Origin of the sequence: Flavobacterium sp. LC2016-13 (assembly GCF_009707955.1) — a bacterium.
GTDB lineage: Bacteria > Bacteroidota > Bacteroidia > Flavobacteriales > Flavobacteriaceae > Flavobacterium.
Genome location: NZ_WMDQ01000003.1, coordinates 57,672 through 288,357 on the forward strand (window position 1 = coordinate 57,672; position 230,686 = coordinate 288,357).

General features: G+C 33.4%; 187 protein-coding genes and 1 pseudogene (2 of these 188 only partly in view). 91 read left to right on the top strand and 97 right to left on the bottom strand.

Annotated elements, in window-relative coordinates; genetic code table 11:
- The 5 genes from GKZ86_RS07470 to GKZ86_RS07490 all read left to right on the top strand — a co-directional run.
- Nucleotides 1-367, top strand: partial view of an AraC family transcriptional regulator gene (locus GKZ86_RS07470; RefSeq protein WP_154782488.1) — the 3' portion only. Its footprint begins 539 nt before the window's first position; the window shows 367 of its 906 coding nt (coding positions 540-906); its start codon lies beyond the left edge, outside the window; the stop codon is at nt 365-367.
- Between the two features lie 76 nt (nt 368-443).
- Nucleotides 444-1,274 carry an SDR family oxidoreductase gene (locus GKZ86_RS07475; RefSeq protein WP_154782489.1) on the top strand — a complete coding sequence of 277 codons (831 nt, stop codon included), beginning with the start codon at nt 444-446 and terminating at the stop codon, nt 1,272-1,274.
- Between the two features lie 132 nt (nt 1,275-1,406).
- A complete protein-coding gene (locus tag GKZ86_RS07480; RefSeq protein WP_154782490.1) occupies nt 1,407-2,099 on the top strand; it encodes a response regulator transcription factor in 693 nt (230 codons plus the stop codon).
- The gene (locus tag GKZ86_RS07485; protein ID WP_194632500.1) at nt 2,089-3,456 is read left to right on the top strand and encodes a HAMP domain-containing sensor histidine kinase; all 1,368 of its coding nucleotides are present in this window, start codon (nt 2,089-2,091) and stop codon (nt 3,454-3,456) included. The genes GKZ86_RS07480 and GKZ86_RS07485 overlap by 11 nt, the downstream gene beginning before the upstream one ends.
- A 475-nt stretch (nt 3,457-3,931) precedes the next feature.
- Nucleotides 3,932-7,147 (top strand): TonB-dependent receptor, encoded by a 3,216-nt coding sequence (locus tag GKZ86_RS07490; protein ID WP_154782491.1) that lies wholly within the window; start codon nt 3,932-3,934, stop codon nt 7,145-7,147.
- 71 nt (nt 7,148-7,218) lie between these two features.
- Here GKZ86_RS07490 and katG read toward each other — a convergent pair whose 3' ends face one another.
- On the bottom strand, nt 7,219-9,480 hold the full coding sequence (gene katG / locus GKZ86_RS07495) for a catalase/peroxidase HPI (protein WP_154782492.1): 2,262 nt from the start codon (nt 9,478-9,480) through the stop codon (nt 7,219-7,221).
- A 275-nt stretch (nt 9,481-9,755) separates the two neighbouring features.
- Between katG and GKZ86_RS07500 the strand changes: the two genes are divergently transcribed.
- The 3 genes from GKZ86_RS07500 (at nt 9,756) to GKZ86_RS07510 (ending at nt 10,502) form a co-directional block, all read left to right on the top strand.
- Entirely contained in the window at nt 9,756-9,896 is a 141-nt protein-coding gene (locus GKZ86_RS07500; protein WP_154782493.1) for a hypothetical protein, read from the top strand.
- An 18-nt stretch (nt 9,897-9,914) separates the two neighbouring features.
- Nucleotides 9,915-10,094, top strand: a complete 180-nt coding sequence (locus GKZ86_RS07505) for a hypothetical protein (RefSeq protein ID WP_154782494.1) — start codon at nt 9,915-9,917, stop codon at nt 10,092-10,094.
- Between the two features lie 123 nt (nt 10,095-10,217).
- On the top strand, nt 10,218-10,502 hold the full coding sequence (locus GKZ86_RS07510; protein ID WP_154782495.1) for a hypothetical protein: 285 nt from the start codon (nt 10,218-10,220) through the stop codon (nt 10,500-10,502).
- A 231-nt stretch (nt 10,503-10,733) separates the two neighbouring features.
- Here GKZ86_RS07510 and GKZ86_RS07515 read toward each other — a convergent pair whose 3' ends face one another.
- Nucleotides 10,734-11,732, bottom strand: a complete 999-nt coding sequence (locus GKZ86_RS07515) for an alpha/beta hydrolase (RefSeq protein ID WP_154782496.1) — start codon at nt 11,730-11,732, stop codon at nt 10,734-10,736.
- 224 nt (nt 11,733-11,956) lie between these two features.
- Here GKZ86_RS07515 and GKZ86_RS07520 point away from each other — a divergent pair, with 224 nt between their 5' ends.
- The 4 genes from GKZ86_RS07520 (at nt 11,957) to GKZ86_RS25600 (ending at nt 16,721) form a co-directional block, all read left to right on the top strand.
- Nucleotides 11,957-12,109 carry a hypothetical protein gene (locus GKZ86_RS07520; protein ID WP_154782497.1) on the top strand — a complete coding sequence of 51 codons (153 nt, stop codon included), beginning with the start codon at nt 11,957-11,959 and terminating at the stop codon, nt 12,107-12,109.
- A gap of 681 nt (nt 12,110-12,790) precedes the next feature.
- Complete coding sequence (locus tag GKZ86_RS07525; protein WP_154782498.1) at nt 12,791-13,165, top strand: response regulator; 375 nt, start codon at nt 12,791-12,793, stop codon at nt 13,163-13,165.
- Nucleotides 13,166-13,436: 271 nt separating this feature from the next.
- Nucleotides 13,437-16,547 carry a CheR family methyltransferase gene (locus tag GKZ86_RS07530; RefSeq protein ID WP_154782499.1) on the top strand — a complete coding sequence of 1,037 codons (3,111 nt, stop codon included), beginning with the start codon at nt 13,437-13,439 and terminating at the stop codon, nt 16,545-16,547.
- A 6-nt stretch (nt 16,548-16,553) separates the two neighbouring features.
- Complete coding sequence (locus GKZ86_RS25600; protein ID WP_194632507.1) at nt 16,554-16,721, top strand: ATP-binding protein; 168 nt, start codon at nt 16,554-16,556, stop codon at nt 16,719-16,721.
- A 172-nt stretch (nt 16,722-16,893) separates the two neighbouring features.
- Here GKZ86_RS25600 and GKZ86_RS07540 read toward each other — a convergent pair whose 3' ends face one another.
- Nucleotides 16,894-17,346: a hypothetical protein gene (locus GKZ86_RS07540; protein WP_154782500.1), complete on the bottom strand. Its 453-nt coding sequence runs from the start codon at nt 17,344-17,346 to the stop codon at nt 16,894-16,896.
- Between the two features lie 106 nt (nt 17,347-17,452).
- Nucleotides 17,453-18,163, bottom strand: a complete 711-nt coding sequence (locus tag GKZ86_RS07545) for a hypothetical protein (RefSeq protein WP_228526573.1) — start codon at nt 18,161-18,163, stop codon at nt 17,453-17,455.
- Nucleotides 18,164-18,423: 260 nt separating this feature from the next.
- Here GKZ86_RS07545 and GKZ86_RS07550 point away from each other — a divergent pair, with 260 nt between their 5' ends.
- The 21 genes from GKZ86_RS07550 to GKZ86_RS07650 all read left to right on the top strand — a co-directional run bounded on the left by GKZ86_RS07550 (nt 18,424) and on the right by GKZ86_RS07650 (nt 38,884).
- Complete coding sequence (locus tag GKZ86_RS07550) at nt 18,424-19,551, top strand: NAD(P)/FAD-dependent oxidoreductase (protein ID WP_154782501.1); 1,128 nt, start codon at nt 18,424-18,426, stop codon at nt 19,549-19,551.
- Nucleotides 19,552-20,265 (top strand): methyltransferase domain-containing protein, encoded by a 714-nt coding sequence (locus tag GKZ86_RS07555; protein WP_154782502.1) that lies wholly within the window; start codon nt 19,552-19,554, stop codon nt 20,263-20,265. It abuts the gene before it with no gap.
- A complete protein-coding gene (locus GKZ86_RS07560) occupies nt 20,262-21,314 on the top strand; it encodes a type III polyketide synthase (protein ID WP_154782503.1) in 1,053 nt (350 codons plus the stop codon). Before GKZ86_RS07555 ends, GKZ86_RS07560 begins: the two co-directional genes overlap by 4 nt.
- 215 nt (nt 21,315-21,529) lie before the next feature.
- On the top strand, nt 21,530-21,967 hold the full coding sequence (locus GKZ86_RS07565; RefSeq protein WP_154782504.1) for a 3-hydroxyacyl-ACP dehydratase FabZ family protein: 438 nt from the start codon (nt 21,530-21,532) through the stop codon (nt 21,965-21,967).
- On the top strand, nt 21,964-23,238 hold the full coding sequence (locus GKZ86_RS07570) for a beta-ketoacyl synthase (protein WP_154782505.1): 1,275 nt from the start codon (nt 21,964-21,966) through the stop codon (nt 23,236-23,238). The genes GKZ86_RS07565 and GKZ86_RS07570 overlap by 4 nt, the downstream gene beginning before the upstream one ends.
- A gap of 4 nt (nt 23,239-23,242) precedes the next feature.
- Complete coding sequence (locus GKZ86_RS07575; RefSeq protein ID WP_154782506.1) at nt 23,243-23,497, top strand: acyl carrier protein; 255 nt, start codon at nt 23,243-23,245, stop codon at nt 23,495-23,497.
- Nucleotides 23,494-23,997, top strand: a complete 504-nt coding sequence (locus GKZ86_RS07580; RefSeq protein WP_154782507.1) for a 4'-phosphopantetheinyl transferase superfamily protein — start codon at nt 23,494-23,496, stop codon at nt 23,995-23,997. Before GKZ86_RS07575 ends, GKZ86_RS07580 begins: the two co-directional genes overlap by 4 nt.
- 227 nt (nt 23,998-24,224) lie before the next feature.
- On the top strand, nt 24,225-26,633 hold the full coding sequence (locus GKZ86_RS07585) for a TonB-dependent receptor (protein WP_154782508.1): 2,409 nt from the start codon (nt 24,225-24,227) through the stop codon (nt 26,631-26,633).
- A gap of 199 nt (nt 26,634-26,832) precedes the next feature.
- Nucleotides 26,833-27,570 carry a hypothetical protein gene (locus tag GKZ86_RS07590; protein WP_154782509.1) on the top strand — a complete coding sequence of 246 codons (738 nt, stop codon included), beginning with the start codon at nt 26,833-26,835 and terminating at the stop codon, nt 27,568-27,570.
- A gap of 456 nt (nt 27,571-28,026) precedes the next feature.
- Nucleotides 28,027-30,411 (top strand): TonB-dependent receptor, encoded by a 2,385-nt coding sequence (locus tag GKZ86_RS07595; RefSeq protein ID WP_154782510.1) that lies wholly within the window; start codon nt 28,027-28,029, stop codon nt 30,409-30,411.
- A 26-nt stretch (nt 30,412-30,437) separates the two neighbouring features.
- Complete coding sequence (locus GKZ86_RS07600; protein WP_154782511.1) at nt 30,438-31,157, top strand: HmuY family protein; 720 nt, start codon at nt 30,438-30,440, stop codon at nt 31,155-31,157.
- Nucleotides 31,158-31,166: 9 nt separating this feature from the next.
- The gene (locus tag GKZ86_RS07605) at nt 31,167-31,970 is read left to right on the top strand and encodes an HmuY family protein (protein ID WP_154782512.1); all 804 of its coding nucleotides are present in this window, start codon (nt 31,167-31,169) and stop codon (nt 31,968-31,970) included.
- 14 nt (nt 31,971-31,984) lie between these two features.
- A complete protein-coding gene (locus GKZ86_RS07610) occupies nt 31,985-32,716 on the top strand; it encodes a hypothetical protein (protein WP_154782513.1) in 732 nt (243 codons plus the stop codon).
- A gap of 87 nt (nt 32,717-32,803) precedes the next feature.
- Nucleotides 32,804-33,472 carry a hypothetical protein gene (locus GKZ86_RS07615; protein ID WP_154782514.1) on the top strand — a complete coding sequence of 223 codons (669 nt, stop codon included), beginning with the start codon at nt 32,804-32,806 and terminating at the stop codon, nt 33,470-33,472.
- A gap of 243 nt (nt 33,473-33,715) precedes the next feature.
- Nucleotides 33,716-34,741: a hypothetical protein gene (locus GKZ86_RS07620; protein WP_154782515.1), complete on the top strand. Its 1,026-nt coding sequence runs from the start codon at nt 33,716-33,718 to the stop codon at nt 34,739-34,741.
- 130 nt (nt 34,742-34,871) lie between these two features.
- On the top strand, nt 34,872-35,732 hold the full coding sequence (locus GKZ86_RS07625; RefSeq protein WP_154782516.1) for an AraC family transcriptional regulator: 861 nt from the start codon (nt 34,872-34,874) through the stop codon (nt 35,730-35,732).
- Nucleotides 35,733-35,810: 78 nt separating this feature from the next.
- Nucleotides 35,811-36,617 (top strand): inositol monophosphatase family protein, encoded by an 807-nt coding sequence (locus GKZ86_RS07630; RefSeq protein WP_154782517.1) that lies wholly within the window; start codon nt 35,811-35,813, stop codon nt 36,615-36,617.
- Nucleotides 36,618-37,244, top strand: coding sequence for an NAD(P)-dependent oxidoreductase (locus GKZ86_RS07635; protein ID WP_154782518.1), 627 nt, complete (start codon nt 36,618-36,620; stop codon nt 37,242-37,244).
- Nucleotides 37,245-37,395: 151 nt separating this feature from the next.
- Nucleotides 37,396-37,977, top strand: a complete 582-nt coding sequence (locus tag GKZ86_RS07640) for a TetR family transcriptional regulator (RefSeq protein ID WP_154782519.1) — start codon at nt 37,396-37,398, stop codon at nt 37,975-37,977.
- 54 nt (nt 37,978-38,031) lie between these two features.
- Nucleotides 38,032-38,523: a thioesterase family protein gene (locus GKZ86_RS07645; RefSeq protein ID WP_154782520.1), complete on the top strand. Its 492-nt coding sequence runs from the start codon at nt 38,032-38,034 to the stop codon at nt 38,521-38,523.
- The gene (locus tag GKZ86_RS07650; protein ID WP_154782521.1) at nt 38,516-38,884 is read left to right on the top strand and encodes a nuclear transport factor 2 family protein; all 369 of its coding nucleotides are present in this window, start codon (nt 38,516-38,518) and stop codon (nt 38,882-38,884) included. The genes GKZ86_RS07645 and GKZ86_RS07650 overlap by 8 nt, the downstream gene beginning before the upstream one ends.
- Before the next feature lie 74 nt (nt 38,885-38,958).
- On the opposite strand, the gene GKZ86_RS07655 is transcribed toward GKZ86_RS07650, so the two are convergent.
- The 8 genes from GKZ86_RS07655 to GKZ86_RS07690 all read right to left on the bottom strand — a co-directional run bounded on the left by GKZ86_RS07655 (nt 38,959) and on the right by GKZ86_RS07690 (nt 46,652).
- Complete coding sequence (locus tag GKZ86_RS07655; protein WP_154782522.1) at nt 38,959-40,353, bottom strand: aldehyde dehydrogenase family protein; 1,395 nt, start codon at nt 40,351-40,353, stop codon at nt 38,959-38,961.
- Nucleotides 40,354-40,483: 130 nt separating this feature from the next.
- Nucleotides 40,484-40,789 carry a putative quinol monooxygenase gene (locus GKZ86_RS07660; protein ID WP_154782523.1) on the bottom strand — a complete coding sequence of 102 codons (306 nt, stop codon included), beginning with the start codon at nt 40,787-40,789 and terminating at the stop codon, nt 40,484-40,486.
- A 157-nt stretch (nt 40,790-40,946) separates the two neighbouring features.
- On the bottom strand, nt 40,947-41,741 hold the full coding sequence (locus tag GKZ86_RS07665) for a type 1 glutamine amidotransferase domain-containing protein (RefSeq protein WP_228526572.1): 795 nt from the start codon (nt 41,739-41,741) through the stop codon (nt 40,947-40,949).
- Nucleotides 41,742-41,871: 130 nt separating this feature from the next.
- A complete protein-coding gene (locus GKZ86_RS07670) occupies nt 41,872-42,441 on the bottom strand; it encodes a Crp/Fnr family transcriptional regulator (RefSeq protein ID WP_154782524.1) in 570 nt (189 codons plus the stop codon).
- Between the two features lie 204 nt (nt 42,442-42,645).
- Nucleotides 42,646-43,050 carry an ester cyclase gene (locus GKZ86_RS07675; RefSeq protein ID WP_154782525.1) on the bottom strand — a complete coding sequence of 135 codons (405 nt, stop codon included), beginning with the start codon at nt 43,048-43,050 and terminating at the stop codon, nt 42,646-42,648.
- 95 nt (nt 43,051-43,145) lie between these two features.
- Nucleotides 43,146-43,766, bottom strand: a complete 621-nt coding sequence (locus tag GKZ86_RS07680) for a Crp/Fnr family transcriptional regulator (protein WP_154782526.1) — start codon at nt 43,764-43,766, stop codon at nt 43,146-43,148.
- 10 nt (nt 43,767-43,776) lie between these two features.
- Nucleotides 43,777-45,477, bottom strand: a complete 1,701-nt coding sequence (locus tag GKZ86_RS07685; RefSeq protein ID WP_154782527.1) for a T9SS type A sorting domain-containing protein — start codon at nt 45,475-45,477, stop codon at nt 43,777-43,779.
- A gap of 215 nt (nt 45,478-45,692) precedes the next feature.
- A complete protein-coding gene (locus GKZ86_RS07690) occupies nt 45,693-46,652 on the bottom strand; it encodes a Gfo/Idh/MocA family protein (RefSeq protein WP_194632499.1) in 960 nt (319 codons plus the stop codon).
- Nucleotides 46,653-46,811: 159 nt separating this feature from the next.
- Between GKZ86_RS07690 and GKZ86_RS07695 the strand changes: the two genes are divergently transcribed.
- The 4 genes from GKZ86_RS07695 (at nt 46,812) to GKZ86_RS07710 (ending at nt 49,310) form a co-directional block, all read left to right on the top strand.
- On the top strand, nt 46,812-47,180 hold the full coding sequence (locus GKZ86_RS07695; RefSeq protein ID WP_154782529.1) for a helix-turn-helix domain-containing protein: 369 nt from the start codon (nt 46,812-46,814) through the stop codon (nt 47,178-47,180).
- 110 nt (nt 47,181-47,290) lie between these two features.
- Nucleotides 47,291-48,070, top strand: a complete 780-nt coding sequence (locus GKZ86_RS07700; RefSeq protein WP_154782530.1) for an SDR family oxidoreductase — start codon at nt 47,291-47,293, stop codon at nt 48,068-48,070.
- A gap of 3 nt (nt 48,071-48,073) precedes the next feature.
- The gene (locus tag GKZ86_RS07705) at nt 48,074-48,994 is read left to right on the top strand and encodes an AraC family transcriptional regulator (protein ID WP_154782531.1); all 921 of its coding nucleotides are present in this window, start codon (nt 48,074-48,076) and stop codon (nt 48,992-48,994) included.
- A 124-nt stretch (nt 48,995-49,118) separates the two neighbouring features.
- Nucleotides 49,119-49,310: a hypothetical protein gene (locus tag GKZ86_RS07710; RefSeq protein WP_154782532.1), complete on the top strand. Its 192-nt coding sequence runs from the start codon at nt 49,119-49,121 to the stop codon at nt 49,308-49,310.
- Here GKZ86_RS07710 and GKZ86_RS07715 read toward each other — a convergent pair.
- The 3 genes from GKZ86_RS07715 to GKZ86_RS07725 form a co-directional block, all read right to left on the bottom strand.
- Nucleotides 49,305-51,227 (bottom strand): OmpA family protein, encoded by a 1,923-nt coding sequence (locus tag GKZ86_RS07715; protein WP_154782533.1) that lies wholly within the window; start codon nt 51,225-51,227, stop codon nt 49,305-49,307. The genes GKZ86_RS07710 and GKZ86_RS07715 overlap by 6 nt on opposite strands.
- Before the next feature lie 10 nt (nt 51,228-51,237).
- Entirely contained in the window at nt 51,238-52,155 is a 918-nt protein-coding gene (locus GKZ86_RS07720) for a type IX secretion system membrane protein PorP/SprF (RefSeq protein WP_154782534.1), read from the bottom strand.
- Nucleotides 52,156-52,230: 75 nt separating this feature from the next.
- Nucleotides 52,231-66,786, bottom strand: a complete 14,556-nt coding sequence (locus tag GKZ86_RS07725) for a gliding motility-associated C-terminal domain-containing protein (protein WP_154782535.1) — start codon at nt 66,784-66,786, stop codon at nt 52,231-52,233.
- Nucleotides 66,787-67,382: 596 nt separating this feature from the next.
- On the opposite strand from GKZ86_RS07725, the gene GKZ86_RS07730 reads away from it, so the two are divergent.
- Entirely contained in the window at nt 67,383-69,767 is a 2,385-nt protein-coding gene (locus GKZ86_RS07730) for an arylsulfatase (protein WP_154782536.1), read from the top strand.
- 67 nt (nt 69,768-69,834) lie between these two features.
- On the opposite strand, the gene GKZ86_RS07735 is transcribed toward GKZ86_RS07730, so the two are convergent.
- Both GKZ86_RS07735 and GKZ86_RS07740 read right to left on the bottom strand, forming a co-directional pair.
- Entirely contained in the window at nt 69,835-70,557 is a 723-nt protein-coding gene (locus tag GKZ86_RS07735; protein WP_154782537.1) for an SDR family oxidoreductase, read from the bottom strand.
- Between the two features lie 86 nt (nt 70,558-70,643).
- A complete protein-coding gene (locus GKZ86_RS07740) occupies nt 70,644-71,243 on the bottom strand; it encodes a Crp/Fnr family transcriptional regulator (RefSeq protein ID WP_154782538.1) in 600 nt (199 codons plus the stop codon).
- A 144-nt stretch (nt 71,244-71,387) separates the two neighbouring features.
- Here GKZ86_RS07740 and GKZ86_RS07745 point away from each other — a divergent pair, with 144 nt between their 5' ends.
- The 4 genes from GKZ86_RS07745 to GKZ86_RS25560 all read left to right on the top strand — a co-directional run bounded on the left by GKZ86_RS07745 (nt 71,388) and on the right by GKZ86_RS25560 (nt 73,261).
- Nucleotides 71,388-71,708 carry a helix-turn-helix transcriptional regulator gene (locus GKZ86_RS07745; RefSeq protein WP_154782539.1) on the top strand — a complete coding sequence of 107 codons (321 nt, stop codon included), beginning with the start codon at nt 71,388-71,390 and terminating at the stop codon, nt 71,706-71,708.
- Nucleotides 71,705-72,208 carry an SRPBCC domain-containing protein gene (locus GKZ86_RS07750; RefSeq protein WP_154782540.1) on the top strand — a complete coding sequence of 168 codons (504 nt, stop codon included), beginning with the start codon at nt 71,705-71,707 and terminating at the stop codon, nt 72,206-72,208. The genes GKZ86_RS07745 and GKZ86_RS07750 overlap by 4 nt, the downstream gene beginning before the upstream one ends.
- Nucleotides 72,209-72,371: 163 nt before the next feature.
- Nucleotides 72,372-72,863 (top strand): peptide-methionine (S)-S-oxide reductase MsrA, encoded by a 492-nt coding sequence (gene msrA, locus GKZ86_RS07755; protein ID WP_154782541.1) that lies wholly within the window; start codon nt 72,372-72,374, stop codon nt 72,861-72,863.
- Between the two features lie 263 nt (nt 72,864-73,126).
- Nucleotides 73,127-73,261, top strand: coding sequence for a hypothetical protein (locus GKZ86_RS25560; protein ID WP_255459974.1), 135 nt, complete (start codon nt 73,127-73,129; stop codon nt 73,259-73,261).
- A 61-nt stretch (nt 73,262-73,322) separates the two neighbouring features.
- Here the strand turns inward: GKZ86_RS25560 and GKZ86_RS07760 are convergent, their stop codons facing one another.
- From GKZ86_RS07760 to GKZ86_RS07785, 6 genes are all read right to left on the bottom strand, one after another.
- On the bottom strand, nt 73,323-73,979 hold the full coding sequence (locus GKZ86_RS07760; RefSeq protein ID WP_154782542.1) for a DUF6766 family protein: 657 nt from the start codon (nt 73,977-73,979) through the stop codon (nt 73,323-73,325).
- Between the two features lie 126 nt (nt 73,980-74,105).
- Nucleotides 74,106-74,750 (bottom strand): NAD(P)H-binding protein, encoded by a 645-nt coding sequence (locus tag GKZ86_RS07765; RefSeq protein WP_154782543.1) that lies wholly within the window; start codon nt 74,748-74,750, stop codon nt 74,106-74,108.
- 56 nt (nt 74,751-74,806) lie between these two features.
- Nucleotides 74,807-75,862: an adenylate/guanylate cyclase domain-containing protein gene (locus GKZ86_RS07770; protein WP_154782544.1), complete on the bottom strand. Its 1,056-nt coding sequence runs from the start codon at nt 75,860-75,862 to the stop codon at nt 74,807-74,809.
- Nucleotides 75,863-76,023: 161 nt separating this feature from the next.
- Nucleotides 76,024-76,593: a carboxymuconolactone decarboxylase family protein gene (locus GKZ86_RS07775; RefSeq protein ID WP_154782545.1), complete on the bottom strand. Its 570-nt coding sequence runs from the start codon at nt 76,591-76,593 to the stop codon at nt 76,024-76,026.
- A gap of 18 nt (nt 76,594-76,611) precedes the next feature.
- Nucleotides 76,612-77,181 carry a cupin domain-containing protein gene (locus tag GKZ86_RS07780; RefSeq protein WP_154782546.1) on the bottom strand — a complete coding sequence of 190 codons (570 nt, stop codon included), beginning with the start codon at nt 77,179-77,181 and terminating at the stop codon, nt 76,612-76,614.
- 2 nt (nt 77,182-77,183) lie between these two features.
- Nucleotides 77,184-77,414 (bottom strand): 2TM domain-containing protein, encoded by a 231-nt coding sequence (locus tag GKZ86_RS07785; protein WP_154782547.1) that lies wholly within the window; start codon nt 77,412-77,414, stop codon nt 77,184-77,186.
- Between the two features lie 216 nt (nt 77,415-77,630).
- Between GKZ86_RS07785 and GKZ86_RS07790 the strand changes: the two genes are divergently transcribed.
- The gene (locus GKZ86_RS07790) at nt 77,631-78,206 is read left to right on the top strand and encodes a Crp/Fnr family transcriptional regulator (RefSeq protein ID WP_154782548.1); all 576 of its coding nucleotides are present in this window, start codon (nt 77,631-77,633) and stop codon (nt 78,204-78,206) included.
- 91 nt (nt 78,207-78,297) lie between these two features.
- On the opposite strand, the gene GKZ86_RS07795 is transcribed toward GKZ86_RS07790, so the two are convergent.
- From GKZ86_RS07795 to GKZ86_RS07815, 5 genes are all read right to left on the bottom strand, one after another.
- A complete protein-coding gene (locus GKZ86_RS07795) occupies nt 78,298-79,392 on the bottom strand; it encodes an alkene reductase (protein ID WP_154782549.1) in 1,095 nt (364 codons plus the stop codon).
- Between the two features lie 116 nt (nt 79,393-79,508).
- Nucleotides 79,509-80,324: a DJ-1/PfpI/YhbO family deglycase/protease gene (locus GKZ86_RS07800; protein WP_154782550.1), complete on the bottom strand. Its 816-nt coding sequence runs from the start codon at nt 80,322-80,324 to the stop codon at nt 79,509-79,511.
- A gap of 24 nt (nt 80,325-80,348) precedes the next feature.
- Nucleotides 80,349-81,107 carry a putative quinol monooxygenase gene (locus GKZ86_RS07805; RefSeq protein ID WP_154782551.1) on the bottom strand — a complete coding sequence of 253 codons (759 nt, stop codon included), beginning with the start codon at nt 81,105-81,107 and terminating at the stop codon, nt 80,349-80,351.
- A gap of 159 nt (nt 81,108-81,266) precedes the next feature.
- Entirely contained in the window at nt 81,267-81,488 is a 222-nt protein-coding gene (locus tag GKZ86_RS07810) for a 2TM domain-containing protein (RefSeq protein WP_154782552.1), read from the bottom strand.
- 294 nt (nt 81,489-81,782) lie between these two features.
- Nucleotides 81,783-82,352 (bottom strand): Crp/Fnr family transcriptional regulator, encoded by a 570-nt coding sequence (locus tag GKZ86_RS07815; RefSeq protein WP_154782553.1) that lies wholly within the window; start codon nt 82,350-82,352, stop codon nt 81,783-81,785.
- Between the two features lie 185 nt (nt 82,353-82,537).
- Here GKZ86_RS07815 and GKZ86_RS07820 point away from each other — a divergent pair, with 185 nt between their 5' ends.
- The 5 genes from GKZ86_RS07820 to GKZ86_RS07840 all read left to right on the top strand — a co-directional run bounded on the left by GKZ86_RS07820 (nt 82,538) and on the right by GKZ86_RS07840 (nt 86,769).
- Entirely contained in the window at nt 82,538-83,305 is a 768-nt protein-coding gene (locus GKZ86_RS07820) for an aldo/keto reductase (RefSeq protein ID WP_228526571.1), read from the top strand.
- 49 nt (nt 83,306-83,354) lie between these two features.
- Nucleotides 83,355-84,392: an aldo/keto reductase gene (locus tag GKZ86_RS07825; protein ID WP_154782554.1), complete on the top strand. Its 1,038-nt coding sequence runs from the start codon at nt 83,355-83,357 to the stop codon at nt 84,390-84,392.
- Nucleotides 84,393-84,403: 11 nt separating this feature from the next.
- Nucleotides 84,404-84,988 carry a Crp/Fnr family transcriptional regulator gene (locus GKZ86_RS07830; protein ID WP_154782555.1) on the top strand — a complete coding sequence of 195 codons (585 nt, stop codon included), beginning with the start codon at nt 84,404-84,406 and terminating at the stop codon, nt 84,986-84,988.
- Nucleotides 84,989-85,065: 77 nt separating this feature from the next.
- Nucleotides 85,066-85,743: a hypothetical protein gene (locus tag GKZ86_RS07835; RefSeq protein ID WP_154782556.1), complete on the top strand. Its 678-nt coding sequence runs from the start codon at nt 85,066-85,068 to the stop codon at nt 85,741-85,743.
- 147 nt (nt 85,744-85,890) lie between these two features.
- The gene (locus GKZ86_RS07840; protein ID WP_154782557.1) at nt 85,891-86,769 is read left to right on the top strand and encodes an alpha/beta fold hydrolase; all 879 of its coding nucleotides are present in this window, start codon (nt 85,891-85,893) and stop codon (nt 86,767-86,769) included.
- Between the two features lie 78 nt (nt 86,770-86,847).
- On the opposite strand, the gene GKZ86_RS07845 is transcribed toward GKZ86_RS07840, so the two are convergent.
- The gene (locus GKZ86_RS07845) at nt 86,848-87,426 is read right to left on the bottom strand and encodes a Crp/Fnr family transcriptional regulator (protein WP_154782558.1); all 579 of its coding nucleotides are present in this window, start codon (nt 87,424-87,426) and stop codon (nt 86,848-86,850) included.
- Between the two features lie 98 nt (nt 87,427-87,524).
- A complete protein-coding gene (locus GKZ86_RS07850) occupies nt 87,525-87,896 on the bottom strand; it encodes a helix-turn-helix domain-containing protein (protein WP_154782559.1) in 372 nt (123 codons plus the stop codon).
- A 120-nt stretch (nt 87,897-88,016) separates the two neighbouring features.
- On the opposite strand from GKZ86_RS07850, the gene GKZ86_RS07855 reads away from it, so the two are divergent.
- On the top strand, nt 88,017-88,619 hold the full coding sequence (locus GKZ86_RS07855; RefSeq protein WP_154782560.1) for an FMN-dependent NADH-azoreductase: 603 nt from the start codon (nt 88,017-88,019) through the stop codon (nt 88,617-88,619).
- Between the two features lie 240 nt (nt 88,620-88,859).
- Here the strand turns inward: GKZ86_RS07855 and GKZ86_RS07860 are convergent, their stop codons facing one another.
- Nucleotides 88,860-89,417, bottom strand: coding sequence for a hypothetical protein (locus tag GKZ86_RS07860; RefSeq protein ID WP_154782561.1), 558 nt, complete (start codon nt 89,415-89,417; stop codon nt 88,860-88,862).
- 384 nt (nt 89,418-89,801) lie between these two features.
- On the opposite strand from GKZ86_RS07860, the gene GKZ86_RS07865 reads away from it, so the two are divergent.
- The 11 genes from GKZ86_RS07865 to GKZ86_RS07915 all read left to right on the top strand — a co-directional run bounded on the left by GKZ86_RS07865 (nt 89,802) and on the right by GKZ86_RS07915 (nt 101,885).
- Nucleotides 89,802-90,590: an alpha/beta hydrolase gene (locus tag GKZ86_RS07865; RefSeq protein ID WP_154782562.1), complete on the top strand. Its 789-nt coding sequence runs from the start codon at nt 89,802-89,804 to the stop codon at nt 90,588-90,590.
- A 29-nt stretch (nt 90,591-90,619) separates the two neighbouring features.
- Nucleotides 90,620-91,630, top strand: a complete 1,011-nt coding sequence (locus tag GKZ86_RS07870) for an alpha/beta fold hydrolase (protein WP_154782563.1) — start codon at nt 90,620-90,622, stop codon at nt 91,628-91,630.
- Between the two features lie 37 nt (nt 91,631-91,667).
- Nucleotides 91,668-93,437, top strand: a complete 1,770-nt coding sequence (locus GKZ86_RS07875; protein WP_154782564.1) for an amidohydrolase — start codon at nt 91,668-91,670, stop codon at nt 93,435-93,437.
- A 236-nt stretch (nt 93,438-93,673) separates the two neighbouring features.
- On the top strand, nt 93,674-94,693 hold the full coding sequence (locus tag GKZ86_RS07880; protein WP_154782565.1) for an MBL fold metallo-hydrolase: 1,020 nt from the start codon (nt 93,674-93,676) through the stop codon (nt 94,691-94,693).
- Between the two features lie 208 nt (nt 94,694-94,901).
- Nucleotides 94,902-96,275 carry an alginate export family protein gene (locus tag GKZ86_RS07885; protein WP_154782566.1) on the top strand — a complete coding sequence of 458 codons (1,374 nt, stop codon included), beginning with the start codon at nt 94,902-94,904 and terminating at the stop codon, nt 96,273-96,275.
- A gap of 42 nt (nt 96,276-96,317) precedes the next feature.
- Nucleotides 96,318-96,818, top strand: a complete 501-nt coding sequence (locus GKZ86_RS07890; protein WP_154782567.1) for a nuclear transport factor 2 family protein — start codon at nt 96,318-96,320, stop codon at nt 96,816-96,818.
- 34 nt (nt 96,819-96,852) lie between these two features.
- Entirely contained in the window at nt 96,853-97,638 is a 786-nt protein-coding gene (locus tag GKZ86_RS07895) for an alpha/beta hydrolase (protein WP_154782568.1), read from the top strand.
- Nucleotides 97,639-97,645: 7 nt separating this feature from the next.
- Nucleotides 97,646-98,602, top strand: coding sequence for a polysaccharide deacetylase family protein (locus GKZ86_RS07900; protein WP_154782569.1), 957 nt, complete (start codon nt 97,646-97,648; stop codon nt 98,600-98,602).
- Between the two features lie 15 nt (nt 98,603-98,617).
- Nucleotides 98,618-99,724, top strand: a complete 1,107-nt coding sequence (locus tag GKZ86_RS07905; protein ID WP_154782570.1) for an alkene reductase — start codon at nt 98,618-98,620, stop codon at nt 99,722-99,724.
- 34 nt (nt 99,725-99,758) lie between these two features.
- Complete coding sequence (locus GKZ86_RS07910) at nt 99,759-100,604, top strand: oxidoreductase (RefSeq protein ID WP_154782571.1); 846 nt, start codon at nt 99,759-99,761, stop codon at nt 100,602-100,604.
- A 342-nt stretch (nt 100,605-100,946) separates the two neighbouring features.
- Nucleotides 100,947-101,885 carry an alpha/beta fold hydrolase gene (locus GKZ86_RS07915; protein ID WP_154782572.1) on the top strand — a complete coding sequence of 313 codons (939 nt, stop codon included), beginning with the start codon at nt 100,947-100,949 and terminating at the stop codon, nt 101,883-101,885.
- A 108-nt stretch (nt 101,886-101,993) separates the two neighbouring features.
- Here GKZ86_RS07915 and GKZ86_RS07920 read toward each other — a convergent pair whose 3' ends face one another.
- From GKZ86_RS07920 to GKZ86_RS07930, 3 genes are all read right to left on the bottom strand, one after another.
- Nucleotides 101,994-104,429, bottom strand: a complete 2,436-nt coding sequence (locus GKZ86_RS07920) for a sensor histidine kinase (protein WP_154782573.1) — start codon at nt 104,427-104,429, stop codon at nt 101,994-101,996.
- 323 nt (nt 104,430-104,752) lie between these two features.
- Nucleotides 104,753-107,152, bottom strand: a complete 2,400-nt coding sequence (locus GKZ86_RS07925; protein WP_154782574.1) for an arylsulfatase — start codon at nt 107,150-107,152, stop codon at nt 104,753-104,755.
- A 19-nt stretch (nt 107,153-107,171) separates the two neighbouring features.
- Nucleotides 107,172-108,653: a DUF1254 domain-containing protein gene (locus GKZ86_RS07930; protein ID WP_154782575.1), complete on the bottom strand. Its 1,482-nt coding sequence runs from the start codon at nt 108,651-108,653 to the stop codon at nt 107,172-107,174.
- 282 nt (nt 108,654-108,935) lie between these two features.
- Here GKZ86_RS07930 and GKZ86_RS07935 point away from each other — a divergent pair, with 282 nt between their 5' ends.
- The 10 genes from GKZ86_RS07935 to GKZ86_RS07980 all read left to right on the top strand — a co-directional run bounded on the left by GKZ86_RS07935 (nt 108,936) and on the right by GKZ86_RS07980 (nt 120,997).
- Nucleotides 108,936-109,823, top strand: coding sequence for a helix-turn-helix transcriptional regulator (locus GKZ86_RS07935; protein WP_194632498.1), 888 nt, complete (start codon nt 108,936-108,938; stop codon nt 109,821-109,823).
- Nucleotides 109,824-109,965: 142 nt separating this feature from the next.
- Complete coding sequence (locus tag GKZ86_RS07940; RefSeq protein ID WP_154782577.1) at nt 109,966-111,159, top strand: MFS transporter; 1,194 nt, start codon at nt 109,966-109,968, stop codon at nt 111,157-111,159.
- Between the two features lie 60 nt (nt 111,160-111,219).
- Nucleotides 111,220-111,729 (top strand): hypothetical protein, encoded by a 510-nt coding sequence (locus tag GKZ86_RS07945; RefSeq protein WP_154782578.1) that lies wholly within the window; start codon nt 111,220-111,222, stop codon nt 111,727-111,729.
- A gap of 5 nt (nt 111,730-111,734) precedes the next feature.
- Entirely contained in the window at nt 111,735-112,367 is a 633-nt protein-coding gene (locus tag GKZ86_RS07950) for a DNA-3-methyladenine glycosylase (protein ID WP_154782579.1), read from the top strand.
- A 122-nt stretch (nt 112,368-112,489) separates the two neighbouring features.
- A complete protein-coding gene (gene mug, locus GKZ86_RS07955) occupies nt 112,490-112,993 on the top strand; it encodes a G/U mismatch-specific DNA glycosylase (protein WP_154782580.1) in 504 nt (167 codons plus the stop codon).
- A gap of 516 nt (nt 112,994-113,509) precedes the next feature.
- Nucleotides 113,510-116,179 carry a carboxypeptidase-like regulatory domain-containing protein gene (locus GKZ86_RS07960; protein WP_154782581.1) on the top strand — a complete coding sequence of 890 codons (2,670 nt, stop codon included), beginning with the start codon at nt 113,510-113,512 and terminating at the stop codon, nt 116,177-116,179.
- Nucleotides 116,180-116,196: 17 nt separating this feature from the next.
- A complete protein-coding gene (locus GKZ86_RS07965; RefSeq protein ID WP_154782582.1) occupies nt 116,197-117,507 on the top strand; it encodes a DUF4876 domain-containing protein in 1,311 nt (436 codons plus the stop codon).
- Nucleotides 117,508-117,517: 10 nt separating this feature from the next.
- A complete protein-coding gene (locus tag GKZ86_RS07970; RefSeq protein ID WP_154782583.1) occupies nt 117,518-119,116 on the top strand; it encodes a DUF6850 family outer membrane beta-barrel protein in 1,599 nt (532 codons plus the stop codon).
- Nucleotides 119,117-119,119: 3 nt separating this feature from the next.
- The gene (locus GKZ86_RS07975) at nt 119,120-120,262 is read left to right on the top strand and encodes a cytochrome-c peroxidase (protein WP_154782584.1); all 1,143 of its coding nucleotides are present in this window, start codon (nt 119,120-119,122) and stop codon (nt 120,260-120,262) included.
- Nucleotides 120,263-120,409: 147 nt separating this feature from the next.
- A complete protein-coding gene (locus GKZ86_RS07980; protein WP_154782585.1) occupies nt 120,410-120,997 on the top strand; it encodes a hypothetical protein in 588 nt (195 codons plus the stop codon).
- A gap of 2 nt (nt 120,998-120,999) precedes the next feature.
- Here the strand turns inward: GKZ86_RS07980 and GKZ86_RS07985 are convergent, their stop codons facing one another.
- From GKZ86_RS07985 to GKZ86_RS08020, 8 genes are all read right to left on the bottom strand, one after another.
- Nucleotides 121,000-121,218, bottom strand: a complete 219-nt coding sequence (locus GKZ86_RS07985) for a hypothetical protein (RefSeq protein ID WP_228526570.1) — start codon at nt 121,216-121,218, stop codon at nt 121,000-121,002.
- Nucleotides 121,219-121,324: 106 nt separating this feature from the next.
- Nucleotides 121,325-122,686, bottom strand: coding sequence for a S41 family peptidase (locus tag GKZ86_RS07990; RefSeq protein WP_154782587.1), 1,362 nt, complete (start codon nt 122,684-122,686; stop codon nt 121,325-121,327).
- A gap of 62 nt (nt 122,687-122,748) precedes the next feature.
- Entirely contained in the window at nt 122,749-123,537 is a 789-nt protein-coding gene (locus GKZ86_RS07995) for a hypothetical protein (RefSeq protein WP_228526569.1), read from the bottom strand.
- Between the two features lie 60 nt (nt 123,538-123,597).
- A complete protein-coding gene (locus tag GKZ86_RS08000) occupies nt 123,598-124,443 on the bottom strand; it encodes a T9SS-dependent choice-of-anchor J family protein (protein ID WP_154782589.1) in 846 nt (281 codons plus the stop codon).
- A 75-nt stretch (nt 124,444-124,518) separates the two neighbouring features.
- Nucleotides 124,519-125,826, bottom strand: a complete 1,308-nt coding sequence (locus GKZ86_RS08005) for a hypothetical protein (RefSeq protein ID WP_154782590.1) — start codon at nt 125,824-125,826, stop codon at nt 124,519-124,521.
- A 489-nt stretch (nt 125,827-126,315) separates the two neighbouring features.
- Nucleotides 126,316-129,540 carry a TonB-dependent receptor gene (locus GKZ86_RS08010; protein ID WP_154782591.1) on the bottom strand — a complete coding sequence of 1,075 codons (3,225 nt, stop codon included), beginning with the start codon at nt 129,538-129,540 and terminating at the stop codon, nt 126,316-126,318.
- A gap of 148 nt (nt 129,541-129,688) precedes the next feature.
- The gene (locus tag GKZ86_RS08015) at nt 129,689-130,537 is read right to left on the bottom strand and encodes a FecR family protein (protein WP_154782592.1); all 849 of its coding nucleotides are present in this window, start codon (nt 130,535-130,537) and stop codon (nt 129,689-129,691) included.
- 218 nt (nt 130,538-130,755) lie between these two features.
- Nucleotides 130,756-131,334 (bottom strand): RNA polymerase sigma factor, encoded by a 579-nt coding sequence (locus GKZ86_RS08020; protein WP_154782593.1) that lies wholly within the window; start codon nt 131,332-131,334, stop codon nt 130,756-130,758.
- A 211-nt stretch (nt 131,335-131,545) separates the two neighbouring features.
- Here GKZ86_RS08020 and GKZ86_RS08025 point away from each other — a divergent pair, with 211 nt between their 5' ends.
- Nucleotides 131,546-132,103, top strand: coding sequence for an AAA family ATPase (locus GKZ86_RS08025; protein ID WP_154782594.1), 558 nt, complete (start codon nt 131,546-131,548; stop codon nt 132,101-132,103).
- 254 nt (nt 132,104-132,357) lie between these two features.
- Here the strand turns inward: GKZ86_RS08025 and GKZ86_RS08030 are convergent, their stop codons facing one another.
- From GKZ86_RS08030 to GKZ86_RS08055, 6 genes are all read right to left on the bottom strand, one after another.
- A complete protein-coding gene (locus GKZ86_RS08030; RefSeq protein ID WP_154782595.1) occupies nt 132,358-133,755 on the bottom strand; it encodes a DHA2 family efflux MFS transporter permease subunit in 1,398 nt (465 codons plus the stop codon).
- Nucleotides 133,756-133,934: 179 nt separating this feature from the next.
- Nucleotides 133,935-135,758, bottom strand: coding sequence for an alkaline phosphatase (locus GKZ86_RS08035; RefSeq protein WP_154782596.1), 1,824 nt, complete (start codon nt 135,756-135,758; stop codon nt 133,935-133,937).
- 290 nt (nt 135,759-136,048) lie between these two features.
- Nucleotides 136,049-137,584 carry a RagB/SusD family nutrient uptake outer membrane protein gene (locus GKZ86_RS08040; protein WP_154782597.1) on the bottom strand — a complete coding sequence of 512 codons (1,536 nt, stop codon included), beginning with the start codon at nt 137,582-137,584 and terminating at the stop codon, nt 136,049-136,051.
- A 19-nt stretch (nt 137,585-137,603) separates the two neighbouring features.
- Nucleotides 137,604-140,990 (bottom strand): SusC/RagA family TonB-linked outer membrane protein, encoded by a 3,387-nt coding sequence (locus tag GKZ86_RS08045; RefSeq protein ID WP_154782598.1) that lies wholly within the window; start codon nt 140,988-140,990, stop codon nt 137,604-137,606.
- A 125-nt stretch (nt 140,991-141,115) separates the two neighbouring features.
- Entirely contained in the window at nt 141,116-142,039 is a 924-nt protein-coding gene (locus GKZ86_RS08050) for a FecR family protein (protein ID WP_154782599.1), read from the bottom strand.
- Nucleotides 142,040-142,152: 113 nt separating this feature from the next.
- The gene (locus GKZ86_RS08055) at nt 142,153-142,710 is read right to left on the bottom strand and encodes an RNA polymerase sigma-70 factor (RefSeq protein WP_154782600.1); all 558 of its coding nucleotides are present in this window, start codon (nt 142,708-142,710) and stop codon (nt 142,153-142,155) included.
- A 265-nt stretch (nt 142,711-142,975) separates the two neighbouring features.
- Here GKZ86_RS08055 and GKZ86_RS08060 point away from each other — a divergent pair, with 265 nt between their 5' ends.
- On the top strand, nt 142,976-143,746 hold the full coding sequence (locus tag GKZ86_RS08060; RefSeq protein WP_154782601.1) for a hypothetical protein: 771 nt from the start codon (nt 142,976-142,978) through the stop codon (nt 143,744-143,746).
- An 82-nt stretch (nt 143,747-143,828) separates the two neighbouring features.
- Here GKZ86_RS08060 and GKZ86_RS08065 read toward each other — a convergent pair whose 3' ends face one another.
- From GKZ86_RS08065 to GKZ86_RS08090, 6 genes are all read right to left on the bottom strand, one after another.
- Entirely contained in the window at nt 143,829-144,500 is a 672-nt protein-coding gene (locus tag GKZ86_RS08065; RefSeq protein WP_154782602.1) for a type 1 glutamine amidotransferase domain-containing protein, read from the bottom strand.
- A gap of 48 nt (nt 144,501-144,548) precedes the next feature.
- Nucleotides 144,549-144,839 carry a putative quinol monooxygenase gene (locus GKZ86_RS08070; protein ID WP_154782603.1) on the bottom strand — a complete coding sequence of 97 codons (291 nt, stop codon included), beginning with the start codon at nt 144,837-144,839 and terminating at the stop codon, nt 144,549-144,551.
- A 382-nt stretch (nt 144,840-145,221) separates the two neighbouring features.
- Nucleotides 145,222-145,800: a Crp/Fnr family transcriptional regulator gene (locus tag GKZ86_RS08075; RefSeq protein ID WP_154782604.1), complete on the bottom strand. Its 579-nt coding sequence runs from the start codon at nt 145,798-145,800 to the stop codon at nt 145,222-145,224.
- A gap of 115 nt (nt 145,801-145,915) precedes the next feature.
- Nucleotides 145,916-146,974, bottom strand: a complete 1,059-nt coding sequence (locus GKZ86_RS08080; RefSeq protein WP_154782605.1) for an NAD(P)-dependent alcohol dehydrogenase — start codon at nt 146,972-146,974, stop codon at nt 145,916-145,918.
- Nucleotides 146,975-147,199: 225 nt separating this feature from the next.
- Nucleotides 147,200-148,180: an aldo/keto reductase gene (locus GKZ86_RS08085; protein WP_154782606.1), complete on the bottom strand. Its 981-nt coding sequence runs from the start codon at nt 148,178-148,180 to the stop codon at nt 147,200-147,202.
- Between the two features lie 27 nt (nt 148,181-148,207).
- Nucleotides 148,208-148,591, bottom strand: a complete 384-nt coding sequence (locus GKZ86_RS08090) for a nuclear transport factor 2 family protein (protein WP_154782607.1) — start codon at nt 148,589-148,591, stop codon at nt 148,208-148,210.
- A 171-nt stretch (nt 148,592-148,762) separates the two neighbouring features.
- Here GKZ86_RS08090 and GKZ86_RS08095 point away from each other — a divergent pair, with 171 nt between their 5' ends.
- Entirely contained in the window at nt 148,763-149,659 is an 897-nt protein-coding gene (locus tag GKZ86_RS08095; RefSeq protein WP_154782608.1) for an AraC family transcriptional regulator, read from the top strand.
- Nucleotides 149,660-149,796: 137 nt separating this feature from the next.
- Here GKZ86_RS08095 and GKZ86_RS08100 read toward each other — a convergent pair whose 3' ends face one another.
- From GKZ86_RS08100 to GKZ86_RS08140, 9 genes are all read right to left on the bottom strand, one after another.
- Nucleotides 149,797-150,045 (bottom strand): hypothetical protein, encoded by a 249-nt coding sequence (locus GKZ86_RS08100; RefSeq protein ID WP_154782609.1) that lies wholly within the window; start codon nt 150,043-150,045, stop codon nt 149,797-149,799.
- Nucleotides 150,046-150,419: 374 nt separating this feature from the next.
- A complete protein-coding gene (locus GKZ86_RS08105) occupies nt 150,420-153,236 on the bottom strand; it encodes a pitrilysin family protein (protein WP_154782610.1) in 2,817 nt (938 codons plus the stop codon).
- Nucleotides 153,237-153,449: 213 nt separating this feature from the next.
- Nucleotides 153,450-155,471: a protein-disulfide reductase DsbD gene (locus GKZ86_RS08110; RefSeq protein ID WP_154782611.1), complete on the bottom strand. Its 2,022-nt coding sequence runs from the start codon at nt 155,469-155,471 to the stop codon at nt 153,450-153,452.
- Nucleotides 155,472-155,652: 181 nt separating this feature from the next.
- Nucleotides 155,653-157,047 (bottom strand): S9 family peptidase, encoded by a 1,395-nt coding sequence (locus GKZ86_RS08115; protein WP_154782612.1) that lies wholly within the window; start codon nt 157,045-157,047, stop codon nt 155,653-155,655.
- A gap of 22 nt (nt 157,048-157,069) precedes the next feature.
- Complete coding sequence (locus GKZ86_RS08120) at nt 157,070-159,067, bottom strand: TlpA disulfide reductase family protein (protein ID WP_154782613.1); 1,998 nt, start codon at nt 159,065-159,067, stop codon at nt 157,070-157,072.
- 63 nt (nt 159,068-159,130) lie between these two features.
- A complete protein-coding gene (locus tag GKZ86_RS08125; RefSeq protein WP_154782614.1) occupies nt 159,131-160,537 on the bottom strand; it encodes a RagB/SusD family nutrient uptake outer membrane protein in 1,407 nt (468 codons plus the stop codon).
- A gap of 10 nt (nt 160,538-160,547) precedes the next feature.
- Nucleotides 160,548-164,141, bottom strand: coding sequence for a SusC/RagA family TonB-linked outer membrane protein (locus GKZ86_RS08130; RefSeq protein WP_154782615.1), 3,594 nt, complete (start codon nt 164,139-164,141; stop codon nt 160,548-160,550).
- A 123-nt stretch (nt 164,142-164,264) separates the two neighbouring features.
- On the bottom strand, nt 164,265-165,374 hold the full coding sequence (locus tag GKZ86_RS08135; RefSeq protein ID WP_154782616.1) for a FecR family protein: 1,110 nt from the start codon (nt 165,372-165,374) through the stop codon (nt 164,265-164,267).
- A 137-nt stretch (nt 165,375-165,511) separates the two neighbouring features.
- Nucleotides 165,512-166,072, bottom strand: a complete 561-nt coding sequence (locus GKZ86_RS08140; protein WP_154782617.1) for an RNA polymerase sigma-70 factor — start codon at nt 166,070-166,072, stop codon at nt 165,512-165,514.
- 533 nt (nt 166,073-166,605) lie between these two features.
- Here GKZ86_RS08140 and GKZ86_RS08145 point away from each other — a divergent pair.
- The 4 genes from GKZ86_RS08145 (at nt 166,606) to GKZ86_RS08160 (ending at nt 170,647) form a co-directional block, all read left to right on the top strand.
- The gene (locus GKZ86_RS08145) at nt 166,606-168,519 is read left to right on the top strand and encodes a hypothetical protein (RefSeq protein WP_154782618.1); all 1,914 of its coding nucleotides are present in this window, start codon (nt 166,606-166,608) and stop codon (nt 168,517-168,519) included.
- A 157-nt stretch (nt 168,520-168,676) separates the two neighbouring features.
- Nucleotides 168,677-169,009, top strand: a complete 333-nt coding sequence (locus GKZ86_RS08150) for a DUF4870 domain-containing protein (protein ID WP_154782619.1) — start codon at nt 168,677-168,679, stop codon at nt 169,007-169,009.
- A 225-nt stretch (nt 169,010-169,234) separates the two neighbouring features.
- On the top strand, nt 169,235-169,771 hold the full coding sequence (locus GKZ86_RS08155) for a hypothetical protein (protein WP_154782620.1): 537 nt from the start codon (nt 169,235-169,237) through the stop codon (nt 169,769-169,771).
- A gap of 195 nt (nt 169,772-169,966) precedes the next feature.
- Nucleotides 169,967-170,647 carry an SRPBCC family protein gene (locus GKZ86_RS08160; protein WP_154782621.1) on the top strand — a complete coding sequence of 227 codons (681 nt, stop codon included), beginning with the start codon at nt 169,967-169,969 and terminating at the stop codon, nt 170,645-170,647.
- 102 nt (nt 170,648-170,749) lie between these two features.
- Here the strand turns inward: GKZ86_RS08160 and metQ are convergent, their stop codons facing one another.
- The 4 genes from metQ to GKZ86_RS08180 form a co-directional block, all read right to left on the bottom strand.
- Entirely contained in the window at nt 170,750-171,568 is an 819-nt protein-coding gene (metQ, locus tag GKZ86_RS08165; protein ID WP_154782622.1) for a methionine ABC transporter substrate-binding lipoprotein MetQ, read from the bottom strand.
- Nucleotides 171,569-171,967: 399 nt separating this feature from the next.
- Complete coding sequence (gene metI / locus GKZ86_RS08170) at nt 171,968-172,621, bottom strand: methionine ABC transporter permease MetI (protein ID WP_154782623.1); 654 nt, start codon at nt 172,619-172,621, stop codon at nt 171,968-171,970.
- Nucleotides 172,614-173,645 (bottom strand): methionine ABC transporter ATP-binding protein MetN, encoded by a 1,032-nt coding sequence (gene metN / locus GKZ86_RS08175; RefSeq protein ID WP_154782624.1) that lies wholly within the window; start codon nt 173,643-173,645, stop codon nt 172,614-172,616. The genes metI and metN overlap by 8 nt, the downstream gene beginning before the upstream one ends.
- Nucleotides 173,646-174,195: 550 nt before the next feature.
- The gene (locus GKZ86_RS08180; protein ID WP_154782625.1) at nt 174,196-175,425 is read right to left on the bottom strand and encodes a PQQ-dependent sugar dehydrogenase; all 1,230 of its coding nucleotides are present in this window, start codon (nt 175,423-175,425) and stop codon (nt 174,196-174,198) included.
- A 565-nt stretch (nt 175,426-175,990) separates the two neighbouring features.
- On the opposite strand from GKZ86_RS08180, the pseudogene GKZ86_RS25605 reads away from it, so the two are divergent.
- The 5 genes and pseudogenes from GKZ86_RS25605 to GKZ86_RS08200 all read left to right on the top strand — a co-directional run.
- Nucleotides 175,991-176,161, top strand: a pseudogene (locus GKZ86_RS25605) (phage tail protein); the annotation flags it as partial.
- Nucleotides 176,162-176,182: 21 nt separating this feature from the next.
- Entirely contained in the window at nt 176,183-176,575 is a 393-nt protein-coding gene (locus tag GKZ86_RS08185) for a hypothetical protein (RefSeq protein WP_317173591.1), read from the top strand.
- 54 nt (nt 176,576-176,629) lie between these two features.
- Nucleotides 176,630-177,766 (top strand): ABC transporter substrate-binding protein, encoded by a 1,137-nt coding sequence (locus GKZ86_RS08190; protein WP_154782627.1) that lies wholly within the window; start codon nt 176,630-176,632, stop codon nt 177,764-177,766.
- Between the two features lie 15 nt (nt 177,767-177,781).
- Nucleotides 177,782-184,003: a T9SS type A sorting domain-containing protein gene (locus GKZ86_RS08195; protein WP_154782628.1), complete on the top strand. Its 6,222-nt coding sequence runs from the start codon at nt 177,782-177,784 to the stop codon at nt 184,001-184,003.
- 53 nt (nt 184,004-184,056) lie between these two features.
- Nucleotides 184,057-184,911 carry an outer membrane beta-barrel protein gene (locus GKZ86_RS08200; protein WP_154782629.1) on the top strand — a complete coding sequence of 285 codons (855 nt, stop codon included), beginning with the start codon at nt 184,057-184,059 and terminating at the stop codon, nt 184,909-184,911.
- A gap of 80 nt (nt 184,912-184,991) precedes the next feature.
- Here the strand turns inward: GKZ86_RS08200 and GKZ86_RS08205 are convergent, their stop codons facing one another.
- The 29 genes from GKZ86_RS08205 to GKZ86_RS08345 all read right to left on the bottom strand — a co-directional run bounded on the left by GKZ86_RS08205 (nt 184,992) and on the right by GKZ86_RS08345 (nt 216,153).
- The gene (locus GKZ86_RS08205; protein WP_154782630.1) at nt 184,992-186,830 is read right to left on the bottom strand and encodes a type VI secretion system baseplate subunit TssF; all 1,839 of its coding nucleotides are present in this window, start codon (nt 186,828-186,830) and stop codon (nt 184,992-184,994) included.
- A gap of 89 nt (nt 186,831-186,919) precedes the next feature.
- Complete coding sequence (locus GKZ86_RS08210; protein WP_154782631.1) at nt 186,920-187,411, bottom strand: hypothetical protein; 492 nt, start codon at nt 187,409-187,411, stop codon at nt 186,920-186,922.
- A gap of 4 nt (nt 187,412-187,415) precedes the next feature.
- Nucleotides 187,416-189,065, bottom strand: a complete 1,650-nt coding sequence (locus GKZ86_RS08215; RefSeq protein WP_154782632.1) for a DUF3289 family protein — start codon at nt 189,063-189,065, stop codon at nt 187,416-187,418.
- A 190-nt stretch (nt 189,066-189,255) separates the two neighbouring features.
- Nucleotides 189,256-189,750, bottom strand: a complete 495-nt coding sequence (locus GKZ86_RS08220; protein ID WP_154782633.1) for a hypothetical protein — start codon at nt 189,748-189,750, stop codon at nt 189,256-189,258.
- Nucleotides 189,750-191,273 (bottom strand): hypothetical protein, encoded by a 1,524-nt coding sequence (locus tag GKZ86_RS08225; protein ID WP_154782634.1) that lies wholly within the window; start codon nt 191,271-191,273, stop codon nt 189,750-189,752. Before GKZ86_RS08225 ends, GKZ86_RS08220 begins: the two co-directional genes overlap by 1 nt.
- Nucleotides 191,274-191,275: 2 nt before the next feature.
- Complete coding sequence (locus tag GKZ86_RS08230) at nt 191,276-193,084, bottom strand: type VI secretion system Vgr family protein (RefSeq protein WP_154782635.1); 1,809 nt, start codon at nt 193,082-193,084, stop codon at nt 191,276-191,278.
- A gap of 37 nt (nt 193,085-193,121) precedes the next feature.
- Nucleotides 193,122-193,517: a type VI secretion system tube protein TssD gene (tssD, locus tag GKZ86_RS08235; RefSeq protein WP_059118210.1), complete on the bottom strand. Its 396-nt coding sequence runs from the start codon at nt 193,515-193,517 to the stop codon at nt 193,122-193,124.
- A gap of 138 nt (nt 193,518-193,655) precedes the next feature.
- A complete protein-coding gene (tssD, locus tag GKZ86_RS08240; protein ID WP_012025247.1) occupies nt 193,656-194,042 on the bottom strand; it encodes a type VI secretion system tube protein TssD in 387 nt (128 codons plus the stop codon).
- Nucleotides 194,043-194,225: 183 nt separating this feature from the next.
- Nucleotides 194,226-194,657 (bottom strand): GPW/gp25 family protein, encoded by a 432-nt coding sequence (locus GKZ86_RS08245; RefSeq protein ID WP_154782636.1) that lies wholly within the window; start codon nt 194,655-194,657, stop codon nt 194,226-194,228.
- Nucleotides 194,658-194,668: 11 nt separating this feature from the next.
- Nucleotides 194,669-195,382, bottom strand: a complete 714-nt coding sequence (locus GKZ86_RS08250) for a hypothetical protein (protein ID WP_154782637.1) — start codon at nt 195,380-195,382, stop codon at nt 194,669-194,671.
- Nucleotides 195,383-195,418: 36 nt separating this feature from the next.
- Nucleotides 195,419-195,937 (bottom strand): hypothetical protein, encoded by a 519-nt coding sequence (locus GKZ86_RS08255; protein WP_154782638.1) that lies wholly within the window; start codon nt 195,935-195,937, stop codon nt 195,419-195,421.
- A gap of 106 nt (nt 195,938-196,043) precedes the next feature.
- On the bottom strand, nt 196,044-197,414 hold the full coding sequence (locus GKZ86_RS08260; RefSeq protein WP_154782639.1) for a DUF5458 family protein: 1,371 nt from the start codon (nt 197,412-197,414) through the stop codon (nt 196,044-196,046).
- A gap of 20 nt (nt 197,415-197,434) precedes the next feature.
- Nucleotides 197,435-197,884 carry a hypothetical protein gene (locus GKZ86_RS08265; RefSeq protein ID WP_154782640.1) on the bottom strand — a complete coding sequence of 150 codons (450 nt, stop codon included), beginning with the start codon at nt 197,882-197,884 and terminating at the stop codon, nt 197,435-197,437.
- A gap of 53 nt (nt 197,885-197,937) precedes the next feature.
- Nucleotides 197,938-198,450 carry a type VI secretion system TssO gene (tssO, locus tag GKZ86_RS08270; RefSeq protein WP_154782641.1) on the bottom strand — a complete coding sequence of 171 codons (513 nt, stop codon included), beginning with the start codon at nt 198,448-198,450 and terminating at the stop codon, nt 197,938-197,940.
- 24 nt (nt 198,451-198,474) lie between these two features.
- On the bottom strand, nt 198,475-199,644 hold the full coding sequence (locus GKZ86_RS08275; RefSeq protein WP_154782642.1) for a hypothetical protein: 1,170 nt from the start codon (nt 199,642-199,644) through the stop codon (nt 198,475-198,477).
- 40 nt (nt 199,645-199,684) lie between these two features.
- Entirely contained in the window at nt 199,685-200,851 is a 1,167-nt protein-coding gene (locus GKZ86_RS08280) for a tetratricopeptide repeat protein (protein WP_154782643.1), read from the bottom strand.
- A gap of 202 nt (nt 200,852-201,053) precedes the next feature.
- On the bottom strand, nt 201,054-202,211 hold the full coding sequence (locus tag GKZ86_RS08285; RefSeq protein WP_154782644.1) for a hypothetical protein: 1,158 nt from the start codon (nt 202,209-202,211) through the stop codon (nt 201,054-201,056).
- 134 nt (nt 202,212-202,345) lie between these two features.
- The gene (locus GKZ86_RS08290) at nt 202,346-203,260 is read right to left on the bottom strand and encodes a hypothetical protein (protein ID WP_154782645.1); all 915 of its coding nucleotides are present in this window, start codon (nt 203,258-203,260) and stop codon (nt 202,346-202,348) included.
- Nucleotides 203,261-203,651: 391 nt separating this feature from the next.
- Nucleotides 203,652-204,716: a hypothetical protein gene (locus tag GKZ86_RS08295; protein ID WP_154782646.1), complete on the bottom strand. Its 1,065-nt coding sequence runs from the start codon at nt 204,714-204,716 to the stop codon at nt 203,652-203,654.
- 119 nt (nt 204,717-204,835) lie between these two features.
- Complete coding sequence (locus GKZ86_RS08300) at nt 204,836-205,735, bottom strand: hypothetical protein (RefSeq protein WP_154782647.1); 900 nt, start codon at nt 205,733-205,735, stop codon at nt 204,836-204,838.
- 151 nt (nt 205,736-205,886) lie between these two features.
- Nucleotides 205,887-207,047, bottom strand: a complete 1,161-nt coding sequence (locus tag GKZ86_RS08305; RefSeq protein ID WP_154782648.1) for a tetratricopeptide repeat protein — start codon at nt 207,045-207,047, stop codon at nt 205,887-205,889.
- 124 nt (nt 207,048-207,171) lie between these two features.
- Nucleotides 207,172-207,747, bottom strand: coding sequence for a hypothetical protein (locus GKZ86_RS08310; RefSeq protein WP_154782649.1), 576 nt, complete (start codon nt 207,745-207,747; stop codon nt 207,172-207,174).
- Nucleotides 207,748-207,908: 161 nt separating this feature from the next.
- Nucleotides 207,909-209,123, bottom strand: a complete 1,215-nt coding sequence (locus GKZ86_RS08315; RefSeq protein WP_154782650.1) for a hypothetical protein — start codon at nt 209,121-209,123, stop codon at nt 207,909-207,911.
- Between the two features lie 3 nt (nt 209,124-209,126).
- Entirely contained in the window at nt 209,127-211,907 is a 2,781-nt protein-coding gene (locus tag GKZ86_RS08320) for a glycoside hydrolase family 19 protein (protein ID WP_154782651.1), read from the bottom strand.
- Nucleotides 211,908-211,918: 11 nt separating this feature from the next.
- Nucleotides 211,919-212,413 carry a DUF4280 domain-containing protein gene (locus GKZ86_RS08325; protein ID WP_154782652.1) on the bottom strand — a complete coding sequence of 165 codons (495 nt, stop codon included), beginning with the start codon at nt 212,411-212,413 and terminating at the stop codon, nt 211,919-211,921.
- An 87-nt stretch (nt 212,414-212,500) separates the two neighbouring features.
- Complete coding sequence (locus GKZ86_RS08330) at nt 212,501-213,580, bottom strand: LysM domain-containing protein (protein ID WP_154782653.1); 1,080 nt, start codon at nt 213,578-213,580, stop codon at nt 212,501-212,503.
- A 47-nt stretch (nt 213,581-213,627) separates the two neighbouring features.
- On the bottom strand, nt 213,628-214,581 hold the full coding sequence (locus GKZ86_RS08335) for a TssN family type VI secretion system protein (RefSeq protein ID WP_154782654.1): 954 nt from the start codon (nt 214,579-214,581) through the stop codon (nt 213,628-213,630).
- Nucleotides 214,582-214,583: 2 nt separating this feature from the next.
- Complete coding sequence (locus tag GKZ86_RS08340) at nt 214,584-215,528, bottom strand: hypothetical protein (RefSeq protein WP_154782655.1); 945 nt, start codon at nt 215,526-215,528, stop codon at nt 214,584-214,586.
- A complete protein-coding gene (locus GKZ86_RS08345) occupies nt 215,512-216,153 on the bottom strand; it encodes a C40 family peptidase (protein ID WP_154782656.1) in 642 nt (213 codons plus the stop codon). The genes GKZ86_RS08340 and GKZ86_RS08345 overlap by 17 nt, the downstream gene beginning before the upstream one ends.
- A gap of 328 nt (nt 216,154-216,481) precedes the next feature.
- Between GKZ86_RS08345 and GKZ86_RS08350 the strand changes: the two genes are divergently transcribed.
- Together GKZ86_RS08350 and GKZ86_RS08355 are read left to right on the top strand one after the other, a co-directional pair.
- Nucleotides 216,482-217,534 carry a PKD domain-containing protein gene (locus GKZ86_RS08350; RefSeq protein ID WP_154782657.1) on the top strand — a complete coding sequence of 351 codons (1,053 nt, stop codon included), beginning with the start codon at nt 216,482-216,484 and terminating at the stop codon, nt 217,532-217,534.
- Nucleotides 217,535-217,539: 5 nt separating this feature from the next.
- Nucleotides 217,540-220,005 carry an AAA family ATPase gene (locus GKZ86_RS08355; protein WP_154782658.1) on the top strand — a complete coding sequence of 822 codons (2,466 nt, stop codon included), beginning with the start codon at nt 217,540-217,542 and terminating at the stop codon, nt 220,003-220,005.
- Between the two features lie 92 nt (nt 220,006-220,097).
- On the opposite strand, the gene GKZ86_RS08360 is transcribed toward GKZ86_RS08355, so the two are convergent.
- The gene (locus GKZ86_RS08360) at nt 220,098-222,518 is read right to left on the bottom strand and encodes a TonB-dependent receptor (protein WP_154782659.1); all 2,421 of its coding nucleotides are present in this window, start codon (nt 222,516-222,518) and stop codon (nt 220,098-220,100) included.
- 184 nt (nt 222,519-222,702) lie between these two features.
- Between GKZ86_RS08360 and GKZ86_RS08365 the strand changes: the two genes are divergently transcribed.
- From GKZ86_RS08365 to GKZ86_RS08395, 7 genes are all read left to right on the top strand, one after another.
- On the top strand, nt 222,703-223,620 hold the full coding sequence (locus tag GKZ86_RS08365; protein ID WP_154782660.1) for a bifunctional helix-turn-helix transcriptional regulator/GNAT family N-acetyltransferase: 918 nt from the start codon (nt 222,703-222,705) through the stop codon (nt 223,618-223,620).
- A 183-nt stretch (nt 223,621-223,803) separates the two neighbouring features.
- Nucleotides 223,804-224,154 carry a hypothetical protein gene (locus GKZ86_RS08370; RefSeq protein WP_154782661.1) on the top strand — a complete coding sequence of 117 codons (351 nt, stop codon included), beginning with the start codon at nt 223,804-223,806 and terminating at the stop codon, nt 224,152-224,154.
- Between the two features lie 234 nt (nt 224,155-224,388).
- Nucleotides 224,389-225,084: an ABC transporter ATP-binding protein gene (locus GKZ86_RS08375; protein WP_154782662.1), complete on the top strand. Its 696-nt coding sequence runs from the start codon at nt 224,389-224,391 to the stop codon at nt 225,082-225,084.
- A gap of 26 nt (nt 225,085-225,110) precedes the next feature.
- Nucleotides 225,111-227,405: a TonB-dependent siderophore receptor gene (locus tag GKZ86_RS08380; protein WP_154782663.1), complete on the top strand. Its 2,295-nt coding sequence runs from the start codon at nt 225,111-225,113 to the stop codon at nt 227,403-227,405.
- 9 nt (nt 227,406-227,414) lie between these two features.
- Nucleotides 227,415-228,851, top strand: a complete 1,437-nt coding sequence (locus tag GKZ86_RS08385) for a DUF3526 domain-containing protein (protein ID WP_154782664.1) — start codon at nt 227,415-227,417, stop codon at nt 228,849-228,851.
- A 1-nt stretch (nt 228,852) separates the two neighbouring features.
- Nucleotides 228,853-230,199 carry a DUF3526 domain-containing protein gene (locus tag GKZ86_RS08390; RefSeq protein WP_154782665.1) on the top strand — a complete coding sequence of 449 codons (1,347 nt, stop codon included), beginning with the start codon at nt 228,853-228,855 and terminating at the stop codon, nt 230,197-230,199.
- A gap of 178 nt (nt 230,200-230,377) precedes the next feature.
- Nucleotides 230,378-230,686 carry the start of a hypothetical protein gene (locus GKZ86_RS08395; RefSeq protein ID WP_154782666.1) on the top strand. Its footprint extends 330 nt past the window's final position, so only the first 309 of its 639 coding nucleotides appear in the window; it begins with the start codon at nt 230,378-230,380; its stop codon lies beyond the right edge, outside the window.

Sequence of the window (230,686 nt, forward strand, 5' to 3'; positions counted from 1 at the left end):
TGAAGAAGTTTTTCAGCATCCAGATGCCAGTTCCAGGATTACGACTTTGTTTATTGAATTGCTCGAACGTCAATTTCCTATTGACTCGACTTTACAGCGTTTCGAATTGCGTTCTCCCAAAGCCATTGCAGATCGACTTTCTATTCATGTAAATTATTTAAACAGAGCTGTCAAAAAACATAGCGGCAGAACCACGACAGAACATGTTTTTGAAAGATTAATTGCAGAGGCAAAAATATTATTAAAACACACCAATTGGAATATTGCAGAAATTAGCTATGTCCTTGGATTTGAAGATCAGGCTCATTTTAATAAATTTTTCAAAAAAAACACCAAAGTAAATCCATCTGCCTTTAGGCAGGTTTGAATTTGACAATAATTGGTTTGATTACAACAAAATCCTAAACTCATGACAACTCTATCTTTGCCTAAAAATAGAAAACATGAAAAAAACAAAAGTTTGGTATATTACAGGAGCATCTAAAGGAATGGGATTATCAGTAACGAGACAATTATTAAAAAAAGGATACTTCGTTGCTGCAACTTCGAGATCAATTGCTTCATTCGAACAGTTTAAAGAGTATGGAGATCATTTTCTTCCACTTGAAGTAGATTTAAAAAGTGAAATTTCGATCGCAGCATCTTTTAAAAAAGTACACGAAAAATTCGGCCAACTGGATGTTGTCATAAACAATGCAGGTTATGGCTTAGGTGGTGCACTCGAAGAACTTACAACTGAAGAAATCATTGAAAATTTTGAGGTTAATTTTTTTGCGGTTGTCAGAGTCGTTCAACAATCCTTGCCTTATTTAAGAAAACAACGCTCAGGACATATTATTAATATTTCTTCTATAGCAGGTTTTGCTCCGGGATCAGGATGGTCAATGTATTGTGCTGCTAAATTTGCAGTTAGCGGCTTATCAGAGGCTCTTGCTAATGATTTAAAACCATTAGGCATAAATGTTACTAATGTTTTACCAGGATGGTTTAGAACCAATTTTGCCAATGCAGACGCTATAGCCTACAACAAAAACCAGATTGATGATTATAGTTATCTACGTGAATCTCGTAAAAAAATGAATAATATGGATGGTGTTCAGCTTGGAAACCCGGATAAAATAGCAGATACATTTTTGGAATTAACAAATAGCCAAAATCCCGCTGTTAATTTATTTTTAGGAAGTGATGCTTATAATCGTGCAAAAAATAAATTGCAACAAACAAATGATGAAATGGCTATCTGGAAAGATGTATCTCACTCTACTGATTTTTAACTTTTGGAATTTTTTGTTTTTTTGCGAGAGGTCATACTTTTAATTACTTTTATAATCTATAACTTGAGTAGTTTCGACTGAATTATAAAGAAATAAGACTCTTGATTAAAAACACGCCAATTATATTCACTTATGAATAAAGTATTATTAGTTGAAGACGATCCGAGAGTTGCCTCTTTTATTACAAGAGGACTCGAAGAACATCTTTATGAGGTTAAAACAATTACAAAAGGTTTTGATGCCATAAAAGAAGTTATGGAGAATGAATATAATATTATTATTCTCGATATTATGCTTCCGGATATTACAGGATTTGAAGTTTGTGAAGTTTTAAGAAGCAGAAAAATAATCGTACCAATTCTTATTTTGAGCGCGCTCGATACGCCGCACGAAAAAGTAAAAGGTTTGCAAGCCGGAGCCGATGATTATCTGGCCAAACCTTTTTTGTTTGAAGAATTGCTGGCGAGAATAAATGCGCAGCTTCGTCGTGCTGAATTTAGCAACGGAATTCTCGATTTTCAGTCGTATGCCGGAGTCGAAATTAATATGAAAGAACAAAGCGCTTCAAGAGACGGAAAAGAACTAAACCTGTCCTCGAGAGAATTGAAGCTTTTGATCTTTTTTATGAAAAACCGTGAAAAAGCTTTATCCCGAATTGAAATTGCACAAGCGGTTTGGAATATCGATTTTGATACTACATCAAATACTATCGATGTTTATATTAATTATTTAAGAAATAAAATAGATAAAAACTTCCCTACTCCATTGATTCATACTATAAAAGGAACAGGATATATGCTCAAACAAAAGAGTTATGAATCTTAAAAATAAGTTAGCCGTTAATTCTACTTTACTTTTTGCTTTTATAGTCGGACTTCTTATGGCCGGATCTTTTTTATTGTTCAGAAGTCACATGAAAGATCTTTATTTTGATAATCTTGAAGATCATGCAATGACAACGGCTCTTTTTTATTTTGAAAAAGATGAGATAAAAGAAATTAGCAGCGAGCGTTATCGTCAAATTGAACTGCAGTATAATAGAATCAATAATGAATCGATACGGGTTTATGACGCGAAAACAAAAAAGCTTTTTTTACAAGATAATATTGGTATTACATTAAGTGATCAATATTTAAACGCTATCAGAAAAAACAAAATTCAAACCTTTACGATAAACAACAGGCAGTTTGTCGGGTTATTTTATAAAGACAATCAGGGCGATTTTATCATTGTTGTTTCAGGAATCGATCGTGCCGGAAACAGACAGCTTGAAATACTTGGGTTTATGTTTATTCTGTTTTATTTGGCTGGAATTCCTTTAAATTATCTTTTAGGAACTTTTTTAGCCAAACAAACATTCCGACCTTTTACAGAAGTGATTGCGAAAGTAAATACCATAACAACCGAAAATCTTCATTCGAGATTAGAAGTTCCGCAAACGAATCGTAAAGATGAAATTAAAGAATTGGTTACCACTTTCAATTATCTTTTAGAGAGATTGGAAAGTGGCATTATGATTCAGAATAATTTCCTAAAAAACGCTTCGCACGAATTAAAAACGCCGCTTACTATTATTATTGGTGATATCGATGTTTCGCTGCAACAGCCAAGAACGAACGAACAATACGAAGAAATATTAAAATCACTGCGAAAAGATACTTTACATCTTAAAGCAACTTTAGAAGGACTTTTGGTTTTATCGGGATTGGAACTTTCTGAACCGCAACAAATGGAAACCATCAGAATAGATGAAATATTATGGAATGTTCTGGAGAAAAAAGCCATCGAATATCCGGAATCTAAAGTTGCTGTAAATCTTAATGAAATTGCAGAGCATGAAGATTTGCTTTCTGTTTACGCCAATAAACACATGCTTTTTATTGCCTTGTATAACTTATTGGATAATGCCATAAAATTTTCATTACCTGAACAGGTTAATGTTTTTGCACTTTCAGAAAAAGGCAAACTTCTTATAAAGATTACCGATAAAGGTCCCGGAATTTCTGAAAGTGATAAAGATTCTATTTTTGATCTTTTTTTTAGAAATGATAATACGCGTCATATTCAAGGACAAGGATTAGGGCTTTTTATAACGATGCAAATTCTCAAACTTCATAATATTACTTTACTGGTAGATTCTGAACTCGGAAAAGGCACTTCGTTTTCTTTGGTATTTCCTTAAATATCGGGCAAAGAGAATTGAGTAAAGTTTTTTTTCTCTCGCAGATTTTGCAGATTAAACAGATTTTTTTTCTTCTCAAATTTTATAAAAATTTAAAATTATATCTGCCCAATCTGCAAAATCTGCGAGAGAGAAAATTCAACACATCCTAAAAAATAAAAATCAGTTTAAATCTGCCTAAATCTATCTAAATCTGCGTGAAAAATTCGTAAGCATTAATATCGTTTTTCGCAATCGGTAACATTTGCTTAACACTCTAATCTTTTTCTAATCTACTTTAAATACAACTCTAATCTACTATTTTAGAGAGTTTTACATAAACTATTGATTTTAAAGCGATAAATCTGTTTTAAGAAAATAACATCTTCTTGATTTTAAATTAACAATGAATTGTTTTATGATTTTAAGTTAACAAAAGCGTTAAATCTGATTGAAACAAAGGGAGTTTCTTTGTCAAATAAAAACTAAAAACAACATGACAAAACTAAGACTCTTTTTTTCGGCTTTAATGCTTCTCGTTATGGGAAACATTTTTGCCCAAATTACAACCTCTTCTTTATCTGCAAAGGTTAACGATGGTACAAGCCCTCTTATCGATGCAGAAGTTACTTTAACACATTTGCCTACCAACTCAGTTTACAGAGCTGTAACGGATAAACAAGGTAGATTTAGTTTCGAAAATTTAAATGCCGGTGGCCCTTACGAACTGGAAATAAAAAGTAAAGACACCAAAGATTATTCTAATGCCCAAATATTTTTAGCTCTTGGCGACAATGATTTACCAACAATTGTAGTTAGCAAAGCTGATAATAATGTATTGGAAGAAGTGGTGATTACAAGTTCTAAACCTTCTTCTAAAAACAACGGGACTAATATTAATGAAAAACAAGTAAATGGTCTTCCGTTAATCAACAGAGGAATTCAGGATGTTACAAAACTGGTTCCGCAGAGTTCTAACAACTCTTTTGCAGGAACCAATTTCAGATACAATAACGTAACTATTGACGGTTCGATAAATAATGATGCGATTGGTTTCAGTCCTTCTTTAGGAGGTCAGTCGGGAACTTCCGGAATGCCGGGAAGCAGTACAAGATCTAATTCTATCAGTTTAGATGCGATACAGGATATTCAGGTTTATATTGCTCCTTACGATATTAAATTAGGAAACTTTTTAGGCGGAAGTGTAAATGCCGTAACAAGAAGCGGTACAAATGAAGTAAGCGGATCTATTTATAGTTATGGTAGAAATGCAGCTCTTACAGGTCCAAATAATGCTGGTGACGGTTCTAAAATGCCAAGTTCTTTTGGTGATTATCAGGTAGGTTTTAGATTGGGATTGCCAATTGTAAAAGATAAATTATTCTTTTTTACAAATATGGAATATGCTGAAAGAACTGACCCATTGTTTTACAACGCCGGATCAACAGATTCAAGCGGAAAATTAACTTCTTTAGTGGATAACGCTACTGCAGAACAAATTTCAAGTTTTGTAAAAGCTAATTACGGATTTGATCCGGGAAGTTATGGTTCTTATAATAACTTTGCAAAAAGCCAAAAATTCTTCAATAAGTTAGATTGGAAAATTAATGACAAACATTCTCTTTCGTTAAGAAACAACACCGTTATTTCTCAAGCTTCTAATTTGGAGCGTGATGCTGCAAATTTCAGGTTTTCAAGTATGGATTTTACGCAAAAAAACCAATCTATTAGTACTGTTTTAGAATTAAAAAGTCATTTTAACAGTCAGTGGTCAAACTCATTCATTGCCAGTTATTCTGCCATTAAAGATTATCGTGACCCAAAATCAAGCAATGTTATGTTTCCCCAAGCAGAAATTGGTTATAACGGAGGAACTATTTTCTTAGGAAATGATCGTGAAGCTACTGTTTTTAATATGAAACAAAACACAGCTGAAATCACTGACAATCTTACTTATAAAACCGGAAACCATACTTTATTGTTTGGTACGCACAATGAATTCTATGACATTAATTACGGATTTGTAAATGCGCTTAACGGAAGAGTTTCATATAAATCTTTAGATGATTTCTACAACAAACTTCCTACTCGTGTTCGTGGAACGTATCCTTTTGATGGTTCTACAAGAGATGATATTTTTAATAATCCCTATGCTAAATTCAAAGTAAACCTTTATAGTTTTTATGTACAGGATGAGATTAGAATTGGAAACAAATTGAAAGTTACGCCTGGTGTGAGAATTGATTATACTGATTTGCCAACAAAACCAAACTTAAGTTCGCAAGTACAAAATTCTCCTGCTGATCCTAATTATGGTACAACATATTCTTATACGCCATTAAATCAGATAAAAAACAACTTTTTTAGTACAGCTTTAGTTTCTCCAAGAATAGGATTTACTTATAATGTAGACGAAGATAAAACGCTTGTTTTAAGAGGTGGATCTGGAGTATTTACAGGTAGAATTCCGTTTGCATGGTTAGGATATGCTTATTATAATGATGGAGTTGGTTACGGAAGTTATGATAAAAATAACTTAACTGCGGCGCAAGTTACAGCTGCCGGAGATCCTTTGGCAAACAACGGATTAAATGGATATCACGATGCAACACCAAAAGTGCAGGCAGATTTAGTTGATAATAAATTTAAAATGCCGGCTGTTTTAAGAAACTCTCTTGCGATTGATAAAATCATCGACGGATATAAATTTACGACTGAAGGTATTTATACAAAAGTAATTCGTGATCTTGAATTTCAACAAGTAAATAAAACGGATAACCCAACTTATTTTTCTTATGATACCAATCACCAAATGCCAATTTATGCGGCTAATATAAATGCTGCTTTTTCAAATGCTTATTTATTGTCAAATACAAATAAAGGATACCGATACAGCATTACTGAGATGATCTCAAAAACGTATGATTTTGGTCTTAACTTTATGGTTGCTTATACTTATGGAGATTCTCGAGATGTTACAAACGGAATTCGTAACTCTATGGAAAGTAACTTTCAAATGAACCAGTCATTGACACCAAATGATCCTCAATTGGCAACTTCTAACTTTAATATCAAACACAGAATTGTTTCTAATGTAGGATATGCTTTAAAATTGGCTGACAATAATACTTTCTCTGCAAATGTATATTTTAATGCTCAATCAGGAAATCCGTTTTCATGGGGATTTGTAAACTCAACAATTGCCGGAACAGGACAAGCAGCAGGATTGGCTTATGTCTTTAAAGATGCAACAGAAGCTGCTAAATATATTGGAGTAAGTTCTACTGGAGTTCCTTCAGCAACTGCGGCACAACAAGTTGCAGATTACGAAGCTTTTATTAACGGAAATGATTATTTGAAAAGCAGAAGAGGAAACTTCACAGAAAGAAATGGCGACACTACACCATGGAACATTCAGGCTGATTTGAAATTAATGGATGAAATTAAAGTTTCAAAAGTAGGAACATTCCAGATTTCATTTAGCATGGCCAATATCGGAAACCTTATCAATAAAGATTGGGGAAGAAGTTATTTTGTTCCAAACACATATAATTCAACAGCAAATTTAGGTTTAACAAAATCAGGAAATTTAGGCGGAGTTGCTACTGGCGATCCAACATATACTTTCCAAAAACCTACATCATCACCTTACACTGTAGATCAATTAGCCTCAAGATTTCAAGGACAACTTGGAGTTAGGTATTCGTTCTAGAGATTGTGTTTTATTTTATTTTTTTAATCGTCCCCCAGTTTCTTATCGCTTGAAACTGGGGGACTTTTAAATTAGAATCTATCCAAGTTCATTACTTTACTCCAGACGGCTATAAAATCATTTATAAACTTCTCTTTTGCATCTGCACTGGCATATACTTCGGCAATAGCTCTTAATTCAGAATTAGATCCAAAAACCAAATCGGCACGAGTTCCTGTCCATTTTAGCTGATTAGTAGTACGATCACTGCCGGAATAAATTTCTTTGTCTGACGATAAAGCCTGCCATTTTGTATTCATGTCCAGCAGGTTTACAAAGAAATCATTTGTAAGTTGTCCGGGACGATTTGTAAAGACTCCGTTTTTTGAACCATCTGTATTAATTTCAAGCACTCGCAATCCGCCCAAAAGCACGGTCAGTTCAGGAGCCGTAAGCGTTAACAAATGAGCTTTATCAATTAGCAGTTCTTCTGTAAATACAGCAGATTTACTTTTTCTGTAATTTCGAAATCCATCAGCTTTAGGCTCTAAAAAGCCAATTGATTCAATATCGGTTTGTTCTTGTGAGGCATCCATACGTCCTGGGAAAAAAGGAACGGTAACTGGACTTCCTGCATCTTCTGCTGCTTTTTCTATACTTGCACAGCCGGCTAAAACTATTAAATCTGCTAATGAAACTTTTTTACCATTTTGTTGTACAGTATCAAATTCTCTTCGAATTGCTTCAAGTTTATCTAAGACATTTTTAAGTTGGGCAGGATTATTAACTTCCCAGTCTTTTTGCGGAGCCAATCGTATGCGGGCACCATTGGCACCGCCGCGTTTATCAGATCCTCTAAATGTTGATGCAGACGCCCACGCAGTTTGAACCATTTGGGATACACTTAATCCTGATGCTCTTATTTTTTTCTTTAATTCACTTATGTCATTTTCATCTATCAGCACATGATCAACTTTAGGAATTGGATCCTGCCATAATAATTCTTCCTGAGGAACATCTGTTCCCAAATAACGGGCACGTGGCCCCATATCGCGATGTGTGAGTTTAAACCATGCACGTGCAAATGCATCTGCAAACTCATCAGGATTTTCAAGGAAGTGACGTGATATTTTTTCGTAAACAGGATCTAATCGTAACGATAAATCTGTCGTCAGCATTGTTGGCAAATGTTTTTTGTTGCTATCAAAAGCATCCGGAATAATTGCTTCTGCATTTTTAGCCACCCATTGATGTGCGCCTCCGGGACTTTTAGAAAGTTCCCATTCAAAACCAAATAAATTTTCAAAAAAGTTATTACTCCATTGTGTTGGCGTTTTTGTCCAGATAACTTCCAATCCACTTGTAATTGCGTCGGCACCTTTGCCAGAACCAAAACTATTTTTCCAGCCAAATCCTTGTAATTCTAAATCTGCTGCTTCAGGTTCTTTCCCTACATGATCAGAAGGAGCAGCTCCGTGGGTTTTTCCAAAAGTATGACCACCAGCAATTAATGCAACTGTTTCTTCATCGTTCATGGCCATGCGTCCAAAAGTATCCCTTATATCTTTTGCCGCAGCAATAGGATCGGGATTACCGTCAGGACCTTCCGGATTTACATATATAAGTCCCATTTGAACAGCGGCCAGTGGTTTTTCCAGATTTCTCGAGTGTATGTCACCATCGGCATTATCATCAGATGCCACAACGCCATGCTCTTTTGGTACACCTTCTGAACCGTGTCCGTAACGAATATCTCCTCCAAGCCATACATTTTCAGCTCCCCAATAAACGGCTTCATCAGGTTCCCATACATCTTCTCGCCCTCCTGCAAAACCAAATGTTTTAAAACCCATCGATTCTAAAGCAATATTTCCTGCAAATATCATTAAATCAGCCCACGAGATTTTTTGTCCATATTTTTGTTTAATTGGCCATAACAATCTACGTGCTTTATCTAAACTTACATTATCAGGCCAACTGTTTAGCGGCGCAAAACGCTGCTGTCCGGCTCCTGCACCACCTCGGCCGTCACCTACTCTATATGTGCCCGCACTGTGCCATGCCATTCGAATAAACAAACCGCCATAATGACCAAAATCAGCAGGCCACCATTCTTGTGAGTCGGTCATAAGAATATGTAAATCTTTCTTTACCGCTTCAAGATCAAGTTCATTAAATGCCTGAGCATAATTAAAATCTTTATTCAGAGGATCTGATAGTGGTGAATGCTGTCTAAGAATATTAATTTTTAGTTGATTTGGCCACCAATCCCGATTTTTTGTTCCGTTTCCTGATGTATTACTTGTACCATCGTTATGAAAGGGACATTTGCTAATTTCATTATTACTCTCCATAATTGTCATTTTTAAGATTACGTAGATTACTAATTTTCAATTAATTGTAATCAAAAATACTAATTAATAAAAAAAGTTGTATAGCAATTAAATATTAAATTATTTTATTTCTATAGAAAAAATCTATAATCAGCATTTTAGATCTTTTGGGCAAACAATCAATTCAATTAGCTTAGCATAAAATGATAATTATATAATTCTTGATTTAAATTTTATAAAAAAATATTTATCGCCTATTTTATTTTTGGACATATCAATAATTTAAATTAAATATTATGGACACAAAAAATGCAAATCAAAATGCCATCAAAAAAAATGATGACACTGATAAAAAAGCTGATGGTTCCAAAAATACAAACCATAAATCAGCTAAAAATTCTGAAAAAACAGGAAATAAAAAGGACGCGAAAAAATAATTTCTGAATCAGAAAATTATGAATCGCATAGTAGCAATTGTCCGGGAGACAATTTTTAAAAGATTTAAGAAATCTAAATTACCTGCTGATTATAATACGCAGACTGTAGAAGAATTTATAAGCGATGATCCAAATCATAACCAAAATAAAGATGTAGATCCGGCAGAAAATTTAGAGGGCAAAAATGAACAAAAATAAAATGCATTTTATTTTTGTTCATTTTAGAACTATTATTTATAAAATCGTTTTTAACGTTTTATAGAATTGCAAGATGGCTTATGTATAGAATATCTCACAAAAGATCACTCATAATTTTATATCATGGAAAATACAGCAAATACAGAAACTACAAATCAATCAATAGAAAATACAATTAATTATTACCCTTCAGTTTATTTTGTATGCGCCGGACTAGGAACGTTAGCAATTGGATCAGCTTTAAAAATGCTGGGACAAAATCAGATAGGTTCTACTATTAGAAAATTTACAATACCGCTAATGGCAATTGGTTTATACAAAATAGTATCAAATAATTCTTCGACTAATTCTTCAACGAAAAACACAGAAGAAACAATTGAAAAAGAAAATGAAAATAAACCAGAATAATTAAGAATTGTACTTCCCTTATTCACGTTCTTTTAAAACTATTTTTTTGAGTTATACTACTTAATTAATGATTACGCTACTAATCAATAAAGGGATATTGGAAGTACATTCTTTCTTTTAATAAATATATTAAAATAATAAATTCGATCTTTTACTTATATGTGCTTCCTTGTTTTTCAACAATATTTTTGCTGATATTTAATAAAGCTGAAGACTTGGAAGTACATTCTTTTAACTACCAAATTTTAAAAACTGAAGTGTTTCATTATACAATTGATAACGGCTTTTTTCAAGGTGCATAACATGAGTTCCTTTTTTGATCACAATGTATTTTTTATAAGGTACATTTTCTAAGGAAGAAAATAATTTTTCATCATCGGCATTATTTGGGTATTTATCCCATTCACCTCTTACTACTAAAGTTGATACTTTTATATCAGCAGGATTATAATAAGGCTTATTGTGTAATAAATCTTCGACATCTTGTGATGGTCCTGATGGAAAACGAACACTTTTCAATTTATATTTTTCAGCTAAAGGATCTGACTTTAGCCAGATATTGCCCCAATTTTTAAATATTTCCGGTTCTAATTGACAACTCTTTTTTTCAGGTGTTAAAGCTTTCATTGCATTTATTCTTTCTTCAGGCGTCATCAATTCAAAAGAGCTTTCTATTTTTTCAGTTGCAGAAGTATCATCTCTTTGGGTTATAGCAGCAAATAAAACCAATTTAGAAACTTTATCAGGAAATTTTGCTGCATAAAGAGCTGCAACAGAACCGCCCCACGAGTGACCAATTAAATACACTTTTGTTTTGCCAGTTCTTTTTATAATTAAATCAACTGCTTTATCTACATCTTGACAAACATCAAAAACTCTTCCAACGGGTTTAGCTGTTGCTGAATTTGTTTCCATTTCAGGATAACGATCTGCATTTCCATAACCTAAAAAATCAAGCGCATACACATCATATCCATTTTCTGACATGTTATCAATCCATGAATAATTGTTCATCTTAAAACCAAAAGACAAAGCAGAACCAAATGAAGAGCCATGCAAAAAAAGAATAGCAAAGTCATTTGAAGCAACAGTAGATTCTTTATGTATTAAAGCAATTTTTAGTCCTGAAATATGGCTTTCAGTTTTCAATATTTCATAGTCAGGATTGTTTTGGGCATTCATTGCTGTTGTAAAAAAGGCCAACGATAAGAAAGTGGTAATTTGTTTCATTTTCAGTTTTTTATAAATGCAAAGTTTAAAAAACAGAACCTTTGACAGTTCATTTTATATTGAACTATAAACTGCTAAAAACCTTGCTAATAAATTAAGATTGTATCTACTGAAATTTCGATTTATAAAACTGTAAATCATATAATTACAAAGTAATTTATTATAAAAAAAAATCATGCAACATTTATATATTTAATCATTATAAACAATTAAACTTTACTATTATGAAAACTTCAAACAATAAAAAAAATACTGACAATGCTAAGTCAGCAGAAAAGAAAAATTATAAAAAAGAAACTGAATCTGAGAACAGTATCAAATCTAAATCTGATATAAAAAAGGGGGTGATGAGAAACAAAATCAAGAAGCAAAATTAAAACAACATCATTTAAATTCTTCTTTATATCATTCAATTACCATTATAAATTCCCCTGAAATTAATCGAAATTCCAGACGCAAAAGCAATACTCTTAAGTGGGATGATGAAGATGATTTTGATGAAAGGACTGATCAAACTTCTTAAATCATTTAATCAATGAAAATCAATTTTGAAAGCCGTATAAAAAAGTAGCGGCTTTTTTTTTATCCATATTATAAAATTTTAAGATTTATATTTAAAACATGGGAATTATGTAACAAAAAATAAAAATTATGTAAATATGATTTTAAGTGTGATTTTACATTTACTAATGTTAAAAGAAAAAGATTATAAAAATATTGAGAATAAGAAACTAAAAAAATAAGAATTATTCTCGTCTTTTTTTATTGCAATTTTATAAATCAATCCATATTAAATTGTTATGCCTAAGATTATACACGTGATAAAAAAGAAAACTATGTGTCATCTGTCAGATTCGCTGACAACCAAAATAATGAATTAATTTACCAGTAATTTTAAAAAAGCTTGTTTTATAACAAGCTTTTTTTACCATCAAAATCAAAAAACATGCAAAAAAATCTTACGCTCTCTTTTCTACTCTTATCTAATGCAACAATTGTATCATTATTCTGCAGAATAAGTAACCCTGCAATTGTATCTCATTTACCATAAAATCAATATGAAATATAAAAACATATTACAAATCGATGACGATGATGATGATTGTGTCTTTTTTTTAGAAGCACTGAAAGAAGTTTCTACTGCAGCTTATACAGCTATTCATAATCCCGTTCAGGCTTTAGGTCAGCTTATTAATAAGGAAATACGACCCGATCTAATTTTTCTTGACATTAACATGCCTGTTATGAATGGAATGGAATTGCTGGCTGAAATTAAAAAAAATGAGCCTCTTAAAAATATACCTGTAATCATATTTTCAACATCGATACCTTTTGAGATAAAAAGCAAAGTGAATGATCTTGGTATTTTAGATTATTACATTAAACCAAATGATTTTGGTGTTTTGAAAATGCTATTAAAGAATCTAATATAAAAGACCTATGTCTCTTCTTGATAATAATCTGATTAAAGTAGAATTCATTGCTTTTATTTAAGAATATCCTTTGAGTGAAGCAATAAATAATTTCTTCATAATACTGATTTTTAAGTGATTAAAATAAAAACTTTTATAAGACTAAATTTTTAAAAAGATTCAATTCAAAATTTTATATTTTTGAAAATAATGCTTACGTCTTTTCCATTCATAAAAAGGCTTTTTTAAATGTAAAAGACTTCATACCTTTGATATTAATATTTTTTTTTCAATGAAATTTTCTGAAAATAAGGAACCACAAAAAACAATCCAGGATTTTCCCGTAGTTGGTATTGGCGCCTCTGCCGGGGGATTAGATGCATTTAAAAAAATTCTTAAAGCGATACCAAAAAATTCAGGAATGGCATACGTCATTGTACAGCATTTATCTCCTGATTACCCAAGTATGCTGACTGAAATTTTATCTCAAAGCGCTGAAATTCCAGTTCATGAAATCATTAATGATATTAATCTTTCTCCCAACCATATTTATATTATTCCCGAAAATAATAATCTAATTGCTCAGGATGGTATTCTAAAATTACAGAAAAGAACACGCAATGACAGAAATGCCAGTATAGATATCTTTTTTGAATCTTTGGCACATGTTCATAAAAGTTTTGCCATTGGTGTAATTCTTTCCGGTACCGCTTTTGATGGTACTTTTGGATTAAAAAAAATAAAAGAACTGGGCGGGGTAACTATTGCACAGGATCCCGAGACCGCTTCATTTAAAGGAATGCCGCAAAGTGCTATCGACGCTGATGTTGTCGATTATATATTGCCTCCCGAACTTATACCGGAGCAATTATTACAAATACAAAAAAGTTATACGGTTAATCACGCATACGGTGACGAAGAACATATTCCAAAAAATGAGGAAGAGACTTTACATCAAATCCTAAATCTTGTTTATTTAAGAACGGGAAATAACTTCAGTCATTATAAACAACCTACAATAAGACGACGCATCGCCAGAAGAATGGTTGTGGTTCACAAAGAAACTTTACAAGATTACTATCATTGGCTTAGAAATGATAAAACAGAACAAGATCATCTGTTTAATGATTTTCTAATTCCTGTTACTTATTTTTTCAGGGATACTTCATTTTTTGAATCATTGCCGGAACTTATTTTTCCGCAATTAATTCAAAATACAACAAATAACAATTTACGTATTTGGGTTGCAGGATGTGCAACCGGTGAAGAGGCATATTCACTAGCCATAAGCATTCATGAATTCCTGGTTAAAAGAAACAATAAAGATATAAAGGTTCAGATTTTTGCTTCGGATATTTCAGAAAAATGCATTACTAAAGCGCGAACCGGTATTTATTCTGAGCAGGATGTACAACATGTTTCTCCGATGAGACTTCAAAATTATTTTACAAAACGCGATGGACATTATCATATCAATAAAACGATACGCGATATGTGCATCTTTGCGGTACATAATTTTATCAAAGATCCTCCATTTGCCAGAATAGATTTAATATCCTGCAGAAATGTATTGATTTATCTGGATGCCTTTTTACAAAATAAAGTTTTAGGATCATTTCATTATTCTTTGAAGGAAAAAGGAATATTATTTCTTGGAAAATCAGAAACAACAACCAATGCACAAAACTTGTTTGAACCCATTGGAAGAAATGAAAAAATATACACACGCAAATTTACTCCTTCACGTTATGTACCCGAAGCTTTTAAACCTTCAAGTAATAGTACACGTGAAAAAACAGAAATAATTGTAAAGAGAAATCTGCCTGAAGTAGATTTTAGAAAAATTGCTTCTGATATTTTATTTTTAAAATATACTCCGGCAAGTGTAATTATAAATGAACATCTCGAAATTGTTCATTTTCATGGCGATACAAGTTATTTTTTATTGCCATCGCCTGGTAAACCTAATTTTAATGTTTTAAAAATGGCTCGCGAAGGTATCAGTTTTGCACTTCGTAATGCTATTTTAAAAATAAAAAAGGATAAAAAAACAGTTATTAAAGAAAATATAATTGTTAAAGACCAGCCTTATATCGCATCATTTGAAGTACTTACTATTCCAAATGACGAAGAACATATTATGATCCTTTTTCACAAAAAACCAATTCCTGAATTGGAAAGTGAAGGCAATATAAAAAGAAAGAGTTCAGATCAGCTTCGTATTACTGAACTTGAAAATGAATTGTCCCAGTTGCGTGAAGATATTAAAAGGGTTACAGAAGAGCAACAGACTGCATTTGAAGAATTACAAACTACAAACGAAGAATTATTAAGCAGTAGTGAAGAACTACAGGCTATGAATGAGGAACTCGAAACTTCAACTGAAGAACTCCAGTCGAATAATGAAGAATTGATGTGCGTGAATGACGAATTAATGGACCGTCAGGAACAATTAATTTCGATGAGAAATTATTCTGAATCGATTTTTAAAACCATTCGTGAACCTTTACTTATCATTGACAGAGATTTTTTTGTTAAAAGTGCCAATCCTTCATTTTATAAATATTTTCAAACTACAGAAGATCAAATAGAAGGACGTTCATTTTTTGAAATTGGTGATTGTCAATGGAATATTCCGGAGTTTAAAGAGCTTATATTTAAAATACTCAGCGAAAAAACAAACATTGAAGATTTTAAAGTCGATACCATGTGCAAAGGAATCGGCAAAAAAATAATGATGGTAAATGCCCGACGCATACTTAATGCCAAACCTTCAGGCATGATTCTCCTGGCGCTGGAAGATATTACTGAAATTGTTGCAATTAATGAACAGTTGACAATCAAAAATTCAGAATTGCAAAAATACAACGAACAGCTTGAAACATTTAGTTCTGCTGCAAGTCATGATTTACAAGAGCCGCTTCGAAAAATTCACATGTTTTCGCAGCGTATTATTGACAATGAACAAAACTTATCAGAAGCAAGCAAACATAATCTCGAACGAATGCTGTTTGCTGCGGGTAACATGACTCGTTTAATTACCGACCTTATTGATTACTCACGAATTAACTTTGTAGAAAAGGAATATAAAAAAACAGATTTTAATGTGCTTTTGAAGAAAACAATAGCAGATATTAAAGATACTATTTTAGAAAAAAATGCTATTATTAAAGTTGATTCATTTCCTCAGTTAAAAGTAATATCATATCAAATGCAACAGCTTTTTAGCAATTTGATATTGAATGCTATTAAATATACAAAAGATGGTGTGATTCCGGAAATTAGAATTGAAACCGAACAGCCTTCGGTTGATGAAATTTTTGAAATTGGAGGAAGTCAGGACATCAACTACATAAAAATTAACGTAATCGATAACGGAATAGGTTTTGACCAGAAATTTTAATCTAAAATTTTCGAGCCTTTTTATCGCTTACACGATAATAATGATAAATATCATGGTAGTGGTTTAGGCCTTACTTTAGTACAAAAAATTGTAGAGAATCATCATGGCTTTATCACAGTAAAAAGTAAAGTAAATGAAGGAACGACATTTCATATATATTTACCAGTTTTATAAAATCATCAAGAGGTAAATTAATTCCATTTTATAAATTGATTTGCCGTGAAAAAGGCAGACTATATAAGAATTTAAGTAAATTAAAATCTCATCTTTCAAAAAGATACTGAATAAAAAAAACTCCAAAATCAAATGACTTTGGAGTTTTTTAGTTTTGTGCTATATTATAATATTACATTTCGTTCAAATCATTGAATTCGTGTAAAGATTTTAATGTGCTTTCGTAAAATAAAATTGCAGCGATAAGATTTCCTTTATCAGAATAAGGCATCATTTTTCTCTGAAACTCTACTGTAGTATCTAAGAATGCTGATGTACCTACTGCCTGATTGTCTAACACTTTTTTGTGCTCAGAGTCGTCCGGAATACCTAAATCTGCCATCGTTACACCTGGTTTAGTAACCAAAGCAATGTAAGGAAGAGTTTTCACTAAAACTTTAATACGTTCAATGTATAATTCCAAAAGTTCTCCTTTTTGCATACCACTTAATTCTTTTTGATCATGGTATTTGCGGATTAGAGCTGTTGTACTGATAATACTTCTTGGAGCATTTTTTGCTTGTGCTGAAATAGCACCAGTCGTCAAGAAGAAAAGGATGCTTAGTAAAATAATTTTGCTCTTCATATTCTTAAAATATTGGTTGTTAATGTGACAAAAATATACAAATTAACTTAAATTGCAACTTTAATGATTTCTTTTTTTTAAAATAATTTTAACAATTAATTATAAGTTACTCTATTACGTCACCATAAGTAAGAGTATCCTTAGGAATCTCTGAAATTTTATAGTTGTTTTTAATTCCTTCTTCTGAGTTAATTATTCTAAAACGTCCCGGATATTTAATCCATATACTTTTTTTGTTGCCATAATAATCCATAAATTCCTCACAAACAAAAACGGCATGCGCTGTTGACCATGCAACAACTCCACAAAATTCATTTCCGGATTGGCGTTTTAACTTTTGTACTTGTTTGCCTTTTTCGAAACCTAAATATTTATAAATTGTTGGCGTATATACTTCACCATCTTCTAAATCTTCCAGTGCTTTCTCAAAAGTAGCATCCTTGTCAATAATTTGCTTATACTTCGCCATTACTGCGTAGGCCAATATTGCGTAATCTGTTATTTGTTCGCTTTCGCAATTGTCTTTAATAAACACAAAACCCGCAGAAAATCTGGCTTTGTCTATTTCATCACTTTTAAGATCAAATGATGCATTATTTTTCAGGGTTATTTTGTATAAACTTTCGTTTACTTTTTCAGTTACAAAAAGGTTGTCTAATCCATAAACATTTAAAGAAGCTTTGATTAAAGCAATCGAAGAACAATTTGTACGTTCTCCTTGTTTAAAGCTTTCGAATATTTTATCTGAACTCAATTGTGAGTAAGAATTTGAATAAACAAACATTAAAAATAAAAATATTGAAGTAACAGATTTCATTGTCTTTAGATTTTATAATTGTTACCCAACCAATTTTTGGGATATATACATTTTACAAATCTATAAAAATCAAGTCATAGTTTTTTTTTACTTCATAACTTTTATTAAAAAAAATAAAAAGCACTATAAATTTGCCTCTTAACGAACATGTTTTTACTACATCATGATAAATTATTTCATTGGAGTTCTTTTTACAATTCAACTAAATTTTACACCTTTAATTTTACCACTATCTGAGATTTAATTCCTAAATTGGTTATATGAAAACAAATCCGGATGTATTGATTATTGGTGGCGGACTTGCCGGATTGGCAGCGGCTATACATCTATCCAAAAAAGATTTAAAAGTAATCCTGATTGAAAAATCAAATTATCCACGACACAAAGTTTGTGGCGAATATATCTCTAATGAGATTCTCCCCTATCTTCAATGGCTTGGCGCAGATGTTTCAGAACTTAATCCAACGAATATTACTAAGTTTGAATTTACTTCAAATAATGGAAAAGTAGCAAGAGCAAAACTTCCTTTAGGAGGGTTTGGCATTAGCCGATTTGTACTTGATGATTTTTTATATCAAAAAGCATTAGCAAATAATTGTACCATTATTAAAGAAACCGTTACTGATGTTTCTTTCAACAATGACCTATTTACTGTTAGCACTTCAAATCAGGTTTTAACGGCAAAAATAGTATTGGGTGCTTTTGGCAAACGCTCTAATGTAGATCAGGTTTTAGATCGAAATTTCATCACTAAAAAATCACCTTGGTTGGCTGTAAAAGCACATTATTCCGGTAATTTAAGTAATGATCTTGTAGCACTGCACAATTTTAAAGGTGGTTATTGTGGAGTTTCTAAAGTAGAAAACAATAGTATAAACATTTGTTATCTGGCCGATTACGCTACTTTTAAGCAATATAAAAATATTGAAGATTACCAGAAGAATGTACTTTATAAAAACAAACATCTTAAAACTATTTTTGAAAACAGTACGCTTCTTTTTGATAAACCGCTAACTATAAGTCAAATTTCTTTTGATAAAAAACAAGCTGTCGAAAATCATATTTTAATGATTGGCGATACAGCCGGCCTTATTCACCCGCTTTGCGGCAACGGAATGGCAATGGCAATTCATAGCGCAAAAATTGCATCAGAACTTATCTTAGATTATTATTCTGATCAGGAAATGTCTCGCGAGTTATTAGAAAAAAAATATTCCAAAGAGTGGAATAAACATTTTGGAAAGAGAATATTTATGGGCAGGATTCTGGCTCGAATTTTAACTCACAAAACCATTACAAATATGCTAGTTGCAACAGTTGCATCGTTTCCTGGATTATTGCCGGGAATAATAAAACAAACGCACGGCAAACCTATAGCAATCAATTAAATGGTAATAAATACTCAATATAGAACACAGGAAACTGAAATAATGGATGATTTTGCTCTTCAGGGAGAAGAATTAAGAGCAACGCTTGATGAAATTGCAGGAATTAACCAGTTACTTGGCGGAAATAAAGTTACGCTTAATGGAATCAAACGATTATTAAAAAAAACTGATATTCGAAAAACAATAACAATAGCAGATATAGGTTGTGGTAATGGCGATATGTTGCGTATGCTGGCGAAATTCGGCAAAAAAAACAATCTCAATTTTAAACTTATAGGAATAGATGCCAATGATTTTACAATAAATTATGCCAAAAAATTATCAAACGAATATCCAAATATCGAGTATATAAGTGTGGATATTTTTACTGAAAATTTTAAAGCTATAAAATACGATATTGTCTTATGCACCCTTACGCTGCACCATTTTAAGAATGAGGAAATATTAAATATAATTACTACCTTTAATAACAATGCATACATCGGAGTTGTTATTAATGATTTGCATCGAAGCAAACTGGCATATCGCCTTTTTGAATTGATTTGCTTTGTTTTTAATTTAAAACGAATGTCTCGTGAAGATGGACTTGTATCAATATTAAGAGGGTTTAAAAGAGATGAATTAGAGGAATTCTCTAAAAAACTAAATTTAAAAAACTATACAATAAACTGGAAATGGGCTTTTCGCTACCAGTGGATAATTGCTAAAACATGAGCGTAAAAATTATAACTGTTGCCAAGCAACTACCACAATACTCGCGTGAAACGGCTGATATTCTTCCTTTTTTGGATGATTGGCTGGCGGGACAGGATGAACGTTTTATACGAAAAGTAAAAAAAATATTTGAAGGCGCCGCCGTAGACAAACGCTATTCGATAATGGATCCTGAAGAAGTTTTTACAGCAACATCATTTGAAGATAAAAACGATATTTATAGTCGGGAAGTGATTGTTCTGGGCGAGCAGGTTTTACAAAAAGCACTCGAAAAAGCCAATTGGGACCCGCAAACGCTGGATTATATTATTACGGTAAGTTGTACCGGAATTATGATTCCGTCATTAGATGCTTATCTTATTAATAAAATGAAACTGAGACAAGATATTGTGCGTCTTCCTGTAACCGAAATGGGTTGTGCCGCTGGAATATCAGGCATTATATACGCCAAGAATTTTCTACAGGCTAATCCCGGAAAACGTGCTGCTGTAATCGCTGTAGAATCGCCAACGGCAACATTTCAGCTTGACGATTTTTCGATGCCAAATATTGTAAGTGCAGCTATTTTTGGAGATGGAGCTGCTTGTTGTTTACTATCTTCTCACGAAGAAGATAATGGCCCTGAAATACTTAACGAAGAAATGTATCATTTTTATGAGGCTGAACACATGATGGGGTTTAAACTTACCAATACCGGTTTGCAAATGGTTTTGGATATTGAAGTTCCGGATACGATTGCGGCTCATTTTGGAGATATAATTCATCCATTTCTTCAAAAAAACAATTTAGAAATCAAGGATTTAGATCATATGATATTTCATCCCGGCGGAAAAAAAATTGTTACTACAGTAGAAGAACTTTTTTCAGGATTAGGAAAAAATATTGATGATACTAAAGAAGTGCTCAAACAATATGGTAATATGTCGAGCGCCACTGTATTATATGTTTTAGAAAGAATCATGGATGGAAATCCAAAAGCGGGAGAAAAAGGATTGATGCTTAGTTTTGGTCCCGGATTTTCGGCACAACGGGTTTTGTTACAATGGTAAAATTTAATTGTTAATTGTAAATGGTTAATTATTAATTGGATTTAAAATCTGTTTTAGTTCAATATGTAATCCCGCACTTAAAACCGCGGGCAATGTTAAAATAAGTTTATAAAAAAAATCCGTTTGAATCAGCGCTTTCGCGATAGCGAATCCGTAAAATCAGTGTTCAATTTTACACGTTAAAATAAAAATACTCTAAGAATAAAAAAAACACAATGAAAATAACCGATATTTTAGCACAGTTACCGTACACTAAGCCTTTTTTATTTGTAGATGAATTGCTTCACGTTGATGAAAATAGTGTTACCGGAACTTATACTTACAGTGAAGATCTGGATTTTTACAAAGGTCATTTTAAGGATAATCCTGTAACTCCAGGCGTAATCCTGACAGAAACCATGGCTCAGATTGGTATGGTTTGCCTTGGTATTTATTTGCTTGGAGATACTTTTAATAAAGATACCGTAATAGCATTTGCATCATCAGATGTTCATTTTTTAAAAGCGGTTTATCCTAATGAAAAAGTAACCGTAACATCTCAAAAAACATTTTTTAGATTTGGTAAATTAAAGTGTGATGTCGTTATGACAAACGAAGCCGGACAAGAAGTCTGCAAAGGCGTTTTAGCAGGTATGATTACGAATAAATTATGAATAAAAGAGTTGTAATAACAGGATTAGGTGTTGCAGCTCCAAACGGAGTTGGAATTACTGATTTTACGCATTCCATAAAAAACGGGATATCGGGAATTCGGCATGATGCACAATTGCAGGAATTGCAGTTTTCTTGTCAGATAGCCGGTAAACCTGAAATATCTGAAGAACTTAAATCCCAATATTTTACAGAACTTGAACTCCGTGGTTTTAACAGCACGGGTATTTTATATGGCGTTATTGCAGGTATTGAAGCCTGGAAAAATGCCGGATTACCAATAGAAATAAACGACGAACCAGATTGGAATAGCGGAACTATTTTTGGCTCCGGAACTTCTGGTATTGATAAATTTCGCGAAAGCATTTATAAAATTGATGAATTACAAGTTCGAAGATTAGGCAGCACTGTTGTAGCACAAACCATGAACAGCGGCATTAGCGCTTATCTTGGCGGTAAATTAGGATTAGGAAATCAGGTTACGACAAACTCATCTGCCTGCGCAACAGGAACTGAAGCTATTTTAATGGCGTACGATCGTATACAATCCGGACAGGCAAAACGCATTTTGGCAGGAAGTACCGGAGATAGCGGGCCATACATTTGGGGCGGATTTGATGCACTTCGTGTTTGCAGCTCAAAATATAATGATAATCCGGAACAAGGTTCACGGCCTATGAGTACTTCGGCTGCAGGTTTTGTACCCGGAAGCGGCGCCGGAGCATTAGTCATAGAAGATTTAGGAAGTGCCTTAGAACGTGGTGCAACGATTTATGCAGAAATATTAGGCGGAAATGTAAACTCCGGCGGGCAACGAGGTAATGGAAGCATGACCGCTCCTAACAGTACTGCTGTACAACGCTGTATTAGTGATACAATTCGTAATTCGAATATTTCAGCTTCTGATATAGATGCTATAAATGGACATCTTACTGCAACGACAAAAGACAGTCTTGAAATTGAAAACTGGACAAAAGCATTAAATAGAAAAGGAAATGATTTTCCATACATCAATTCCTTAAAAAGTATGACCGGACATTGTTTAAGTGCCGCCGGAAGTATTGAAAGCATTGCAGCGATACTACAGCTACACGAAGGTTTTGTTTTTGGAAATATTAATTGTGAAGATCTTCATCCTGAAATTACTGCACTTATTGATCCTTCAAAAATACCTTTAAAAACAATAACTATTAATCCAACCATAATTGCCAAAGCAAGTTTCGGTTTTGGTGATGTGAATGCCTGTATAATCTTTAAAAAATTTCAAAAATAATAATATGAACAAAGAAGAACTTATCGCTAAACTAAAATTGATCATAAAGCCATATACTACGAATACAGAAGCGTATGACAACCTTACGGAAAATACTGATTTCATTAACGATCTGAGTATAAATTCAGCTAATTTGGTAGATATTGTCCTGGATATTGAAGAAGCTTTTGATGTCGTAATAGATAACGTAGATATGGAACGCATGCTTGATGTTAAAACCGCTGTCGAAATCATAGAAACAAAACTGGCCGCAAAATGATCGGAAATGATGTTATAGATATTCTGCAATCTCGAAAAGAAAGCAATTGGCAACGCAAGGGTTTTATAGAAAAACTATTTACCATTGAAGAACAATTGCTTATTTCAAACGCATCAAATCCTGAAATCATGGTTTGGATGCTTTGGAGTATGAAAGAAGCTGCTTATAAAATCTACAACCGAAAAACAAAACGAAGAGAATATATTCCTCAAAAACTGGTTTGTTCAATAATATCGCAAAACAAAAATCTTATTACCGGGAATGTTATCTGTTCCGGAAACCTATACCATACACAAACAATTCTTTCTGATAAAAATATCCATACGATTGCAGTCAATCTTTTAGAAAATCTGAATCATGTAATAGAAATTGAAAAAAAATCTATTATTAAAGACAAAAATGGAATTCCGTATTGGATAAATTCTTCATCAAATACAATGCAGGATGTTTCTATAAGTCATCATGGTCGATTTGAAAAAGTCGTTACCATAAAATCCTAAATTAAAATATAAGCTTTAATCACATTTTTCTATTTTCATTCTATTTTGAAATGTGCTCATTTGTCTTTAAAACAAACAAAACCTTCAATTTTGTAGAAATTCTGAATTTATATCCTTTCTAACATATTTAAATAAATTGTTATTAATAAGTGATTATTAAGACTAAATCTAAATAGTTAGTTATATTTGCGGTCAATATATATAACCCCCATAAATTCATAATTTTTATGCCTAGATTTTTATTGTGTTTTCTAGTCTCTGTACTGGCAAGCATAACCTCTGTTTATGCCCAATCTACGGGTAACATTTCCGGTCAGATACTTCTTGTTGACGGACAGCCTTTTACCTCTGCATCGGTTTCTATAATCGAACTTAACAAATCTACACTTACCGACGAAAAAGGTAATTACAGTTTTAAAAACGTTCCTGCCGCTACTTATCATATTAAAATACAAGTGTTAGGAGCTGCAGAACAAATTATTGAAACAACAGTTGCTTCAGGACAAACTGTAACAGTTGATTATCAATTACCTAAAGAAAACGTTATGGCGTTACAGGAAGTTACTGTTTCTGGCACAGTTAACAGGTTTTCTAAAAAAGAAAGTAAATATGTTGCCCGCTTACCGTTAAAAAACCTTGAAAACCCACAGGTTTATAACACTGTTTCTAAAGAACTTATATTAGAGCAATCTGCTGTTGATTTGGCAAGTGTTTCAAAAAGTGTACCCGGCGCAGGTATTCCAATGATTGCCAACCAAGGACGTGTAACATTTCGTTCTCGTGGTTTTGAGACAGAGCCAAATGCTCGTAACGGTGTAGCCGGAGCTGTTTTTGCTACTATCGATCCCGTAAATCTGGAACGTCTGGAAGCTATCAAAGGACCTTCAGCAACGCTTTTTGGTGCAAGTGTATCAAGCAGTTATGGTGGAGTTTACAATCGTGTAACTAAAAAACCTTATAACGATTTTGGTGGCGAAGTTGCTTATACCGGAGGAAGTTATAATTTTAATCGTCTTACAGTTGATGTTAACACGCCGGTTAATGACGATAAAACAGCATTATTTCGCCTTAATGGAGCTTCAACACAACAAAAAAGTTTTCAGGATCTTGGTTTTACTAAAAACATTACGATTGCACCAAGCTTCTCCTATCAAATTAACGACAGATTATCATTATTACTTGACGTAGAATTTGGTAAAGAAGAAGGTACATCGGTTGTGCGTTTCAATCCTTTTAACAAAAGTGGTAAAAGCTTGTCTATTGTAGATATTGCTTTTCCTTATGAAAGAACTTTCATGAGCAATGATTTGGTATACAACACTCAAATGTTGAATATCTTCGGACAAATTAATTACAAAATATCTGACGAATGGACTTCTCAAACTATTTTTTCGAGAACTCGTTCTACTATCGATGGTAACATTACTGCAATAAACGCACTAAGTGATACTACGGCCCGTGTTCAGGTAATTTCAGGAAATACAAACTTCATCGCAACAGATATTCAGCAAAATTTTATTGGTGATTTTAAAATCGGAAAATTTAGAAACCGTATGGTTGTAGGATTAGATTATTATAATAATTATAATGATTTTGACCGTCTTACTATCAATACACCAACTTTTGATTTTATAAATCCACCAGCCAATGCAGGTGCGAATCTTCAAATGGTAAATGCTATCGCACAATCAGGAACTGGTTACACGCTGCGTAAAGAAAAAAACAGAGACAATACGTATGCAGCTTATGTATCTGATGTATTTAATGTTACAGACAGATTATCTACTATGCTTAGCTTACGTGTAGATCGTTACGAATATCTTGGTGTTTACAACATTGCAACTGGCGTTACTGCCGGTGGACTTGGTGCTAATGGTACTTCTGCAGGACCTTATAACCAAACTTCATTATCACAAAAACTTGGTTTAGTATATGAATTGAGTAAAGATCATTTATCATTGTTTACCAATTATATCAATGGTTTCTTAAATAAAAGCGGACAAGCTCTTGATGGTACTGCATTTAAACCGGAACACGCTAATCAGCTTGAGTTTGGTGTAAAAGGAGATGTTTTTAATCATCGCCTTGTAGGTACTTTAAGTTATTATGACATACAGGTCGCAAATTCATTAAGACAAGATCCAACGGATGCTACTTACTCTATACAAGATGGTACTCAGCGAAGCCGTGGTTTTGAAGCTGAATTTACTGCAAATCCTTTTTCAGGTTTCAACGTAATAGCAGGTTATGCTTATAATGATAGCGAATACACTAAAGCAGATGCTACTGTAAACGGCCGACGCCCTGCCCTTTCTGGTCCTGCAACTACTGTAAACTTCTGGTTGAGTTACCGTATCCCTGAAGGTAAATTTCAAGGTCTTGGTGCTGGTTTTGGAGGAAACTATGGTACTATGTCTTATGTTGTTAATACAGAAACTCCAACAACAACCGGAACACAAATAAATCAGGTTACGATACCAGAATATACTTTGCTTGATGCCGCATTATATTATGACCAGCCTAAATACAGAATTAGTTTCAAGGTGAATAACCTTACCAGCGAAAAAACGTGGAATGTAAGATTGACTCCTCAGACTCCCGCTCAATTTTTAGGTAGTTTTGCTTTGAAATTCTAATATTTAGCGAAAGCAAAATAAATTTTAAAAATGGAATAGCCTGGCTGCATTTTTAAGCTTAAATATACTATTGGTTGTCCTCACGGGCAACCTTTAGTTTTTGAAGAAGAACTAAAAATTGTAAACGGGAATTATAATTTGGCGAAATAAAACTAAAAAAAGCATTTTTCCGTCAGATAAATAAATAGATATTATTGTTATGAAAAATAAAATATTGATCAGATTTTATATCACTTTTTGCTTATACCTTATATGTTCTTTCTCTGCTCATGCCAGCGCATACTGGATCGACGTAAAAGGCAGTAATAAAATTAATGAACCTGTAAACATCGAATTGTGTTATGGCAGTATGGATGAATATGGTGTACGACACAGAGATACGGGCAAGGAACTTCAATTGGCAGGAGATTTTAGAATGCGTATTGTTGATTCTAAAGGTATTGAACAGGAATTACAACTTGTAAAGCAAAAAGATTGCTGGCTGGCAACATTTATTCCGAAAAATGAAGGACAATATCGTATTATCGGAATTAACGATAAACATCCCGTTGTAGATCGCTCTGCTTCAGGTGGAGAAAACATTTTACCTATAGATTATATTTCTGCCTTCTACAATGTTGGTCATTTAAATACATCTCAAATTAATCCAATGCAGAAACTTGATCTTATGACTATTTCTGAAAATGGAAAGATTACAGTAAAAGCTTTTTTTGATGGAAAACCTTCAAAACCCGGAACAAAACTTCGTGTATTTAATCCAGAAAACTGGGAAAAAGAAATCGTCCTTAATAAAGATGGTGAAGCAACATTTTATCCTACTATGAAAGGATTATATATCATTCGACAAGATTGGGTCGAGCCAGTTTCTGGAATATATCAGAATGTAGCATTTAAAAGTAAACGCCATCGCTGCAACTTATTTGTGTTGCATCAATAATTAAGTTTTTATCTGTTTTTGGAGATATCATTTTTGAAGAACTTCAGTAAATCAGAATGAATATCTCCTAACAAAATTGAGAACTAAAATTTAATAATTTATCCCTTTTTCCTTACCGCTGTTTTTCAAAAAATGCATTGTTATTTTTCAATGCAAATTCCTCCGTAATTCGGTTAAACTTAAAAAAACCGAATACTTCTTTTTTGTTAATTTTTTCTTAAAATTAAAATTTTACAAAATCACATAAAATATTATAAAAAACTATAATACAATTAATTATAGTCTTTTATTTCAAGCTTAAAATTAAATTACTTTTTCTACTGTTTTTTACTTCTTAAAAAATATGTAAAAAAAATACTATTACTATATTATTAATTATTATTTTTACGCAGTCTAAATAAGAATAGTATTTTATTATTATTCGTATCAAAAAGGCAATACGCATATCAATAATAAATGAAAAATATAAGCACTTTCAATTCTGTTAAAAAGACTATTACAGGTTTTATTTTACTATCAATTAGTATCGCTCAGGCGCAAAATAATAATGTTATAAGCGGTTTAATTTATCATTCTGAAAATCCGTTATCACACGCAAAAATAGTATTAGAACCAACTGGTAAAAGTACACTATCTGACAGCAAAGGCTATTTTTTATTTTCAGGATTAGCAAATGGAATTTACACCATCAGAATCACTACTATGGGTTTTAAAGATTACATACAAGAAGTTACTTTAAACGGACAAGCGATTAAGCCGCTTCATATACAAATGGAGTCCGGTATTGATCTTAAAGAAGTTAGTGTAACTGGTCGTGCTGTAAAGAACAATCCGGAAACCTTAGTCAATGCACAATACAGCGCAATGCCAGTAACAATAATAGATCGCAAAACCATAGAACTTATGGGCAGCAGAAGACTTGACGAAATATTAAAAGAACAAACCGGAATTGCTATTGTAAATAATATCAGTGGCGGAGCCCGTTCTGTTGGTGTTCAGATGCAGGGATTTGGCAGTGAATATATTATGGTTTTGATAGATGGCCAGCCAATGGTTGGGAGAAATAATGGCAATTTTGATCTTTCCCGAATCAGCGTATCGAATATTGAACGCATTGAAATTATAAAAGGTGCATCTTCCAGCCTTTATGGAAGCGAAGCACTAGGAGGAACTATTAATATTATTACACGTCATGGCGTCGTTGATCCGCAAATGCAGGCTTCTTTAAGTTATGGATCTTTAAATATAATTGATGCAACACTCGAAGGAGAAACCCCTTTTTTACAAAATAAAGGAACCGCGAATATTGCTGCTAACTATTACAGAACAGACGGTTATAATACCAATTCTAAATACATTCAAGGCACGACATCTCCGCCTTATGACAACTACAGTTTACAAGGACGATCGCGTTATCAGGTAAACGAAAACAGTTTTCTGGGTTTAAGCGGGCGTTATGGATTGAGACGTTCTTTCATGCAAAAGGATTTTGGTCTTGGTCATATATCCGGTGATAATCAGGACGAACAGGATCTTAATCTTTCTGTTTCTTTTGACCATCGCTTCAATAGTAATTTTAGAAGTATTACAAGATATTATCTCACGCATTATACTGCAGACATGAGCGTTGCGTGGCAACAAAATAATAGTTCGGTAAGTCAGGATGTTTTTAAACAAACATTACATCGTGTTGAACAACAGTTCTCTTACAGTAACAACAATTCATATCAGCTGGTTGGTGGTATTGGCGGAAGTATCGAAAACATGAACGATGTTGCGCTAAATGGCGTAAATTCATTAGAAACTTTTTTCTCATACATTCAGGGCGAATGGAATCCTTTTCAAAAATTGAAAGCTGTTGGCGGATTACGATACGATCATACCAATAACTTTGGAGGAAGATTGAATCCCAGTTTTGGACTTCAGTATTTTATAACGCCCAAAATTACATTTAAAACAGGTATTGGCACAGGTTTTAAAGCTCCGGATTTCAAGACAAACTACTTAGTGTTTTACAATCCCAGCAGCAATTATCTTGTAATTGGAAACGCCGTGCTCTCCCCTACACTTCAACAATTACAGCAAGATGGGCAAATAAGCGAAATCAGACAATACGTTTTAAATCAGACAGCGGGAAACTTACAGGCCGAAAAAAGTACCTCATACAATGCAGGTTTGGTTCTGGAACCTTCTAAAACTTTTAAAGTTGAGGGAAGTGTTTTTTATCATAAAATAACAAATCAAATTAATAGTATACAAGTAGCAACGGGCACCAATAACCGAATTATTTATACGTATCAAAACCTGCCCGAAGCGGTAAACAAAGGATTTGAGCTTGCCTTAAAATTGAGTCCGTTAAAAAATATGGAAATCAGTGTTGGTTATCAATACTTAATTGCAAAAGATTTAAGTGTTAAGGACAGCATTAGGGCAGGAAAATGGCCTTATAGCCAAAACATACATGATCCGGCAACAGGAAATTCTTATGCGCCCCGTCCATCTGATTATTGGGGAATCGAAAACCGTTCGCGCCACATGGCCAATACTTCTATTTTTTATCGTTATGATCCCTGGAAAATCAATGCCAATGTCAGGGTCAACTTTAGAGGAAAATATCCTTTTGGAGACCGCAACGGAAACCAGTTTATCGACAAATATGACATTTTTGTGAAAGATTATTTTCTGACCAATGCCAGTCTCGAAAAACAACTACTCAAAAACCATCTCAGCATCAGGTTTACTGCTGATAATATTTTTAACTACACCGATCCTTTAATGCCCGGACAACCCGGAAGAATACTTCTCGTGGGCATAAGCTATCGTTTTTTTAAAGACCAGTAAAACTAATAAACTTTAAATATTCCCAAATGACAACAAACAAAATAATTAAAAAATGGTATATGTTACTGTTGATGCTTACAGCGATCAACTTTATCGCCTGCAGCAGTAGCGAAGAAGATACGACTGCTTCACTGGAAGATGGCAAAAGCACCGTAATTAGCGATCTTGCCGGAGACACCGGAGCTTCTATGGGTGACGGAACAAATGGAAAAGAACAAAGAAGTTTTCACACTTTCCTTTTTCGTTTCAGCGATCAAAAGCAAATTTGGCTTCATACCAAAGCAGATTCTTTGCAATATATGAAAACAGCAGATTGGGATATTGCTTTTACAGGACCCTACAACAGCGAGGTTTTTGTAAATAATGCAAAATATCAATACAATCCAGGTTACGAAGGAGTTGCTCAAAATACGGCCGTAGTACTTCTGAAAGATGCTTATAAAAATGTAATTCAGGCTCCGGCTGACACTGAATTTGATACTAGTGAAATTACTAAAATTGGATGGGCATCTTCTGAAAGTTCTGCAGGTTGGTTTTATTACAGTTTAAGCAGTCATATTATGCAGGCTATTCCTGATCGTACTTACGCAATAAGACTTCCGAATGGGAAATACGCAAAACTACAGCTTGTAAATGCTTACAAAGGCAATCCTCCTGCAGTAACAGATCTTAATTGGCCAGCACCTTATTTTACATTCAGATATTATGTTCAGGCTGACGGAAGCAAAAATTTAAACACCAAATAATATAATCCTATGAAAAAATTTAAAGCCTCAATTCATAAAATACCACGATCAATACTAACCGTTTTCTTTATTGCTTCAATACTTACAGCATGTTCATCTGATGATAAATCTGCTGAGGAAAATGGAAATGAAGAAAATCCGGACACAGAAATACCGGATACTAGTTTATACTATAAAGTAATTCACGTAAAAAATTATCAGGGAAGTACTTCTGATGAAAATCCTACTGCTCCATCGGCAACTTTGTATTACAGTCTTGAAGAAAATAAAGCGGTAGAAGGATCATATAAAAAAACACGTAAATGGGACTTAGCTTTTGGTGGACTTTATGCCAGCTTTTTATCAGGTAATAATGGTACCAATACTCAAAATAATGGATATCTGGCCGGCGGTAAGGGCGGAATTGCAATTGTAGCAAAACCTTTTAATGATGTTGTTGATATTCCTGCAGACAGCGAGTTTAAAACAGGAATTGATCTTATTGGTACAGATGATGCCGGTTCTTTTGGTAATGGAATTGGTTGGTATTTATACGATTTTGGAGGAGAAGTGGTAACAAACGGAACTGATCCGCAGAAAGCCCACGTAGCTTATGCACTTGGAGAACCGCTTACAATTAACAACGGCACTGTTATTCCGGCAAGAACAGTTATTCTTAAAACCGCAAATGGAAATTATGCCAAAATTAAAATGATATCTGTTTATAAAGATATTTATACTCCCACAGAATGGTTTAAAGATACGCCTCACATGTACTACACTTTTGATTATGTGATTGTACCAGCAGGAAGTACCAAATTTGAAATTAAATAACCAACCCCAATATCATGAATATCAAAAATACCAAATTAAAAACAACCCTGTTTTTTACTTGTTTATCTCTTTTTAGTCTCTTAACGGCTTGCAGCAGTGAAGAAGACAGATGGACAGATGTAAAAGAAGATCCCGTTACAGAAATTATTACAGATCTTGATGCCAGACGAATTATATCTTTTAAAGTAACAAATCCAGGCGAAGAACAAGCGATTTACAGTGCTGTAAATAATATTGAAAAAACGATTACAGTTTATTTGCCCTCTTACTATCAATACGAATATCTTGAAACTGCTATAACGCTGCCTGAAAAGACAACTATTTCTCCTGTTGCAACAGAATTATTACCGGTTTTTAGTAAAACTCCTGTAACATATACTACAAAAGCAGCCGATGGCACAACAGCTGTTTATACGGTAAAAGTTGTAATACAGCAACCAACTATTACTCTAAGTGAATTATCTACTGCGACAGTACCTTTTACGATTCAGGCAGGAGGTTCAATAACTGTAAAAGGAGAAAATTTCATACCATCTTATGAAGTAACCAAACTGTTTGTTGTTGATGCACAAGGAAACAAGAAACTGCAGCTGCAACAATACAACGATGGACTTAACATTGCTAGTTTTTATGCTATGTATTCTTTTGGACTTAACACAGGTTTGCTGCTTGATACTGATTATTGGATCATGATGGAAAGCTACAATTTATCAGTTACTATGAAACTTCCTTTCAGGATAAAATAAGCCATCAAAATTTAGAAAAATAAAAATGCCTGTCTTTAATGCAGTGGTAATGAAAGAAGCCAACTAAATCTATTAATATAAAATATTATGAAAAAAATAATCTTATCAATTATAGCATTGGCTGCTATTTCAATTACATCTTGCAGCTCTGACGACCAGACTGCTGATTCACAAGCGTTAGCTAAAGAACAACAAATTTCTAGTGCAACTAAAAAAAGTGCTCTTGTATTATGTTCATCAACTTCAACATCGGTAACGGTTAACAGATGGCAGGCGCCATCTTCTGTTGATGCAAACTGGACACCTGTAGCGGCTACAATTGGCGGTGTTAATGTACAATGGGAAGGTATTTACGGAGGATCAATACGTCCTGCAGGCAATACTGATCAGTGGTATGTTGGTACAATAGATTTAGATCAGACTTGTGCAGATTACGATCTTTGGAGCGGAACTATTGCCGTTAAAAATGATACAGGAAATGTTGGTACTGCACCGGCATCTGACCCATACAATGTATTAGGATATGACGGAAGTATCTCAGGATCAAACTACGGATTAGGATATTACTCTTATAATATCACAACTCACGTTATGACTCCTGCAAAAGCTATTGTAATATGGAAAACATCTGGTACTAATTCACAATCTATTACTGACCCTACAACAGCTACAGAAGCTTATTTGGTTAAAGTAACGGGCATTGCTCCGGGAGCTTCAAGCAGTACAATAAGCTATAACTGGACACAGGTAAAATAATAATAACAATGTAAAAAAAGAACATGGGATCACGAAATAATTAAAAGTAACTGCAGTAAAGCTTGACCGGCGATCTCTGCATTATACTAATATCATATCATTCCCCCATGACTATCAAACGGTTTTATAAATTACCGCAAGCATTGAAAGTACAGGCATTTTAAAAATATAAAAGCCCATTTATCAATAGATGGCAAAACTAATAAATAAAATCATTTAAAAATCAAAATAACCAATACAATCATGAATAAAAAAAACAAAACCAATATGTTTTTATATACCGTTGGAGCACTTTTTTTATCAGTATTATTTTTTTCGTGTGATACCGAATATAATGATAAAATAAATACGATTCCCGGAGATGTAATCAAGGTTTCCGGATATACCCATATTGAATCCTTTACCATAAAAGATCCAGAAAACAATCCTATTAGTGCTGCATTGACAGAAGACAAAATTATCATTACATGGAGTAATTATATGGCGCTTCCTGAAACTATTAAACCTGAAATTGTTCTTGGTACAGAAGCCGTAATTTCTCCGGCATCAGGTGCAGAGATTGCTTTTAAAGATGGCGCTGTTTATACCGTTACTTCAAAAGCGGGAACGACGAAACAATATACTTTAAAAATAGACTTTAGACAGGCAGAACCTCAGTCCTGGTTCTTAAGTGCAGGAGAAACTTTATCAAAAGGGATACTGCAAAAAAAGACAAACCAAGCCAGAAGCGGTGCAATCTACATCGATAATTTATGGCTAAGCGTTAAAGATACGAGAGTATACTTCGTAGCTGCTACAGATCAGACTGAATATACTGCAGAAATATCTTATTTGGGAGGCCCTGCTGTTGCACCTTTCCTGGAATATGGAGTGTATTATTTTCTTCCTGAAAATATGCCAATAGGAATGTATGATCTCCGTATAAAAAATGGAATCTATACACTACAAGACGCAAATGTAGAAAACAGGTTTAAAATAAATGTTATTGAGCCAACTACTTTTAAAGCCGAATTAACGGGCTCACCTGCGGAAAAACAAACAGGAGAAACAATCGAAATAAGAGGCGGGTTGATGAACACCGTTACTAGTGTAGAACTATTTTCAAGTACTGCCACTACTGTAATTTATCCTTTAGAAATTGTAAGCGTTACGCCTTACAGAGCTGTATTAAAAATTCCTGCCGGCGTACCAGCCGGAACATACAACAGAATGAGGTTTTACAGAGGTACTGCCAACACACTTACCGCTTATACCGTAACTGTTAAATAATATTCAATAGTTTAAATTTTACTAAAAAGCCTTTAGCAGTTATTTCCGCTAAAGGCTTTTTTCATATTTTTTAATCTCTATTTTTGCAAGTAATAAAGCTATTTGCTTTTAAAACCAACGTTTTCTAATCTTGAAAAATCAAAACCATACTATTAAACAATTTGAACTTTCGCCTCTTGCAAAGGCAGGAATTATTATTGTTAATATGAAGAATCCGGATGTTGAAGAACACGATATTTCGAAACCACATCGGGATAATCATTGTCAATTGATGTTGGCTCTCAACGGAACATTCAAATTAAATATTGATTTTGAAAATGTAGAATTTTCTGCTCCGGCCTTACTTTGTGTATTTCCTGAACAAGTGCATCATATTATAGATGTAAAAAATCCTAAAGGATGGATGATTAGTTTTGATCCGTCGCTCGTTAGTAAAGAAATCTTGCAGCTTTTAGAAAATAAAATCGACAATCCTTTTTTACTTCAACAAGAATCTAAATTTTGCCAGCAGCTTAGTATTCTAATGGATTTAATAGAAAAAGTACAAGCCGAAAATACAAATAACTACACACAAAAAAGTATTCATTCCTTATTAAATGCCCTTTTGAGTTTAATTTCCGGAGAACTGGTTTCTAATTTATCTGTTGATAAAGAGAAAGAAAACCGCAGCATTATCATCAAGGAAATTTTTATAAACCTAACAAAAGAGCATTTCAAAACCTGGAAACAGCCTGCTCAATATGCTTCTGCACTTTCTATTTCTGCGGCACATTTAAATGATACCGTAAAATCCTTAACCGGAAGTCCTGTATCTGTTCATATTCAGGAAGCCTCGATTATGGAAGCCAAAAGATTGCTTTATTTTACAGATAAAAACGTCAAGGAAATAGCTTATGAAGTAGGTTATGATGAACCTGTTTATTTTGGAAAACTTTTTAAAAAAGTAACCAACCTTACGCCTCTTGAATTTCGGAAAAAATTCCGTGATTAGGACTATCCTTCCCTTTATTGAAACTACATTAAAAACCATACTACAACTAGTTTTGCATTGTAATTAATACCAAATGATATGCAAAACGAAATCAATATTCCATTCATACTCGATGCAGTACGAAAAGTGGGCGATGTCTTTTTAAAAGACTATAAACAAAATGCGGTTCCACAAACTATGGACGCGCTTTTAAAACAATTAGAAGACATTGATGCATTGTGTCTGACTTCCTTAAAAGACGATTTATTGTTAGAATTTCCAAATATTCCCTGGCATATTGGCGACGAATTTGACACTGATTCACAAAGAAATCCGGCAGAACAGCAAGAATACTGGCTTTGTGATGCAATGGATGGCGCAATACAATATCTTCAGCATATTGCAGGATGGACGGTAAATCTGGCACTTATTCGTGATGGAAAACCTTTCTTCTCTGTAATTTATGATCCGTTGGCCAATGAAATGTTTTGGGCAAAAGATGGCGAAGGTGCTTTTATGAATGGCAAATCACTAAAAATTAGTCGTAAAACAGATTTGGCAGTTATGCTGGCTGTTTTTGAATACGGACATCAGGATAAATCAAATACTAATTTAAACCGAAAAATTGGTTCTACCGTAACAAAACTGCTTGACAATTTTGGAATCATTAGAAATTACGGCCCACACGGTTTGCAACTGGCTTATGTTGGCGCAGGAAGAATCGATTTGTTTGTTCAGGAAGATCTTGATACTTATAACTGGATTGCCGGTTTGCTTATTGCGAAAGAAGCCGGAGCTGAAATCCTGACAACAAACGGATCTTCATGGAAATGGGGAAGCGAAAATTTATTAGTCGCACCAAAAAGTATTGCAGAAAAATATCTACAAATTAAAGCAACAAACTAAATGAATATAGCAATTATAGGCGCCGGAGCCGGAATTGGTTTACAGTCCGTAATACAAGCGCTTAAAAACGGACATACCGTAACAGCGTTATCGACAAATACAGATCAGATTCCAAATCATCCTAAACTCATTAAAATAAACGGCAGCGCAACATCGCCAATAGATTTAAAACATGCCATAAAAGGTTCTGATGTAGTATTAATAACTGTTGGAACAAAAAATAAAAAAGCAACTACCCTATTTTCTGATATTGCCAAAACGCTTATAAACGTTACTGATGAATTAAATTATTCTTCGCCAGTTTTGGTCATTACTGGTTTTGGAGCTGGAGAAAGCAAAAATTATTTGAGCTTTTTTATGCGAAGTGTGATTTCATTATTTCTGAAAGACCAATATAACAACAAAACAATAATGGAAGAATTAATTACCAAAAGTGCTATTAAATGGGAAATTATCAGACCCGGAATGCTTACAGACGGAGATCAAACTTCATCTTATAAAGTGTTGCCAGAACTTCAAAAAGGAATGAAAGTTGGAAAAATTTCAAGAGCTGATGTTGCTCATTTCTTAATTAATGAAGCCGAAAACCCTAAATTTATTAACCAATATGTAGCATTGACGAATTAATTTGAAGAACTTGTTTTTGAATTAAAATTCGAATAAAAATCAAAGCTAAATCCCATTTTTTTTAAGATGGGATTTTTTTATTCATTTATCAAATACCGATCGGTATTTGTGTTATATTTGTTTTAGAATTTTATTAATTCAAAACTAAATCATGAACACTTCTGAAATTATATTAAATAAAGTAGCTCCAATTTTTAACAAACAAGGTTATGTTGGAACGAGCCTGACTGATATAACAAATGCGACCGGACTTACAAAAGGTGCGATTTACTGCAATTTTGATAACAAAGAAGATTTGGCATTAAAGGCATTTCAATTGAATATAAACTTAGCCATAACGCCTTTATTCAAACTAATTACTACTCAACAAGGCAGTATAAATAAACTTCATACGATAACAAATTATCAGCGCAACTATTATGATTTGGTAAAAGACAGAGGCGGCTGCCCGATGTTGCGAGCAGGAGTTGACACAAAATTTATTAATCCGTTATTGTTTAAAGCAGCACAAAATTTATCTCAAAAATTTACTGTCGGTTTAACCAATATTATTAACGAAGGAATTGTCAATAATGAAATTCAACAAAATACTGATCCCGTTAAATATGCAAAAATCATTTTATCATTAATCGAGGGAAGCTCACTTTTGGCATTTACCCATAATGATCCAACATACATAGATAATGCAATGGACTTTATAGATAGTACAATAATTGCCAGCATCAGGAAATAAAAATTTTTTAACCCGTCAGATACCGATCGGTATTTGATATAATACATTCAGAAAATGGAAAAAATATTAAAAACCAAAAGAAAAATCAGATTTCAGGATTGTGATCCTTTCAATCATTTAAACAACTCAAAGTATTTAGACTATTTTATTAATGCACGTGAAGATCAAATTGCTGAAAACTATGACCTTGATATCTTTAAATTTATGAAGACAACAGGTTTGAGCTGGGTTGTAGCATCAAATCAAATAAATTATCTGAAACCTGCTTTTACGATGGAAACAGTTTTAATTGAATCTCAGTTGATTCAATATACGGATAATCTATTGTTGGTTGAAATGAAAATGTGGAATGAAAATGAAACAGAATTAAAGGCAATTTTATGGATAAAGTTTATTCATTATAACATACAAACCCAAAAAACGGCAAATCACTCTGATGATTTAATGCAACTATTTCAATCCGTTGTTATACCTGTCGATCAAACTATTTTTGAGAATAGATTTTTAGCAATTATTCAAAAATTAAAAACCGGAACTTATGCCTAAATTAGAAACAATCGAACAATTTATCGAAATGGTCGAATCTAACGAACATGATAAAGCAATTGAAAAATTTTATACGATTGATGCTTCCATACAAGAAAATCAATCGGAACCACGAGTAGGCAGAGATAATCTTGTTGCCAATGAAAAAAATACGCTTTTAAAAGTCAAGTCATTAGTATCCAAATGCATTCGTCCGTATTTTATACAAGACGATCATGTTGTGATTCAATGGTTTTTTAGATTTGAATGGAAAAACGGAACTGTTTCTGAAATTGAAGAAATTGCGTATCAAAAATGGGAAGGCGAGCTTATAAAAACAGAAAAGTTTTTTTACGATCCCAAACAGCTTACTGGTATATAACTTTATTAATATAAAAAATGTGCCTTCAGTTTTAGCAACCAAAGGCACATTTTAAGTTCAAGTTCTTTAAATAATTATAAATTTTTACTTTTAAAAACCATCAATTTTTCTCTTGTCATTTCATCTATAGTATACGAGATTCCGCCCATTCCAAGACCAGAAGCATCTCTTCCGCCAAACGGCATCCAATCAACCCTAAAAGCTGTATTATCATTCACCATAACAGCAGTCGCGTTTAATTTTTTAGTAGCATCCAAAGCAATATCTATATTTTTTGTGAATACAGCGGCTTGAAAATGTACCTCCAACGCATTTGCTTTTTTTATCGCTTCTTCCCTATCTGTGAAAGGATAAATGCATACAACCGGACCAAAAATCTCGTTCGTTGAAACTTTAGAATCTTCTGACGGATTAAACAAAACTGTTGGCTGAAAGGTTGTATCAGAAATACGTTTTCCGCCTGTAATTAATCTAGCGCCTTTTTCAATTGCTTCATTAACCCATTCTTCAACACGATCAACTTCTTTTGGTGTAATAAGCGAACCTACATCTGTATTTTTATCAAACGGATTTCCGACAATTAATTTATTGGTTGCTTCAGAAAATTGTTCTACAAAACGATCACAAATTTCCTGATTTACATACACTTTCTGAACCGAAACACAAACCTGACCTGCGTGATAAAAACCACCTTTTACCAAATCCGGAATCATTTCGCTAAAATCGGCATCACTTTCTACAATTACCGGCGCAGCGCCTCCATGTTCTAATGCAGCGCGTGTTCCAGGAGACAATTTGCTTTTTAACGACCAGCCTACTTTTGCAGAACCAATAAAAGTCAAGAAATTTACTCTCGAATCTGTAACCAGCAATTCTGCCGTTTCGTTATCACACAAAACCACTTGCAGCCAACCTTCGGGCAAACCCGCTTCTTTTAAAATAGCAGCCAGTTCAAGACCTGATAATGGCGTATTGCTTGACGGTTTAAAAATTACCGGACAACCCGCAGCAACTGCAGTTGCAATTTGATGCACCGCTAAATTTAACGGATGATTAAAGGCACTTACAGCAACCACAACGCCAATAGGTTCTTTGGTCGTAAAAGCAATTCTGTTTAAAGAAGCTTCCGTAAGTCCCATCGGGATTTGTTCTCCTTTTATTTGCGATATATGTTCAGCTGCTAATTTTACGCCTTTGATGGCTCTTAGTATTTCTGCTTTTGAATCTTTATACGGTTTTCCGCCTTCACTTATCGCTAAATGTATCAACTCTTCGCTTCTGTCATTCATTATCGAAGCTGCTTTTTCTAAGATTTCAATTCTTTTAAAAGCAGGAATCCAATTCGATTGATCATTAAATAATTGCTGCGCGGTATTCAATATCTTTTCAATATCATTTTTATCGATTAAAGGCAATTCTTTTACCAAACTCTGATCGTATGGGAATACTATTTTTGTCGTCTTTTGCATAATGTTTTCTTTTTAAGAAGCGGGATTAAAACTATGTATTCACGTTTTAATCCCGTTTCATTAAGATTTGTTCCTTAAATTTAGTTCAAATTATTGATGATTACAACCTCTTATTCCACAATATGGAAAATTAATAATTTAAAGGAGTCGCTAAAACAATCTCTCTATTATCTAATAAAGGAACAATTTGTCCCAAAACTAAATCTTGAAAATAATGTGAATTTCTATGTTGTGTTACTGCATCCTCACTAATATATCCTTCAAATAAAATGATTGTATTTGCATCAGAATTGCTTTGGTGAACTTTATAAAACAGGTTTCCATTTTCTTTGATACTTTCGTGATGTACCGTTTTTAGTAATTGTAAAACGTTTTCAACCTGACCTTCTTTTACTTTCCATGTAGCAAAAACATGAACTGGGTTTTGATTTTCCATTTTGATTTTTTTTTAGTTATTATGTTTTACCCAATCTTGTCATCCCGAGGAACGAGGAGTTACATAGAAGCTCGACAAAGATTGTGGATTTAGTTTGCGTCCCGAAGCTTCGGGATAGTGTGATCCCTCGTTCCTCGGGATGACAAGATTGTGATTATTATTTTTTAGCAGATTCTAAAATTACAATCATTTTCTCGGCTACACCTTTTGCAGATGCAGGGTTTTGTCCTGTAACCAAATTACCATCTGCAATACTATGAGCTGACCATACTGCCGCAGCGTGAAATTTTGCTCCTTGTTTTGTCAATGCAGTTTCTAATAAAAAAGGTACATCCGCTATAGCGTAACCTCTTTCTTCTTCATCTGTAAAAGAGGTAATATTTTTACCATTTACAAGATAAGTTCCGTTGCTTAGTTTTACATTTAATAAAGACACAGGGCCGTGACAGACAGCTCCAACAACGGCATTACGTTCGTAAGTTTCTTTAATAACTTTTTTCAAAAGTTCGTTTTCCGGCATATCAACCATTGGCGCTAATCCACCTGGCACAAAAACGGCATCGTATTTAGTTACATCAACCGTTGATAGTTTTACGGCTTTCTGCATTGTTTCCCATCCTTTTCCTGTTAGAAAGGCAAGATTATCAGGATCATTTGCAAGATTAAGTGCATCTAAATAAGGAGTATCTCCGGTTAAACTGGCAAAATCTATTTGGTAATTTGCTCTGTCGAATTCGGCATAAGGATGCGCTACTTCAGGAAGAAAAGTTCCTGTTCTTCTGTTATTTGGTCCAATTGTATTGGCATTCGATACGATAATTAAGATTTTCTTGTTCATTTTTGTTTCGTTTTTAAGTGTTGTTTTTTGCTTTACTGATGTGTTTTCTTTTTGATTTTGTGCATAAGAAGAAAAAAAGGCAATTGCCGCTGTTAGAATCATAAGTTTTTTCATTTCTATAAATTTTTAGGTTGTTAATGAATTATTTATAGGGCAAATTTATGTCAGCACTACTCCTCAATACGAGGAGAAAAGTCACAAAAAAAGTGTGACGAGAATCACACTTTGAACATTAATGTTTATGTTATTTGTTGTTGGAGTAAAGCCTGCTGAGGGTTTCGCGGCTAACTCCAAGATATTCCGCTATATATTTTTTTGGAATTTTTTGCATCAGATTTGGATATAAATCTGCAAATTCTTTATAGCGCTGCTGCGGATTATTAGAAAGTAATGAAATAACTCTTTGCTGAAGCGCCATAAAACCTTTGGTAAGTTTCATTCTAAAAAAGTGTTCCATTTTATGAAGCGTAACAGAAAGTTTTTCCCTGCCATCGAGTGTCAGGCACAAAACTTCTCCCGGCTCCATACATACCACATACATATTTGCCTGCTTTTGATTGAAGTACGCGATATAATCAGACATCCACCAATTTTCTGTAGCGAATTGCACAATATGTTCCTTTCCGTCTTCATCAAGATAAAAAACTCTAAAAATACCGCTCATAATGATGTATTCATATTTAGCATCATCACCTTGCTGAATCAGATATTGATTTTTTAATACCTTTCTTATCGTAAAAAAAGGCTTTATAGATTCAAACTCTTCATCAGTAATTGGTATGATTTCTTCAATATGTTTCCTTAGTTTTTCCATCGTTTGTTTTTTACCTTTTCAAAGATAGAAGGTTTTTTAATTTTAGAATTCTGATTTTAGATTTTAGATTGTTTGGGATGGATTTTACCGCAAAGTGATCTAAGATTTTATTTATTGATGTGTGCTCAAAACACATCCCGAAGCCTCGTGACGCAAAGCTTTGTCTGTTTTTTGATTTTTGATTGTAGATTTCTCTAAAATATTTTAGAGTCCTTGCACGACCTGCATAAAATCATTTTTGCTCCAGTGGTCTGTTATTTTTCCATTTTTTACTATATCAATTTCAATAACATTCATTTCTACTTTTTTTCCTGTAGCTGGTTTGCCCATAAATTCTCCGGTATGGATTGCTGTTATTGTTTTTCTTAAAGATACTTTGTCCTCTTCTCCCAATACTTCATGAATTTGTACGGAAACATCTGAAAAACCTTTATGAAACCCCACCACGAAATGAATCATTACGGTTGCATCAGTGGGAGCATTTGGCGGTGCGGTATGGTTTACAAAAACATCTGCTAAAAGTTCGTTTGTGATTGCTGTATTTCCTGATTCAAAAAATTCCTGGTTAAACCTAATTACCAATTGTTTGTTTTTTTCTACTGTTGTCATTATCTATTGTTTTAAAATGATAATTCAAACTTAGGCAGACTCTTAATGGTCTACCAATAAGGGTTTTAAAGAAATACCCTTAAGATAGTTTAAGATTATGACTGTTTTGTAGATATATTTTTTCTAATAGTACTCAAAAATTCAGGAGTAATACCCAGATAGGAAGCTATTTGCGTATTAGGAAGTCGGTTTGAAAGATTTGGATAATGCTCTAAAAAAGCGAGATATCTTTCTTCACTAGTACTGCTTATGTTTTGCAAAACCCTATTTTGGAGTTCGACAAAATTATTTTCGACGATTACTCTGAATATGATATTAAATTTAGGATGGTTTTCATACAGAAACACTAAATCTTTGAGCTCAATTTGAATTATTTCAGATTCTTCTATTGCTTCAATATATAATTTACTTGGTTTTCCGGCATATGGTTTATTAAAATCAGCCGGTTTTATAGAATGAAGACTGGCCAGATCGGTAAGCCAATTATTTTCTGCACCAAACTGAATATTATGTTCTTTGCCCATAGTATCAACGCTGTACATTTTAAAACATCCACTAACAATAAAATTATAATGCCTGCACCAATCACCTTGCTGTAAAATGAATTGTCTTCGCTTAATTTTTCTTACAGTTACTCTTTCTGTAACTGCTTCAACTTCTGCGCTGTTTAAAGGAAGATAGCTGTTTAAATGTGTTATTAGCTTTTGTATTGCCATTTTTCCTGAGTTATCTTTTTATTATTTTCGATACATAACTCTTATTATCAATTTCAAACTTTATAAAGTACATTCCTGAATTCAATCCCGAAATATTAATCTTATTTATTTCAAATCCTTCCAGAAGTTTTTGTCCGTTGATACTAAAAATTTGGTATTTATCAACCTTTATTTCAGAATTAATATTGATAAAATTTGTTGCCGGATTTGGATAAATATTGAATTTTGAAACCTGTATTTCATCAACTTCCAAGCCTAAGGTAGTTCCAAACTCATCTGCTCCACAATCAATTCTTCCCCCTTCAATTCTTAATTCGTTATAATAATCTGTTTCGGTATTGGCGACAATATAAGCTGGATTTCCTGCATTTTTACTCAGAGAATTTGTTAGAAGATGAAAATCAGGATTTGTGATACTAGCGTTCGCTAATTGAGGATTTGTAAATATTGAATTTGAGTTTGTTTTTGTTCCTGATAAAAAAGAAGCGAATCCTGTATATTGTGTTCCGTTCCAGTCTGCTATCAATTTTGTTGTACCTCCCTGACAGAAAAATGTATTGTAATTGAAATTTAAACCCGGTTGTGTTAGTTCTGCGTAGGCTAAAATATTTTGGGTTTGGGTATAAAAAATATTGTTTTCAATACTACTGTTTTCACTATAAGAAAGATATAATTCTCCATTACCTGAATTGCTGTAATCATTAAAATAGCAGGTATTATTTTTAAAAGAAGAATTGATAACTTTTCCGGAACCTGACGGATAATCGAATCCTCCCATCGCTAAGGCACAAATTTGATTGTCGTAAAAAACATTATTTCTAATAATAATTCCATCAGTAGTCTGACCAATTTTTTCGCATCCAACTTCTATTCCGTAACCATTATGATACGAGGTATTGTTTTCAACTGTTATGTTTTTTCCACCGTCTATATAAATTCCTCCGGATGTTGAATACGATGCAATGCAGTGATGAGTAGTATTATTTTTAACAAGTCCGTTTCTTGCCTGATCGTTTGCAGGAGTTGGGCAAGTGCCTTCGTGACCAATAATATCGATACCAATATTGGTAAGATTATGAACATTGTTATAAGTGACTTCAAACCCGTTTACATTTCCATTAACAGCAATTCCTTCGCTGTAACCTAATCTGCAATTATACAATTCATTATTTTGTATTTTTAAATTTGTAATTGCTGTGGTTCCGTTTGTTCCAAATACTATAATTCCCTGCGCATTTACATTTTCGTTTACAACGGCATTTACATTAGATGAAAAATGAATATCGTGTATTTTACAGTTTTTAATTATAATATTATCACCACTTCCTTCAACTAAAATTCCCTGAGCCGTATTTTGAATATTATTTTGAAGCTCAATACCATCAATAGTAACATTGCTTTTATTGTTGATTGCAAGAATAGCATCTTGAGTTGTTATTCCTGTTGCATCAATAACAGGAATTGTTTCTGAATAATTTTTTAAAGTAATATTACTTTTCGAAATCGTAATCTTTTCTGAATAAGTTCCCGGAAAAACGTTTAAAATTCCATTGGCCGACAATTGATTTAATCCGTATTGTATTGTTTTCCAAGGCGAAGCAACAGAACCGGAATTCGTATTATTACCCGTTGCGGCAACATAATAATTCGTTTGTCCGAAACAAAAATTAGACAAAACGCAAAAGATCAAAATTATTGTTTTTCTATTCATTTTCTTTTTTCCTTTTTTAGCAACGCCATTTGGGTTGACGTTAGGTTAGAGATTTGGTAAGCCAAATGTATTAATTAAAGATTAAAATAAAAGTGCATAAATCAACTTTGCATGTCTGAAAAAACAACTGCTTTAATTGGCATTAGCAGTTGTTTTTGCATTAGATTTAGAAATCAATCCAGTTACACATTCATTGATAATTCATTCTGTGATTATTATTTTTTAATGACATCCAAAATATTCAAAATGGTCGACGTATTATCTATCGATTCATTCATCATTAAAACCTGTTTTTCTTTGGTATAATTTTGAATATGATCTGCAAAAGCTTCTGCCTCAAAAAATAAACCGCTGCCAAAAGGAACTTCAATTTTCTCTAATTCATAATTCCAGTCTAAACCTTTTTTAATTTCAATAAAAGCTGTGTTTGGTTTTGTCATATTATTATAACCCGCAGCAATAATTCCTTTTGATCCAATTACACGAACGTAACGATGTGGAGCAGCATCAAAATTACAATTCAACTGCGCGGTTATTCCATTCTCAAACCTCAGCATCGCAGCAACAGCAGTGTCTAAATCCTGATCATTAAATTTCCCAAAGGCAATTATTTCGTTTGGATTTTGACCTGTAATTGCACGTATAATACTTACGGGATAAGCTCCCGCATCCCACATAACGCCACCGCCAAGTTCCGGTTTTAAGCGGATATTGTTTTCTGCATCATCAACAGTAAATCCAAAATCAGCATAAATTTGTGATATTTCACCAATCTCTCCATCTTGTATCATTTTCAGCATTAAAATAGTTTGTGGCTGAAACTTATACGGAAAACCTTCCATTAAAAAGACATTATTTTTTATGGCTTCTTCATACATTTTCTTTACATCTTCGACTGTTAAAGCAATTGGTTTTTCGCATAAAATATGTTTTTTTGCCTTTGCTGCTTTGACAACCCATTCTGCGTGCATCGAATTTGGAAGCGGAATATAAACAGCATCTAATTGAGGATCATCAAGCAATTCCTGATAAGAAGCGTATGCTTTTTCGATATCAAATTCTTCTGCAAATGATTGTGCTTTTTCCAGGTTCCGACTTGCAACTGCCGTAATTTTAATTGTTGAAGAACCTTTTAAAACTTCTATGAATGAGCGCGAAACATTCGCCGTACTCATAATTCCCATTTTTAGCATATTTTCTAAAATTTATCGGTTTTTATTTGATTTAAACCGTGTTAAGGAAGCAAATGTAGCGGTAAGCTTTGGTCTGGAAAAGTACTTACCATTTGGTTAGGTATGAACATATTGGTTAGATTTGTAGAAAATTAGATCGTTATGAACGAAAATAAATTAGAAAAAAATACAGTTGAGGAAAACTACACCGATGGTGATGCATTTTTTTCCTGCCACGTTGAACTTGCGAACAAAAGTATTAGTGGTAAATGGAAAATCCTTATTCTTTACAGATTGTCATTAAACCCGATTAAACGTTATACTGAACTGAGAAAAGAATTGGGTCCTATCTCTGAAAAAGTATTGAGTAATCAGCTTAAAGATCTTGAAAATGACGGGCTGGTTCATCGAACTGTTTATCCGGTTGTGCCTCCAAAAGTAGAATACAGCCTTACAGAAAGCGGAAAAGGTATTATTCCGGTTATTATTGCGTTGAGAAATTTTGGTTGTTTTTTAAAACACCGCACTTAAAAATCAGATTATAAACCTGATTTTGACTACAGCAAAAGTGGTTTTCACTACAATTGCTTTTCTGCACCATTTTACCTTTGAATTATTAAAATAAATAATAAAAAGATAAAATGGAATTAAAAGGAACTACAATCTTAATTACTGGAGCAACAAGCGGAATTGGTCTTGAATTTGTTCGTCAACTTACTAAAAAAGAGGTTAGAAATATTATTATAACCGGACGCGATCCTGATAAATTAGAGAAAGCAAAAAAACAATTTCCAAATATTCACACTTTTCAGAGTGATGTTAGTCAACCAAAAGAAATAGAAAAGCTTTATAAAGAAGTTATTCAACAATTTCCCGAGTTGAATATTATTATCAATAATGCCGGAATTATGCGTAATTTAGACTTGCAGGATACTAGTATGGATTTGGAAAATATTACCAGCGAAATAGAAATTAATTTGTCCGGAACAATTAGAATGGTTCACCAATTTTTACCGCATTTAAAAACAAAAAATACGGCTGCGATTGTAAATGTATCATCTGGTCTGGCATTTGTTCCTTTTCCTGTTTCACCTATTTATAGTGCCGCAAAATCAGGAATTCATGCTTATACGCAGGTATTAAGGCTTCAGTTGAAGAAAACAAATATTAAGGTTTTTGAACTTGCTCCGCCTGCTACAGAAACTTCTTTGGGTGATCCTTTTGAAGGGCTTGTTGACAGTAAACAGAATATGAAGGTCGATAAAATGGTACAAATTGCCATTGAAGGAATATTAAAAAACAAAATGGAAATAAAGCCTGGTCTTGCCAAAGTGTTAAAATTTATGAGCAGATTAGCGCCAGATTTCATTTTGAATTTTATGGATAAAACAATTGAAAAGGCAAAAGCCAAACAAGTATAAAACATGGCACAATCAAAACAATTGCACATTAAAACCATCACGGAATTTCATCGATTAATGGGACTTCCGCAGCCGGAAAACCCGCTCATCAGTATTGTTGATTATGCAAAAGTGCAGCATTCGCATGAAAATAATCCAATTAGTGCAATTTTTGATTTTTATTCTATTTCTATTAAAAGAGGTTTGAATTTTAAACTTTTATACGGACAGCAAGAATATGATTTCGATGAAGGAATTATGTTCTTCCTGGCTCCGGGACAAGTCTTAAAAGTAGAAATAGATCAAAACGCCGTATCAGAACATTCAGGATGGTTATTACTTATTCATCCTGATTTTATCTGGAATACTACTCTGGCAAAAAGCATCAAGAAGTATCACTTTTTTAATTATTCCGTAAATGAGTCTTTATTTCTTTCCCAAAAAGAAGAAGCTGTTATTGATAATATTATCCAAAATGTGCAGCAGGAATATCATTCTAATATTGATAAATTTAGTCACGACATCATTATTGCACAACTCGAAGTTTTACTAAATTACGCTGAAAGATTTTATCAACGCCAGTTTCTTACCCGAAGAAAGGCAAATCATAAGATTTTAGAAAATTTAGAAATTATCTTAAATGATTATTTTGATAACGAAAAAGTACATTCTAAAGGTTTGCCAACGGTGAATGAAATTGCAGAAAAACTCAATGTGTCGCCCAATTATTTAAGTGAATTATTAAAAGTATTAACGGCACAAAATACGCAACAGCACATTCATCAAAAAGTTATTGAAAAAGCAAAATTAAAGCTTTCAACTACAAATTTATCGGCTAGCGAAATCGCGTATGAATTAGGTTTTGAACATCCGCAATCTTTTAGCAAATTCTTTAAAACCAAAACTAGTCTGACTCCATTGGAGTTTCGAAATTCCTTTAACTAAGTAATTGATTATCAGAATATTTTAACACATGTGAATTTTATAACAAATGAATATTTATATATAAGTTTTTATTTGATTGTTGCTCTATTTTTGCATATCTAAAATAATTTAAAACTTTATCATAATGGAAAATACAAAAAATTCTGCTGATGAAAATTATGGTAAATGTGTTCACAGTTCCATTTACGTAGCAGAGACTACAGACTTAATATATAGAAAAGCCTATATAGGTGATTGGGGCGATTGGGATGAAAAAACCTGCGATACCTCAACGGATCAAAACGATTGTGTTTTGCCTGAAAATGAGATTTTATAAAGCGGTAATAATAAACTCACTTCGTCTGTTTATTTGATGTTGTTCTTCTGTGCATTTTACGCCATCAACACATCCGTTTAAAAGTTGGGTTTCTCCATATCCTTTAGCGGTTAATCTACTTACGTCGATACCGTTATTAATGAGCCATTTTATAGTTGCATTTGCTCTGCGACCAGATAATGCTTCGTTATAATCGCGCGTTTGACGGCTATCGGTATGCGAACGAATATCAATTTTCATTGTTGGATTCTCTTGTAATACTTCTAATATTTTTTCTAAATCGACAGCAGCTTCCGGACGAATGTTAGATTTGTCCAAATCAAAATAAATCATTTTTATACCGAAACATTTCCCTAAGTCATCACCAATTGTGACTTTGCATTTTGAATTATCAAGCGCTATTGGCAAACTTGTTTTCCCTGTTAATTTACCAATAAAAATATTGACTTCTTTGGTCGTATAATCTGTTTTTTCTGCTCTGACATTATACGTTGTACCACATTCTACAGGAAAACTATAAGATCCTGCAAAATCAGAAATGGTACTGTTTTTTTGAATTTCATTTTCAAATAAAGTAACTTTAGTTTGAGGCAAAATAATTCCCGTTTCAGCATCTGTAATAATTCCGTTTAATTCCTGAATACATTTTAGTTTTTTAGTTTCCAAAAACTTGTAAATATCATCAGAGCCTTTTCCTCCGTCTTTATTCGAACTAAAATATCCTTTTCTTGAAATTGGATCAATGCTATAAGCAAAATCGTCTTTTGATGAATTGATGTCGTTTCCAACATTGTAAATACTTTTTACGGTTCCGTCATTGTCTAGTTTCGCAACAAAAACATCTAATCCTCCAAGTCCGGGATGACCATCTGAGGCAAAATAAATTTCGTTCTCACTGGTGATAAACGGAAAGGTTTCCCTGCCTTCTGTATTTATCGGTTTTCCTAAATTTATCGGAGTTCCATAACCTCCGCTACTATTAATACTCACTTTATAAATATCAGATTGTCCCAAAGTTCCGGGCATGTCTGATGCAAAATATAACGTTTTTTCGTCAGGACTAAGTGCAGGATGCGCTGTACTGTAATTGTCGCTGTTAAAAGGAAGCGCTGTTATATTTGTCCAGTTTCCGTTTTCGAGACTGGCTTTGTAAATTTTTACCAGCGTATTTTTTTTATCATCTTTCCCTTTTTTTCCGTTAACGTAATTGTTTCTGGTAAAGTAAACTGTTTTGCCATCTTTTGTAAAAACAGCCGCAGCTTCATGAAATTTTGAATTTAAAACGGTTTTGAATTTTTCAACTTTAACGGAATCAACATCGGCGATATATAAATTGGTAAAATATTCTCCTGTCCATTTGTGTTTTCGTTTAGAAAAATTTCCGGTATCTCTCGCAGAAGCAAAATACACTTTGTTATTTGATACAGAAGTACTGTAATCTGAATATTTTGAATTAATTCCGGCATCTTCAATTTTATAACGTCCTGAATTTAATTTAATTTGTTCCAGATAATTGACATCTTCTTTGAAGAGCTTTCCTCTGTTATCGTCTTTAAATTTATCATTAAACTCAGCCATAAGTTTAGTAGATTTATCTAATTGTCCGCTTGATTTCAGAGACTGGGCATATCGATAATAATATTCAGGCCCAACTGCAGTATTCATCGCAAATAACTCTCCGTACCATTTTGCAGCGGCTTCATATTCTGAATTAAAATAATACGAATTGCCCAGCTTTTTAAACAAATCCTCAGACTTATATCCTTTCTCTGCTACTTTTTCATATACTTTAATAGCATCAATGTATGCATAGCGATCATAACTTTTATCAGCACTGTTAATTTTTGATTGCTGACCAAAACTGTTCACTGAAAAAACACTGACAATTGCGAGATAATAAAATATATAACTTTTCATAATCACTATTTTAAAAGAAACGTGGGCTACTCATTCTGCTTGTATTTTTGATAAATTCATAACGAAGGAATATCTCATGCGATCCTGAATTATAATTGTTCAGTTTCGTGGTTTCACGATCGTAACCATATCCTATATACAATCCGTCAGTAATCTGAAAACCCGCCATTAGACTTACAGAAGCACTCCATCTGTACGCAGCGCCCAAAACAAATTTGTCTACAAACATAAAATTGGCTGAAATATCTACTTGCAACGGTGCTCCTTCGACCATTTTGGCAAGAACTGCAGGTTTAAATTTGTAATACTCGTAACGATCTAAATTAAAGACATACCCTCCCATTAAATAATAATTGATTTTATCTTTATAAATCGCTATATCATTGTCGTCATAACGATTGGTTTCAATAAAATTAGGAACCGATAATCCTATGTAAGCTTTATCAGAATGCCAGTATACGCCTGCCCCAACATTGGGAGAAAATTTATTATCAAGATCCTGAAATTGCGGATCGCCCTGATCTTCAGGATTTAGTTTGCTAATATCTAAGTTGAATAAATTCGCTGTTCCTTTAATTCCGAACGAAAGTTTAAAATTTGCAGATGTCTGAACTGTATATGAAAAATCAAGAGATAAATTATTCTCATTCGTTGGTCCTATTTTATCATTGACCAAAGAAAGACCAACTCCCAAATTGCTGTTATTTATAGGCGTATTTATTGAAAAACTACTGGTTTCAGGCGCGCCATCAAGACCAACCCATTGTGTTCTGTATAAACCAAAAATACTCAAAGCTCCACGAGAACCTGCATAAGCCGGATTTATGTTTATGGTATTGTACATATACTGCGTAAATTGTGAATCCTGTTGCGCGAAACCGGCAATAGTTGATAAGGTAATGACGAGTGTAAATAATGTAGTTCTCATAGCATTTCAGTTTATTTTTCGATTCGTATTATTTACAATTACTGCTATTTAAACAGGCTTGTAGAAATATCCGTTTTAATTTCCGGACAGGTATAGATAACCTGTTTTAGTCACAGGTTCATTGAGATATGTTGTATAAGTAATCACATAAAAATAAGTTCCGTCAGGCAGTCTTTTTTGTTTATTGACCGTTGCTCTTCCTTCAGAAATTCCTCTAAAGGCTATTGATTCATTATCATAACCATAAGCATCGTAAACCAAAACGCCCCAGCGATCATAAATTTGCACGTAAGCATCAGGATAACATTTGATATTATCAATTTTGAAAATCTCGTTTTTATCATCTCCATTTGGCGATAAAGCATTATAAACAATGATTTTACATGCATTTAAAGGCAGAATTGTCGGATCATCTTCTGCAGTAGAATTATCATCAGATGTATCGGTTATAGTTACTTGTTTTGGGTCTACTCCCTGAACTGTGGCTTGATTTTCGACAACTCCGGCATTAATATCTTCAGCTCTTAAAACATAAGTTCCAACAAAATTATCGGTATTGGTTGCGCCTTTTGTCAAAATAATTGGATCTCCTGTAATAACGATTCCCGGTTTAGGATCTTTCACAATAATATTAACCAACGGTATATTTCCGGTATTGGTAATTGCAAAATGATAGGTTATTGTTTCTCCAATTTCTGCAAAACCATTTTTGTTTTCATCATTAAATATTCCTGTTTTAACAACGGCTATAGAAGGCTGCATGGTTAAATCTACATTAGTAAGATCATCATCACCGCCCAAAGTTGGATCATCGCTATCAGAAATATCCAATACAAGTTCTCCGTCTGGGGCTTCTCCTGTTACAATTGCCGTATTTACAACTTCGCCCTGAACGACATCAGCAATTGTTACGGTATAAGATGCAGTTGCAGTGCCTATTGCACCCGGAATTAATGTACCCGGAGTTACAGCGATTTTTGCTGTACCAATTAATGGATCTGTTATTTCGATGTTGGTTAAAATTACATTTCCTGTGTTTTTAACAATGAAATTATAATTAATGACAGAACCTGCTCCACCGTTACCGGTCAAGATTCCGCCTTTTACCAAAGTGATTTTTTTGAATTGTGTTACAGGCGTAACCGTAGGATCGTCCTGACCACTTAATGCAGGATCATCACTGTCTGATAAATCCTGAATCGCAGTTCCTGTAGAAGGTTGTGCCGTAACCAAAGCCTGGTTTGTAACGGTTCCCAAATTAATATCAGCCTGTGTTAATACATAAGTTGCTGTATAGTTTGTTACATTCGACTGACCAACCGGTAAAGTAGCAATTGGATTTCCTGAAATTGTGGCTTTAGGATCAGTCACAGTTACATTATTTAAATCTATCGCTCCTGTATTTGTAACTAAGAATGAATAACGAATTAATTCGCCCGGCTGTGCATAACCGTCTCGGTTTGTATCTGAGAAAATACCTCGTTTGATTAATGTAATTGAGGGTTGTAAAACGGTTATTTTAATTACCGCCTGATCGCAATTCGTCGCATTTAGGTTTTCGCAAATTTCATAAACGATCGTATACACTCCGGATGAAGTTCCTGCCGGAACACTTACTAAACCTGTTGCTGTATTTAAAACGGGAACAGCAGCAGAACTAATAACATCTGCAGGCGAAAGCACATTTATTTTTACCTGAGCTAAGGTTGGCGAAGTATTATCCAGTAAATCATTCGTTAAAACATTTACAACATTATTTGCTCCGTCTAAACCGTTAATTCCACCCGCAGCGTCGTCATTGGCAATTATTGGTCCTGAAATTACGGTGACAATAATATCAGCCTGACTGCAATTTGTAGCATTTAGGTTTTCACAAATTTGATATCTAATCGTATAAGTTCCGCTTGGCGTACCCGCAGGAACACTAACATTTCCGGTAACGCTATCTAAAGTTGGAACCGGACCTCCGTTTATTGAAGCTGCCGGAGTAACAACTCCAATTGTAATTTCTGCCAATAAAGCTGCGACTCCATTAAGATTATCATTGGTAATGGCGTTTATAACATCGGCCTGACCGACAAATCCATTTATATTTAAAACCGTGTCATTATTAGCTTCTATGAACGTTGCGGTTACCGTAATAAATACGGTTGCATCATCAAAATTGGCAGGATTTAAATTCTCTGCAATTCTATATTCAATTCTATATAATCCTGCCGGAGTTTGAGGCGGAACGCTAATAATTCCGGTTGCAGGATCAAGCGATGGCACATTTGGATTTCCATTAACAGGATCTGCCGGATCTAAAATTGTAATCGTGATTTGACTAATATTAATCACTTTTACTTTCGCATTTTTAGCTTCTATAGATGAGTCATTAAAACTGTCATTGTCTAAAACATTCAATGCATTTGCTGATCCGACATATCCATTTACATTTAAGTCAATATCGTTATTTGCAATAATTGTGGCTACTGTAACCTCAACAATAATATCGGCTTCGCTGCAATTTGAAGGATTTAAGTTTTCGCAGATTCCATAATGAATAGTATAAGTTCCTGCTGAAGTTCCTGCCGGCACATCAACATTTCCTGTTGTTGTATTTAGAACCGGAATCGGATTTCCTGAAACATAATCCGGCGGATTTGTTGTACTTATCGAAGTTATTGTAATTTGAGATAATTGAACTGCAACTCCGTTTAATAAATCATTAGCAATGGCATTAACAACATTTGTTGCGCCCACATAACCGTTAATATTGCTTGCAGAATCATTAACGGCCAATATTGGTGCTTGTATCAATATTGTAATTATGGCTGTGTCTGTATTGTTTAAATTCTGTTTTTCGCTCAAACGATACGTTATGTTATACGTTCCTGTTGTTGTTCCCGCAGGAATACTAACAATTCCTGTTGCTGGATTTAAAATTGGAATTAAACCTCCGTTAATAGAATTTGCGGGCACTAATACATCAATTTGAACTTCTGACGGAATTACCGAAACTCCGTTTAATGTATCATTATTTAAAACATTTACGGCGTTGGTCGTATTTACAGAACCATCAAATGGTGTTGCAGGCGCATCATCAACGGCATCGATTGGGTTTGCAATAAGAGTAATGGTGATAATGGCTTCATCACAATTTGTTGGATTGAGTTTATCACAGATTTTATATACGATTCTATATTCGCCTTCGTGTGTTCCTGCGGGAACATCTACATTTCCGGTTAATAAATTCAATACAGGAATTGGCGCTCCGTTAATTGAACTTGCCGGAGTAACTAATGTTCTGTTAATATCTGATAACACAACTGGCGCGCCATTTAAAGTATCATTATTATAGGCATTCAAAACATTATTTGCACCTGTATAACCAATAATATTTCCGGCTGCATCATCATTTGCAACTATAATTGGAGCAATTACAAGAATATTGATAACGGCTTCATCGCAATTTGTCGGATTCAGTTTATCACAAATTCTATATCGAATTTGATACGCTCCTGCCGAAGTTCCTGCCGGAATGCTCACATTTCCTGTTGCAAGATCTAATGTTGGAATTAAACCTCCGTTGATAGGAACTGCAGGATTTATAATTGTTGGATTTATCAAACTAACATCTGTTAGAAGAACTCCATTATAGGTATCATTATTTGTAAATGCATTTAAAACATTGCTTGCTCCTACATATCCGTTTATGTTTGTAATGGTATCATCTTCGGCTAAAATTGAAGGTTGATTTACAATAATTACTATCGTTGCGGGACTGCAATTTGTTGGATTTATTTTTTGACAGATTTCGTACTGAATCGTATACGTTCCTGCTGAAGTTCCCGCCGGAACATCTACAAATCCTGTTAATAGATTCAATACGGGAATAATTCCATTTGTTGAAGTTGACGGAGGTGTTGTACTTAAAGAATGAATATCAATTTGAAGTATCGGAACAGGTGCTGCGTTAAGTTCATCATTTGCTAAAGCATTCACTACATTATTTGCGCCAACATATCCGTTAATATTATTTGCAAAATCATTATCGGCATCAATACTTGGAGTTGTAACATTGAGTGTAATATCTGCTTCACTGCAATTGGCTGGATTTAGTTTTTCGCAAATACTGTAATGAATCACATAAGTTCCTGCCGAAGTTCCTGCGGGAACATCTACATTTCCGGTTAAAGTATTCAATGCCGGAATCGGGTTTCCTGAAACATAACCTGCAGGAGTTGCTGTTGAAACTGATGTTATATTGATTTTAATTAATTGAATATCCAATCCGTTTAATCTGTCGTTTGTAATCGCATTGATAACATTATTGGCTCCAACAAATCCGTTAATAGTATTTACAACATCATTATTGGCTACAATCGCTGGCGCATCAACATTAATGGTTATCGTTGCTGTATCGAAGTTAGAAAGATTCAATTTTTCTGTCAATTGATATTGAATGGTGTAGCTTCCTGCCGAAGTTCCTGCAGGGACATTTACGCTTCCGCTTGACGGATCTAAAACAGGAATTGCTCCGCCATTTATTGCTGATGCAGGAACAATATTGCTGATCGTTACTTGCGACGGAATCACTGCAATGCCATTTAATGTGTCATTTGTTAAAGCATTTACAACATTGTTTGCGCCAACAAATCCGTTTATGCCACTTGCCGAATCATCAACTGCAACAATCGATGCGCCAATTACATTGATAAATACGGTTGCATCATTGCAATTCGCTGGATTTATTTTCTCGCAAATGGTATATTTAATTTCATAATCTCCCGCGGGAGTTCCTGTCGGAATACTAACATTTCCAGTTAATGGTTCTAAAACCGGAATTGGTCCGCCGTTTATTGGAATCGCAACATTATCAACGGTTATAGTTACTTTTGAAATATCTGTTGCTGCTCCGTTAAGTGTATCGTTTGTCAATACATTAATTGCATTTGTTGTAGTTATATATCCGTTTATATTGGCAATTGTATCATCATTTGCCTCAATAATTGGAGCAGTAACTTCTATCGAAATAATAGCAGTATCATTATTGGTAAGATTCAGTTTTTCACTTAAGCGATAGGTAATATCATAATTTCCTGCGGCGGTTCCTGCCGGTACATTTACGTTTCCGGTTAATGGATTTAATATCGGAACTAAACTTCCGTTAATAGAAGTTGCCGGAATTAAAACATCAATTTGAACTTCTGACGGAATTACCAAAATGCCGTTTAATGTATCATTATTTAAAGCATTTATAGCTGTAGGATTTCCAACAAATCCATTTATTGAAGTAAACGGAACATCATTTACAGCATCAATCTGAGCAGCAATAACGGAAATTGTTATGGTTGCCTGATCGCAGTTTCCTGTATTGAGGTTTTCACAAATTTGATAAACAAATCTATATTCTCCTGCCGGAGTTCCCGCTGGAACGCTCACTAAACCTGTCGCAATATCAAACGTTGGAACTGAACCGCCATTTATTGCACTCGGACTTGAAATAATAGTGGTTGTAATGGTAGTAAGATCAATTATTCCTCCATTTAATAAATCATTATCATAGGCATTTATAATATTTGTACCGCCTGAATAACTATTGACATTGGTCACAGTATCATCATTGGCAAGTATAACTGGCGCAATAACATTGATTGTAATAACGGCATCATCGCAATTGCCCGGATTCAGGTTTTCGCATATTTGATATTTAATCTGATATTGCCCTGCAGGTGTTCCCGGTGGCACTACTACTCTTCCTGATGAAAGAAGCAATTGAGGAACCGGAGCTCCCGGACTTTTTGGTGCAGCCGGCGTTATAACAGATGGCGTAAGTACTCCCGCCAGATTGATATTGATAAATTGTCCGTTGAAAGTATCTGCGCCGGGCGAGTTTGCGTAGGCATTAATAGAATTTACGGCTCCATTAAAACCGTTTACATTATTTACAACATCATCATTTGCAATTAATGGTGCAGGATCAACAACTATAGCTATACTTGCATCTGCGCAATTTGTTGGATTCAATTTTTCGCAAATCGTATAAGTTATGTAATAGGTATCCGCAGGAGTTTCTGCCGGTACGCTCACATTTCCTGTCACTGTACTAAATACAGGAACATTGGCACCAGTGTATAAAGGTGCTGCTCCGCTATTTTGTGTAATTATTATGTCATCAAAATTTGCTGTAGTAATAGGTACGCCATTTAAGCTATCATTTACCATTGCATTTACAACATTTAGCTGTCCTAAAAAGCCATTGATGTTTTCGGCTACATCATCGTCAGCATCAATAACAGCTGTTCCTACGGGAATAACGATTCTGGCGACATCACAATTACTGAAATTACCAATTTCGCAAATTCTGTATGTAATTTCATAAAGCCCTCTTACTGTTCCTGCCGGAACATCAACATCTCCTGTAGCAGTATTTAAAACAGGAACTTGTACAACTGCAGGATCAATGCGCAAAGCAGGATTTACAACAGAAATCTGAACATTTGAAGTTGTTGCCTGCGCACTTGCAAGCCTGTCATTCGTTAACGCATTTATCACCGCTAAATTTTCGACAGAACCATTCAATAGTGTTGGGACAATATCAATTACTGCATCAATTCCTGCAGTGGTTACTCGTATAGTTTCTGTTGCTGTAGAACAATTGGAAGGATTTGCGTTTTCACAAATAGTATATGTCAGTGTATAATTATCGGCCGGTGTTCCTGCTGCTACAGAAATTGTATTCGTAATATTATCAAAAATTAAATAACTGGAGCTTGAATTTAAAGTTACCGTTACATCTGCGGGATTTAGGATTACTCCGTTTAATAAATCAGAATCTAAAATAGTATGCGTTCCCGTATTTCCGCCTGTATCACCTGAAATTGAAACAAAAGTTTCAGCAACAGCACAAATTCTGTTAAAAATAGTAAATGATGTACTGCCGGAAATACAAGTATTTAAACCTGTTTTTCTAACTGAAATTTGTTTAATTCCAGGTGTTAGATTCGTAAAAATATTACTTGCCTGAAAGTTAACGCCATCAATACTATATTCATATCCGGTTCCTAAGTCGGGATTTGAAATAGAGATTGTTCCAAAAGCATTCGTACATGATGGTTGTCGTGTTACCAATCCAACGGGAGCTGCCGGCGTACCAAAAACATTCAGCGTTACCTGGTTTGAAATGGTTTGACAACCTGCTTCTGATTGTGAAATTAAAACCCTGAAATATCTATTTCCTGCAGTAGTATAACTTGGTGTTGTGTAAGATGCTGTTGTTCCTCCTGTTCCATCAGTTACGTTTGTATATGGTCCCGCCAAAACTGCAGCGGTTTGCCATTGATATAATAAAGTACTTGACGGAATATTTCCTGAAGCAACAACTGTAAATGTATGGGTTTGATTGATACAAACTTCTGCATTTGTGGGTTGTGTGCCTATTATTGGAGATTCAAAAACATCTACTTTCGCAGCATTAGAATTTACTACACCACAGCCAATACCGGAATCACTTACTTGTAATCTATAAAAAGTATCTGCATTTACAGGACCGGTTGTATAAGTTGTCGTATTTGCTCCTGAACCGTCAGTAACATTTGCCCAGCCTGTAGTTCCGTTTAATGATTTTTGCCATTGATACGTAAAATTGCCGGAACCATTTGCAGCGCCGGAAGTCATTGTAAATGTGCCTTCTTCACAAATATTTCCGCCTGTTGGCTGTACCGTTATAATTGGATCAGGAATGACAGTTGCCACAACCGCATCTGTAATAAGGGTACAAACAGGATTTGCTGAAGTAATTACATTGCGATAATAAATCGTACCTGATAATGGTCCCGAAGTATAGTTTTGAGTATTAGCTCCTGATCCTCCGGATACATTTGCCCAGCCAGTTGTACCATCAGCTGAACTTTGCCATTGATAACTAAATACAGCTGAACCGCCATTAGCAGAAGCTATTGCCGAAATAGAAACCGTTCCTCCCACACAAATGGTTGGCGGAGCAATGGGCTGTCCTGAAATAGTTGGAATTATAACTGCTGCAATACTTGATATAACGGGATCACAACCTTGAGTTCCATCAGAAATGGCGACTTGATAATAGGTGTTTTGCGTTAAAGCCGGAGTTGTATATGTTGATGAAGTTGCACCCGGAATATCATTATATGGTCCTGCAAGAACAGTCGCATTTTTCCATTGATAGGTATAATTACCAGATCCGCCGCTTGCTGTTACATTTAATGAAGCGGTTGAACCACTGCAAATATTAGTTCTTAAAACTGGTTGGGTTGTTATGGCAACATCAGATAAAACAGTTACAATAGCAACAGCCGAAGTAATGGTGGTACAGCCATTTCCGCTTGCAGCAACATCAACTCTATAGTATGTTGTCTGTGTTAAAGGTGGCGTTACATAAGTCGTAGAGGTTGCGCCAGAAATAGCCGTAAATGTGGTATTGTTTAAACTGCTAAACCATTGATACGTTAAACCTGGAGTTCCGTTTGTGGCTGTAACAGATAAAGAATGATTTCCTCCCGAACAAATTGTTGTCCCCGTTGGCTGAGTTGTTATTGTTGGATCCGGAACTACAGTTGCTGTAATCGGATTAGAAGTCAGTGTACAATTTGTTGTTGGTGAAGTAACGATAGCTCTAAAAACAGTTGTTACACTTAAAGGATCTGATGTGAAATTGGCAGTTGTTGCTGTCGGATTTGTTTCATTCACAAAACCGGAACCAGAGTCACTTTGCCATTGATATATTAAGGTTCCCGAACCTCCGTTTGTTGAAGCTGAAACGCTCAAACTTACTGTTCCTCCAACACAAATAACTGCAGGAGTTACTGGCTGTCCTGAAATTGTAGTAACAAAAACCGGAGCTGCATTTGAGTAAACTTCACAACCACTTGAAGCCTGCGTAATTCTAACTCGATAATATAGATTTGAAGTTAAGGATGCCGTTGTATACGTGTTTGTATTCGCTCCCGTTCCGCCTGTTACATTTGCCCAGCCAGATGCTCCGTCTGTAGAACTTTCCCATTGATAAATTAAAATTCCACCTAAAGTATCGCTTGAAGCAACAACATTCATCGTATGTGTATTTCCGGAACAAATGGTGCTTCCAACTGGTTGTTGCGTAACAACCGGATCAGGAATTACATCTACCAAAACACTATTTGAAGTCACCAGACCACAGCCATTTCCTGTTGCAGAAATATCAACTCTATAATAACTGTCAGTCGTTAAAACCGGAGTAGTATACGTATTTGAATTGGCACCTGAAATTAATGCAAAACTCACATTATCTGAACTGCTAAACCATTGATAATTTAAATTTGGAGTACCACCATTTGAAGTAACAGATAAAGTAAATATTCCGCCTGTACAAATAACGCCGCCTGTTGGCTGAGCGGTTATCGCAGGATCAGGAACAACTGTTGCCGTAACTGTATTTGAAGTTAAAACACAATTCGTAGTCGATGATGTAATTAAACATCTAAATTGTGTGGTAACATTTAAAGCATCAGAAGTAAAATTTGCCGTTGTTGCCGTTGGGTTGGTTTCATTTACAAAACCGGAACCGGAATCACTTTGCCATTGATAGCTTAATGTTCCGGAACCTCCGTTTAAAGAAACTGTTACACTAATATTGACAATACCGCCAACACAAATTGCTGCAGGAGTTGTGGGTTGCGCCGTAATTGTGGCAACACTAACTAATGCCGGATTTGAAAAAGTTTCGCAGCCACTTCCTGATTGTGCAATCTGGGCTCTAAAATATAAATTAGAAGTTAATCCTGCCGTTGTATAAGTATCTGTATTCGCTCCCGTTCCACCCGAAACATTTGCCCAGCCTGAAATTCCATCAACCGAACTTTGCCATTGATAACTTATCGTTCCTGCAGCCAAATTTGATGTGCTTGCCGAAACATTCATCGTATGTGTGTTACCGGAACAAATTGTGTTTCCTACAGGCTGAATTGTAATTACAGGATCCTGAATAATGGTAAGTTTGGCTACATTACTCGTAATTTGAGTACAAGTACTCGAAACATTTACGCGATAATAATATTCTCCTGAAGTTAAAGAATTACTTGATGTAAAAGATGCATTAGTCTGACCAGGAATATCTGACCATCCATTTATGCCATTTGCTGATGACTGCCATTGATACGTGTATGGAGCTACACTTCCTGATGGAGTTGTATTTAAAGTTATCGTTCCGCCTTCGCAAATTGTGCTGTCATTTGTTAATGCTGAAGTTATCAAATCTGCCGGTCGAACGATATTTACTTCATCTGAATAAGCCGTACAAGCGCCATTACTAATTGTCCATTTTAATCGTGTTGTTCCGATGGAAATATTCGTTACGGTTGTATTAAAATTATTTGGATTTGTAATAAGAGCTGTATTCCCGGGATTCGAAACAAAGGTCCAGGTTCCTGTTCCTGATGAAGGATTATTTCCGTTTAAAGTTGCTGTTGATACATTACAAATCGTTTGATCAATTCCTGCATCTGCCAACGGAGGCAAAGGATTTATCGTAACTGAAACTGTACTTGAACTCGGAGGACAAGAACCGTTTGAAATTGTCCACTGAAATTCATAAACCCCCGTCTGAGTTCCAAAAACAGCAGTTGTTGGAGAATTAGGAGTTTCAAAAACTGCCGTTGATGGACCTGAAATTTGTGTCCAAAGTCCCGTTCCGACTGTTGGTGCATTTGCATTTAAATTTAACGCCTGAAACTCACATATCGAAATTGGAGTTCCTGCAGCAGAAGTTGTTGGCAAAGGATCAACTATAATAGTAACATCATCAAAAAATTCACAGGAAAGATTTCTTGCTGTCCATCGTAAAACATAAGTTCCTGCTCCGTTTGGCGTAAAAGTAGCCGTTGGATTTGCCATATTAGAAAAAGATCCCGTATTTGGCCCGCTAAATTGTGACCATTCCCCTGTTCCAACCGTAATTGTATTGGCTGCTAAAACAGCTGTCGAAGACTGGCAAATGGTTTGATCTGCTCCCGCTTCAGGAACTGTTAAATCTGCTGTAACCGTAATTTGAACATTACTTGATGTTGGTGTACAAACCGTTCCGTTTGTCACAGTCCAGTTAAAAACATAAACACCGCCCGTTTGGGTTAAATTAGAAACTATTGTTGTTGGCAAAATCTCCGAACTAAAAACAGCCGTTGTTGGTCCTGAAACCTGAGTCCATTTTCCAGTTCCAACAGTTGGAGGAGTTGCAGTAAGTTCTGTTACAGATCCGCAAATAGCGTTATCTCCTTCTACAACTGCAGGCGATGGCGGCTGAAAATTTTCAATTCGAATCTGATCAGATTCGTTACAACTTCCCGAGCTTACTGTCCAATTAAAAACATACGTGCCATAACCCGGATTTGTAAATATTGTATTTGGATTGGTATCATCTGCAAAAGATCCGGCCGCAGGACCTGATAATTTTGTCCATTTTCCAGTTGTTCCCACATCAAGCGCAGACGCCGCAAGAACAATCGCAGATGGACCTGCATCACAAAAAGACTGATCCGGTCCCGCGTTTGGCGTTGTTGTTATTTGACCGTTTACAGTTACCTGAATATCATCTGAGGTTTCAGGACAGGAACCTTGTGCAGGAATCGTATATCTAAAAACATAAACACCCGGAATCAATCCTGTTACCGCAGCACTATTATTTCCTGTTGGTGTAATTGTTGGTGCACCGCTTCCGCCTGAAACATAGCTCCAGATTCCTGTGCTTGTTGCATTTCCTACCAAATAAAGCGGCCCTTCCAAACAAGTAGAAAAATCAGAACCTGCTGCTGCAACTTCGGTAACTTTTATACTTACCTGATCTTTATTTTCAGGGCAGTTTGATCCATTATAAGTTGTCCATTCTAAAATATATTCTCCCGTAATAAGTCCCGATAAAGTAGATGTTGCAGATCTTGAATTTGAAAATACAGGCGAATTTGGTCCGGTTATCAAAGACCAAATTCCGCTTCCTGTTGTTGGAGGAGTCGCATCAAGAGTAACAGAACTTTGATTACAAACCACCTGATCATTTCCCGCAATTGCTGCTGACGGACCTTCATCAATATTCAATTGAACCGAATCTGAAGAAGCTGCACAAATTCCTCTTGAAATTGTCCATTTATAAACCCACGAACCAGGCGTTAAACCAGTAATTGTAGTGGTCGGACTAGTCGGATTTGTAATAATTGGGCCATCACCTCCACTAACAAGTTCCCATAAACCACTTTCTCCCGCAGCAGGCGTATTTCCCGTTACAGTAGTTACAGCATTATTACAAATTCTTTGGTCAGTTCCTGCCTGAGCAACCGTAATTGCCGCTGCAATTGTTATGGCAACCGTATCTTCGCCATCAGTACAACCTACATTGCTTACAGTCCATTTAAATTCATAATTACCATCACTTAAACCTGTTACAGTAGTGTTATATTGTGTAGGGTTTGTAATTGTAGCTGCACTTCCTGCCGTTTGAGTCCATAAACCATTTCCCGGAGCAGGATTATTTGCTGCCAGTGTTATTGAAGTTGTTCCTGTTGCAACACATTGATCTGGTCCTGCATTCGAATTAGCGCCTTGTGTATTATTAGTAATAACATTAACTGAATCTGCAGATGAACCGCATCCGTTTACAATAGTCCAGGTAAATGTGTATGCTGTATTTTGTGCCAATCCGCTTGCTGTACTGTTAGGATCATTTATATTACTAAAAGTAATTCCCGTACTTGGAGAAACAGTCCAGGTTCCGGTTTCACTGCTTAAAGTAGTATTTCCCTGTAATTGAACCGGAGAACCAAAACATATAGACTGGTCATTTCCTGCCAGCGAAGTTGTTGGAGTGGCATTCGAAACAATTATTTCTGATGTACTTTGTGATACACTACAAGCTTCCCCACCAGAAATAGTCCATCTAAAAACATATTTCCCACTTACAAGAGGTGTCACCAGTGTAGTTGGATCAGTTACATTTAAAAAAGTTACGGTCGAAGGTCCCGAAACCTGAGACCATTTACCTTTGCCACGAACAGCAATATTTCCTGCCAGTGTTGCAGATGTTGCGTTACAAGGCAATGTTTGTGTTGTTCCCGCACTCGAAGTTGTAGGCGTTACAGAAGCTACTATGGCAACATCGTCATAAATAGTTTCGCATTGACTTCCCGGATTTGGTGCTTTAATCAACCTTACAATATAAGTACCTGAAAACAGCAATTGATCAACAACAACACTGTTTCCTGAAAAATTCACCAAAGGTGTTGGATAAGAAGGATATGGCGGATTTAGTATCGGATTTATAAATGGTCCGTCTACAATTTGCCAGCTCATTTGTCCGCCACCACTTGAAGTTACCGGAATTGTTGCAGAAAATTCATTACAGCCTAAAACCTGGTCACTTCCTCCGGAAATAGACATTATCTCTTCTAAAATAACGCTATGTGTGCCTGTTGTAACACAATTTGTTATGCTATTGGTCAGCGTATATAAAAAAGTATACGTTCCTAATGTCGTCATTCCTGAGACTACTGTTGTTGGCGAAGTTGGGTTTTCAATTACCGCCGTTGGACCTCCTGTTTGAGTCCATTGTACAGTTTCATTTACATATAAAGGAGCAGTGCCCTGCAAAATGGTAGAAGTTCGTCCGTCACAAAAATTCAATGTAGCGTCTCCTACATTCGTAACATCTGCTGTAGGTGCAGGAACAATAACAGTAACTTCATCAATACCATTTGCACAAGTTCCGGCAACTGTCCATCTAAAAACATAAGTTCCCTGAATTAAACCACTTACATTCGTATTATTATCATTTACATTTGCAAAATTTGGAACATTGGGCCCAGAAACAACCGTCCACGTTCCTTGTTGCTGTCCCGGGGTATTTCCTCCAAAACTTGCATTAAGATTTACATTTTGAGTCGATGAATAACAATTGGAAAGTGTTATATCTGTCCCTGCAGTTACAGGTTCTCTTCCTCCTAAAGTAGTAATAACCAATTCATCAAAAGATGTACAACCCGATGTAGAGTTTGTAATAGTCCATCTTAAAGTTGTTGAACCGGAACTATTACCGGAAACAATAATAGATGTATTAGGCGAATTTGGGGTACTAATAGAAATTCCTGCATTATTAGTTCCAACAACAGACCAGGTTCCCGTTTCTGATCCACTAACTGCATTTCCGTTTAACGAATAAGTTCCTTCACAATACGTTTGATCGTTTCCCGCTTTTGCAATAGTCAATGGCAAAATAGTGTAAGTAACATCATCAAATACCGTTGAGCCATCACCACATTGCGCTGATAATCTAAAAGTATACGAATTTCCCGGAACTGCTCCTTTTATTAATGTTTGCATTAAATTTGGACTCACAATCTGAACAGCCCCACCTGAAATTTGAGTCCATTGAGGATTCTGCAAAAAATTAGAACCCGGTTCTGTATTTGCCGTTCCAAGTAAAGTAAACTGATCCGGAGGCAAAGACAAAGCTCCTCCGGGACAAATTGAAACATCTGCGTTTGCATTTACCGTACAGTTTTGCGAAAATCCTAAAAGTGGTAAAAGAAATAAAAAAGATAGTAAAATTCCTTTTGCAGTTTTAGAATCCAAAAATGAGTAAATTAATTTCATAAATCTTTTATTTAAAATTTAAAAAATAATTTTCTATGCTATTTGGCAATCAAATAATTATATCAGAAAGAAGCAATTGATATTAGAAAAAGGCGCTTAGAAGTAATTTGCTTTTTAAAATCTGAATTTCATGTTTCAGAAATAAATATATATATGAAGAATAGTGTAGATAATGATTTTTACGGTTTTGTTTCAATCAATAATTACAAAAAATTAAGCTTTCTAAAATACCTGTATCATCTAAAAATGTTCTTTTCAGGATACAAGATTTGTTGTTAAAACAGGACAGAATTACTATCATTCCATTTAAGATAAAATTAAGAAAAAACTTAAAATCAAATTCTAAAAAGATGTTTCATATTATAAAATGAAACATCAATATTCTTACAATTTAAAATTTTATAAAATATTTTGTTAATTTTAATCAGCCTTATCAATACACTAAAAAACAACACTTTAAATGTGTAATATTTTTCAAAACCATCAAATAAAATAAAAAAAAGATTCAAAAAATATTACAAATAAATAGCTGCAATTGCTTATCAACGTTTTGCTTTAGAATACACTAGTTTTTAATAATTAACAACCTCTTTATTATGAAAAGCAAATTTTTACTTTTGGGAACAATAATATTGCTTCCTCTTTATTTGATACATGCTCAGGAAAAAACCTCAACAGGAAATTGGCCGGACAGAACTGTTTTACCAATTGAAGCGTATCAGAAAACAGGTAAAATCGAACCTAATATTAAGGATTCAGATCCTATCGAATGGCCTAAAGAAATTAGTGCGCCAGAAGGAGCTCCAAATGTATTATTGATTCTGATTGATGATGTTGGTTTTGGAGCAACTTCTACTTTTGGAGGCCCTGTTCCTACACCTAATTTTGATGCTTTGGCAAAAAACGGATTGCAGTACAATCGTTTTCATACCACTGCGGTTTGTTCTCCTTCGAGAGCGGCACTTATTACGGGTCGAAATCATCATACTGCCGCAACAGGTATTATTATGGAATTTTCTACTCCTTATCCCGGTTATAATAGTTTAGTACCTAAAAGCGTGGCTACTATCGGAAAAATATTAACAGACAATGGTTATGGTACTTCGTGGTTTGGTAAAAACCATAATGTGCCCGATTGGCAATCTACTCCTGCCGGACCTTTTTATTTATGGCCAACGGGTTTAGGTTTTGAATATTTTTATGGATTTCTTGGTGCAGACGCGCATCAATTTAGACCTTCTTTGATTGAAGGTACAAAACCAATTGATCCTTATTTGGTTGATGGAAAAGTAGATCCTGATTATATTTTAGATAAAGATTTGGCTAATCATGCCATAAAATGGATTCAGACTCAAAAAGCGGTTTCTCCAAACAAACCATTTTTTGCTTATTATACTCCCGGAACGGCTCATGCACCGCATCAGGCGCCAAAGGAATGGATCGCGAAATTTAAAGGAAAATTTGATCAGGGTTTTGACAAACAGCGTATTGCAACGTATGAAAATCAAAAGAAATTAGGTATTATTCCTAAAGATGCAAAACTGGCTCCAACTCCTGATGATTATCAAAAATGGGATAAGCTTAGTCCGAACATGAAAAAAGTCGTAGCCAGAGAAATGGAAGTTTATGCTGCACAACTGGCTTTTTGTGATTATCAGATTGGAAGAGTAATTCAATCGATTAAAGATTTGGGAGAGCTTGATAATACGCTTATCATCTATATTATGGGAGATAATGGCGCAAGTGCCGAAGATCCAACGGGACAAGGATTAACAAGCGAAATTGGAATCATGGTAAACGGCGAAAAAGATACGGAAGAATTCATGCTGAAAAATCTGGATGAATTTGGTGGTCCGTGGACACAGGAACATTATTCTCAAAGCTGGGCGCATGCAATGAATACGCCTTATCAATGGGATAAAAAAATAGCATCGCATTTGGGTGGAACCAGAACCGGAATGGTTATTTCATGGCCAAAAAGAATCAAACAAACGGGACAAATTCGTAGTCAATATACCCATATTACCGATATTGTTCCTACCATTCTTGAAGCGGCAAATATTCCTGCTCCAACATCTGTAGACGGATTTAAGCAAACTCCTATGGCCGGAAAAAGTTTGGTATATAGTTTTGATAATGCTTCGGCACCAGAAACGCATACGACACAATATTATGAAATTATTGCCAACAGAGGTATTTATAAAGATGGCTGGCTGGCCAATACAACACCACGAAATTTACCGTGGCAAGGACATCCAATTCCGTCAGAAGATCCTATGAAAGATTATAAATGGGAATTGTACGATCTTAAAAATGATTTCAGTCAGGCTGATAATGTAGCAGCGAAAAATCCGGAAAAATTAAAAGAACTCCAAAAAGCCTTTTTAGAAGAAGGGCGAAAATTCAATGTATTTCCTTTGGATGATCGCTATATTGATCGTGTAAATCCTGAAAATCGTCCGAATTTAAACAAAGGAAGAACCAGTTATGTGTATCACGAAGGAAATTCCCGAATTACAGAAGGAATGGCTCCAAATATGAAAAATACTTCTTTCAGTATTACTGCTGATATTGAAGTAAAAGCGGGCGACGAAGGAATGATTATTACGCAAGGTGGCTATTTTGCCGGTTTAGCGTTAATGCTTCAAAAAGGAAAACCAACTTTTGCCTACGCTTTTTCTCATTATCCACAATCAAAATGGACAATACAATCTCCAACGGCATTAACAGCGGGTAAACACAATGTTACTGTTAATTTTGATTATGCAGGCGGCGGCGTTGGTAAAGCCGCAAAAGTTACGTTATTGGTAGACGGAAAAACAGTCGCAAACGGCGATATCCCAAAAACAGTTCCAAGCCGATTTTCTGCCGATGAAACTTTAGACGTTGGTGAAGATTTTGGTACTCCGGTCGTACGAACTTATGATGTTCCTTTTACTTTTCAGGGTGAAATTGACAAGGTTACCATTAATTTGAAATAATAAATTAGATTCAAAATACAAAAGTCCCGACTATTAAAAACAGTCGGGACTTTTACTTATATTTAGATTACACTAACGAAGTACCGCCATCAATAATTAAGGTTTGTCCGGTTCCGTATTCCTGTTCTAAAAGATATACAAATGTTTTGGCAATATCCAGGGCTTCTCCCACTCGTTTTACAGGCAAGTTGTTTCCAATATTTGCATACATTGCTTCTCTGTCACTTTCTAACATTCCGTTCCATAATGCGGTTTTTACTACTCCGGGAGAAACTATATTTACTCGTATTGGCGCTAATTCCATAGCCATAGCTCTTGTAAAACCTTCCATAGCTGCACAAATACTGGCGCCTAATCCCCAGCCTTTATTTGGTCTGTTGCTTGCAATTCCGCTCGTTAAGACAATAGAACCTGTTGGATTGATAAATGGAGCCGCATATTTTACGGCAGCAAATGCGCCCCAATATCGAATATTAAAGTAGTTTTTGGCATCTTCTAATGAAGTATCTTCAACATTTGCAAGAATAAGATTTTCTCCTGCAGTAAAAATCAAATGGTCGAAAGAACCTATTTTTTCAAAAAGATTTTTTACTTGTATTTCATCGGTTACATCGATCGCATAACCAATACTTTCAAATCCTATTTCCTGCAAAGCGCTATTTATACGTTCCTGATTACTCGATACAATGCTGATTTGTGCTCCTTTCGAAGCGGCGAGTTTTGCTGTAGCCAAACCAATTCCTGAACTTCCTCCAATAACAACTACCTTTTTTCCTTTTAAATTTTCCATTTTTATTTCTTTTAAAAATATTATTTAACGGAACAAAAGTAGAAAGCCAAATACGGACGGGGTTTAACAAATGTTAAAAAGGAAATTTAGAAGGCATTTTTTTTAATTCTGCTCAAAGATTGTTTTGCAATGCCAAGATAAGAGGCAATATCGGTTTGTGAAACTCTGGATGCAATATTGGATTGTCGCACAATAAATTTTTGATAACGCGAGGTTGCATCTGCGCCAAGATAAAAATTGCGTAACTCTACTTTATTAAGCAAAGCTTGCTGAAAAATAGTATCCAGCATATTTTCAAAATAAGGTAAAGAATTATAAAGACTAAGTAATTTATTTTTCTGCAAAACAATTACTTCCGCATCACAAGCTGCCTGGATTCTATCTGTTGTTATTGTATTTTCTGTAAAGCTTTTTAAAATGGTACAAAACTGATCTTCGCTAAAAAAGAAATGGATCACTTCGTTTCCTTTAGCACTAATAGTTGCTATTTTTAATACGCCTTTGCAAACAAAAAAGATTTCGTTTGCTATTTTTCCTTCTTCCAATAAAATCTCCCCTTCTTTTACGGTTCTGTATTCTAAGTTTTGCGAAATGATATTTTTATCTTCAGAAGTTATTTTTTGAAGAAGTTCAAAATAATTAAAAAGTGGCTCGAACATTATTGTTATATCTGAAATTTTATTCAAAATTAAGCTATTAAGCTGTTTCGATTATACTAAATGCTGTTATTAAATCATTTTTAAAGGAAAAAAGATGAGAAAAAATTTGCGAAACCAAATGGTTTCGTATATATTTGCAACCAAATAGTTTCACAATTATAAAACGAATATATGAGACGAGATATTTTTCAAGCCATTGCTGATCCGACAAGAAGATCAATTATAGCCTTAATTTCATTACAGGCGATGACACCCAATGCTATTGCCGAGAATTTTAACACTACAAGACAAGCCGTTTCAAAACATTTACGAATACTTACAGAATGCGATTTATTAAAACAAGAGCATCAAGGCAGAGAAATTTATTATTCTCTTGAAATAGAAAAAATGAAAGAGATTGACAAATGGTTAAGTCAATTCAGAGAAATCTGGGAAATCAGATTTAACCAACTCGATGATGTATTATCAACAATTAAAAAAAATGAAAAATGAGCAACAACAGTTTACTATTTGATTTTACCGTTGACAAAACAAAAAAAACGGTATTCATAACCAGAGAATTTGCCGCTGAACTTCCGCTAGTTTGGGATGCTTTTACCAAAGCAGAAATATTGGACCAATGGGTTGCCCCAAAACCGTGGACAGCAAAAACAAAATATATGGATTTTAAAGTTGGCGGAAAAAGATTTTATGCCATGATAAGTCCCGAAGGATTAGAAAATTGGTCTATTCAGGAATATACTTCTATTACGCCAAAAACCAATTTTAAAATGCACAATGCTTTTGCTGACAAAGATGAAAATCCTCAATTGCCGGGTTCTGTTTGGGATTTTAATTTTAGTGAAGAAAACGACATTACAAAATTGAGTTTGATTATTACCAACGAATCTCTTGAGCGTATGGAGAAAATGATTGAAATGGGCTTTGTAGAAGGCTTTAAAATGACAATTAATAACTTAGAAGAATTATTGACAACTTTATCAAAAAAATAATTTTAAAATTCTGAAGAAATTTAAAACTCCATTTTCTCAAATGGAGTTTTTTTTTGAATCATAAATAAATTGAAAAGTAACTATTCCCATTATAAAAACTCTGTATAATTAATTAACTTTACTGAACTTTTGAATTTACTTCAAAGAATAATAAACATAAAATATGGAAAATTTAAAAAAAGCATACATTGCCGGAGGTTGTTTTTGGGGAATGGAAGATCTTTTTCGATTACGACCAGGCATAAAAAATACTGAAGTAGGCTATATTGGCGGACAAAATGAGAATCCTACTTATGCCAATCATCCGGGACATGCAGAAGGTATAGAAATTATATACGATCCTAATGAAACATCATACAAAGAACTTCTGGATTATTTTTTCAGAGTACATGATCCAACTACAATAGATCGACAAGGCAATGATCTTGGATCTAGTTATCGCTCTACTATATTCATACAGAATGAAGAAGAAAAAGAAGATGCAATAGAAGTTATAAAAATTGTAGATGATTCTAAAAGATGGCCCGGAAAAGTGGTAACAACGCTGGAACCGTATACTAAATTCTGGCCTGCAGAAGAATACCATCAAGATTATCTTATCAAAAATCCAAATGGCTACACTTGCCATTTTGAAAGGTTTGGTACTTTCTTATAAATAAAAGAATCGCTCAACAAAAAGCGCAATTGTCCCTGACTTTTGCGCTTTTTTTATTTGTGTAAATCGTAAATTATATAAACGAATTGTAGTAAAATATGCAAGCTGTAAATGGGTTTATACTTAAATAATTCATGTTAAACTTTTTATTTCAAAAAAAACATATAACTATCTGATAATATTACAATTAAATTGTGTTAATTTTATAATATAATCATTTTTCGAATAACTACATTTGACATATAACTTCTAAGAAACTTATTATGACTACATCAAATCATAAAAACAATATTTCGAGCACAAGAACTTCAGAGAAAAAATCCGGAGTTAAATCAGCATCATCAAGAACAAATGAAAAAACGACAACTGAAATAAAGAAAACAGTTTTACCAAAATAAGTTATGAATTATGAGTTGTTTACCTAAAAGTTACAGTTATAATTCATAATTAACAATTCCCCTACTCTCCCGTTTGTGCATGAGGCGCATCTACTGGTTTTGATTGCGATGAACCTATTTGTCGAAGGTAAATAGAAAGAACAATAATAGCAAAGACTGAAAGAAATTCACTTTGCCAGTTCTGAAATGATTCAAACCAAAATCTTGATGAAGTAATATATTCTGAAGCTGTTTCCAAAGGTTTTCCTTTTAAGGAAAGTTGCTCGTTTTCGTCTTTCAAACTTCCAAAAAAATGAGCAACAAACGAAATTAAAAATAATAAAAACAATGCAAGCGTAAGCGAATGTTTGTAGATTGCCAAAACTAATCCTCCTTTTTTAACCGGCCACGGAACATCTTTTCTATTTGTTGAAGGTTCTCTGTCAACTTTATCATCTTTATCAAAATCTTTAGACTCAGATGAGCCTTTTTGCTGTAAAAAAATAGTCATTACTACAAGAAGTGCCATTTGCAAAAACTCACTTTCCCAATTCTCAAAAGTAGATTCTACAAAATGTCCGGTTGAAAAATACGATAAAAGAGTAACCGATGAAACTCCATTTTCAAGAAGATCTTTATTGTATTCTTTAAATCCAAAAAAAATCTGTCCTGCAAAAGCAGCGACAAATAACAGGAAAAAGCAAATAGAGAGTCCGTTATTGTGTATAATTTTTTTCATACTTTAATTTTGATTAAGAACTTGGCTTTATTAGTAATCATTAAAATTAAAATACTTCTCAACTATCTGTCTTACATTATTTTGCTGTTTTTATTATATTATTTTGAGTTCTGAATTGTTTTTGAATTACTTCGCAAAATTAAATATTTTATGAAGTTCAATAATAGAAGTTCCATTTGGCAAAACTCTTGGTGCTTTTGCTAGTTTTTTTGCTAAAAGAGAGGTTGGCATTGGTTTAAATTTTCTAAACAAGCCTATTGCATTGACCATTTTTAAGACATGTACCATTATATTTTCACCAAAACGATCTGAACCTTTTCTTACCAACAAACCCGGTCTGAAAATAATATACTTTTCAAAATTAAGTTCAGCAATGCTGTCCTCGAGTTTTCCTTTTATTTGAGAATAAAAAACCTTGCTTTTTGAAGAAGCTCCGTAAGCAGATAATAATACGAATGCAGGAACATTATTTTCTCTTGCTAATTTGGCAAACGTTGCAGGAATATCAAAATCTATCTTTAATTGATTTTCTTTAGATCCGGCTGCTTTTAGTGTTGTTCCTAAACAAGAAAAAATTACATCTCCAACAATAAGATCTTTATAGGTTTCAATATTCGAAAAATCAATAATTTGTTCTATAAGTTTAGAATGTTGTTTTCCTGTTGATCTTCTTACGAAAATCGTAACATTTGAATAATTGTTGTCTGCTAAAAGTTTGTCAACCAGCAATTCTCCGGTCGAACCTGTTGCGCCAATAACCATTGCTTTCATAATATCTAAATTTGTTAAGTATAAAGTGTTGAGTCCAAAGTCCAAAATCTAAAAATCTATCCCGAGGTTTCGGGACTAAAATCAACAGTAAAGAGTTTCATCGGGTTTGCTTTTCCTCTTAAATGTATTTCTCCCTGATGTGTGTAAGTTACGGGTAAATCTTTGGGCAAAACCTCTTTTATTGCTTCAGAAATGACAAAATCGTGATTAAAATCATTGCATTTGCATTGTATTCTTGAAGTTGTATTGAGAAGATCTCCATGATAAACGATTTCCTTTTTTACTTCGCCAACCCAAGTTGTTACAGCGGTTCCTATATGCATTCCGGCTTTAAATTTTGGAATTAAATTATAGGTTTTTAAATAATATTCTTCTTTGCGAATAATGCTTTGCCTTAATAAATAAAAACAATATAAGCAGCGCTGCTCTTTTAGTCCGGTTGAAGTTTTCCAGGTCAGAATAATTTCATCTCCGGCATATTGATAAACTTCTGCACGGGAAGCCAAAATTGCATCGGTAAAATCGTTAAATAAATCCTGCAATAATTTACTGTAAAGAATATCGCCTAATTGTTCTGCCATCGTAGTAGACGATTTTACATCGACAAACATAAAAATTCGCTCTTCCTGTACGGGACGATGGTATTTTCCTGTAAAATAATTATAAAAAAAACGGCTACTCAATAAGGTGCTAATTTCTAAAAATAGTATTAAAAATATAGATGCACCCAGTGAAAAAATAAAATCCTCAAACAAGCGATCTTTAACATAATTGTTTAATGCTTCTCTATACGTTAAATGGCTCAGTAATTCAGAAAATATGACCACGAAAAACAATAGAAACATTAAGATATTAATACTGTAAATAAGCGCTTTTAAAAGCATAGTTCCTATAAAGGAATATTTATTGAGGTTGATTAAAGATTTCTCAAAAGTTATGATAACAAGGCTGATGAAAATTCCGATAATGGTACCCGGCAATAATCTTAAATATTCAAAACCAGATCCTGCATCACTAATTTCCGCATATACCAAACCTAATGCCCCGCCGCCAATAATAGCTTTAAAAATTAGATTATACTTTTTATAAAAAGGTATTTGTGGCAGTTTCATATATGTGACTATTGATGAATTCAGGGCCTTTTCGTCATTTATTTAAAAAATAAAAAACTTTATTTCTTTATTTCAAATGTACACATCTTTTAACATAACCGTTTCAAAATCTGAAAAATATCCGGATACAAATTGTCTTGATGATGAAAATTCACCAAGTTTCAATCGTTAACTTCAGGCGCAGGAACATCAAAACCGTTTAGTACCGTGGCAAGCAAAACATAAGCTCCTATCAGAAATATAAGTTCTGCAATTCCTTCACTTCCTAATAATTTTTCGGCATGTGCATAAGCAGAGTCTGAAATGATTCGTTTGTTTGCCAATACTTGTGCAATTTCATAGGCAACGGCTTCTTCTGCGTTTAATTCATAAGGTCGAAAGCCAGAAGTTAGTGATGCAATTTCAGCTTGGGAAAAACCAAAATGATGTGCCATAATTTCGTGAGCATACAATTCGAAACGTGCACCAAAAGCGGCACCAACTGTAAGAATTGCAACTTCGCGAACTTTCTTTGGAAGCGTTGCGTGAGAATCTAACGAACGAACAAAACTCAAAGCAGGAATTCCAAATTGAGGAAAATGAAGCATTGGCGGGAAAGGCCCAATCAATGCTCCTTCTTCATTTAGCATTTTAACGGGACCTTGACTTCGTGTAATAAGATTTACTACTTCATCATGCACATAACGAACTTCTTGATTCATTTTTTCCGGGTGAAAGGGAACTATTCTCATGATATTATTTTTTTAAATTTAAAGAAGACTTTCATCAAAACGACCATCTATTAATATAAATGCTACGCGGCAATTTTTTCCTGATCTGTTCGCCCACGCATGGTTTGTACCACGCTGAATAATAATATCTCCGGCATTGATTGTTCTTTCGCCACGATCGACGATCAATGTTAGTTCGCCTTCAAGCACAATTCCGTAATCTATCGTTTCAGTGCGGTGCATTAACGGATGTGCCGCATCCTGACCTGCTTTTGAAGCCTCCTCTCCTCCCATTGACTTAAAGTGTTTGTTGGCTTCATCTTTGGTAAGATTTCGAATTTCTTCGCCTTCCGGTGGAAAATCAATAACTCTAATGCGTGTTCCGCCTTTAGGTGGCCCTAATACAAGATTATTTTCCTGTGGTTCTTCTAAATTGTTATCAATTAGTGCTGGTGATTGTTGTGTGTTCCAAACTTCGTGAAACTTTGCTCCTTTTGGTCCGCCAATCATATAAGTACGTTCCGGAGCTGCATCTGAAATAATAATTGCTTTACCATCTGCATCATGACCTGTAACAATACGTCTGAATGCTTTTTGATTTGTTTCCATGATTACAAAGTTTTATGTTGTTTTTTATTAAATACAAATACACCTAAATAATGAAAAAGTATTCCGATTGCCCATGCTGGTGTAGACCAAAGTGGCCAAGGATAAGTAGTGTCTGTTAAATACCAAACAATCCAGATTACGGGAGTGGTAAGTAAAAATACAAGTAAATGAATTCGAAATCCTTTTTTGGGATTTGTTCTGGCTGTTGTGTCAGCATTAAATGTTGTTTTCATGATTATTTAATTTTTAGTTGTTAATATTGGTTTGAATTTTATTTTGTAAAAGCTTGTTTTTCAACCTTTTTACATAGCAAAGATAAAAACACAATCTCTTAAAAATCATTGACTTTGGTTAAGAACGATGTATAAATTTTGGTGTAACGAAATAATTATTTTGCTATTTATCAGGATTAAAACTAATTTTAAAGTGGTTATTTTAAATTCACTTTTATGGATCAGTTTAAAACCGTTATCACGTCGTTTGTTCCTATGTCTGATGAAGAATTTGACTTAGTTTTACCTATCATCAATAGAGCAACGATAAAAAAAGACACCAATCTTTTAGAACAAGGACAAGTGTGCCAGCATGTTTACTTTGTAGAAAGCGGTTTTTTCAGAATGTTTTATGTTGATTTAAAAGGAAATGAAATCAACAGCAGGTTTGTAAAGTCCGATGACTTTATGGTTGATTTTGCGAGTTTTATTACCAAAAAGGCCTCCCTCTATTATTGGAAGGCCATGGAAGATTCTAAAGTAATCGTATTGGAACACGAAGATGTTGAAAAACTTTATAATAAATCACCCGCATGGGCAAAATTTGGCAGGCTTATAGCCGAGTTTGGGTATCTTCTAATTATTGAACGACAGGAAATACTTCATTTTCAAACTCCTGAAGAACGATACAAAACCATTCTCAAAAAACAACCGGAACTTTTTCAATTGGTTTCTCAAAATCATCTCGCCTCTTATATCGGTATCAAACCAGAATCCTTAAGCCGACTTCGTAAAAGAATGATAGGGAAATAAAATTATGAATTATGAGTTGCTATGCGAATGTTTTACTTTAACTCTGAACTTCAAATTCATAACTTATAACTCATAATTTATAATTCATAACTTAATTATAAGTTTTCCAATCTGTATATCCGTGATTGCCTAAACCATAATGCAAATCACGATTTGGCGGTGTCAATTCCCAATTATTCTGCAAGCGTTCTACTAAATCCGGATTGGATATAAAAGGTTCACCAAATCCTGCAATATCGATAGTTCCGGCATTGATCAGTTTTTCAGATTTTTCTCTGTCCATACTTCCTGCAAGAATAATTACACCCTTATACCAAGTACGGAAACGTTCTATAAAACCTTCAGGTAAAGCGTGACTTCCTTTAGACTGCTGATCCATAAGATGAATGTATACAATATCTCTTTTTTCTAATTCTTTTGCCAGATATTCATAAGTAGCTTCTATCTCGTCATAATGTGGTAAATCACCCAAACCTCCATAAGGAGTAAGCCTGATACCAACTTTATCTTTCCCAACCGCTTTTATTGAGGCATCAACAGCTTCTAATAAAAACCTTGAACGGTTTTCAATACTTCCGCCATATTCATCGGTACGTGTGTTTACAAACGGATTTAAAAATTGTTCAATCAAATAACCGTTTGCTCCGTGCAGTTCTACGCCATCAAAACCGGCTTCAATTGCGTTTTTGGCAGCATTGGCAAAATCTTTTACAACATCTTTAACATCAGTTGTAGAAAGCGCTCTGGGTTTTGAAGAAATTACAAAACCTTCATTTCCATTTTCATCAAATCCCCACGCAAAAGAACTCGAAGCCTGAATATCAGATGGTCCCACAGGAGCGATTCCATTTGGTTGATTTGACGTATGCGATACTCTTCCCACATGCCATAATTGTGTAAATATAGTTCCGCCTTTTTGGTGCACAGCATGCGTTACTTTTTTCCAGCCTTCTACTTGCTCTGCCGTGTATAAACCCGGAATATACAATACTCCTTTTGCAGTGTCTGAAATAGCAGTTCCTTCAGTAATAATCAATCCTGCAGCTGCGCGTTGTGCATAATATAAAGCATTGTTCTCGTTCGGAATTCCATCCTCATTTCTTGCTCTTGTCATTGGCGCCATAGAAATGCGGTTTTTTAATTGTAAAGAACCAATACGTGCTGGTTCAAAAATATTCTTTTTCATACGTTTTAATCAAATTTTAATCTTCATTTTTTGTGGTTTTTGATAACGGGAAACAGAAATTCTAATCTCCCGTTATCATAAAACCTGTTTTAGTTCTTCTGTATTTTCGAACTAAATTATTTTTTTGCAATCCAGCTTTCTACAGCTCTCGAAAAATCTGCAACATCAATTGGGTGTCTGCTTGTTATTATGTTACCATCAACAACTACAGGTACATCAGATACAATTCCTCCTGCATTAGTCAAATCGCTTTGAATATTCCAATATCCGGTAAGTTTTCTTCCTTTAAGAATATCTGCAGAAGCAAGAACAACGGGCGCATGACAAATAGCGGCAATAAGTTTTCCTGATTTATTAAAATCCTGAATAAATTTAATAACATCTTTATCATAGCGAAGGTTATCAGGATTCCATGCTCCACCGGGAATAAATACAGCATCATACTCGTTTACCTTTATTTGGTCTGCAGTACGGTCTACTTTTATCCATCCCACAGGTTGTAAATACTGTATGGCCATAATGTGATCTTTTGCCATTTCCGGCGCACTTAAACCATATCTTGCAGGAGCCGGATTGTATTTTGGAGCAACAATATCAACCTGAGCGCCAAGTTCTCTAAAATACCACACTGGTCCTGTTAGTTCTATTTCTTCAAAACCATCTGCAGCAATTACTGCAATTCTTTTTCCTTTTAAAACCGTTCTGTCTTTTACAGGAGTAAAAAAGAAATCTCTCATAGCTTCATTTCCCGGTGCATTCAATAACTGAGATACCGGCATAACCGATGCTACAGTTGGTGTAGACAATTTGTTGATCACATCCAGTTTATGATCGATCACATTTTCAGCTTTAACTCTAACCTGAGCATCTGAATTAAATACGGCAAGCATCATCATTGTGCCTGCAAGAGCAATTTGTTTTAAATTTTTCATTTTTTTAAGTTTTAGATTATTTATTTATTCGCGTGTTAGCGGGGCAAATTCTATTAGATTGTGTAGGCCATTTTGAAATGGAGGATTTTGTGTACCGGTTTCTAAATATTCGATTACGGGTTTTATAGGCGGAAATCTAAGATGGTACTGGAATGCATCATTGCTTCTGAATTTTTCGTAGGTAACAAATTGGGTTTCGTTTCCTTCAATTTCCGAAAGCTGATAAGTTACAACTCCGGGCTCACTGCGAAATTCAGGCATTGCTTTATGATACGTGTTTTTAAAATATTGCTGTGTACCTTTTTTAGCATCAACAAATAAAATTACAATTAGCTGATTATCTTCTTTCTTTGCTGTTTTGCGCCATTGCTCTTTTGTAAGAGGCTCAAGATCTTTAAGATAATAGGATTTTGAAGACTTAACAAGTGCTGTTTTTTCTAATGAAAATAGTGCTTTTGCTTGTTTGCTTTTCGTAATATCTTTTAGCTGTTCTTTACTTGTCCATCTTTCCATTAACCATAATACTGATGGTTTATCCTGCTCATAATGAGCTTCAGACATAATATTTCCTTCCTGAACTAAAGCTTGTGTAACGTAATCTGCCAAAACCTGGCGAAATTGTTTTTCATATCCTGCTTTAACTTCATACTTAGTTAATTTGGCAATCACTTCGTTGTTAGATAAATACTTCATTTCTTTTGCATGGCTTTGTGCCAGCATAAAAACTACTGCCGAAAACATTAAAGTTTTCCTGATAATTGATGATACTGATTTTGTTTTCATAATGGTTGATTTTTAAAGTTTATAAAGAATTTAGAAGCCCTTTTTAAGATCCTTAAAATGAACTTAATGACAAGACAAATTTCTAAACTTGACACGTCAAAAAGATTGACGGCGGTCACTATTAAAATGTGATTCAAATCACTTTTTAGCGAATGTGATTTATGCTCTTTGCTTTTTAAAAACAAATGCACCTAAATAATGAAATAAGATTCCCAAAGCCCATGCAGGTGTTGACCAAAGCGGCCACGGATAAGTTGTATCGGTTAAATACCAGATTAACCAAATTGCCGGAGCAATCAGTAAGAATACTAAAAAGTGAATTTTGAATCCTAACTTTACATTTTGAGGTGTTGTTGCAGCACCATTAAAATTTCGTTTCATGACTTAATGATTTAATTGTTACTAATGTTTCATAAAAACCTAAAATCGAAAACTAACTTTCCGTTTTAGGTTATTACCATGGCAAAAGTAAAATCGCAATCAGCTAAAAATCATTGACTTTGGTTAAGAATGATGATCGAGGGTTTTCTATACCAATTTTTGTAGAGATAATTTAAATTGGAAGAAGTATAAAGATAATTATAAAATTAAAAACTTTTATTCGCTGTTACAGGCAAACAAAAGCATAAAAAAAGTGTGATGAAATATCACACTTTTAGGTTATCAATAATAAATTTAATGGCTATTTGAATAAAGCCTGCTTAACGTTTCCCGCGAAACGCCCAGATATTCTGCTATATATTTTTTAGGCACTTTTTGCATGATATTGGGATAAAGATTACCAAATTCTTCATACCGTTGTTTCGGATTTCCTGATAGCAATGAAATAATCCTGCGTTGTTGTGCGGCATAACCACTGGTTAGTTTCATCCTGAAAAAATGCTCCATTTTGTGAAGTTCTGATGCTAATTTTTCTCTCGCCGTTAAAGTCAGACAAAACACTTCAGCATCTTCCATGCAAACAATATTAATTTTAGATTCTGCCTGATTAAAAAAAGCATTATAGTCTGATAGCCACCAGTTTTCGAGCGCAAACTGCACAATATATTCTTTGCCTTCATTGTCGAGATAAAAAGCCCTGAAAACGCCTTTCGCAATCCAGTATTCGCAAGTCACATTATCACCTTGCTGAATAAGATATTGATGTTTTTTTACTTTCTTTTCTGTAAAAAACGTTTTAATATAATCAAACTCTTCATTACTTACCGGACTGATTTCTTCAATATGTTTTCGTAGTTTATCCATCTATAGTATTTTCAAACTCTTTTAAGATTACGAGTTTAAAGTTAAGTAAAAACAATTAATGAATAAATTTTGTCTTTTAAATGCCTTTTATTGACAAATTACTTTTAGTACCTTTAAATCATAAAAAAATCTTTATGATACAACGCTTAATTCCTTCTTCCTGAGAAGAACTGCCTGTTATAGGATTGGGAACCTGGCAAACTTTTGATACCTCAAATAAGGAAAAACATTTGCAGCTTACAGCCGTTTTGGGCGAAATGCAAAAATCAGGCGCAAAACTCATAGACAGTTCTCCCATGTATGGGAAATCAGAAAAAGTAATTGGAGAACTCACTCCATCAATTGAGAATCATAACGACTTTTTTTATGCCACGAAAGTCTGGACAACGGGCTTAAAATCAGGAATTGAACAAATGGAAAAATCAATGCGTTTGATGCAACGTCAATCTATTGATTTAATGCAGATTCATAATCTAAAAGATTGGAAAACCCATATTAAAACATTGCGTGAATGGAAAGAAATTGGTAAAATAAAATACATCGGAATCACACATTATACCGATTCGATGCATGAAGATCTGGAGAAAATCATTAAAAGTGAAAAAATAGATTTCGTACAATTTAATTATTCCATAGAAGATCGAAATGCCGAAAAAAGTTTGTTCGCCACCGCGGCAGATCACGGTGTTGCTACGCTTATAAATCGTCCTTTTGGCGAAGGTCGTTTATTTAAAAAAGTACGAGGGAAAGCACTACCGGAATGGGCAATTGAAAACGGAATTGATAATTGGAGTAACTTCTTTTTACAATATATTATAGCAAATCCGGCAGTTACCTGCGTAATTCCAGCAACTTCAAATCCGTTGCATGCAACAGATAATTTTAATGCAGGAAAGGTTATTATTGATGAAAATCTAAAAGAAAAAATGGTGGGTTATCTCACTCATTTATAAATATTAAACATTGAACATTTCACTATAAAATAAACTAAAAAGAAACATTATGGAATATAGACAATTAGGAAACTCCGGACTTAGAGTTCCTGTTTTAAGTTTTGGAACCGCAACTTTTGGTGGAGGAAATGATTTTTTTAAAGCTTGGGGAAGCACTCAGGTTGATGAAGCAACGCGTATGGTCAATTTGTGTCTGGATGCCGGAGTGAATCTTTTTGATACCGCAAATGTTTATTCTGATGGAATTGCTGAGGAAATTCTGGGAAAAGCCATCGTTGGTTTGCGTGATAAAGTACTGATTTCAACCAAAGCTGTTTTTCCAACTTCAGATGCGGTGAATAATTTTGGAGCTTCCCGCCATCATTTGGTAAAAGCCTGCGAAGATAGCCTTAGAAGACTCGGAACAGATCATATTGATATTTACCACATGCACGGTTTTGATGCCAATACGCCTGTTGAAGAAACGCTTAAGGCACTTGATAATTTGATACAATCAGGAAAAGTAGGCTACATTGCCTGTTCTAATTATTCAGGCTGGCATTTAATGAAATCACTTTCAGTATCCGAGCGTTATGGCTGGTCTAAATTTGTGGCACATCAGGCGTATTATTCTTTGCTTGACCGTGATTTCGAATGGGAATTAATGCCACTTGGAATTGATCAAAATATTGGTACTATTGTTTGGAGTCCTTTATCTAGCGGAAAATTGAGCGGAAAATACAAACGAAACCAACCTTTACCGGAAAATGCCAGAGTCGCTCAAGGCGGAAGCCCAGTTCCGGATTCTGATATTGAAAGATTATACAATATTGTTGATGTTCTTGAAGAAGTAGCGCAGGAAGTGAACAAAACGGTAGCGCAGGTTTCGCTAAACTGGCTTTTGCAACGACCTACAATTGCTAATATTATTATTGGTGCGCGTAACGAAGAACAGCTGAAACAAAATCTGGAAGCGGTTGGCTGGAACTTAACTATCGAACAGGTTAAAAAACTGGATGCGGCGAGTGAAGTATTACCAACGTATCCGTATTGGCATCAACGTCAGTTTCCTATGCTGAATGCAGCACCAAAACTTTACGGAATTTAATCAAAAAATATATGAGCAAAGAAGCTATAGTCCTATATCTTAAAAGTACAAATCTGATTTCATTAGATGTTGCAGTAGAAATAGCCAATCATTTTGAAAGCAAACTTATACTGAAAAATCAAAAGATACTTGAAGAAGGAATGGTTTCTGATGAATACCTTTTTCTCGAAAAAGGATTTATGCGTTCATTTGCTCATGATACCGAAGGAAATGAAGTAACTACAAATTTCTATTCTCCTGGGGATGTGATTTTTGAAGTTGCTTCCTTTTTTAATCGAACAAAATCAAAAGAAAATATTCAGGCTCTCACAGATTGTGAAGCCTGGTATATTACCTATGAACAATTAAATGATTTATTTCATGCTTTACCGGAATTCAGAGAATTTGGAAGATCTATACTCGTCAAAGGCTTTTCCGGACTAAAAATCAGAATGCTTTCTATGATTACAGAAACGGCTGAAGAGCGTTATATTTATTTATTAAAAGCCAATCCTGAAATTTTTCAGCAAGCTTCTTTAAAAAATATTGCTTCGTTTCTTGGCATTACAGATACATCTTTAAGCAGAATCAGAAAAGAGCTTTCAAAAAAGCACTAACATTTTCATTTCTTGCCATTTGCTAAGATTATTCCATTGCATAATATATTCCTTTGTTTAACTAAAAAATAAACAAAATGGATACTTTACCACTTTACATCGCTTTGGTTTTTGGAGTTACACTTCTAACCTCAATTGTTCTTTTTTATAAAGCAACACATTTCTCTAAGACAGTTTTAGCCGTAATTCTTTTGTGGATTATTGTACAATCAATTATCAGCTTAACCGGTTTTTATAAAACTGAAAACACATCGCCACCACGTTTTGCCTTATTATTAATGCCGCCTTTACTAACTATTATTTTACTTTTTATTACAGAAAAAGGAAAGCAGTTTATTGATGGTTTAAATATTAAAATACTTACGATTATTCACATTATCAGAATACCTGTAGAATTGGTTTTATTCTGGCTTTTTATGCAGAAAGCTATTCCGGAATTAATGACTTTTGAAGGTAGGAATTTTGATATCGTATCCGGAATTTCAGCACCACTTGTCTATTATTTCACTTTCGTGAAAAAGAAAACCAATACCAAATTTTTATTAATATGGAATTTCATTTGTCTGGCTTTAGTGATTAATATTGCTATTAATGCTGTTTTGTCTTTATCAACACGATTTCAGCAATTTGCTTTTGATCAGCCAAATGTTGCTCTCTTAGAATTTCCGTTTACGCTGCTGCCAGCGGTTTTAGTGCCAATTGTTGTTTTCTCGCATTTAGTTTCCATCAGACAATTATTATCTGAAAAAGATTAAATAACGCATAAATGTGACAAATGTCAATGTCATTTTGCCTCATTTGACTTCGTTTTGAAGAGTAGTTAATAGTCAACTTTGTAAAAGAATTTCAACGATAAAGTTGAGACAAAACAAAAGATTATAAACTATTTTAAAAACAACAAAATGACAACAACAGAAATTTCAACAGAAAATTTTACAGCAGCAACTGTACCTACAAATTACGCAGACGTTAACGGAACAAAATTTGCTTATCGCCGTTTTGGCAACAAAGCAGGTTTGCCTTTAGTGCACTTGCAACACTTTACCGGAACTATGGAAAACTGGGATCCTAAAGTATTAGATGCTCTGGCACTGGATCGTGAAGTAATTATTTTTGATAACAGAGGAGTTGCCGGTACAGGTGGCGAAACTCCTGATACTATTGCTGAAATAGCAAAAGATGCAGCAGCATTTATTGATGCTTTGGGTCTCAAAAAAATTGACCTTTTAGGTTTCTCAATGGGCGGTATGGTGGCACAACAGGTTACTCTTGACAGACCGGAACTTATCAATAAATTGATACTACTTGGTACTGCACCACGAGGAGGTCATGATGCTGAAGATTTTTCACCGGAAGTATGGGCGATATTTGCAAAAGAATTTCCAACGGAATACGAAATTGTATTAGAAACATTATTTTCTCCTACAGCTTCAAGTCAGGTTGCAGCCAATGCATTTTTAGATCGTATAAAAAATACCAGAACAGAAAATCGTGATGCTAAGATAACAGAACAGGTTGCTCCTGCTCAAAGCAACGCTATTACAAGCTGGGCACGCATGACATCTGGTGATTACAGTTATTTAAAAGCTATAAAACAACCCGTTTTTGTACTAACAGGTCATAACGATATTATTTTTCCAACCGTAAATTCTTTCTTATTACAGCAAAATTTACCGGATGCTCAGCTTATTATCTATCCAGACAGTAATCATGGTGCACAATATCAATTTCCTGAACTGTTTGTAAAACAATTAAACCTGTTTTTAGAAGGTATTAAATAATTTAAATAGATTTTGAAACGTTAGTATCCCATAACAAAAATCCCTTAGATCAATATTATCTAAGGGATTTTGTATTTTTCATCTGTTTATAAATTCTCTCCGTATGCGGCTTAAAGTTTCGCGAGAAATACCAAGGTAAGAGGCAACCATATGAAGTGGTACACTATTAAAAACGTTGGGATATGTATTTTGAAAATCTAAGTATTTCTCTTGTGCGCTATGGCTTATTAAAGAAAAAATTCGTCTTTGACTTGATTCGTAGCCACGCGCCAAAAGCTGCTCATTAAACAACCTCATTGCCGGAATAGTATTCATTAATTCTTCCCACGCTACTTTGGTCCACACAATTACAGTACTTGCTGCAAGTGCTTCTATATTATATTCAGATGGTTTTTGATTATTATAACTTTCCTGATCACTTATCCACCAGTTTTCTATACCAAAACGTGCCGTATGATCAAAACCTTCTTTATCATAGCGATAGAGTCTAAAACATCCGGATGCTATAAAACAAGTTATTGCCCAAACTTCGCCTTCGTGCAAAATAGATTGTCCTTTACGAAGTTTTTTTATAGTACTTGACGCCCGAACCAAAGCAATATCTTCATCGGATATTACTACTTTTTCACGAATATATTTTTCAAAAACTTCAAACATAAAACTGATTTTGCGCTTTCTTCAAAAGTACATAATTGATTTAACTTTTTTGGATTAATTTGCAGAACAAGGGGCCATACTCACATTTAAATCTGAGTCTATTTCCGCATGCTTTCTTTAATTTTTTCCCTATGTTGCTCGCCCCAGGAACTGAGTTCACGCATAACGCTTTTTAAAGTCCGACTGTAATCTGTCGCTTCATAAATAATACTAACCGGAGTTGTTGGATAAACATTTCGTTTGATAAAATCATTCAACTCTAAATCTTTGAGTTCATTTGCCAAAACTTTGGGTGAAATTCCCGTGATTTCTTTCTGAATTTCATTAAAACGTTTGGGCGATTGTATCAAAGTAAGAATTAAAGGTATCTTCCATTTTCCATTTAAAACATAGAGTGCATCAAGGATATTCTTAAGTGATCCTGCACATTCTTCCTTCGTTGGAAGTGTTTCATATTCAATTGTTTTCATTTTACAAAGATACAGACTTTCCTAAAAGTAACCGCTTTCCTTTAGGTAAGTACTATCTTTTGCATAGTTGATAATTGTAGTTTTGTTTCATATAAAATTAATAACATTAATCATTTTCATATGAAACACATTCTTCATTTAATTTCAAGTATACAGGGCGACGAATCGTATAGTGTGAAGCTAGGTCACGCTATCATCGAAAAAATTCAGGATAAATATCCGGATAGTACTGTTGAAGAATTAAACCTTGTTGATATCGAAATTCCGCATCTTAATGCTGAAGTTCTTCGCACCTTTTTTATTCCTGAAGATCAATTAACCAAAGAAGATAAAGAGTCAATTCGCTTTTCTGATCAGGTTGTGAAACAGTTGTTGGCCGCAGATATTATTGTTATTGGTGCACCGCTTTACAACTTTACCATACATTCATTCCTAAAAGCCTGGATTGACCATATTACCAGAGCCGGAATAACTTTTGGCTATGATGAAAATGGTCCGTTTGGAAAAGTAACCGGGAAAAAAGTATATGTTGCCATGTCTTCGGGTGGAGTTTATTCAGAAGGTCCGGGAAAAGCTAACGATTTTGTTGTTCCTTATTTAAAAGCTTTTCTTGGCTTTTTAGGTATGACAGATTTGACAGCTTTCCGTGCTGAAGGACTAAAAGTTCCGGGAATCAAAGAAACTGCTTTTCAAAAAGCAATTGAAAGTATTCAGATAGATTAAAAGAGGCTAACCTTTTTCAGTTTTTAATAATGATTACATTAAACAAAAAATGCTATAATAAATATTATAGCATTTTTTGTTTTCTATCTTTTCTTGTAGTAATCTATTTCTTGAAATTTTAAATTCCTAAAATATGATTTTTCATGTTTTTAAGATTTTACACTTCTACCCTCAAAATATCTTATAGAATGCCTTTTGATTAAAAAACACTTCGGGAGACTAATACTTATTATTGGTCATTCATATTTCTTTGATTCCTCCGACTTGAGAACCAGATAAAAGATCTACTTCAAATGTTTCATTAGCTTCATTACGGATATTCCAAAATTGGCCTCTTAAATAACTATCTGTTACCTCTGTTATTTTAAAGCTATCATAAGCAATACGTTCAGTATGCCATTTAATTCCATTTTCACCGTAGGCTATCAGATCAGTAAAATCAGCGAACACTATAATGCTTTGAGACTTTATAGAACAAACATCCATAATAGGTATGGAATTCACTTCCTCCCAATCATTTGGATTAAAAGCTGAAACAATATAACCTGCTCCTCTTGATATTACACAAAATTTATCGTGATTAGGTGTAGTATAAACTCCATATAAACCTTTATAGCTTATTTCACCAAAAGCAAAGACCCCAATCCACGATTCACCTTTTGAAGGAGTAACTTTTACAATCAATCCGTCTTTTCCTCCATATAATCCCCCACTCGGATAGTAATATCTCTCCTCTGTCCCAAGTTTTTCTAAAACTTCTAAACTATAACTACTTTGAAAACTTAAATCAATTATCATTATCTTCCTTTTACTGGATTAAAAAATCTATGCCATATAACTTCTGTTCTACCTGTATGTAATAGCTAAAATAGAGTAAAATGCTTTTCACTTTTTATTTTCAATTCAAAAAAATAAAAAAGACTGTTCATAACGAACAATCTTTTTTATTTTTCAATCTAGGCATAAAATTACCATCCCAATCTTCTCGCACCTATTTCTGTAACCAAAAACACCTATTCCAATAAAGCTACCAAAAACTACGATAACGTTATTTCGTCAAAGTTTAGCGAAATATAACTTTTTCATTTTTTCCGAAAAATAGAAATCCTTTAGTATACAATGATTTAACGCAAAGGCACGATAATAGCCTAAAAAGTGGCATAACGATCTAATAGTCTTTTTATGCAAACTGAAAACCCAAAACAAATTCTTTTTATTACAGGAGCATTCGTGAGTAATGATTGCTGGAACGAATGGAAAGATTTCTACGAAAGCAAAGGATATAAAACCATTGCTCCGGCGTGGCCTCATAAAGATGCGTCTGCAGAAGTACTTCGCAAACGACATCCGGATCCTGAAGTAGCTTCTAATCGATTAGAACACCTTATTGAGCATTATGAAAAAATAGCAAAATCATTTCCGGAAAAACCAATCATTATTGGGCATTCAATTGGAGGTTTAATTGCTCAGATTTTAAACCAAAAAGGATTGGCTTCCAGCGTTATTGCCATACATTCTGTTCCACCGCAAGGCATTTTAAGTTTCAAATTTTCTTTTTTGAAAGCCGGTTGGGGACCACTCGGATTTTTTACTTCGACTAAAAAAACATTTTTAATGAATTTTTCGCAATGGCAATACGCTTTTACGAATGAAGAATCTTTTGAAGAACAAAAATTAGCATACGAACAATTAGCAATTCCAGAATCAAAATTGGTCGTTCGTGACACTATTACAGCTGTTGCAAAAGTAGATTTTAATGCGCCGCACAATCCCCTATTGTTTATTGCTGGCGATATCGATCATACCATTCCGCATCAATTAAATTACGACAATTATAAAAAATACACCCATAAAAATTCTATTACTGATTATAAGCTTTTTCCAGACAGAAATCACGCTGTTTTAGGACAATCTGATTGGCAGGAAATCGCTCTTTATATTTTAATATGGCTTCAAAAACAGAATAATTAATAATCATTAACATCCTTAAATTAAAAATTATGAAATCAATCTCTATTCAAAATGTATGGCAAAAAAACAGACACGCTTTTTTAAGCCTTTTAGCTATTACTTTTTTTACGCTTACCGCTTGTAAAAAAGAAGAAACTACTAAAGTTGATGCCGAAAAAACAGAAGAACCAGCCGTTGCATCTGATGTAAAACCAGCAGATCCGCCGTCTAATTTTAAACATCAAACCGCTTTGGTAAATGGTGTAAATATTCACTATGTAATTGGCGGACAAGGCGAACCTCTAGTTTTGGTTCATGGTTTTGGACAAAACTGGTATATGTGGAACCGTTTGCTTCCTGAACTTTCTAAACACTTTACGGTTATCGCACCGGATTTAAGAGGTGTTGGAGAATCTGATAAACCCGAATCTGGTTATGATAAAAAAAACATGGCAAAAGATATTCATGAACTGGTAAAAAAATTGGGTTACAATAACATCAATCTTGCCGGACATGACATCGGACTTATGGTGGCGTATGCTTATGCTGCACAATACGGAAGCGAAGTTAAAAAAATAGCTTTAATGGATGCTTTGCTTCCTGGTATTGAGCCGGTTTGGTCTCAAGTTTCAGCTTCTGCATGGTGGTTTGGATTTTTTGCTTGGCCAGCTTCAGGAGATATTGTAAAAGGAAAAGAAAAAGAATTCTTAACTAATTTCTGGCCAATGGTTGGACACGTCAAAGATCCTTTTACTGCAGAAGAAACAGCTGAATTCGTAAGAGCTTATGCAGTTAAAGATGGTGCAAAATCAACTTTTAAATGGTTTGGAGCTTTCCCTCAAGACGGAAAAGACAATCTTGTTTTTGCTAAAACAAAACTAAAAATGCCTTTGTTGGCAATGGGTGGAGAATATTTTGCGGCTGCATTCTTAAAAGAGCATTCTAAATTGGTTGCAGAAAATGTAACAGAATCAAAAATTGCAGGTTCTGGACACTGGTTGGTTCAGGAAAATACAGCTCAGGTGCAAAAAGATTTATTGGCATTTTTCCTTGCAAAATAAAACAGCATACAGAAACAGACCAATTAAATCATAAAAAATGAAACGAATATTTATAATACTATTATTTTTCTTTGGTCTGTTGATGCAGTCCCAGGAAAAAGCCGATCTGATTATTTACAACGGTAAAATTGCCACGATGCAAAAATCCGGAGAATTTGTTCAGGCTCTGGCATCAAAAGATGGAATTATTCTGGCAACAGGAACATCAAAAAGTATTTTAGAAACGTATAAAACCACTGCAACTAAAATTGTTGATGCAAAAGGTAAAACCGTTGTTCCGGGTTTAAATGACAGTCATATTCATGTTATTCGCGAAGGCTTAAATTATAATTCTGAATTGCGTTGGGATGGTGTCAAAACTTTGAAAAAAGCAATGGAAATGCTGAAAGAACAAGCAGCAAGAACACCGCCCGGAGTTTGGATCAAAGTAATTGGAGGCTGGAATGAATTTGGTTTTGAAGAAAAAAGACAACCCACAATCGAAGAAATAAACGCAGCCGTTCCTGATAAACCTGTTTTTATAACCTATTTATACGGCAAAGCTTTTTTAAACAAAAAAGGAATCGAAGTTTTGGGTTATACTAAAGACACACATTATGAAGGAAGTGTTTTGGAGCAAGATAAAAACGGAAATTTAACCGGATTAATGTTTGCAAAAGAAACTCCAAAAGCGATTTATACCACTTTAGGATTAACAACAAAATTGACTCCTGAAGAAAGAATTAATAGTTCTCTTCAGTTTAATCGCGAATTAAATCGTTTTGGTTTAACTTCTGTAATTGATGCTGCCGGAGGTTCTCAAAACTATCCTGCAGATTATGCAACTTCGATGGAATTAGCAAAACAGGGAAAACTGAACCTTAGAATTTCTTATTACCTCTTTGCACAACAAAAAGGAAAAGAACTTCAGGATTATGAAAAATGGGTTGCTGAAACGGTTATCAACAAAAACGATAATCTTTTGGTGGCCAACGGTTATACCGAAGAAGGTGCCGGAGAAAACATTGTCGCTTCTGCTGCTGATTTCGAAAATTTCCTTGAACCGAGAATTGTCCTTTCTGATGACATGGAAAAAGATCTGGAACCTATTATTCGTTTGCTTGTTAAAAACAAATGGCCATTTCGTTTGCATGCCACTTATGGCGAATCGATTGACAGAATGCTGAACGTTTTTGAGAAAGTAAATAAAGAAATTCCGTTTGATGGATTACGCTGGTTTTTTGACCATGCTGAAACAATCACAGATCAGGAATTAGAAAGAGTAAAAGCGCTACATGGCGGAATCGCAGTACAATTCAGAATGTATTTTCAAGGAGAATTATATGAGAAAATGTACGGCGCTCCAAAAACACAATTGCCTCCAATTAAAAAAATGCTTGAAATGGGAATTCCTGTCGGAATGGGAACAGACGCTACCCGTATTTCAACATATAATCCGTGGATGGCGTTGCATTGGCTTATTACAGGAAAAACTTTAGGCGGAATGCAGTTCTGGCCAAAAGATCAGGTTTTGGATAAGTTTACGGCGCTTCAGTTGTATACTTCAGGAAGTGCATGGTTTTCCGGTGAAGAAAAAGACAAAGGAAAATTGATAAAAGGAATGTATGCCGATTTCTCGATTTTATCTGAAGATTACTTTACAGTTTCAGCAGATAAAGTCCGAAATATAGAATCTGATTTAACAGTTGTAAACGGCAAAATTGTTTATGGTGCAAGAGATTTTAAAACGCTAGATCCAGCAATTGCTCCGGTAATTCCGGATTGGTCTCCGGTAAAATACTTTGGTGGCTACACTAAAAAACTTTAATAATAAATAAAATTCGTTGGGTATAATTAGAAAAGATTTGACACATAAAAATGATTAGAAAGTCGCCACGAATTTCACGAATGTTTAGGAATTATTTTTTTCATCGTTAAAGAAAAAAATTAGAGAAAATTTGTGCAATTCGTGGCAAAAAAGAAACACCATATTTTACACAGCTATGTGTTTAAACCAATTACACCCAACGAATTCAATCAGACAAAATCTATAAAATTTAGATCATGAAAATTCAAAAAATAATTTCAGGAGTTGTATTATTTTCTTTGTGTTTGCTGGCAAATACAGCTGCTTATGCACAGTTTCCAATGCCTGACCATGTGCCAATTTGGGACGCCAACAAAGTGACTTTAAAACTGCATAAAATTTCAGAAAATGTCTATGCCGTTTCGCCAAGTACAACCGAAACAGAAACTACAAAAGGAATAGCTCAGGCAACTTCGGCAGGATTTATTGTAGGCGATAAAGGTGTTTTATTAATTGAAACTATGCTAAGCAAAGGACTTTACGATCAGCTTTATAAACTAATTCGATCCGTAACGCCAAAACCTATTATTTATGCCATAAACACAAGCGATCATGGCGATCATTGTTTTGGAAATTATTTACTTTCAAAAGAAACAATCGTTATTCAGAACGAATTCTGCAGAGACAATCTTGCTAAAAATTACGACAATATCAAACAGTTTATGATAATGCTTTTTGGCAAAGGAAGAGGAATTGAAGAAAGTGTTTATCGTCCTGCTGACATTACGATTGCCATAAACCAAACCATGAAAATTGATATGGGAAAAGGCAATATTGTAGAAGTAATAAATGTAGGAACAGCACAATCTCCGGCCGATCTTTTTGTGTATTTGAAATCGTCTACAGGAAATGTATTGTGGGCAGGAAACCCTTTTATTGCAGAAAGTCCAACAATTCCGTGGTTGTTTGACGGATACTTTTTAGAACCGGTTCAAAATCTGAACAAAATTTATAATATGATTTCTGATAAAGATATTGTAGTTCCCGGTCACGGCCGAATTACCAATAAAGCAGGAATTAAATATACTATAGATTATGTGACGGCTTTGCAGACCAATGTTGAAAATGCAGTTAAAAAAGGACTCACTTTAGAAGAAACCAAAGCGGCTGTAACCATGAAGGAATTCGACAAAGGTTATGAACTTTTTAATTGGCTTCATTTCAATTTCAATGTTCCAAATGCTTATAAAGATATTAAGCAAAATGGGGTTAAATAATTAAAAATTGAGAATTAAAAATTAAAAAAAATAGAATTACGTAGGGATTTTTTTAACACATAGAAACATAGGTTTTGAAACATCTATACATTTTGCCACAGATTAAAAAAATTAATCATTTAAATCTGTGGCAAAAAACTACGTAACTATAAATCTGTGGTGTAAAACCAATTACATCCTGCAAGTTGATAAAAATTAAAATTGAATTATGAAAAACAAAATCCTATTAGTGGTTTTATTGATTTCATTTTCTGGTTTTGCACAACGATATCCTGATTTTAAATCACTGCGATTTGATGAAAATTATAGTGTTCTAAAAAATGATACCGTGAGCAATGATTGGTACAAAACAGTGAAATTCCTGCCAATTTCTTCTTCAAAAGAAACGTATATCAGTTTTGGGGGCGATATACGATTTCAGTACTTCTATGCTAAAAATGAAAATTGGGGCGACGGACCGCAGGATAATGATGGTTACGTTTTAGGACGCTATTTGGTTCATGCCGATTTTCATGCTGGAAAGTACTTCAGAACTTTTGTTCAGGTACAAAGCAGTATGGCAGACGGGAGAATTGATCCGAATCCGGTGGAACAAAATCCGCTTGAAGTACATCAGGCTTTTGCTGATTTTAATATCGTAAATGAAGGCAGTAAAAAGCTTATTTTAAGATTGGGAAGGCAGGAACTCACTTACGGATCTCAACGTTTGGTTGCCGTTCGCGAAGGTCCAAATAACAGACAATCGTTTGACGGAATAAAGGCAATTATTGCCAAACAGAATTTTACAACTGATTTGTTTTATAGTCATTACGTTGTAGCGCACGATGGCATTTTTGACGATGCATCGAATCAGGACAGACAATTTTGGGGAAGTTATCTGGTCTTTAATAAAATACCGGTTATTAAAAATATCGATGTTTATTATTTAGGCTATGAAAGAGCCAAAGCCGCGTTTAATGACGCAACAGGAAAAGAAAACCGACAATCTGTGGGAACGCGAATCTGGGGAAAAACAGAAAACTGGCGTTACGACGGAGAAGCCGTTTATCAATTTGGTGATGTTGGTGACAAAAATATTAGTGCCTGGACAGCTTCTATAAATGCCGGATATCGCTTTAATAGCGTAAAGTTTCGTCCCGAAATTGGTTTTAAAGCCGAAGTCATAAGTGGAGATAAAAAAATAGGCGATAACAGTTTACAAACCTTTAATCCGCTTTTTCCGAGAGGTGCTTATTTTGGATTGGCTTCCGTAATTGGGCCTTCAAATTTGATCGATTTTCATCCGTCATTAAATTTTGAAATTGCCAAAAATGTCGATTGGGTAATTGATTATGATATGTTTTGGAGATACAGCGCCAACGATGGTATTTATGCGCCAAATACTTCTTTGATTTATCCGGGAGATACCACAACCAAAAAGAAAATTGGAAATCAGTTAGAAAGTGAAATTGTCTGGGAACCAAATCAATATCTGTATTTTAGACTTGAAGCAACCTGGTTTCAAGCCGGAGATTATATAAAAGCTTCTGGAACCGGAAAAGATATTTTCTTCACCGGAATTACGATGCAAATTCATTTTTAACTTCAAAATTGAGTTTACATCAATTAATTTAAAAAGATAATTATGAAACAAACGGTCTTTACATCAAATCTAAAAACGATAAAATTAATAGCATTATTGTTATTTATTGGTTTTTCAATGCAGGCACAAGTATATTCTGATGAAGAAATTAAAACAAAGCAAACTGCAGAAAAGTTCTTTGAATATATTGGAGCCAAAAATCCGGAGAAAATAGCTTCGATGGTTTCAGAAAATGTCGATTGGTACATTTTTGAATCTAAATATATGCCATGGACAGGACATCGTTCTAAACGAGAAGAAGTTTCGGAATTATTCAAAATCCTTTTCAGTTATTTTATTGATGGAAGTGAAAAACTTGATGTACAATCCTTTATGCTTCAAGGAAATCAAGTTGCTGTTTTTGGAACTATCGAGAGAACCGTTAAAAAAACAGGTAAACATTTTAAAATGCCTTTGGCGATTCACATCACGGTTGAAAACAATTTAATCAGCAAATTTTCATTGTATGAAGAAACCTTAATTATTGAAAAAGCACTTCAATAAAATTAAAATCAATAAACCACTAAAAACTAAAATCATGAAAAACAATTTAAAAAAAAGAAGATTTTTTGGAATCAATATAATTGCTTTTTTATTATTGATTACAATTACATCCGTTAACGGAACATTTGCACAAAAAAAAGTAACCAACATTGTACTAGTTCATGGCGCTTTCGCCGATGGATCTGGTTGGGAAGGCGTTTACAAAATTCTAGTAAAACGAGGCTATAAAGTAAGCGTTGTTGGAAATCCAAATACAGGACTTGCAGAAGATGTAGAAGCCGTAAAAAGAGTTTTAGACCGTCAGGATGGCCCGGCAATTTTGGTAGGACATTCGTATGGCGGAGCAATTATAACCGAAAGCGGTTTAGATAAAAACGTGGCAGGATTGGTATATGTTACGGCTTTTGTTCCAGATGCAGGCGAAACATTGGGGCAACTGGCACAATCTGGTCCGCCAGCGCCAAATTCAGGTATTTTGCCTCCACAAAGTGGGTTTTTATGGTATGATAAAGCAAAATTCCATTCCGGTTTTTGTGCAGATTTAAGTGCTGAAAAAGCTAATTTCCTGTTTGATTCACAAGTTCCTGTTGCTGCCTCTGTATTCGGGACAAGTATAACAAACGCTGCGTGGAAAACAAAACCAAGCTGGTATGTCGTAGCTTCTCAAGATCAAACAATCCCACCAGATGGACAGCGTTTTATGGCTAAACGTGCCAATGCCAAGATAACAGAAGTAAAAGGAAGTCATCTTGTTTTTATATCACAACCAGCCGCAGTCGCAGATGTAATCGAAGCAGCTGCAAAAGGGGCTTTAAAATAGTCTGACGATGAAAGACAGAAGAACATTTCTTAAACAAGCAAGCCTTGTCGGGCTTGCTGGTTTTCTTCCAACAAACGTATTGCTTGCAAACGATTTACAAACAAACGCATTAGTAAATAATGAAGATTCTGCTTCCAAATGGGCTGACGGATCTCGTTTGGTTGTATCTGTATCAATGCAGTTTGAAGCCGGCGGTCAGCCTGTAAATGCTGAGAGTCCTTTTCCGCAAAATATGCAAAAAGGATTCGTTGATCTTCCGGGCGAAACCTGGTATCAATATGGATACAAAGAAGGAATTCCAAGAATGCTGGATAATTGGGATAAGTTTGGCATCAAAGTTACCTCTCACATGGTTGGATCGGCGGTTTTAAAAAATCCGGAACTTGCCAAGGAAATTGTACAAAGAGGCCATGAAGCTGCCGCTCACGGTATGGATTGGGCAACTGAATATTCTATGCCATACGAAACAGAAAAAAAGTTCATTAAAGATGGTGCCGATGCAATTAAAAAAATAACCGGTTTTGAGCCTGTAGGCTATAATGCAAATTGGTTAAGACGAGGTCCAAATACACTTGAAATTTTACAGGAACTTGGTTTTAAATATCATATTGATGATTTAAGCCGCGACGAGCCGTTTTTAATAAAAGTAAAAAGCAATGATTTTGCCGTCGTTCCATACACCATTCGCTGTAACGATATTGTTTTAATAGAAGGCAAAAATTTTAGCGCAGATCAGTTTGCACGTCAGGTTATATTAGAATTTGACCAGCTTTATAAGGAATCTGAAAAAAAACGTAGGCAAATGTCCATCAGTTTTCATGATCGTATTGGTGGGACGCCACAAATGGTTGCGGCAACTACAGAAATCCTAAGTTATATCCAAAAACATAAAGGAGTTAGTTTCAAGCGAAAAGATGAGATTGCTCAAATGGCGTATCAGGATAAGAGCATTATACGCGAATAATAAAATGACATTAATATGAAGTATCAAAAATTATTTGAACAGTATGAGTTAAGCGGAAATCAATTAGAAAACCGTTTTTTAATGGCTCCAATGACGCGTTCAAGAGCTTCACAGCCAGGCGATATTCCAAATGCATTAATGGCTGAGTATTATGCGCAACGAAGCACAGCCGGTATTATTATTACAGAAGCCACTCAAATTTCTTTACAGGGAAAAGGCTATGCGAATACTCCCGGAATTTACAGTAAGCAACAAATCGAAGGCTGGAAATTAATAACAAATGCGGTACATAAAAACGGAAGTAAAATATTTTTGCAATTGTGGCATGTTGGCCGAGTAAGCAGTTCAAAAGTAAACGGATTGCAACCTATCGCGCCTTCTGCATTAATAGCTCAAAATACCAGTGTTTATATTTTTGATGGCGCTGCAAACGGAGACGCCACTTTTGTTCCGGTTGAAGAACCCAAAGAAATGAACAAAACTGATATTGATATTGTAATTCAAGAATTCGTTCAGGCTGCTAAAAATGCCATTGAAGCCGGTTTTGATGGTGTTGAAATTCACGGTGCAAACGGTTATCTGATCGATCAGTTTTTACGAAGCAACAGTAATAAAAGAACGGATGAATATGGCGGAACAAAGGAAAACAGAATTCGTTTGCTAATTGAAATTTCAAAAGCGGTAGCCAATACAATCGGAAAAGAAAAAACAGGAATAAGGCTCTCCCCTTTTATCAGTTTTAAGGATATGAACGATCCTGAGATTTTGCAAACCATAATGCTGGCTGCAGAAGAAATCAATAAACTTGATGTTGCTTATATTCATCTTTGCGAAGCTGATTGGGATGACGCGCCACAAATTCCAATTGATTTTAGAATTAAGCTTAGAGCTACATTTAAAAATACCATTATCGCGACAGGCAATAAAACGCCTGATGAAGCAGAGAAATTACTTCAGGAAAATTTGGTTGATTTAGTAGGCTTTGGCAGAAAATTTTTGACCAATCCTGATTATCCTGCGAAAGTAAAACAAAACCTGAGCTTAAATGAAATTTCAGACAATCATACTTTATTTGGTGGCGGTACGGCAAGAGGTTATACCGATTATCCTTTTATAAAATAAACATCTATTCAACAAACCATTAAATAAACATATTATGAAAAATGAAAATAAAACCTGGTTTATCACAGGAACTTCACAGGGAATTGGTCTTGTTTTAGTGAAACAATTATTAGCGAAAGGCTTTAATGTTGTTGCCACAGCCCGAAATGCAGAATCGCTTAAAACTGCGGTTGGCAGTTCATCTGATCAGTTTTTGCCTTTACAAGTTAATTTAATTGACGAAGAAAGTGTAAAACAAGCTGTTGTTACAGCTATAGAAAAATTTGGTTCAATCGAATATTTGGTAAATAATGCCGGCTACGGTTTAATAGGCGGAATCGAAGAAAGCTCTGATGCTGAAGTTCGTGCCAATTTTGATGTAAATGTTTTTGGTTTACTAAATGTAACCAGAGCTATTTTGCCACACATGCGAGCTGCGAAATTTGGACATGTTATCAATCTTTCGTCTGTTTTTGGTTTGATTGCCGGAGGTGGCTGGGGAATTTATTGCGGAACTAAGTTTGCCGTTGAAGGTCTTTCTGAGGCATTGGCTCAGGAAGTTAAACCTTTCGGAATCAATGTAACGATTATAGAACCGGGATATGTGCGTACTAATTTCTTAAATAGTTCTTCATTAATCGCATCAAAAAATCCTATTGAGGCGTACACAACTATTCGCGAAGGTGTAAATGCGCATCAAAACGATATTCCGGGCAAACAATTGGGTGATCCTGAAAAAGTAGCCGATTTAATTCTAAAAGTGACTCAAAATCCTGAACCTCCGCTTCGTTTGCTTACAGGTTCAGATGCTTATGGATTTGCTAACTATAAAATTGATTCGCTTAAAACTGAAATCGAAGCGAATAAAGAACTTACTTTTTCAACAGATTTCAAATCATAACAACATCGCTTACTCTATCAAAAACTGATAATTAGTATTTATTAGTTTATACACCAATTTCAAAACAGCATTGAGATTGGTGTTTTTTTTGTCTTTTAAATTTATTTTGCGATTTAAAAATCCGTTGTTTTTATTTCATTTTGTAATTATTTTCTTATTCTAAATTAAAACTATTTTAAATTTTTCTTTTTAAGAAATATCCTAATTGCCAGCAAAATCAAGGCTTATTGATAATTGAAATCTTTATTAAATAGTTTTAACAAACTATTAACACAAATAATAACGGAACGATCGTTCCGTTATTATAAATTTGTCCCATAAATCTTTAACAACAACATAAAAATGAAAACAATAATTAAAACATTGACAACTATTACAGCAGCACTTTTAATAGGCGCTACAAGTCAGGCACAAGATAAATCAGTAAAAGCAGCAAATCCTCCTGCAAATTTTAAACACGCAACCGTAAACGTAAATAATGTTGACATTCACTACGTTATAGGCGGAAAAGGTGAACCTTTAGTATTAGTTCACGGATTTGGTCAAAACTGGTATATGTGGAACAGACTTTTACCGGAACTATCAAAACACTTTACTGTTATTGCTCCGGATTTAAGAGGAGTTGGTGAATCTGGAAAACCTGAAAGCGGATATGACAAAAAAACAATGGCTTCAGATATTCATGAATTGGTAAAAAAATTAGGTTACAAAAACATCAATATAGCCGGACACGATATCGGATTAATGGTGGCTTATGCTTATGCTGCACAATATCCCGGTGAAGTAAAAAAACTGGCTTTAATGGATGCTTTACTTCCAGGAGTTGAGCCAGTTTGGTCACAAGTTTCTGCATCTGCTTGGTGGTTTGGATTTTTTAGCTGGCCATCTTCAGGAGCTATTGTAGAAGGAAAAGAAAAAGAATTTTTAACTGGATTTTGGCCTGTGGTTGCTTTCGATAAAAATTCATTTACTAAAGAAGAAACTGCTGAATTTATTCGCGCTTATTCTGTAAAAGGTGCAACAACAGGAAGTTTCCATTGGTTTGGTGCTTTTGCCCAAGACGCAAAAGATAATACTGAGCTTATGAAAACAAAATTAAATATGCCGGTTTTAACTATGGGCGGACAATATTTTGCAGCTGCATTTTTAAAAGATCACACTAAAATTGTTGCGAATGATGTTCGTGAAACTAATATTCCAAACGCAGGACACTGGATCGTACAAGAAAATACAGCGGCAGTTCAAAAAGGATTATTAGATTTCTTTTTGGAAACAAAATAATTTGAATTATTAATTGTGAATTATAAATTCTTTCGAAACTTTGGATTGAATTTAGTAAACCCGACAGGTTTTAAAAATCTGTCGGGTTTACTGCATGTTGGAATTTATTTATTTTTTATCAACCAGAAATTCTGCTAAAAATTCAATCTTTATAATGGTTCCGTTTTGATTTTCTATGGAAAGTTTACCTTCTAAATCATCACTTAAACCTTTTATCAGACTCATTCCAAAAGAGTTTTTTCTCTCTGAAGTCGAATTAGCATCAAAACCAATTCCGTTATCTGCAATCGTTAGTAAATAATAGCTTTCTTTTACTTTTTCTAATGTCACATTAATTAATCCCATACGATCATCAGGAAATGCATATTTGATGGAATTCGTTATGCTTTCGTTTAAAATAAGCCCTAACGGAACTGCATGTGCCACGTCTAATTCTAACGGATCTACTTTAATTTCAAATCGTACTCTTTGTCCGAGATTAAAAGATTCTTTTAAATATTCAACCAATTCCTTAATGTAATTTGGCATATTAATAGTCGAAATATTTTCTGAATTATATAGTTTTTGATGAATCAAAGACATCGAATGAATTCTGTGCTGACTGTTTTTAATGGCCGATAAAGCCATATCGTTATCCAAATATGCAGATTGTGAATTCAGCAGACTTATTACGGTTTGCAGGTTATTTTTTACCCGATGATGAATTTCTTTTAAAAGCCATTCTTTTTCATTAAGAAGATGTTTTAAATTTAAATTTTTCTTCTTAATCTCTTTTTCCTTAAGTTCAAGTTTGATATTATTTCGCTGTTTCAATCGGTATCGGTTATAAAGCAAACCGATTATGACCAAAAGCAAAATCAAACTCCAAATTGATACCGTATTTAAAAGCTGTGATTTATGTAATTCACTTTTCTGTAATTTTGACTGATTGTTTAAGAGTTTAATTTCCTGCTCTTTATTCTGGGTTTCATATTGAATTTTAAGTTCTTCGATTTCTTTGTTTTTAGAAAAATCTACTACTTTATCATTCAGCTTTTTGTAAGCCTGAAAGTGTTTTAATGCCGAAAGATGATCTCCGTGAACAGAATCAATCTTAGATAACGAAATTTCAAGTTTTTCAGAAGTGTAATTTTGCTTGTATAATTTCGCTAAAGACGAAACTTTATCGGCATAAAACTGAGCTTCTTTTACCTTGTTTCTGTAGGCATAAAAAGCACTCATATTAGAATATAAATTTAAAATATCAGTTATGGTTTGAGGTGTTATTAATTGCTGTGCTATACGATCCATTTCTTTAAAATTCTGTTCTGCAAGAGCAACATTATTTAAGTGATCGTAACAAACTGCTTTAGTGTAATAAAGAATCATTTTATCAAAAGGATTTGTTGGCGGATATTTAGCCGTAATCGAGATAATATAATCTAAAGCTTCCTGATCTTTTCCTTTTGAAGATATAGCAGCCACAAGGCTCACAAAACTTTTGTACCAGCCACCATTATTGCTCCTTTTTTGTCCTTCTGCAATACTTTTTTTATACGTGTTCATGGCTTCTTCAAAATGACCAAGTACCAGATAAACGTTTCCAAGACGGAGGTAATAATCATCTGCAAAACTGTAGTCATGAAGCGTATTCATTGTTTTTATACTTTTTAAGGCATAATACAAAGCACTTTTTGTGTTATGCTGCATAAGCTCAATGTAGGATATCGTGGCTTCAGTAAAATGAGTATGTTTAAAACCAATTTGTCTTTGATCGTATAAACTTTGATAAAATTCTTTAAGGGCCAATTTAAGATTTCCTGAGTAATAGTGAATCGTAACTAATCTTAAATGGTTTTCTATCGCTTTTTCTTCTAAGCCTAAAGTTCTGTAAAGTTTTATAGCTTCGTTTAAAATGATTTCTTTTTGAGGATCGAAAACAGGAAGATATTGTGCCTGATTGGCTAATGCATCGGCAAGGCTTTTTTGATCGTCTTGTTTTCGGCATTCGTTTACAACCAGTGCAAAGCAATTTTTGCTCTCTTTTAAGTTATTCGCCTGGGCATAATATTTCCCCAATAACATTAAACCTTGATGCTGCCATTTTTGTATTTTAAGTGTATGGCAAATTTTAAGCGCTTCATTTATATTAGATAAAGCATTTTGAAGATCAGCAGGTTTTGCTCCCGGTTTAAAAAGATAAAAACTTCCAAGCTGAAGCAATAATTTAACCCGATCAGTATTTTTTGATTTCGCTAAAATTTTATTGAAACCCAGGACATTTCCTTTATCTAAAAATTCGCTTCCTACTAAGACAGTATCATTTACATTATAAAACCCTTCGTTATAGCTTAGTGAATGTGGTAATTTATAAATTTTTGCGGCAAAAACAGTTGCACTATCCTCATCAATTTTCCCTTGGTTTGTTGCGTAAAGAAAAGAGGTACAAAACTGAATTAACAGTCTTTTTTTCTTTAGATCATAACCACTTACCGAAGAAGTAGTTTGAGAAAAGGATTGAAAGGAAATAAAAATTATTAAAAAGAAACTACAGAAGTTTTTCATAAATCAATTGGTGGATAAAATTGTTTTTGGGCTTTTAGGCAAAACAAATATAAAAAAGAAACAGCCATTTTCTTAGTAAAATGTTAAATTATATTCTATAAAAAACAGAAGGTCAACCATAATGCATAACTGTAAATTATACACTAAAATTATTTGATTATCAATAGACTATAAGTTTTCATATTGCAAAATAATTTGCAAATCTAAACTTCAAAAGAGAAACTTTTTAATCCTAAAAAAACAGACATTAACTGTACGTTTAAGTTTCGCAGTTAATGTCTGTTTTCTAATAAAAGTTAAATTATTAAAGCAATGAACTTTAACTATTCTCTTGCCATTTTTACTTTAAATTCCTGTTCTACATTTTGGTAAGCATCATTACTTACATCATAAACTACTTTTTCGATTTTACCACCAGAAAAATCAAATTTGGCGTTGTATTGTTTACTAACGGGATCTCCGGAATCGCGACCAACGCATAATCCTTCGCCTGAAAGTGCATAATGACCTGCCTGAGTTCTAAAAGGCTTTTCTTCGACCATTTTTCCATCCACATAAAGTTTCATTTTTCCGAGTACTTCGTTTTTTTCGCTCATTTTTTCTTTCACAAATTCTACTCCAACAACATGTTTTCCGCTTGCAGGCAATGATGTACTTAAAACCTGTTCAGGCGCGAGACCCAAAAAGTTATATACATAATTGAGTTTTCCTTCTTTTACAAATAAGCTGTAACCACCAAAACGTGATCCCTGAGAAACTAAAACACCTTTTGTATCTTTTGTAAAATCAACCTCTGCTAAAATTTTAAAAGAACGGCCGAGCGTTGGTGCAGCTGAAGCTTCGGGAATTTCTGTTGTTCCGGGATAATATATAAATTTGCCATCAGCCGGAATTTCTTTATGATATTCCATGGCGTGAAACTCATTTACCGAAACGTCATTTAATGGCAATACCTTATTTTTTTTAGCTTCATCCATCCATACCTGCGTCAGCTCTTTTACCTTATCAGGATATTTTGCAGCAAGATCTGTAGATTCTGAACGGTCTGCATCGACATTGTACAACTCCCATTGATCTTTATCAAAATGTCCAATATTTACAGGCAGCGCGCCATGAACAGCGGTCACTTTCCAGCCATCTTTCCAAAGTCCTCTCGTTCCTACCATTTCATAATACTGTACTTTTTTCGTTGTTGGAGCATTTGTATTGTCAAAACTATATTTCATAGAAACACCTGCAAGAGGTTCTTGTTTAACACCGTCGACTACATCTGGCATTGTTAGCCCGCAAGCTTCTAATATAGTAGGTACAATATCTGTACAATGATGATATTGGTTTCTAATTTCTCCTTTTGCTTTAATTCCTTTTGGCCAGCAAATTACCATAGGATCAGCTGTACCTCCACTGTATCCTGAATATCTTTTAAACATCTTGAATGGTGTAGAAAAGGCAGCTGCCCATCCTGTTGGATAATGGTTGTAGGTATCTTGTGAGCCAAGTTTATCAATCATACTTAGATTAACTTTCATATCATCAGGATAGGCATTAAAAAAATTATTTTCATTGACAGAACCATTTGGCGAACCTTCTGCAGAAGCTCCATTATCCGCACAATACATAATTAAAGTATTATCAAACTGACCTGAATCTTTCAGGTATTTAATGACACGACCAACTTCTACATCTGTAAATTCAGAGTAAGCCGCATAAACTTCGGCCATACGGCTGAATAATTTCTTTTCATCTGCTGTAAGGCTGCTCCATGGTTTTACCATATCACCTTCAGAAAATTTACCTTTTGGCATAGGATTTAAAGGTGTCATTTTTGTGCCTTTTGGCAGAATTCCTTTGTCGATCATACGTTTCAGAACCCAATCTCTGTAGGCTTCATAACCATCATCAAATTTGCCTTTGTATTTAGCGATATAATCTGCTGGTGCATGATGCGGTGCATGATTTGCTCCGGGATTGTACCACATAAACCAGGGTTTTTCGGGCTTTGATTGTTTCGAATCCTGAATGTAAGCAATTGCTTTATCGGCCAGATCTTTACTTAAATGATAACCATTTTCTGGCTGATAAGGCTGATCAATAAAGTGATTGTCTTCTATAAGTCCCGGATACCATTGATTTGTTTCTCCTCCAATAAAGCCATAAAAACGATCAAAACCAAGACCAAGTGGCCAGCGTTCTTTTGATGAAGCCATATCAAGCGCATCTACAGGAACGTTGTGATTTTTTCCTATCCAAAATGTCGACCATCCGGCTTCACGCAATACTGTAGCAAGTGTTGCATTTTCTTTTGGAATATGACCGCTGTAACCCGGAAATCCAACCGCAGATTCAGATATAGATCCAAATCCGTTTTGATGATGGTTGCGTCCCGTTAAAAGTGTAGAACGCGTAGGTGAACATACAGATGTGGTATGCCATTGCGTATAAGTGATTCCATTTTTTGCAAGTTCATCCATTGTTGGCATATTAATGCGTCCTCCATAAGGCGACCATGCAGCAAAACCAGTATCATCGTATAATATTATAAGCACATTTGGTGCATCCTTTGGTGCTTTTGTCTCAAGAAATGCAGGCCAATCTCCTTTTGAATCCCGGATATCGAGTTTTATATCTCCACTAAAAGTTTTTTCTTCCTGTTTTTTAGGCGGATCTTGTGCCATTGCCATGATACACCAAAACAGTGCTAATATTTTAAAGATTTGTTTCATGATTGTTTGGGTTATATTGTTAGTTCACTTCCTGAAAATCCTCTGGTTTCCAACTTCCGTTAAAAGCTGCCGTTTGGGGTCCGTAAATTCTGAAATAAGCAAACCAGCCTCTTCCGGGAATGGTTTTAATCCATTGGCCTTCTTTGCCTTGTGGTGCTTTTGGTCCAAAATAAAGATCAACACTTTTTCCTCCAATTTTATCTTTCAATTCAAATAAAGATCGAAGCGCTGCCTTATTTTGGTCTGTATTAACCTGACTTCTGGTGTAGGCATCATAAATAGTAAGCGACCAAAATAATTTGGCAGGAACCGGCGTTGGTATTGTCAGTTTATAGGTTTTACCGCCATCTACATATTTTCCTGTATTATCTTTAAGACCAAGCCAGTATAATGAACCTCCGCCCTCTTTTCTTCTAAACATTGATGGTGAAGCACCAATAGCCTGATAAAACCATGTTTCGCGGCCATCAAGATCTACATAGTTTGGCGTATTAAAATCTCCGTCTTCAAATCTAAGTGCAACCCACTCCCATTGGCGATCTTTCCAAACTACACGATCCGGACGGCGATCTGCAAATGATTGCACTCTCATTTGAGCATTGGCAATTTTGGCTGCTTTTTCAAGAATTGCCTTTAAACGGGCATCAGGGTTAAAGGGTTTGCCTTTTTCTATACCAAGTACTGCCAGTTCTCCATAATAATCTCTATAGCCATCATACGCTGGTTCGCGCTGAATAACATCATTTAGATTTTCCCAATATTTTATATTATTTTCCCAATCTAAAGGCGTTGTGTTTTGAGGTTTATTACTGAGTTCAAGCCATGTTGGATCTTTCCAGTCAACAGATTTATTTAACGGATAGACTTTTACAGTTTTAATACGCTCCATTGCCGCTTTAACATCTCCGCCTACGGGAAGCGAACGTATCCCGACGATAAGATTATATGCCGATGATTTCCAGACATGAAAACCTGATGCAGGTACTGCTTCTTTATAATCAGGAGGCAAAAGCAAATGTTTTCCTCCGTTACCCGCATCTGGCCCTGGAATTCCCATATCAGCAACCCAGCGTTGGTTAACATCCATTGCCACTACTATAAGTGGACCTTTGGGAATATCTATTATCACTGGCCCTTTTGATAAATTAATTGGAATTGGCCCGTAAGGAGTATCTGAATTCAATGTAAATCCTACTTGTCCGGGTTTAGTATCCAAAGTTCCAAAAGTCTTATTTGCTATTACACCCACAGGTTCGTTACCCTTGAACATAGCTTCTCCGGAAACGGTAGGATAGAAAAATTTATAAGCCTGAATGGCTCGGGTTAAATCGGCATCATCATAAGCTTTTTTAATGGTAGCTTCCGTTGGATAACCTCCCACAAATTCATAATCTTCTGAATTAGACTGGACAGTGTTGGCACCAACATCTTTATTTTCTGCTTCTTTTTTACAACCTGCTGCTAACGAAAGCAAACAGAGATAAAACAATATTTTTTTCATATCATTGATTTAAAGAGTTAAACATTCGAAAAAAACGCTATCAAATTTAAAATGATTCAATATTTTAATTAAAAATTAGAAACAGAAACACGTTGCATTATATAAAATGAAACAAAGTTTTGTAAGATATTAACCCAAAACCTTTGTCAAATAAATTTTTTAAATATCAACTTCTAATACAAATTCAAAACTCAAATATTTCACTTTGTATAAGTCTTGAAAAAAACGACAGCAGATTTTTAGAGAATGTCTTATTTTTACATGATCGGTAATACTAAAAACATGAAAAAAAAGGATAAGGAAATTGCAAGGTTAGATCACGTTGTGCCTGCTGTTGTTTATCAGGAACAATTTCATATCGTTCATCATCCTGAAAAATATCCTGTTACCGATGTTCCGCATCGACATAATTTTTATGAAATATTATGGTTTCCAAAAGTACAAGGCACGCATTTTATAGATGATGCTTCTTTTGAAATGACCGGAAATGATCTTTTTATGCTTTCTCAGGGACAAGTACATTATTATCAAAATGTAAGTAACATTAACGGGTACATGCTTATTTTTAAAGATGCTTTTTGGGAAGAAGCCCTGCAAAGTATTCAAAATTTTAAAACCTCTATTTTTAATCATCTGCTTATTAATGTGCATCTGCATCTTGAAGATGAAGCAGCATCAGACATTACTGATTTACTCAATAATATTATAAAAGAATACCATCGTCCGGATTATATTGGGAAAGCAGAATTAATGACTTCTTATTTAAAAATATTATTAATCCGTATCAGTAGTTTTCAGCAGAATGTTGCAATGCCTTCACCTCTCGCCAACAGAAATGATTATGTTTTATTGCAACGGTTTATTGATCTTTTAGAAACTAAATTTGCAGATAATCACGAAGTGACTTTTTATGCAAATGAGCTAAATATCAGCAGTAGAAAATTAGCCGAAATTTGCCGTTTATACAACAATAGAAATCCTAAAGAACTTATTGAGAGGCGCGTATTAATTGGTGCTAAACGCCAGCTTCAGTTTGATGCTACTTTAATAAAAGAAATTGCAGCTTCGCTTGGGTTTTCTGATCAATATCAATTTAGTAAATTCTTCAAAAAAAATACGGGTATATCGCCTGTTGATTATCGCGCGCAATTTGCAAAAATTGACATCTAAAACACCTGTTTTAACATTTCTGAACCTGAAGATTGTCACGACCTTTGATAAACTTTTTTAATGAAGTTTTTACTAAGAATTAATTTAAGAATGTCATGGATAATCAAACTAAAAATTCATATCTGCCAATAAATACTAAATAATGGAAATCAATCAGGAAACAAACAATAAAAGAGCAATACCAGTTATGGCTTTTGCAGCCGGCGTGCTAATCGCCAATTTATATTATAATCAGCCTATTTTAAAGGATATTGCGCTTTCTGCTCATGTAAGTGATGCAAAAATTGGAAAAATATCAATGCTTGCACAACTTGGCTACGGATTAGGAATGTTTTTCATAATTCCGTTAGGAGATAAATTACGAAGGAAAAATCTAATTCTTACTATTTCAAGCATTTTGTGTGTTGCATTGGTAGGTATATCGTTTACCAATTCATATCCGATACTTTGCATTTTAAGTTTCCTTATAGGCGTTTTAACAGCTCCGGTTCAGATTATACTTCCAATGACGGCGGCTATCAGTAAAGGAAACAGAGGGAAAACGGTTGGGAAAGTTTTTGGCGGGATATTAGTTGGAATGCTTGCCGCGCGAGTAATAAGCGGTTTGGTGGCAGATGCTTTTGGATGGCGCTATGTCTTTTTACTATCTGCTGCTCTTGTTTTTCTTTCTATAATTTTACTTAAAATGTTTCTTCCGGATATTCCTTCTAATTTTAAAGGAAATTATTTAAGCTTGTTGAAATCGACTATTACGATAATTCCGAAATATTCATTATTACGTCAGGCAGCATTGTTAGGCGGACTTACTTTTGGAATTTTCTGTTCTTTCTGGACTACGCTTACCTTTTATCTTAGCGGTGCACCTTTTCAATACGGATCCGGAACTATTGGCCTTTTGGGACTTGTAGCTATTGGAGGTGCGTTGGTTGCTCCTTATTTCGGAAAAATAGCAGATAATGGCGGTGCATTCAAATCGCTTCTTTTAAGTGCGGGAGTTATTATGACGAGCATCATTTTGCTTAAGATATTTCCGTATTCACCTATTGTTATGATTGTGAGTATATTCTTTTTAGATATTGGCGTACAAACAACTCAAATAACCAATTTTGCGAGAATTTATAGTTTGCCGGATGAAGTTCATAACAGGGTTAATACTGTTTTTATGACTGTTTATTTTATAGGCGGAGCGATTGGAACTTTCTTTGGGCTTTTATGTTGGCGACTTGGAGGCTGGCAACTTTCGACCTCGCAAATGTTACTTTGGTCTGCGGGTGCTATGTCCGTAATATTAATTTCAGAACGTTTGAATAAAAAAAGAGTAAAGAGTAAAGAGTGAAGAGTGAAGTGAGCTATTCTCAATATACTAAATGAACATCAAAATTGACTAATAAAAACCATGGAAAAAATCGCTAAATTTGTAGTTAAGAGCACTGAAAACATTAATTGGATGGAAAAAAAAGCCATTCAGTTTTACTCCCATTTATTTGGGCAGTCAGACGTATTGGGAGAAAAATATGTTGAGGAAAATCTGTCTGTTCAAAAATTAATTAAGTTACAGAATGATTTCTCGATAGAAATACTGGCAGTTTATGATGATGAAACTCCGTTGAGTTTTATGAAAATGAATTCTTCGAGACTTTCAAATCAAAATCTTGATGCGAATAAAGCATTAGGTCTGGGTAATATTATTTATTTTAATACTGAAGAATTAATCCCACTTCTTGAACGTGCTGAAGCAATTGCTGTTCAAAGAAAACATGATTTGATTTGGATTAAACTTTTTGAAACGGATACTATTTTATTAAATGCATTAGAATCTAAGGGATATCTAAATTTTGATTTTGAAGTCAATAATAATGAGAATCTTTATCCAAAAGAAATCTATTTAAAAAAAGCAATTCATTAAAAATAATGCCTAAATCTTCTGAACAGAAACCCACAAAATTAGCATTCGCTTATTATCTAAATCAAGATGTACTTTTTCTTGCCAAAGATCTTTTGGGAAAAGTGCTTTACACTCAAATCGATGGAGAAATTACAGCAGGAATAATTGTAGAAACTGAAGCTTATTTTGGTGTTCAGGACAAGGCTTCCCACGCATACGGCGGACGACGCACCGATCGAACGGAAACCTTATACAGTCAGGGCGGTATTTCGTATGTTTATTTATGCTACGGAATTCATAATCTTTTTAATATCGTAAGTTCTGTTGAAGGCGAGCCTCACGCTGTTTTAATTAGGGCTATTGAACCTTTGGTTGGAATCGATATAATCGAAGCAAGAAGAAATATGTCGGTTACTAAAGCAGCTATTTCATCTGGTCCGGGTTCTGCAGCTAAAGCTTTGGGAATTGATCGTTCGTTTAATCAAAAAGATTTAATGGGAGAAGAAATCTGGGTTGAAGATCATGGTATTCGATATCCTGAAGATGCCATTATCGCATTGCCACGTGTGGGTGTTGCATACGCTCAGGAAGATGCACTTTTGCCTTGGCGCTTTTTCGTTAAAGGAAATAAATATGTGAGCAAACCAAATAAGGTTTAAAATTTAAGCAAAAAAGGAGTTTGAAAAAATCTAAGTTCTCAGCAAACAACAGATTATTACAACTAAAATAATTCATAATTCATAATTCATAATTCATAATTCATAATTCATAATTCAAAAAAATGTTAACCGATTATATAACCAAAGACTTAACGGTTCTTTTCTGCGGAATTAATCCTGGTCTGAAATCTGCTTTTGACGGACATCATTTTTCCGGAAGAAGCAATAGATTTTGGAAGGTTTTACATCAGGCTGGTTTTACGCCTCAACAAATTGAACCTGAGAATGACTTTACTATTCTTGATTTTGGTTATGGCTTAACAACTGCCGTGGCAAGACCAACTGTGCGCGCTGATGAACTTTCTAAAGATGAATTTAAAGATTCTATTGAAATTTTTAAAACCAAAATAAAGGAATTCCAACCCAAATACATTGCTTTTCTTGGCAAAGCGGCTTATGTTGCATTTTCAGGAAAAAAACAAATTTCATGGGGAATTCAGCCTGAAGATTTTTGTGGTGCAAAGGTTTGGATTTTACCCAATCCGAGTGGTTTAAACCGCGGATTTCCTATTGCTGATCTTGTTACTCATTATGCTGAATTATATCAAGCGATTTCAAAAATATAGTTTCTTTTAAGTTAACCTTAAAGTTCCTGTTGAAATGATAATTTAATCGCAAAGTTCGCAAAGTTTTAAAACAAAGCTTTGCGAACTTTGCGTTTTATAAAACATTATTAGTAAAAAAATTTGTGCACTTTGTGGTTAAATTTTACTGCAAAATACCTTTTTAAAACATCTAAATTGTTTAAACATTTTTAAGTTTTTACTTATAAATCAGAAATGTTTTATCTCATTTTTGTCTTTTCATAAATCATCAAAAAAAATTAACACGAATTTATGTATTCGATAAGATGAGAATTAAAAAAGTCTGAACTTCTTAAATCCTGAAAGAAATTTACATTACAAATAGTTTTTATTTTATTGAAAATCAGTAAAATAAAATTTAATTTCTTATTCCTAAAAATTTCTATTTGTTAAAAAAAAGCTACATCAATGCTACATCAAACCTAAAATTACTTGCTCCTTCTATAAAATTAGTTTTAGATTTGCAATCACTATTCTTATTGATTCTAATTAAAAACAATGCGTTTCATTTTATTTTTCGTTCTAATTTCAAGTGCTGCATTTTCACAAAGAGTAATTACCGGTAAAATTATAGATAAAGAATCTTCGACGCCATTATCTGGTGTTTTAATACGAGATACAAAATCTGAAAACTGGGCAATGTCTGAGAAAGAAGGCAATTTTGAAATTAAAATTCCTTATTACGAAAATGTTGAGTTGAATTTTTCTCTTTTAGGAAAAATGGAATCTACTATTACATTAAAAAATAACGAAAACTATATTACTGTTTTTCTGGAAGATAATACTTTACGTCTTAAAGAAGTAGTTGTTACCGCGAACAAAGAAAGACAATATTCTGAACTTACGTTGGGAAAAAATGCCATAAATAATGTTCAGGCTTTTTCGTTGGATGATGTTTTGAAGCAGCTTCCTGGGCAAACTACTGCAAATTTCGAATTAAATTCATTTAAAAACATTGTTTTCCGTACGGCTTCTTCCCTAACTGCCACTAAAGCTTTTGGAACTTCTTTTGTGCTGAATGATATTCCTATTTCTAATAATGAGAATATGCAGGCTCTGAACCCAAATGCGTCTACTATTGCGGGAAGTGATTATGGAGTACCGGGAAAAACGTTTAATAATCCTGATGTTGGTGTCGACTTAAGAGAAATTTCTACTAATACTATCGAAGATATAAAAGTTATACAAGGAATTCCATCAGCAAAATATGGAGATTTAACTTCAGGACTTGTATTAATTACAACCAAAGTTGGTAACAGTCCGTATCGTGTATCTGCTTCTCTACGAGATGCAACTTCAGAGTTAAACTTAACAAAAGGAGTTAAATTCAATTCTAATAATGCCATGAATTTCGGAATTAACTATCTGGATTCTAATGCTGATCCCAGAGATAATTTACTGGATTTTCAGAGGGTAAACGGAAGTTTGTCGTGGCAGGTTAAAAATAATTCATCAAAAATAAAAAATACGATTAGCGCTTCTTTCAGATCAACTCTTGATAATGCAAAATATGATCCGGATGATATTACTGCATCAGTTGTAAAAAATGAAAAAAAAGGTTTTTCAATTTCTGATAACTTCATGTGGAAACCAAATCATTTATGGATTGATGGTATAAACATCAATAGTGGTTTTAGTTATGACAGACAATTTTCAAGAAAAGATAAATGGGCGAATACATCAGCAACAGCCGCATCAAATACTAGCGAAGAAGGAATTCATGAAGCTTATATTCTTCCTTCTCAATATACAAGTATAAGCACTGTTGAAGGAATTCCGATTTCGACTTTTGTAAGTTTAGAAACTACTAAAGTAATTTCTAATAAAGCCAATTGGGTACATAGTTTTGTGTTTGGACTTTCAGGAAGAAGCAGTTCTAATAAAGGAGAAGGAAGAAAAAGTGGTGTTGCGGGATTAATTAACTTTTATACGCTGGATACCGGTGGCGAAACAAAGTTGGGTTACAGGGATTATGATTTTAACAAGACAAAAACAGAAATTCAGATCTCTGCTTATTTGGAAGACAGGATTTATAAAAAATTTGAAGATCATCGCATTTTAAATGTTGATTTAGGAATACGATACGATAATCAGTCCGGATATGTTTCGTTACAGCCTCGTATAAATTCTTCATTATCATTAAATAAAACGTTTAGAATTCGTGGAGGATTAGGAATGTCATCAAAAGCTCCTTCTTTAAATCAGGTTTATACGGGAGATCGTTACATTGACCGATTAATTGGTGATGGAATTTATACGTATCCGGGAGTTTATCAGAAAGCCTGGATTCAGACAATCATAACTTCTGGGGATAATTTAAACTTAAAACCTTCTAAATCCTACCGAACAGAAGCAGGAATAGATATTAATCTTCCTTTTGCTTCGGTAAATTTTACGGGTTATTATAACAAGCTTTTCGATGGTTTTTCGTATCAAAAACTTCCGGTTTATAAGGTATTGCCAAAACCTGTCGTAACGGTTATTGGATCCGAAATTCCGACGTATGAAATTAACGGAACTGAAAAATTTTATTATTTCACCAACAGTATTGCAAATAGTACTACTTCTGAAGATACGGGTGCTGAAGCTATTATCAATTTTAAAAAAATAAAGGCTTTAAATCTTGATGTGAGCATGAATGCTTCGTATGTGCGCTCTAAAGATTTTTCAGATGTAAAACAATACATTACTTCGACGAATTTGTCATCAATAGAAAGATACGGTGTGTTTAATCCCAGACCCGATATTCAGGATAATATGACGATGAGTTTTAATTTTAGTTATCATATTCCTTCGGTTGGATTATTAATAGGTTTAAGAAGTGAGCATGTTTTGTATAAAAACTCCAATTCTCTTACGAATAATTACCCAATTGGATACTTAGATAATGAACTGGTTTATCATGAAATTCCAAAACAAGATCAGACTGATTTACAAAAATACGGGCATCTAATTCAGACTAATAAAGAAACGGATTATAAAATGCAAAACATGCTGCATAATTTTCATTTGCGTGTTTCCAAAGACTTTCTTAACGGGTTTAGTGTTTCCTTATATGCAACAAATTTCTTAAACGTCAAACCGTATTATTATGATGAAAAAAATATCAAAACGCTATCAGATGTAGCCAACTTCTCTTTTGGAACCAGACTTAATTATGAATTTTAACCTAAATATATATAACTATGAAAAAAACACTATTCTTTATTATAACATTAGTGGGATTAATAACGCAATCCTGTAGTAATGACTCTAATGAAACTGAAGCTCTAAAACCTATAGACTTTAGCGTATCTCTTAAATACGACGCAACATTTAATAGTTTGGCGACCAAAAAAGCTACTGTTACGCTTGTCAATAACGAAACCGGAAATAAATATACATCAGAATCTGATGAAACAGGTGTGGCAAAATTCAGCCAGATATTGCCGGGAACTTACTCTTTTTCTGCAACTAAAGTAATGTTATCTGCTGAGTTTACTGAAACTTTTGGCTACACTCCTACTGAGGCTGAAATTAATTTTAACGGCGCTGTAAGCAGCGTGGTCATTAGCAATACAACTACACCAATTGCACTGGAAATGAAAACCTCAAGAGTGGGTGATTTTGTAATTAAACAAATTTATTATGGAGGTTCTGATACTAAAAAAGGTGCTGTTTTTAGAGATCAGTTTATCGAAATTTATAACAACTCTAATGCTGTTCAATACGCAGATGGCTTATATATGGCACAGCTTACCGGATCTACCACTACTACTGTAGCTGCTTACTCTTTGGCTAATGGGCAGTTTGACTGGAGCAAATCTGAAGGAATGACAATTGGCAATGCTGCAAATACGGATTATGTTTATGGAATTAATATTATAAAAATTCCGGGCAACGGAACAGATTATCCTGTACAGCCAGGCGAAAGTATTGTTATTGCTCAAAATGCAATTAATCATAAATCAAACTATATTGACAATAACGGAAAGTCTGTAAGTATTTTAAATCCGGAACTAACTGTAGATTTAAGTACTGCAAATTTTGAGTCGTTTTTAGGAACTTATTTAGGAGATCTTTATCAATATGATATTCAAAATCCAGCTGTTCCGGATGTTGATATTGCCTATTGGGGAAATACTAATAATGATATGATATTAGATTCAAACGGAAGACAAGCTTATGCAATTTTTAAAATGAATGATGCAGAATTTACAGCGCTGAAAAAATATAAAAATCCTAAAGGAGACAAGAATTTTTTTCTTCAAATTCCTAACTCGGTTCTTATTGACGGTGTTGATACTACAAAAGATTTAGCATCTGGTTTAATACCTAAAAAATTAGCTTCAGAAATTGATGGGGGAAATACGTATTTGCCTTCGGGAGCTTACACTTCAAAATCTGTAATTAGAAAAACTAAAACTACAATTGCCGGAAGAATCATTTTGCAGGATACTAATAATTCCAGTAATGATTTTGTAGAAATAACTGCAAACCCAAGAGGATTTAACTAAAATTTCATTAATGAAAATTAATATCATTAAAACTTTTCTATTAAGAAGTAATGCCGGATATTTTCGGGCATTACTTCTTATTTCTATCTTTTTTACCAATACTATGCAAGCGCAGGATAGTATATTGGTGAGTAATCATATTGTTGATTCGCAAGTTAAAAATCAAATTTTTAAATACCCAATTGCTTTCACAAATCAATATATTAAAGATTTTACTTTTACTGAAGTTTCGTATGAGCATCAAAAAAATGAATTTGCGCGAACCCAAATTGCAAATGAGATAAATACATACCAGTTTTTAGCTCAGGGTTATTTTACAACCGCTAATAAATGGAAATTATTTGGCGATTTATCGATTCGTAAAATAGAAGAAAAAGATTTAGGCTGGGTACTTTCAGACGATCGTGCAGAAGAACAGGAAGTTATAATGCCTCATTATTTTTTTGTTCCGAGAAAAGCCGATTGGTCCAATCAGCAATACCGATTAAATGCAGGATTTTCTAAAAATATTACCAACCGCATTTCAATAGCTACAAAGATTAGTTATGATGCTGAAAAATATAGTCGAAGCTTAGATCCAAGACCTGAAATTATTGTAGGCAAGTTAGGCGGAGAACTACAGCTTGGTTATCAGTTAGCCGAAAATCATAAAGCTTTTGCTTTGGCGGGTTATACTACCAAAAGCAAAGATTTCACTTATAAATACAAAGATAACCATTTAAATTTTGAAGCTTATCCGGATACTTATTTACGTTTTAACACCGGATACGGCAGAGTTCTTAACTATTTTAAATCGAGTTATTATAACAGTACAAGATTTCTATACAAGGATAAGATTACCAAAGTTGGTTTAGGATATACTTTTAGCAATCAAAACACTACCGTAACAGCTTTGTTTTACAATCAAAAAACGAACAATAATTTTTACACCAGCGTATTTGGAACTGAAGATAATGCAAGATTTAAGTTTACAATAAAAACCAATCATGCCGAAGTATTTGCATTACATAAATGGAATGAAAAGGAATTAAAAACGACATTAAAATTTGATAATAGCAATGGTATTAATTATGATGTAAATAGTAAAGGTCATAATTATAAAAACACTTTAAATACTCTAAACTGGGTAACTTCAATTTCTAAAAAAACAAAATCTCATATTGATTATTTGTTTGGTTTAGATGTAAATTATCAGCAAAATACATACAATGATATTCTGGCAACCAGCGATATGGAATTGAATTCGCTAAACACGGGAATATTTGGAAGCAAAGATTTTTCTTTCGGAAAAAGCAAATTAAACACTACAGTGAGTTTTAATATGTATTTCCCGCTTCCTTCTAAATTAGACTATTACGATACTTCGGGAGGAACTAATTCTACTTTTTTTAATGAAGTTATTATACATGATTATGCAGTAAGCACCACTAATTATTTTGCACCCGCAATACGATTGGAATATAGTTATCCGGTAAAAAATAATAAAACGGTGGTCTTTTTTACTCATTTGAAAGAAAAAATTGCGTTGAAAAAACAAAGTGATTATCCTGTCGATATCAATACAAATAATACCGCTTGGGTTCAGTTTGGTATTCAATTAAATTATTAAAAAATGAAAACAAAATTTATTGCTGTTGCGGCAATGCTATTTTCTCTTATTATCGTTTCCTATTCTAAGATTGAACCAGGTTATGTTTCTATTTCAGAATTAAAAAAATTATACAGTAGCGGCGATTATTCAAAATGGCCAAAACCCGAAGTTGATTCGCTTGTTTATGCACAAGGTTTTGAAGATATTGGAACTTTGGGCAAACCCGAATTTCCTGTTGACAATCCATATTCTGAAGAAAAAGCTGCTTTGGGTAAAGTCTTATTTTTTGATCCGAGGTTATCAAAATCCGGACAAATTTCCTGTGCCAATTGCCACGATCCTGAACTTAATTGGGGCGACGCGAGAAGGGTTTCGTATGGAGAAGGAAGATTACAAGGCATCAGGAATTCGCCAAGTTTAATGAATATTGCGTATTCTAAAGTTTTCTTTTGGGATGGAAGAGCGAGTACGCTTGAAGATCAGGCGAGTTTCCCTATAAAAGATTCTAAAGAAATGAATTTTCATATTGATCTGGCAACAAAAAGGCTCAATAAAATTAAAGGTTACAGGCCTTATTTTCAAAAAGCTTTTGGCAAAGAAAAAGTTACACAACAGGAAATTTTAAAAGCAATTGCCACTTTTGAGAGGACATTGATAAGTCCGAAAAGTAAATTTGACAAATTCGTGGCCGGAGATTCCACTCAATTAAACAATCAACAGGTAGAAGGTTTGCATTTGTTTCGTACCAAGGCACGTTGCATCAATTGTCATAATACGGCTAATTTCTCTGATAATAAATTCCATAATATTGGACTTACTTATTACGGAAGGGAATATGAGGATTTGGGAAGATATAATGTTACGGGAAAAGCCGAAAATGTGGGCGAATTTAAAACACAATCTTTAAGAGGTGCTGCTCAAAACGCACCTTATATGCACAATGGTTTGTTTCCAAATTTACGTGGAGTTCTTAATATATATAACGCGGGAATGCCTCAGCCAAAAAGAAAAGAAAGTCAGCAAAATGATACTTTATTTCCTACAACTTCTAAGCTAATAAAAAAATTAAAACTGAACGAATCTGAGCTAAATGCATTAGAAGCATTTATAAGCAGTTTGTCTGCTGGTGCTTATAAAATGCGTCCTCCTGAAATGCCGCAGTAATTTTTATTTTAGATTTTTTTTAAAATAAAGAATCAAAAATAAACTTATAAACAGTTATATATCAAAAAAATAACTACTTTTAAGTCCCCATTTTTTTAGAACTGTTTTTTATACCTACTTAATCTGACCAACCAAAACCTCAACGATATGAACTGGTTTATCAATTTAACGGGAAAATTTAAAGACAAATTTTCGAGCTCGAATGCTACAAATGAAGGTCTTGAAAATTTAGAAAAGGGAAAGCGGCTTTATAATTCCAATCAAATTCAGGACGCTTTGATTTATCTGGATAATGCTATCAATTTAGGTTTTGATAACGGAGCTTATGAAATAAGGGGCAATTGTTTTCAAAAACTGGATTATCATTATAAGGCGATTGAAGATTTTGACAAAGCAATTGAAATGAATCCTTTGGAGTTTTCTTATTATTATAGCCGTGCGGTTTCTAAAAAAGCTATTTTAGATTTTACAGGACAAATCGAAGATCTTCATAACGCTATTTATTATTACAAAAGAAATAAAAGTGTCGAAAATAATTTCCTGAAAATATTTGAAACGGACTTGCTAATCGCGAAAACGTATATCGAAGGTTTAAAGCAAAATATTACTGATTTGCACCATACTCCTTATCTGGAAATTAAAACCCTGATTCGAGATTCTTTGCATCTTATAAAGAAAGTAAAACTTAAAAACGTAAGACCTAATTTTCAACATAAAGCAGATATCAAAACTTAATGCTATAAATCGATATTCTTCTGTTTTTCTGACGTAAACTTTCTTATACTTTTATGAAGAATGCTTCGTGTATATTTTTTTTTGCTTTCGTAATCTTTTGTACATTTTTCGAGTTCTGCCAATAATGATTTAAAACTATTGTAAAGTACCGTTAGTTCTGCCATTTCTTTGCGTATTTTATCATCTTCTTCTAATTCTATTTCTTTAATATTAAGCAACATATATTCATATTTTTGAAATACATCTAATAAATTTCGATGTTCCCTATTATCAATTCCCTGCATAATTATGTTACTCCAATATTTTAAAAATTAAGAAAAAGTGATTTTACTGAACCAGAATAAGTAAAGGATCCGCATCAGTATTACTAGTAGAAATAGAAAGCGATTTTAATGTAGTGGTTTTCATTTTACTTGCGTTTCCTGCCATAACATTCAATGCGTTATTCAATAAAACTTCTGAAGTATTTCCTAAGGGAAAAACCTCAAGTTGTTGAATTTCATTTACAGCAATGGTTGGATTTATTCCTTTTGAATAATTTCCTTCGTTTCTGGCATTGAATAGTTTATAGATTGCCGGATATAAAACCCAACCTTTTTTTCCTGCAATTCGATCATCTTCTATAGAGAAACCGGCTACGTCTTTGCCAAACGTTTTTTCTCCAATTGCAATAACTTCCATATAAGGTTTGAGGTTATTAATAATGAGTTCTGATGCTGATGCAGTTCGGTTTCCGCATAACACATAAATCCTGTTAATTGATGGATGTGCACTTTGTAAAGCTTCAAAACTTACTTTAGTTTCATTGCTTTCTAAGGCTTGTTTAAAAGACTGATCGACTTTTCCGCCATTTGCATTTCCTTCAAATTTTATAAAAAGATCACTTGATTTTATGTTTGGTGCCAGAATGATACTTAATGCGGCTGCAGATGCTACATCTCCTCCTCCATTATATCTTAAATCTAAAACCATTTCTGTTATTGCTTTGCTTTTTAATTCCTTAAATAGCTGTAGATAAAGCTGCGCTTGTCCTACATCAAAATGAGAAATTTCTATGTAACCAATTTTAGTACTTGCATTGGTAATAACCTGATATGGCATTGGCTGTGTAAAACTAAATCCTTGCGATAACGAAATTTCTTTTGGATTGGAAAAACCGGATTGTGCTGAATAAGAAGTCAACTTTAAATTTAACTGGCTTGAAGCAATCATATTTTTGTACAATTGGTCATAGTTTCCGGCGTTCAATTCTGTTCCGGATATGTGTGTGATAAGATTACCTCTTTTTAAACCGTTATTTTTAGCCGGAGAATCTGCCAATACATATAATATTACAGCATAATATTTTCCTTCAAACTCAAAAAAAGACACATCAAAGCCAAATTTTTGTCTCAGGCTTTGTATTGCTGTCTCCGGCTTTTCAGGATGTATGGCATAGGAATAAATATCATCTTTCTGGAGTAATTTACCGAAATATTCTTTCGGATTTGCCGACAAATCCCCCTGTGCCGGCATTGTATCACTCCAGCGATAATATTTCTTCATTTGCTGATATATCCATTCATTGATATATTCGTTCGTGCCTTCATTATAGAACTGAACCGGATCATCTGAACTGCAAGAAAGAACTGAAACGTCTATAAAAAAAATAATGCCGTAGAATAGATAGGTGTAAATTTTATTTTTCATTTTAAAATCTATAAATATGAATTTTAATCACTTACAAAAGCATAACAATATGTGTATTACTGTTATTTAAAAACAAAATAATCAGTTAAATTTAAAGTTCCGTCAACACCTGTAAATACTCCGTTTGCATCACTTTTTTCTTCAAGCACAATTAATTTTGATTTATTATTTGTCATGGTCATAATTACAGTAATTTTTTGACCCGGAATATAAGATTCTGTTGTGCCGTGTTTTACCAATTCCATTAAAATAGTTGGAGGTGAGCTAAAAGGAAATTCAATAAAATTACCAAACTTATCTTTGTTTATATTTTCAATGGTGCCTAAAACTTGTCCGTTAACTTTACGCAGAATTCCATCTAAGTTTCCTTCATAACCGCTTTTAGAATATTTATTTTGATTAGGGAAAATAAATTTATATCCGCTGTTTCCTGTTTTAGTCAAAACACCCAATCTTATGGAAGAAACTTTATCAATCCAAAGGTTTTCTTTTGCAAAAAACGAAAGTGTATCTTTCGGTTTTTCTGCCGTAAAATGGTAAGTATGTAAAATCTCTTTTGTTACTTTATTGGTGATTTCAACTGTTTTCCCTTCGTCTCCAAAATAGACAAAATCATAATCTTTGTCTATTTTTTTTACAAAAGCAGTTTTTTTGTCATTTCCAATCAAAATCACTTTACCGTTTATGGTTAGCTGCAAAGAATCACTTACGGCGCTGTAACCGTTGATGGTTATTTTTCCGGGTTGATTCGTTTCTGCACCGTAATACGGAACTAAATTATCATTGGTACAAGATGTAAAAAGTGTTGTTATAAGCGAAAAAATTAATACACTTGTCAATATATTCTTCATGTTTATTTTTTTTATTGTCGTCATGTTTTGCTAATCTTAAAATGATAAAATTTTAGGATTTTACTTTTTAATAAATTTTAATTTTTGAGAAACTCCATTATTGGTAACAGAAAGAAAATAGATTCCTTGCGATAATCCTTCAACCGATAAACCTTCTGGTTTGTATGGAGATTCTTTAATTAAAAGTCCGTTTAAGTTGAAGATTTGTAATTTTGTTTCTTCTGTTTGAAATTCTTCAGCTATTTGTAATTCTAAATTATTCTGAACAGGATTTTGTTTTATTCTGCAAAGCGATGATTTTAAATCTACATCATTAACTCCTAATAGTGATTCTGCAACTACTGATATTTTATTGATTTCATATCCAATAAAATGTGTTTCAAGTTTATTTCCCAAGGCAATATATAATGTTGTTTCACCTTTGAATTGTGAAATATCTACAGTATAATCTTTAAACTCTGCTTCATCTCCAGTTAATCTTTCTAAAGTAATAGTATTCAAAAGTTTAAATGAAGCCGGGTCCGGCGAAGTAGAAGCATAAATTAATAAATCCTCATTACTATCATAAATAGCAGGTTGTGCATTAAGGATTAATTTAATTTTTCCTGAATAAAACGATATATCCAGGGCAGGACTTATAGCCAGATTATCTTCATTTGTTTCTAATTGTCCACCTGTAGCAAAATCAATATTATAGGTTCCTAAAACATCGATAATACCATCTGTAACAGTTTCTGTAAATTGAATGTTTTTACGTGCCATCCAATTACTGCCGTTTGCATCTTTATCTAATAAAGTCCAGTCTGAAGCGTCGGCATCATCAAAATCATCTTCCCAAATTGTATATTGAGCAGATGCTATTCCTGAAATCATAATAAAAACTAATAAAAGTAAATTTCTTTTCATTTTTTTAAATTTTAAAACATGGGCAGAAATACTCTGCCCATGTAGAATTATAATAACTAACTTATTGTATGCGTATTAGAAATTATCAAACTTTGTCCAAGTGTTAGTCCAAAGCGTTTCTGTTTTAAATGCACCTGTATTTCCTGTTAAATCCAATGCTCCATCATTAAAGAATGGTTGAGTAAGTCCCCATTTTGGAGCTGGAACTGCTGTAGAAGTAGAAGTACCTAAACCTGAAATTGTTGTTCCTACTGGTAGAGCTACATTATCAAACCCGTGGATTGATACTCTAGAATAAGAAGAACCAGCTGGTAATGAAGGAGACTCCCATCTAATTCCTGTGTTATATCCTGTAACAGTAACATCAGTAAGGCTTATGTTACCTGCTCTACGTACGTGAATAGCATTTTCGTATAAATCAGCTACAGTAGTTGAGCTTACTCCTATGATTGATAATTGAGAAATAACCGGACGTGTGATAAGTGCTGTAGAAGAACCAGTAGCATTGTTATCTAATTCGATACCATTAGAATCTGGATTTCCACCGCTTAAACTGTGTGTAGAATTACTATCTGCAATTGCAATCGCTTTTGTAACTGTTCCTGTATATCCAAGATCAAAGTCAAAGTTATCATCATCCGGAGCAAAAGAAACTAAATGCGAAGCATTTACTGTTCCTCCAAAAAATTCAAATGAATCATCTCTTCCGTATGATACCTGAACGTGATCGATAGTTGTACCTGAACCAACACCACCTAAAGTTAATCCGTTGATTTCAACTCCAGTTATAGCATCTAAAATACGTCCTGCAAATTCGATACGAACATAATTTAAAGATCCACCGTTATGAAGATTATTAGAACCTCCATAATAAAAATCAGTAGGATTAACAAGCTGATCTCCTAACCCTTCGATTACGTTAGAATCTGATCCGTTATTTACAGCAGCATCACCTAATATAACAAGACCTCCAAAATCACCTGGAGCAGCTGTTGTTGAAGCACCGTCTAATAAATTGTAACTTGTAAAAATAACTGGTGCAGTTGCAGTACCTTGTGCATCAATTTTACCTGTTTTAGTAATAACAAGAACTCCAGTAGCAACTCCTGCAGCTAAAGGTTTAGCTTTAATAAATGTTCCTGCTTCAATTGTTAATGTAGCTCCTGATTTTACACGAACTACACCTTCAATTTCCCAAACTTTGTCGCTAGTCCAAGTTGTGTTTGTTGTAATATCCCCGCTTACAGTTTGTACTGTTGTAGGATATCCGCTGTAGTCAGCACTAGCAGATTTCATAGAAAAAGAAGAATCAGCAGATGAATCATCATTTTGGCAAGAGCTCACAGCAAGAGCTACCATTGCACATAAAAAAAATTTTTTCATAATAATTTAATTAATGCTATATTTGCTGCATTACAAACTAGGCCTTTGGAGAGAGCAGCAAAATATCTTTCCTTAGGTCTTTCTCTTTTTTGGTAAAGATCTTTTCAATAAACGATCCCGCTTTACCATCGGGGTTTATACCTACTAATCCGTCTTTCACTCATAGGATTTTTTTAACGCAGTGAAAGGTTCGCTTTCCATTCTTTTAAAATCTTATATAAAAGAAGATCTCATTTACTTCCATTTTAAAAGAACATCTTAAAGTACTTTTTTACATTTTTGATTAATGCATTAAACAAAAAAGAAATCTATTACTTACAACTAAATACATTAGATTTTGAAAAATCAAAATGTCATCCCCAATTTTTATTGTTAACGGTTTCTTAATATATGCTCCCGTTTGTATCAGGATTACAATGAAATTGTTGAATTAAAGATTAACTAATCTGTAGTCTTTATCATCAAATTTCTTACGACAGATTATCAACCTTAAAATGAATAATTAATTGATAAACTTATAGTTCTTCCGTTTTTGGCTTTAAAAACTTCTTTATCAATATCCTGATCGAATTTGTTTGTTGCACCTGCTCCCAAACCAAATCGCTCTCTTGGATTTACAACACCCGAGATGTCTTCTATTTTACTGTAACTGTTGGCGTTGTTGTATGTTTCTATACCTGCATCAAATAAATTTTTCATACTGCACTTTAGCTCCAGATTTTTTTCTTTAAAAAATTTGTAGCTCACCTGAGCATCTGTTACAGCATACGGTTTGCGAATTTCTTCGGCAAAATATTCAAAACCTACAAGTATATACTGATCACCTACGGCATTATGTCTAAGACTGAATCCTAAACGTTCGCCTACATAATCAAGACCTAAATTATAAGTATAAGGTGATTGGCCGTAAAGCGGTCTGTTGGCTTCATAAGTTCCACCTGTACCGTCTAATCTAACATATGAAGTAACTTTTGTATCGTTTACAGATGCATTACCATAAACAAACAGGTTCTTTAATATATCGCCTTCTCCTAAAAAAGAAAGGTTTTTATAAAACTCTAATTCAAAACCCCAAAGCTTGGCATTGTCTGAATTGGTGTTATAGATATCTCTGGCACCAGATGCATTTAAAAAACCTACTGCTTCGATTGGATTATCAATATTTTTATGATAGACACCAAAGGATAAAAGTTCACCGCCTGATGGAAACCATTCTAATTTTAAATCATAATTATTGGCAACGCTTGAAACTAATCCGGATGTATAATTATATACTTTAGCAGAACGGATGGGATCGAAATACGGAATCGTTAATCGCTCTGCAAATTGTGGACGCAAAACAGATTTGTTATAACCAAGCCTTACGTTCATTTTATTAGTAGGACTTATAATTAAACTGGCTGATGGCAGAAATTGCCAAACTTTATCATCTCCCTGAACTTTTGCAAAATCATTAGGAACTTCAGACTGGCTTTCTATTTGTGTATAAATATAACTCTCTGCTCTTACTCCCCACACGAATCTTACATAGCTGCCAAGTTTGTCATCGAGCATTAAAAATGGTGAATGTATTTTTACATCGCCAACATATCTATTACCATATATTCCGAAATCCTGCCAGCCAAAACCTCCATAATAATAATTTGACCCGTCTAAAAATTTACTCAATGGTTCATAAATTTTAGCTCGCTCAGCAGTTTGTCCCACCGTAACTAATTTAGCAGACTCCTGTTGGTTTGTTGCTTTTTTATAAGTTCCGAAATAACCTGCTTTGATATCATTTGTAAAAGAATCACTAAAATCAAAAGAATATTTAAAGTTAATAGCGGCATTATAATCAACTTCATCATTTGAGAAATTACTTCTTCTAAAACTATTTCCTGGATTATAAACATCATAATACTGTACTACATCATCACCTACTTTATCTCTTCTTATATCTACAAATGTTGCATCTTTGGTATCTTTTGTAACATTGCCGTAAGCCCCATACCAATTGATTTCTAATTTGTCGAATTTATGATTTCCTTCAATTTTATTTTGAATAAAAGTGGTGTAAACCGGATAATCAGATTCAGATGTAGTGGCCAGATTACTACCGTCTAATATATCTGAAGTAGGCTGAGCAATATCCCAGCCTGTAATCTGGGTTAATTGATTATTATAAATGTGCATTACCGTATTACGGGTTGTAATTTTATGATTATCCAACTGTATAGATGCATTAAACATTCCGCCAAGAGTTGAGTTATAATTATAACTAGCTCCTGAATTTTTAAATCCATATTGTTTAAAAGTTGAATAAGGTGCACCTTGCTTTTCTTCAGTAAACTCAGAATTACTTTTATAAAGACCTCTTTCTGTATGTTCTATATCTAATTTTTCCTGCGTATTCTTAAAAATTAATGACCCGACAAACCCCCATTTGTTATTGTCTTTTAATTGATAAGTTCGTCCTATACCAAACTGAAGCGTTGTTCCCGGTGCTCCATACGTTTTATAAGTACTGAAATTATCCTCAGTAAATTGTTTTGACTGTTGAAGAAACAGACCAGATTCTGCTTCGGTTTTAGGTAACTCTAATGCAACAAGACCTGTAGGATAATCGCGTCTTCCGTCATCAAATCCCCAATAATCATGATCGCCTTCTTGTCTTGTAAGTCTTTCTTTAAAAGTGCTTCTGCTATTATAAGAAGTGCTTATAGAGAAATTGGTGAAATTTTCTTTTGGAATATCCATCGTTTTAACCTCAACATAACCACCAGCAAAATTGGCGTACATATCCGGAGTTGCAGATTTACTGACAACGATACTCTCTACAATTGAAGTTGGAATAATATCAAAAGAAAAATTTTGCTGATAAGCATCTGTACTTGGCAAAGCAATTCCGTCCATAACAGCTTGGTTCCATCTTTCGCCCATAGAACGCACTACAACATATTTATCGCCTACAGTTGTTACACCAGTAATACGTTTTAATGAACTTGCAACATCTCTGTCCGGCGTTCTTGCAATTTGTTCTGCCGAAATTCCATCAGAAAACTGAGCCGCTTTTTTTTGCTGCAATAACAATCCCTGAACAGATGCTGTCGCTTTTTTATAATCCTGAACAATAACAACTTCCTTTAGCGATTCTGCATCTTCTTTTAAAGAAACAACTAATGGCGTTTCTGAGCCTTCAAGAACTTTTACACCCGTAATTTTTTGAGTTTGAAACGAAATAGCGCTAATCTCAATTGTATATTCGCCAGGTTCTAATTCTAAAACATAATTACCATCAATGTCAGATTGTGTACCTAAACTTAGTTCAGCAACCATTACATTGACACCCGGTAACGAAAGTCCGTTTACGTCTACAACTTTACCTGTAATTTTTCCCTTCTTTTTTTTTTTCGAAGCGTCTTTACTATTTACGGCTATATTATTTTCATTTCTTCTAAAATTCAGATTTGTCATGTTTTGTAAATCAACCAGAATTTCATCAATCGAAACATTATCTTTTTTTAACGTAATAAGCGGCACAGTCAGATCCAGGTTTTTTTGATAAATAAACTGGTAAGGCGTGCGCGATTTTAAGTTATCGATAATTTTTTGCGGCGAAGAATTTTTAAAATCAACCGAAACAGTTCCGGTTTGTGAATAAATGTTTGTTCCGAAGAAGACTCCGAAAAATAAAATCCAAAAGGCAAATTGCCTGAAAAGATTATTGTTCATAATTGATGATTGTTAGTGTATTAGAATTAATTTTAATGTGATATTTAGTTTAATGTTTTTTAAAAATTTGAATGACAAGTCCCTGTCCTATTCAAATCCGTTTATCACAGATTCAAATAAGATAATCGTTAAAGCTATTTTGCTTTATTTATTTACTTATGAGATAAGTCCCGTTTCCTGTCGACTGAATTTTAATTTCTAAGGCAAAAGCAATAGTCTGAAGCATCTCAAACAAACCTTGTCTCGTGTCAAGTGTTCCTTGTATTTTAAGGTTTTTTAAATCTTCATCGAGATAATTTACAGAAAATGTATGATCTGATTTTAGCTTCGTTAAAACCTCTTCCAGCGTTAATCCATCTACATAAATCAAAACCTTTTTCCAGTCCGGTTCAAAAACATTTGTTCTTTGTTTATTTACCATCGATGTTTTTTCTGCGTAAACTGCTTTAAAACCTCTTTCCAGAAAAACACTGTTTTCATCAGTTTCTACTTTTACTTTTCCGGTTCTTACATTTACTTCAGGCTCTTTATCGCCGTATGCTTTTATATTAAATGAAGTTCCTAAAACAGTCGTTTTAATAGTTCCGGAACTAATAATAAAAGGTCTTGAAGGATCACGTTTTACCTCAAAAAAAGCTTCTCCTTTTAGCGTTACCGTTCTTTTGTCCGGTGAAAATTTTGAAGGATATTCCAGTTCAGAATTCTCATTTAGCCAAACACGGGTTCCATCAGGCAAAAACAAAAGGCGTATGTCTTTGGCAAATGTTTTTGTTGCAGTAACTTCTTGTTTCTGTGTATTAAATTGAATAAAAGCCTGATAACTGCTTATAGAAAGCACAAATACGGCACAGGCAACGGCCGCCCAGTTATATACATTTTTGTATTTGTCAACCGTAACCTTCCTTATGTTAGTCCACATACGGCTACTTGTTTCATCAGGAAGAATGCCTCTGTTTGGTATTGCGTTCCATTCTTCTCTTACTCTTTTAGACTTCATTCAATCAACATTTATATAGTGAAAATTTATAGCCGAATTTATCGATTCAACTACATTAGATTTTGACTCTTTTAAATATCACGGGGCAATATCACTATTAACGTTTTCTTAATGTGAAGGAAGATTTTACTTAACTTTGGTTTTGAATCAAAAAGAAAATTTGCTTCTAAAACAGTGCTATTATAAGTAGGAAAATCAATAATTTAATGGATAATTTTTTATGAAATTATTTCTGACTGGCTTATAAAAAACAAGGCAAACCAATACAATTCATGATTTTTTACAGAATGCTTTTTTAGAAACTGCAATGTTTTAGAAATCTGGTTGGCAACGGCACTTGGCGACATATCCATTTCCTGCGCTATTTCTTTATAACTGCGATCTTCAAACTTATGAAGATTGAAGATTTTTCTTCTTTTTTCAGGGATTTTATTTAGAAGATATTCTATTTTTTCGAGTTTGGCATTGATTTCATCATCAGCTTCTAATGGGCTGTCGAGTTCTTTAATCAACTGATCATTTTCGAATGAAAAAATCCTGTTTTGCTTTTTATACCATTTTGAGATTTCCTGTTTTGAGCTTTTAAACAAAATAGCTTCTAAATCTACACTTGGATCTAATTTTGTTCTGTATTTCCAAAGATGAATAAATACATTTTGAGTAACATCTTCTGAATCTGCTAATTGAGCTGTGTATTTTTTTACAAAACAAAAAACTTTATAATGATACAAATCATAGATTTCTTTAAAACAAGAATCATCTCCAGCACGTAACCGTATTACCAAATTAGAACTCATATTTTAATTTTAATTGTTAAAGAAGACCCTTACAAAAGTATAATAAACACTTATTGATATTTTTAGGATTTGGTCATTTAATAATTTATTAATATTGCAATATGTTTTTTGAACTTATGCTTGTTTTAAAATGATTATGTTGTTTCAAATCGATAATCTCTTAAAATAACGATTAAATGCTGATTCTAAAATCATTAAGTAATTCTTCAAAATGAAAATTCATATTTTTGGTGCATCCGGTAGTGGCGTAACTACAACAGGCGAAGCTTTGTCTGAAAAATTAAATGTACAATACCTTGATAGTGACGCTTATTTTTGGGAATTGACTGAGCCTCCTTTTACGGTTAGAAGAAATCCTGACGAAAGAAATTTCAAAATAAAATCTGACCTTGAAAATTTAGACAATTGGATTCTTGGAGGTTCTGTTTTTCAATGGGGAGAAAATGTTTTTCCTGATTTTGACTTGGTAATCTATTTGTGGATTCCTTCAGAAATCAGAATTGAAAGACTCAAAAAAAGAGAATTTGAACGCTATGGAAATATCATTTATACACAGCCGGAAAGAATAAAACAATTTGAAGACTTTATGACCTGGGCTTCTGATTATGACAATAATACAGGTATTGCAAGCAGAAATTTTGAGGCGCACGAAAATTGGATGAAAACCATTAAATATCCGATTTTAAAAATATCCGGAGATTTAACTTTAGATGAAAGAATCGAACTAATCATCGAAAAAATTCAACTGGAAAAGCTTCGCATTTTTTAGACATTCACATAAATCTAAAACTTTGACAAAGCTTGCCAAGATAATTTTTCAACACATAGGTTTTGTATAATAAAAAAGGCGTTCCACTCATTTAAATAAACATAGCTATGTGAATTTATGCATGTGAAACACCTTTTAAAATTTCAAAAGCTATGTTTCTATGTGTTAAATATTTTTCACGCAGATTTGACAGATTGAGCAGATTTAAATCTTTTAATCTTTTAATCTTTTAATCTTTTAATCTTTTAATCTTCTTACATATATCCTCCGCCATCAGATTTATTTAATCTTGAAAAAGTAATACTGGATAAAATGGTAAAAATGGCCAGAATTATAAATGTATATTGAAATGCCTTTGTTTTATCTATTTCAAAAATTCCCGATTGAAATAATGAAAGCACCAAACTTGCCACCGATACGCCAAAACTTACCGAAAGCTGCTGCATAATTACCAACATTGTATTTCCGCCGCTTGCCGTATCCTGATCTAAATCTGCAAGCGTAATGGTGTTCATTGCCGACATTTGTATAGATGTAAAAGCGCCGTAGAAAATCATTAATATAATGTAATAAGCAATTGGTGTATCGCGCTCTACAAAACCGAGGATAATTAATATGATTCCCAACAATATAGTATTACTAATTAAGACCGTTCTGTAGCCAAAAAACTTAATGATTCGCACCATAAAAGGCTTAACAGCCACGTTTGCCAATGCAGAAGGCAATAACAATAATCCCGATACAGAAGCTGAATAACCAAAACTAGTCTGTAACATTAGCGGCAATAATAACGGTAAACCACCAATTCCTAATCTTGTGACCAAACTTCCGGTTAAACCTATTTTTAATGTTCTTATATTGAGTAATCTTAAATCGATAATTGGTTTTTCTGTTTTTTTATAATGGATGAAATAAAACAAAGCAAGTAATCCTGATAAAAACAATAAACCAAGAATCAGCATCATGTGCGTTCGCCCGCTGCCGATAAGTTCCAGAACCATCGTAATAAAAATCAAAGCCAGACTGAAATAAACCAATCCCCTGAAATCAAATCTTCCGACGGCGTGTTTAAAATTGGGCATAATTCTATACGCCATCGAAATTCCGATAATACCAATAGGAACATTCACTAAAAATATCCAGTGCCACGATAAATTATCCGAAAGAAAACCGCCCAAACTTGGTCCAACCACCATTCCCAATAAACCAAAAACCGTAATAAAGTTCATTGTTTTCAGTAATTCGTTTTTGGGATATTGATATAAAATAGCCAGCCTTGCTATAGGAACCATCATTGATGCACCAATTGCCTGTAGAACCCGCGCCATATTAAAACTTCTTAAATCTACTGAAAGGGCACAAAATACAGAACCTGTTACAAATAGAAAAACAGCAATCATAAACATTGTTCGTGTACCAAACTTATCTGCGAGCCAGCCCGAAAGCGGTATAAACATGGCAAGTGTAAGCGTGTAGGTAACAATAACAGAATGCATTTCTGTTGCTGTATATCCCATGTCCCGCGCTATGGAAGGCAATGATGTGTTAAGAATTGTACCGTCAAGAGACTGAATAAACATGGCTACAGCTGTAACCCACGGTAATAAATGCACGGCATTTTGTTCTTTTTTCTCTTCTGTTTTCTGAACCATTTTAATTTAACTGATTGTACTAGATTTTAAAGGCTTGTACGTTTATGTTTGACTAAAACAAAAAACTCTCAACAGTGTCGAGAGCCTTTATTTTGAAACCACAAGTTAAGTAAAACTATTTGAATTAAAATGCAAAAACCCCTGCAAAATTGCAAGGGCTTTTATTTATTAAAAAAGAATTACTTCGTAAAAAGCACTTCCATAATCTTAGTATAAATGGCTGTGTTTTGATAAACTCCTGAAAAATTTTGAGCACCTGCACCATAAGCAAAAACCGGAACCGGAACTGCAGTATGATCGTTTGTACTAAAACTTCCTTGTACATATCCTTTTGAAATGCTCCCATCTATTAAGGAAAGTCCGCCCGTTTCGTGATCGGCTGTTACAATTAAAAGTGTTTCAGGATTTTTATCTACAAATTCCATTGCTTGTCCTACTAATTTATCGAAGTCCAGCATTTCGCGAACCACATATTCCACATTATTTCTATGTCCTCCATAATCGATTTGTGCGCCTTCGGCCATAATAAAAAACGGATTTTTTGTTGCTGAAAAAGTTGTTGTTGCTTTTGCTAAAGATTTAGTTAAAAAATCGCCTCTTCCGTCTTTCATAGAAACTACTGAAGCATCATCTAAAACAATAAATTTTGCATTTTTGATGGTGTCTAAACTGCTGAATTTATCTGAAAATGTATATCCTTTTTCAATCAATATTTTAGACAAATCTTTTCCGTCTTTTCGTTTTATAAATTCATTTTGTCCTCCTCCAATTAAAATATCTGATGGATTTGCTAAAAAATCATTCGCTATTGGTTCGCTATAACTTCTTTCCGGTTGGTGTGCATAAAAAGCGGCCGGAGTTGCATCTGTAATATTTCCTGCAGAAATAATAGCTGTTTTATAATTTTTCTTAGCCAATTGTTGCGTAATTAATTCTAAAGGTTTTTCGTTTTCATCAACGCTAATAAATCTGTTATTGGTTTTATGTCCCGTTGCCATTGCTGTTGCTCCCGCTGCCGAATCTGTAATATAACTGTCTGAAGCTTTGGTTATAGAAAGTCCTTGTGTTGGAATATTGAAAAGGCTTAATTGTCCTTTGTTGGCTGTGTAACCAGAATAAATTTGCGTTAAACCCATTCCGTCACCAATTAAAAGAATAACGTTTTTAGGTTTCTTTTTGGCAAAAGCCGAAGTGTTTTTAGGAACATAAGCCTGATGAAATTCGGCATTTTGATAGAATGTCGATTTTATGTTATTGATGAAATGTGTTAATTCTGAAACATTATCTGTACCAATAAAATCAACTTTTAAATTCATCAGCGTCATCCAGGTATTTACATTATCCTGCGTTGCCCAAAACCTTACTTTTTTATTCTGATCGTGTACTTTTTTAATTACCGATTGAATTTTTTCCAGATCCGTTTGGGTTAAAACTCCTTTACCGTTCCAAACCGTAAATTGCCCTAAATCTTCGCTGATCATTTCGATACGTGATAATTGTTCTGGAGAATAATTTTCGTTGGGTCTTCCGTCAAAATAAATAAATTCAGGAAATTCTTTGTATTGCTCCGGCGAAGGCCTATTTCCCGAAATAACAACTTTAATGTTTTTATTAGCGCTGATTTCCGGATAAGTCTTTAATTGTTCTGCGATTAATTTTAATGTTGCAATCGCATCAGACTTTATGTCGATCATTAAAATTAATGGTTTATTGCTCGCATAAGCTTTTCCTTCTAAATGTCTTACTTTTAAACATAAAGGATCTAGATATAAATTTTTAAGCGTGTTTTGAGGCGCAATATCTTTGGCGTTATGGGCAACAAAAAGCTCATTATTTACGATAAAAACATCTGCTTCGATTACGCCGGTTTCGTTAGAATATGCTCCGTAAAACGGAAGCGCGCTGGCATAATCATTATGAGAATGAATATTTGATGAACTGTATTCCTGCGCTTCTGCAAACAGGAAAAACTGAAGGCAAAAAAGGGTGATTATTTTTTTCATTGAAAAATGGTTTTATTCTTTTAATTAAAGCTAGTAGGTAACTTTATGTAATTTTATTTTCTCATTTTATGTCATCCTGATCCCGAGGCTTCGGGAGAAGGATGACAAACTGTACTTAAACACAAACCAGTCCTTTAAAAAAAGACTGGTTTTTATAATATATAACATTGTTATTTAATTCTTTACAGCTGCAAGTTCCAACCAAACCTGCAGCGTAAAAAATAAAAAAAAAACAAACTAAAAATCATTAATAATTAATAATTGATAATTGATAATTCACAATTAAAAAATTACCATCCTTTGTTTTGAAACAAAGCTCCTTTACTAACTGCAATTTCATCCGGTGGTATTGGCCAAACATGGTGAATAAGCGGATTAAAATTACGTGCAGGATAAATAACGCTTCCGTCATAATGGTGCAATGGTTTCGCATACGCATCTTTAGCATCGCCCCAACGCACTAAATCGTAATGACGATCTGTCCACTCGCCTGCTAACTCACAACGTCTTTCTCTTTTTAAATCAACCATAGTTGCTCCGGAAATATCGCCAAGACCTGCACGATGACGAATCATATTGATTTCTGTATCTGCATTTTGTCCTTTCATCAACTTAGCTTCTGCAAGCATCAAAATCACATCTGCATAACGCAAAAGCGGAACGTTTAAAGCTGTAGAAGGTTTATCTCCGTTTGCATTTACGTAACGAATATCTACGCCGCCAGAACCTGTTTTTGGATAACTAAACGGCTCCATATATTTTTTAAACTGATATCCTGTTCTGTTACTTGAACTTACAATATGGTTTCCTTCATTAAAAGTTACTACTTCTCCAAAATAAGTAAACTTATCTCCTTTTTGTAAAATGGTCGCGCTGCGTCTTTTATCCGTTGGATCATAGGTATCGAATAATTCTTTTGTTGGATAAAAATTTCCCCAGCCGTTATAAACTCCCCATCCTTTATCTTCTAAACAAACTCCCGGAAAAATAGATCCAAGAGACGTATTTTCTGCACTTGAAGTTACAGACCAGATATATTCTGTAGACCAGTTATTCTGAATTTTAAATACGTCTTCAAAATTATCAAGCAATTTGTGTTTTCCGCTGGCAACAATCATGTTTGCATATTTAATAGCGTTGTCCCAATCTTTTGCATATAAATACGTACGCACTAAATATCCCCACGCTGCTGTTTTGTGAGCACGTCCGTAATTATCAGGCGTAAGCTCATTAAAGTATGGCAATAAATCTGCTGCTTTAATTAAATCTGCTGCGATATAGGCGTAGTTTTCTCCAACGTTTTTGGTTCTTGGCACATACACATTTGTTGGGTCGTTTCTGTCCTGAATCGGGATTCCGGCAAGATCATCTCCATAATGGTACGCTAATTCTAAATGCATTACGGCATGATTAAAATAAGCTTCACCCAGCATTCCGTTTTTTGTTTTTTCATCTAAAGGAATATTTGGAATATTACGAATTACATCATTACAACGTTTCATAATTTCGTAGTGAATTCTCCAGATATCTTTTGTATCAGATTCAGATCCGTCTACAATAAAATTTTTGATACGTTCTGCATTTTGTCTTGGTTTTGTCCCGATATCGTCGCTGGCATTATTTAGCCAAAAGAAACCACGACCGTACATATTATCATCTGAATATAAGGCATAAATTGCATTTACTCCCGCTTTTGCATCAGCCGAAGTTTTCCAGAAATTTCCGCTTGACGGAGCTCCTTGCGGAACAACATCAAGTTCGCTTTCGCAAGCTGAAGTGCTTATTAAAAGCACAAAACTCAATAATAAAAGACTTAATTTTTTCATTTTGTTAGTTTTATATTTTTTAAAAAGTAGCATTTACACCTGTCATATAAATACGGGAAAGCGGATATTTACCTAAGTCAAGACCAAAATTGCTAAGTCCAACTTCAGGATCCATTCCTGAATATTTTGTGATTGTGAATAAATTTTGTCCTGAAATAAAAAATCTAAGTTTTGCTTTTCCGTTTAACCAATTATCTTTAACCGTATATCCAATCGAAAGGTTTTTTAATCTGATGAAAGAAGCATCTTCTATATAAAAATCAGAGATTCTTCCGAAGTTATTGTTGTTATCTGTCGATGAAAGTACCGGAATATTAGTATCTGTATTTGTTGGTGACCATGCATCTTTAGAATCTGATAATAAATTATATCCTGGAAAAGAAGCGTTTAAACCTGTATATTTTACTGCATTAAAAACTTTATTTCCTGATACTGCATTAAAGAACACATTCATATCAAAACCTTTATATCTAAAGTTCATGTTTAAGCTATAGGTTGTTTTAGGAAACGGATTTCCAAGAACCACTCTGTCGCTATTGTTAATTACACCATCTCCGTTTACATCTTTAAATTTCATGTCTCCGGCAACTGCATTTGGCTGATACGCTACACCTGAATTGTTTACATAGGCTTTTGCTTCTGCAGTACTTTGAAATAAACCGTCTGTAGAATATCCGTAATAAGCACCAACCGGGCTTCCAACCTGATAAATATTGGCTAAAGGCAAACTACGAACACGGCTAATATTTAAAGGTTCAAGAGAAGTTAAATCATCTTTGATAGATACAATTTTGTTGCTTAAAAATGCCGCATTTGCTGTTATGTCAAATTTAAATTCCCCACGTGTTTTTTGATACGTCAAACTAGCCTCAATACCTTTATTTTCAACATCTCCAGAGTTTACGATTCTACCTTGTGGAGTTCCTGAAACTCCAGGAAGCTGATCACGAACCAACATATCTTTGTTTCTTTTTACATAAGCATCTACAGATCCTGTTAAAGCACTATTCAACATCGTAAAATCCAAACCAATATTGGTTTGCTCAGAGCTTTCCCATTTTAAATTCGGATTTGATAATTCACTTTCTGCATATCCGTAATTGATTGTTGGAACTGATCCTATCAAAGCTGAAGTTTGTACTAAAGGCACACTAAATTGGTATGGTCCAAGATTTCCTAAATTTCCGATTTGTCCCCAACTTGCACGCAGTTTTAAATTGCTTACAATTGGATTTAAACTTTTCATGAATTCTTCTTCAGAAATTAACCAACCTGCAGAAACTGAAGGATAAACTTTCCAACGGTTTTCTGATAAAAGTTTTGAAGTTCCGTCGCGACGAATAATTCCTGAGAATAAATATTTTTGATTGAAATCGTAATTTAACCTTCCAACATACGATGAAATAATCTCATCAGATAAACCTGCAGCTGTTTGTTGAATTAATTTTGCATTCAACAAATAACGCTGAGATGGATCTTCGTTATCAAAACCTGTTCCTTCAATCGTATAAAATTCTCTTTTTGTTTCCTGATACGTATATCCGGCTAAAGCTTTGAAATTGTGTTTTCCAAATGATTTTTCATAAGAAATCGTTTGTTCACCCAATAAATCAGTTGTTGTAATTGACTTTTGTGTTAATCTGTTAAAGTCAAATATTTTTCCAGGCTCTGTAATTTTTACTGCAAAATCTTTTGCATTATCCTGAATTCTGGTATAACCCCAGTTTGATTTTACTTTCAAACCCGGAACAATTTCCCATTCAGCATACGGATTAATCAAAATAGTCGAAATTGGGTTTCTGTTATCTAATCTTTTTAAATAAGCAACCGGATTTACAACGTCTCCGTATGAACCAATATATTTTTCAGGAACTCCACCAAATTGTCCAGAACCATCTTCTCTATATATTGTCGCATTTGGCGGATAAAAAACAGCTGCTAAAATTGCTCCTGTATAACCACTTGATGTATTGGCACTTTGACCGTTTGTTAACGAATAAGATAAATTTTCTCCAACGGTGAAATTTGGTGCCAGTTTAAAAGATGAATTCGCTCTTGCTGTATAACGCTCGCCAAAAGTATTTAATAAAATACCTTCATTTTTTCTATAACTTCCTGAAAGAAAGAAATTAGATTTTTCTGTTTTTCCGTTTATAGAAATAGATAAATCCTGTATTTCTCCGGTTTGGAAAATTTCATCCATCCAGTTTGTTTTGGTTGTTCTTGCAGTTGGTTCGAAAGCAGTATCAAAAGCCGGAATTCTTGGTAATCCAGCATTATCTCTGGCCGTGTTCATCGCGTCTGAATATTCAGCAGCATTTAGAACACCTAATTTTTTAGCTACATTTTGAAAACCTCCCTGATAATTTACATTGACATTGATTCGGTCAGAAATTCCTTTTTTAGACGTAATTAAAATTACACCTCCGGAAGCTCTTGCACCATAAATTGCTGCAGATGCCGCATCTTTCAAAACACTTATCGAAGCAATATCATTTGGGTTTAATGTATTTAGCGAACCGCTGTAAATAATTCCGTCCAAAACAATTAATGGCGTTTCAGCATTCAAAGATCCAATACCACGAATATTGATTGTTGGTTCTGCCGTTGGGTCACCTCCACTATTTATTACCGTTACACCAGCCACAGTTCCCTGCAATAATTCTGATGCACTATTATAAGTTCTGCTTGAAGATTCTTTCATAGAAACTGCACCAACAGCTCCCAAAACTTCATTTTTTTTCACACTTCCATATCCCATAACTACAACTTCCTGCAGTTGTTTCATGTCTGCAACCAGTTTTACTGTAATATCCTGAGATTGTGTTACTTTTACTTCTTGTGTTACGTAACCAACATACGAAAAAACAAGTGTAGCTTCAGTTCCGGTAACTTCCATTTTAAAAGTTCCGTCAAAATCTGTAGATGAAGCTGCATCAGAAGTTTTATCTTTAATTCCAACGCCCGGCAATGGCATATTATCGTCGCCACCGTAAACAGTTCCTGAAATAATAAGTTTGTTTTGGTCTACAGCACCAATTCTTTGATTTTTTTTGATGACAATATTATTGCTTACAATTTCATAGCGAAGCGAAAAATTGCTGCAAATTTTATCCAAAGCCTGTTCTAACGGAACATTACTAAGTTTTAAGCTAATTTTTTGATTGCTATTAATTTGGTTGCTTTCATACATAAAATGTACGTCAACTTGTTTTTCTATTTTTTGAAAAATACTTTTTATACTTTCGTTTTCTACTTTTAATGTAACTCTGTTATTCAGGTCAACATTTCCGGCATTTGCCGCTAGTCCTGTGAAAAATAAAGCAATGAACATAACGACTTTGGCCAAAAGGGCTTTTGTAATGCTCTGGCTTTTTACGACAAACCGCATTTGTTTTTCATTCATAATTTTGATTTTTTGAGTTTGATTTTTTGTTTGTATTGGTGTTTTTCTACGTAGCAATTTTTGTTGAATTTGTATTCTTTCTATCTAGATTTCAATCGAATAACAAATTCATCAGATTTTAAAAATTATTGAATCTTATAAACTCCGGATTCCAGTTTATAATCAGCATTAATTATATTACACACTAAAGCAACAACCTGATTAACCGGAAGTTCTTTGAAATAGGCGCTTATTTTTAGGTTATTTAAATTCTTATTTTTGATTTCGACATCAACATTATAATTTCTATTAATTGTTGCGATGACTTCTGTAAGTGGCGTTTCTTCAAAAACAATGATATTTTTTCGCCATAATGAAATAGAGTTTACCGGAACATCTTTAAAAGCCTGAAGTTTATTGTCGTGAGATTTAAAAACCACTTTCTGACCCGGAGTTACATAAACATTTTCTTCTGTTACAGTCGATTTTACATTTACCCTTCCAGTTAAAACAGAAACTTCTTGTGTGGTTTGATCCGGATAAGCCTGTACATTAAAACTTGTTCCAAGAACTTTTGTATCCATTTTATCAGTGTGAATTATAAAAGGATGCTTTTTGTCTTTGTGCACGTCAAAAAAAGCTTCTCCTGTTAGATACACTTCTCTTGTATCTCCTTTAAATTCTTTTGGATATTTTATAAGACTTCCTGCGTTTAGCCAAATTTGTGTTCCGTCGCTTAAAATTACTTTAGCATGTTCTCCTGCTTTTGTTGCATATTGTTTCGTCTCAATAACCGGAATTGTTGTTTGATATATAAACCACGATAATCCCATTACAAATGCTAATGATGCTGCAACAGCCCAGTTTTTATGCTGAAGAAAAATAACTTTGTTTGTTTTCTTTATTTGTCTTAATTCTTTTTTCAGTTTCGAACGATCTGATTGAATTGCTTCCATATTCTCAAAAACTTCATCGGTACTATCGTACCACTTATTCCACATCTCTTGTCCTTTTGGAGAATATCTCCCATCTAGAAAATGCTTTATTTCTTGTTGTAATTTTTCAGGCATTATAATTTCTTTATCTCTTTAATAGTATGTCTTTGAAATTGAAATTTCAGGTAGGTTGCTTAGGTTACGCTTGTGTTAAGAAAAAATCTTAGACTTATCAATTAGAAAATATTCTAATTAAACTCTCCTAAATAAGTTCGCATGAATTTTAGTGAATATGTAATATGATACTTCACGGTTTCGATGGAAACATTAAGTTCTTCTGCGATTTCTTTATTCGAATAATGTTTAATGCGGCTTAGAATAAAAACTTCTTTTGATTTTTTGGGAAGCAGCATTGTTGCTTTGTCGACGGCTTGCTGCAGTTCATCATAAAAAATAGAATCTTCTGTTGCATTGTGACTGGTGTATTCAACCGTATTTCGGTCTAAAACCTCTTGTATATACTGGTCTGTAACAGAATGTGATTTTATATAATCTAAAGTCATATAACGAACTGACGTGTAGATATAAGCAGCAAAACTCTTTTGAATTAGTATGGTTTTGCGGCGTTCCCAAATGGTGGTAAATACTTCCTGAACAATTTCTTCAGAAATGGGAACTGATTTCATTCTGATGTATACAAAGCGAACCAGTAAATCTCTGTACCTAAAATACAGTTCGTCAAATGCTTTGTCTTTTCCTTGTTTCAATAATTCAACAAGTTCTTCATCTGTAAAACCTTTATACATAATACTTCACTTTTATATTATTTGTCCAAAAAAGGGCTGCTAACAGAACAGTTATTTTGCGAAGTATTCTTATTTTTAAAAATGACATATACTACAATAGTTTGTTTTATAATATGTCTTCAAAAATAGAAATGAGGGTAGGTCAACAAGGTTACGTTTACATTAATAAAACAGCCTTATTATAAAACATTGTATTAACATTTAAGGCGCTGTGTTACCAATCTTTTTTATTATATATTAGCCCTATACTATTTCTTTTAAACAGATGAAAAAAAAGCTTTCGATACTTGCCCTAGTGCTTTTTTATATGTTTTGCGTGAATAAAAGCAAAGATTCGGATAATAAAAAAGTTTCAATTAAACATACCGGACCTGTAGCCATTTTTAAATGGGGAACAGAAAGTTCTGAAAATGTTGGGGTTTATGATCCTCAGAAATATTCTGTACAAGAAATAAAAAACACCTATGCTTTATGGTTTCCTTATTTTGGATATCATTTAGAAACAGATGCATATTTTGAGTCTATAGAGGATCTTGAAAATTTAAACATTAAAAAACTAACCCGCGAATACACTGTTAAAAAGGCTTTACTGAATAGAAAAGTAGTGCCTCTTCCGTATTGGGAAAAATTAAAAACTAAAAGGCTCAAAGAACTGAACGATGAATATGAGTTATATAAAATTACAATGATGGCCTATTCAGATCCATCTGTTTTGCTTCATAATAAATATTCGTCAAAATGTTCAGAATATAGTAAAGCTTTGACATCTAAGAATAATGGAGTACTTTTAAATGCCTGGATAACTCTTACTGAAATGCGTAAAAATGATGCTGTATCTCCTGAAAAAATAATGGAAGATTATACTAAGGCATACCATTCTAAATATCGTTTATTACATGCAAGAATGGACTTACTTACTTATGGATGGTTAGATTGTGCAGAAGGCCCGCAACCGACATCCGATGATAGCGTTATTGAAAGAGAGTTTGACACTATTTTTATTAGTGTTGAAAAAAAATCAGCTAACGTAAATTAAAAATAAAATTAGTTTATATAAAAAAAGCCCGACTCAAAAAGAATCGGGCTTTTTCATTCATAAATTATAAGAAAAAAATAAATTATTGTTTTTCTAAAATTGTGATCATTTTCTCTGCAACTCCTTTGGCAGAAGCCGGATTTTGACCTGTTACGATATTACCGTCAGCAATACTGTTAGCAGACCAAGGTGCAGCGGCATGAAATATTGCACCTTGATTGGTTAATGCAGTTTGAAGGAAGAAAGGAACATCTGTTTTAGCATAATTCTCTTCTTCTTCATCCGTAAATGAGGCAATATTTTTGCCATTTACAATAAAACTTCCGTCACTTAATTTAACGTTCAGTAACGATACAGGACCGTGACACACAGCGCCTACAACTGCCTGACGTTCATAGGTTTCTTTAATTACTTGTTTAAGAAGCGGATTTTCCGGCATATCGACCATTGGCGCAAGACCTCCGGGAACAAAAATAGCATCGTAAGCACTAACATCTACATCTGAAAGTTTAACGGCTTTTTGCATTGCTGCCCATCCTTTGCCTGTTAAAAAAGCCAGGTTTTGAGGATCATCTGCTAAATTAAGCGCGTCTAAATATGGAGTATCTCCGGTTAAGCTGGCAAAATCTATTTGATAATTTACAGCGTCAAATTCAGCATAAGGATGTGCTACTTCTGGTAAAAAAATCCCTGTTCTTCTGTTGTTTGGTCCAATTGCATTGGCATTTGAAACAATTATTAATACTTTTTTCATGATTTTAAAATTTTAAAATTTATAATTAGATAATAAATTGATTTTGGTTTACACTAGTTTATTTACAACAAGCACTTCACGATTTTCTAAATGTGGAAGTATTTTTCCAACCACAATTTCCTGATAGTGTTCTGAGTCTTTATGGGCTTGCACCGCATGTTCATCTACATATCGTTCATGTAGTATAAGTTCGTTCGGATTACTTTCTGACTGATAAATGGCGTAGTAAGTATTTCCTTTTTCATTCTTGGTTTTTTCTGCAAGTGCAGGAAGAAATTTCAGAATTTCATTTGTTTCGGTTTCTTTGATTTTCCATTTTACGATAAGTTCTTTTTCCATAATTTTAATTTTTTATTGTTGTTAATTGAAGCTGATTTTATAGTACAAAGTTCTATTCTTAAAAGTGTAAAAAAATTGATGTATGGTAAGAAAGGAATTGTTTAATCGTTGAATCGTTGAATCGTTGAATCTTATGATCTTTAAATTTTTCAATTTTTCAATCTTTTAATCTTTCAATCTACTAACTAACAGCAACTTATTTACAGGACAAATTTCCAACTTTAGTTTCTTGTAAAAATTGATGTATGGTAATAAATGAAAATCAGGCTCATTTTGAAATACAATAATTTGAATATTTAAAACCGTTTAAAAACAAAAAAGGATAGCGTTTTAGGCTATCCTGATGTATTATTTATTTGAAAAAAGTAAAATTATAGTACAGTTATTTTTTAGCTAATTCGTTTCTAACCCTGCTTAGGCTTTCTGTAGTAATGCCAAGGTATGAAGCTAAATGGTAATTTTTGATGTGTTTTTCGATATTTGGATAGGATTTCAAAAACCTTAAATATTTTTCTTCTGCAGATAATGCCAAATCCGATAAAATTCTTTTTTGGTAACTCCCGAAAAAGCGTTCCATTTTAATCCTGAAAAAACTTTCGATTTGTGGTACATCTTTATAAAGTTGTTCCATACTTTCTTTCGAGATTTTAAAAATGGTGGCGTCCTTAACACAATCGATATAAAACATCGATTTTTCACCTGTAAAAAAAGCAGTGTAATCACTAATCCACCAATCGTTGATGGCGAATTGCAGTGTATATTCTTTTCCGTTTTCGGTAATAAAATAAGTTCTTAAACAACCGTCAAAAACAAAATACTGATAAGGAACCAATTCTCCCGGAGTTAGCAAAACGGTACCTTTTTCTACAAAAATTTCTGTGAATTTATTTTCGGCTATCGCTATTTGAGATGAAGAAAACTCAATTCCCTTAAAAATATCTTTGATGGTACATTTTTGCATAAGACATTTGTTGATATTATAAATAGCTGTTAAGTAAGTATAAAACAAATGTAATAATTAGCAAGGATTTAAAATAAAAAAGGGCAATCTTAAAATTGCCCTTTTACTCTTTTTATTACGCTTTAAGCGAATTCATATCGATTACAAAGCGGTAACGAACATCGCTTTTCAGCATTCTTTCGTAAGCTTCATTGATATCCTGCATTTTGATAATTTCAATTTCTGAAACAATATTATGTTTTCCACAAAAATCAAGCATTTCCTGCGTTTCAGCGATTCCGCCAATTACAGAACCTGCTACAGATTTTCTGCCCATAATCATTGGTACAGAATTTAAAAACGGATCTAATGGCCCTAAATAACCCACTAAAACCAAAGTTCCGTTAATGTTTAAAGTGGTAACATACGGATTAACATCGTGAATCGTAGGAACGGTATCAATAATTAAATCAAATTTTCCGCCAACTGATTTCATCTGATTTGCATCAGTTGAAATAACTACCGCATCTGCTCCTAATTCTAAAGCATCTTTTTCTTTATCCGGAGTTCTTGAAAACAGCGTAACTTCAGCACCTAAACTTTTAGCCAGTTTAATAGCCATGTGTCCAAGTCCGCCCAAACCAACAACGGCTACTTTAGTACCTTTTCCAACATTCCAATGTCTTAATGGCGACCATGTTGTAATTCCTGCACAAAGTAATGGCGCCACAGCGGCCAAATCTAAGTTCGATGGAATTTTTAATGCAAAATGTTCATCAACAACTACTTTTTCAGAATAACCACCAAAAGTATGTCCGCCAATATGTTTGTCTTTACCGTTATAAGTTCCGGTAAATCCATTTAAGCAATATTGTTCAAGATCTTGTTTACAGCTTTCGCAAGTGTGGCAAGAATCAACAAGACAACCTACTCCGGCCAAATCACCTACTTTTAGTTTTGTTACTTCACTTCCAACCCTGCTTACTCTGCCCACAATTTCGTGACCCGGAACTGCAGGATATTGTGTTCCTCCCCAATCGTTTCGTGCCGTATGCAAATCAGAATGGCAAACGCCACAGTATAAAATTTCTATCTCGATATCTTTTGCCAAAACTTCTCTACGCGCAATAGTCATGTGCCCTAAATCTGCATCTGCCGCCGTTGTACCAAATGCTTTTACGTTACTTGTATTCATATTCTCCAATTTAAATTATTTAATAATAGTAAAGTTAGTTGTGCTTCGTCTCATGAAATAATAGAAAAGAAACATTTACTTAAGAAATTCAAATAATTTCCCTTTCATGTAAATATAAGAAAAATCATTCATTTAAAACAAGATTCAATTTCTTCTTACATCTTTCCTCTTGCATCTTTCTTCTTTATTCTCTCTTCTATACTCTTGCCTCTTTCTTCTATAATCTTATTTCCCAACTGCTTTTTGAAACTGTGCCGGATAACGATCTCCTTGTATTGTAGTCTGAGCAAAAGCATCATCAATTTTTTTAACATCTGCGACAGACAAATTAATAGATGCTCCGCCAATGTTTTCTATTAATCGGTGTGATTTTGTTGTACCCGGAATTGGTGCTATCCAAGGTTTTTGAGCCAACAACCAGCCTAATGCGATTTGTGCAGGAGTTGCACCTTTTTGAGAAGCAATTGCTGCCAATAAATCAACTAGTTTTTGATTTGCTATTCTGTTTTCTTCACTAAAACGAGGCAAATTATTTCTAAAATCAGTGCTCTCAAATTTTGTATCCTGATTAATTGCTCCTGTTAAAAATCCTCTTCCAAGCGGACTAAACGGAACAAAACCAATTCCCAGTTCTTCAAGTGTTGGTAAAATTTCTAATTCCGGTTCTCTCCACCAAATCGAATATTCGCTTTGTAAAGCTGATACAGGCTGAACTGCGTGCGCTTTTCGTATGGATGAAACACCCGCTTCTGAAAGCCCGAAGTATTTTACTTTTCCTTCCTGAATAAGATCTTTAACCGTTCCGGCAACATCCTCCATCGGAACATTTGGATCTACTCTGTGTTGGTAAAATAAATCAATAACATCTGTTTTTAAACGTCTTAACGATTCTTTAGCAACAGCTCTGATATTTTCCGGGCGGCTGTCTTGTCCGTTAAGTGCGTTTCCACCTTTAAAACCAAATTTAGTAGCAATAACAACTTCTTTTCTAAACGGGCTCAAGGCTTCCCCAACTAATTCTTCATTCGCAATTCCGTAAGCTTCAGCAGTATCAAAAAAAGTAATTCCTTTTTCGTACGCTTCTCTGATTAATTTTATAGCGTCTTGTTTATCCATTGCCTGACCATAAGCAAAGCTTAATCCCATGCAACCCAATCCTAAGGCAGAAACTTCTAATCCCTGAGTTCCTAATATTCTCTTTTCCATAATCTTATTTTTGATATTAATTTTTATTTAAAATGTGGTTGCTACGGATTTTAGTATAATCCAATTCCCGTTGCGCATTTCCAGTTCCATTCTCTGTTGCAGATGCCATTTGTTTCTTGTTCCCCAAATTCTGGCATCTAAGATATTCTGACCAATAAAAACGGCCTTATTCCCAATAATTTCTACTGATGTTTTTACCTCAGAATAGGAATAATATTTCATTCGCTCCGTTTCAATTTCTGAAAACCATTCTTCTTTAGACTGCACATATCCTGTAATGTGCGTGAGTGTAAAATCTTTATCAACAATTTTGTTAATTTCTACTGTATTCCTGTCAATCATCAACTGAGTAAGTTGGCGGGTTACATCCATAACTTGCGATTTATTATTCTCTATATTATTTATTTCCATACTTAATGTGTAATCTCTCTAACATTTTGACAGTACAAATTTCCTTCAATAATGATATCTAATTGTATACGGATTACTGATATGATTACCATTTTTACTGATTTGGGGAATCAGACTAAGTTATTAACAATCTGAGTATTATCTTTACAGTACAATTTAAGGAAATTAGAAATGGAACATATTATAAAACTCGAAAAAGTTGCTCAATACAATAAATTGAAAGATGTTGAAAATCAGCATCCATTGATAAGTGTCTTTGATAATTCTAATGGAAAATCATTACCAAACCATACCCGAATGCATTTTGGTTTTTATGCTATTTTTTTAAAATACGGGATTTGCGGCGAATTAAAATACGGACGTAATAATTATGATTATGAAGAAGGGACAATGGTTTTTGTTGCGCCCGGACAAGTGCTTGAAGTAAATAATGCAGAAGATTATAAACCAACAGGATTAGTACTGCTGTTTCATCCTGATTTGATAAAAGGAATTACATTGGCAAAAAACATGAATCAATATTCTTTCTTTTCTTATGATTCTCATGAAGCGCTTCATTTATCATTAAAAGAACAGGAAATAATAAAAGATTTGTTTAGCAAATTAGAATATGAATTAAGTCAATCTGTTGATAAACATAGTAAAAGCATTATAAGCAATAATATCGAATTGCTTTTAAATTATTGCGTACGTTTTTATGACAGGCAATTTATAACCCGTGAAAACATCAATACCGATATTTTATCAAAATTTGAAAATCTGCTAAACGATTATTTTGTGTCTGAAAATCCACAAGATTCAGGCTTGCCTTCAGTTGGATATTTTGCAGATCATTTAAATCTTTCTCCTAATTATTTTGGAGATTTAATCAAAAAAGAAACGGGAAAATCTGCACAGGAACATATTCAGTTGAAATTAATAAATATGGCTAAGGAAAGGATTTTCGATACAAATAAGTCTGTGAGCCAAATAGCATTTGAATTGGGATTTAAATATCCACAGCATTTTAACCGAATGTTTAAAAAAAATACCGGTTATACTCCTATTGAATATAGAAGTCTGAACTGAAAAGTTTCAGGTTTCAAGTTTGAAATGAGAAATTAACCGCAAAGTTTTTTCGCAGAGTTAGATCTACACAAAGCTTTGCACAGTTTACGGCAAACCTGAAACGTGAAACTTAAAACCTGAAACTTTATAATAATAACTTATCTAAACAATGTTATCGTATCGGTTAGGTTTTCTCTAGTGATGAATGCGGTTATAAATTCCTGAACTTCATTGGTAGTGCCTTTTGCGGTTTCAAAAGAATTGATATGAAATTCGTCATCCTGATCCAGTATGTGTATTATTTGAGTATAACCCTTTGAGATTAAACTGCCTTTTAATTTAATTATATTGAATTGTTGCTGACCATCTAACTCTTTGCGAACTTTTAGTTTTATAGCTTTTTCCATAGTAAATATCTTTTAGATTAATAAGCCAATAATTAATCCAAATATAACTATTAATTAAATTGACCTCATGTTAAAAATATAGTTATAAAACACTATTTATCAACATTTTAATAAACAAATTCAAAGAATTCATATTGTAAAATTATCCTCTGAAAGCATCTAAAAATAAGCGTTTTTAAAAATTTACAACAACAAATTATCAACGTTTTCTTCAAATAACAATTTTTCGTTTTTAAAAATCAGGCATAAAAAAAAGAGCTGTTGGCAAAAACAGCTCTTATAGGTTTTTCAAATAGAATACAAGCTTACTAATTCATTATATTTAAAAATAAAGGCTAAGTGAAAAACCGGTAATATTTTGAAACAATTCGATATTATTTTGAAGTGCTTTTCGTTTTAGATTTCATAATTACTTCAACTGTTTTTGGTGCTGTAAAAAACTGTTTTGCAAAAGCTTTCAAATCTTCAGCGTTTATTTCGTTCAGCGTTTTCTTGTAAATAACATCGTCTTTAAATTCTTCGTTGTTCAACATCATATTATTTAAATTGCTGAGCCAAAATCCGTTTGTCAAAACTTTCTCTGCTCTCGATTTTAATATCGTGTTTTTAATCGATTGAATATCTTCTTCCTTTACCTCTTTTTTCTGCATCAAATCGATTTGTTCGTAAACAATTTTTGTCAGCTTTTCTTCTTTCTCAGGATCACTGTCAAAATTTATAGTCATCGAATATTCATCTTTAGGAAGTTTACTTGTTGATGATCCCACATGTACGCCATAACTTCCGCCCTCTTCTTCCCGAATTAAATCCAGATATTTTTTAGACAATAATTCAGATAAAATGTAAAGACAGAAACCATTTTTATAAGTGTATGGAAATTGATTTACAAATTTGATATAAACACTTGCCTTTGGAACATTCATTTCCCGAACCAATAATTGTTTCGAAATTCCGGCAGCCGGTTCGATATGATTGTCTGCAAAATTTTCTTTTTTATTGATATCCGATGAAATGCTTCCAATATATTTTTCAATTAATGAAAGTGTATTCTCAGGAAGATTTCCGGTAAAAACAAAAGTAAAATCTGAAGCGTTCTGAATTCTTTCTTTATAAATTTCTGATGCTTTTTCGAAACTCAATTGATTTATAAATTCGTTATTAAAAAGCGGAACTCTTTTGTTATGATTTGAAGTCAGTTGCGAAATTGTATCCTGAAAAATTTTCGGATTCGTATTTAATGTATTTTCTAATGAATTACTAAAACCGGTCAGCATTCTTCCGTACGAATCTTTATCAAATCTCGGATGTTCAAAATACAGATAAAGCAATTGCAGTAAAGTTTCGATATCTTTTTGATTACCTGAACCTTTAAAACCTTCTGTTAATTCTGTTATATAAGGTTTCAGATTTACAATTTTCCCGTTGAGTTTGTCTTGTAAATCAGTACTCCTAAAAGCACCTAAACCTGAATTTTCTACCAAACCAACTGCAATTTGCGAAGACGGAATATCTTCTGCTTTTATCAAAGAATTTCCTCCTTTGCTAAAAGCCGAAAACAAAACTTCATCTTTTGCCAAAGTTGTTGGATACAAAATAATCTTTGCGCCATTACTTAAAACATAACCTTTTGCTCCAGTGATTCCGGCAACCGCAAATTCTTTTGAAACTACTGCACCTTTCAGTTCTTCTTTAATTAAAGGTTCATCAGTAATGGTTTCTTTATATTTCTCCAAAGGCATTCCCTTTACCTCTTTTATGATCGTTACATAATCATTTTTTGATGGATAAATAATACCTGTTTTGTCAGGCCCTGTAACCGTTAAAACTACATTGTCAGCAGTTTGAAGTTTTTTAACGGCTTCATTTACATCAGAAATTGTAATAGCCTGCAATCTGTTTTTTATGTTCTCATATTGTTTTTGTACACTTTCAAACGGAGTTGCTTTCAAAAAGTAATTCACTAATTCTTCAGACAATTCATCGCTGTTTATTTTGTCTTTATTTTGAAGTAAATCTTCGTAATAACTTAAAATACTTTCTTTGTTACGATCCAGTTCTTTCTGCGTAAATCCATAGCGAACTGCACGTTCTGTTTCGATCATCATTTCTTTGAAACCTTCTTTTGTTTTATTGTTTTTAGGAACAACATACAAACTGTAAGAATCTGTTAATCTGGAAATTTCTGAAGCTCCGGTCGCCATATTAAGAACAGCAGTTTCATTATTTTGAATAAATTCCTGATAACGTCTGTTCATCATATCGGCACATAACGAATTGATTAAATCTCTTTTAATCGTTTCATTATTTTTTACTTTATCAAAATCCCTTTTAAAATAAAGAACAATCGAGGTTTCCTGCGCTTCTTTGTCTTTTGCCAGAACATATTCCATTTCCTTATTTTTAGGAACAGGAACATAATAACGTTCAGCTGCATTTTTAGGCATTTCTATAGTCTGGAAAAGAGCAATGATTTTTTGTTCAACCTCTTTTACATCAATATCTCCAACTACAATAACAGATTGTAAATCTGGTCGGTACCATTTTTTATAATAATCCCTAAGTACTTTATAATCAAAATTATTAATGATATTTAAATCGCCAATAACATCTCTTTTGGTATATTTAGAACCTTTGTAAAGTGTTTTGTCTGTCTCTAAACGCAATCTGAATTCTGAGTTGCGTCGCGTGCGCCATTCTTCTCTGATTACGCCACGTTCAGCATCAATTTCAGTATCTTTTAAAGAGAGAAAACCAGACCAATCGTGCAATACCAAAAGACAGGAATCGATTAATTTAGCATCTGTAGAAGGTACATTGCTTAAATTATAAACCGTTTGATCCTGCGCCGTGTAAGCGTTGATATCGGCACCAAAACGAACTCCTTTTTTCTCCAGCATATCGATAATGCCTTTACCTTCAAAGTTTTGAGTTCCGTTAAAAGCCATGTGCTCCAGGAAATGCGCTAATCCATTTTGATTGTCATTTTCTAAAATTGCTCCCACATTTTGAGCAAAGTAAAAACTCACACGATCTTTAGGCCATTCATTATGAAGCACATAATACTTCATTCCGTTTTTTAATGTTCCCGATGCTACTTCTTCGTTTAACGGAATCGTAGTCGAAAATTGTGCTGTACTTTTTAATCCGATAAAAAGAATAAAAAGCAGGTATTTTGATTGAAAAATTTTCATTTGATATTTTTTTTCTTTGTGGTTTACTGAAGGCTATTTTAAGTTTTTTTTAGAAATTTTTGGTATTTTTTTGTCATCCTGAGGAACGAAGGATCACACTAGAAGCTCCGTTTCAATAATCGCCAATCTTTGTCGAGTCACTAGTGTGATCCTTCGTTCCTCAGGATGACAAAACTGTACCCAATAAAATAATTATACATAACAACTATTTAATCACTTTTTGAAATTCCCAACTCCTTCTTTAAGCCAATTCGTATAAAACTCAATATTCGGATTATAAGCCGTTGGCATATTCAAATTTTCTCCTTTGTGATCGATTAAAACATAATATGGCTGTGCATTTGTTTTGTATTTCAGAATTTGAAATTCACTCCATTTCTGGCCGATATATTTTAATTTCTTGCCCGATATTTTTGATATAATTTGTTCGTTTTCAGCAAGTGGCCTTTTATCATCAACGTATAATGAAATTACGATTACATCATTTTTTAATTGTGATAAAACTTGTGGATCAGGCCAGACACGTTCTTCCATTTTACGGCAGTTTACACAGGCAAATCCTGTAAAATCTAACATTACGGGTTTGTTTACCTTTTTTGCATAAGCCAATCCGGTTTCATAATCACGAAAAACGGTGATTCCTTGCGGACCTTCTTCTGCGCCTTCCGGCAAAGCTTCAGTACTGTTTGTTGTTGCCGACATTCCGATTCCGTTTGGCGATTCGCTGTATTGTTTTGGAGGAGGAAATCCACTAATCCATTGCAGCGGTGCGCCCCATAATCCCGGAATTAAATAAATGGTAAAAGCTAAAACGACGATTCCAAAACTTAATCTTCCAACAGAAAGATGTGTTACAGGCGAATCATGCGAAAGCTGAATTTTTCCAAATAAATACAATGTCAAAGCGCTAAATATAGCAATCCAAATTGCCAGAAATGTTTCTCTTTCGAGTAAATGCAATTGTAAAACCAAATCTGCATTAGACAAGAATTTAAAAGCTAAAGCCAATTCTAAAAAGCCTAAAACCACTTTTACAGAGTTTAACCATCCGCCCGATTTAGGCAATGAATTCATCCAGCCCGGAAAAGCGGCAAAAAGTGTAAAAGGCAAAGAAATCGCCAATGAAAACCCAAACATTCCGATAATTGGTGCTAAACCTCCCTGACTTGCCGACTGAACTAATAATGTTCCAACAATTGGTCCTGTACATGAAAATGATACAATCGCTAAAGCCAATGCCATAAAAAATATGCCGATTACGCCACTTTTCTGCGAATTATTATCGACTTTGGTCAGCCATGAACTTGGTAAAACAATCTCGAAAGCGCCCAAAAATGAAACCGCAAAAACGACCAATAATCCGAAGAAAATTAAATTAAAAAAGACATTTGTTGCTAAAGCATTTAAAGCATCTGCACCAAAAATTGTGGTTACCAATGTTCCTAAAGCCACATAAATAATAATGATAAAACAACCGTATAATAGAGCATTTCTGATTCCGGCTGCTTTATTTTTACTTTGCTTGGTAAAAAAACTAACAGTCATTGGAATCATCGGGAAAACGCAAGGTGTTAACAGGGCTGCCAAACCTCCTAAAAAGCTCAAAATAAATACACTCCAAATATTTTGATCTTTCGGTTTGTCCGTGTTTTTTGTAACAGCATTGTCTTTTTTGATTTCTGTTTTTACAGGAACTTCTGTCTTAACGGTATCTTCTTTTACTGTTGCAATTGTGTCTGTTTTTTCAACTTCTGCAATAACTTTTGTTTCCTGCTTTACATCGCTTTTTGGAATTTCAAAAACAAAATCTCTTTCGCTTGGCGGTAAACAACTTTGATCGTTGCAAACCATAAATTCGATTGTTGCATTTACGCGAAATGCTTCGTTATTTTTTCGTTTTATTTTTTGTGTAAAAACAGCTTTGGTTTCAAAAAGCCTGATTCGGATTCCAAAAACCGGATCATCAATTTCGTGACCAGTTGGTTCAATTACGCCGCCTTTAGCTGTATAATTTTTAGATTTTGAAAATACAAAACTCGTTGGCATTGGTCCGTTTGCTGGAACTTTTTGAGAATACATGTGCCAGCCTTTTTCAATTTGAGCTGTAATAATTAATTCATAATTATTGCTGTCTAGTACTTTTACAGAGGTTTTAAACGATACGGGATCGTAAATTTGGGCAGTAAGATTGTGTATCGCAAAGAAAATTGCGACAATCAAAAATATTTTTTTCATGTTCTGGAAGTTTGCTGAGTTTAAAGTTCAGATTTTATGTTATTTTCTCATTTTTGTCATCCTGAGGGAGGAAGGATGACAAATAAGCATTGTCAGGCTGAGCGGAGTCGAAGCCCGGGTGCCAATTGTAGCGCCCTTCGACTTCGCTCAGGGTGACAACGTCTTCGCTCACGGTAACAAACTAAGACTTTTTATAACGAGCCAAAATCCATTTTGAAATATCATCGAGAACTTCCGGTGCAAAAACCTCATCTAAATCTTTGATTTCTTTCTGTGTACAGATGATACAATGCTGATACATGTGGTTTAATCCCGGATAAATCCTGGTTGTCAGGTCTTTCGTTTTAAGATATTTCTTAAATGAGTTTATATTTTCTAAAGCAGGAACCTGAATGTCTTTTTCTCCATTTGCAATCATTACCGGAATTGTAATCTTTGGCAGATAATCTTCGGGATTGTAATGAATGGTGTAGCGATACCACTTTCTGTCTGCATCTTTAGAATATCGGTATAAAAAAGTCTGATCACGGCCATCCCACAATTGTACTTTTTTTAAGATTACTGAATCTTGTTTCTGCATCCAGATTTTCATTTTTTCTTCGATTACAGGTTTTGTAGATTCATCGTCTTTTGTATCGTAAACTGCTTTGAAAAGAATATTGTATAACTCCATTTGTTTGGCAACTACTTCATCTGAAAAATTAAAACTTTTCAAAATCGCCGTATTTTGAAGATTTAGCATTTCGAGTCCGCTTACTCCTACTCCGGATAAACTGATCATAAATTTTACATCTTTGTTTCTCGAACTTACAATTGATGCAATCATGCCGCCTTCGCTATGCCCGATTAAACCAATATGTGAAGCATCTACCGTTTTATCGTTTTTTAGCCAGGCAATTTCTTCCTCAATATCATCAGCAAAATCTCCGGTTGTCGCGTTTTCAAAATCTCCGGTTGTTTTACCAAATCCGCGATCGTCTACGCGCAGCGAAGCGATTCCGTTTCGCGCCAGATAATCTGCTAAAACCGTGAACGATTCTCTTCCCATAAAGGTATAATTGCGATCGTGTTGTCCGGTTCCTGAAATTAAAATAGCAAGCGGATATTTCTTTTTGTTCTTCGGAATTGTCAATGTTGCGCCATAAGTGAGTTTGGTATTTTTCCCTGAAAAGGTAAAATCCTTAACTTCATACGGATATGGTTTCTGAGGATGTTGTGCAAAATATACAGGCTGAATTTCAGTTTGTTTCTTTAAAATAACAGCTGCATTTGGAATCGAATAATTATTAAAAACTCCATTTAGCGCTGTTTTGTCTGCATTGTATTTTCCTTTAAAGGAGAAACCATACATTTCATTTTTAAATGAAACACTATCTGAAACAACTTTTACTGCTACCTTATTTTTTATTTCTAATTCAGGAATATTCAATAAAAGAGAATCGAGGTTTTTGCTGTTTAAATCGCCAGACAAAACAATTCTATAAGAATGGTATTGTCCCTGCCAGATGGTTTGTGAAAAACCTATCTGACAGCACAATACTAAAATGCTGAGATATAAAAAATTAACAATTTTCATTTTATAATAATCTTTAACTAAATTATTTTTTCTCGGCTTTTAAATATTCTATAATGATCGAAATCTCATCGGCTAATGCGCTTGGGCTACCAAAATAACCTGTAGATTGCCATCTTAATTTTCCGTTTTGGTCAATAATCATTTTTTGTGGAATTCCGGAAAATTTAAATGCTTTTGCATATTTTTCATAGGTCTCATCAAACTTTCCGGTTTTTGAATTTTTTCCATCATAAAGAATGGTAAAATCATATCCTTTTTCTTTGATGAAAGCCTGTGTTTGTGCTTTAAAATCTTTGATATATTCCTGAGTATCTACAAAGTAAAAATTTACGTTTGCATCTTCCTGATATTTTTTAACAGCCATTTGCATTCCCGGCATTGCATTTTTACAAGGTCCGCACCAGGTTGCCCAAAAATCAAGTACAACGATTTTTCCTTTTAAGTCGCTTAATTTCACTTTTCCACCTTTAGAGCTCTCTAAATCAAAGCTTTCAATTGGTAAATTAATTAATTCTGAAATCAGTTTATTTTTGTGTTCCTGAATATTATCCTGAGATTTCAGTGAATTTAAATAAGCTTCAAAACCAGTTGCTGCTCCACCTTCTTTTAAATAAATTTCTTTTAAAGAAGCTAACATTGCCGGCGTTGTATTGTTTTCTTTAATACAAATTGCCATGTATTCTTTAGCTTCGGCAGTTTTGCCTTCTCTCAAAAGCATTTTGGTATAAACCTCATTATAAGTAGCATCTTTGTAGCTTAAAATAGGTTTTATCTTTTCTAAATATTTTTTCTCTCCTTTATAATCTTTAAAGATTTCTAAAATTTTAGCATACGTGAAATATTCTCTTGCACCATATTTTAATGCTTGTTCCTGCCATTCTTTCAATGATAATTTTTGCGTATATTCTTTTGGAACATAAGCTTCTCTCGCTTCCATTTCTGCAATAATTGCATCGGCATATTTTTTCAGTGTTTCTATTGATGCTGCTTCTGCGCCCTCACGATCTCTGTCAAAAGGAATACTTACCAAATGCCAGCTGTAATCTAATAAAAGATTGAAAGAAACTTTTTTAACGCTGTTGATGGCAAAATTGTAGTCTTTGTTTTTTACAATATAATTATAGGCGATGCTTTTAAATAATTTATCGTTGTAAAGATTTTCAATATCGGTAGTAACATCTAAGAATTTTTCTTTTGGAAAGTTCTTTTCAAACTCTGTGTACTGTTTTATTTTTTTGTCAAAATCAGCTTCAGAGAACATTTTTTTAATCTCGTTATCGCGTGCTAAAACTCCTTTTGGATATTTTTTAAGCAATACTTCCTGTACTGAATCTGTAAAAATTTTATTTGCTGGCTGTGCTAATAAATTGAGTGTTCTTGTAACATTATATTGATCTTGATTATCCAGTTCGTTTGTCAATATAAATCGGACTTCTTTTTTGATACGATTAGAAAAATCACCGCCTCTCACAATTTGAGCTACTTTTAAAGCATTGTAAAAAATCTTTTTACGGCTTTCCGGATGATATTGTAATTCATAATTTACCCACATTACTACTACAGAATCTTTAATATGAGATGATTCTTCAACAATATTTGGCACTTCATCTGCAAAAACAGGACTGCGCAACATTCCCCAGCCAATATAAGCTCCGGGAGATGCCTGCAACATCCAGCTGTAGGTAATTTTACCTCCTTTATCTACCAATGTATCAGATGTAAAAACACACGTAATTAATGCTGCATGATCTGAAAGTTTTACTTTTGTCTGCCATTTTTTATCTCCGGCAGGTTTTAAAGTAATATCGCTAATATTCCATTTAAAATTATCATACATATACAGTCTTCCTGAAACTTGCTTTGCATCTTTAAGGATAGTTGTTGTTGCATCATAAGTAATGGTGATTTCGGTTCCGGGTTTTGGCAGCTCTGGCGTAACATCAAATATTTTAGTTTGATCCTGCGCATACATAGATGCATTGACACTTATAAAAAGCGCTAATATTTTTAGTATTTTCATTTTTTTTTTGATTTTATAAGCACGCCTATGTAGGTTTAGGCGCGCTATAAATAATTTTATGTTTTAATTATTTTGTTTTAGATCTGGTGCATAATCAAAATAAATAGTAGCAAAAGGAAATTGATAACGATTACCGCCCGGCTCAATAGTATAGGTTTGATCGAGATATGTATGTGTAATCGTTTTTGCAAATCGTGGGTCTTTATTTAAACGTTTTAAATCTGCCCATCTGAAACCGCCTCTTCCCATTAATTCTTTTCGGCGTTCAGCCAAAACTTTAATTAGGGCGTCATTTGCATCAACAGCTATTAAGTCTGTATAATCTGCTGCTTTAAAACGTTTTTTTCTTAATGTATTTATCGTAGTCATTGCTGCTCCTGCATTTCCTGCTCTGGCTTCACATTCTGCTTTAATTACGTACATTTCAGGAACTGTTGGTCCTGCATTACGGCCATCACCAGATAAAAATTCTTTAGAATAAGCTCTTCCTTGAGGAAGCGATCCGTATGTCATTGTGTTTAATGATCTTGTATATAATTGATATCTAAGATCTTTGGTGTCAAATGAATTTAATAATTCGTCACTTAATGATAAAACCGTTGGTGCATACATATAAGTATTTGATTCTTTAGCTAATATATTTTCAGTATCCTGAAAAGTTCTTGGCCATGAATAATCTCCTGTAGTTTGATAATCTTCTAAGTTAAGCAAGTTGTTTTGCAATGCTAATGCTGCTTCTGCATTTTGCAATGCTTCCTGATAATTGCCCATGTACAAATTGGTTCTTGCCAAAAGTGCATAAGCAGAAGCTTTTGACGGAAACCATACGCTTCTTCCTGAATTTACCGGTTTTAATCCTGATGCAATTGCTTCTGTAAGGTCTTTTACTATAAGATCATAAACTTCTTTTACTGATGCTCTTGTAATATTCTCAGTTACAGTTGGCGTTGTTAAAAGCGGTATTCCTAAATCTGTAGCAGCAGTTGCCGGATCATAGGCTTTTCCGAATACATTGATTAAGCTCAAAAATATGTAAGCTCTATGTACTTGTGCTTCTCCTTTTATCGCTAAACGTTCTGCATCTGTTCCATTTTTGCTGGTCATTACCTCAGAGATAATTACATTACAAGTGTACAATGAGGAGTATAATGAATTCATATCACTGTCTCTTTCTCCAACAGGAATAATTTCATCTGCCCATTTATAAGTCTGTACATAAGGCTTATAGTAAGCCGAACCAGAATAATATTTATCAAAATATGCTGCATGGTCATCACGCATTACAATATCATCTGAAGCTACATCAACTAAACCGTAAGTGTAATTAAATGTACTTGCTCCCTGCAAAAGGTATCTGTAATTTACTGTTTCCTCTGGAATTAATTTACCTTCTGTTTTAATGTCTACATAATTATCACAGCTTGTTAAAAGTGTAGATAAAACGCCTATATATATTAAATATTTTTTCATGTTGCCGCTTTTAAAAATTAAAATTGAATCCCATTGAATACATTGCCGTTGGCGGTAATTTCATTTGGCTGCCCGTTAGAGGTAAAAAATCAGGATCGATATTATCGTTGTTTTTTCTCCATATAATTCCTAAGTTTCTTGCAGAACATGTCAATGAAGCATTATCAATAAAAGTATTAGCAAAAAGTTCTGATAAATCATATTTTAATGAAACTTCTTTGAAACGAATATGATCACCATCGATTACGCGATCATCACTAAATCTGTAACGTGCATAACTGTAGCCAGACATTCCTCTTACTCCAGGAACGTTTGTTGTTGCTTCGTCTCCCGGATTTCTCCATCGTTGATCGATTTCTGAATTTAAATCATATCCTTTAAAGCTTCCGTATCTGTCTACATACATATCAAATGATGGTTTAAACAATACATAATCTAATTTGTATGTCGCTAAAAGATAAAGAGAAAGCTTTTTATAGGTTAAATTAGCACTTAAACTTCCGTAATATTTAGGTGTAGAAGTTCCCATGTATTTCATATCTTCAATATTGGTCAGGGTTGTATTTGCCTGTACAATATTTCCATCTTTATCATATACCTGAACAGATCCTGCATTATTTAATCCTGCATTTCTAAAGGCAAAAACACTATTGGTTCCGTAACCAACAATTGGTGCTGTACTTCCTGATCCGTTTAGGATATTTGTAAAATTCGAAAATCTTGAATCTGTAACTTCGTTCGTATTATAAGAGGTAACTAAATTTAAATTAAATTCAAAGTCTTTGGTTCTAACGATGATTGCATTTAAATTAAAATCAATTCCATGTCCTTCTAAAGTCGATGCATTTCTTACTAACATGCTGTTTGGAACTCCATAAAAAGGAGAAACCGGAAATTCCTGAATTAAATCTTTACTATTTTTTTTATAGTATTCAATAGTTCCATTTATACGATAATCAAACATCGTAAAATCAAGACCAAAATTCATTATACCTGTTTTTTCCCAACGCAATGCCGGATTGGCTGCCGCCGAAACAAAAGCATAAGGCTGTTGTGAATACCTGTCAACATCTGCCAGAGAAATATTAGTAAAAGGAAATGTCGTTAAACTAATGTTTCCATTGTATCCGTAACTTGCTCTAAAACTTAAATTATCAAATAACGTTGCGTTTTTCATGAAATTTTCTTTCGTAATATTCCATTTAAAACCTGTAGACCATAAAGGTGTTCTTCTATAACTTTTATCTACACCAAAATTGTTATAATCATCTAAACGTGCACTTCCTGAAAGCGTATATTTATTATCATACGTATACGATGCATTTCCGTAATACGATAAAAAGCGGCGTGTCTGGCTTTTTAATGAATTATTATAACTAACTCCCGTAGCATATCCATAAATAGTATTAGGAGTACTGGAAGGAAGATCTATAGAAGTTTGCGAGGTTTCGTTATATCCATATAATGTACCTGTCTGGTTCGATTCTTTTGTTTCTCTAAACTCGATTCCACCAAGAACATCTATCGAATGTTTATTTGCCAAAAGCGTATTGTAAACTAATTGGCCTCTTCCTGTATAACTGTCTTTACCAAACCTTGAACTCTGATTAATTCCTCCTAACGGAACTCCGTGAACAAGCTCATTTGTAGACGGATCAAGATAAGTATACAGATTGACCATATCTCTGGCAAAATAAGTATTGGCGTTAGAGAACTTATTGTTGTCCAGATTAGATTTTTCAATATAATAAGTTGCTACAGCATCTAAACCTTTTAATAAAGGTGCGGTAACTGATATATTAGCCGAATAATTTTGCTCTTTTAAGTTTGTATCAGCATTATTTAACTCATCTATATAGTTGTATGTCCATGGTAAATAACCCTGACTTTGCAATCTTTGCGTATCAGCACTATAAAAACGTCTGTCGTATGATACTGAATTTCCTGCATTATCTACTATTTCATTATAAGGTAAATAAGTAGTTAATGAAGATGCCAATGGCGTTAATCCTATACCGTTTTGAGAAAAATTAAAAAAAGAGCCTTTTAAACTTGTACTTACTTTTAAGTAATTTAACAATTTAAAATCCTGATTTACAGTAAAAGTCATACGTTTACCACCAGTACCAATCGCTTGTGTTTTTTCGTTAGAAAAAGATGCTGATGTAAAATAGGAATAATCATTTTCGCCTCCGCTAAAAGAAAAATCATACGTATTTGACTCTGATGGACGCATCAAATATTGTGTTACCTGATCGTAATTATTTCGTCCTCTTAAAATATCAAGCTGCTCATTTTTTTGAACCGTTGTAATTGTTCCTCTTTTTTCCTGAAACATATACTCTACTCCCTGGCTGATTGGTGTTGAATAGTATAAACTACCAGCTGCGGCTGCAGGATCTGCAATTACACCTTTATCTACTAATTCCTGCTCCAGATTTAAAACCTGAGAAGAATTCATTAATGGTAAACTTGATAAAGAAGCTTTATTAGCAATGGCATAATTTTGAGAAGCACTAAATCTGGTTTTTCCTTTTCTGCCTTTTTTAGTTTCGATTACCATAACACCATTAGCAGATCTTGCACCATAAATAGAAGCTGCTGCAGCATCTTTCAGAAACGTTATTTTCTCTATATCTTTTGGGTTTATGGTTCTGATGTCTAACTCGGTTGGAGTACCATCTAAAATAATCAACGGCATACTGTTCGCACTATAGGTAGACTGACCTCTGATTCTAAAATTATAACTTCCGTTACCTTGATTTGAACCAAATAAATTACTGTAAACAAATGAGTTATCAGAATCCTCAATATCAATTGCCAAACCTGCAACCTGACCTTCTAACTGATGCATTACGTTTGATACCGGAATTTTTTCTAAATCTTTTGATGTAATTACAGAAACAGATCCTGTTGAACGATTTTTTGAAATTTTTTGATATCCGTTATTCACGACAATTTCGCTCATTACAGATACTTTTTCTTTTGCAGTAATTATAAGATTGGACCGACCGTCAATATCTAATTTACTGGTTTCTATCGTTAATCCTGAAACTTCAATTTTTCCGTTTGCCGGTGCGTTGTGTAAAACAAAACTACCGTCAAAATCAGTAATGGCGCCAACTCTGGTTCCTGTAACCCAAACGTTTACTCCCGGAAAAGGTTCGCCTTTACTATTGATAACACTACCGTGAACTTCGATCGAGCCTGTGCCTTTATTTTCTTTTGCAGTTGAGGCTACTACAATTGTTCTGTCCTGAATACTATAAGAAAATGGCTGACCTTCAAAAAGTATATTTAATGCGTCAATAACACTTTTCTTTTGAATGTTTAGGTTTACTGTTTTTGCATTTTCAAATATCTTGACATTATAAAAGAAAACATATCCTGTTTGTTTTGTAATGCTTGCAAATGCTTTTTGGAAACTAAGATTAGTTCCTTCAATAGTTACCGTATTTGCAGTTTGTGCTGTTGCTGAATAGGCAGAAAAGAGGAAAAATAAAATATAAAGATATTTTAAATAGCTTGTCTTTTTAGCTTTCAATGTGCCCTGTGGTTCTGAACCCGGGAACTTAGTTAATTTTTGATTAGTTAAAAAATTCATTACATTTGAATCGGTTAGTTTAATAATAGAATCGGTTTAAATTTTATTTAGAACTACACTACACAAGTCCAAGGCGCTCGAACGCTTTGGGCTTTTTTTGTGAAGTTCTTGCTGCACGTAAAATTACTGTGTCACAATTACCTCCTTTCCTGAAACTTTAAAGTGTACGTCTTTACTTTCAAGCATTTTAAGTACCTGATTTAATTTTAAGTCTTTTTGAATGGCTCCCTGAAACCTTTCATCAGGAATTTTACCTTTATAAACAACGTCGACATCATACCATCTTTCTATTTCACGCATAATTTCATCGCACTTGGCATTTTCAAAATAGAAAAGTCTGTTTTTCCACGCTACTGAAGATTCTGTATTTACGTCTGCAATTTTCATTAGATGCTGATCTGTAAATACCAAAACTTGTTGTCCCGGTTTTACAAGCATTGAATTATCATTTTCTGTAATTTTAATTTTCCCTTCAAGCAAAGTTGTTTTGATGTTTGGTTCATTTAAATAGGCTTTAATATTAAAATGAGTTCCTAAAACTTCTACTTCCTGCCCGTTTGAGAAGACCTTAAATGGCATTTTTTCATTATGAGCCACTTCAAAATAAGCTTCTCCGGTTAAGATTACAGCTCTTTCATTTCCGCTAAAATAAGTGGGATATTTTAATGATGATCCGGCATTCATCCAGACATTTGTTCCATCCGGCAATTCAATTTGAAATGTTTTTCCGTTTGCCGTTACTAAAGTATTATAGGCAATTTTTCCCTGGTGTTCAGCTTCATTTCCTTCATAACGAATCTGACCGTCTTTGTCTTTCGTAATAACAGCGTTTTCCTGATTGGCAACTACTCCGTTTTTATGATCGCTCAAAACAACCGTTGTACCGTCAGATAAAGTAAGCGTAACGCCTTCTACCGGTTTGTTGTCAATGCTAATCGTTTGTTGTGTTTTGCTGTTATAGGTAAAATATGAAATCCCCATTAACAAAGCTACAGAAGCTGCAATGGCATATTTGTAATATGATTTTTTATTTTTCTTTGGAGTAATCTCTTTATTGATTGCTTTCCAGGCAAGATCAAGATCGACATCATCAATATCGCTTTCGAAGTTATTTTGAACTCTATTAAAATATTCCCTGTTTGAGTCGGACTCATTGTACCATGCATCAAAAATTGATTCTTCTTCTGAGGAAAGAGTATCGTTTATTTTCTTTATGATCAGTTTAAATTCCATTTTCAGAATCTCTTTAAATTAACAATTACTTGATGTAATTTATAACTAAGACAACTGAAACAGATAAATGGGTGACAAAAGATTAAGAAAAAATAAAGAAATAATTAAAAAAAATACAATTAGTAAAATCTTTCTTATTAATGATGAAGAAATAATGCTACTAAAAGTGGTATCGATTCGCCAATTTTAAGTTTGGCTCTTTTTAGTTGTGTTTTGACAGTATTTACAGAAATGCCCAATTCATCGGCAATTTCATTATACTTATAATTCTCAACAAATTTAAGTTTGAAGATTTGTTGCATGCTTTCCGGAAAACTTTCAACGATTTTTAAAACCTGTCTGTAAACAATTGCTTTTTCATCTTCAGAAATAAAATCTAAATCTTCTTCTAAAAGCAACGCCGAGTTTAAATCGATTAAATTTAAATCATCTGTAATTTTAAGCGATTTAAGATAATTCAAACATTTATTTCGCACCATCGCAAAAAGATATGCTTTTAATGAAGTTTTGATTTCGATATTTTTTGCATTTTCCCAAAGCGAAATAAATACTTCCTGCACTACATCTTCACTGGCTTGCTGATCGAATAGGAAATTATTGGCATAGACAACTAACCCTTTATAAAAATGATTGAAGACATTTTTATAAACGGATTTATTTTGATTTTTAAGCTCCTCTAAGACAATATTTATATCCAATGTACTATTTTAAAAAAATCAAATATGATACAAAAAAACAAATCTATATAAATTTAAGTTATCAGCAAATATCAATTCGATTTCTCTGAATAACCTCAAAAATTAGAATAAAATTTAATCGATATTTAGAATATAATAAAAAATCGATATTTTAATTATATTAAAAAAACAATATTAGTACTTATCCTACCCTATTAAAATCAGGGTTTAGTACTATTTATCTTAGCTGATTGCAGTGCTATAACTTATATACGTAAGATTTATGCTTTTCGTTTTAAAAAAATCCAATTGTATTTATTTTTTCAGAGACTTTTTTATTCATACCTGTTCCTTATTTTTTGATGCCACTATTTTTATATCTTTGATTTTAATTCAAGTATCAGTCTAAGCAGATAAAAAGGCTTTTTTAGTACTGAACCTTCAACTCCGTAACATTTAGTTGCGATTAAATCCTGAATTAGTTTTCTATAAAATACCAAGTCGAAAGGCTGCACTTATTTTCAAAAACAAGTTAAAAAATTAGATTCGAAATTATGACTAAACTCCTACAGTATCTTTTCTATATATGCCTATTTACTTTTTTAATTTCACTTAGTTCTTACGCACAAAAAACGAAACAAGAATTGCTTCAATTAATCGAACAAAAAGACTTATCTCCAGAAGAAAAAGGAGATTATTTATGTCAACTTAGTTCGTGTTATAAAAAAACAGATACCATAAAAGCGTATGCTTTTGCAAATCAAGCATTAAAGATTTCACGCGAAGAAAAGTCAATTAAGAGCCAGGCAATCGCTTATGAAGCTATTTCAGACATTGCAAGATTCCTCGATAATGTTCCCAAACAAATAAAATACGCAGATTCGAGTTATGCTTTAGCCATACAATCTAAAGACCCGAAAGCAATTGCTTATGCCAATTATGCCATTGCTTACAAACATGAATTTATTGGTAATAAAGAAAAGTATATCTATTACATGCTAAAATCGCTGGCTTATTTTGAAAAAAACAAAATGAGATACGATAAATTAGTGAATGGATATGAAAATCTGGGTGCTTATTTTATCGATCACAATGATCTTAAATTCTGCAAAAAGTATACAAAGAAAGCGTTAGATTTAGCTTATGAAAGTAAAAACCAGGTTAATATCGCGAATGGTTTAACAAGTTGGGCTCTTTTTTTAGTGAGAAGTGCAGAGCAAAAAACAACCACCGATTTGCATTTGCTAAAAACAGCCGAAAACAATTATTTAAAGGCGATTGCAATATTCGAAAATGAAAAGAAAAAAGGCAATATAAATGGTTCTTACGGCAGAACTTGCTTAAATCTTGCCAGCCTTTATTTATATCATTTTTTTGAAACACAACCTGAAAAAACTTTAGCTTATTTAAAAAAGACAGAAGCCGTTTGTCTTAACTTAAATGAGCCTATGCAACTTATGGTTATGTACGGTCAGCAAGCGCAATATTATACCAACATAAATGATATACCCAACGTTGAAAAGGTATTAAAAAAAGTAACTGAAATTATTGAACACCATCCGGAAATAAACTCCAGATATTATGCTTTGCTCTATAAAAACTATATGGATCTGGCAACTATAAAAAATGATTTTCCTGCTTACCGAAAATATTTTGCTTTATACGACAAAGCTGTTGCCGTAATGATGGAAAAGGAAAACAGAGCCAGAGAATATAATGCTTCAATTCGTTTTGAAACGGAGAAAAAATCGGAGCAAATTCAATTGCTTACAGACAATCTGGAATCAAGAAAAAAGATTAATTATTTGTATATCGCGCTTGTTGTTTTTGTCTTTTTTACGCTTTTGTTTATGTTGCGTTCTTATCATTTCAGACAGCGATCTTATATTAAAACAAATCAGTTGCTTCAAAAAGCAAATGAAGAAGTTACTCTTTTATCCAAAATAAAAGAAGAAGAAGCTATGATTGCTTTATTAGAATTTGAATTAACTGAGAAAGAACTTCAGATTGCGATTCAGGAAAAAAAACTTAACGAGCAGGAAAAAATCAAATTGCAACAGGAATTAATGACCAATAATTTGCAATTAGAAAAGAAAAATGAAGTCCTGAAAGATATTCAGAATAAATTGCTGGTTATGAAATTGGAAAAATCTTCGGATATAAAAACAATTTCTAAAACAATCGACAAAAGTATGGAGGTCGATGATGAATTTGAATTATTAAAAACAAGTCTTGAAAATACCAATCCTGTCTTTTTTTCGACTTTACAGGAAAAAGCTTCGGGCACGCTTACCAAACTCGATTTTAAATATTGCGGCTACATAAAATTAGGAATGAGTACCAAAGACATTGCTAATCACATGAATATTGAAACTCAAAGTATGCGAATGGCGCGCTATCGAATCAAGCAAAAATTAAATCTCGACCGCGAAACCGATTTGGATACGTATATCACTTCAGTTCAATAAATTCAATACTTACGACGCTTTTTTATTCATGAAATAATTTTCTTGTAGATACAAAATAGATACTCAAAAATCTTTTTGTAGATGGTTAGTATATACAAAATCTGATTTTTTAAGGAGTTACATGATTACTTTTGGTTTGAATTTAAAACCTAAGATCATGAACAAAAAGACGCTTTCAATTATTTCGTACATCACTATTATCGGTTGGATTATTGCTTACGTAAACTACAACAAACTAACGGTTAAAGATTCTTTAACGAGATTTCACTTGAAACAAGGTTTAGGAATCGCTATTTTAGGAATCGTAATTTCTGTTGCTTTAACAGTTATTGCAGTTGTGGTACCAACTTTGGCCAGCATATTAAGCCTGGTAAATCTTGCTGTTTTAGTTTTATGGATTATGGGGATCATAAACGCTAATAATGAACAAGAAATTCCTGTTCCTGTAGTCGGAAAATTATTTACAGATAAATTTGATTTTATTAAATAATTGCTCAATGCCAGTATGAAAAAGCAATGTCTCATACTGGCATTATTACAGTATACTTTCATCAGATAAAAAAATGTCTGCAATGGTTTTGATACAGATTAAAATGGAATAATATAGCTAAATCATGATAGAATTAATTACAACTGTTTTACTCACTCTGATAAAATTTGTGTTGCAGCTTTTTTAACACAAACAAAAGTTTAAAAATAATTATATAGAAATAAAATGAAGACAAAAATTATTATTGCAGCATTGATATTAATCGTTTTACAATCTTGTAAAATGGAGAATACACCCGAAGAATATTTCGATATATCTGCTTTAAATACTAATTTATTTATGGAATTTGGTTCTAAGGATTTTGAAAGAATGGAACAAAATAAAAACGGAAACCAACTTATGGCTTTTGATGAAAAAAGTACGTTTCCGGCAAAATCTTATGAGGATCATATTTTGAGATTTAAGGTTCCGTACCTGAAACAATCTATTAAAAAAATAGAAGATTTAAAACCAACAGATGAAACCACGCCAATGATTAATGCATCATTAGATCTTTTTAAATTTGTAGAAGACAAATATGAAAAGGATTATGTGAAAATTGCCAAATTAATGGATCAAAAAGCATCTAAAGAAACTATAGACAAAGCGATTGCAGAAATGGAAGCTGCTAACTTTCCTGTTTTTGAAGAAAAATATAAAAAACTTTGGGATCTTGCCTTACCGTACGCAAAGGATCACGGAATTGAAGTTAATACATTTTAATGCCATTTTAGTAATTACACGCCGATGACTTCATTAGAAATAATGAAGTTTTTTTTTTGAATATAATAGGAAAATCGAAGCGTAATTCTGTAATCATAAATTGAAATAGTATAAGACGAAAACTTCGTAATATCCTTATTTTTAACGTTCTAAAATTATTATGCAAATAAATTAATAACGATAAAAAATAAAATCATGGAAACTATATCAACATCTTTGAAAAATTTTCAAAAACAGAGCCTTCCAAAAATTAAAAATAACGTTTCGGCTATCGAAAGAATTTTAATGGTAACCAGCGGATCCTATCTCTTATATAAAGAATTATCTAAAGAAGATAAAAGTATCGGGAAAATTGGTACCGGAGGCGCAATGCTTTTAAGAGGCCTTAGCGGATATTGTCCTGTTTATGATGCTGTTGATCATTTAAAAAATGGCAAAACATCAAACATCAATATTCGTATAAATAGCGTTATTGAAAAACCTATTAACGAAGTTTATACGTTTTGGCGTGATTTCGAAAACCTGCCAAAATTCATGAACCATATCGATTCTGTAAAACCAATCAATTACAATACTTCAAAATGGACAGCAAAAGGTCCTGCCGGAATTGGAAAATTAAGCTGGACTGCGGAAGTTATCAAAGATGAAAAAGAAAAACTAATAAGCTGGCAATCACTTCCGGATTCATCAATTACAAATGTTGGAAAAATTACTTTTAAATCTAAAGGAAAAGCAACAGAAATTGATGTTACAATTTCATATCAGGCTCCACTTGGGATAGCCGGAGAAAGTGCAGCAAAATTGCTTAATCCATATTTTGAGAAATTAGTAAAGGATGATATTACAAATTTCAAATCTTATTTGGAAGCTCATTAATATTATAACTGAACCTTTTATAAAGACAAAATATCAATATTAGCCATTCTTTTTTGAATACTAATATTGATATTTTGTTTTAAAGTGAATCGTAATTTTTAATTACCAACCCTTAACAGCTCCACCTTTAAATTCGCGAACGGCTGCTGCTTCTACTTCTGCAGATTGAAAAGCTTGTAAAAACTGTTTTACTTTTTCCTGGTTTTTATTGTCTTCTCTGCTCACTACAAGATTTACGTATGGAGAATCTTTATCTTCTACAAACAAAGCATCGCGCGACGGAACTAATCCGGCTTGTGAAGCAAATGTATTGTTGATAATCGCAATAGAAACGTTATCATCATCTAAAGCTCTTGGCAATTGAGGCGCTTCTAATTCTAAGATTTTAAGATTTTTTGGGTTCTCAGTAATATCCGTTACTTTCGGTAATAAACCAACTCCATCACGAAGTTTCAACAAACCGTTTTTTTGTAAAAGCAATAACGAACGACCTCCGTTTGTTGGATCATTTGGAATAATAATCGTGCTTTCGTTTTTCAATTCAGAAAGATTTTTGATCTTTTTAGAATACGCAGCAATCGGATAAATAAATGTTTTTCCAATGATTGCTAATTTATAGCCACGTTGTTTCGATTGTTCGTCAAGATATGGTTTATGCTGAAAAGCATTTGCATCGATATCTCCCTGGCTTAAAGCTTCGTTTGGAATCACGTAATCATTAAAAGAAACCAATTCAACTTCAAGTCCGTATTTATCTTTTGCTACTTTTTTAGCCGCTTCTGCCACTTTATATTCCGGTCCTGTTGCCACACCTACTTTTATAAAATGTGGATCGTCATTTTTACTTTTCCCGCAATTAGCAACAACAAGCGATAAAGCTATAATTCCTGCTGTTTTAAAAAAATTCAGTTTAGTATTCATTATAATATGTTTTAATTTTTAATTCGTAATTATCTATTGAGTATATTTTTTAATCTTAATTCGAAATTTGCTCACACTTTTTTCACGCAGATTTAAAAAGATTTAAGCTGATGAACACAGATTATTTAAATTCAAATCTGCTTAAATATGCAAAATCTGCGTGAAACAAAAATTATCGACTTTTTAATTTTTAATTCGTAATTATCTATTGAGTATATTTTTTTAATCTTAATTCGAAATTTGCTCGCACAGATGCAAAGTTTTTTTCACGCAGATTTAAAAAGATTTAAGCTGATGAACACAGATTATTTAAATTCAAATCTGCTTAAATCTGCAAAATCTGCGTGAAACAAAAATTATCGACTTTTTAATTTTTAATTCTTAATTTTTAATTGATAACTATCTATGGTCAAATCGCTTCGATAAAGTATCTCCAATAAACTGAATCAGAAATACTAAAAGTACCAGCAACGCCAAAACTGAATTCATTGTTACGGCATCATAACCAATATATCCATATTGATAACCTACTTGTCCTAAACCACCTGCACCAACGGCTCCACCCATTGCAGAATATCCTACAAGCGTGATTAAAGTAATTGATGCTGCATTTATTAAAGAAGGCAATGCTTCCGGAAGCAATACTTTATAAACAATTTGAAATGGTGTCGCTCCCAAAGCTCTCGCTGCTTCAATAAGCCCTGAAGGCAAACCTAAAAGACTATTCTCTACAAGACGCGCAATAAATGGTGCTGCGCCAATACTCAACGGTACTAATGCTGCGCTAACTCCAATCGAAGTTCCCACAAGTGCACGCGTAAACGGAATCATCCAGACAATTAATATAATGAATGGAATAGAACGAAAAATATTCACCAAAACAGATAAAGTTCTGTTTAAAACCGGTTGATCTAATATTTGATTTTTTCGGGTAAGAAAAAGTAAAATACCGGTTGGAAGTCCTAATGCGAAACCAAAAAAGCCAGACACGAAAGTCATAACAATTGTTTCCCAGGTTCCTTTTAATAACAATTCAATAATGGAATCAGACATAACCTATAATTTCTGTTTTAATATGTTTTGAAATAAAATATTGGATGGCAGCTTCATAATTTTCTCTTTTGCCTGACAATTCAATCAGCATAACTCCAAAATTAACATCACCGGCCTGATCCATTTGTGCACTGATAATTTTAAAATCAGTGTCAAATAATCTTGAAACTTCAGAAATAACAGGTTCATTTACCGATTTCCCGGTCATTTCAAGCCTTAACAAAGGATTTAAATTTTCGCCATTTTCCTTTTGTAATTTTTCCTGATAAACTGATGGAATATCAAGATGTAAGGATGAAGAAATAAATTCTCTGGTAAGTTCATGTTTCGGATCTGCAAAAATTTCTCCCACACTTCCCTGCTCTATCAATTTTCCGTGGCTGATAACCGCAACTTCATCACAAATTGATTTTACTACTTCCATTTGGTGCGTAATCAACAAAATCGTGATATTAAGACGTCGGTTTATATCCTTCAATAAATTTAAAATAGATCGTGTTGTTGCAGGATCAAGTGCACTTGTCGCTTCATCGCACAAAAGTACTTTCGGATTGTTTGCTAATGTTCTTGCAATAGCAACTCTTTGCTTTTGTCCACCTGAAAGACTTGCAGGATAATCGTTTGCTTTTTCTTCTAAACCAACTAATTGCAATAGTTCAGAAACACGAGTTTTTATAGCTGCTTTTGAAGTTCCGGCAAGTTCTAACGGAAATGCTACATTCTCAAAAACAGTACGTGATGAAAGTAAATTGAAATGCTGAAAAATCATTCCGATTTGCCTTCTCTCAATCGCCAATTGTGCGTTTGATAATTGGATTAACGATTTTCCGTCAACAATAATTTCTCCGGAAGTTGGTCTTTCTAAAAGATTTACACATCGAATTAATGTGCTTTTTCCCGCTCCCGAAGTACCAATTACACCAAAGATTTTTCCCGGCGGAACTTTAAGTGACACATCAGACAAGGCAGAAACGATTCTGTTTTTCTGATGAAAAGTCTTGGTTACATTTTTTAATTCAATCATTTTTTTAATTCAGATTTATTTGAGGCATTGAAACTTTACTTTATAAGATTTAAAATAAAAAAGCCTTTCAGGTTACTATGAAAGGCTTTTAATATAAATACTATATTTTTTATGTAGAAGCCAGACTACTTAATTGCATTGTAACAGTACAACACATCAACATGTTGCAGCTATAATGCTTTGTATTCTGGTTATTGTTTCTCATTGCTGCGGCAAATTTAAAGAGTTTATTTTGAATTTTGCTTCAAAAACAAGAAAACTTTTTATAGCCTATCAAAATAATAGACTACTATATCGATTACAACGATTTTATTTATGAATAAATTATAATTGGTATATATTATATTAAGTATGATTTTTTTGCTACAAATTTCTCAGATTAAAAAGATTCAAAAATGTTCTCTTTAATTACTATGTGTTATTTTTCACGCAGATTCTGCAGATTTTGCAGATTTTTTATAATCTTTTTAATCCTTTAAATCTGTGGCAAAAAAAATAAAGACGCAATAATTGCGTCTTTACCTAATAAATAAAAATATAATTTGGTTTGTTATTTTTTATCAATTCTATAAAGTCTTCCTTCGTCAGTTACAGCATATAATGCTGCGTCAGTTCCTTGAGTTACGTCTCTAAAACGTTGATTTTCTGAAGCAAGAAGTCTTTCTTCACCAATTACTTTGTTATCTCTGATTGCAAGACGAACAATATGTTTTCCGCTTAAAGCGCCAATGAAAAGATTGTTTTCCCATTCCGGAACACGATTTCCGGTATAAAAAGTCATTCCGCTTGGCGAAACAACCGGATCCCAGTAATAAACAGGTTGTTCCATACCGTCTTTTTTCTGGATACCGTCACCAATTTTTTCTCCACTATACTCAATTCCGTATGTAATTGTAGGCCATCCATAGTTTAGTCCGCCTCTTACCCTATTAATTTCGTCACCTCCGCGTGGTCCGTGTTCTGCCAGCCAAACTTCTCCAGTTCCGGGATGAAGCGCCAATCCTTGCGGATTTCTATGTCCGTAAGAATATAATTCAGGTAATGCGCCTGTTTCAGTAAAAACAGGATTTCCAGATGCCGCAGCTCCGTCTTTCGTTATTCTGACCACTTTTCCTAAACCTGTAGAAACAGATTGTGCTAATGGTCTCGTTTCAAGTACAGAACGTTCTCCCGTACTTACTATAAGATTTCCTGTTTTATCAAAAAGAATACGTCCGCCATAATGTAGCGTACTTGCATTTGCAGGATTTGCGCGATAAATTACCGTTGCTCCTTCTATTACAGTTTCATTTGTTTCTAATTTTCCTTTAGCTACTGAAGTTTGATTTTTGCCCGCTGTCACTTCAGAAAATACCCAGTAAATCATTCTGTTGGTAGCAAAATCAGGATCTAGGCATAAACCTAATAATCCTCCTTGTCCCGCAGAGTTTACAGCAGGAATTCCTGTAATAGGCGCGCTTACTTCTCCGGTTACTTTAACGATTCGGAAATTCCCGCCTTTTTCAGTAACTAGTAATCTACCGTCAGGTAACACTTTTACTCCCCAAGGACTTGCTAAAGCAGATGTTATAATTTTTGCTTCAAAAGCTGTATTCGTTTGTAAACCATTTATACGGGTCTGACCTGTAAACGCCGGTGCATAAGTAGTATTAGGTGCAGTAGTTTCTACCGGATTTGTAACGGTTCCCGGATCAGTATCAGGATTTTTGTCATCATTTGAGCAGCTTGTAAAAGCTAATAATGTTCCTGCCAGAATCGCGATGTAATGAAGTTTTTTCATGGTATTTGGGGGTTAAAAATTAAAAAATATAAATCGTTTTAGTGCTTCTAATAGATAATATATGAATTTTACTACACATATAGTCTCTTACATCAAATTTCTAAAATTAAGACTAAAAAATCTTACATAATTTAACGCAGAATTTATACAATTAATTGTTTAACATTTAAAATCACCTATTTGAAGTATAAAATCGCTGATAATTAAATTAGATACATTTTTTAATTTGCACTTTAGATTTCTCTTCATAAGTCTTAGAGAACAGCTATTATTTCACAAACCGATTTCATGACAAGAAAAACCCATTTCATGACATCTTTTTCTTTTTTCCCCCCTTACCTATTTAATTTTAAAACTGATTAGAAGAAAGAGGGCAAATTATTTTTTATTCACAAGCTAAAATTACTTACAAAAACACGTAAAAACACCTGATTTTAAAATATTAAAATACAGTAATTTAGCATCATTGATATAAATAAAAAACTACTTTTTTACAAAAATAAAATCTTACAATAATTAAATAAATACAATAACTAACATTAACCAATTTAAACAAAAAAAAATTATGGAGACATTTATTGGGACAATTCTCGCTTTTGGATTTAACTTCGCGCCAAGAGGCTGGCAACTTTGTAATGGACAACTCTTAGCGATATCCTCAAACAATGCGCTATTTGCTCTACTTGGAACAACGTATGGCGGTAATGGTCAAACCACGTTTGGATTACCTGATTTAAGAGGAAGAAGCCTAGTGGGTATGGGACAAGGACCTGGATTAACTAATGTCGCTCAGGGGCAAATTGCCGGAACTGAAAGTGCTACATTGTTAATAACCAATGTTCCTATGCACACACATCCTATTGCAGCTGAACAAAATACCATAGTTACATTCGCAAATGCATTAAGTGATGGTACAACAACCAATGAGACTGATAATGGAAAAAATTCTCTTGCAGCTGGTGGTGATGTTCCTAATATCTATAGCGAGCCAGGAACTGGAACAACTAAAAACAAAGTTACCGGTTTTACTTCAACCATAAGTGGTAATACTGGTATTGCTGGAGGTGGCCAACCATTTGGCATACGAAACCCATATCTTGGTATAAATTACTCCATAGCTTTAGAAGGAATTTTTCCTTCAAGAAATTAATATAATTAGAATGAAACAGAGGCGATTATGCCTCTGTTTTTTTAATCTTACTTTATGGATAAAACTACTAAAATAGGAATTCTAATTCCAAAATCACAACAATACCCAACATTAGACAGAGATTTCATGAGAGGTTTAAAACTTAATAATCTCAATGTTAATTTTTTTGTAGAAAGTATTGGTATTGGTGCTGACGAGAAAATGATAATTGAAAAAATACAGAAACTAAATTTTCAGGAAGAAGTATCAATTATCATTGGCTTTTTTGGGCATTATAATATATCAGAAGTTTATAATTATGCTTCAAACAATGATATTTTATTGCTTGCCGCAGAAATTGGCGCAACGATGCCTTACGAAACGCCAACTTATAAAGGAGTTTATATTAATTCTTTTGGTTTAACCGAATCATGCTATCATTTAGGTAATTATCTAACAGCTAAAAACTATCAAAAAATTGTAACCTCAACCTCTTTCTATGATTCAGGATATGGTATGTTATCTGCAATTGAATATGGTTTTAAAGAAAAAAATATTTTTTCAGGGCATTATATTACCCCTTTTGTGCCCAGAGAAGATGAGTCTGCACACATGGATCAATTCATTAATACTCGTGAACCAGATGCTGTTTTTGCTTTCTATAGTGGTTTGTATGCTGAGGAAAATGCTGATTTTGTAAACCAAAATAAAATCACTCAAAAATACCCCTTTTATGTAACTCCATTTTTTATCAATGATAAAATTTTAGAAGAATATAAAAATGATCCACACGAACTTTATGTAGTAAGTTCATGGATGCAAAATGATAGTGATACAATAAACTTTACTACTGAGTATAAAGATATATACTCTGAGAATCCCTCTGTATTTTCGATTTTAGGTTATGAAAACGGACTAATATTAAAGACCATTCTTCTTAACTCAAGCAACAATTTTAAGATAAGTTCCTTGATTGAAGAAATTGGTAAATTGAATATTACCGGACCTAGAGGAAATATTGAATTTGATAAGGATACAAACAGAACAATATTTAATTATTACATGTATCAATTAAATATTGATTCTAATAACGATATCAGTTTTAATAAAATAGAAACATTTATAAATGATGGACATTTTACTAAAGCTTTTAATTCATCTATTAAACCTGATCAATTAGGTGGCTGGCAAAATGCCTATTTATGCCATTAAACTAAATTTTATATTATGAAAAGAAAATTACTCACATTTATCGTCTTTTTGTGTACCTTCTTTGTACATCAAAATCTTAAAGCCCAGCCAACTGTGCTGGCACCAGGTGATATAGCTTTTATTGGCTATCAAACCGGAACTGCCAATGATGGTTTTTCTTTTATTACCCTTAAAAACATTAATGCAGGAACACTCTTGTATTTAACGGAAAAAGGATGGGGTAACGGAACCTGGGCCACAAGCACTACTGAACCACATTTACTGTGGACAGTACCGGCATATACTCCTGCAGGTACTATAGTATCGATTGTAGAAACTGCAACAGATGATGTTTTCACAATAACCGGAACAACTCAAGCTTCGATCGCGATCGTATCAAGTTCAAACTTTAATCTGTCTGGGGGTGATCAGATCCTGGCATACCAATCTGGTACAGGACCAGAACCTGCATCACCTACATTTATTGCAGGAATTCATGGAGATTATAATATTAGTGATTACGATTCTACTACTACATGGAATACAGTAGCTGGAGCAAATGGAGGAAACGAAAGTTCATTGCCTCCTGGTTTAACCAACGGTGTAAATTGTATTTCTTTATTTCCTGCACCAGGCCCTGAAATTGCTAATAGCAAATATATAGGAACCTTGACAGGAACTGTTGATGAATTATTAGCTAAAATTAATAATCCGTCAAGTACATACTGGTCACATAGTACCGGAGCTACTGATTTAGGAATTATTCCTTCAAACTATCCTACACCTGCAGTATCTACTGTGATAGCTCCAACAGTTGCAACTACTGCAGCTACAAATGTTAAATCAGTTAGTGCAACAATAGGTGGTATAGTAAACACAGATGGTGGAGAACCAACTGTAGAAAGAGGAATAGTTTGGGCTGTAACTGCAAATCCGACTATTGCTAATCATAAATTTCAAATCGGGACGGGAACAGGAACATTTACTAATACGGTAACTGGCTTAACTCCCGGATCGCTTATTTATTACAGAGCCTACGCTTCTAACAGCGGTTTTACTGCTTATGGTACGGAACTAACGCTAACTACGGGAGCGGCATTGAGTACTTCGTCAACTCCACAAACAAATCAAAGTTGTAACGGAGGTTCTAATGGTACAGCAACAGTTAATGTTATTGGTGGTACAACTCCATATACTTATCTATGGACTAATGGAGCTACAACGGCTACTGTAACCGGACTTGGTGTTGGACCAATATCAGTAACTGTTACCGATAATGAATTAACACAAATTACTAGAAATTATACGATAGTACAGCCATCATCTCTTAACGGAAGTCCTTCTGTTACAAATGTTTCTTGTTTTGGAGGAGCTAATGGAACGGCTACAATTACAGCTTCAGGAGGTACACCTTCTTATACTTATTTATGGTCTAATGGAGCTACAACGGCTACCGCATCCGGACTTCAGTCAGGAACGTACAGTGTAACTATTACAGATGCTAACTCTTGTCAGCGTACTATAAACAATATTATAGTAGGACAACCTGCTGCAACTCTTAACGGAACTCCTAGTGTAACAAATGTTTCTTGTTTTGGAGGATCTAACGGTACGGCTACAATTACAGCTTCAGGAGGTACACCTTCTTATACTTATTTATGGTCTAATGGAGCTACAACAGCTACTACAACCGGACTTCAGTCAGGAACGTACAGCGTAACTATTACAGATGCTAACTCTTGTCAGCGTACTATAAACAATATTATAGTAGGACAACCTGCTGCAACTCTTAACGGAACTCCTAGTGTAACAAATGTTTCTTGTTTTGGAGGAGCTAACGGAACGGCTACAATTACAGCTTCAGGAGGTACACCATCATATACTTATTTATGGTCTAATGGAGCCACAACAGCTACTGCAACAGGACTTGTTGCCGGAACATATAGTGTTACGATTACTGATGCAAACTCTTGTCTGCGTACTATAAACAATATTATTGTTGGGCAGCCAGCAGTTATTAATGCTGCTCCATCTCAAGTTAATGTTAGTTGTAATGGCGGAGCTAATGGTTCAGCAACTGTAACGCCAACCGGAGGAACCGGAGCTTATACTTATCTTTGGTCTAACGGAGCTACGACAGCTTCTATAACAGGCTTAGCTTCTGGAGCTTACAGCGTTACTATTACTGACGCTAATTTGTGTACAAAAACACAAAATTTCACTATAACTCAACCTCCTGTTTTAGCAGCAACTCAAGGAACGATAAATAATGTTAGTTGTAATGGAGGATCTAACGGAACTGCTACAGTTGTAGTAACTGGAGGAACTCCTGGATACACATATTCATGGTCTCCTTCTGGAGGAACAGCTGCTACAGCTAGTGGACTTTCTCAAGGAACATATACTGTTACGGTTACTGATGCCAACGCGTGTCAGACAACTCAAAGTTTTACAATCTCACAACCTACCCCATTTTCTGTAACATCATCACAAACAGACGTATTGTGTAACGGTGCTGCAACAGGATCTGCAACAGTAAACGTAACTGGCGGAACTGGGACTTATACTTATGCATGGTCTCCGTCTGGTGGAACTGCTGCAACAGCTACTGGTTTAACTGCAGGAACTTATACTGTTACGGTTACAGATGCTAACTTATGTCAAACAGCAAAAACATTCACTATTGTGCAACCAAGTGCTTTGGTAGCTACACCAATATCACAAACTAATATTGGATGTCGTGGAGATCTTACAGGATCTGCTACGGTAAGCGCAACTGGCGGAACTGGTTCTTATACTTATTCATGGGCACCATCTGGAGGAACTGCTACAACAGCTACTGGTTTAGCTGCAGGAACTTATACCGTTACAATTACAGACGCTAACTTATGTTTAGCAACACAAAGTTTTACAATTACACAACCAGCAGCAATTCTATCTGCAACTACAGCATCAGTTGGTGTAAGTTGTTTTGGAGGATCTAATGGGTCTGCTTCTGTTACCGTATTAGGAGGAACACCAGGATATACCTATTTATGGGCACCGCTTGGTGGTACTACAGCATCTATTACAGGAAGACCTGCAGGAAACTATACTTGTACTATTACAGATGCAAACGGATGTACACTTGTAAAATCAATTACAATTTTGACTCCAACGCAATTATCTGCAACAGCTTCTAAAACAGATGTATCATGTAATGGCGGTACTAACGGTACAGCTACTGTAAATGCAACAGGAGGAACAGTAGGATATACTTATTCATGGAGTCCAACAGGTGGAAATGCTGCAACAGCAACAGGACTTGCTGCAGGAACTTATACCGTTACGGTTACAGATGGCAACACATGTCAGACTACAGCAACTGTTACTATTGGCGAGCCTGCAGTTTTAGCAGCAACAACAGTAAAAACCGATGTACTTTGTAATGGAGGAGCGACCGGAACAGCTTCAGTAAATGTTACAGGAGGAAATGGAACTTATACGTATCTATGGTCACCTTCTGGAGGGACTGCTGCAACTGCAACAGGATTAACAGCTGGGAATTATAGTGTCATGATTACAGATGCTGTAGGTTGTAGTTTAATTAAAAACTTTACAATTACTCAACCTTCAGTTTTAACAGCTACAACATCTCAGATAAATGCAACTTGTGTTACTGGCGGACAAGCAGCTACTTCACCATCGGGAGGAGTAACGCCTTATACCTATTTATGGTCAGATGGACAAACAACACAAATAGCAACAGGATTATTAGCAGGTAATTACAATTGTATCATTACGGATGCTAATGGTTGTACACTTACTAAAAACTTTGTAATTAATACAACAAATACACTAGTTGCAGTCACATCACAAACTGATATTTTATGTAATAGTTCAAATACAGGTTCAGCTACAGTAATTCCTTCAGGAGCTCCAGGCCCTTTTACCTACGTATGGGCGCCATCAGGAGGTAATGCTGATACAGCTAGTAATCTTAGTGCAGGAAACTATACAGTAACTATAACATCTGCTAATGGTTGTTCAATAGTAAAAAGTTTTACTATAACACAACCAGGTGCAATAGTTGTTACTCCATCACAAACTAATGTAAGTTGCAATGGAGGAAGTAACGGATCAGCTTCTGTAAACGTAACGGGAGGAACTGGTGCATATACCTATTCTTGGGCTCCATCTGGAGGGACTTCTGCGACAGCTACAGGATTAGCTGCAGGAAATTATACTGTAACAATTACTGATGCTAACTTATGTCAGGCAACTCAAAGTTTTTCTGTAACACAACCAGCTGCTCTGGCTACAACAACTTCTCATACAAATGTGAGTTGTAATGGAGGAACTAACGGATCTGCTACTGTAAACGTAACAGGAGGAACAGGTGCATATACTTATTCATGGGCTCCAACTGGCGGAACAGCAGCAACAGCTTCTGGACTGGCAGCAGGAACATATACAGTAACGATTACTGATGCTAATGTATGTCAGACAACAGCAAGCGTTACCATTACTGAACCTTTAAGTCTTACTGCAACAACTTCACAAAACAATGTGACTTGTTTAGGAGGAACTAACGGATCTGCTACCGTTTCTGTAACTGGAGGAACCGGTGCTTATACTTATGCATGGTCTCCGTCTGGAGGAACTGCAGCAACAGCTTCAGGATTAGCAGCAGGAAATTATACAGTAACAATTACTGATGGTAATTTATGTTCTTTAACAAAATCAGTAACAATAATTACTAATCCGGATATTCTTGCACCAGTTCCTGATGTAACGAACCTTCCTGATATTACAAACTATTGTTCTATTTTATCATCTGAAATTAGCATTCCTACAGCAACAGATGCTTGTGTTGGAAGCATAACTGCGACAACAACAAATCCATTAAACTATACTGTTGAAGGTAATTATACCATTACATGGAATTATAGCGATGGTAACGGAAATACTTCGTCACAAAATCAAACGCTTCACGTAATTGCCTCTCCTTTAAACCAAGTAACATTTAGTGATGCTGAATTTACTTTTAATGGAAATCTTCATACTGTACAGGTTGCAAATCTTCCTGCCGGAACAAGTGTGGCTTACACGACAAACCCAGCAACAGGAACTGCAAATGGAGCAACGAATGCAGGAGTTTATACAGTAACTGCAGTAGTAACTCCATCTGTAAGTACACCAAATTGTTCACCAATTACACTTACTTCGCAACTTACTGTTAAGAAAGCGGCTCAACAAATTACTTTTGGACCTTTGGCAGCAAGAATTCTTGGAGCTAATAATACCTTCAATTTAGATGCTAATTCAAATTCAGGTTTAGCAATACGTTATTCATTTACCTATACTTCTGCCCTGCCACCTGCGAGTGTTTCTGCAACTGGTCTGGTAAATCTGTTAAGATCTGGTCAGGTAACAATTACTGCGCATCAGGATGGTAATGTTAATTATCTACCTGCACCAGATGTTTCGCAAGTATTGGTAATTAAAAATAATGATGTAACAGTTACCCAAATTACAATTGGTACTCAGGTATATCCAAATCCAGCAAAAGATCTAACATATCTGATGACTTGTGGACAAACCAATGTTAATATCGCTATTGTAAACACAACAAATGCAACGATTACACCTTCAGCTAATTTTACGATTACGCCTCCTAAACCAGGTATTTATACACAAAACGTAACAATAACTTCTGAAGATGGATCAACAACAGCTAATTATACAATTAAAGTAGAAAAGCCTTTTGGTTTCTTCGATATTGTTCGTCAGAAGTTTAACAATGTACTTCTTGTAAACAACAACCCTTTAACAAATGGTGGTTATGAGTTTGTTGCATACCAATGGTTTAAAAATGGAGTTCAAGTAGGAACTGGTCAATATTATACTGCCGGAAATGAATCTAATAATGTTTTAGATCCTTCTGCTTTGTATAGCGTAAAAATGACTACTAAAGATGGAAAAGTACTTCAAACTTGTGGTGGCACGATTTCAATACAAAATTCATTTCAGTCGAAACTTTACCCGAATCCAATTGAAACCGGAAAAGTTATTACTGTAGAAGCTGATTATCCTGCAGAAGAATTGGAAAATATGCAGATCACACTTTACTCTGTTTCAGGTCAGTTGATTAAAACAGTGAAGTCATCTACAGTAATTACCGAAATACAATTACCTCCAACAACTGAAGGTAACATTTACCTTGTAGTTCTTGAAACTGCAAACGTAAAAAAATCATTCAAAGTAATTGTAAAATAAATAAAACCCTGCCAGTACTAGATAAAAATAGTACTGGCTAATATAACTTTAAGATGAAAAAATATATAAGCAACTCTATAAAACTATTAACTACAAGTGCGGCACTTTTAATACTATGCCTCAATAGTTATGGTCAGGATAAAAAGCAGGAAATTTCAATTTCAGTAGGCGGTCCATTTTCATTTGTTAATGCTACTTTAGCTGGTGGGTCGACAGTTCCCGGAAACGGAATTAGTGCAGGTCTTCGTTACTCCTATTATTTAAACGAAGGTTTAAGCATTGGTTTTGGTGTCGAATATCAAACTTATAATACTGATATAAAATTTAAATATCTGGCAGGACAATATAATACTGTTGATGCCGAAGATGAATCATTTCAGTTTAGATATAGAGCAACCAATTTAAGAGAAGAGCAAAAATTAGCATACGTTAATGTGCCTATCGGAATTCAGTTTGAAACTCCCGGATCAACAAAATTATATGTTGCTGCAGGAGCTAAAATAGGATTTGCAACAAGTGGAAGCTATGAAACAAGAATTCAAAATTTAACCACAAGCGGATATTATCCTCAATATAATGTAGAGTTATTTTCTCCGGCATTTGCAGGTTTTGCAAGTACAGATAATATCAAAACAAGCAAACAGGATATTGACACCGATGTATCTTATTCTGCTACTTTTGAAACTGGTTTAAAACAAAATCTGGGTGACAGAAGCTCATTTTATATTGGCCTTTATTTAGATTATGGCTTAAATGATATTTATGATAAAAGTGAAAACAAAAATTTGGTTCAATATAATGCTCAATTGCCTGTGCAGTTAGGGTACAACAGCGTATTTGATTCATCTTACGCGCGCGACATGAGATTAGTTTCTTATGGCATTAAACTAAGATTTGCATTCCGCTAATTTTAGTTAAAAGATGAATTAATTATAAAAGCCAATTTCTGGGGGGAAATTGGCTTTATTTTTTGGTATAAATATTTATATTAATCTTCTATAAATAATCGATATGGAAATACATTTGACGATCTGTTTTTCAAATTTTTCATAAAACTTTCACACAAATAATCCCATTCAGTTACGGATAAATAATCTTTTTCAACTGAATTTACTTTTAAATGAATATCAACTGTTCGGCTAAATCCTGCTTTTACAGAAATTTCTTTTCGTGTTCCTTTTTCAATTTTAACATCCGTAATGCAATTCTTAAAATGATTAAATGCAAAAGCCTTAATGTCAGCAAAAGTTACAATTCGACCACGCGTTAATAAAGCGTTTCGATAAGCCAAAATACGGTCTTTGTTGTTTTGCTTATTTGTTCCTCCAACAGTATTTGTAACTAATATTGTTTCCTTGCTTACAAAATACAAATCATCTTTAGATTGCAAAGCTGTACCGGCTTTAATATCATTTCCTTCCTCAGCACAAGTAGACCAGTAATTTATAGCAAATGATTTCCCTGCCGATTCATCGATCCTGGGTTTAATCATAAGATAAGGATCATTATTTTTAGAAAAACTACTTTCTTTAGCCTGTTGTTCTACAGAAGCCAGTAACTGATTAATTTCGATTAAAGAGCTATTCATAAAATCTTTTCCCAAACCGGCAAAAGAAGAACTTTCATCTTTCAATAAATCTAAAACATTTTGAAGCAATTCAGAAGCGCTTCTTGAATCAAACCTCGAAACTCCTCCCGTACGCAAAACAGCATTTCCTTCTTCGATAACACCATCTTTAAATTCTTTTATTTCGTAACGATTATTGAATCCATCAACAACAGAATCTACATCCAGATAAATATTATTGTCCGTTTCAAGCGCTACATAAGACAAAAAAGTTCCGATTGTTTTGCTTAGAATATGCTTTTTCTTATTGATTACAGGAAAACAATTCGCCGTAAAAGAAACATTGTCAATTATTTGTGGAATAAGCGATTCCGGAAAAACCAACTTCAGCCAAATAATTTTATTCCCATTATTTTTTGTGATTTCTTCGAATTGTTTATACTCTGCATTATAATCCTTAATAGTTTTATGTTTTAATATTCCCTTTAGTGTATAAAAATTATCAAAATAAAACTCGTTAACCTCCTGCATTACCTCACTAAGATGTGTATAATTACGATTGATTATATTTTCGATATCAAGATGGTTCACAGGCACATTATAACCTTCTTTAACAATAACCTCTTTGTTATCATGAAAACATCTCATTTGCTTTAAATAGTAATGAAACATCTCTTTTTGATGTGTATTTTTGATGTCGATATATAACATTAAATCTTCCAATTCGTCAACATTGGCATCGTTTAATTCAATTCCCAAAAATACCTGACCTGAAGGTAAAGAATGATGATAATCTCTTACAGCATCTTTATAAAAAAGATTAGATACTTCGTACAGGTTTCTTTCATAAGCAATATATTTCACCTCACACGAAGATAATTTCACTTCTAATGTTGGTGAAAGCGCAATCTCTTTTGTAATTGGTGCCAGCGGATTATAAATATTATGAATTCTTCTGTCTACCGTCATTTGGTTATGCAAAGAAACCTTCATGTTATTATCTATTGGCAAAGCATGCATAATCGCTCGTGCCGGTTTTGCTCCAGAGGTAACTTCAGGAAACATAATTTCAAGAACTCTTTCAACCACTCGTGTTTTAGAATCCTCTAACTCATGCGCAACTTTTTCTAACTCATAAGATAAAGCATTTAACATCATTGATACAACAGGATCAAAAGAAGTTTCCATCTCAACATCTGAAAAGCCCCACGATCTAGCCGCTCTTTTTAATACTCTGTCTTTTATTCGCTCTTGTCTCATTGTTTTATTTTTGTTGAAACTTAAAAGTATCTTTTTTAAGTGACTATAATCTAATTTTCATCTATAAAATTATAGACAATCTATTTTAATTAATTTGTACATTTCTTTATAATGGTATCTTTTATGTTTCTTTGATAATCAAAATATGAAATCTTTGATGTCCATTTATTATTATCATTTTCACATCTGTCAATTGTAATTTCTCCTATACCAAATTTTTCATAATAATCATGTAAAATTTCACTCGAGGATCCTCCCGGGTCATCAGCATTTTCAACAAAATAAGATGTGGAACTATTTTTATTGTAAAAGAATATGCTAATTGAGTATAAATCTGATTGCTTATAAATCTTCTTTAAATTTTCATTTTCGTACTTAATAAACAATTTAATCAATTCGCTATTTTCAACAGGTGCGTTTTCTATTAAGACACTTTGATAAGCAAATTTTTTGCCTGCGTTATTACCTCTATCAAATACCCCTTCTCCACTATGTTTTTTTAAATCAAAAAATTTAGTTTCATTTTTTTGGCAGGAAATTATACTAACACAGATAATTATATAAAAAAAAATCTTCTTCATTATTCTAAAATTTAGGTTCTCTCATCATTTTTGCTCTTTCCTTCTCTGCCCATTGCTGAGCTTTTTTTCTTTCTTCATCTTTCCGCTTATTTTCTCTCTCATTTTTGCCATCATTTATATTTCCTGCAAATTCACGCTCAAAAGTCATTTTAGTTATAAAAGGTTTGTAACCTCTTAAATGCTGCAGTATAAACCAAGTCAAAAATGTCTCGCCCACACTAGGTATAATATTAAAAACCTTTTCCATATCAGGTAAATCCAAGCCAAAATGATCCCAAAGCGTTACTTGATATTTTGCCTTATAATTATCATTATCCGTATTGAGTTCTTTCAGTAACACTTCTGCCGCCCAAATATCATTTAATGCTATTGTTAAACCTCCCGTTACATTGCTTAAAGTATCATACGAATAAACTGGTTTTGTAAAATAATCTTTATTCTTAAGTTTTCTATTTTTAGTAATTTCTTCAGCACCTCCAAAATAAGGCTTTGCATCCTCTGCTTTTTTTAAATCAGCTGTATTCTGTTTCAGTTGTTCTGCAATATAATCTTCTACACTCATACAGTATTTGGCTGTATTGGGATTATCGCTTACATATTTTGTTAATATCTTGTCTTCATAAACACCACCTTCGTTTCTTTTAAATTTAGCAATCATTCTTTTTATATTCTCTTGCAATTCTCCAGTTGCGAAGTATAAAGTTGCAGTTTGCTCAAAATCCCAAAATAAATTTTCAGTAGAAAATTTATCGAATAATCTAACATCTAAACCTGTTGATATTTCTGGAATTATCTTATTTATTAATGGAATATTTACTTTATAGCTTGTTTTATAACATTCATCTCTACTATATTTAGCTTTATTTTCTACACCAGTTTCCTGATGTGAAAACTGAGCATGTTTTTGAATATCAAAGCCATTTTTTTCATACTCTTTTTTAAATTTTTCGAGAATATCGCTGGTGTAAACCGGGCCAATATGTTTAACACCTTTGCCATAAGTCATATCATCAGCAATTGCTGAACCATTAGCATTTAAACCAGGCATTTTATAACGATCAATTACAATTGCACCTACTTTAAGATAATCTTCGATGTTAGAAGGATACTGAACATTTTCTATTTTATAACTACAACGAAAATAAAGTTCCAGACATTTATCTTGTTCGTCAATAATAAAAGATGCAAGACTAGACAAATTGATTTTTTGTACAATCTTATTGTCCTGTACTTTTGCGACAAGAAGCTCTTTTTTAGTTTTTGAATTTACTAATTTTATTTGGTCATCTTTATCTTTCTTACCGTTTGTGTTTTGAGGTTCTTCTTTTTCATGATTATCCTCATCAAATAAAGAAAGAAATACAGAATGCCCGTTAGGAATATCTTTAGTTTTTAAGTGAAAATAAACAGTCATTCCAGGCAGCGCTCTCTTTATTTTCTTTTTTCCTTCTTTGTCTAAAGCCCACCAGCCATCTGTAAAATGCAATTTTGAAGAAGGCGGAGCATCTTTTGGTTCTCCATAAGTAATTCCTTCATCACTTGTTTCTGTAATTGCTTTACCTGAGTTGTAAATAATATTACCATCAGAATATATATTATGATCTCCTGCAGTAGTTTTTGTTATAGTACCGCCTACAATTCTTATTCTACTCATAAATACAATTATTTTTTATGCAAAATCATTTAAAAACATTCTCTTGTTTTTCAGAAAAGAAAGCCATCAGTATCTTAAAAATAATCTTTATGAAAAAATGCTATTTATATAATATCTTTTTTCAAAAATTAATTCATTTTTTAAAAGGATTTCTAGCAACAAAATAACAATTAAAAATAAATTGTTGTTTTTAATTAATTACAATGTCATTATTCTTATTTGTAATTGTTAATGTTCTCTGATTATTTTTGATTTTAAAATCTTTTTCAAAATTTACTTTATCCCAAAATTTCAAGATATGTTTAGAACTATCCAGAATTTTTAAAGAAAAGTTTTCGGGTAAAACTTGTGGTTTTTCCCGAATACCTGAAAGTTCAAAATTTTCATAATTACTATAATCATTTATACCTCCTAAACTTACTGTATCTATACTTGAATAATTATTTGTTTTAACGTAAGTGTAGTTTTGAAATTTTTGAGTTTCAGAATTTGAAAAATTATGGTTCAGTATAATATATAATTTTGATTTCGTATTATTTTCTATAATTAATAAACTAACATATTCATTTATTCCGGCTTCCTCTTTTGTTATAGGTTTTATGAAAAAACTATAATAAAAAACAAAAAAAATCAGTATTGCTAAAATTACTATTGAAACTACTGCCAGTATAATTTTTTTCTTCATTATGAAATTTTTAATTTAGTAAGCCATATTAGTATCATTATATCTTTTTCTGTTGCGACACTTCTTTCTTCAATTTTGGATACAGGTATTCTTCTACCTGTTTTATCATTCTCATAGTTATAATATTTCATCAAATCAATTTCTCCGCTTTTAGGATAATACTCACCTGAAATTTCTTTCATATTGTCCTTTTTAAAATGATCTGAAAAAGTTTCATTACCCTTTACAGGTTTTACATCTTGTGGCAACAAATATGAGCTTCCTTTATGTTGCCATGAATAAGTCATACCTCCATAAGCTTTCAAAATTGAATGCCCAATTTCATGTCCTGAAGTATGTTTGTATTCTAATTCAGCATGTGGTCCATTTATATAGCCCCAACCATTAGAATATTTTACATAACCTTCATTATAATATATTCTAGCTAATACTCCCGGATTTCCCGATCTACCCCAGCTATTATTAGTATTGTAAATTAAATCTATTGAAACCATGGCATTTTTTTTTGTATTAATAGTATCAATAAAAACCTCAAATAAATCACTATTAATTTTTACATTTTTGCCCTCTAAATGGTTTTTATTTCTTCCCCAATGGTAATTTAATCCCTCAATTGCTAATTTTTCTAAATCTGAAAAGCTTTGTGTTCTGCTTTTTATTATTGGCTGACCAGGGTTTATATCCGAAACAGGTATTTTATCCCAATCACAAATTTCAGTTTTTGTAGATGGTGGATTATAATCTCTAGTATTAGGCCAACAACTCAAACCTTCCGCACTGCCATCAGTCATGTCTACCCTTAAAGTAACATCAATTCGTTTTGCATTCTTATCAATTTTGATATCAGTCCAGTCTGCCTCACTATACTTTGTAGAAAAATCAACTGTCAGGCTTTTTTGTTTATCTCCATTGGTTGCAGTGATCTTTGCTTTTAGCTTTTTACCGTTAAACCTTGTACTATCATATATTTCATTATCATCAAAACCATCCCAATGTATAAAATATTCTCCTTCTTTTGTATAATCATCCGGTTCTACTAAAGAATACTTATTATATATTTTCAGAAAATCCCAAGTTTTAGATATTAGCGGTCCTTCAGTAGGTTTTTTAGCTTCAAAAAGTATTTCAGGTTTTTTTGAAACCTGAACTATTACAGTTTTCAAATGTGTCATTTGATAGATAGGCGTATCATTTTCGTCTAATATTTGAAAACTTAGAGAATCTATTTTAGACTTAGTCAATTTGTATTTGAAGCTGAAAAATGGATTTTCGATTTTATCCTCGAAATCTAAAATTCCAAATGGGACCACTGATTTTTCATTCTTATCTAATTCAAAAGTAATATCAAAATCACTTGCTTCTCTTTTAGGTGGATCTTTCGGTTCACCATACGTAATTCCTTCATCGCTTGTTTCTGTAATCGATTTACCAGAATTATAAACAATATTACCTTCAGAGTAGATATTGTGATCTCCTACTGTAGTTTTGGTTATAGTGCCTCCAACAATTCTTATTCTGCTCATTATTAGTGAGATTTAGATTTTTCAGCACTATTATTTTGCATCTCTTTTTTCGAATGCTTATTGATTGCACCTTCACTACTCGTTTCAATTCCTTTTACAGCTACCTCTTGTCTCTCTTTCTGAGTATGAGATTCTAAATTTCCTTCAATATTCTCCATGAAATTACCGGTAACACTAAGCATATTATCACCTCCAACACTAGTATTAAGCATCATTCCTACCATTGTAGTTTTATCTGCTCCCGCACTCTCGGTAATATTAGCTCCTGCAGTAGTAGTAACACTTTCAGAAGCATTCATAACAATATTAGCAGCATTCATTGTTATAGTGTTTGTAGACGTAATATTTATATTTCCGCCAACAGTATCAAGAAGTATTTCATTACCATTTTTATCAGCAATTAAGATACTTTCTTCTTCAGTAAACTTTATAATATGTCCGCTTCTCGTATGAATTGCTTTTATATTATTTTGACTATCAGCGTAACCACTTTTATCTTGCCCGTTGTATTGAGTTCCTATTACATAAGGATTCTGTACGTTGTTGCCTTCAAAACCAACTAAAACTTCCTCTCCTATTTCCGGAATAAAATAAAATCCTTTTCCTGCTCCTGAGTGAGGTTGTATCATACGAATCCATTCGCTTACAGCACTGCCGCTTGCTCCGTAAAATTGTACTTTTACACGTCCTAATCCTTCTGGATCATCATTTTCTTTAACTTGTGCCGGCTGACTTTCTGCTTTTGCAAAAACGTGTACATTGGTATAATGTGGCGCAGCAACATCGGCAGGAATAGCTTTGAATTCACAAGAATAATTTCCGTGAACCTCTGAATGATGTATAACTTCAATAGCAATTAATTCATGCAATACGGCTTGATTTTGTATCGTAAACACTTGTCCAACTCCTATTGGGAAATAGGATATTCCGCTATAATAAACACTATTGGCATCATTTCCTGCAGTTTGCAGTTTAACCATTTCATCAATATCATCCTTATTTTGAGCATTTACAGTGTATACTCCATTACTCAACTCAGCGTTTGTAACGGTTCCCTGGTTGTAACCAACATTTGATGCAAAACTATCTTTACTTCCTGTAGAAGTTTTCGTTGCAGCGTCCTGAATATTTGCAGTGTTATTATAATCGTAGCCTGTTAAGGATATTTTATGCGAAACCATATTGGCCTGTATCTTAAAGCTATGGAGTGATGCTCCATTAATAAGAACTGTATTACTGGTTTTTGTCTGCCCGTACTGCATACGCATTCCGTCAAAATAAAACCATTGTCCATAACGAGTTGCCAGTCTTTTTAAAAAATCAAAACTGGTTTCATTATATTGCAATATATTCTTAAATTCTTTAAGGTACGTTGATTTAATAGAATCTCTCTGGTAAAACTCTCCAGGACCTTCTGCTAAAATTCCCAGTACGATATCATCCATACTGCGTTCTTTAAAAGCCCTTGATTTTTTCATGTCATCAATAGTAATACTGTGACTTACGCCTGAAACATGTAAACCTACAGCACTGCCGTGAACATCTACAGATGAAAGCTCTGTAATAATACCTTTGCTCATTAATCTAAGTCCTGTAAGGCTTCTGAAAGTAAAGATAACTTCATCTCCCAGGTAACTTTTTAAAGCTTTAGCCTGATCTGCAGGATTAATTACAGCTTTACCTGTGTATTGCCAAACAAATGAAAAATGATGATGGTCGGCCATTTTTTGCGATAGCTTTAAATCATAATAAACAACGTTTTGAGAAAAACTCCCTATAGTTATATGTACTTGTTCTGAAAAATGTGCCATAATAATACGTGCTTGTTTTTTAATTAGCTTTTACAATTTAATCTAAAGCAATCCAGTTATTAGAGAATTTAGCATCTCCAAAAGTCAATTCTTTAGCCACCAATTCCATAGTGATTTTCATCGGAACTTCGGTTGTGCTTGTAAATTGCTCATCATAACCAACACAAAATGCTTTTGAAAAAGTAAGTTCTTTCATTTTACTTAAAGCATCTCTTCTGTAAAAAACAATTTTACCGTCTTTGGTCAAATCTCCATTTAACATCCATGATAAAAAATGGCTGTTCTGACTTGCCTCAATAATCATTTTTATGATACCTCCCTTAGCGTTTCCGGTAGGTTTGCTTGTGGTATCTATTTCTTGTTTAAAACTAATATTAAATTCAAGAACATTATATTCTTCGCCGTCTATATGTAATTTAGATAAAAAACTCATTTGTAGATTTATTAGATTGTTAGAAAATTTGACTTCTGCTTAATTAGAAAATTTTAGATTTAAAACAAAAAAGGAAGTCCAGTTAATGGACTCCCTTTAATAATTCAAGCTTAATAAAGTTTGATAAAGTCCAAAGGATTATACCCAAGCATTATCAAATTCTCCTCCACCCATCGAAATTTTACGCGCAGAGATCATAAAAGTTTCCGTTAAAGGATTTTCACTGTTGTGATCAAAGTTTTCTTTGTACTTAACCATGTAAGCCTCTGTAAACTTTAGCTCTTTTAAAGTAGCGTTTGAGTCACGTTTGATGAATTTTACAGAACCATCTTTTCTTTCGAAATTATTGGTCATCCATTCAAACAATTCAGTACTACCGGTAGACTCTACCTCGATCATGATTCTTCCTCCACGTGTTACCGTAGATGGACGCCCAGAAGCATCTGTTTCCTGAGCTAAATCATAACTCACGTTTAATACTTTGTAATCTTTACCTGCTACTGTTAATGATGTTAAAAACGACATAATGAAAAATTTTTAATTATTAATTTATATATTTATGCTGTAAATATATAAATAAAATCTTATCAATATTAATATTTTAATAAAATTTTATTTACATATTTTAAATTTCAGATTATCAACGTTTTACAGCTATCAAAAAGTATTTTTTTTACTTCAAAAATTGGTAAAACGGCATCAAAAAGTTTACTTATATGACAACGGACCCACAAAAAAGTAACCTCTAAAGTCAAAAGCCCGATTGGTACTATTTATTGTTGCTTCGATAATGATGTCTACCTTTTTTTTGGCTCTGCTTACATCATCAACCAAATACATTGTTTCTGATAATTCGACTTTTAATTCATTAACTTTTATCCTTTTTTCATGAAAAAGTAATGACTGTTTCATTGTTTTTGAGATGATTTCTTTCAGCGTATTTTCATTCATCAATAAATCGAAATCAATCTCCCAAATTTTAGATCCAAAGGTTTCATCAAACTTGCATTCCCCAAATGTGGTTGTTGCCAACAATATAATTTGTTGCGCTATCGAATGCTCAATTGAAGTTTTTTCTAATTCCTTTTTTTGAATAACGCTATTAAAATCTATAGGCAGTTTATAAAAAGCTCCTTTCATCTATTTTTTATTTAAATATAAATCAACCTGTCTGTGCGTCCTTGTTTATTCGTTTCCATTCCTTTAGAAACCTGTTTTCTTTTTATAATATGCAGTTTTACTTTTGGAGTAAGTTTTAAGAATTTCTCACGATATAAAATATCTCCAATAAATCTTTGCCCTTTTTTTTCATCGACAATTACAAAATAACTGATCCCTTTTTCAACTTTAAGTGTATTGATGTCACCTGCAAAAACCTGAATATTTTGATCTTCTTTTTGAAAACTATAAGTAAGTTCTTCCTGATTCAACTTTCTGTATCTTGAAATATCAAAAACTTCCATTTCCTCTTTTAAAGGTTCAAACGGAATATTTTCAAAGAGAAAGTTTTTTGGTGCTAAAAATTTTAAACCTAAAAAACTCCATATTCCTTTTTTTGTACTTTGTTGTTTATAGAAATAAGTATCGCGTGTTACTTTATAAATCTCAGTTTCATTGGTTTTATCATCTGTAACAAGCATTTGATAGGTTGGTACTTCAATTTCAGCAGGAATTTCGGCGCCTTTAAAATGTGTTTTCAAATTTACCGATCCAACTTGCTGCTCAGAAATTATTATCGTAATGGTATGCTGCTTTAAAGCAGAATCAGTACGAACAATGACTTTACCTTCTCCGCTTCCTGCGTAAAAAACAGAGCCATCATTGTCTGTAAGTCCTAATGAAAGATTTAATTCCGGAATTGGCATATTTAGATTTTTAAACTTTTAAACTTAATTTTATACTTATCGCTTCTTAATTTTATATGATTTAAGACAATGCAGATATAATTTTATATTTTGATTATCAACGGCACCCGGACTAAATTCATAGTCTCTTTTGAGTGTGTAAAATTTTATGGTGTTTATAGAATTGCTCATTAATTTCTTAATATCCCTTCTTGTTAGCTCTAAAGCCGCAGTTCCGTCACAGTTTACTTTAAAAGTATTTTTTAGAATATACATATCTCCATCTTTAAAATAAAGTTCTATTGGCTGTTGTTGTTTCACACATACATTATCAGTAAAAATTTTAAAATACAGGTATATACTACTTTTCCTTTTTCCGAGTTGAAATACAGCATATTCATTGTCTTCATTAAAAACTCGTAACAAAATTGGAGGCGCACTTGCAAAACGTTTACCAGAAAGCAATAATTCATTCTGAGTAATAGGGCAACTAATTGTATCAATTACTTTTTGTGCCTTCATAGAATTTGAAAAAGAAAATAAGGCAATAAAAAGTAAAAATTTAAGTACGTTCATGAATTTGAATTATTTGGTTTGACCATTCAAAAGATCAATATTTTTTTTGTTTAAAAAAGGAAACACATTTTTCATGTGCTTCCTTTTTTGATTTCCAGTACAACTATTATTTTTGTTCGTAATCTGTATCCCATTCTGTTCCGTCAGTTCCTTTTTGACCGTCCATTTTGATAAGGAAGTTTTTAGCAGGAAAATAAGGTTTCATATGGATATCCATATAAATTCTGTCTTTTTGAATTGGATCTTGCTCGAATCTTCTGATTTCGAAATTCTCGATTAATTTATCCGGACCAGTGATTCCGTCAAGGAAAGCAACGATTTGATTCATAATCTCTTTACGTGTTTTAGCAGTAAAGTTTTCGAAAGCACGACGGTTTAAGAAATCCATTAATACTTTAGTCACATAATCAAAAACACGAACTACTGAATACGTTTGCAATCCTAAGTTATCTCCGCTAAATAATGTTTTTGCAGAGAAAGCCATTACTTTACCGTACTCGTTTACCATAGGAACTAATCCTAAGTTTTCAAGATTTGCGATTTCACTTTTCTTAAGGTCAAATTTTACTCCGTCAACTTCATTGATTCCACCGAATTTTTTACCGGCAGTAACCTGAGACATTAATGTTTTGTAAATTTTTCCTGCAAGTGCCGCAGATGGAGCAATGTGTAAATCTTCATTTTCACCAATCTGGTCAAATCTTCCACGACCTACTAACCAGTTACAAGTCATGATTACGTTAGAACGGTATACTTCACCACCAGTTAAAGCAGCAGCATCAAACATTTCCATTACATCATCCGGTTCGTCAAGATGTTCGAAATCTGTAACTAACATTACTTTATTTTCATGAGCGATTTTAGCCCATTTTTCGATTACTTTGTTTGATCCTAAATAACCAGGAATAACCAAAATTCCGTAGTTATTTTTAAGATCTAAACGATCATAATTATCTACTAATTCTCCGTGAATTGCATCGATAAAACGTGTATTATCAAGATCTTTTAACTGCTCTAAATCAGCATTTACGATCGTAACATTTTTTACTTTATCAGTTTCTGTATTTTTAAAGAACAAAGCAATAGTTCTGTAAGCTGCTTCGATTTCTCTTGTATCTTCAACCGCTTTTACTAAGTTTTTTTGCAACAATGCTTCAGACTCTTTGCATTTATCTTCACTTTGAGCAACCATATCAGTCAAAGCTTCATTGTTGCTTAAAACAGAAGACCAAAGTTCTAATGTTTTCAAAAGAGTTTCTCTTTCTTTTGCTTTGTTTACTTCTCCAAGGAAAATTTTTCTTCTTGCTTTTCGCTCCGGATTAAGATTTTGAATTCCTTCAATTGACATTTCCAACAAATCAAACCCACCATATTTGGCTAGTTTTTCAACATTTTTTTCAATTGAACCTCCGGCTACTTTACGCTCTAATACTGCTGTATCTGCATCACCACCTTTATATGCTTCTTTATTTGACATATCTTATATTTTTAAAATTCTTATTTGTTTTCTTTTAATTCAGCAATTAAAGTTCCAAGACTTTCTAATAAAGCTTTTTTGGCTTCACCATCTTCCAGGGCAGCTTTCAAAATTTTATTTGATTTTAACTGACGGATAATTTTTTGATATTGATCTTTTTCTGTTTCCAGATCAGATAAAAAACTACTTTGTGAAGTGATTCCTTTTATACCAAAATCTCCTAAATTTTTAAAGTTCAACGCTTCTACTTTAGTAGCTCCGTCTACAGTTTCAAAATTCACTTTTACTTCTGGTTTAAAGTGTTCAAATGCTTTTTCAACACTTGTAATTCCTTCTACCAATTCTGGTTTTACAGGAGCATCAACTGTTAGTTTTTGAGCAACAAGTGTTCTGTTTTGAGGGATTGCAGTGATTGCTTCATCTGCATCTAATTTTACTTCATTACCTCCAATTCCGTAATTTGATAACATAATTCTAAATTTTTTAAATGATTATTTTATTGGTTCTTTACTCTGATTTCTAATTATTGGTTTTGATAAATCTGGCGGCAGACATCTAAATCCCTGCTTACTTTCTCTAATTCTTCTTTATAGGTTTTTGCCGATTGGTTCAAACTGTCTATCAAATGCGAATTGTGAGTTAAGCTTCTGATTTGTTTTTTATAATCAATAATATTCTTGTACGCCAGGATTACATTGTTATACAGTTTTTTATTCTCTGTTGTATCTTTTGGTATTTTCTGATAAATATTAGCGATCATAACATTGGCCAGACGCTGCTGAAAATCGTTATCTACTTTTGGTGAATTAATAGAGTCAATCGTCATTCGAACGCTGTCAATTTTTACCGAAAAATTAGTTTGATAATCGTATTCTCTTTTCATCATTTCATTTTCGGCTTTCAGCATTTTATTTTCGGCTATCGGCATATAAAAATTGAATGATACTGCAATTAACATTACCGAAAAAGTGAGGATAAATGCAATTAGAAAAGCGATAAATGCTTTCTGACGTTCTTGTTTGTTTAAAACTTCCATAATTTGTTATTACTTATTATATTCTTAATCTTTTATAAAGAAACCGTGTCTTTTCGGACTATGAACGATATCTTTTTTATCTGTTTCAGCAACAAACAATTCAATATTTTCTTTTTTCTTACCGATGTAATCCAGTTTGTTCAATGTTTCGAACAATTTCTCTATTTTGACAAGCGTGCTCATTACTAACGAAGCTGTCTTATCAATATTCACATGGTCGTAACCAGAGTTAATAAGCGATGTAAACATGATTTCAAGGTTTCCCTGAGAAATATCACACCATTCTGCAAAATAATTCAGTAACTCTTCTTTTCCTGCTCCTGATTTAGAATCGATAAAGTTTTTCATTACTCTTGCAAAAGAAACCACTGTACCTAACATAGCAGCCGGGTGCTGATGTAGTGAAAACCAACGAAACTGTGTCAGATGACTTCCTAAATAATATCCTGTATTATCTGCCAATTGCATAACCGTTTGTGGCAAAACACCTGATTGCTGAACACGATTAATTTTTTGAGAAATTTGTACGGAGTAAATTTCTATCTGACCAAATGAACGCGCTATTTGCGCCTGCATATCAACCAATTTTGGATGACAGGCTACAGTAACTGATGACGGAATATAATTTTCATCAAGAACAGTTGTATCACCTATCAAAACTTTACCAATCGCGAGATAAAATCCTCCGTAACCAATTCCTGAACGAAATTCTTCGGCTTTGATTAAGTGAAGTTTATAGTCGGGTTGTGTGTTAGGATATCTTGGCGGAACTTCATCCGGATCCGGCTCACCAAACGGAATCCTTTTTTTAGAATTAACCGATATACAAGCCAGTAACTCTAATTGTTCTCCGTCTTTAATCTCATACGTGTCTTCCGGATAAGGCACCTGAAGATCAAGTGTATCGGTATTACTTTTACTGATTTCGATTCGTGATCCGTTTGGAGTAATGGCGTGACACTCTTCTACACGAACGCGAAGCAATTTGTGATTATCGATTCCTAAAGTAATTTTTGTCGATTCTTTGTTTTGATTTCCCGAATCCAGTAATCCATAACTTATAGGTGTAGTATGAATACCAATCGCATCATTTACCAATTCAGAAACATTGTCCTGCATCGCTAAAAAATGATTTTTGTTGATCTTCATCCCGTCAATCCAGTTAACGGGAAAATGACTTAATTTTTCTATCATGATTCTATATTGTTTTATTTGAAATAAGACGTTCTCTTTCTTACCCTCTTAATTTACTTTCTACTCTAATTATTGCATTATCATAAACGGTATTTTCTTTATACTCTTTGGCCAGTTTGTAATAATTTAATGCTTCTTCAAAATCATTATCGTTTTCAAAAATTTTAGCAATATTGTAATAAGCACTGGCTTTTGTCGTATTAATCGAATTACCCGCAGCATAGGTTATTGCTTTTCTATTAGAATAAATAGCTTCTGCCTTATAACCTTTTTTAATATACATAAGACCTAAATTTCCATACGCCTGTCCAAATACAGGATTGTATTCTATGGCTTGCTTATAAAAATTCAAAGCTGCATCAACATCTTTATCCTGATAAGCCAAATCTCCTTTTTTATTTAATAATAGTGCTGTTTTCTTATCTTCATTTGATACATATACTTCTTCTTCGTTACCATCACCAGAAGATCCAACTATACCAACTTCTTGTTCTGTTTTCGAAATAATATTGTTTATATCAATGATTTCTCCGTTTTCATTTATCTTAAATAAATTCCACACATTACCTTTTTTGTTTTTTGGTATGTAATACGTTTTAACCAACGATTGTCCAACATAAACAAATACTTTTGCTCCACTTGCAGACAATTGAGAAGCATTTAAATCATCTCTATTAGAATAATCATGTACAAAATAATGGTAAGTCTGTCCGAATTTTTTATTGTTAATCGTTATCGTTTCCGGACCATAACTATCTGTGTCATCAACATCCAGATTAGAGAAACTTCCTTTCTTGTGTTCAAAATAAATATGATTTCCCGGAAAACTTAAATGTGAATCTAAATCCGAAGGATATTTCCCCCAGTTTAAAACAATTCTCATTCCGTCAAGATTTTTCATTACTGGACTTAAAGCATATGTCAAATCATTACAAGGGCATTTTACAACAAGAGTTGAATAATTATCTTTTTTAATAATTAATAAGGTATTTGAATCATCCTGAAAATTACCATTGATAGTTGTTTTACCCTGAGTGTTGGTTAACCTTTTGGTTGATGATTCACCATTTCGTTGAATCATAACTTCTGCATTGTCTAATACTTTATCTTTTTCTACGGCAGATAAAACCTGAATCGATATATTCTGTGCATTTACATTATTACCTAAAGCAAGAATTAAAAAGAATGCTAAAAAATTTAATTTCATTTATATATTGTTGTTTATTTATTTTTTAATTTATTTTCTAACAAGCTTTTTCGGGTTAAATAGTAACAATGACAAGCAATGAGCCCGCTTTTATATTACTTTGATAATCCATTTAAAAATTTGAACTTCTGAAAACTATCAATTATGATTTACTAGAATCTTAATGATATAATTGTTTCAATTTATTTATTTATTTATTTATTTACTCTGGCATTCCTGGCAACCAAATTCCTCCGTTTTTTGCATCATTATATAATTCCTTAAAATCGGATAAATTGTAATAGCTATTTTTTATGAATTCTTTTTCATATTCTTTACCATTTACAAAAGGAAAAAATTGAAATACATCACCAACTTCAATACTGCCGGATAATTTTGTACCATAATAGCAAACTAAAGCTTTTATTTTTGCTTGCTCACTAAAGCTTAAATTTTCATTTTCAAATTCAGACAAATAATTTTTCAAAGCTTCAATAAATTTCTTCTTATTATTTACACTTTCAACATTCATTACATCAAAAATTTCTTTATGAAAAACAATATTACCATTACAGTTTTTAATCCATAATACTTTTGAAAATTCATCTATATCACTAGCATTAACAAGATTTCTATCCAGAATCCATTTCAATAAATCAGTATCTTGAGCATAGCCAAAAGTTTTAACTAATGATTCTAAAAATTCTTTATCATTAAATTTCAACCAAACTAAACTTGCTTTATTATTATTAAAAATGTATTTATTGCGATTGATTAATATTTGAATATTTTTCTGTCTTTGTTTTTCTTTATCTGGAATGTTTTTCCACCTTTTAATCTCAATTTTAGCACCTTCAACTTCATCTGTTATAAAAGTCGCCTTACTTTCATAAACAGAAAGTTCAGGATATTTTTTTTCATAATCTATTAGTTGCGGTATTGCAAAAAAATAGGTCAGAAATTTATTTTTTTTTGAAACATATATATATTGGAAATCTGCTGTTTGAGGTTTTAAATCTAATTTTTTATCACATATATTGTTTAAATCTATTTTTAAAAATTCAGAATTTGAATTAGGATCAATTTTTCGTTTAAAAAAAAGATTAATTTTTTCAAAAAAATCTTTGTCTGACAAAAAAACATATCCATCATTTTTTAATATTTCACCTTCCAAAGTCACTAATGCATTTAAATCTTCTCCATTGTAATCGTCAAAACTCCCATATTCTTCGGAAGCTCCATTTTCTAATTGCTTCTTTATTACTTCAATAAACTTATTACCATTCTTTTGATTATTTAACTTTTGATCCTTTTTTTCAGAATTACATGAATTAAAAATAAATGTAAAAATTACTAAAAGTGTAATTATTGAATTTTTCATATACTAATTTTTATTAATCAAAATTCCACCTAACAAAAACATCCCATTCTTGCTAGCTGAGGCTTTTCTTTTCAATACGTCAAAGAGCTTATTGTATTGTTATTCTCTCAAGGCATTTTGCTTACTTTTAACCTCTATTTTATTTCTACGATACTACCATTTTTATCAATGTTGTAAGATTTAAAAAAAACGTTTTTCTCTGTAGTATTTTTTCTTTTATAAAGATTGATTTTATAATCTTTTGAAATGACGAACTGGGTAATAGATCCACCGTCCATAATTCCTATTTCTAAAGAAGAAATTATTTTATCATTATTTAGTACAATTAAATCATATGATTCAGTATCAGAATCAGTATTACATAAAATAATTGGTTGATAATCATTTAGCTTAGGAAGATACATATAATCACTCGGGTGAAAATTATTTCCAAAAAATTTTGCAATGGCATCATTTTCCTTATAAAAATATTTAGGATAGTTTTTATTACATTGAATGCTATCATAAGGATTCACACAAGCTTTATAATACTCATCAAAATCAATAGGAAGAATAGAATACTTAATAGCTTGATTCGATACTACTTCCTTCTTTTCTTTTTTTACTATTTGACACAAACTAAAAACATCATTCTCAGATAATATTTTTTTATCAAAATTTAATTCGATTGGATTATCTGGATCTGCAGTTGTATTAAATAATTTATTATCATTAACATTCAATGACAACCAAGCAATCGTACTTTCAACTATTTGTTTCGTTTTAGGATCTTCTGAGATATTATTTTCGATATAAACATGAATAGTTATATTATCTCCTTCAATTCGATCTATCTGTGTTAAAAAATCTTTTTGCCCCCTTAATTCTAAATTACTTGATTTAACAATTTGATAAGCAATATCTTCACATGTTAATTTTGTATTTTTAGCTATTACATTTTTTGGTAAATCATTCGATTCCTGTGTTTTAAAATCTTTACAACTAAATAGAATTAGTGAAAGACTTATTATTATTAATCTCATTTCATTTCCATTTAAAATCACTTTCATCTTTTACTTTTTTAAATATTTTGATTCCGCCAGCTAACAAGAACATCCTATTCTTGCTAGCTGGGGCTTTTCTTTTCAATACGTCAAGGAACCTATACTTGATTTAAATTTTCAATTCTGTGACGTCAACAATATATTCCTCTGTTAGAGCGTTAGCGTCTCGCTCGTACCACTAATTTAATTAAGCTATTAAGAATACTCTAGAAATCCTATTTATCACGAGCGAGATGCTCGCGCTAGCTGAGATGTTTTTTCTGAAATTCTTTCGTCTTTGTTCTTTTTATTTCTTTTGCTGTTTGCTCATAACATTGTATTTGCAAAAAATATAATATTAGTAATACTAATATTATTATAGTTTTCATTGGACCCAAGGTTTTTTGGGTTATTTCTATTAATAATCACAATTATATAAAATTATGGTATTGTTACTTTGATTAAATGGGTTTTTAGGAAACTCTATTTTTTTTGTTTTACTGTTATAAAATCCTTTCCATTCAAAATATATTTTTCTATTATCTCCTTTTTTTATCACTGCAATTGGAGTATTCATCTTTATATCAATATTCCAATTGAAATATTGATACTTAGAATTTATAATTGATGCCCCAAGATATTCTATAGATTTTGCTTCTGCATTATATTTTGTTGTCATTTTGGCTATCAGCTCTCCCTTTGAATCTTTCATATAAAAATCTCCTTCATTGCCATCATACATAAGAAATTGGGAATCATTTTCATTACTACACTTTGATTTCCATGTTCCTGTAATTGAAAAATCATCTGACAATGATTTTAAATCATCATTTCTTTTTGCTTCATTAGAATTAATACTACCTTTTATTTTTTCACAAAAATCTTCATCTAAAGAATTAATAAATTCGTAAACTGATTTATTTGAATTCCAATAAACATAAAAAGTAGATTTTTCCGGCAAAACAATTCTCACAACTTCTTCTCCACATACTTTAGCTTTTTGTATATAAGAGAAAATTCCTTCTTCAAATTGGTCATAAATAACTGTTTTTTCTGATTCATCTGAATAATCTCCCGTTTTGTATATAATGATAGGTTTAACTCCATTTTTATAATCATTGAAAATGATTAAAAAGGGGAAATTGTAGTTAGGATATGCTTCGTTTATATATCCTTTATACCTAACAATAATCGCAACATCTTCATTTCCATTGTGATTAAAATCTCCTCTAGCATAAATTGAGCATAAAGGAGTATTCACATATTCATCTAACAATTTTAAATCTTTCATTAATAGTAAATCAAACTCTTTACTAGAACTCATATAACTTATAATTTCTTGAGGGATGTCACATTCCTTTTTTTCAGAAATTGATATAGTATCAGTTTTCTTATTTGGAATTTTACCGTTTTCTGACTTCACATTTCCATTGCAATTTGAAAATAATAAAGCTAAAATTGCAATACTTAATATTTTTTTCATTATTTAATTCTTTATTATTCAATGAATTCCGCCAGCTAACAAGAACATCCCATCCTTGCTAGCTGAGACTTTTCTTTTCAATATGTCAAGGATCATTTTGGAATTATTAGCCTAAAGTGCTAAAGATCGCACTTCATTAAAACCACATGCTTATCTGCATATTTTTGAATAATTTCTTGTTGAAACTCACATTCGATAAATTCTCTCTTTTTAGTCTTATTATTGTAAAAGCCATACCAATAAAAATGAATTGTTTTATCATTAATAAATTTTAAACATGCAATAGGTTTATCATTTATAAAACTTTTCCAATCTAATTTTATTCCGAACTCTCCTAAATCCTCTGGCTTTTCTTTAAGTTTATATGTTATACTTTTTTCAGATTTATTCTGTTCAATTTCGACCATATCAACATAGATTTGATTAAACATTATTTCCAAAGAAACATTATTACCATCAATTTGCATACTAGCGTTTCCACTCTCACAATTTACTTTCCAATTAGTTGCAGTATTTTCATTCTTCGCTAAATCTTTTTCTTCAGGACAATCATAACACTCTTCATCGCAAGGCAATTCTTTTACAGTTTTTATCGTGTTAACAAAAACACTATCAATGTATAGATCGTTATTAATTTTCCAAAACTTTTGCTCTTTATCTAGAGGTTGGATTTTCAATATGCTATCTGAATTTTCGGGCTTTTCTAAATTATATTTATAAATCAGTCTGTAAGTAATTTTATTTTCTAATACTTCTTTAGAAGATATATTAAGTGTATAATATTCTTGACCTAAATTGTGAAAAATACTGTCTTTATAGATTTTAAATTTTTCAACATTTGCTCCACATGGCTTATATAAAAATCTTCCGGAATCTGTTTCTATAACTTTAAATAAAGTGTGTCCACTAAAATCGATTTTAGAGTAATTATCTACTGTTTGATTTTTTTCAATATTATTTTTTTCTTTACATGAAAATATCATCATAGATAATATCATACATAAAATTCGTATTCTCATATTATTAATTTATTATAAAATTCCTCCAGCTAACAAGAAACATCCCATTCTTACTAGCTTAGGCCTTTCTTTTCAATACGTCAAGGAACTCTTATTGTATTTTGTATTATATTAAATTTTCATTCTAAAAAAAAGCTTCAGAGTTTCAATTTTATTTAATTCTCTCATAAACTCGTTTAGGTATTTTATTTAAATCTTTACCTTGAGTTTTCATTAGTGAAATATATTTTTGATAAGATTTCTTGGCATCTTCATTTTCATCAAATCCCCATTGAGCATCTCCCAAATTTAAGTAAGCAACAACTCGATCAGGAGAGAAATTAACTATATCAAGAAGTATTATTCTTGCTTCATTAAAATTCTCCATTTCAATTAAGTTAAATGCAGCATCATTATATAAAGCAATATTCTCATTACAAATTGGATTAGCTTTTAATATATCTGCAATTTTGTAAACATCTATTTCTTTCAACTTTTCCTTATTTTTAATATCATCTAGAGAAATTAAACCTTTACTATTTACATCTCCAAATTGGTCTACAACATTATTAAAATCAAATTCTTTAAGTGATACAGCCATTGATTTAGTATTTTTATCCTCTCCACTTGATGAACTCTTATAGTATGTTACAGAATTTGAAATCCATTCATTTCCTTTACTGAAAAAATCAATGTCCATTGAATTTTGGCCATTTGTTATAGTCAATGGTATTCCCTCACCTGTATGTCTAATCTTAACAATACTATTATCAAAACATCTTTCGAAAATCAAATTCCCTTTCTTATTTTTTAATGATATACAATTATCATCTTCTACTAAAATAATGTTATTACCTCCATTAATAACTAAAGAATCATTAACAACATCTCCAACATCTTCTTTTGAGATACAATCTGTTTTTGTTCCTTGTATTTTTTTCACACTCTTAACGTTTAGTGCATTTACAAAATACTTTACAACTTTAGAAGATTCACTGTATTGAATTTCCCATTTAGATATACCCTTTTCTTTATCAATCCAAAGAAATTTATAATATGACTTTTCTAATTTATCGGTAAATAACGTTATTCCGTCTTCACCTTCTTTTATATGATCAATTTTCATATCTACATCTTCCATTATTCCTTTTTCAAAAATTGAATTATTAGAAGTTTTCAAACTTCCTCCTTCATAACCACAATCTACAAGCACGAATTCTTTATTTTTTTGTTTAACTTCTAACCATGTACCTATGTAATTTTCTTTACTATCTTGTGACTTACATGATAGGATTAAGCTTAACATCAATAAACCAAATATTATTTTTTTCATTTCAATTCTATTTTATAAAATTCCTCCAGCTAACAAGAACATCCTATTCTTGCTAGCTGAGGCTTTTCTTTTCAATACGTCAATGAACTTATATTGTCTTATTATTTTATTTATCTAAAAAATATTATTTAACAACTACAATTAAGCCATTATCATCTATCTTAAACTTTTCTGTTTTTAAGGTTTTAAAGTCTTCACCATTTTTTGTTTTAGTATTTAAACCAAAAACATAATCTTTATTAATCTCAAATTGAGTAAATTCAGAAACAGTATTGGGTTCATCACCTTCTTTAGCAAAACCAATATCCTTTTTAGTAATAACTTTATTATTCTTTAATGTTACTAACGTGTATGTAAAATCATCAAAATTAAAATTGCCTATAATAAAAACTTTAATTCCATTAATATCAGGTAACCTCAGATAATCTTTAGTATCTAAATTTGCTATATTACAATCTAATTCATTCCATACATTATTACCATCTATAATACTATTGGTAATTGGCAAATTTGTAATTTTCGTATTAGATAAACAATCATTTTGATTCTCTTTATTTTCTTCTGCAACTTTATTAGTCGAATCTTTTTGTAATTCTGCATTTAAATTATCTTTAGAACTTCTTCTATTTTCTGATTTTGAATTTCCATTGCAATTTGTAAACAGTAAAGCTAAAATTGCGATACTTAATATTCTTTTCATCATCTTTATTCTTTATCATTCTTGGGATTCCGCCAGCTAACAAGAACATCCTATTCTTGCTAGCTGAGGCTTTTCTTTTCAATACGTCAATGAACATAATATCACATTAGAAAAGCCTAATTAAAATTTACTTTAAAAATTGAAGTGATTTGTTGTTGTAATTATTTGTTTTTTAGATCGTCTAAAAAGGCAGGAGTTACATCTTCCAATTTTACAAGACCAAAATCTTTTTTCAACCAGTTTTTACTTGGCGTATTCTCGTCTGGATTATTTTTACTTGTATACTCAATGCTATATTTATGAAGATAGAATGCTCCATTTTCATATTTAAATGTTATATATTCATAAGTTGAATAATCGCTACTGTTTCCATGCTGCTCTATTGTAAAAAAATTATTTTTAAAAACTATTTTTTCAAATGCCGAATAAGGTGAGTTTTTATTTGCTAGTCTTATAATATTTTGTGTCTGGAATCTTTTTTTTCCTCCATCAATTACTAAAAATCCATAATTAAAATACTCATCTTCATTCTTAGAAGAAATAGTTGGGGCATATAAAATCAATTTCAGTTTTTCTGCTGCATTTGGACTAAATTCCCAAGAATTAATTTCTTTTGCCTGCTCACTTGTTTTAGTAGAATCGGAAGAAACTAGATTAGAATCTGTGTCCTTTTTACTGTCTTCGTTAAGAATAATTACTTTAGATTTAGATCTTTTATTTACTTCATATCTTATTATTATGATATTTTTATTAATAAAAGATGTAATATTTAACGACTCAAAGTTTGTGAATGATTTATCGTCTTTTTTTAGAAAATTCTTTGCCTGCACAATATATTCAGGGCAACAATTTTCATACTTTTTTTTATTATTTAATAAATTTTTATAAAATAGATTTTGTTTTTCTAATGATTCATTTTTTACTTCAGAAAAATGTTGATCAAATAATGAAGTATTAAAACTTTCACTACTAGAACTTAAAAAAGTATTTGATAATAACTTCGGCTTATTTGATCTATTAAAAGATATATTTAATGGAGAACTTTGATTATCATCAGTCATTCTCTGGTAAAATTTAAATTCTAAATTTTCATCTATCCTTATATTATTTAATTGTATGTCTTTTTCTACTATATTTATTTTTCTACTTTCTATTGATCCAGGTAAAATTTTATATATAAAAATACTATCTCCCTTATTAATGACATTAAAGTCTTCTTTATCAATATCAATTTTTAATGTAAAATCTCCACAATCAATAACTGTTTGAATACTATTAGTTATCTCAGTTTCATTTTTAGTTAAATTTTGTTTTTCTGTTTTTTTATCTACACAACTTATTAATGTTGCAAAAAACAAAACTATTAATAATCTCATATCTTATATTTTATTTACATTTAAACTACTCACCTCTTCTAAATCAAGATTTGTCAAACCAATATGACCATGATCGGCATGATCTCTATCATGTGTTACTCCTGGCACGCTATCTCCAAAGATAGTTCTCGGATTAGCACAAAAATTCTTTCTAAACCCATACGTATGTGCTAAATTAAAGAATGCTTTGTTTTTGTCTTTATCAAATACAGAATCTGTGTTATTCCCTTGATAGCTTTTACCAGAAGTATTTAAATAACGAAAATCACAGTCAAGTCCCTTTCTTGTACCTAAATGACCATGTCCAGCATGATGGCTAGAACCTGCTCCCCATGGATCACTGCCATTTTCAGATGACATATCTCCCAAATGTATTTCCCAACCCTTTTCATTAACTTCACTAATAATACCAAACAAACCAGCTGCAGTTTTCGGTAATAAATAGTGATCACCTTGTCCCACTGTTTCACCACCAGAAACTCCTCCAGCATCAACACCACTATATCTACCAAATCCACTACCTGTACTAGGTATTTTCACCATACCATGTTCATTTTCATCTAAAACATAAAGTAACTTAAATTTGCCTCCATCTTTTTCTACATAATAAGCATGTTTTTTTACAGAGCCTTTAATAAGTTTAATCTTTCCTGATTTATAAGTATAATATTCGGACTGTCCTTCTACTCCTTTTTCAGATGATTTACCATTTTTGCATTCATCTACTTTAAAGACTGTCTTAGTAATATTTTTATAATTTTCTCTTCTTCTCTTTTTAGCATCAGCATCATCATTTGGATTGATTTTGCCTGTAACTAAATTTGCTATAGATTCATTTGTATCATTTCCAATAACATCATTTATTTTTTTTAATTGCCAAAATCCCATCGCCGAAAAAACTGCGTATCTAATGTTAGTTAAAATTTTATCAGGATTGGTTACAATATTTACACTTGCATCAACAACTTTAATTTTTTCATAAACTTTTTCATAATTCTCTTTCCATGTTAATTGAATAAGTCCCTTACCTCTATATTTACTTCCATCTCCAGTCTCGAATCCTCCATTTCCATATTGATTTGAATATGCATAGTTAGCAAGCATATCTTCATTTGCTTTTTGAACCCCTTTATCACTATAACTATTTAAATCCTTTCTACCATATAAATCAGCTATATGATTATTTGTTCTAAAATAAGATAAATTGCAAAAATTTTTCTTTGTTCCATTTCGGAAGTAACCACCTTCTCCAGTTTCTAAATTACCTTTTACCCAATTTGTCCCAGTACTATACCAATAACCATCTTTGAGTGCTCCAGCACTATAATTCATGCTTTCTGGCTTCTTCAATTCTAATTTTGTTCCAACTTCTTTTAAAACTTGAGCGAAAAAATGAGCTTTTCTAAGACAAGTATTTACTTCAAATAATTTAGCCCCGTCATTGAAAGCACTAATTACATCTGTTAACATCGTATCACTAGCATCTGTAAAAATTAGTTTTAATTCATCTTTAGTGAGTATCTTACATCTTTCACATTCACCTTTTTCATCCTTCTTCTTATCCTCAGCACTAGGTTGAAAAATCTTCATAACTGTATTTACAACTTCTCCCTGATCTTGCTTAAAAACTTTTGCATCAACTTTTACTATCTCATTTATTGAACTTGTTTTAGTTTGAAAAACTTCAACTTCTGCAAATAATTCCTGCTCGGCTCCTTCCTGAAAAAGATTACCTCCAAGGCTTCTTGGTATAGTGTCCAGCCGTATAACCATTGCATGTATATTAGCTCTAATAGGAAATTTTAAGTCCGCCAATAAATCATTAGGGCTTCCGTTATCATGATCGTACAATCTAAGACGTACTTCTTTTCCAATTAATTCCTTAGAATCTATCCACACTTTAAGCTGCTTTTCTTTAAAAATACCTGTTATCGGACGATCTGCAGTATCTGTAATATGCACTTTTGTAATCTGGCCTTTTGGCGGTGTTGCTCCACTCGATGGCGATGTTTTTGGTTTTACGGGCTGTGTGGGTGCTGCAGTTTTCACCGGCTGCTGTGGCGGTGCCGTAGTTTTACCTTTATAAGGTGCTACCGGGGTTTCAAGATCATTAACATTGACATTCTTACTGGCTAATTTTTCATTGTCAAAATCAGTCGTAACATAATATTCATGTATTTTACCTTCATCTTTGCTCATTTTGGCAATCTTGGCAAAACTTGGTTTTAATAAAAAGTCAATATCTACAATTCCATCTTTTACAATACCAGAACGTGTATCTAATAAGTTTTTTTCATTTGCCTTGTTATGTCCTGCTCCAGCTGCATCGTCTTCCCAAAGTGTCACATACACCTTGCGTTTTTCCATATGCAAACAATGTACTCTCGCTTTAAGCGTTTGTCCGTATGACAATGGTGCAGAAGGTTTTTTACCACTTTTATCAAGCAACTCTATATTGTTGATTTTAGGTTTATCGGCAGATTGAGGTTTTACATCAATTCGTGCTATCTGGTCACCTTTTGTAGCCATAATACGAATGCCGTCTCTTTGCAGACTTCTCTGCAAGAATGTATAAGAAACCTTGTCTCCTTTTTTATCATTCTCTTTTGTTTTACGCCATCTACCGTATTCTAAAACATGAACAGTCCATAAAACTGGTGTGTCAAAAGGGCTTTTTGGTGCCGCAGTATGCGGAAATAAAGAAGTTAGAGGATTACTTATCGTGTAAAACTCTTCTTTTCCCACTACAGGGCTAGCATTTCCGGTTATTTTAAAATCTGACATACTACTTTATTTTAGTTACAAATAGAATCACTATCCTCTAAACTCTGTTTTCTTTTATCCGTGTTAACCAAAGGATTTATCTGGTTGCTTACCTGAGGTTTTGCCTTCTTTGCATTTTCTTTTCCCGGTTCAGCTTTTTGTCCGTGTTTGTCTACTGTAATACAATCAGGGCCACCAATCGGGCAGGTTCCTTTACTGTCTTCCAGTAGAATTTTTCCTTTATTAGAAAGTGTTACTTTTTCATAAAAACCACTCCATTTGGTAACTGTAGCCTTGCAAGGCAAATAATCTCCGCTTCCGTTAGGTTGCATTTTGCATTTACCAAAAGTATTTTTCTCTAATGTTTGTCCAATTTCCTTATCGGTTGCAATTAGTTTTTTTTCACCATCTTTATCATTAGCATAATGCTTATCCTGTGTTTTTACTTTTAATGCATCCGTTTTTGGTTCTACGCTAAACTTACATTTTAATGTTGCACCTTGTACTACTACATGTTTCTCACTCATGGCTTTACCTTTTTAGAATAATAAATACTCTCGTTAACACCTTTATTCTTTATAGAAATTTTTCTAATTATTTATTATTTAAAAAAATTATTGGCCAATTTCTGTTTTTCCTTTTTTTAGTGGCTCAATTAGTATCGTAGCTTTTATAAATTCATCACCATCAATACTACATTCTAAATTTACTTTTTCAATACTGTAATTATCTTCATTCAAATAATATACAGCCTTATAATTTCCTCTAAAAGGTTCATGCCTGTATATTTCCTGGAATTCATTATCAACATACTCTCCTTTTTGCTCTACTTTAATTAAACCTGATTCATCTACATACGGGGTAACTTTTTGCCCAATGTTATAAACCGATTCTTTACCTTTTTCTAATGGAAAAGAAACTTTATCCTCAAAAAAGAAATCAGCTGTATATTCGACATAAATTCCATTAAAGAATGCTCTCAAAAAATAATCAGAACTAAGCGCTTTTAATAATGTATCTGAATCTTCTAATGCATATTCTATAATTTCAATATGATTTTCGCTGACCTCTCCATCATAATAATCTAAAATTTCCCTCTTTACAACCTTCCAACGTGTTACAATTTCATCGTAATTATATATATCTACCCATTTACCGGATTCATCGACAACAATTTTAAGCGGATAAAGAATTTCTGCCGTTTTTGCATCTAATTCATCCATAATTGTTTCCGGTTTTTTCGTATTAATGTAAATTTCCTGCCCTCTGATTATTTCAAAAAGATGAAATCCTTTCTCATCACTAGCGAGCCATTTTACAACTATTTCAATTTCTAAAATGTCAATTTCTTCACCAACTTCGGTAGTATATTGTACCTGATATTCTTTTTGAATATTCCTGGGTAGAAATAGCAATTTATAATTATCTCCGAAACTAACTTTTTGAGGTTTTTTTTCTATTATTTCATCTTTAGAGATAACAGACTTTTCAGGAGCCAAAATCACTAATTCAAGATGGCTTTTAAAATCAGCCTCAATCAAATCAGGAATTTCGCAATAAATATTATGATAACGTCTGAGTTCCTGAGCATCAACACCAAGTTCTTGAGCAACACTTTGTAGTGTATCCCCCTTTTTTATCTTGTATGTGCGGTGCTTGTTTGGCGACACCTCAGATTCGTTTATATAATACATCGCTTCCTTAATTTAGATTTATCTATTGCATTTATTACCTACTCTGTTTATTTTTTAGCAACACCGGGTTCATATATAAAACCTTCTTCTTTTTTTTCTTCTTTTTTATTTATCTTAGGTTCGCTTTCCTTTTGCCTTTTACAAATGATTACCGAATTTTCTGTAATACCATTCATTCCCAAAGTATATTTAGCGTCTACGTATTTGGCTGCCTCATACCATTTTGGCTGTAAAAAAAACACCCAATTATAGTTTTCTCCGTTATGTTTTAATTCGATCATGTCTTTAGCATTATGCTCATTATAACCTGTAACTGTATGATAAAACAAAGCACCAAAATCAATTCTTACCGGTCCTTTTGATCTAAGGGAAGTATAATCCTGACTATCTTCTTTTTTCTGAATTAGTAAAGTAATAAGCAGTAAATCTTTCATTTCTACATTATCAATCTCAGGAAAAGGGTTTTTCCTTTGTGGTATTCTCCACGTAACATATTCTTTGGCAGGTATTTGCATCATATAATTAAATACTGCATAAATTCCGGTTGGAACCATGAAAACCAGAAAATGCGAACACATTAAAAAAGTCAATGTTATACCGTTTAGAGCCGTATAAATAATAATAAATAAAACACTTGAATAAAGCGTAACCAGTAAAGAGAACAGCAACTCAATACCTACAACACTTTTTAAATTGAATTCATCAAAATACCATCGGTATAGATAAACGTTCAGGATTCCGAATAGTGCAGAAGCGATCTGATAAAAAAGAAATTCATTCGACAGTTCTGTAAACAATTTATTGTATCCCAAAAATCCTACTAACGCATAAATAACAACAAAGGAAAAAAGGTAGATGTAAAATTTCTTTTTATATTTTACCGCAAACTCTTTTACTTTATCACTAAATACCATTGTAAGTATAGCGCAAACTGCTATAATTATTACTAAAAATACAATAAGCCTAATATCTATAAGTGCTCCTAAATGCTTCTTTACCATTACTAAATTCGTGTTGTATACCCTAACACAGGTTGTTTACTAAAATCAAACTCGTCCGTTTCTTCATTCATCAATAAAACTGTTTTTATCTCTACTTCCATCGGGAAAAAATGTTCGCAAAAACAGTCTATAAATATTTTTATTTCACCATCATTGACATAATGATGAAAAGGTTTATTGATAATTGGGCCAATTTCAATGGTTACATTCAAAGAATAATCCATATAATCTTTACCCACAATAAAATCAACTCCTAACCTATTTTCTCCTAATATAATTTGCTCTCCTTCTTCACTGTATTCTTTAGAACTTGTAGTTGTAAAGCTTACTTTTTCTTCAATAATACTTGCGAGACAGCGGCATGCTAAATCAATATCTCCAACAATTTTATAAGCGTATGGTAAAAGCTGGATAAACTTTGACACCAAAACGGCCGGATAAATATGTGGCAAACCCCAGAAATCATAGAAAAAATCTAATGGTTTGCTTCCGTTTAGCTTATATAAAAGATCTCTTTCAACGCTTTCTATTTTTGTCCGATAATGAAAAATCTCATTTTCAAAAGGAGTGAAAAAATTACGTGCCTCGGCTTCCTGTTTTTTCTGATGCTTATGCTCCCTAATCATTTGCCGAACAGATTTATCGGCATTATTCTCGCTTAAGCTATGTACAAAACCTTCCGGAAGTGCATCATACATACTGTCTCTGGACAATTGTATGTTAAGAAATTCCTGCTTGTCATAATTATCATCCTGAATAGAAGCTCCTAAAATATCACTTCTGTGCGCTCTCGAAAATTGTCCCTGATTCGAAATCGTAATTTCATCCTGAGCAACAGTGTTACTCACAAGCAATTCATTAGCAACCACTTCGGCTCTAATATCATACGAAATGCTTTGTATTTCGCGTACAAGATCTTCAAGACTCTTCTTATTTTTTCTTTGCATCGTCGTTAATTCGTCCTGCACCTATGTATCGTAATTGAAAATATTCGTCATTGAAATTATAGATAGCAAGTCCCTTGTCGGTACAAGCCAGAATTCTGTCGTTGTGCAGGTACAAACCCACATCTGAGATAGGATGATCTTTATCGTATCTAAAGAAAATAAGATCACCTTCGGCCAGGAATGTCCTTCCTGTAAAAATTTGAATCGATTTGGATTTCCACATTCCTGCAGGGTCTTTAGGAAGCGTTACTTTGTAAACATCACTGTACAGAGACTGCAAAAAATAAGAGCAATCTATTCCTTTTTTAGAAAAACTTTTCTCTTTATAAGGCGTATTAATCCATGGATCAATATAAGAATACAGTTTGTAATTTGTGATTTTATTAGGCATTACAGCCAAAACAATGGAGTATTTTTCTTTAAGCGCTAAAATAGCATCACTTAAATTTTCTGAATTATCATTGACAACGGTTTTGTTTTTCAAACCGCCTTCATCCATTCTAGATTGCTTTTTTAGCGTTTCTAAAGAATAATCATATTTGAAAGGAATCTGAGAAATATAATTTTGGGCATGAGATTCTGTACAGAAATGCATCAAAATAATTAATAAAACTGCCTGCCTCATAAAAATATTATTTATTGTTTTTTATCCCTTAATTAAAAAAGTGATAAAAATTTATTCTCAATTTTAAAATCTAAGCAACACTAAAAAAAATTAATGACTTCTGTTTTTTTAGTCAAATACCCAATACAATACCCTGTATTAGCGTTATTGTTTTATATATGAATATATTTCCTTTTATAAAACATAAGGTCACAAACGTAACAAATTATTTTGTAAGAATACAAATTAATTTTGTAAAATTTGTTGTATATTTTTGAATAATTAAATCTATTTTTGCTACGTTTTTCATAAAAATTATCTGACTTAGTGATTACCTTAAAAAATTGGAATGAATAAAAAAAATATTGATATTCGGGTTGTATTTTTCTTTGCTATATTGTTTCTAATCGCAATCGTAGTTTTTATCATTCAGTTATTCAATCATGTAGATTGTGAAGACGCAAAATTTTATATTTTCTCAGATCACTCGCAAAGTCTTGAATCTATTGAGTTTTATGACAAAACACCAAATGCAAAATCATGGAAATGGGATTTTGGAGATGGCACTGAAACAGATGTAAGAAAGCATACGTTTCATGTTTATAAAAATCCTGGGACTTATTTTGTGACTTTAACCATAAATGAAACTTGTGTTCATACAAAACAATTGGTTATTAATGATAAATATGCTGCTGATATTTTGGGAACTCCAAAAATTATTTCGGCTAAAATCATTTTTGTAGGACAGCCAACTTACTTTAAATCAGTGTCTGACGATGCAAAAACATGGGAATGGGCATTTGGAGAAAACCGTGGAATTGATGAAACTTCTTCAAATCCGGTTTATACTTTTTCAACTCCGGGAGAAAAAACTATAACGCTGGTTATCAATGGAGATTTTAGCCGTGTAGCAAAAAAAACGGTCTATGTGCACCCAAAAGTTATCAAAAAAACAAATCCGCTTGATGTATCTTCATACGAATATGAAAAGAAGGCTGAAGCTTTTGCTTTGCCAAGAGGTCCGTTAAAAAAAGACCCATTAGAAGAGATGTTGCAATATGTTCCCGTAGCTCCAAAAACAAAAACGGTAAAAGACAGTATAAGTGCTGTAAAAAAAGCACCTAAAGTTTCTGAAGATCAGTTTGAAATTTTATTAACCAAAGTAGCTGAAGGCAGTAAAGTTAAAGATGATTTTGCCGAATTTTTATGTGATGATCTTGATATTCCGGTGGTAAAAAATGACAATGATTTATTGACATTTTCTCAATTATGTGCTTCCATAAAAGGAAAGAAAATAAGAATTGATGCAATCAGATTGAATAAAGACAAGCAAAATAATTGTATTAAAGGATTAAATATCAGCTATAAAGTGAAAAAATACCTGATCTGGTCTAAAGATTAATTAGTATGGAAGAAGAAAAAAATGTTTTTAGCGCAGAATTATTAAGTGCGCTAGAAATCGCTAAAAAAATTGCCAAGACCAATTTAAATAAATATTACTCTGCATCTCATTTATTGAAGGCTGTTTTAAACAGGGATTTATCACTTTTAAAACGTCTTGAAGCTATGGGCAAAGATGTTTATTATCTTGATGAATGGGCTGAAGTTCGTATGGAAGAAGAGCCAAAAACGACTCCCGTTTCTGATCCTGAACCAAGTGATTTGATAGACGAAATTATCAAAGAAGCAGAATCTGTTCGTATTGCTTTAAATGAAGATGAAATAAGTCTTTATGCTATTATTGTAGCGATTAGTTCTCCCGGAGTTGGTTTTAACTTCGACCAAATGAAAACTTATCCTATTTCCAGAAACGAATTACTCGAAGATCAAACGATTATTCCAGAACCTGTTAATGGTGTAAAACAGGAGGTAAAAAAAGGTTTTCTAGCTAAATATGCTATTCATAAAAATCTGGAGAAAAAGAATAAAAAAATTGCTGCAATTGGTCGTGAAACGGAGCTTAATACTATAAAAGAAATTCTTTGCCGATTCTCGAAACCCAATGTTTTACTTATTGGAGATCGCGGAATTGGTAAATCAATATTAATTGATACGCTGGTTCAAAATGTAATTGCGAATCAGGTTCCTGATGTTTTGAATAAAGTTCAGCTTTTTGAACTGGATTTATCATCGTTAATCGCCGGCGCTTCATACAAAGGAGAAATCGAAGATCGTCTGAAAAATTGTATTCAGGAATTAAAACAATATCCAAAAGCAATTCTTATTATTGAAGAAATACATACGCTGTTGGATAAAAATGGCGGTGATTCTGGTGTTTCTAATGTTTTAAAAGGTGAATTAGCGAAAGGATTAAATATTATTGCTACTTCTACAATCGATGAATATTCGAAAAGAATTGAGAAAGAACAAGGACTTTCAGGCATGTTTGAAATTGTAAAACTGGAAGAATCTGACGATGATACTTTGTTCCGAATGATTCGTGAATCGATTAAAACGTATCAGGAACATCATAAAATTCAAATTGATGATGAGACTATTACAGAATCGATTCGATTGTCCAGAAGATATTTAAAAGAAAAAAGCTTACCGGAATCTGCCATTAATCTTATCGATCATACCATGTCGGTTTTAAAGACTTCCGGAGAGACATTTCTAAAAGAAAAACAAATTATTCTTAATAAGTTAGCGCTTTTAAAACAGAATGAAAACAATGTATCTGAAGAGCAATTAATAAAGGAATTAAACTGGTTTTTGACGGATTTAATACATAAAACAACATTTTTAATGCTTGTTGAGGATGAAAATGAATTAAAGATTTTTGAAACTTCCGAAGCCATTATTAAACATATTGAAGGCTTAATAAATACGCTTGAAGAAAGAGCTTTAGACAAACGTGTTCATATTGAAGCTTTTGATTTATCGCTTATTATTGCACAAAAAACAGGTATTCCGGCAGGAAAATTAAAAGAAGAAGAAAAGCAAAAACTGAATTCTATTGAAGAAGTTTTAGGACGGAGAGTAATTGGTCAGGATCATTGTATTGCAACTGTTGCCGGCTCTATTTTAGAGTCAAGATCAGGATTAAGCAAAGCGGGACAGCCTATTGCATCTTTCTTTTTTTTAGGACCAACGGGAACCGGAAAAACAGAATTAGCAAAAAGTCTGGCAGAATTTCTTTTTCAGGATGAAAATGCGATTATCAGATTTGATATGTCTGAATTTAAAGAAGAACATTCGGCAGCATTACTTTACGGAGCGCCTCCGGGATATGTAGGTTATGAAGAAGGTGGATTATTGGTAAACAAAATCAGGCAAAAACCGTATTCTATTGTTTTATTTGATGAAATTGAAAAAGCACATCCTTCTGTTTTTGATGTTTTCCTTCAAATTATGGACGAAGGTAAATTGCACGACCGATTAGGAAAAGAAGGTGATTTCTCAAACGCTATTATACTTTTTACTTCAAATATTGGAGCAGATCATATTGTTGAAACTTTTAATAAAGGTCAGATTCCGAGTTCTAATTCTTTAATGGAAATTATGGGGAATTATTTTAGACCCGAATTTTTAGGAAGATTAACAGAGATTGTACCTTTTGCGCCTATCAGTAAAGAAAATGCCTTAAAAATATTTGAAATCCATCTTAAAAAAGAGTTTATGGATTTACTTAAAAATATTAATATAACGGTAGAAATTCCGATGGAAGCCAAACTTTATCTTGCCGAAAGCGGATATAATGCGAAATATGGTGCAAGGCCTATTAAAAGTATTATCAGAAGTCATTTAAGAAGACCTTTGGCCAAGAAAATTATTGCCGGTGAAGTAAAAGACGGTGACACCATAACTGTCATTATCGAAAATGAAGAAGTAAAATGGATTAATCAGGAGTTAATTGATGTTATTGAAAATTAATTGCCAAACTTAATTTTATAAAATAAATAAAATGCCATCTCAAAAATCAATTATGAGATGGCATTTTTATTTTAAGGTTTTTAGAAAATATCTTAGAATTTATAAGTTAATCCAACTCTAAAGTTTCTTGGTTGTTCTGTTTGCCAGTAATAAGCATTAAGATAAGAATAATAAGAACCACTGTAAAGGTATTTATCCAAAATATTGAAAACGTTCGCAGTAACTTTTATTTTTCCGGTTTCATAAGACAAACCTCCATCTAACTTAAAGTAAGACGGTAATTTTTGAAGTCCTACACTCCATGTATCTGTTTGACGTCCGTCAAGAAAAGTTCCTCCAATAGAAGCCCCAAATCCTTTTATTACACCACTTTGAACGGTATAATTCAACCATGCATTTGCAGTATGTTTAGCATATCCGGGCACGATATCTCCAACGTTAATACCTTTAATTGCAGAACTTGTTACGACTGATTCTGTAAAGGCATAATTTGCAATAAGATTAAGTCCGTCGAATAATTTTCCTCTAACATCAAATTCAACACCCTGAGCCCTTTTTTCACCTAACACAATTTTATAAATATCGTTTGGTCCATTGTCGGGATCTGCTGTCAATTCGTTTTCTTTTACAATGCGGTAAGCTGATACCGAAGTATTCCAGGATCCGTCAAACCAATCTTTTTTAATACCGAATTCAATATTGCTACCTGTTAAAGGTTTTACTTTATCTCCATTAGCAATAATACCGGATTGTGGTAAAAAAGCCTGATCGTATAATCCGTAAACGGCTAAATTATCAGTTACAGAAAAACTAATACCTGCACGTGGCGTAATATGGCTGTCTGCCTGAGTTTCACCCCAACTCGTTTGACTTATCCATGTATATCGTGCAGCAAGTGTAACCCTAAGTTTGTTTTGAAAAAAACCAAGTTCATCCTGAGCATAACCAGCAGCATATTCTGATGTCATAATTCCTCCTGCTCGCTGGCTTAGCGGGGTTTCATGATCAAAATTAGGCAATCCGTTTGATGGCGTACCGTAATTTGGATTATTTACATCAAATGGATTGTCTACCGTATCCAGATCATGAGATTGTCCCCAATCTGCCATGTAATCTTTATTTCCTAAATCTATGCCACCTAATACTTTATGCGTTATTGGTCCTGTATTGAATTTTCCGTTAAGGAATATTTGCCCTAAATACATATTACTTTCAGCATCCCAAATACCTACATTTCGTATAATTTCTCCAGCAGCAAGAGTTCCTTCCGGTATACCGTTAAAATCTCTGTCAACCGGACCCGGACCTACCACACCCGGCCAAGAGCTATATCCTTGTTGAATATATTTAAAGTAAGAAGTTTGTGCTGTAAGTTTCCAGTTATCATCAAACTTATGCTCAAACATAAAGTAACCACTATGATCCTGAATATTCGTATCCGGCAATCCTGGTTGTGTCATCGTAAAATCTACCGGCATAGTTGCATATCCTCCTGAATCAGCACCAAATACATAATATGAACCAACTTCAGTCATATTAGCATATTGAAAGTTATATTCGGCAGTAATTTTTGTTTTATCGTCAAGTTGGTATGAAATTACCGGAGCAAGTACATAACGGTTGTTGTGCTCAAATGGTCTGTGAGAACCTTTTTGTTGCGCTGCCCCATTAAATCTATATAATAATTTTCCTTTTTTATCTAATTTACCATCAAGATCAAGACTTACTCTGTAAAAATCATAGCTTCCGCCTAATACAGATACTTCGCCTTTTGTAACTCCTGTTGGTTTTTTAGTAACCACATTATAAAGTCCACTTGGATCACCGCTTGAAAGCATAAATCCTGCAGGTCCTTTTACAAATTCAATATGATCTACAAAACTCATGTCCTCTGTAAGTGGTCCCCAGAAAGATGATACTACGTTAAATCCGTTACGGAAAGCCTGAATTTGAGAACCACGCATTGTAATGTTAGTGTATAAATCTCCCCAATGTTCTAAACGAACTGCACCACTTACGTTACGAATAACTCCATCACTCATACTTGTAATTTGTTGGTCTTTTAAAGTCTGGCCGCTTATAATCTGAATATTTTGTGGAATTTCAAGAACCGGAGTCTGCAAACGCAATGACAAAGAAGGTTTATCCTGCTTGTATTTATTTTTTGTAATAACAACTTCATCAAGATCTTCCTGAGTTTCAGAAAGTGAAAAGTTTTTCGTAGTTGTTTGTTTTCCAGTAACAACAATGTTTTCTTCAATTGGTCTAATTCCTACCGATTTAACTACAATAGTATAGTTAGCCGGTTTTACATTTTTTATTTCGTATAGTCCGTGTTCATTTGTAACGGTATTATACTTTGTACCTTTTAGACTAACAGAAATATTTTCTGCAGGAGTATTTCCGCTTAAAATAACTTTTCCGGTAACTTTTCCTGTTTCCTGACCCAACATTGTTAGTGAGGTTAGAAACAACAAACAAAACAGAATCTTTTTAATGGTTATGATTTTCATTTTGGTATGATGTTTAAATTCTCGGCAAATGTAAATGCTAAAATCGTTTAAAACAAACTATTTTTAATTATTCTAAATAAAAACAATGTGTCTTATAATTTTTCACTAATAAGAAAATATATAGTTGACAAAAGCAACTAAATTTTATATATTTGCTTTTATAATAAAGATCATTTTTTTAATTATGGAAAATACTACTTCAGAAATCAGAAGTTTTAATCGATTTTATACTTCTCATTTAGACATATTAACCCAGCATTATCTTGATAGTGATTATTCGTTAACCGAAGTACGAATCATTTATGAAATCAGTCATCACAAAATAATAACGGCACAAAAAATTACTGAAATCCTTAATCTTGACAAAGGATATTTAAGCAGAATATTAAAACGATTCTTAAAAGAAAATTTAATAGCAAAAGTATCTTCAAACGAGGATAAACGTGCTTTTAATATTGCACTTACAGATTTAGGAAATGAATTATTTAAGTCTTTAAACAATAAGGTTGACGAGCAGATAAAACAAAAAATAGAAAGGCTGAATTTTTCTGAAAAAGATATATTGGTCAATTCAATGCAAACCGTAAAAAAACTATTATCCGAAAAACAATTAGTCCCATCTGATATTACGTATCGTCATCAATTAAATCCGGGAGACATTGGCTATATTATTTATTTGCATGGATATATTTATGGAAAAGAATCTGATTTTTCGAGTGACTTTGAAAAGTATGTTATAAAAACATTCCATAACTTTTTAGAAAATTATTCGGCAGAAAATGATCGTATCTGGATGGCTGAATACAACAATAAAATTATAGGCTGTATTGCTATCCAACATCAAACAAAAGAAGAAGCTCAACTAAGATGGTTTTTATTGGATCCTGCATTTCGAGGATTAGGAATAGGTAAAAAACTTTTAACCGATGCTCTTGATTTCTGCAAAGAGACAAAATTTAAAAACGTATTTCTGCTTACGACAAGCATGCAGAATAAAGCACTGGAAATGTATAAACAAGCAGGATTTACGCTTACAGAATCTACAGAAGTAACGCAATGGGGAAAAACATTTCAAGATGAACGCTATGATCTTAAACTGTAAATTTTAAACCAAATTAATACTCAATAATGCTATATAAATTGAATCTCTTTAAAATGGACATGAAAGATATATAGCATAATTATCTTCAAAATAAAAATTGCAACTTTATAGGTTTTGAAAATAAGATCTCTATATTTGCAACCAAGTTGCGTTAATTTACGCAAAGATTTCCAAAAATCAAGAATGAAAAAGAAAATTATAATTATTAATTTTTTAATCTCTTTTACCGTATTGTTCGCAATGCTGTTTCAGACTGTCCATTCTTACGAGCATGTTTACAGGCAATTAACAGAGAAACATTGCGATCACAAATATACTGCGCATAAAAATCAAATAACACACGCACATTCCGTTGAAAATCATTGTCCTATTTGTCATTTTACATTTAGTACTTTTATTCCAAACTCATTTCATTCCTTATCATTTCAAAAAATAAATGTTGTAACAACGCCTGTTTTCTTTTATAAAACAGTTGCATCAACATTTTTCAAAGGAAGCCTTTTTGCTTTAAGAGCGCCTCCTTCCCTATTTTAGTTTACTGCATTTTTATATCGAAAATCATCTTTTGCTTTTGTTTTTAAAATAAAGGCTGAATCCTATTTTTTGTTTTTCTTTTTGAAAGATAAAATAGAAAAAAGCTATAAAACTTTCGCAGTAAACAATTCCGTTTCTTTTTAGAAAACCCCGAATCAAAGCCCATACAAAGGTTTTTGGTACAGGATGACTATTCTTATTTCAAAAAAATCAAACCCAAATAAATATAAAACTATGCTTATAGCAGAAAATCTAACCATGAAATATGGCGATAATATCGCTTTGAATGCGCTAAACTTAACGATTAAAGAAGGTGAAATTTTTGCTCTTTTAGGACAAAATGGAGCCGGAAAAACTACTACTATAAATTTATTTCTGGGCTTTATAAAACCAACCGGAGGCGAAATTAAAATTAATAATATTTCGGTTGTCACCGATGCTGATAAAACCAAAAAAGATGTGGCCTACATTCCTGAAACAGTAATGTTATACCCAAATCTTACGGGAATTGAAAACCTGAAATTCTTCTCCTTTCTTGCCGGATTTAAATATTCGACCGGAGAACTGACTTATTTTTTAACGAAAGCCGGATTACAAGTAACGGCGCACGATCAAAATCTGGGCGGATATTCTAAAGGAATGCGACAAAAAGTAGGCATCGCTATTGCCATTGCAAAAAGAGCAAAAGTGTTATTGTTAGACGAACCTACAAGTGGCTTAGACCCAAAAGCTTCAAACGAATTTTCTCAAATCCTGAAAGAACTTTCTGCAGACGGAACAGCGATTTTAATGGCAACCCATGATATTTTCAGAGCAAGAGAAGTTGCCACACACATTGGAATCATGAAACAGGGAAATCTTGTTACGATTATCGAGGCAGCTAAAATCTCTGCCAACGAACTTGAAGATTTGTATTTACAAACCGTTTAAAAAGGAAAATTTTCCATCCATATAAAATGAAACATTTATTTATATTTCTGTTTTTAGTCATTAGTTCGGGTTATTTGCAAGGGCAAACCGTTAATGAAAAAATTAAAGACAGCATCGCCAAAGATTCTATCAAAATGCAGCGAAACGAATTGCAAACTGTTGAAATTGTTGGTCGTTCTACCAAAAAATACAATAGCGATTATTCGTTTGCAGCAACCAAAACAGCTGCGCTTAACAAAGATATTCCACAATCTATTTCGACGGTTACCAAAGAGTTAATTGCAGACAAAGCTGCATTTTATCTTGCCGATGCCGTAAAAATGACCAGCGGTGTAATTCCGGCAAGTTATTACAATCAATACACCATTCGTGGAATTAGCCAGAATGAAGAAGGTCAGATTATTAACGGAATGCGAACACGTCAATATTATTTTCTACAGCCTTTAACAAGCAATATTGAACGCGTAGAAGTCATCAAAGGCCCGTCGAGCGCCACATTTTCATCTGTAGATCCGGGCGGAAGCATCAATTTGGTTACTAAAAAACCTTTGGCCGTTGATCGAAAAGAAGTGAGTTTGAGTGTGGGAAGTTTTAGTACTTTTCGCGGAGCTTTAGATTTTACAGGACCTTTAAACGAATCTAAAACCTTATTATATCGTGTAAATGCAGCGTATCAGGAAGCAAAATCATTTCGTGATTTGGTAGGTAATAAATCGTATTTGATCTCACCGTCTTTCAGTTATATTCCAAACGAAAAAACCGCTATTAATACTGAATTGATCTTAAGCGACATGACCGGAATTCTTGATCGCGGGCAACCCATTTTTGGGGCTGTTGCCGGAGTTACCAATTTAAATAAAACCCCAATTAGCCTGAATCTGGGCGCACCAAGTGATTTTTTTAAATCGAAAGAAATGATTTTCACAACCAATTTTGCTCATAAATTCACTTCTAAAATTGGTTTTAATGCTTCGTACATGAAACAATCCTGGACAGAAAATCTTCAGGAACACAGAACTACAAATGGTTTTGCCGTTGACATAAACAATCAGCCAGTTACAAGTTTGGCGATGATGCAATTTGTGCAGCGTCAGCAATATTGGAATGTTGATAATTTGACTGCTTTTTTAAATTTCGATTTAAAAACCGGAAAACTGAAACATAAATTATTAACCGGTTACGATTTAAGCAGCTGGAACAAAACCAAAGGCGGCGGACAAAATGCGGCAAGAGGTTATTTATTGAAAGATGGTTCTGTAGCAAGTTCGTTTGTTTTGGCAAATGCTGGCAATTATCAAACTACCACAATTGACGGCGTTGTGTTGCCAAAACCAAACGTGAATTATTTTAATTTGAATAATCCAACTTATACCGTTCGAAGTGCAGATGATTATACGTTGAATGTTCGAACAGCGTTACCATCTGCATTAACCACAACCAATGCGATTTATATTCAGGATATGATTCAGTGGGAAAAATTTACTTTTTTATTGGGTTTAAGAAACGAATGGTTTGAGGATATTACGAATTACGAAGCCAACAACGAATTAACGGTTAAAAAAACAGCTTTGTTGCCACGCGTTGGTATAACGTACGCCGTTAACAATGCTATAAATGTTTATACAACTTATCTAGAAGGATATCAGCCTCAATCGAATACGGTGACTTTAATGCCGCAAACAGGAACTTTACCTGCCGGAAGTTTATTTGATCCGCTTGAAAGTAATTTGAAAGAAGTTGGACTAAAAGCAACTTTTCTTAATAATACAATGAGTTTTAATGCAGCGGTTTACGAGATTAATCAGCGTAATATTTTGATGAATGCGAATGATCCTGTAAATCCTGATTTATTGGTAACCCGAGGTGCTGAAAGAAGCCGTGGTTTTGAGTGTGATTTGGCAGGTTATATTACGCCGGATTGGCAAATTAATGCATCATACAGTTATATCGATGCCAAAATTATGAATGATCGCGATGCATCTTTGATTGGTGCCAGAAAACAAAACACACCAAAAAACAGTGCCAATTTATGGACGAGATATAATTTTAATTCAGATTCTGCCTTCAAAGATTTAGGAATTGGTTTTGGAATGCAATACCAAAGCAGTAAAATTCCGTGGTTTACCAGAGATTTTACTATTCCTGATTTTACCGTTTTTGATGCCGCTTTATATTATAAACCTAACAAAAGTAATTTGCAGATTGCTGTAAATGCCGGTAATATATTCAATAAAACCTATTGGTTAGGCGCTCAAAACTATTTGAGATTATTTCCCGGAATGCCGCGAAATGCAACGCTTACCGTAACTTATAAATTTTAATCTGTAACTATGTCATTACACGCAGAAAAATTAATAGCCCAACATTTTAGAAAATCTGTTTTTAAAAATCCGGCTATTTATATTATTACCATTTTTATTGGTACTTTATTGCTTTACGCTGCTTTTTCGGGTTGGCAAAATTATACCAATCAAAATGAAACCAGCGAAAAATACCAGCACGAATCGAGAGAAGACTGGTTGAAAAATCCGGATAAAAACCCACACCGAATGGCACATTACGGAAACTTTGCTTTTAGAAAAAGTACTCCGTTAAGTGTTTTTGAATTCGGAATGGAACCGTTTTTCGGGAACGCTATATTTCTTGAAGCGCACAAACAAAACACAGCCAATTTTTCTGAAGCAGGATTTTCTAACAGCATGCTTCGTTTTGGGGAAATCAGTATTGCGATGGTTTTGCAAATTCTGTTGCCTTTATTAATCTTTTTTATCGGATTTAATGCCGTTGCCGCCGAAAGAGAAAACGGAACTTTAAAACTAATTTTGAGTCAGGGAATCAATTGGAAACAACTTTTACTGGGCAAAACTTTAGGAATCGTTTCCGTAATCATGATGCTTTTTATTCCAACCATAATTATTCTTGTTTTTGTCTGGTTGTTGCTTCAAAACTTTAGCATTTCGGCAGACGAAACGATCAAAATGATCTTGTTTGTGTTATTTCATTTTATATATCTGATATTTTTCTGCGCGATTGCCGTTTTGGTTTCTGCTTCAAGCAAAACCTCAAAAAAAGCGTTGGTTTCGTTAATCGGGATTTGGTTGATTTTTACGATCATTTTACCGAGAACAACACAGGCAATTGGCGCTTATATTTATCAGGCGCCGTCAAAAATACAATTCAACAGCGATATCGAAAAAGATATTCTTAAACAAGGCGACAGTCATAACCCAAATGATCCGCATTATAAAGCGATTAAAGATTCATTGCTTCGGGTTTACAAAGTCGATTCTGTTCAGAAATTGCCTTTTAATTATTCCGGTTTTATTATGACCGAAGGCGAAAAAATCAGTTCTCATATTTATAACAAACATCTCGAAGATTTGCTTCAGATTTACAAAAAACAAAACAGTTTTTCGAAAACAGTTTCATTTGTAAATCCATACATCGCCATGAAGAATTTATCGATGGGATTATCAAATACAGATTATGATTCTTATATCGATTTTCAGAAACAAGCTGAAGTTTATCGTTATACTATGGCGCAAAAAATGAACGCTTTACAAATAAAATATATCAGCAATAATAAAGCTAAACCAGCTGTAATTGGCAAAGAACATTGGGCTGATATACAAGAATTTCATTATGAACCCAAAGGTATTTTTGATGTTTTAAAAAGCGAAATCATTTCTATAATCTCAATTATTCTCTGGATTAGCCTGCTGTTCGTTTTCATTAAAATAGCCGCTAAAAACCTTAAAGCCATTTAATATGCTAGCATTATTATTTAAAAATTTCATACGATCGAAAGGGACAAAAATTGGCTTGCTTTTTTTGTTGCTTATCGCTTTTATAAGTCTTTTAATTGGACAACAGTTTCAGCAAAAGCAAAGCAAAAACATCACAGAAGCAGCCGTTTACCAAAAGGAACATATTGCCAGGAATGCAAAATATCATAAAGATGAAATGGGACTTCTGCTCTATTACATCAAATTTTATTTGGCCAATAAAACACTTCCAGTAAACAGTTTAGCAATTGGTCAGCGCGATGTAAATCCGTCGATACAAAGTGTAACGATTCGGGGTTTAGAAGCCCAGAAATATGATTCAGAATTAAACAATCCGAGTAATTTATTGTTGGGAAATATCGATTTTAGTTTTGTACTTATTTATCTTTTTCCGCTTTTGATTATCGCTTTTACTTATAATATCGTTTCCGAAGAAAAAGAATCAGGAACCTGGAAAATTGTAGCCACACAAAGTGATAATACATTTCTCTATATTCTGAAATTATTCTATATCAGAATTTTAAGTTTGATTATTCTATTAACAATTGTTCTTTTTGTTGCAGTTTTCTTTTTAGAAATTCCATTAGATAAATCCTTTTTCACCTTTTACATTCTAAGTATTTTATACATTCTTTTTTGGTTTTCCGTTTGTTTTTATATTGTTTCATTACAAAAGAATTCGAACTTTAATGCCGTTATTTTATTAACGATTTGGTTGTTTATGATTATCATTTTACCGGCAACAATCAATACGTATATTGTCAATAAATATCCTGTTCCAGAAGCTTTAGAATTAACTTTAAAACAAAGAAATGCGTATCATGAAAAATGGGATATGGATAAGAAAGTTACGATGGAAAAATTCTACAAGCATTATCCGCAATTTAAAAGTTATGTTTTGCCAGATACAGAATTTAGCTGGCTTTGGTATTATGCCATGCAGCAAATGGGCGACGATGAATCTGCAATTCAGTCAAAAGAATTAGAAACAAAACTTGAACAGCGAAATCAGGCCAGTCATTTGATCGCGCAGTTTGTACCAACGTTGCATACGCAAATTCAGTTAAATGAAATTGCAAAATCTGATCTTGAAAACCAGCTTTTATTCCTGAAAAAAACAAAAGAATTTCATGAAAAAATGAGGTTATATTTCTATCCCAAAATATTTGATAACGCAGCGGTAGAAAAAGAAAACTGGTCGAAATTTAAAGTCGAAACTTTTAGCGATGAATCTGAAATAAGTTTTGCAAAAGCCTTTTTGCCATTGCTTATTTTCAATTTACTTTTGATTGGTTTAGGATGGAGAAATTTTAAGTTTAAAGCCTTTTAACCACAAAAAGCGCAAAGATTAACGCAATCCCAAAGCCTCGGAACGCAAAGTTTTTATATAAAGCTGCGTCCCGGGGCTTCATGCTTTTGTATAAACTTCGAAAGACCAAAAGGTTTACGTACTTTGCGATAAATTAATAACGTTTTTAATATTTTAGTCAAGTTTAAGTATTCCTTCAATGAAAAAAACAATCATTATAAGTGTTATCATCATTATACTATTATACGCCTTTAAACAATTAATATATAATCCCTATAAATGGAAAAAAGCGGTTAATACTCCGGAACACAAATTGCAATTAGGAAGCTTTATTTTTAGTAAACAAAGAGGACCAAATGGCAGTCAAAGTATCGAAAACAAATATTTTATTTTTAAAGTAATAGAAATCAATGGCGATTATGTCAGACTTTCTGTAATCAGGCAATTATCGCAAAAAAATAAACTTTTGCAGTCTGATTTTTCGATGACAAAAGACGCTTATAAAGAT

Bases quoted from the DNA above. Each gene is read 5' to 3' on its own strand.
- GKZ86_RS07475 (WP_154782489.1), top strand. From the start codon at position 444: ATGAAAAAAACAAAAGTTTGGTATATTACAGGAGCATCTAAAGGAATG.
- GKZ86_RS07480 (WP_154782490.1), top strand. From the start codon at position 1,407: ATGAATAAAGTATTATTAGTTGAAGACGATCCGAGAGTTGCCTCTTTT.
- GKZ86_RS07485 (WP_194632500.1), top strand. From the start codon at position 2,089: ATGAATCTTAAAAATAAGTTAGCCGTTAATTCTACTTTACTTTTTGCT.
- GKZ86_RS07490 (WP_154782491.1), top strand. From the start codon at position 3,932: ATGACAAAACTAAGACTCTTTTTTTCGGCTTTAATGCTTCTCGTTATG.
- katG (WP_154782492.1), bottom strand. From the start codon at position 9,480: ATGGAGAGTAATAATGAAATTAGCAAATGTCCCTTTCATAACGATGGT.
- GKZ86_RS07500 (WP_154782493.1), top strand. From the start codon at position 9,756: ATGGACACAAAAAATGCAAATCAAAATGCCATCAAAAAAAATGATGAC.
- GKZ86_RS07505 (WP_154782494.1), top strand. From the start codon at position 9,915: ATGAATCGCATAGTAGCAATTGTCCGGGAGACAATTTTTAAAAGATTT.
- GKZ86_RS07510 (WP_154782495.1), top strand. From the start codon at position 10,218: ATGGAAAATACAGCAAATACAGAAACTACAAATCAATCAATAGAAAAT.
- GKZ86_RS07515 (WP_154782496.1), bottom strand. From the start codon at position 11,732: ATGAAACAAATTACCACTTTCTTATCGTTGGCCTTTTTTACAACAGCA.
- GKZ86_RS07520 (WP_154782497.1), top strand. From the start codon at position 11,957: ATGAAAACTTCAAACAATAAAAAAAATACTGACAATGCTAAGTCAGCA.
- GKZ86_RS07525 (WP_154782498.1), top strand. From the start codon at position 12,791: ATGAAATATAAAAACATATTACAAATCGATGACGATGATGATGATTGT.
- GKZ86_RS07530 (WP_154782499.1), top strand. From the start codon at position 13,437: ATGAAATTTTCTGAAAATAAGGAACCACAAAAAACAATCCAGGATTTT.
- GKZ86_RS07540 (WP_154782500.1), bottom strand. From the start codon at position 17,346: ATGAAGAGCAAAATTATTTTACTAAGCATCCTTTTCTTCTTGACGACT.
- GKZ86_RS07545 (WP_228526573.1), bottom strand. From the start codon at position 18,163: ATGAAATCTGTTACTTCAATATTTTTATTTTTAATGTTTGTTTATTCA.
- GKZ86_RS07550 (WP_154782501.1), top strand. From the start codon at position 18,424: ATGAAAACAAATCCGGATGTATTGATTATTGGTGGCGGACTTGCCGGA.
- GKZ86_RS07555 (WP_154782502.1), top strand. From the start codon at position 19,552: ATGGTAATAAATACTCAATATAGAACACAGGAAACTGAAATAATGGAT.
- GKZ86_RS07560 (WP_154782503.1), top strand. From the start codon at position 20,262: ATGAGCGTAAAAATTATAACTGTTGCCAAGCAACTACCACAATACTCG.
- GKZ86_RS07565 (WP_154782504.1), top strand. From the start codon at position 21,530: ATGAAAATAACCGATATTTTAGCACAGTTACCGTACACTAAGCCTTTT.
- GKZ86_RS07570 (WP_154782505.1), top strand. From the start codon at position 21,964: ATGAATAAAAGAGTTGTAATAACAGGATTAGGTGTTGCAGCTCCAAAC.
- GKZ86_RS07575 (WP_154782506.1), top strand. From the start codon at position 23,243: ATGAACAAAGAAGAACTTATCGCTAAACTAAAATTGATCATAAAGCCA.
- GKZ86_RS07580 (WP_154782507.1), top strand. From the start codon at position 23,494: ATGATCGGAAATGATGTTATAGATATTCTGCAATCTCGAAAAGAAAGC.
- GKZ86_RS07585 (WP_154782508.1), top strand. From the start codon at position 24,225: ATGCCTAGATTTTTATTGTGTTTTCTAGTCTCTGTACTGGCAAGCATA.
- GKZ86_RS07590 (WP_154782509.1), top strand. From the start codon at position 26,833: ATGAAAAATAAAATATTGATCAGATTTTATATCACTTTTTGCTTATAC.
- GKZ86_RS07595 (WP_154782510.1), top strand. From the start codon at position 28,027: ATGAAAAATATAAGCACTTTCAATTCTGTTAAAAAGACTATTACAGGT.
- GKZ86_RS07600 (WP_154782511.1), top strand. From the start codon at position 30,438: ATGACAACAAACAAAATAATTAAAAAATGGTATATGTTACTGTTGATG.
- GKZ86_RS07605 (WP_154782512.1), top strand. From the start codon at position 31,167: ATGAAAAAATTTAAAGCCTCAATTCATAAAATACCACGATCAATACTA.
- GKZ86_RS07610 (WP_154782513.1), top strand. From the start codon at position 31,985: ATGAATATCAAAAATACCAAATTAAAAACAACCCTGTTTTTTACTTGT.
- GKZ86_RS07615 (WP_154782514.1), top strand. From the start codon at position 32,804: ATGAAAAAAATAATCTTATCAATTATAGCATTGGCTGCTATTTCAATT.
- GKZ86_RS07620 (WP_154782515.1), top strand. From the start codon at position 33,716: ATGAATAAAAAAAACAAAACCAATATGTTTTTATATACCGTTGGAGCA.
- GKZ86_RS07630 (WP_154782517.1), top strand. From the start codon at position 35,811: ATGCAAAACGAAATCAATATTCCATTCATACTCGATGCAGTACGAAAA.
- GKZ86_RS07635 (WP_154782518.1), top strand. From the start codon at position 36,618: ATGAATATAGCAATTATAGGCGCCGGAGCCGGAATTGGTTTACAGTCC.
- GKZ86_RS07640 (WP_154782519.1), top strand. From the start codon at position 37,396: ATGAACACTTCTGAAATTATATTAAATAAAGTAGCTCCAATTTTTAAC.
- GKZ86_RS07645 (WP_154782520.1), top strand. From the start codon at position 38,032: ATGGAAAAAATATTAAAAACCAAAAGAAAAATCAGATTTCAGGATTGT.
- GKZ86_RS07650 (WP_154782521.1), top strand. From the start codon at position 38,516: ATGCCTAAATTAGAAACAATCGAACAATTTATCGAAATGGTCGAATCT.
- GKZ86_RS07655 (WP_154782522.1), bottom strand. From the start codon at position 40,353: ATGCAAAAGACGACAAAAATAGTATTCCCATACGATCAGAGTTTGGTA.
- GKZ86_RS07660 (WP_154782523.1), bottom strand. From the start codon at position 40,789: ATGGAAAATCAAAACCCAGTTCATGTTTTTGCTACATGGAAAGTAAAA.
- GKZ86_RS07665 (WP_228526572.1), bottom strand. From the start codon at position 41,741: ATGAAAAAACTTATGATTCTAACAGCGGCAATTGCCTTTTTTTCTTCT.
- GKZ86_RS07670 (WP_154782524.1), bottom strand. From the start codon at position 42,441: ATGGAAAAACTAAGGAAACATATTGAAGAAATCATACCAATTACTGAT.
- GKZ86_RS07675 (WP_154782525.1), bottom strand. From the start codon at position 43,050: ATGACAACAGTAGAAAAAAACAAACAATTGGTAATTAGGTTTAACCAG.
- GKZ86_RS07680 (WP_154782526.1), bottom strand. From the start codon at position 43,766: ATGGCAATACAAAAGCTAATAACACATTTAAACAGCTATCTTCCTTTA.
- GKZ86_RS07685 (WP_154782527.1), bottom strand. From the start codon at position 45,477: ATGAATAGAAAAACAATAATTTTGATCTTTTGCGTTTTGTCTAATTTT.
- GKZ86_RS07690 (WP_194632499.1), bottom strand. From the start codon at position 46,652: ATGAGTACGGCGAATGTTTCGCGCTCATTCATAGAAGTTTTAAAAGGT.
- GKZ86_RS07695 (WP_154782529.1), top strand. From the start codon at position 46,812: ATGAACGAAAATAAATTAGAAAAAAATACAGTTGAGGAAAACTACACC.
- GKZ86_RS07700 (WP_154782530.1), top strand. From the start codon at position 47,291: ATGGAATTAAAAGGAACTACAATCTTAATTACTGGAGCAACAAGCGGA.
- GKZ86_RS07705 (WP_154782531.1), top strand. From the start codon at position 48,074: ATGGCACAATCAAAACAATTGCACATTAAAACCATCACGGAATTTCAT.
- GKZ86_RS07710 (WP_154782532.1), top strand. From the start codon at position 49,119: ATGGAAAATACAAAAAATTCTGCTGATGAAAATTATGGTAAATGTGTT.
- GKZ86_RS07715 (WP_154782533.1), bottom strand. From the start codon at position 51,227: ATGAAAAGTTATATATTTTATTATCTCGCAATTGTCAGTGTTTTTTCA.
- GKZ86_RS07720 (WP_154782534.1), bottom strand. From the start codon at position 52,155: ATGAGAACTACATTATTTACACTCGTCATTACCTTATCAACTATTGCC.
- GKZ86_RS07725 (WP_154782535.1), bottom strand. From the start codon at position 66,786: ATGAAATTAATTTACTCATTTTTGGATTCTAAAACTGCAAAAGGAATT.
- GKZ86_RS07730 (WP_154782536.1), top strand. From the start codon at position 67,383: ATGAAAAGCAAATTTTTACTTTTGGGAACAATAATATTGCTTCCTCTT.
- GKZ86_RS07735 (WP_154782537.1), bottom strand. From the start codon at position 70,557: ATGGAAAATTTAAAAGGAAAAAAGGTAGTTGTTATTGGAGGAAGTTCA.
- GKZ86_RS07745 (WP_154782539.1), top strand. From the start codon at position 71,388: ATGAGACGAGATATTTTTCAAGCCATTGCTGATCCGACAAGAAGATCA.
- GKZ86_RS07750 (WP_154782540.1), top strand. From the start codon at position 71,705: ATGAGCAACAACAGTTTACTATTTGATTTTACCGTTGACAAAACAAAA.
- msrA (WP_154782541.1), top strand. From the start codon at position 72,372: ATGGAAAATTTAAAAAAAGCATACATTGCCGGAGGTTGTTTTTGGGGA.
- GKZ86_RS25560 (WP_255459974.1), top strand. From the start codon at position 73,127: ATGACTACATCAAATCATAAAAACAATATTTCGAGCACAAGAACTTCA.
- GKZ86_RS07760 (WP_154782542.1), bottom strand. From the start codon at position 73,979: ATGAAAAAAATTATACACAATAACGGACTCTCTATTTGCTTTTTCCTG.
- GKZ86_RS07765 (WP_154782543.1), bottom strand. From the start codon at position 74,750: ATGAAAGCAATGGTTATTGGCGCAACAGGTTCGACCGGAGAATTGCTG.
- GKZ86_RS07770 (WP_154782544.1), bottom strand. From the start codon at position 75,862: ATGAAACTGCCACAAATACCTTTTTATAAAAAGTATAATCTAATTTTT.
- GKZ86_RS07775 (WP_154782545.1), bottom strand. From the start codon at position 76,593: ATGAGAATAGTTCCCTTTCACCCGGAAAAAATGAATCAAGAAGTTCGT.
- GKZ86_RS07780 (WP_154782546.1), bottom strand. From the start codon at position 77,181: ATGGAAACAAATCAAAAAGCATTCAGACGTATTGTTACAGGTCATGAT.
- GKZ86_RS07785 (WP_154782547.1), bottom strand. From the start codon at position 77,414: ATGAAAACAACATTTAATGCTGACACAACAGCCAGAACAAATCCCAAA.
- GKZ86_RS07790 (WP_154782548.1), top strand. From the start codon at position 77,631: ATGGATCAGTTTAAAACCGTTATCACGTCGTTTGTTCCTATGTCTGAT.
- GKZ86_RS07795 (WP_154782549.1), bottom strand. From the start codon at position 79,392: ATGAAAAAGAATATTTTTGAACCAGCACGTATTGGTTCTTTACAATTA.
- GKZ86_RS07800 (WP_154782550.1), bottom strand. From the start codon at position 80,324: ATGAAAAATTTAAAACAAATTGCTCTTGCAGGCACAATGATGATGCTT.
- GKZ86_RS07805 (WP_154782551.1), bottom strand. From the start codon at position 81,107: ATGAAAACAAAATCAGTATCATCAATTATCAGGAAAACTTTAATGTTT.
- GKZ86_RS07810 (WP_154782552.1), bottom strand. From the start codon at position 81,488: ATGAAACGAAATTTTAATGGTGCTGCAACAACACCTCAAAATGTAAAG.
- GKZ86_RS07815 (WP_154782553.1), bottom strand. From the start codon at position 82,352: ATGGATAAACTACGAAAACATATTGAAGAAATCAGTCCGGTAAGTAAT.
- GKZ86_RS07825 (WP_154782554.1), top strand. From the start codon at position 83,355: ATGGAATATAGACAATTAGGAAACTCCGGACTTAGAGTTCCTGTTTTA.
- GKZ86_RS07830 (WP_154782555.1), top strand. From the start codon at position 84,404: ATGAGCAAAGAAGCTATAGTCCTATATCTTAAAAGTACAAATCTGATT.
- GKZ86_RS07835 (WP_154782556.1), top strand. From the start codon at position 85,066: ATGGATACTTTACCACTTTACATCGCTTTGGTTTTTGGAGTTACACTT.
- GKZ86_RS07840 (WP_154782557.1), top strand. From the start codon at position 85,891: ATGACAACAACAGAAATTTCAACAGAAAATTTTACAGCAGCAACTGTA.
- GKZ86_RS07845 (WP_154782558.1), bottom strand. From the start codon at position 87,426: ATGTTTGAAGTTTTTGAAAAATATATTCGTGAAAAAGTAGTAATATCC.
- GKZ86_RS07850 (WP_154782559.1), bottom strand. From the start codon at position 87,896: ATGAAAACAATTGAATATGAAACACTTCCAACGAAGGAAGAATGTGCA.
- GKZ86_RS07855 (WP_154782560.1), top strand. From the start codon at position 88,017: ATGAAACACATTCTTCATTTAATTTCAAGTATACAGGGCGACGAATCG.
- GKZ86_RS07860 (WP_154782561.1), bottom strand. From the start codon at position 89,417: ATGATAATTGATTTAAGTTTTCAAAGTAGTTATAGTTTAGAAGTTTTA.
- GKZ86_RS07865 (WP_154782562.1), top strand. From the start codon at position 89,802: ATGCAAACTGAAAACCCAAAACAAATTCTTTTTATTACAGGAGCATTC.
- GKZ86_RS07870 (WP_154782563.1), top strand. From the start codon at position 90,620: ATGAAATCAATCTCTATTCAAAATGTATGGCAAAAAAACAGACACGCT.
- GKZ86_RS07875 (WP_154782564.1), top strand. From the start codon at position 91,668: ATGAAACGAATATTTATAATACTATTATTTTTCTTTGGTCTGTTGATG.
- GKZ86_RS07880 (WP_154782565.1), top strand. From the start codon at position 93,674: ATGAAAATTCAAAAAATAATTTCAGGAGTTGTATTATTTTCTTTGTGT.
- GKZ86_RS07885 (WP_154782566.1), top strand. From the start codon at position 94,902: ATGAAAAACAAAATCCTATTAGTGGTTTTATTGATTTCATTTTCTGGT.
- GKZ86_RS07890 (WP_154782567.1), top strand. From the start codon at position 96,318: ATGAAACAAACGGTCTTTACATCAAATCTAAAAACGATAAAATTAATA.
- GKZ86_RS07895 (WP_154782568.1), top strand. From the start codon at position 96,853: ATGAAAAACAATTTAAAAAAAAGAAGATTTTTTGGAATCAATATAATT.
- GKZ86_RS07900 (WP_154782569.1), top strand. From the start codon at position 97,646: ATGAAAGACAGAAGAACATTTCTTAAACAAGCAAGCCTTGTCGGGCTT.
- GKZ86_RS07905 (WP_154782570.1), top strand. From the start codon at position 98,618: ATGAAGTATCAAAAATTATTTGAACAGTATGAGTTAAGCGGAAATCAA.
- GKZ86_RS07910 (WP_154782571.1), top strand. From the start codon at position 99,759: ATGAAAAATGAAAATAAAACCTGGTTTATCACAGGAACTTCACAGGGA.
- GKZ86_RS07915 (WP_154782572.1), top strand. From the start codon at position 100,947: ATGAAAACAATAATTAAAACATTGACAACTATTACAGCAGCACTTTTA.
- GKZ86_RS07920 (WP_154782573.1), bottom strand. From the start codon at position 104,429: ATGAAAAACTTCTGTAGTTTCTTTTTAATAATTTTTATTTCCTTTCAA.
- GKZ86_RS07925 (WP_154782574.1), bottom strand. From the start codon at position 107,152: ATGAAACAAATCTTTAAAATATTAGCACTGTTTTGGTGTATCATGGCA.
- GKZ86_RS07930 (WP_154782575.1), bottom strand. From the start codon at position 108,653: ATGAAAAAAATATTGTTTTATCTCTGTTTGCTTTCGTTAGCAGCAGGT.
- GKZ86_RS07935 (WP_194632498.1), top strand. From the start codon at position 108,936: ATGAAAAAAAAGGATAAGGAAATTGCAAGGTTAGATCACGTTGTGCCT.
- GKZ86_RS07940 (WP_154782577.1), top strand. From the start codon at position 109,966: ATGGAAATCAATCAGGAAACAAACAATAAAAGAGCAATACCAGTTATG.
- GKZ86_RS07945 (WP_154782578.1), top strand. From the start codon at position 111,220: ATGGAAAAAATCGCTAAATTTGTAGTTAAGAGCACTGAAAACATTAAT.
- GKZ86_RS07950 (WP_154782579.1), top strand. From the start codon at position 111,735: ATGCCTAAATCTTCTGAACAGAAACCCACAAAATTAGCATTCGCTTAT.
- mug (WP_154782580.1), top strand. From the start codon at position 112,490: ATGTTAACCGATTATATAACCAAAGACTTAACGGTTCTTTTCTGCGGA.
- GKZ86_RS07960 (WP_154782581.1), top strand. From the start codon at position 113,510: ATGCGTTTCATTTTATTTTTCGTTCTAATTTCAAGTGCTGCATTTTCA.
- GKZ86_RS07965 (WP_154782582.1), top strand. From the start codon at position 116,197: ATGAAAAAAACACTATTCTTTATTATAACATTAGTGGGATTAATAACG.
- GKZ86_RS07970 (WP_154782583.1), top strand. From the start codon at position 117,518: ATGAAAATTAATATCATTAAAACTTTTCTATTAAGAAGTAATGCCGGA.
- GKZ86_RS07975 (WP_154782584.1), top strand. From the start codon at position 119,120: ATGAAAACAAAATTTATTGCTGTTGCGGCAATGCTATTTTCTCTTATT.
- GKZ86_RS07980 (WP_154782585.1), top strand. From the start codon at position 120,410: ATGAACTGGTTTATCAATTTAACGGGAAAATTTAAAGACAAATTTTCG.
- GKZ86_RS07985 (WP_228526570.1), bottom strand. From the start codon at position 121,218: ATGTTGCTTAATATTAAAGAAATAGAATTAGAAGAAGATGATAAAATA.
- GKZ86_RS07990 (WP_154782587.1), bottom strand. From the start codon at position 122,686: ATGAAAAATAAAATTTACACCTATCTATTCTACGGCATTATTTTTTTT.
- GKZ86_RS07995 (WP_228526569.1), bottom strand. From the start codon at position 123,537: ATGAAGAATATATTGACAAGTGTATTAATTTTTTCGCTTATAACAACA.
- GKZ86_RS08000 (WP_154782589.1), bottom strand. From the start codon at position 124,443: ATGAAAAGAAATTTACTTTTATTAGTTTTTATTATGATTTCAGGAATA.
- GKZ86_RS08005 (WP_154782590.1), bottom strand. From the start codon at position 125,826: ATGAAAAAATTTTTTTTATGTGCAATGGTAGCTCTTGCTGTGAGCTCT.
- GKZ86_RS08010 (WP_154782591.1), bottom strand. From the start codon at position 129,540: ATGAACAATAATCTTTTCAGGCAATTTGCCTTTTGGATTTTATTTTTC.
- GKZ86_RS08015 (WP_154782592.1), bottom strand. From the start codon at position 130,537: ATGAAGTCTAAAAGAGTAAGAGAAGAATGGAACGCAATACCAAACAGA.
- GKZ86_RS08020 (WP_154782593.1), bottom strand. From the start codon at position 131,334: ATGAGTTCTAATTTGGTAATACGGTTACGTGCTGGAGATGATTCTTGT.
- GKZ86_RS08025 (WP_154782594.1), top strand. From the start codon at position 131,546: ATGAAAATTCATATTTTTGGTGCATCCGGTAGTGGCGTAACTACAACA.
- GKZ86_RS08030 (WP_154782595.1), bottom strand. From the start codon at position 133,755: ATGGTTCAGAAAACAGAAGAGAAAAAAGAACAAAATGCCGTGCATTTA.
- GKZ86_RS08035 (WP_154782596.1), bottom strand. From the start codon at position 135,758: ATGAAAAAAATAATCACCCTTTTTTGCCTTCAGTTTTTCCTGTTTGCA.
- GKZ86_RS08040 (WP_154782597.1), bottom strand. From the start codon at position 137,584: ATGAAAAAATTAAGTCTTTTATTATTGAGTTTTGTGCTTTTAATAAGC.
- GKZ86_RS08045 (WP_154782598.1), bottom strand. From the start codon at position 140,990: ATGAATGAAAAACAAATGCGGTTTGTCGTAAAAAGCCAGAGCATTACA.
- GKZ86_RS08050 (WP_154782599.1), bottom strand. From the start codon at position 142,039: ATGCCTGAAAAATTACAACAAGAAATAAAGCATTTTCTAGATGGGAGA.
- GKZ86_RS08055 (WP_154782600.1), bottom strand. From the start codon at position 142,710: ATGTATAAAGGTTTTACAGATGAAGAACTTGTTGAATTATTGAAACAA.
- GKZ86_RS08060 (WP_154782601.1), top strand. From the start codon at position 142,976: ATGAAAAAAAAGCTTTCGATACTTGCCCTAGTGCTTTTTTATATGTTT.
- GKZ86_RS08065 (WP_154782602.1), bottom strand. From the start codon at position 144,500: ATGAAAAAAGTATTAATAATTGTTTCAAATGCCAATGCAATTGGACCA.
- GKZ86_RS08070 (WP_154782603.1), bottom strand. From the start codon at position 144,839: ATGGAAAAAGAACTTATCGTAAAATGGAAAATCAAAGAAACCGAAACA.
- GKZ86_RS08075 (WP_154782604.1), bottom strand. From the start codon at position 145,800: ATGCAAAAATGTACCATCAAAGATATTTTTAAGGGAATTGAGTTTTCT.
- GKZ86_RS08080 (WP_154782605.1), bottom strand. From the start codon at position 146,974: ATGAATACAAGTAACGTAAAAGCATTTGGTACAACGGCGGCAGATGCA.
- GKZ86_RS08085 (WP_154782606.1), bottom strand. From the start codon at position 148,180: ATGGAAAAGAGAATATTAGGAACTCAGGGATTAGAAGTTTCTGCCTTA.
- GKZ86_RS08090 (WP_154782607.1), bottom strand. From the start codon at position 148,591: ATGGAAATAAATAATATAGAGAATAATAAATCGCAAGTTATGGATGTA.
- GKZ86_RS08095 (WP_154782608.1), top strand. From the start codon at position 148,763: ATGGAACATATTATAAAACTCGAAAAAGTTGCTCAATACAATAAATTG.
- GKZ86_RS08100 (WP_154782609.1), bottom strand. From the start codon at position 150,045: ATGGAAAAAGCTATAAAACTAAAAGTTCGCAAAGAGTTAGATGGTCAG.
- GKZ86_RS08105 (WP_154782610.1), bottom strand. From the start codon at position 153,236: ATGAAAATTTTTCAATCAAAATACCTGCTTTTTATTCTTTTTATCGGA.
- GKZ86_RS08110 (WP_154782611.1), bottom strand. From the start codon at position 155,471: ATGAAAAAAATATTTTTGATTGTCGCAATTTTCTTTGCGATACACAAT.
- GKZ86_RS08115 (WP_154782612.1), bottom strand. From the start codon at position 157,047: ATGAAAATTGTTAATTTTTTATATCTCAGCATTTTAGTATTGTGCTGT.
- GKZ86_RS08120 (WP_154782613.1), bottom strand. From the start codon at position 159,067: ATGAAAATACTAAAAATATTAGCGCTTTTTATAAGTGTCAATGCATCT.
- GKZ86_RS08125 (WP_154782614.1), bottom strand. From the start codon at position 160,537: ATGAAAAAATATTTAATATATATAGGCGTTTTATCTACACTTTTAACA.
- GKZ86_RS08130 (WP_154782615.1), bottom strand. From the start codon at position 164,141: ATGAATTTTTTAACTAATCAAAAATTAACTAAGTTCCCGGGTTCAGAA.
- GKZ86_RS08135 (WP_154782616.1), bottom strand. From the start codon at position 165,374: ATGGAATTTAAACTGATCATAAAGAAAATAAACGATACTCTTTCCTCA.
- GKZ86_RS08145 (WP_154782618.1), top strand. From the start codon at position 166,606: ATGACTAAACTCCTACAGTATCTTTTCTATATATGCCTATTTACTTTT.
- GKZ86_RS08150 (WP_154782619.1), top strand. From the start codon at position 168,677: ATGAACAAAAAGACGCTTTCAATTATTTCGTACATCACTATTATCGGT.
- GKZ86_RS08155 (WP_154782620.1), top strand. From the start codon at position 169,235: ATGAAGACAAAAATTATTATTGCAGCATTGATATTAATCGTTTTACAA.
- GKZ86_RS08160 (WP_154782621.1), top strand. From the start codon at position 169,967: ATGGAAACTATATCAACATCTTTGAAAAATTTTCAAAAACAGAGCCTT.
- metQ (WP_154782622.1), bottom strand. From the start codon at position 171,568: ATGAATACTAAACTGAATTTTTTTAAAACAGCAGGAATTATAGCTTTA.
- metI (WP_154782623.1), bottom strand. From the start codon at position 172,621: ATGTCTGATTCCATTATTGAATTGTTATTAAAAGGAACCTGGGAAACA.
- metN (WP_154782624.1), bottom strand. From the start codon at position 173,645: ATGATTGAATTAAAAAATGTAACCAAGACTTTTCATCAGAAAAACAGA.
- GKZ86_RS08180 (WP_154782625.1), bottom strand. From the start codon at position 175,425: ATGAAAAAACTTCATTACATCGCGATTCTGGCAGGAACATTATTAGCT.
- GKZ86_RS08185 (WP_317173591.1), top strand. From the start codon at position 176,183: ATGGGACAAGGACCTGGATTAACTAATGTCGCTCAGGGGCAAATTGCC.
- GKZ86_RS08190 (WP_154782627.1), top strand. From the start codon at position 176,630: ATGGATAAAACTACTAAAATAGGAATTCTAATTCCAAAATCACAACAA.
- GKZ86_RS08195 (WP_154782628.1), top strand. From the start codon at position 177,782: ATGAAAAGAAAATTACTCACATTTATCGTCTTTTTGTGTACCTTCTTT.
- GKZ86_RS08200 (WP_154782629.1), top strand. From the start codon at position 184,057: ATGAAAAAATATATAAGCAACTCTATAAAACTATTAACTACAAGTGCG.
- GKZ86_RS08205 (WP_154782630.1), bottom strand. From the start codon at position 186,830: ATGAGACAAGAGCGAATAAAAGACAGAGTATTAAAAAGAGCGGCTAGA.
- GKZ86_RS08210 (WP_154782631.1), bottom strand. From the start codon at position 187,411: ATGAAGAAGATTTTTTTTTATATAATTATCTGTGTTAGTATAATTTCC.
- GKZ86_RS08215 (WP_154782632.1), bottom strand. From the start codon at position 189,065: ATGAGTAGAATAAGAATTGTAGGCGGTACTATAACAAAAACTACTGCA.
- GKZ86_RS08220 (WP_154782633.1), bottom strand. From the start codon at position 189,750: ATGAAGAAAAAAATTATACTGGCAGTAGTTTCAATAGTAATTTTAGCA.
- GKZ86_RS08225 (WP_154782634.1), bottom strand. From the start codon at position 191,273: ATGAGCAGAATAAGAATTGTTGGAGGCACTATAACCAAAACTACAGTA.
- GKZ86_RS08230 (WP_154782635.1), bottom strand. From the start codon at position 193,084: ATGGCACATTTTTCAGAACAAGTACATATAACTATAGGGAGTTTTTCT.
- tssD (WP_059118210.1), bottom strand. From the start codon at position 193,517: ATGAGTTTTTTATCTAAATTACATATAGACGGCGAAGAATATAATGTT.
- tssD (WP_012025247.1), bottom strand. From the start codon at position 194,042: ATGTCGTTTTTAACATCATTAACAGTAGCAGGTAAAGATTACAAAGTA.
- GKZ86_RS08245 (WP_154782636.1), bottom strand. From the start codon at position 194,657: ATGAAAGGAGCTTTTTATAAACTGCCTATAGATTTTAATAGCGTTATT.
- GKZ86_RS08250 (WP_154782637.1), bottom strand. From the start codon at position 195,382: ATGCCAATTCCGGAATTAAATCTTTCATTAGGACTTACAGACAATGAT.
- GKZ86_RS08255 (WP_154782638.1), bottom strand. From the start codon at position 195,937: ATGAACGTACTTAAATTTTTACTTTTTATTGCCTTATTTTCTTTTTCA.
- GKZ86_RS08260 (WP_154782639.1), bottom strand. From the start codon at position 197,414: ATGTCAAATAAAGAAGCATATAAAGGTGGTGATGCAGATACAGCAGTA.
- GKZ86_RS08265 (WP_154782640.1), bottom strand. From the start codon at position 197,884: ATGTTATCAAATTACGGAATTGGAGGTAATGAAGTAAAATTAGATGCA.
- tssO (WP_154782641.1), bottom strand. From the start codon at position 198,450: ATGGAAGTTTTAAACAAACAAGAACGTCAGAAAGCATTTATCGCTTTT.
- GKZ86_RS08275 (WP_154782642.1), bottom strand. From the start codon at position 199,644: ATGATAGAAAAATTAAGTCATTTTCCCGTTAACTGGATTGACGGGATG.
- GKZ86_RS08280 (WP_154782643.1), bottom strand. From the start codon at position 200,851: ATGAAATTAAATTTTTTAGCATTCTTTTTAATTCTTGCTTTAGGTAAT.
- GKZ86_RS08285 (WP_154782644.1), bottom strand. From the start codon at position 202,211: ATGAAAAATTCAATAATTACACTTTTAGTAATTTTTACATTTATTTTT.
- GKZ86_RS08290 (WP_154782645.1), bottom strand. From the start codon at position 203,260: ATGAAAGTGATTTTAAATGGAAATGAAATGAGATTAATAATAATAAGT.
- GKZ86_RS08295 (WP_154782646.1), bottom strand. From the start codon at position 204,716: ATGAAAAAAATATTAAGTATTGCAATTTTAGCTTTATTATTTTCAAAT.
- GKZ86_RS08300 (WP_154782647.1), bottom strand. From the start codon at position 205,735: ATGAGAATACGAATTTTATGTATGATATTATCTATGATGATATTTTCA.
- GKZ86_RS08305 (WP_154782648.1), bottom strand. From the start codon at position 207,047: ATGAAAAAAATAATATTTGGTTTATTGATGTTAAGCTTAATCCTATCA.
- GKZ86_RS08310 (WP_154782649.1), bottom strand. From the start codon at position 207,747: ATGAAAAGAATATTAAGTATCGCAATTTTAGCTTTACTGTTTACAAAT.
- GKZ86_RS08315 (WP_154782650.1), bottom strand. From the start codon at position 209,123: ATGAGATTATTAATAGTTTTGTTTTTTGCAACATTAATAAGTTGTGTA.
- GKZ86_RS08320 (WP_154782651.1), bottom strand. From the start codon at position 211,907: ATGTCAGATTTTAAAATAACCGGAAATGCTAGCCCTGTAGTGGGAAAA.
- GKZ86_RS08325 (WP_154782652.1), bottom strand. From the start codon at position 212,413: ATGAGTGAGAAACATGTAGTAGTACAAGGTGCAACATTAAAATGTAAG.
- GKZ86_RS08330 (WP_154782653.1), bottom strand. From the start codon at position 213,580: ATGTATTATATAAACGAATCTGAGGTGTCGCCAAACAAGCACCGCACA.
- GKZ86_RS08335 (WP_154782654.1), bottom strand. From the start codon at position 214,581: ATGGTAAAGAAGCATTTAGGAGCACTTATAGATATTAGGCTTATTGTA.
- GKZ86_RS08340 (WP_154782655.1), bottom strand. From the start codon at position 215,528: ATGCAAAGAAAAAATAAGAAGAGTCTTGAAGATCTTGTACGCGAAATA.
- GKZ86_RS08345 (WP_154782656.1), bottom strand. From the start codon at position 216,153: ATGAGGCAGGCAGTTTTATTAATTATTTTGATGCATTTCTGTACAGAA.
- GKZ86_RS08350 (WP_154782657.1), top strand. From the start codon at position 216,482: ATGAATAAAAAAAATATTGATATTCGGGTTGTATTTTTCTTTGCTATA.
- GKZ86_RS08355 (WP_154782658.1), top strand. From the start codon at position 217,540: ATGGAAGAAGAAAAAAATGTTTTTAGCGCAGAATTATTAAGTGCGCTA.
- GKZ86_RS08360 (WP_154782659.1), bottom strand. From the start codon at position 222,518: ATGAAAATCATAACCATTAAAAAGATTCTGTTTTGTTTGTTGTTTCTA.
- GKZ86_RS08365 (WP_154782660.1), top strand. From the start codon at position 222,703: ATGGAAAATACTACTTCAGAAATCAGAAGTTTTAATCGATTTTATACT.
- GKZ86_RS08370 (WP_154782661.1), top strand. From the start codon at position 223,804: ATGAAAAAGAAAATTATAATTATTAATTTTTTAATCTCTTTTACCGTA.
- GKZ86_RS08375 (WP_154782662.1), top strand. From the start codon at position 224,389: ATGCTTATAGCAGAAAATCTAACCATGAAATATGGCGATAATATCGCT.
- GKZ86_RS08380 (WP_154782663.1), top strand. From the start codon at position 225,111: ATGAAACATTTATTTATATTTCTGTTTTTAGTCATTAGTTCGGGTTAT.
- GKZ86_RS08385 (WP_154782664.1), top strand. From the start codon at position 227,415: ATGTCATTACACGCAGAAAAATTAATAGCCCAACATTTTAGAAAATCT.
- GKZ86_RS08390 (WP_154782665.1), top strand. From the start codon at position 228,853: ATGCTAGCATTATTATTTAAAAATTTCATACGATCGAAAGGGACAAAA.